Raw genomic sequence first — 225,619 nt, forward strand, 5'->3', positions numbered from 1 at the left:
GTTCGTCGTGGGCCGCCAACACCCGCCGGGCGTACGGCAGTAGCCGATCACCGTCGGCCGACAGGGTCACCCGCCGGGTCGACCGTACGAAGAGGTCGGCGCCCAACTCCCTTTCCAGGCGCCGGATGTCCCGGCTCAGCGCCTGCTGCGCCACGTAGAGACGTGCGGCGGCCCGGGTGAAGTGCAGCTCCTCGGCCACGGCGACGAAGGCGCGCAGGAGACGGGGGTCGAGGTGGTTCGGGGCAGACATCCGGCGAACCTACAACGAGAGTGCGTCAATCGCCGGGGATCAGGTGTTGGACCCCGTGATCGACACCGGGCGACGGTTGACCCATGCCGCCGCCATCGCCCCGACCGCCCTCCGGGCCCCGCTCCCGCCCACTCCCCCGCCCCCTCCCCGCTGTCACCCAGGACACCCTGGTCATCGCCGACTTCGGCCCCCGCCGCCGTGCCCGTACGACGGACGACCACCGTCCGCCCGGCCCCTACCGCCGCCTCCTCGCCGTCCCCGGCGCACGGGCCTTCACCGCCGGGAACCTGATCGCCCGGCTCCCCATGGGCATGTTCAGCGTGAGCGCGGTCATCATGATCGCCGGGTCGCGCGGCTCGTACGCCCTGGCCGGAGCCGTCACCGCCACCGGGCTCGCCGCGACGGGCGTGGTCGGGCCCTGGACCGCACGGCTCGTCGACCGGTACGGCCAGGCCCGAATCGCCGTACCGGCCACGGCACTTGCCGCACTCGGCTCCCTCGCGCTGCTGCTCTGCGCGCACTACGGCGCCCCCGACTGGACCCTCTTCGCCGCCTACGCCGCCACCGCCACGACCCCCAACACCGGCGGTATGTCACGCGCCCGCTGGGCCCATCTCCTGGACGGCGACAAGGAGGCCCTGCACACCGCCAACTCCTTCGAACAGGCCGCCGACGAGCTCTGCTTCATGCTCGGCCCGGTCCTCGCGGCCTTTCTCTGCGGGGCGTTGTTCCCGGAGGCGGGCACGCTGGTCGGGGCGGTCCTGATGATGACCGGCGTGCTCCTCTTCGCCGCCCAGCGATCGACCGAGCCGCCCGTCCGGCCTCGCGTCGAAGGGCTTCACACGCGGGGTACGTCCCCGCTGCGCGCCCCGGGGATGCGCCCACTGCTCGCCGTATGCCTGGCCACGGGCGCCGTGTTCGGGTCGATGGAGGTCGTCACGATCGCCTTCGCCGACGAGCGGGGACACCGGGCGGCGGCCGGGGCCGTTCTCGCCCTCCAGGCCGCCGGATCGTGCGCGGCCGGTCTGCTGTACGGAGCGCTGCGGCCGGCCGGATCCGCCGAGCGGCGCCACCCCTGGTGCCTGGCCGCGATGACGGCACTGATGACGCTGCCCCTGCTGGCCGCGGCCCTGACCGGCTCGCTCGTCGTCCTCGCGGGCGCGCTGCTCGTGGCCGGGACGGCGACCGCGCCCACCATGATCACGAACATGACCCTGATCCAGAGCCGCACTCCCGGGGGCCGCCTGAACGAGGGCATGACCCTCGCGGTGACGGGCCTCCTCGGCGGCATAGCCTGCGGTTCGGCAGCGGGCGGCTGGGCGGCGGAACACGCGTCGCCGACGACGGGCTACGGCGTCCCGCTCGCGGCGGCGGCCGGCGCGCTGCTCCTGTCGCCCCTCACCCGCAGAAGCGGCCCCGGACACTGACAGGCCCCCGGGCCCCGCCCCCATCCCCGCCCCCGCGCAAGCCGGGATACCGAACACCCACAAAGGCCGAGCCTCGACACCTGGCAGAGCCAATTCACGCGCACCCCATTGACTCGTTCACACGCCACACATACCTTCGCCCGTCGAAGCGCTTCGACGACCCGCGTCGAATCAGTTCGACGCCCCCTGCGCAACGGGTGACCGAGATCCATCCGACTCCCCTGGAGGCAGTGGATGTTCACGGCAAGAAGGCATGGCAGGTGCATGGCGATAGTAGCCGCGTCCCTGGTAGGGGCGCTGCTGACGGCCTCCTGCGGCGACTCGGCCAGTGGATCGGGCGACGGGAAGAGTCTGCGCCTGTGGCACTACGAGGGCCCTGACAGCGCGATGGGCGCGGCCTGGAAGGCGGCCGTCGAGGAGTTCAAGGCGACTCATCCGGGCGTCACGGTGAAGGTCGAGGAGAAGGGCTTCGAACAGATCCAGAAGACCGCCCCGATGGTCCTCAACTCCTCCGACGCGCCCGACCTGATGGAGTACAACAAGGGCAACGCGACGGCCGGTCTGCTCTCCACCCAGGGCCTGCTCACCGACCTCACCGGCGAGGTGACGAAGCGCGGCTGGGACAGACTGCTCAGCGCCGGTGCCCGCACCACCAGCCAGTACGACGCCAACGGAGTCATGGGCAGCGGCAGTTGGTTCGGTGTCCCCAACTACGCCGAGTACACGATGGTGTTCTACAACAAGGAACTCTTCGCACGGCACGGGATCGCCGTACCGACCTCGTTCGACGAACTCACCGCCGCCATGGACAAGTTCGTCGCCGAGGGCATCACCCCGCTGGCGAGCGCGGGCGCCGAATACCCGGCCCAGCAGTATCTGTACCAGCTCGCCCTGTCGAAGGCGGACCGCGCCTGGGTCGACAGGTACGAGCTGTACAAGGGGAAGACGGACTTCCATGACGCCGCCTGGACGTACGGCGCCGAGACCTTCACCGACTGGGTGAAGAAGGGGTACTTCGGCAAGAACTCCAGCGGTGTCAAGGCGGAGGACGCCGGGGTCTCCTTCATCCAGGGCAAGAGCCCGATCCTGTTCTCCGGCAGCTGGTGGTACGGCCGTTTCAAGAGCGAGGCGAAGTTCGACTGGGGCACGTTCCTGTGGCCCGGCAGCAACCTCACCCTCGGGTCCGGCGGCAACCTGTGGGTCGTCCCCAAGGGCGCGAAGAACAAGGAACTCGCCTACGACTTCATCGACATCACCATGTCGAAGAAGATCCAGAACCTGCTCGGCAACAAGGGCGGGGTCCCGGTGGCCGCCGACCCGGCCGCCATCACCGACCCACAGGCCAAGTCGCTCATCGCCGACTTCAACACCCTCTCCGACCGGGACGGTCTCGCCTTCTACCCCGACTGGCCGGTGCCCGGCTTCTACGACGTCCTCGTCTCCGAGGTCCAGAAGCTGATCACGGGCAGCGCCCAGTCGGACGCGGTCCTCGACTCGTTGCAGGAGGCGTACGACAAGGGCGTACCGAAGACATGACGGCCACCGTCGAACGGGCCCGGGTCGCCAAGGACACCGGGCCGCCGGGAAGTTCGCGCCGCCGCAGGGACTCGTACGCCGTCTTCCTCCTCCCCGGCGCGCTCGCCTTCCTCGCCGTGATCGTCGTGCCGTTCCTGATGAACACCGGAGTGAGCTTCACCGACTGGCGGGGTGTGGGCTCCCCGGAGTGGTCTGGGCTCGCCAACTACCGGGAGTTGATGGACGATTCGGAGTTCTGGGCGTCGTTCCGGCACAGCCTGTTCATGGTGGTGGCGATGGCGGCCGCACCCACCGCGGTCGGACTCGTCCTGGCCGCCGCCCTGTTCGACTACGTCGGCAAGCACTTCGGCAGTCGCTGGGCGGCCGTGCTCCGCGCCTGCTTCTATCTCCCCCAGGTGCTGCCGATCGCGGTCGCCGGCATCGTCTGGAGCTGGATCCTCGCGCCCGGCGACGGCTCGCTGAACGAGTTGCTGAGCGCCGTCGGGCTGGGCTCCTGGCAGCAGGACTGGCTCGGCGACCCGGACATCGCGCTCTACAGCGTGATGGGCGTGATGGTCTGGGTGCAGCTCGGCTTCCCGCTGGTCGTCTTCATGGCGGGCCTGCAACGCGTCGACCCGCAGCTCTACGAGGCAGCCGAACTGGACGGCGCCGGCTGGTGGCGCCGCTTCCGGCACATCACCCTGGCCCAGATCCGCCCCGAGATCTACGTCGTCCTCACCTGGTGCACGATCGCCGCGCTGAAGGTGTTCGGCGCGGTGTACGTCCTCACGAAGGGCGGCCCGGGCGGCGCGACCAACGTCCCGTCGTACTTCTCCTTCACCACGTTCTTCGAGAAGACCCAGGTCGGCTACGGCGCCGCCGTCTCCACCGTCCTGACGGTGATCATCCTCGCCGTCTCGCTCATCGGCCTGAAGCTCCAGACCCGGGCCGAGGACGCCGAGGACGCTCCGGCCGCTCCGGCGGGGGTGCGGGCATGACGACCGCCCTGCGCCGCTACCCGGTGCTCATCGCCCTCGTCCTCGCCGCCCTGTTCATGGTCGTGCCGTTCGTGATCGTCGCCGTCAACGCCGTGAAGTCGCCCGCCGAGTACTCCGCGAACGGCCCGCTCAGTCTTCCCGAGGGCCTCTACCTCGACGGCGTGAAGGACTTCTGGCAACGGGTCGACTTCGGCCAGAAGCTCGTCAACTCCACCCTGATCAGCGGGTCGGTGGCCGTCCTGGCGGTCGTCCTGTCCGTACTCAACGCCTACGCGATCGGCATCGGCCGGATCAGGGGCCGCACCTGGGTGCTGGCCTTCTTCGTCCTCGCGAACATGCTGCCGCAGGAGGCGCTGGTCTACCCGGTGTACTACCTGAGCAAGCAGGTCGGCCTGTACGACACCCGGTTGAGCGTGATCATCGTCTTCACGGTGATCCAGGCGGCCTTCGGAACGTATCTCCTCTCCTCGGTGCTGGGCCAGTTCCCCCGGGAGATCATCGAGGCCGCGCGGATCGACGGCGCGAACAAGTGGCAGGTGCTGTGGCGGATCGTCGTCCCGGTCAGCCGTCCCACCCTCGGTGTGCTCCTCGTCTTCTTCTTCATCTGGACCTGGAACGAGTTCCTGCTCCCCCTGGTGATGCTCATCTCCAACGACAACCAGACGGTGTCGGTGGCTCTCGGCGTCCTCCAGGGCCAGCGCCTGATGGACGCCACGATGACCAACGCGGCCGCCCTGCTGGGTGTGTTGCCGGCCCTCGTCTTCTTCCTCGTCTTCCAGCGAACGCTCACGCGCGGCATCGCCGTGGGTGCCGTCAAGTAACAGGCAACAGACAACAGGCCAAGTAAGGGGTATGCGCGTGAAGTTCACCGACGGCTACTGGCTGCTGCGCGAGGGCGTCACCGCCGCCCACCCGGTCGAGGTCCTCGATGTGACGGCCGACGACGGCACGTTGGACATCCACGCGCCGACCCAGCCCATCCGCCACCGCGGCGACCTGCTGAAGGGACCGGTCGTGACGATCAGCGCCCACGCCCCGATGCCCGACGTCATCGGCGTCACCTTCACGCACTTCGAGGGCGAGCAGCCGCAGAGCCCTCAGTTCGAGCTGCGCAGAGAGGACTTGACGGCTCACACGGAGTACGACGAGGAGCACGCGACCCTGACCTCCGGCACCCTGTCCGTCCGGGTCAGCCGCACCAGCCCCTGGCACGTCGACTTCCTCGCCCACGGCCGTGTCCTCACCAGCAGCGGCCCCAAGGGCATGGGCATCATGCGGGACGCGACGACCGGCGCCCACTACCTGCGTGAGCAACTGGGGTTGGGCGTGGGGACGAGCGTGTACGGCCTCGGCGAACGCTTCGGCCCGCTGGTCAAGAACGGCCAGGTCGTCGACATGTGGAACGCCGACGGCGGCACGGCGACCGAACAGGCCTACAAGAACGTCCCGTTCTACCTCACCGACGCGGGCTACGGAGTCTTCGTCGACCACCCCGGCCGGGTGTCCTTCGAGGTCGCCTCGGAGGCGGTGTCCCGGGTCCAGTTCAGCGCCGAGACACAGCAGTTGACGTACTACGTCATCCACGGCCCGACCCCGAAGGACATCCTCCGCAAGTACACGGCCCTGACCGGCCGGCCGGCACTCCCGCCACCGTGGTCGTTCGGCCTGTGGCTGTCCACCTCCTTCACCACCTCCTACGACGAGGAGACGGTGACGTCGTTCATCGAGGGCATGCGGGAGCGTGAACTCCCCCTCTCGGTCTTCCACTTCGACTGTTTCTGGATGCGCGAGTTCAACTGGTGCGACTTCCGGTGGGACCCGCGGGTGTTCCCCGACCCCGAAGGCATGCTCCAGCGGCTGAAGGCGAAGGGCCTGCACATCAGCGTCTGGATCAACCCGTACATCGCCCAGCGGTCACCGCTCTTCGCCGAGGGCAAGGCACTCGGTCATCTGCTGCGCCGACCCGACGGCAGCGTCTGGCAGTGGGACCAGTGGCAGCCGGGCATGGCGCTGGTCGACTTCACCAGTGCGGCGGCCCGCGACTGGTACGCCTCGAAACTGGAGGCCCTCCTCGCGCAGAGCGTCGACTGCTTCAAGACCGACTTCGGTGAACGGGTGCCGCTGGACGTGGAGTTCGCCGACGGCTCGGACCCGGAGCGGATGCACAACTACTACACGTACCTCTACAACAGGACCGTCTTCGACGTGCTGCGCAAGCACCGCGGCGAGGGCGAGGCGGTGGTGTTCGCGCGGTCGGCCACGGCCGGCAGCCAGCAGTTCCCGGTCCACTGGGGCGGCGACTGCGAGGCCACCTACGAGTCGATGGCGGAGTCACTGCGCGGCGGACTCTCCCTCGGACTCTCCGGCTTCGGCTACTGGAGCCACGACATCGGCGGCTTCGAGGGCACCCCGAGCCCGGCCCTGTTCAAACGCTGGACAGCGTTCGGGCTCCTCTCCTCGCACAGCCGTCTGCACGGCAGTTCGTCCTACCGGGTGCCGTGGCTGTTCGACGAGGAGGCCGTGGACGTACTGCGGCTGTTCACCCGGCTGAAGCTGCGTCTCATGCCGTATCTGTACGAGGCCGCCCGCGCCGCCCACACCGAGGGCGTCCCGATGATGCGGGCGATGGTCCTGGAGTTCCCGGACGACCCCGGATGCGCGCATCTGGAACGGCAGTTCATGCTCGGCCCGGACCTGCTGGTGGCGCCGGTGTTCAGCGACGAGGGCGATGTCTCGTACTACGTCCCCGAGGGCGAGTGGACCCACTTCCTGACCGGCCGCACGGTGACCGGCCCCCGCTGGGTACGGGAGCGACACGGCTTCGACAGCCTGCCGCTGCTGGTGCGTCCCGGGTCGGTGATCCCGGTCGGCGCGGTGGACGACCGCCCGGACTACGCGTACGCCGACGGGGTCACGCTGCACGCGTACGGCCTGGAGCGCGGCGCCCAGGTGACGGTCCCGGTGGGGGACATGACGTTCACGGTGGTCCGCGAGGGCGACACACTGCGGGCCTCGTGCGGCGATCCGTCGGTGCCATGGGGACTGTCGGCGGGCAGACGCGAGGTACGGGCGCAGGCGGGCACCGGCTTCCTGACGGTGGAACTGGGGCCGGGCAGGTCGGGGCCGGACGGATCGGGAGGCGAATGATGGTGAAGATCACCGATGTGGCACGGCACGCCGGGGTCTCCCCGAGCACGGTGTCGTACGCCCTCAGCGGCAAGCGCCCGATCTCCGAGGAGACCAGGCAGCGCGTCGAACGCTCCATCCACGAACTCGGCTACCGCCCCCACGCGGGCGCGAGGGCGCTGGCGAGCAGCCGCTCGAACGTCCTGGCACTGGTGATCCCGTTGCGGACCGGCATCCACGTCCCGGTGGCGATGCGGTTCGCGGTGTCGGTGGTCACGGCCGCGCGCAGCCACGACCACGACGTCCTGCTCCTCACCCAGGAGGAGGGCGAGGACGGTCTGCGCCGGGTCGCGGACACCGCCCTCGTGGACGCGCTGATTGTGATGGACGTCCAACTCCAGGACCCCCGGCTGCCGTTGCTGCGCGCACTGGACCTGCCGTCGGTCCTGATCGGCTTCCCCTCCGAACCGGCCGGCCTGACCTGTATCGACCTGGACTTCAAGGCTGCGGGCGAACTGTGCGTGGAACGCCTGGCGGCCCTCGGCCACCGGGTCATCGCCCTGGTCGGCTCACCGCCCGAGGTGTACGTACGCCGGACCGCGTTCGCCCAGCGCGTGGTTCAGGGGTTCACGGCGGCGGCGGACCGGGGCGGACTGTCGTCCTCGGTCCACCCCTGCGAGGCGACCCCCGCGGCGGCGAGGCTGGTGGCGGAGCAACTCCTGCGCGAACACCCGGCGTTGACGGGGGTCGTCGTCCACAACGAGGCGATCCTGGAAGCCCTGATAGACGCCTTCGAACACCTCGGCCTACGGGTTCCCGGCGACCTCTCCGTCACCGCGATCTGCCCGGACGACCTGGCCGAGAACCTGCCCGTGCCGGTCACCTCGGTCGCCATCCCGTCGGCGGAGGTGGGCGCTCAGGCGGTGGACCTCCTGATGAGAAAGCTGAACGGCACGGGCCACACCCCGGAGGCGACCCTCCTGCCACCCCGCCTGACGGAACGAGCAAGCACGATGGCCCGGGCGGCCCCATGACCCCGGCACTTCACAACTCCCCGCACCTCCACCTCCCTAGGGGCGCGGGGCTCTGACATTTGCGGCTCCGCCGCGGGGCGCGACAAGCCCCCACGGACCCGCACCCACCCACGACCACCACCCCCTCCCCCACCTACTCCACCGTCACCGACTTCGCCAGGTTCCGCGGCTGATCCACCTCGTTGCCCCGAGCAGTGGCCAACTCACAGGCGAAGACCTGCAACGGCACCGTGGCGACGAGCGGCTGCAGCAGGGTCGGTGTGGCCGGAACGCGGATGAGGTGATCCGCGTACGGCACCACCGCCTCGTCCCCCTCCTCCGCGATGACGATGGTCCGCGCACCCCGGGCCCGGATCTCCTGGATGTTGGACACGATCTTGTCGTGGAGGACGGACCGGCCACGCGCCGAGGGCACGACCACCACGACCGGCACGTCCTCCTCGATCAACGCGATGGGCCCGTGCTTCAACTCACCGGCGGCGAAGCCCTCGGCGTGCATGTAGGCGAGTTCCTTCAGCTTGAGCGCGCCCTCCAGCGCCACCGGATACCCCACGTGCCGCCCCAGGAACAGCACCGTGTTCTTGTCGGCGAGCGAACGCGCCAGCTCACGCACGGGCTCCATGGTCTCCAGCACCCGCTCGACCTCACCGGAGATCTCCGCCAGGTCCCGCACGACGGCCCGGATCTCGTCGCCCCACTTCGTGCCGCGCACCTGCCCCAGGTACAGGGCGACCAGATAGCAGGCCACCAACTGCGTCAGGAACGCCTTGGTGGACGCGACGGCGACCTCGGGCCCCGCGTGCGTGTACAGCACCGCGTCCGACTCGCGCGGGATCGTCGAGCCGTTGGTGTTGCAGATGGCCAGCACCCTGGCACCCTGCTCACGGGCGTGCCGCAGCGCCATCAGGGTGTCCATGGTCTCGCCGGACTGAGAGATGGCGATGACAAGGGTCCGCGCGTCGAGAATCGGGTCCCGGTACCGGAACTCGCTCGCCAGTTCCACCTCGCACGGGACGCGCGTCCAGTGCTCGATGGCGTACTTGGCGATCAACCCGGCGTGGAAGGCCGTACCGCAGGCGACGACGACGACCTTCTCGACCTCCCGCAGCGCACCCGCCGGAATCCGCACCTCGTCGAGCGTCAGTGATCCGGCGGCGTCGATCCGGCCCAGCAGGGTGTCGGCGACGGCCTTGGGCTGCTCGGCGATCTCCTTGAGCATGAAGAAGTCATGGCCGCCCTTCTCCGCGGCCGACACGTCCCAGTCGACGTGGTACGACCGCGCGTCCCCCGGACCGCCGTCGAAGCCCGTCACCGTGACCCCGTCCCGGCGCAGCTCCACGACCTGGTCCTGACCCAGCTCGATCGCCGAGCGCGTGTGGGCGATGAACGCGGCGACGTCCGAGGCGAGAAAGGCCTCGCCCTCTCCGACGCCCACCACCAGCGGCGAGTTCCGCCGCGCCCCGACCACTACTTCGGGCTCGTCGGCGTGCACCGCGACCAGCGTGAACGCGCCCTCCAGCCGTCGGCAGACGAGCCGCATGGCCTCGGCCAGATCGGCGCAGGACGAGAACTCCTCGGCGAGCAGATGGGCGACGACCTCGGTGTCGGTCTCGGAGGCGAGTACGTGCCCTCGCTCGGCCAGCTCGGCCCGCAGACAGGCGAAGTTCTCGATGATCCCGTTGTGGACGACGGCGACGCGCCCGGCGTTGTCGAGATGCGGATGGGCGTTGGCGTCGGTCGGCCCGCCGTGGGTGGCCCACCGGGTGTGCCCGACCGCCGTGCCCCCGGCCGGCAACGGCCGCTCGACGAGTTCCTTCTCCAGGTTGACGAGCTTCCCGGCCTTCTTGGCCCCGGCCAGCCCGCCGTCGGCCAGCACAGCCACCCCGGCCGAGTCGTAGCCCCGGTACTCCAGCCGCTTCAGCCCGGCCATCACGACATCGAGAGCCGACTGATACCCCACATATCCCACGATTCCGCACATGCGCGGCAGCCTAGGCGCCCCAACGGCCCGAAACCGGTACTTCATGCCCGAAATACCCGAAACCGGCAATTCCCGCCAGGGGCACGAGGCCCCGGCGGGAACGACTCCGGCAGCGAGATGCTCAGCCGAGCTTGCCCAGCTGCGCGTCGACGATCTCCGTGGGGAAGGCGTAGTCCTTGCCGGTGGAGGCCGAGGCGAAGTTGACGGCGGGGACGTAGACCACGGTGCTGCCCTTGCGGACGACGACGGCCTTCATCGGCGCCTTCAGACCGGCGTCCACGGTCACCGTCAGGGCGAGCGCCTCGTCCGCTCCCTCGGGCGCCGGGGTCTTGGCCACCTTGAGGGCGTCGTTCTTGGTGCCGGTCACGGTGTAGGAGAACCCGGCGGCGCACTTCTCGACGGAGGTGTTCAGGTCCTTCATGGCCTGCTCGGCGCCTCCGTCCTCGTAGGAGGCCAGCGTGATGACGGCCTGCGCGACATCCAGCTTGGCGAGGAACCGGTCCTCGTCGCTCGCCCCGGCGGCGGGCTTCGCGGCGTCACCCTTCCAGGTCCGCTTCACCACGGCCGCCGGCTTGCCGACGTAGGTGGCGGACTGGAGGTACGCCAGCGGCGCGCACGCCGCGTCGTCCGTCGTCACCTTGGCCTGCGCGATGTCGTCCTTCGCAGGCACCTTCTCGGTGAGCGTCCCGCTCTTGACGTCCGCCTGCACGAGGGCGACCTTCGCCAGCTCGGCGGCGGTGAGCGCCTTGGCGGCGGACTTCCCCCCGTCGGACTTGTCGGCCTGGGCGGTCACGCTGTCGCCGTTCTTGTCGTCGTCGCCGGACGAGTCACCGCAGGCGGTGACGAGAAGAGCGAGAGCGGCGGCGGAGGCGGCGAGGGCGGTGCGGCGAACAGCGGTGGTCCTCAAGGGAGAAAGCTCTTTCTCTTGGGTTTGTCGGGTGACACGCTTTACGCGCACTTTACTGACGGGATCCACGGAAAGATCATCGAACCCGCATTCGAAACCCACTCGTGACATGCCCCTCCCCGCCCCGGCGTGACGCACTCCACCCCCCACCCCGTCCACACTCCCGTAACAATGGACTGTGATCTCTCCGGTCTCCCCGATGCCCCGGAGCGCCCACCGGCAGCGGCCGGAGGCGACTCCCTACGTCGATCTCACCCGTACCGAGTGGAGTGCGCTGCGCGACAAGACGCCCCTCCCGCTCACCGCCGAGGAGGTCGAGAAGCTGCGCGGTCTGGGCGACGTCATCGACCTCGACGAGGTGCGGGACATCTACCTCCCGCTGTCCCGCCTCCTCAACCTCTACATCGGTGCCACGGACGGACTGAGAGGCGCCCTGAACACCTTCCTCGGCGAACAGGGCGCCCAGACCGGCACCCCGTTCGTCATAGGGGTCGCGGGCTCGGTGGCCGTGGGCAAGTCGACCGTCGCCCGTCTCCTCCAGGCGCTGCTCTCCCGCTGGCCCGAACACCCGCGCGTGGAACTGGTGACCACCGACGGCTTCCTGCTCCCGACCGAGGAGCTGACGTCCCGTGGCCTGATGTCCCGCAAGGGCTTCCCCGAGTCGTACGACCGCCGGGCCCTGACCCGCTTCGTGGCGGACATCAAAGCGGGCAAGGACGAGGTCACGGCCCCGGTCTACTCCCACCTCATCTACGACATCGTCCCCGGCGAGAAGCTCACGGTCCGCCGCCCCGACATCCTGATCGTCGAGGGCCTGAACGTCCTCCAGCCCGCCCTCCCCGGCAGCGACGGCCGCACCCGCGTCGGCCTCGCCGACTACTTCGACTTCAGCGTGTACGTCGACGCCCGCCCCGAGGACATCGAGCGCTGGTACCTCAACCGCTTCCGCCGTCTGCGCGAGACGGCGTTCCAGAAGCCGTCCTCGTACTTCCGCAAGTACACGCAGGTGTCGGAGGAGGAGGCCCTGGACTACGCCCGCACCACCTGGCGCACCATCAACAAGGTGAACCTCCTGGAGAACGTGGCCCCCACCCGGGGCCGCGCCACCCTCATCATCCGCAAGGGCCCGGACCACAAGGTGCAGCGCCTCAGCCTGCGCAAGCTGTAACCGGGGCACGCCACAACACTCGCCGCACACGGCCCGGTTACCCTGCCCCCATGCTCCACCTACGCCTCATCGCCCCGGCCGACAGAACGAACGACGTGGTCCAGCTGATCGGGAAGACGGTCGGCACGACCCACCTCGTCGTCCTGCCCGGCGCCGCCCGCAACCCCGCCGGGGACGTCGTGATGTGTGACGTGGCCCGGGAGGCGGGCGACGAACTCATCGCCGGGCTGCGGGAGCTGGACCTGGACGTGACCGGTTCGATCGCCGTGGAGAACATCGACCTGTCGCTCTCCGAGCACGCCGACAAGGCGGAGAAGGACGCGCCCGGCGAGGGCGCGGACGCGGTCCTGTGGGAGCACCTCGCGGACGCGACGCACGAGGAGTCGACGCTGTCGATCACCTACGTCGCCTTCATCACGCTCGCCACGATGATCGCGGCCTGCGGTGTGGTCCTCGACAACGCGATCCTGATCGTGGGCGCGATGGCGGTGGGCCCGGAGTTCGGACCCCTGGCCGGCCTGAGCACAGCCCTCGTCCAACGCCGCCCGAGACTGGCGGCACGCTCCCTGACCGCCCTACTGGTGGGCTTCGCGGCGGCGATGCTGGTGACGGTCGGCTTCAGCTACTTCATGGACGCCGTCGGCCTGTTCACCGAGGCGAAACTGGAGGCGGAGCGCCCCAACACGGGCTTCGTCTATGCCTACGACTGGTTCTCGTTCGTCGTGGCGGTCCTGGCCGGCATCGCCGGCACCCTCTCCCTGACGTCGGCGAAGTCCGGCGCCCTGGTAGGTGTCGCCATCTCCGTGACAACGATCCCGGCCGCCGCGAACGCGGCAGTGGCCCTGAGCTACGGCGACACCACCCAGACCACGGGCTCCACCATCCAGCTCCTCCTGAACCTCCTGGGCATCATCCTGGCCGCCACCTGCACACTCCTGGCCCAGAAATGGCTGTGGAGAAGCGCCCGTTAGGGGCGCGGGGAACTGCGCGACAAGCCACAACGAGCCCGCACCCCGCTACGAACCAGAACCCCCACCCCCAGCCCGGTCCCGCCAACTACCCAAGCGCGGACTTCACGACATCCGCCAACCGCCCAGCCACAGCCCGAGCCTGATCGATATCAGCCGCCTCGACCATCACCCGAACCAACGGCTCGGTCCCGGAAGGCCGCAACAACACCCTCCCCGTGGCACCGAGCTCACGCTCCGCCTCCGCCACCGCCGAAGCCAACTCCGCGGACGACCCCACCCGGGTCCGGTCGACGTCCGGCACATTCACCAGCACCTGCGGCAACCGCACCATCACCGACGCGAGATCCCGCAGCGTACGACCGGTCTGCGCGACCCGAGCCGCCAGCAGCAGCCCCGTCAGCGTCCCGTCACCCGTCGTCGCGTGGTCCGAGATGATCACATGCCCGGACTGCTCGCCGCCCAGCGCGTACCCGTGCTCCTTCATCTCCTCCAGCACATACCGGTCACCGACCGCCGCCTGGATCAGCGACAGCCCCTCCCGCTCCATGGCCAGCTTGAAGCCCAGGTTCGACATCACCGTGGCGACAACGGTGTCGGCACGCAGCACACCCCGCTCCCGCATCGCCAGCGCGAGTACGGCCATGATCTGGTCGCCGTCCACCTCCGCACCGGTGTGGTCGACGGCGAGGCAGCGGTCCGCGTCCCCGTCGTGCGCGATACCGAGGTCGGCCCCGTGTTCGAGAACGGCGGCCTGCAGCTTGCCGAGGTGAGTGGAACCGCAGCCGTCGTTGATGTTGAGGCCGTCCGGCTCCGCACCGATGGTGACGATCTCGGCGCCGGCCCGCGTGAACGCCTCGGGCGAGACCAGGCTGGCAGCGCCGTGCGCCTCGTCCAGCACCACCTTCAGACCGTCCAGTCGGTTCGGAAGCACCCCGACGAGATGGGTGACGTACCGCTCGAAGCCCTCGTCGTACGACCGCACGCGGCCCACTCCGCCGCCCGTCGGACGGTCCCAGGGAGCGCCGGTGCGGTGCTCCTCGTACACGGCCTCGATCCGCTCCTCCAGCTCGTCGTCGAGTTTGTGGCCGCCGCGGGCCAGGAACTTGACGCCGTTGTCCGGCATGGCGTTGTGGCTGGCCGAGAGCATCACACCGAGGTCGGCTCCCAGCTCGGCGGTGAGGAACGCCACCGCGGGGGTGGGCAGCACACCGACCAGCAGAACGTCGACGCCCGCGCTGGCGAGGCCCGCGACCACCGCGGCCTCCAGGAACTCCCCTGACGCACGTGGGTCCCGACCGACCACGGCGACCGGCCGGTGGCCCTCGAAGGAACCCGCCTCGGCGAGTACGTGGGCCGCCGCTACGGACAGGCCGAGAGCCAGCTCGGCTGTCAGGTCCGCGTTGGCGACACCGCGCACGCCGTCCGTGCCGAAGAGTCGTCCCACTGGTGTCCTCCGAAGATGCTGGAATGTGCGGCTCGTGCCGAGTGTCCATGCCGGACCTGGCTACGTATATCCCCTGTGCCTGTTTCCAGGCTGTAGGGAGCGTTCCTCGAACCTGTGCCGTAAGCCTGTGCTAAGCAACGTCCCCGGTAAACGAACCGCCCCGACAGCACGGAGAGTGCCGCCGGGGCGATACGTACGAGACGTGTGAAACGTCCGAGAACAGCGGAGCGATTAACGCTTGCTGTACTGCGGGGCCTTGCGGGCCTTCTTGAGACCGGCCTTCTTGCGCTCGACCGCACGGTCGTCACGACGGAGGAACCCGGCCTTCTTGAGGGCGCCGCGGTTGTTGTCCACGTCGGCCTCGTTCAGCGCACGGGCCACACCGAGGCGCAGGGCGCCGGCCTGACCGGAGACACCGCCACCCGTGATGCGGGCGACAACGTCGTAGCGGTTGTCGAGCTCGAGCACCTTGAAGGGCTCGTTGACTTCCTGCTGGTGCACCTTGTTGGGGAAGTAGTCCTCAAGGGTGCGACCGTTGATCTTCCACTTGCCGGTGCCCGGGACGATCCGGACGCGGGCGATGGCGTTCTTGCGACGGCCCAGGCCTGCGGCCGGCTGCGGGTCACCGAAGCGCCCGTCGAGCGCCTCCGCGTACTCGCCCTCGGCAACCGGCGCCTCGGACTCGGTGGTGTAGCTCTCGACGTCGGCGTTCTCGAACTCGGCGTCAGCGTTCTCGTCGAGCGGCTGCTCGACAGTGGTCTCGGCCACGATTCTCCTCAGAATTCTCTACGTCTTAGGGGGTGGCCGGAACTACTGCGCGACCTGGGTGATCTCGAACGGCACCGGCTGCTGGGCAGCGTGGGGGTGCTGGTCGCCCGAGTAGACCTTCAGCTTCGAGAGGCACTGACGGCCCAGGGTGTTCTTGGGGATCATGCCCTTGATGGCCTTCTCGACGGCCTTCTCGGGGTTCTTCGCCAGAAGCTCGTCGTAACGGACGGAGCGCAGACCACCCGGGTAACCGGAGTGGCGGTACGCCATCTTCTGGGTCTTCTTGTTGCCGGAGAGGTGCACCTTGTCGGCGTTGATGATGATGACGAAGTCACCAGCGTCGACGTGGGGCGCGTAAATCGGCTTGTGCTTGCCCCGCAGAATGTTCGCGGCAGTGGTGGCCAGACGGCCCAGGACGACATCCTGGGCGTCGATGACGTACCACTGGCGAGTGATGTCGCCGGGCTTAGGGCTGAACGTACGCACTTCGTAGCCTTCGCTTCTTCAGTGGATGGGTCCTGACACATGGCATCACTGAAGCGATCGTGCAGCTGGGGACGACAATGGCCGGGAACAACGCCCGTATGCCGCCCACTGGAAACTGCTCCAGGGAACCTACGTAAAGGCCTCTGGTCCAGGAGCGACCATGCCGATACGCATAACGAACGCCCAGGCTACCCGCGCGGCCCCGGACGGGTCAAAACGAGGCCGCGAACGCCGGGCGCGGGGACGCGGGGGGACAGTCCGGGCCGCTGTGTGAGAAACCGCCCAGAACCCCGACTCCGTTGCTCCAGTGGCCCATGAGAAGGGTCTGAGACGCATCGGCACACGGGTTGTACGGCGTCTAGGATGCGCCCATGAGCTTTGGGCAGGGGGGACCTCAATGGGATCCCTGGAAACCGAATACCCCGCAACAACCGTGGGACGACCAGAGCGGCCGGGCCCCGCAGCAGCCGTGGGGCGGCCAGAGCGGCGGTCAGGCCCCCGACTGGGCGGCGCTCGCCGACGCCTCCGAGACCCGTAACAGACGCCGCAGACTCCTGCTGATCGTCACGGCCGCGGTGGCCACCGTCGGCGTGGGCGCGGCCGTCGCCATGGCCGTGGTCAACGCCGACGGCAACAACCAGGCCTCCAACAGGCCGACCTCCGGGCTGCCCGCCACCGCGGACATCCCCAGCGACACCGCCTCGACGGTGCCGTCGTTCGCGCCGACGAGCGCGCCGCCGCCGCTGGATCCGAAGGACTTCATATCCAGCGTGAAGAAGGACACGGCGGTGCTGACGCCGGACACCCTCTTCCCCGGCACACAGCTGACGATGGGCGAGCGCCTCTACAAGAAGGGCCCGACCGCGGACACGGCGAACTGCGCATCGGCGGCGAAGAACACCCTTCCGAAGATCCTCAAGGACAACGGGTGCACGCGCTTCCTGCGCGTCACGTACAGCAAGGACGGCGTCGCGGTGACGGTCGGCGTGGCCGTCTTCGACACCGAGGCCCAGGCCACCAAGGTCAAGGCCACGGCGGACAAGAAGAGCATCGTCGAGTCCCTCTCCGGCGGCGGCGTCCCGACGTTCTGCCGCTCGGCGATCTGCCGGTCGACCACCAACTCGTACGGTCGCTACGCCTACTTCACGATCGCCGGCTTCACCAACGGCAAGGACGTGACGACGAAGAGCACGGCCGTCTTCACCACGGGCGACGACCTGGGCGAGTTCGCGTTCCGCCAGATCAGGCGCCGCGGCGAGGCCCAGGCCTCGGCGGCCAGCCAGTAGCCCACTGGGGCGTGTTTCCCGAAATGGCCGACGATCGGTGATCGTCGGCCATTTCGTCACGCCCTGGCATGAATCGATTAAATTTTGAACACATCGCCCTCACATCAGTTCCATGGTCTGGCCACACATGCGAGGATCACGTCTCTATTCGGCCATTGGATTTAGGACACCCCAGGGGGGTTCCAGCCAGCGGGCGGCCGATGTCGCCAAAGACGGCGTTGGGGGCATGACACCCGGACTGGCCCTGCCAGGGCGCGCTTCGGCGTGCCCGGCCGAGATCCGTGACTGCCTCGACGCACGACCGATCTCACGGGGAGTTCCACAGAAGTCATGGCCTCAACAGTTGTCGACCACGAAGTGCCGCTCTCGCGGCAGAGCGCGAAGCCGACCAGACGCACCGCGGGGTGGAAGCCCGGAATCATCCCGTTCCTGCTGCCCTTCGTCCTGCACCCCGTACCTCAAGGCCGCCGGGGAGACGAGGACGAACAACCTTCGTGATCGGCACCGAGCTCAACTCGCTGGAGGGCCACCTCGGCGTCGACGCCTGCTTCCCCGTGAAGGTGCCGGACACGGCGCCCGTTTCGACACTGGTCGACGGCTGGAACAAGTGGCTGGACAGGAAGGCCACCGGCAAGCTGCCGAACATCGTCCTCTCCGAGTCCGGCATCGGCGCGATGGACGGCGCCTACCACGCACCCGGCGACAAGACCGCCTCCCGGCTCGACTTCGCCGGGCGCCCCCTTCCGAGAAGGCCATCAGAACCTGCTTCGGCTCCGGCTACGCAGGCCCCGGCACCAACACCCCGAGCTGACGAGCGAGGAATCATGCAGGAAGCCATCATCCTCGTGGGCGGCAAGGGAACACGCCTGCGCCCGCTGACCAACCACACCCCGAAGCCGCTGCTCGGCGTCGCGGGCACCTCCTTCATCCGGCACCAGATCGCCAAGCTGATGGACGCCGGCGTGGAGCACGTCGTGTTCGCGACCTCGTATCTCGCCAGCCTCTTCGAGACGGAGTTCCGGGACTTCTCCCAGGACCTGGAGATCTCCTACGCCGTCGAGGACGTGCCGCTCGGCACCGGCGGGGCGATCCGCAACGCCGGACGACTGCTGCGCGGCGACTCGGCGGACGCCCCGGTCCTCGTCCTCAACGGCGACATCCTCTCCGGCGTCGGCCTGCCGGCCCTCCTGGAGCACCACGAGACCCGGGAGGCGGATGTGACGCTGCACCTGACCAGGGTCGCCGACCCGCGGGCCTTCGGACTGGTCCCCACCAACGAGGCGGGCCGGGTGCTGTCCTTCCTGGAGAAGCCGAAGACGGCCGAGGAGTGCGTCACCGACCAGATCAACGCCGGCTGCTACGTCTTCCGCAGGTCCGTCCTCGACGCCATCCCGGCCGACCGTGAGGTCTCCGTCGAACAGGAGACCTTCCCGCAGCTCGTCGCCGCGGGCCGACGCGTGTTCGGCCGCACCACCGCCGACTACTGGCGTGACCTGGGCACCCCACTGGCCTTCGTCCACGGCTCCGCCGACCTGGTCACCGGCAAGGCGGGCTCTCCCCTGGTCGGACGACCTGCCGAAGCCCTGATCCACTCCACGGCCGAGGTCCACCCGACCGCCCGGGTCACCGGGGGCTCGACGATCGGCCCGCACGCGGTCATCGGCGCGCACGCGGTCGTCCACCGGTCCATCATCGGCGGGAACGTCACCGTGGCAGAGGGTGCCCAGGTCCACGAGTCCGTCGTGGACCACGACTCCTCCATCGGCAGCGAATCGATTCTTCGCGAGGTCGTGGTGGGCTGCCACAGCCATGTCGGCGCCCAGAACGAGCTCCCTGCCCAGCTACGGCTGACGTGCGGCATCCGCATCCCCGCCCAGGGCGTACGCGTCAGCGGCACGGCCGCCGCCTGCCCGACCGTCCACTGCTGAAGTCCGACACGGCCGTGGACCTCCCGGGGCTCCGACTCCTCGAACGTGAAGTCGCGGAACAGTACGGGGCTACGGTCGTCAACACGCTCCCGCCTTCTGCGCGGACGGCTACTGCCCGGCGGTGATCGGCGGCCACGTGGTCTATCGGGACGACAGCCACATCACGGGCAGCTACGCCGGCTTCCTGGAACCCTTCCTGGAACCGACGTTCAGACAGGCACTGGCGGACTGACGCAAATCGCCTCCCCCTTTCAGTGCACCTCGCCCCGCACCCGCCGGGCCAGCAGCTGCCGCTCGGCGAGCTGGTCGTCCGCCGGGTAGGCGACCTCCTCCAGCGTCAGCCCGTACGGCCGTACGACATGCACGGCACTGTCCCGCACCCGCGCGTCAAGCACCTTCCTCGGCCACTCGACCCCCCGGTGTCCGTCCCCCACGAACAGCAGGGCACCGACCATGGACCGCACCTGGTTGTGGCAGAAGGCATCGGCGCGGACCTCGATCTCGACAATGCCGTCCGACCGCCGAAGCACCCCGAAATCAAGAACCTCGCGAACCGTCGAAGCACCCTCGCGCTTCTTCGCGTAGGCAGCGAAGTCATGCTCCCCGACCAGGGACTTGGCAGCGACGTCCATGATGTCGACGTCCAACTCCCAGTCGTGCCACAACACATGGTTGCGCAGCAACGGATCCACCCCGCCGGGCCGGTCACCGACCCGGTAGACGTAACGCCGCCACAGAGCGGCGAACCGCGCGTTGAACCCGCTCGGCGCCTCAGCGGCCCGCCACACCCGCACGTCCTTGGGAAGCCGCCCGGCAAGCCGCTTGAGCAGCTTCTCCTGATGCTCGCCCCACACCTCCACCGGCAGATCGACATGGGCGACCTGCCCCCGCGCGTGCACCCCGGCGTCGGTACGCCCGGCCACGGTCAGGTCGTACTGGGTGTCCCCGGACCGGGTCACCGTCCGCAGGGCGTCCTCGATCTCCCCCTGTACGGTCCTGCGTCCGCCGGCCTGCCTGGCCCACCCGGAGAACGCGGTGCCGTCGTAGGAAAGGTCCAGCCGCACCCGCACGAACCCGGGCTCTACGTCGTCGCTCACACAGAGATCCTCTCAGCAACACAAAAGCGGGCCCGCCCCGGAAAGGAACGGACCCGCCTTGAGAACGCTTACGCGTCCTTGGACTCCTCGGCCGGAGCCGCGTCCTCGACGACCTCGTCGGACTTGGCCTCGACGGCCTCGTCCTTCTTGAGGGTGTCTTCCTTGACGGCACGCTTGGTCGCCGCCTCGGCCTCACCGGTGGCCTGCTGGGCCACGGTCAGGGCCTCCACCAGCTCGATGACAGCCATGGGCGCGTTGTCGCCACGACGGTTACCGATCTTGGTGATACGGGTGTAACCACCCGGGCGGTTCTCGTAGCGCGGGCCGATCTCGGTGAAGAGCGTGTGCACGATGCTCTTGTCCGTGATGACCTGGAGCACCTGACGGCGGTTGTGAAGGTCGCCCTTCTTCGCCTTGGTGACCAGACGCTCGGCGTACGGACGCAGCCGGCGCGCCTTCGCCTCGGTGGTCGTGATCTTGCCGTGCTCGAAGAGCGACTTCGCGAGGTTCGCAAGAAGCAGCTTCTCGTGCGCGGCACTGCCGCCCAGACGGGCACCCTTGGCGGGCTTCGGCATGATCTTTCTCCTTGTTGTCTGCCCCGGCCGTATCAGGTACCAGAGTCAGTGTCCGAGCGGGCGGTCACCCGTCGGAGATCCGGGCGTCTCTTTCAAGACGCCCGGAAGGTCCGCGCCCCGTGAGGAGCGCGGGGATCTGCGCGACCGGCCGCGGCGGGCCGGCAGCCGAATCAGTACTGCTCGGTCTCCACGAACCCGGCGTCCACGTCGTCGTCGGCGCCGAAGGCGTCGACCGCCGCGGTCGGGTCGAACCCGGGAGGCGAGTCCTTGAGCGCGAGACCCATCCCCGCCAGCTTCGCCTTGACCTCGTCGATGGACTTCGCACCGAAGTTGCGGATGTCCAGCAGATCGGCCTCGGACCGAGCCACGAGCTCACCCACGGAGTGGATGCCCTCACGCTTCAGGCAGTTGTACGACCGAACGGTGAGCTCCAGCTCCTCGATCGGCAGTGCGAGATCAGCGGCGAGGGCGGCGTCCGTCGGGGACGGACCCATGTCGATGCCCTCGGCGTCGATGTTGAGCTCACGGGCAAGCCCGAACAGCTCGACCAGCGTCTTACCGGCGGAAGCCATCGCATCCCGGGGACGCATGGCCTGCTTGGTCTCGACGTCGACGATCAGCTTGTCGAAGTCGGTGCGCTGCTCGACACGCGTGGCCTCGACCTTGTACGTGACCTTGAGAACCGGCGAGTAGATCGAGTCGATCGGAATACGACCGATCTCCTGACCCACCTGCTTGTTCTGCACAGCGGAGACGTAGCCGCGACCGCGCTCGACGGTCAGCTCCACCTCCAGCTTGCCCTTGCCGTTGAGCGTGGCGAGGACCAGGTCGGGGTTGTGCACCTCGACACCGGCCGGCGGCGCGATGTCGGCGGCGGTGACAAGACCGGGCCCCTGCTTGCGCAGGTACATCACGACCGGCTCGTCATGCTCGCTGCTGACGACGAGCTGCTTGATGTTGAGGATGAGGTCGGTGACGTCTTCCTTGACACCCGGCACGGTGGTGAACTCGTGCAGCACGCCGTCGACACGGATGCTGGTGACGGCCGCACCCGGAATCGAGGACAGCAGAGTCCGGCGGAGCGAGTTGCCGAGGGTGTAGCCGAAGCCCGGCTCCAGCGGCTCGATGACGAACCGGGAACGGAATTCGTCAACGACCTCTTCGGTCAGGGACGGGCGCTGAGCAATCAGCATGTGGAAATCCTTCAGTCATGGACACCCGCTATTTGATGCCCGACTAGTACTACAAGGGTACGGGCGATACGGCTCCAAGGAGCCATACCGCCCGAAACCTCAAACCGGCAAACGCCCGTGCGTCAGACGCGACGGCGCTTGGGCGGACGGCAACCGTTGTGCGGGGTGGGGGTGACGTCCTGGATGGAGCCGACCTCAAGACCGGTGGCCTGGAGCGAACGGATCGCGGTCTCACGACCCGAACCCGGACCCTTCACAAACACATCAACCTTGCGCATGCCGTGCTCCTGCGCGCGGCGGGCGGCCGACTCGGCGGCCATCTGCGCGGCGAAGGGGGTGGACTTGCGCGAGCCCTTGAAGCCGACGTGGCCGGCGGAGGCCCAGGAGATCACGTTGCCCGCGGGGTCCGTGATCGAGACGATGGTGTTGTTGAACGTGCTCTTGATGTGGGCGTGCCCGTGAGCGACGTTCTTCTTTTCCTTGCGGCGCACCTTCTTGGCAGCGCCCTGACGACCCTTGGGGGGCATCTAAATCTCCTACAGGGAGGTGGTCGGTCCTACAGCGAAGACCGCTGATGAAGCGTTGTCCGCTGAGGACTACTTCTTGCCCGGCTTCTTCTTGCCGGCGATGGCGCGACGCGGGCCCTTGCGGGTACGAGCGTTCGTGCTGGTGCGCTGACCGTGGACGGGCAGGCCACGGCGGTGGCGAATACCCTGGTAGCAGCCGATCTCGATCTTCCGGCGGATGTCGCCCTGGATCTCGCGACGGAGGTCACCCTCGGTCTTGATGTTGGCGTCCACGTACTCGCGGATCGCGACGAGCTGCTCCTCGGAGAGGTCCCGAACACGGGTGTTCGGGTCGATGCCCGTCTCCGCCAGCGTCAGCTGGGAAAGGGTCCGGCCAATGCCGAACACGTAGGTGAGGGCGACCTCCACACGCTTTTCGCGCGGGATGTCAACACCGGAAACGCGTGCCATTCAATGGCTCCAGTTGTCGTTCGGAGGTCTTCCACAAGGCCGTTTCCCAGCCGCCGTATGAGGTACGAACTGGGTCCCCGGCCTCCGACCGGGGGTATCAGGTCTCTTGGAACTCCAGACCTGGGCCCTGCGTATGAACATGTACTGCTCGCGTCGCGCGAATTTCTGCGGGTGCAGAAGGTCGGTCGTGCGTCAGCCCTGGCGCTGCTTGTGGCGCGGGTTCTCGCAGATGACCATGACCCGACCGTGACGGCGGATCACCCTGCACTTGTCGCAGATCTTCTTGACGCTCGGCTTGACCTTCATGGGGTGAGGTTCTCCGGGTCAGTGCCCCACGCCAGGTGCGGACGAAGGGCGAGAATAAAGATCTACTTGTGTCGTTGGAGCTCTCCCCCCGATCCGACTGACTGACTGATTAACTGTCTGCCTGCCTGATCGGAAAGAAGCTCTCCTGGATCGCTCCGGAGAGTTTGACAGGTGGAACAAGATCCTGTCCGACGACGACCCTCCCGGCCGCCGGGGCGAGTTCGGGACCCGCCCAAGCTCACTTGTACCGGTAGACGATCCGGCCGCGAGTCAGGTCGTACGGAGACAGCTCCACCACGACCCGGTCGTCAGGGAGGATACGGATGTAGTGCATCCGCATCTTGCCGCTGATGTGTGCCAGGACCTGGTGGCCGTTCTGGAGCTCAACCTTGAACATCGCGTTCGGAAGAGACTCGACGACAGTGCCCTCGATCTCGATGGCACCTTGCTTCTTGGCCACGCTTCGCCCTTCGAATCGACTACCTTGATCGACTCTGCTGCACTCCCCCAGAGGGGCGCATGCGGACATGCGGGTGCACGAGAGCCGACGAGTCAGTCTACGTCAGCACACCCGGAAAGACGAATCGAGGAAGAATGCCCCACCCCCGTGATCCTTAACCAGAACAACCCCCCAGACCCCCCAAAAACGAAGCACATGGCAGGGCAAAACCCGGGCCAGGGGCGCATCCCCGGTCGGGGCGCAGGGCCAGACCCGGTCGGGGCGCAGGCCCCGGGCCCAAGCGGGTGCATGGGCCGCAGCCCCCGCCGGGGGCGAATAGGGCGCAGCCCCGCCGGCCCGGGACCCACCCCCCGTGGAGACACAGTCCCCGCCTGGGTGCAGAAGGCACACCCCCGCCCGGAACGGCAGGTTACAGAGCCCCGCCGGGGTCGAAGAGGCCGCAAGCGCACGAGACCCAGCCCCCACCCGGGGCACAGGGGACACCGTCCCCACCCGGGGCGCAGGGGCGCAACCCGAGCCACAGGCCACGCCCGCCCGGGGTACAGGGGCGAAGCCCCACCGAAGACCCGAACCGCAACCCCCACCGGGGCGCAGGGGCGCAACCCGAGCCACAGGCCACGCCCAAGCGGGGTGCAGGGGACGCAGTCCCCGCCCGGGGTACAGGGGGCTGCGCCCCCTGGCCGGGGTCGAAGGGGCGGAGCCCCTGGGGATGGGACGGGTAGGGGCGGCGGGGGCGAAGAACCTACGCCAGCGGATCCGGCGCCGCAGTCACCCCAAGCTCAGCCAACTTCGCCGCCCCCCCGTCGGGAGACGTAAGCACCAACGGCCCCGCCTCCGTCAACGCCACAGAATGCTCCCAGTGCGACGACCACGTCCCGTCCGTCGTGATGACCGTCCAGTCGTCCGCGAGCACCTCGGTCTTCGGCGTACCCAGCGACACCATCGGCTCGATCGCGAGACAGAACCCGGGAACCAGCTTCGGCCCCTTCCCCCGCCTGCGCTCGACGTAGTTCAGCAGATGCGGGTCCATGTGCATCTCGGTCCCGATGCCGTGCCCGCCGTAGTCCTCGACGATCCCGTACCGCCCGCCACCCGCCTTGGGCTGACGCCGGATGTACGTCTCGATCGCACGCGAGATGTCGACCAGCCGGTTCCCCAGCTTCATCGCGGCGATCCCCGCCCACATCGACTCCTCCGTCACCCGCGACAGCTCGATCAGCTCCGGAGCATGCCCCGACCCCACGAACGCCGTGTACGCCGCGTCCCCGTGCCAGCCGTCGACGATCGCGCCGCAGTCGATGGAGATGATGTCGCCGTCCTTCAGCACGACCTCGTCGGACGGGATGCCGTGGACCACGACCTCGTTCACGGACGTGCAGATGGTCGCCGGGAACCCGCCATACCCCAGGAAGTTCGGCTTCGCGCCGTGATCCGCAAGCACCTTCCGCGCGACCTGGTCCAGATCCTTCGTAGTGGCGCCCGGCACGGCCGCCTCACGAGTGGCCGCGTGGATGGCGGCGACGACAAGCCCCGCCTCGCGCATCTTGGCGATCTGCTCGGGGGTCTTGATCTGCACCATGGGAACTACGGCCTTTCCTGAACCGACCAGTCGGGGAAGCGAACGAACACACAACAGCCAAGGAACCAACAAGCCAGGGAACCAACGACCCAACGATACGGCGCCCCACCCCAACGCAGCAGCCGCGGTCCCCTGGCAGGAAACCGCGGCTGACCGACGTAAAGCCAACGAACTAAACGAACTGACGGAGCTACTCGCCCTCGCCGTCACCCTTGAGCGCGGCCATCGCCTTGCCCGTGACGTCCTCCACCTTGCCCAGCGCCGAGATCGTCACCACGAGGCCCTGGGCCTTGTAGTAGTCGATGATCGGCTCGGTCTGGGTGTGGTAGACCTCCAGCCGCTTGCGGACCGTCTCCTCGGAGTCGTCGTCCCGCTGGTACAGCTCGCCGCCGCAGACGTCACAGACGCCCTCGGCCTTCGGCGGCTGGTACGTCACGTGGAAGACGTGCGCCGAGTCGTTACGGCAGATGCGGCGGCCGGCGATGCGCTTGACCACCTCGTCCTCGGGGACCTCCAGGTCGAGGACCGCGTCCAGCTTCATGGACTCGGCCTTGAGCATCTCGTCCAGCGCCTCGGCCTGCGAGACGTTCCGCGGGAAGCCGTCCAGCAGGAAGCCGTTCACCGCGTCGGGCTGCTCCATGCGGTCCTTGGCCATGGCGATCGTGACCTCGTCCGGCACCAGGTTGCCCGCGTCCATGTAGGACTTCGCGAGTTTCCCGAGATCCGTCTGCTTGCTGATGTTGGCCCGGAAGAGGTCGCCCGTGGAGATGTGCGGGATCGACAGGTTCTTGGCGAGGAACGCGGCCTGCGTTCCCTTCCCGGCACCAGGCGGCCCGACGAGGACGATTCGCATCAGCGGAGGAACCCTTCGTAATTGCGCTGCTGGAGCTGGCTCTCAATCTGCTTCACGGTCTCAAGACCGACACCCACGATGATCAGGATGCTGGTCCCGCCGAACGGGAAGTTCTGGTTTGCTTGGAAACCAATCAACGCCATTGTCGGTACGAGAGCGATCAGACCCAGGTACAGCGAACCCGGCCAGGTGATCCGGTTGAGTACGTAGCTCAGGTACTCAGCAGTCGGCCGGCCAGCCCGGATGCCCGGGATGAAGCCACCATACTTCTTCATGTTGTCGGCTACTTCTTCGGGGTTGAAGGAGATGGCGACGTAGAAGAACGCGAAGAACACGATCAGTGTGAAGTAGGTGACGATGTAAATCGGGTGGTCACCCTTGGTCAGGTTCTGCTCGATCCACGTCTTCCAGCTGGAGTTCCCGCCGGAGAACTGCGCGACCAGCGCAGGAATGTAGAGGAGCGAGGAGGCAAAGATCACAGGGATGATGCCGGCCTGGTTGACCTTGAGCGGGATGTACGTCGATGTGCCGCCGTAGGACCGGCGGCCGATCATGCGCTTCGCGTACTGGACCGGAATGCGGCGCTGAGCCTGCTCGACGAAGACCACCAGCGCGACCATGACGAGACCGACGGCGATGACCGTGCCGAACTCGATCCAGCCGTCCGCCAGGTCGCCCTGGGTCTTGATGGCCCACAGCGCCGACGGGAAGGTGGCGGCGATCGAGATGAACATCAGGATGGACATGCCGTTGCCGATGCCGCGGTCGGTGATGAGCTCACCGAGCCACATGACCATGGCGGTACCGGCGGTCATGGTGATGACCATCGTGATGGTCACGAAGATCGACTGGTCCGGGACGATCTCGCTGGCGACCTGGCAGCCGCTGAAGAGCGCACCGCTGCGCGCGGTGGCGACCAGGCCGGTGCCCTGGAGGATGGCGAGAGCCACCGTCAGGTAACGGGTGTACTGCGTGATCTTCGCTGTGCCCGCCTGGCCCTCCTTCTTGAGGGCTTCCAGACGCGGGATCACCACCGTCAGCAGCTGCAGGATGATGCTCGCCGTGATGTACGGCATGATGCCCAGCGCGAAGATCGTGATCTGCAGCAGTGCCCCGCCGCTGAACATGTTGACCAGACCGAACAGGCCCTGGCTTCCGCCCTTCGCGACGTCGATACACGTCTGGACGTTCTGGTAGTCGACACCTGGGATCGGGATGTGCGTGCCCACCCGATAGACCACGATGATGCCGAGCGTGAAGAGCAGCTTCTTGCGCAGGTCGGGCGTCTTGAACGCCCGGGCGAACGCGGTGAGCACGGTGCCTCCTGCGACCCCCGCGCTACTGCGTAGAGGTGACGGTTTTGAGGTTCGACGAATACGTTGACAGATAACTAACAGCCGAGAGGGGTCCGGAGTTCCTCATGAACACAGCGGACTCAACTTGACAGTGCTGGCCACCTTACCGGCGACCAAGCGTCCTAGGAACGACCAACCGGGGATACCCCATTTGTGGGGTATCCCCGGTAGGGATCGCTCAAGTCATCGAGACGCCTGTGGTGTTCAGAGCAGCTCGGTGACGGTACCGCCGGCGGCGGTGATCTTCTCCTTGGCGGAGCCGGAGACGGCGTCGACCGTCACCTGCAGTGCCACGGAGATCTCGCCCTGGCCGAGGACCTTGACGAGGCTGTTCTTGCGAACCGCACCGTTGGCGACGAGCCCCTCGACGGTGACTTCGCCACCCTCCGGGTACAGCGACGCCAGCTTGTCGAGGTTCACGACCTGGTACTCGGTCTTGAACGGGTTCTTGAAGCCCTTGAGCTTCGGGAGACGCATGTGGAGGGGCATCTGCCCACCCTCGAAGCGCTCCGGAACCTGGTAACGGGCCTTGGTGCCCTTGGTACCACGTCCAGCCGTCTTACCCTTCGACGCCTCACCACGACCCACACGGGTCTTGGCGGTCTTGGCGCCCGGGGCAGGACGGAGGTTGTGGATCTTGAGCGGGTTGTTCTCCGCCATGATCAGTCGACCTCCTCAACCGTCACGAGGTGGCGGACGGTGTGAACCATTCCGCGGAACTCGGGGCGGTCCTCCTTGACGACCACGGTGTTGATCCCCTTGAGACCAAGGGACCGCAGGGTGTCACGGTGGTTCTGCTTGCTGCCGATGTACGACTTCGTCTGCGTGACCTTGAGGCGAGCCATTACGCACCCGCTCCCGCACGCGCACGGAGCAGAGCCGCGGGGGCGACGTCCTCGAGGGGCAGACCGCGGCGGGCCGCGATCTCCTCGGGACGCTGCAGGCCCTTGAGGGCCGCCACGGTCGCGTGCACGATGTTGATCGCGTTGGACGAGCCGAGCGACTTCGACAGGATGTCGTGAACGCCGGCGCACTCCAGGACAGCACGCACCGGGCCACCGGCGATAACGCCGGTACCGGGGGAAGCAGGCTTGAGCAGGACGACGCCCGCGGCCTTCTCGCCCGTGATCGGGTGCGGGATGGTGCCCTGGATACGGGGGACCTTGAAGAAGTGCTTCTTGGCCTCTTCAACACCCTTGGCGATCGCGGCCGGCACCTCCTTGGCCTTGCCGTAACCGACACCGACGGTGCCATCGCCATCGCCCACTACGACGAGCGCAGTGAAGCTGAAGCGACGACCACCCTTCACAACCTTGGCGACGCGGTTGATCGCGACAACGCGCTCAACGTACGCGGTCTTCTCGGCGGCAGCAGCGCCGCCGTCACGGCCCTTCCGGTCCCGCCGCTCGCCGCCACCGGCACCGCTTCCGCGGCGCTGGGGTCCAGCCATTGGATTACCTCTCTCTTTTTCCGCTAGCTACGCTGCGCCGCGGCACAAGGCCGCAAGCGCGACGGGCGGCTCAGAACTTGAGCCCGGCTTCGCGGGCGGCGTCGGCCAGGGCGGCGATACGCCCGGCGTACCGGCTGCCACCACGGTCGAACACGACGGCCTCGACACCGGCGGCCTTGGCGCGCTCGGCGACGAGTGCGCCGACCTTGCCGGCCTGCGCCGACTTGTCTTCGCCCTCGTTACCGCGGATCGAGGCGTCCAGGGTCGACGCCGACGCCAGGGTGTGACCCTTGATGTCGTCGATGACCTGGGCCACGATGTGGCGGTTCGAGCGGGTTACCACCAGGCGGGGACGCTCACCCGTTCCGTTGACCTTCTTACGGATCCGGATGTGACGACGCTTGATGGCAGCACGCTTGTAAGCGTCGCCCTTAGCGATCTTCGTACCGTATGCCATGGCTTACTTACCCGCCTTTCCGACCTTGCGCCGGATGACTTCGCCCTCGTACTTGACACCCTTGGCCTTGTACGGGTCGGGCTTGCGCAGCTTGCGGATGTTGGCCGCAACCTCGCCGACCTTCTGCTTGTCGATTCCCTCGACAGAGAAGCGGGTCGGGTTCTCGACCTTGAACGAGATGCCCTCGGGCGCCTCGACGGTGATCGAGTGGCTGTAGCCGAGCGCGAACTCGAGGTTCGAGCCCTTCGCCGCCACGCGGTAACCGACACCGCTGATCTCGAGCTTCTTCACGTAACCCTGGGTCACGCCGGTGATCATGTTCGCCACCAGCGTGCGGGACAGGCCGTGCAGGGCCTTGTTCTGACGCTCGTCGTTGGGGCGGGTGACGTTGAGAACGCCGTCCTCACCCTTGGCGATGTCGATCGGCGCAGCGACGGTGTGGGAGAGGGTGCCCTTGGGGCCCTTCACCTGGACCGTACGGCCGTCGATGGTGACGTCCACGCCGGCGGGAACCGTGATGGGGAGCTTGCCAATACGCGACATAGCTGTTTCCTCCGTTCCCTTCTACCAGACGTAGGCGAGGACTTCTCCGCCTACGCCCTTCTTGCCGGCCTGCTTGTCGGTGAGGAGACCGTGGGACGTGGAGATGATCGCCACGCCCAGGCCGCCGAGCACCTTCGGCAGGTTGGTGGACTTCGCGTAAACCCGGAGACCGGGCTTGGAGATCCGCTTGATGCCCGCGATGGAGCGCTCACGGTTCGGACCGAACTTCAGCTCGAGGACGAGCTTCTTGCCGACCTCGGCGTCCTCGACCTTCCAGCCCGTGATGAAGCCCTCCTGCTGGAGGATCTCCGCGATGTGAGACTTGATCTTGCTGTGCGGCATCGCGACGTCGTCGTGGTATGCCGAGTTCGCGTTACGCAGACGAGTCAGCATGTCCGCGATCGGATCAGTCATGGTCATGAATTGGCCTTCGGCCTCTCTCGCCGGGGTTTCCTGGATGCGCCATCCCTCTCCCCACTCACTCAGTGGCGGGACGGGTGCGGTGCGGGGGACCTACGGCGTAGTAAGTCGTACGGGCGGCAATCAGGCGCCCAACCCTCCAAGCCTAAGCCATGAAAGGGTGGGCGCCTGACACGCCCATTGCTTACCGAGAGCTTCGGGAATCCCTGGAAAACAGGGACTACCAGGAGCTCTTGGTCACGCCCGGCAGCTCGCCACGGTGAGCCATCTCACGAAGGCACACGCGGCAGAGGCCGAACTTGCGGTACACGGAGTGCGGACGGCCACAGCGCTGGCAGCGCGTGTAACCCCGTACAGCGAACTTGGGCTTACGAGCAGCCTTGGCAATCAGAGCCTTCTTCGCCATCTCGCTTACGCCTCCTTGAAGGGGAAGCCGAGGTGACGGAGGAGCGCGCGGCCCTCAGCGTCGTTGGTCGCCGTGGTCACCACGGTGATGTCCATACCCCGGGTGCGGTCGATCTTGTCCTGGTCGATCTCGTGGAACATGACCTGCTCGGTGAGACCGAAGGTGTAGTTGCCACGGCCGTCGAACTGCTTGGGAGACAGACCACGGAAGTCGCGGATGCGCGGCAGCGCGAGCGACAGGGTGCGGTCCAGGAACTCCCACATGCGGTCGCCACGGAGCGTGACGTGGGCACCGATCGGCTGACCCTCACGCAGCTTGAACTGCGCGATGGACTTGCGGGCCTTGGTGACGGCCGGCTTCTGACCGGTGATCGTGGTGAGGTCGCGGATGGCGCCCTCGATCAGCTTGGAGTCGCGGGCGGCGTCGCCCACACCCATGTTGACCACGATCTTGACGAGGCCGGGGATCTGCATGACGTTCTCGTAGGAGAACTCCTCACGCAGCTTGCCCGCGATGTCCTCGCGGTACTTCGTCTTGAGACGCGGAGTCGTGGTGGTAGTCATCAGATGTCCTCACCCGTCCGCTTGGCAACGCGGATCTTGTTGCCCTCGTCGTCGAAGCGGTAACCGACACGCGTGACAACCTTGTTGCCGTCCTTCTCAACGACCAGCTGGACGTTGGAGACGTGGACGGGCGCCTCGGTCGTGACGATGCCGCCGGCCTGCGAACCGCGAGCGGTCGGGCCGGCCTTGGTGTGCTTCTTGACCCGGTTGACACCCTCGACCAGGACGCGGTCCTCACGGGGGAAGGCCGCGATGACCTTGCCCTGCTTGCCCTTGTCCTTACCGGTGATGACCTGAACCAGGTCGCCCTTCTTGATCTTCATGCTTACAGCACCTCCGGCGCGAGCGAGATGATCTTCATGAACTTCTTCTCGCGCAGCTCCCGGCCCACCGGGCCGAAGATACGGGTGCCACGAGGGTCGCCGTCGTTCTTGAGAACAACGGCGGCGTTCTCGTCGAAGCGGATGTACGAGCCGTCGGGACGGCGGCGCTCCTTGACGGTGCGAACGATGACCGCCTTGATGACGTCACCCTTCTTCACGTTGCCGCCGGGGATCGCGTCCTTGACGGTGGCGACGATGACGTCGCCGATGCCCGCGTAGCGGCGACCGGAGCCACCGAGGACACGGATGCAAAGGATTTCCTTCGCACCAGTGTTGTCGGCGACACGCAGTCGCGACTCCTGCTGGATCACGTCTATCTCCTGATTGTCTGCCGGTTCCCGGCGAGCTCCGCAGGTGTTGTCCTACGGAGCTCACCGAGCCTGGCGGAACTTCCCTGCGAGGATGCCCGCAGGAGGACTTACTTGGCCTTCTCGAGGATCTCGACGATGCGCCAGCGCTTCGTCGAGGACAGCGGACGGGTCTCCATGATGATGACCCGGTCGCCGACGCCGGCGGCGTTCTGCTCGTCGTGAGCCTTGAGCTTGTTCGTACGACGGATGACCTTGCCGTACAGCGCGTGCTTGACGCGGTCCTCGACGGCGACGACGACGGTCTTGTCCATCTTGTCGCTGACGACCAGACCCTCACGGGTCTTGCGGAAACCGCGGCTCGTCTTGGTCTCTTCAGTCACGTTGCTCTCGCTCATCAGGCGCTCTCCACCGTTTCGATGCCCAGCTCGCGCTCACGCATCAGGGTGTAGATCCGCGCGATGTCCTTACGGACGGCCTTGAGCCGACCGTGGTTCTCGAGCTGACCGGTCGCCGCCTGGAAGCGGAGGTTGAACAGCTCTTCCTTGGCTTCGCGGAGCTTGTTGAGAAGCTCCTCGTCACCCAGTTCGCGCAGCTCGGACGCCTTGGTACCGGCCGACATCACGCTTCACCTGCCTCGCGCTTGACGATCCGGCACTTCATCGGCAGCTTGTGGGCTGCGCGAGTGAGGGCCTCACGAGCGATCTTCTCGTTGGGGTATGACAGTTCGAACATGACCCGGCCCGGGTGCACGTTCGCGATCCACCACTCGGGAGAACCCTTACCGGAACCCATGCGGGTCTCGGCAGGCTTCTTCGTGAGGGGGCGGTCCGGGTAGATGTTGATCCAGACCTTGCCGCCACGCTTGATGTGGCGGGTCATCGCGATACGGGCGGCCTCGATCTGGCGGTTCGTCACGTACGCCGGCGTGACGGCCTGAATGCCGTACTCGCCGAACGAAACCTGCGTACCGCCCTTGGACATGCCGCGACGCTTCGGGTGGTGCTGCTTGCGGTGCTTGACCCTACGGGGGATCAGCATTTCGGTCAGGCCTCCGTTCCGGTGCTTTCAGCAGCCGGAGCGGCAGCCGCCGGAGCCTCGGCCTTGGGGGCCTCGGCAGCGGGAGCCTGCTGCGGCTTGCGGCCACGGCCGCCACGCTCGCCACCACGGCCACCACCACGGGCCGGACGGTCGGCACCGCCACCGGCACCACCGCGGGCCGGGCGGTTACCCGCACGGGCAGCGGCGTTCTCGGCGCGGACCTCGGCGATGTTCTTGACGTCGCCCTTGTAGATCCAGACCTTCACACCGATACGGCCGAAGGTCGTCTTGGCCTCGAAGAAGCCGTAGTCGACGTTCGCGCGGAGCGTGTGCAGGGGCACACGGCCCTCGCGGTAGAACTCCGAGCGGGACATCTCGGCGCCGCCGAGACGGCCACCGCACTGGATCTTGATGCCCTTGGCGCCGGCCTTCATCGTCGACTGCATGCTCTTACGCATGGCCCGACGGAAGGAGACGCGGGAGGACAGCTGCTCGGCAACGGCCTGAGCGACCAGCTGAGCGTCGAGCTCGGGGTTCTTGACCTCGAGGATGTTGAGCTGGACCTGCTTCTTGGTCAGCTTCTCCAGGTCGCCGCGAATACGGTCGGCCTCGGCGCCGCGGCGACCGATGACGATGCCCGGACGCGCGGTGTGGATGTCGACGCGGACGCGGTCACGGGTGCGCTCGATCTCGACCTTCGAGATGCCGGCGCGCTCCATGCCGGACGTCATCATCCGACGGATGGCGACGTCTTCACCGACGTAGTCCTTGTACAGCTTGTCGGCGTACCAACGCGACTTGAAGTCGGTGGTGATGCCGAGTCGGAACCCGTGCGGGTTTACCTTCTGGCCCATTACCGGGAACCTTCCTTGCTGCTGACGACCACGGTGATGTGGCTGGTCCGCTTGCGGATCCGGTAGGCGCGGCCCTGGGCACGCGGACGGAACCGCTTCAGGGTCGGACCCTCGTCGACGTACGCCTCAGTGATGACGAGGCTGTCGGCGTCGGTGTGGTCGTAGTTGTGTGCGGCGTTGGCGATGGCGCTGTCAAGCACCTTGCCGACCGGCACGCTCGCGGCCTGCGGGGCGAAACGCAGGACCGCCTGAGCCTCCGTGGCATCCATGCCACGGATAAGGTCCACCACGCGGCGGGCCTTCATGGGCGTGACGCGGATGTACCGCGCCTGGGCCCTGGCTTCCATGGTTGTCCTTCCAGTGTCTGTCATGGTCGATTCCACCCCGCGTTAGCGGCGCTTCGACTTCCGGTCGTCCTTGACGTGACCCCGGAAGGTGCGCGTCGGCGAGAACTCGCCGAGCTTGTGGCCGACCATCGACTCGGTGACAAACACCGGAATGTGGGTCTTGCCGTTGTGCACCGCGATGGTGTGGCCCAGCATGGCCGGGATGATCATCGAGCGACGGGACCAGGTCTTGATGACGTTCTTGGTACCGGCTTCGTTCTGTACGTCCACCTTCTTGATGAGGTGTCCGTCGACGAAGGGTCCCTTCTTGAGACTACGCGGCATCTAAACCCGCTCCTAGCGCTTCTTGTTCGTCTTGCGGCGGCGGACGATGTACTTGTTCGAAGCCTTCTTCGGCGAACGAGTACGACCCTCCTTCTGACCCCACGGCGAGACCGGGTGACGTCCACCGGAGGTCTTGCCTTCACCACCACCGTGCGGGTGGTCAACCGGGTTCATCGCCACACCGCGAACGGTCGGACGGACGCCGAGCCAGCGCTTACGGCCGGCCTTGCCCCAGTTGATGTTGCTCTGCTCGGCGTTGCCGACCTCGCCGACCGTGGCGCGGCAGCGCTGGTCGACCAGGCGGATCTCACCGGAGGGCATACGAAGGTGGGCCATCGTGCCCTCCTTCGCCAGCAGCTGCACCGAGGCGCCTGCGGAGCGGGCGAACTTGGCGCCGCCACCGGGACGGATCTCGATCGCGTGGATCGTGGTACCGACCGGGATGTTGCGGAGCGCCAGGTTGTTGCCCGGCTTGATGTCGGCCCCAGGACCGTTCTCGACGCGGTCACCCTGCGACAGGTTGCGGGGGGCGAGGATGTAGCGCTTCTCGCCGTCCGCGTAGTGCAGCAGCGCGATGCGCGCGGTGCGGTTGGGGTCGTACTCGATGTGCGCGACCTTCGCCGGCACGCCGTCCTTGTCATGACGACGGAAGTCGATGACGCGGTAGGCGCGCTTGTGTCCGCCACCCTGGTGGCGAACGGTCACACGACCGGAATTGTTACGGCCGCCCTTGCTGTGCAGGGGGCGAACCAGCGACTTCTCCGGCGTGGACCGCGTGACCTCGACGAAGTCGGCGACGCTGGAGCCACGGCGGCCCGGCGTAGTCGGCTTGTACTTGCGGATTCCCATTTCTCAGTCCTCGTCCGATATCGGACGATCCGACCCGCTTACGCGGCCGGACCGCCGAAGATGTCGATACGGTCGCCCTCGGCGAGGGTCACGATCGCGCGCTTGGTGTCAGCGCGCTTACCGAAACCGCTCTTGGTGCGCTTGCGCTTGCCGATGCGGTTGATCGTGTTGACCCCGGTGACCTTGACCGAGAAGACCGCCTGGACGGCCTGCTTGATCTGGGTCTTGTTGCTGCCGGGAGCGACGATGAACGTGTACTTGTTCTCGTCGATGAGCGCGTAGCTCTTCTCCGACACGACCGGCTTCAGCAGGACGTCACGGTGGTCCGTGAACGACTTGCTGATCGGCGTGACGACGGTGTTCTTGCCCTCGGCCTCGTGGCGCTTCGCCTTGGCGACGCGCGCGGCCTTGGCGGCCTTGGCCGCCTTGGAGGCAATGGCGGGGTGACGGATCGCCATCAGACCTCGCTCCCTTCGGTGTCAGTGGCCTTGGGGCCGGACACGAAGGACTCGAAAGCGGCCTGGGTGAAGACCACGTCGTCCGAGACGAGAACGTCGTACGTGTTCAGCTGGCCCGGGTCCAGGATGTGCACCTGGGGCAGGTTGCGGGCGGAAAGCAGCCCGGCCTCGTCGGAGCGCTCGATGACCAGGAGCACGTTCTTGCGCTCGCTGACCTTGCCGAGGAAGCTCTTCGCGGCCTTGGTGGAGGGGGTGTCGCCCTCGATCACGCTCGTGATCACGTGGATACGAGCGTTGCGGGCCCGGTCGGTGAGGGCGTGGCGCAGGGCCGCGGCCTTCATCTTCTTCGGGGTCCGCTGCGAGTAGTCACGCGGGGTGGGGCCGTGCACGACGCCACCGCCCGCGAACTGCGGCGCACGGGTCGAACCCTGACGGGCGCGGCCGGTGCCCTTCTGACGGTAGGGCTTCCTACCGCCACCACGGACCTCGGCGCGGGTCTTGGTCTTGTGCGTGCCCTGACGGGCAGCGGCCAGCTGTGCGACGACGACCTGGTGAAGCAGCGGGATGCTGATCTTCTCTACGTCGAAGATCTCCGCGGGGAGCTCGACGCTTCCGGCCTTCTCGCCAGCGGGCGAAAGGATGTCAACAGTGCTCATCGGTACCTCAGGCCCCCTTGGCCGCGGTGCGGACCAGGACGAGGCCGCCGTTCGGACCAGGGATAGCGCCCTTGATGAGCAGCAGACCCTTCTCCGCGTCAACGGCGTGGACGGTCAGGTTCTGGGTGGTGACCCGCTCGTTGCCCATGCGGCCCGCCATGCGGACGCCCTTGAACACACGGCCGGGGGTGGCACAGCCACCGATCGAGCCGGGAGAGCGGTGCTTGCGCTGGACACCGTGGCCGGCGCCGAGGCCCTTGAAGTTGTGACGCTTCATGACACCGGCGAAGCCCTTGCCCTTGCTCTTGCCGGTCACGTCCACCTTCACGCCGGCCTCGAAGACCTCGGCAGAGATCTCCTGACCCAGCGTGTACTCGGAGGCGTCCGCGGTGCGGATCTCGACGAGGTGGCGGCGGGGGGTGACGTCAGCCTTGGCGAAGTGACCCTTGAGGGGCTTGTTCACCTTGCGAGGGTCGATCTCGCCGAAGGCGATCTGGACCGACTCGTAGCCGTCGGAGTCATTCGTACGGACCTGGGTCACGACGTTCGGACCGGCCTTGACGACGGTGACGGGAACAACACGGTTGTTCTCGTCCCACACCTGCGTCATGCCGAGCTTCTCGCCCAGGATGCCCTTGATCTGCTTAGCCATTCTCAGATCACCGTCCCCTAGAGCTTGATCTCGATGTCGACACCGGCCGGGAGGTCGAGTCGCATCAGAGAGTCAACGGTCTTGGGCGTCGGGTCGAGAATGTCGATCAGGCGCTTGTGGGTGCGCATCTCGAAGTGCTCGCGCGAGTCCTTGTACTTGTGCGGCGACTTGATGACGCAGTACACGTTCTTCTCAGTGGGCAGCGGCACCGGGCCCGCGACCGACGCACCAGTTCGCGTCACCGTCTCGACGATCTTCTTCGCCGAGGAGTCGATGACCTCGTGGTCGTAGGCCTTGAGCCGGATGCGGATCTTCTGTCCCGCCATGGCTACTCAGTAGTCCTGTCTCTTCGTACGCTCTGGAACCCGGTGTTCCGTACTCACTTCTCGCCCACTTGTCCGACCCACGCGGTCGGGTGTGTCGCGCTCTCACCAAACACAGATGTCCCATATGAGACATCCCTGGACGGGAAGCACGGCCCTTCCGGAACCGCAGGCCGGGGGGCGACTGCGTCAAATGCTCCTGACGCGAACCCACCGGGTGCCTGGCCGGCGCCGCACTGACACTTCCCGAAAGATTCCCGTACGTCCGCCCCAGCGCTGCCTTACGACAGATTGGGCGACGAGTACTGTGGGACTCGCTTTCGGTCCTCCCGGCGGGAGGCGCGCAGCATCGACAACTCGACCGAGCAACTAGGGCAGTCTGCCATACGGGGCAGGCACTCCGCCAATCGAGCGGGAGAGAATACCCCCAGGGTGACGAAGGTCAAACCAAACCGGGGCGTGTCCCCACACCCGGCGGCACCGGCGATGATCCTGATGTGACGCATGACATGAACCTGAGCGCAGCCGCAACCCGTCTGGAATCGCACATACGCGCCTGGCGGGCGGAGGGCATACAGGTCTCGGAGCCCCTGTGGGCGGCGGACGCACGCGTGGTGGAGGTACGGATCGCGTCCCCGTCCTGGCAGATCCCACTCACCGTCATACAGCTGTACGAATCCGGCCTGGCGTGCGCCCTGTACCTCTCGGCGGCCGAGACCATCGAGGAACGTCACCAGGTCTCGTCCCTGGACGAGTGGAGCACGGTACTGACGGGGGCGACGGCCCGAGCGGCGCGCGTACGCCATGCCCAGGCCCGTCTGCTGTCCAGCACCTGCACGACGGGCTGGCTGGACTGGATCCACGGCAGGCTGTGGCTGCTCCCCGAGGGCCTGCTACGGGTGCGCGGCGACCTCATGACGACGCTGGTGAACGGATTCGGCTCCGGCCTGACGGCCCTGGACCCGTACCGGCCCATCACGTACGACCCGGCGACCGTCCTGGCGGCCCACCCCACGAACAAGCTGATCCCGTTCGCGGGGATGGCCACGGCTCGCCTGCACGGCGGGGTGACCACCTCCGGCCTGGAGGTGGCCATGACGGACGGCACCCGCCACAAACTCCTGTGGATGAACTCGGACCCGGCCCGCGGACTGCTCAGAGAGCGGTTGCTGCCGCTGCTGGGAACACGGCTCGCCCACTGACCGGTCAGCGCACGTCGATGTAGTCCTGGCCGCTGGTCGCGGTGCCGGTGACGCTGTTGCCGTAGTACACCCACCGGAAGAAACCGTCGGTGGTGGCGGTGACCGTGGTGCTCAGTGCGCCCGCGCTGTTGGTGGTGACCTTCTTGAGCGTCTTGAAGGTGGTCGCACCCTGGGCACGGAACTGAAGGCTCACCGCGCTGCCGGCGTAACCGTCGTTCTTCTTGGTGGTCCAGTTCGCCCGGGTGAGCCTGCTTTTGAGGGTGAGCTTCTTGCCCTTGTCGACAGGCTCGGGGGTTGCGTCGGCCACGGAGAGCTTGGCGGCTCGGCGGAGGGAGACGGTTCCGGACCTCGACTCGAATTCCTCGGCCAGCACAGGGCCGTCGCCGGCCGGGAACAGAGCGAGATGCACGCCGATCTTCCACTTGGTGGCATCGCTGTTGGAGTCGGCCTCCTCCATCTGCGGATGGGGATCAATGAAGAGTGTGCCCTCGCAACGGGCCCTCTGGGAGTCCTGCTCGTAGCAGGTGTAAGGGATCGTCCACAGGGAGTTCTCCCCGGTGCCATTGGCCACGTCCTTCAGGCTCCCCCGGTAGAGGAAGGGGGCAATGCGCCAGCGGCCCGTATTGTCCGTGCTGTACCCAGCGGGCAGGGCGATGTTGAACGTGAGGGGCGTTTCCGACACCTTCGATGTGCCGACCACGATCGGCTTGCCCTTGTTGAAGACGAGGTTCGACACGACGATGCCCGTGTCCTTCGCCTGCGCGGCCGGCGCGTTGAGCACCGAGAGTGCGAGGGCTCCGGCCGTCGCGATCACGGCGGCGGTACGTCTCCGGCCCCGTATACCTGTGTTCACACACACCTTCTTCCGACAGTTACTCGATCAACTGCCGGAAGCGTACGAGACGAACTCGACCAGGCGGTGGGGCAGTTCCCCTTCCTCACCGGAACCCGGGAACGTGCGTCCCGGTGAGGTGTGCGCAGGAGGGCCCGGCGCTCTTCGAAGGAAACACGAAAGACAAAGAGACCCACCAAACCCACCCGCCCTCCCGTCGGCTGCAGGCGGCGCCCACGGCCGCCTCTGCGCGAACTCACTCCCCCGCGTGAACATCAGCAACTCTGCTGGATTTGCGCCCGGTTGCCTGGCCCGCGCGGACCTGGCACTGGCCACCCTGTCCGCCATCACACACGCGACCGATCCGGACATCTTTGCCATACTGAAAGCACTGTCCACAGCTCTGCAGGACGAGCCCGAGGACGTCGCCGACCCGATCATCGAATTCACCGCACAAGGCCTGGGCGACCGCCCGGCGAGGCAGTACTGGAGGAAACTGGTGGCCGTGGACCTCTCCTTCTACAAGTCCTACATCGCGGAGGAAATCCGCGACGAAGGGCGAGCACAAGGCCGAGCACAAGGCCAAGCCGAAGGCATCGCCCAGGGCAAGGCCGAAGGTCAGGCCGCCGCCGTACTGCTCGTCCTGGAACAGCGCGGCCTCGACGTGACCGACGAGATCCGTGACCGCATCACGGGCTGCGACGACACCGAGACCCTGCGCACCTGGCTCACCCGCGCCCTCACCGCCACCTCCGCCCCGGAGATCTTCGCGGACCAGTAGGCGAGGTCCGGCAGACCCCAGCGCGCCGTCTCGCCAGGCTGGTTGGGCGGCAGGTCAGCGCACGTCGATGTAGTCCTGGCCGCTGGTCGCGGTGCCGGTGACGCTGTTGCCGTAGTACACCCACCGGAAGAAACCGTCGGCGGTGGCGGTGACCGTGGTGCTCAGTGCGCCCGCGCTGTTGGTGGTGACCTTCTTGAGCGTCTTGAAGGTGGTCGCACCCTGGGCACGGAACTGAAGGCTCACCGCGCTGCCGGCGTAGCCGTCGTTCTTCTTGGTGGTCCAGTTCGCCCGGGTGAGCCTGCTTTTGAGGGTGAGCTTCTTGCCCTTGGCGACAGGCTCGGGGGTCGCGTCGGCCACGGAGAGCTTGGCGGCTCGGCGGAGGGAGACGGTTCCGGACCTGGTCTCGTACTCCTGGGCCGCGATCGTGGTCTCGTCCGCTTTCCACAGACGGAGCAGCACGGCGATCCTCCACTTGGTGGCGTCGCTGTTGGAGTCGGCCTGCTCCTGTGTCGGATGGGGATCGATGTACAGGTTGCCCTCGCAATGGGCCCTCTTGAGGCCGAGTTCGTAGCAGGTGTAACCGCCAGGCCCTATGTAGTTCTCTCCAGACTTGACCGCCTCCGTCAGATTTCCCCGGTAGATGAAGGGCTCCGCGTCGTAGCGGAACGGGTGGTCTGTGTCGTACCCCGGCGGCAGGGCGATGTTGAAGCTGATGGGAGGTTCCACCACCCGCGACGTGCCGACCACGATCGGCTTGCCGTTGTTGATGACGAGGTCCGACAGGACGATGCCCGTGTCCTGGGCCTGCGCGGCCGGCGCGTTGAGCACCGAGAGCGCGAGGGCTCCGGCCGTCGCGATCACGGCGGCGGTACGTCTTTGGTTCATTCGGGCCCCTCCGATGTGTAAAGGAATCGGAAAGGCTACACCGGTGTGATCAACTGCCGGACGCGTACGGGATGAACGGCGGGCCGTCACGCTCGTCATGGCCTGTGTCGGTGTGTTCGTCGCCTATCTGCCGGTGACCACCGTCTCGGCGTCCTCGACGGCGTCCAGGCCGTCGAGACGGCCCTCACCCTCCGCCAGATCAAGCAGCTCACCTACGAACCGGGACGCTGCGACGTCACCCCGCCGCCAGTCCCTCCCCCACCGCCGCGAACGCCGGCTTCCGCCCGAACTCCTCGTCCATCAGCGTCGCCGCGCCCTGGCCGTCGAAGACCCCCGGCACCCACGAGTACTTGTCGCTGAACCCCCACACCGTGAACGAGGTGCACCGCCGCGCCTGGACGCACGCGTCCAGCAGCCCCCGGAAGTACGCGGCCTGCGTCGCCAGTTTCGTGTCGTCCACCGGCAGGATCATGCGTACGTCGACCTCCGTGAACGCCGTCTGCATGCCCAGCTTCTCGAAGCGGGCGAGGTTCTCGGCGACCTGGCCCGGGAAGCCGTACTGGATGGCCAGGTGCCCCTGGATACCGAAGCCCTGCACCGGGACCTTCTTCGCCCGCAGCCGCTTCGCCAGGTCGTAGTAGGCCGTCGACTTCGCGTTGACGCCCTCGACGTTGTAGTCGTTCAGGAACAGCTTCGCCTTGGGGTCGGCCGCGTGGGCCCAGCGGAAGGCGTCCTCGATGTACGAGGGCCCCAGCTGCCGCAGCCAGATCGAGTTCCGCAGCGAGCCGTCGTCCTCGAAGACCTCGTTCACCACGTCCCACTGGTATATCCGGCCCTTGTACCGCTTCACCTCCTTGGTGATGTGGTCGCGCAGTACGGCCCGCAGCTCGGTCGCCCCGATCGAGCCGTCCGCGACCCCCGCCGTCAGCCAGCCCGGCAACTGGTTGTGCCACACCAGCGTGTGGCCGCGCACCGCCTGCCCGTGCGCCCGTGCGAAACGGACCAGGTCGTCAGCCTGCCGCCAGTCGTACGTCCCCCGACTCGGCTCCACCGACTCCCACTTCATGGCGTTCTCGGCGGTCATCGAGTTGAACTCCCGTGCGGTCGTCGTGCGGTACGTGGTGTCGTCGGCCAGCGCCGCCATGTCCACGGCCGTGCCGACGCGTACGCCGGTGCCGGCCGCCAGCGTCCTCAGTGGGACGGGGCCGGGGCGGGCCGCCGCCGGCTGCGCACCCGCGCCGGTGATCAGCAGCGTCGCGCCCAGCACAGCCGCAGAAACGGGCATGCGGAAGACGTTCATGTACGGTCCCCTCGCTCGGTGTATTGGTTGCCTGCTCGTGCTCAGCGGACGCGTCGGCTCTCCAGTGGTCCCAGGTACGTCGGTGTCAGCCCGCCCGTGTCGATCACCAGCCGCTGCACCACCACCGTGGGGTCGACCACCCAGAACTTCAGCCGGTGGACGCCCGCCGCAACCACCGTGTGCCTGGTCGCCGTCAGGTTCACGTTGTCGGAGGTGTGCCGGGCCCACTGCTTGTTCATCCGGCCGTCGTCCGCACCCGTGACCGCGTGGATGTCGACCTGCCGCGGCTCGTCCTCGTCGAAGGAGACCGCGTAACGCAGGCCGCCCGTGGGGAGCGTCGGGTTGCGCGGCGACAGATACGCCCACACCGTGACCTCACCCGCCGACAGCAGGCTGACCTCGTACTCCAGCCGCGCCGAGGCCCCACCCGGTGTGCGGCGCGGAGCCGTCACCGGCCACGAGGTCATCCCCGAGCCGGTGCGGCCGATCCGGTCCAGCCGCCGCCAACCGCCCACCGCCCGCGCGTAGTTGTCCGCGTCGATCGCGACGTAGCCGCTTGCCTCGACGAACCCCCGCAGTCCCCGCCGCACCCTCCGTGAAGGTTTCTCGGCAACGCACGCGACGGTCACCGACGCCCCCGCGCCCGACACCGTCAACGAGGCGTCCGTACGGCCGTCCGGCACCCGGGCCCAGTCCACCGTCACCGTCAGGCGCACCTGCTGCCCGACCCGCCCCCTCGGCCGGTCCACCACCAGCCACGGCTCCGACGACTCCACCCGGTACTCGAAGGGCGTACTCCCCCGGTTGAACACCTCGACGTACTGGTCCGGCCGCGTCTGGTACGGGCTGAACACCGGTAGTACGGCCGAACCAGAGGATCCCTTCGGCCACCACTCCCCCGAGTCCCCGGCTCCGTCGACCGTCACCCCCAGCTCCCCGGCCACCGGCAGCTCCAGCCGCCGTACGGCCGGGAACAGCACGTCCGGCAACGCCACGTTGTCCTTCTCCGGCTGCTGCCAGGGCGCGTTGGGCCCGTACCGTTCGATGTCCCCGTAGTCGATGTGCGGCTGGGTCTGGAAGCCCTCCCACTTGCCGTCCGCCACACCGTGGTTGAAGCGGTCGGCGAGTGCGAAGTCCCGTTCCAGACCGGCTTCCGCCTCCGTCGCGCGGTCGTTGGTCGCCGCGCGGCCCTGGGACGCGTACAGGAGGTTCTCGAACTCGGCCTCGCGCAGCCCGTACAGGTTGGCGGTCGCCTCCACCGCGTACCCCACGAGTTCGTACCAGGCGTCCCGCACCCGGGCGGGCAGCCGCCTGCGTACCCGCTCCGCCTCCCTCTCCAGTCGCCGCCAGTCCTCCGTGACGCGCGCCAACTCCCGGTGGCCGAAGGCGAAGGGGGTCTCCTGGTCGTCGTACACGATCGCCGACTCGTCCCTCGTCGGGTCCTTCGCGGGGTCGAGTGTGATGCGGCGGTTGAGCAACTCGGGCTTGCGGCGGGCCTGCAGCCGCCCGTACTCGGCGAGGACCGAGGCGATGGCCGTGGCGTGCTCGGCGCCGAAGTTCTGGCGAGCGTAGCGGCGTTCCCACTCCTCCAGGTTGGACGAGTCCCAACGAGTCGGATTCCAGGCGTAGTCGAGGAAGAACTCCGCCGGAAGCTCGTTGCCCTTCAGGTCGCCGACGTTCGCCACCCACAGGCCGTGGTTGCCGTACACGTGGGCCTGGTGGAGCTGGTCCCAGAGGTTCTGGAGATTGGTGGTGTCCACCCACTTGTAGTTGCGGCCGACGCCCACGTAGTCGAAGTGGTAGTACAGGCCGTAGCCGCCGCTCCTCGCCGGCTCGGCCGGGTCCGGGTGCTTGCGGATGTTGCCCCAGTTGTCGTCGGTCAGGACGACGGTGACGTCGCCGGGGACCCGTAGCCCCCGGTCCCAGTAGCGCTGGACCTCCTTGTACAGGGTCCACACCTGCGGGGTTTCGTCCACGGGCTTCCCGGTCACCTCCGCGATGATCCCGCGTTGTGTCTCGATGATCTCCCGCATCAGCTCGATGCCGTCGCCGTCCGGCAGGCTCGTGTCGCCGTTGCCGCGCATGCCCAGGGTGACGACGCCCTCGAAGTCCTCGTCGACCATCCGCCGGATGCCGTCGCGCCAGTACGCCCGGACAGCCGCCGCGTTACGACGGTACGACCACTCGCCCGTGCCCCCGTAGGGGTCGTGGCCCGGGGTCACGATGTTCCCCGCGCTGTCGCGTACGGCGGGGACCGCGTGTCGGTTCCACTCCTCGATGCCCCGCATCATGGGCGCCTCGTGGGACGTGCCCATGACGATGCCGTACGCCTTCGCCCGGGCGTGGTTGTCCGGGTCGTCCTCGGCGAACGCCCGGCCCCAGACGGCCGGCCAGAGATAGTTCGCCTTCAGGCGCAGCAGCACCTCGAAGACGCGAGAGAAGAAGGCGGAGTTGAAGCCCCCTGGATGCCCCGGCGCCTTCCCCGGACCGAAGAACCTCGGCGCCCACGTCCCCAGCGCCGGGTTCTCGTCGTTGACGAAGACGCCCCGGTACTTCACGGCCGGGGTGCCCTGGGTGTGCCTGCCCGGCAGCACGTACACCGCGTCCCGGTGGACCGGCGGCACGTCGTCCCACCAGTACCAGGGCGAGACGCCGATGCCGTACGAGACGTCGTACGCCCCGAAGATCGTGCCGCGCGGGTCGCTGCCCGCGATGACGAACGCCCGGTCGACGCCCAGCATCGGACGCTCCACGACCGTCTGCAGCGAGGTCTCCCAACGGCCCGCGATGCCCGTGACGTCCAGCTTGCCGGCGCGGATCAGACCGTCGATCAGCGGGCTGCGGCCGATCGTGCCGACGAGGATCACCTCGCGGGCGACGGTCGCGGCCGGACGTACACCCGTGACGCGTTCGATGTCGTCCCGCAGGTCACCGGCGACGCGTACGACTCCGGGGTGGTCCTCGGCGCTGACCACGACCGGGGCGCCGACGACCGCGAACGAGCCGCCGGTGAACGAGATGTACGCGCCGGAGTCCGTGCGACGCACCGCGTCCTCCCCGGCCCGCGCGACCCCCGACAGCACCGGCACCGCCGCGAGACCGGCACCGACACCGAGCACAGCTCTGCGGCTGACCGACCCAGACATGACGTACCCCACCCTCCGCCGAATTTGGTCAGTGGCATGACAAATAGTGGAGGGAGTGACCAGCGGGGGGAACGGGTCGTACGCGCCGAATAGTTTCGTAACAGCAAAGAGGCCCGTACGACCGAAGTCGTACGGGCCTCCCTGACGAACTGCCCGAAGTACCGGGTCAGGCTGTCAAGCCAACAAGAACTACTTGTTGATCTTGATGACCTGGCCGGCGCCCACGGTCCGGCCACCCTCACGGATGGCGAACTTCAGGCCCTCTTCCATAGCGATGGGCTGGATGAGCTCGACGCTCATCTCGGTGTTGTCGCCCGGCATGACCATCTCGGTGCCCTCGGGGAGGGTCACGACGCCGGTCACGTCCGTGGTGCGGAAGTAGAACTGGGGGCGGTAGTTGTTGAAGAACGGCGTGTGACGGCCGCCCTCGTCCTTGGACAGGATGTACGCCTGCGCCTCGAACGAGGTGTGCGGGGTGACCGAGCCGGGCTTGATGATGACCTGGCCGCGCTCGACGTCCTCGCGCTTGATGCCACGGAGGAGCAGACCGACGTTCTCGCCCGCCTGGCCCTCGTCGAGCAGCTTGCGGAACATCTCGATGCCGGTGACCGTGGTGGTGGTCTTCTCCTGCTTGATGCCGATGATGTCAACGGTCTCGTTGACCTTCAGGACACCACGCTCGATACGGCCGGTGACGACCGTACCGCGACCGGTGATCGTGAAGACGTCCTCGACGGGCATGAGGAACGGCTTGTCGACGTCACGCTCGGGGGTCGGGATCGCCTCGTCGACGGCAGCCATGAGGTCGAGAACCGACTTGCCCCACTCGGCGTCGCCCTCGAGCGCCTTGAGCGCCGAGACCTTGACGACCGGCAGGTCGTCGCCCGGGAACTCGTACTCGGAGAGGAGCTCACGAACCTCGAGCTCGACGAGCTCCAGGATCTCCTCGTCGTCCACCATGTCGGCCTTGTTCAGGGCGACGACGATGTACGGCACGCCGACCTGGCGGGCCAGGAGCACGTGCTCCTTGGTCTGCGGCATCGGGCCGTCGGTGGCGGCGACGACCAGGATCGCGCCGTCCATCTGGGCGGCACCGGTGATCATGTTCTTGATGTAGTCCGCGTGACCGGGGCAGTCGACGTGGGCGTAGTGACGACCCTCCGTCTGGTACTCCACGTGGGCGATCGAGATCGTGATACCGCGCTGACGCTCTTCAGGAGCCTTGTCGATCTGGTCGAAGGCCGAGGCCTCGTTCAGGTCGGGGTACTTGTCGTGCAGCACCTTGGTAATGGCGGCCGTGAGGGTCGTCTTACCGTGGTCGATGTGACCGATGGTGCCGATGTTGACGTGCGGCTTAGTCCGCTCGAACTTTGCCTTCGCCACTGGGGTCCTCCTGCGGAGTGGTTCTGGTACGCCTTACTCATCGGCGCCAGGTGATCTTTGCTGGGATGCCGCCCGCCGGGGTTTTCCCTCCCGGGTCTCCCCCGGCGGTCGGGTCAAGCCTAAAGCGTGTAAACGGGGTGTGTTACTCGCCCTTGGCCTTCGCGATGATCTCCTCGGCGACGTTCCTGGGAACCTCGGCGTAGGAGTCGAACTGCATCGAGTAGCTTGCGCGACCCGAGGTCTTGCTGCGGAGGTCGCCGACGTAGCCGAACATCTCCGAGAGGGGCACGAGGCCCTTCACGACGCGGGCGCCGCTGCGCTCCTCCATGGCCTGGATCTGGCCACGGCGGGAGTTGAGGTCGCCGATGACATCGCCCATCGACTCCTCGGGCGTGGTGACCTCGACGGCCATCATCGGCTCCAGGAGCACGGGAGATGCCTTGCGTGCGGCCTCCTTGAACGCCTGCGAACCGGCGATCTTGAACGCGAGTTCGGAGGAGTCGACCTCGTGGTAGCCACCGTCGAGAAGAATGACGCGGACGCCCGTCATCTCGTAGCCGGCCAGGATGCCGAACTGCATGGCCTCCTGCGCACCGGCGTCCACCGACGGGATGTACTCCCGCGGGATACGTCCACCGGTCACCTTGTTCACGAACTCGTACGCCGGACCGTCGGTCTCGGTGATGGGCTCGATCGCGATCTGCACCTTGGCGAACTGACCGGTACCACCGGTCTGCTTCTTGTGGGTGTAGTCATGACGCTCGACGGCCTTGCGGATCGTCTCACGGTACGCGACCTGCGGCTTGCCGACGTTGGCCTCGACGCGGAACTCGCGCTTCATACGGTCGACCAGCACCTCAAGGTGCAGCTCGCCCATACCGCCGAGGATCGTCTGACCGGTCTCCTCGTCCGAGTGAACGTGGAAGGAGGGGTCCTCCTCCGCGAGACGCTGGATGGCTACACCCAGCTTCTCCTGGTCACCCTTGGACTTGGGCTCGATCGCGACCTGGATGACCGGCGCCGGGAAGTCCATGGACTCCAGGATCACCGGGTTCTTGTCATCGCAGAGCGTCTCGCCGGTCGTGGTCTGCTTCAGACCCATCACGGCGACGATGTCGCCGGCGCCCACCGCCTCGATCTCCTCACGCTTGTTCGCGTGCATGCGGTAGATCTTGCCGATGCGCTCCTTCTTGCCCTTGACGGAGTTCAGCACCGCGGTGCCGGTCTCCAGGCGGCCCGAGTAAACCCGGACGAAGGTGAGCTTGCCCAGGTGCGGGTCGCTCATGATCTTGAAGGCGAGCGCGGACAGCGGCTCGTCCACGGACGGCTTGCGCTTGACGACGACCTCGGGGTCCTTGACGTCGTGGCCTTCGATGGCCTCGACGTCGAGGGGGGTCGGCAGGTAGCGCACGACCGCGTCGAGCAGGGGCTGGACGCCCTTGTTCTTGAACGCGGTGCCACAGAACACCGGGGTGACCGTGACGCCGCCGGACTTGCCGGACGCGATGGTGACACGACGGACCGCGGCGTACAGCTGCTCCTCGGTGGGCTCCTGGCCCTCCAGGAACAGCTCCATGATCTCGTCGTCGTGCTCCGCGACCGTCTCGACCAGCTGGCCGCGGTACAGCTCGGCAGCCTCGGTGTGCGTGGCCGGGATGTCGACGACGTCGTACATCTCGCCCTTCGCCGCCTCGGCGGACCACACGAGCGCCTTCATGCGGACCAGGTCCACAACGCCCTTGAAGTCCATCTCGGAACCGATCGGCAGCTGCATGATGATCGGAACGGCACCGAGCCGGTCCTTGATCATGTCGACGCAGCGGTGGAACTCCGCGCCGGTCCGGTCGAGCTTGTTGACGAAGCAGATACGCGGCACGCCGTAACGGTCGGCCTGACGCCACACCGTCTCGGACTGCGGCTCGACACCCGCGACACCGTCGAACACCGTGACGGCACCGTCGAGGACGCGCAGCGAGCGCTCTACCTCAACGGTGAAGTCGACGTGCCCGGGGGTGTCGATGATGTTGATGGTGTGGTCGACGTCGTCCAGCGGCCAGTGACAGGTGGTCGCAGCAGAGGTGATCGTGATGCCACGCTCCTGCTCCTGCTCCATCCAGTCCATGGTCGCGGCGCCGTCGTGGACCTCACCGATCTTGTAGCTGACGCCGGTGTAGAAGAGGATCCGCTCAGTGGTGGTCGTCTTGCCCGCGTCGATGTGGGCCATGATCCCGATGTTGCGGACCCTGGCCAGGTCAAGTGAAGTGGTAGCCATAAGGCTTCGGTCTTCTCTCGGTCTCGATGTGGGTTGCGACTACCAGCGGTAGTGCGCGAAGGCCTTGTTGGACTCGGCCATCTTGTGGGTGTCCTCGCGCTTCTTCACGGCCGCACCGAGGCCGTTCGAGGCGTCGAGAAGCTCGTTGAGGAGACGCTCGGTCATGGTCTTCTCGCGACGGGCGCGGGAGTAACCGACCAGCCAGCGCAGCGCGAGCGTGTTGGCGCGACCGGGCTTGACCTCGATCGGAACCTGGTACGTCGCACCACCGACACGGCGGGACTTGACCTCGAGGGTCGGCTTGATGTTCTCCAGCGCGCGCTTCAGCGTGATGACCGGGTCGTTGCTGGTCTTCTCGCGCAGGCCCTCCATGGCGCCGTACACGATGCGCTCGGCGGTGGAACGCTTGCCGTTGAGCAGGATCTTGTTGATCAGCGACGTGACAAGAGGAGAGCTGTAGACCGGGTCGATGATGACCGGGCGCTTCGGGGCGGGGCCCTTACGAGGCATTCTTACTTCTCCTTCTTGGCGCCGTAGCGGCTGCGGGCCTGCTTGCGGTTCTTGACACCCTGGGTGTCGAGCGAGCCGCGGATGATCTTGTAGCGAACACCGGGCAGGTCCTTCACACGGCCACCACGCACGAGCACGATCGAGTGCTCCTGCAGGTTGTGTCCCTCACCGGGAATGTAAGCAGTGACCTCGATCCCGCTGGTCAGACGCACACGCGCGACCTTACGCAGGGCCGAGTTCGGCTTCTTCGGGGTGGTCGTGAACACACGAGTGCAGACACCGCGGCGCTGGGGCGAACCCTCGAGCGCGGGCGTCTTGTTCTTCTCGACCTTGTCCTGCCGGCCCTTCCGGACCAGCTGCTGGATCGTAGGCACTACTTCTCCGGTTTCTGTGTGCCGATGGTGGAGCTAACCTGGAACGTCACCGACCCACGCGGTCGGGTGTGTCGAATACTGCAGATCCCCGCCGCGAGGCGGGAAGGGCGCAGATTGCGGTGGTCGCTTACGGCTCCGCGTGCGGTTCGAAGGCACACACGAGGGCCAGGGCACACCCCAGGCACAAGGTCTGAGCGTACCTACCTCAACGACTTCGGTCAAAACAAATGGAGGCCGGTACGACACGCCGGGCTTCGGGCGGCCCGCGAGCCCTCCTTTGACAACTTGCGCCCGCTTGCGCCGGCTTTTGGTCAGGTGCGAGCCAAGGTGGCTGATTCGCGCCCTTTACAGCCCCGCGGGCCTGCCCGTTCAGTACCTTGATCCGTCCGCTGCGACGATTCGGGGGCAGAGCGTGATCAGGACGGCCGCGTACTCGCTGGACGACGGGGGCCTGGACGACCGGGTGCCCTTTCTCGCCCGCCTCGAACATGAGGACCGCACGGCCCTCCTGTCCCTGGGCCGCGAGCTGAACTTCGCCACCAGGGTGGCCCTGATCCACCAGAGCGAGCCCTCCGCCCACGTCCTCTTCCTGATCCAGGGCTGGACGAAGGTCACCGCGTCGGCCGCCAACGGCTACGAGGCACTTCTCGCGCTGCGCGGCCCCGGCGACATCGTCGGCGAGTCGTCGGCGCTCACCGGGCGCCCCCGGTCGGCCACGGTGACCGCGCTGGAGGCGGTGCGGGCGGTGGCGGTCGAGCACGAACGCTTCAAGGACTTCCTGGGCCGTTCACCAGCGGTTTCCTTCGCCCTGCTGGGTCTCACCGCCGACCGCACCCGGGCCGCGGACCGCCGCCGTCTGGAGTTCGCGTCCATGAACGTGCGGGAACGCTTCGCGGTCCTCCTCCTCGACCTGGCCCGCACCCACGGCCGCCGCACCCCCGAGGGAATCGAACTTTCTGTCCCCCTGAGCAAACAGGAACTGGCGGGCTCGGTGGGCGCGTCAAGGGAGATGGTCCAGCGACTGCTGAGGGAACTGCGCGAGAAGGAGGCGGTGGAGACGGGGAGACGAGCACTGCTGATACGCCGGCCGGACATCCTCCGGCGGATCGCGGCAGCGGACGGCTGACGCGGGCCCGCACCATCCAACCCGCCCGGCGCTTGAGGACACCGGCCCACACCATTCAGCCCGTCCGGCGTTTGAGGACGAGGCCCCTTCAGGGCCGAAGCGGGGGCCTGGGGGCGGCAGCCCCCAGCGACGGCAACCCCAGCCAACCTGAGCCTCGAACACCCCCGTACGTGTACTCCGTCACACTCCGACTGCGTCATCCGCCCTCACAGCACACCGTCCACACCCGCCACGCTGCTGCAAGCAACCCCCACATGTCGAAGGGCGATCATGACCGACCCCGTGAGCCGCACGATCCTGCTGCTGGACATAGAGAGGTTCAGCGACCGGGACGACGTGGAGCAGGCGTACCTGCGGCGCATGCTCTACGACATCACCGACCGCACGCTGGAACGCGCCGGCATCGACGAGACCCGTCGTCTGCGCGCGGACCGCGGGGACTCCGTGATGGAGCTGATCGACGCGAACGCCCCGGTCACCGCCCTGCTGCGCGCCCTCCTCGTGGACGTCCCGGCGCAGTTGCGCGCCGTCAACCGCATGGCGTCCAGCTCGGCCCAGATCCGGTTGCGAGGGGTCCTCGCCACCGGTTACGTGGCCGTGGACCAGCACGACGGCTGGGTCGGCACCGACCTGAACAACGCCTGCCGGCTGCTGGACGCCCAGCTGCTGCGGGCCGCCCTGGGCGAACGCCCCCACGACTTCGCGCTGATGGTCTCGGACGCCCTGTACTCGGGCGTCGTACGGCACGACCATCCCGGCATCCCGGCCGACGAGTTCCATCCGGTCGGGGTGGACACCAAGAACGGCCCGATGCGGGCCTGGCTGCACGGCCCGCTGCCCAGCGGCCACGAGACGGCCCCGACCGGCACCGTCGGCAGCATCGGCACGGCCGGCCCGGCCGACCAGGACCACCGTGGCACGGGGGCGGGGGAGGCGCCGGGCGGATCGGGGGACCGCCCGGCGCCACAGGCCCCGCCGGCACCGGAGGCGGCGGCGGAGGCACCGAGAGTTCCCCCGCAGGGCACCTCATCCGAGAGCCGTCACGCCCCGGGCCCCGTCTTCAACTTCAACGGCGCCGTGAACATCGGCGGCAGCGTGGTGGCCGGCGACCAGACCGGCGTGAGCGGCGGCCAGGTCACCGGGGACGTCAACATGGGCGGTCGCGCCGGGGGTGACGGCTCATGAGCACCCCGGACGCGGCGGAGGCCGCCCGCCCGTTACCCACCGACGACCCGCCCGCCTCGGCCGACGGCAAGGACGGCAGAGACGGCGCGGCGAAGGACTCCAAGGACGCCAAGGAGTCCAAGGAGGCCGATGGCTCCGAGGGGTCGGAGGAGTACGAGCAGCCCCAGACCGCCTGGTCGGCCCGGCGTGACCTGATCGACCACAGCCCCCGGTCCATGAACCTCGGCGACCGGGCCCGCTTCGGCGGCAGCATGGTCGGCGGCAACCAGCACGGCGTCAGCGGCGGCCAGGTCGCCGGTGACGTGATCATGGGCAGCAAGACGGAGATCCACCAGTGGGCGATACCCGGGTTCTCCGCCTCGTCCGCCTCCGCGTCCGGCGAGGTCCCGCAGTCCACGCTGGACCGGCTCGCCGCCTCGTTCGTGACCGCCGAGGAGACCGTCGAGGCCCTGCTCGTCCGGCTGCGCCGCGACCGCGTCCTCGTCCTGTCGGGCGCCCGCTTCACCGGCAGACACACGGCCGCCCTGATGCTCCTGCACCGGCTCGGGACGACCCCCGTACACACGCTCGACCGCGACACGAACCCGAGCGGCCTGGCGGACAAGTTCACGGCACCGGACACAGCCGCCGACGGATCGGCAGCCGCAGGGGCCACGGCCGGAGGAACCCCGGCCCACCCCCGCGGCTATGTCCTCGCCGACCTCGTCACCCGCCGCGACCGTCCTCTCCGCGAGCACCACCTCCTCGCCGCCCGCGACCGTCTCACCGCGCAGGACGCGTACCTCGTCGTCACGGTGGGCCCGACCGCCGTCCTGGAGGACGTACCGGTCGTCACCTGGCAGCCGCCGGACCCGGCCGACGTCCTTGCCGCCCATCTCCGCACCCGCGTGGCGGCCCAGGACGACAGGGCGGCGACCGTGGCGAAGCTGCTCGAACTCCCGGACGTCACCGAGTTCCTGAGCCGCAGTCACCAACTGCGCGAGGTCGCCGCGTTCGCCCAGCTGCTCGGCCGGTACGCGGCCGGTGAGGTCACCGAGAACGACGTCGCGCAGTTCTCCCTGGTCTCCCTGGAGAACCAGGTCCAGGAGTGGTTCGAGGAGGACGAGTCGTCGATCCATCTGCGGGACAAGGCGTTCCTGGTCGCACTGGCCGCGTTCGACGGCAGCCCGTACGCCCTCACCGCCGAACTCAGCGATCTGCTCTACCGCTTCCTGCAGCAGACCCAGAACCCGGCCGGTATCCCCGAGGTCCCCGTCTTCGGCACCCACATCGGCAAGCGCCTCCAACTCGCCCGCGCCGAACCGTACGAGGACGACGAGCACACCGAGTGGGGCCCGGTGACCCAGCAGAAGGCCCGGTTCGTCGACGACCGCGCCTCCCTCGTCCTGCTGCGCGAGGTCTGGACGGGCCACCCCTCCGCGCGCCCCGCGCTGATCGACTGGCTGCGCCGGCTGGCCGACGACGGGCGCCCCCTGGTCCGTACCCGGGCCGCGTCCACAGTGGCCGTCCTGGCCCGTACCGACCTGCCCTCGGCCATGGCCCTGGTCATCCAGCCCTGGGCGACCTCCAACCGCTTCCGGCACCGCCTCGTGGCCGTCAACGCGCTCACCCTCGCCCACCTCCTGGAGACGCCGAACATCCCGCGCATCCTCGACGAGTGGTCCAAGGGCGAGGACCGGCGGCTGCGCTGGGTGGCCGTACGGGCGTACGCGCTGATCGGCGCCGAACGCCCCGAGCAGGCCCTCGCCGCCCTGCGCACCGCGGCCCGCAGTCTGTACCGGGACCTCGCCGACCCGGACGACTTCGACCGCGAGATGGCCCGCGAACTCGGCGAGGCCGTCGCCCTGTTGCTGCTCTCCGAGGCCAGCGACGCGGTCCTCGCCGAACTGCGCCTGCACCTCCCGGACGACCGCCCGGTGCACGACCTGACCATCGGCGGCTTCGTCAGTGCCTGCCGCCACACCCAGGACGACGAGCGGTACGGCCAGCCGCTGGTCCTCGCCTGGTACGCGCGGACCGCCACCGAGGGCTCGGCCGCCGCCCACGGCATCCCGTTCCTGTGGCGGGCGGCCCTGAACGACCCCAACGCGACCCGGCACGCCCTGGACGTGCTGCGCGAGTGGGTCCTCGTCGCCGACCGCTCGACGGCCACGGAGTGGGCCCTGGCGGCCCTGCTCCCGACCCTGGTCACCACCCCGGCGGAGTACCAGCGCCTGGGCCACCTCCTGCGGACGATGCCGGGCGAGGACGGCGCGAAGCCGCCCGAGGTCGCCGCCCGCCTCCTGACGACACTCCCCGTCCGCTAGCCGGCCAGACACCCGTCCCCGCTCACCGAGGAGCAACGCACGATGTCCGCCTTCCACCGCCCGCCGGAGTGGCAGCAGTCCGCAGACCGGCACACCCAGCTGATCGACCCGGTGCTCACCGTGCGCCAGTTGTCGCGCTTCGAGCTCTCCCTGAAGTCGACGGTCCGCATCGACCACGCGCTCGTCTTCGCGACCGCCAAGGGCGGCTACGAGGCCTATCTCCCGCCCCGCCGGCCGACGCGCAGCGACATCGCGGCGCGGCACTACACCGCGGTGTACGAGGTCGACATGGGCGTGCATCCCTTCTCCGGCACGCTCACCCTCCCCAGTGACAACGACGCCTTCGAGTTCTCGGCCGAGCTCGACATGTCCTGGCAGGTCGTCGACCCGGCCCGGTTCGTGGGCAGCGGCCACCGGGACGTACCGGGCCTGCTCATCGGCGAACTCCAGCGCGCGGCCCGCCCGGTGAGCCGGCGCTTCCAGATCGCGGACAGCGCGGCGGCGGAGGGGGAACTCCTCCAGGCGATCAACGTCCTGGGCCCGCTGGGCGCCCCCGCGGGCCTCCAGACCACCTGGACCCTGCGCCTGCGCCGCGACCAGGAGAACATCGACCACCAGCGCCGCCTCCAGGCCATCGACCACTCGGCGACCGAGCAGGTACGGGTTGCCCAGCGCGGCTCCGAGATCGACGTGGAGGTGGACCGCCGCAACCGGGCGCAGGACGCGCTCCAGATCGAGCGCTCGATGTCGTACGGCGCCCAGCAGCAGCACCTGGCCCTCCAGCAGCAGCGCTGGGACTACGAACAGGCGGCTCTGCAGAGCAGCCAGCAGCACCAGCTCTCCATCCAGCAGGGCCACCAGGAACTGGAGTTGCAGCAGATAGAGGCACAGAAGATCGCCTTCTACCAGTACCACCTGCAACAGGGCGGTGTGCAGGCCTGGGCCCTCCACCTCTCCCAGCACCCCGAGGACTCCCGCATGGTCATGACGAGCATGCGGGAGGACCAACTCCGCATGATCCAGGCGCAGATGGACCTGGTGAAGGACCTGCTGCACGGCGACACCGCGGAGAAGTTCGAGCTGGAGGGCCCCAAACAACTGGCCCTGCGCACAGTGAGCGACATCCTCAACCAGCGCCTCCCGGGCGTCCCCCAGACCCCTCCCCCGCTCCCGGGCGACCCGTACGCGGAGTACGGCCAGGGAGCCCCGGAGGTGCCGGCGCAACCGGGATACGGCCAGGCGGTCCCCGGGGTTCCGGCGCAGCCGGGATTCGTCCCCGGCCGGCCGGGCCTCGACCCGTCGTACGCGCAACCCGGCCACCCCGGCTCCGGGCCCGCAGACCAGCCCCCGACCGGCGCATCCCAGACCCAGCCACAGCCGCCGGCCCAGGCACCGGCCGGCCGGCCGACGACCAGTCCGTATCCGGGCGCCCCGCAGCCCCCGGCATCCGCGCCGGGCTCCGCGGGCCCCTACGGAGCCGCCCCCGCGTACGGCGGCGCCCCGGGCCCCACCGGCTTCCCCGCCTACAGCCCGCCCAGTCCCCCGCCGTACCAGCAGCCGTACAGCGCTCCGCAGACGCCGGGCGCCTACGGAACTCCCGCCGCCCCCGCCTGGCAGCCGCCCCCGGGCTACGGCAGCACCCCGACCCTCCCGGACCAGCAGAACGCGGCAGCGGCGACGGACGAGCCGGCCGCTGGCCCCGAAGACCCCGCCAAGGAGGACAGGACGGGCAGCGGCACATGACGACGCTCGACCCGCGCCCCACCCCGGCACCGTCCCCGCCAGGCACTCCCGCCGATCCCACCCAGCTCTGCGAGCGCCTCCTCGTGGACCTCCGTACCGAGATCGCCCGCGCCGACAGCAAGGCGTCCGTCCTGGTCGCCGCGCTGGGGATGACCGCCGGTGTGTTCAGCGGACTGCTCGCCGGGCGGAACTGGAACCCGGCAGCGCTCAGCGTCTTCGGCACCGTCGTGTGGAGTGCCGGGGCCGCGTCCCTGGTGCTGTCCCTGTTCTCGCTGCTCCTGGCCGTGCTGCCCCGCTACCGCTCCGAACCGTGGGCGCCGGGGCAGCCGCTCTCCTACTTCGGCGACATCCAACAGGCCGTACGGCTCGGCGGGTTGGAGGCAGCGCTCGCCGACACCCTGCGCGACCCGACGGCCGCGCTCACCTCGGCGCTCACCGAGACGAGCCGTATCGCCGCACGCAAGCACCAGTGGATCCGTACCGGCCTGATCTCCTTCTGCACCGGCACGCTCCTCCTTCCCGCCTCACTGCTCATCGGCTGAACACCCCGCACCGGACCGCTCAGTCACCGTCACCGCACGTGAAGGAAGACCATGACCCAGCCACCCTCGTCCCCACCGGACCACCCCGAGCCCTCCGAGCAGCCCCTGTTCCCGCCGACGTACCCCGAGCAGAAGGCGCCCCGCCCCTCAGCCGAGCCGCCCTACCCCGACCAGCCCGCACCCACGTACCCCCGGGCCACACAACCCCCACCCCAGTACCCGAACCCACCCCGACAACCGCAACACCGGAACACACCCCGACGCCCCGATCACCCCGGCTTCGCCGAGCCCCCGACGTACCCGGGCTCCGCCGAACCCCCGAGCTACCCGGACGCGGGCCCACATTCCCAGCGCCCGACCTACCCCGGCTCCGCCGAACCTCCGACGTACCCCGGCACGCCCCAGCAGCCCCAGTACCCGAGCGCGGCCCAGCGCCCCGATTCCCTGGGCTTCGCCGAGCCCCCGACCTACCCCGGCTCCGCCGAACCCCCCACGTACCCGGACGCGACCCCGAAATCCCAGCACCCGAACACGGCCCGACCCCCGACCTACCCGGACGCGAGCCCACAAGCCCAGCCCCCGGCCTACCCCGGCTCCGCCGAACCTCCGACGTACCCCGGCACGCCCCAGCAACCCCTGTACCCGAACGCCGGAGGTCCCCCGACCTACCCGGGCGCGACCCCGACCCCCGCCTACCCGGGGGCCGCTCCCGCTCAGTCCCCGCCCTACCCCCAGGCCACCGCCCAGCCCGTCCCCCCGCAGTACACGCCCCCTCAGCAAGCCCCGACCACTCCCACCCCACCAGCCCCGACCCCCGCCCCGGCCGCGCCCTCCTCTCACCCCCACCACATCTCCACCGACCGCCAGCGCGTCCACATCTCCGCCCACCAGCGCCGTACCGACGCCACCGCCGTGGGCAACCTCCTCCTCTACCTCCCGAACTTCCTCTGCAGCCTCCTCGTCGTCAGCATGTTCTCCCTCTTCTTCGGCGACCTCGCGTTCCTCGTGATCATCGCCTGGATACTGAGCGGCGCACTCGTCTTCCACCGGCCCACCGAAAGCGCCCTCGCGCGCCGTTTGCTCCATCTGCGCTACCCCACGCCGCAAGAACGAGCCAAACTCGAACCGGTCTGGCACGAGGTCACCGCCCGCGCGGGTGTCATGGGCCGCAACTACGAACTCTGGGTCGAGGACAGCGACGGCCTGAACGCGGTCGCCGCCGCCGGCCACATCGTCGGTGTCACCCGCTACGCCATGAACGAGCTGCCCAACGGCGAACTCGCCGCCGTCATGGCACACGAGCTGGGCCACCACGTCGGCGGCCACGCCTGGTCGGGACTCCTCGGCTACTGGTACGCCCAGCCCGGCCGTATCGCCTGGCGCTTCCTGCGCGCGTTCTCCGGGTTCGTCTTCCAGGTGTCCCGCGCCTTCTCCTGCTTCGGCATCGGCTTCGTCGTACTCGTCCTCGGCGGCATCGCCATGGCGACCATCAGCACGCTGTACGGCCTGCCCCTGCTGATCCTCGGAGTTCCGTACGCCCTGGCCGCGGTCGGCCGCCGCGCCGAACTGCGCGCCGACGAACACGCGGCGGCCCTCGGCTTCGCCCCGATGCTGGCCTCCGTACTCGGCAAGCTCCACCAGGAGGAGCAGCGGCAGACGGCCGCGCTCGCCGCGCTCAACAACGGTGTGGCACCGGAGGAGAGCCCGCTGCGCAAGCTGCTCTCCTCGCACCCGGACTACCACACCCGGCTGCACCACCTGCAGCCGTACCTCCAGCAGCAGCGCTGAGGGGCAGGACACGCGAAAGGGTGGTCACCCCGCAACCGGGGTGGCCACCCTTCAGGGTTACCGGGATCGCCGTGCCGCCGCCCGTGTGGCGCGCTCCGCCGCGAACACGTCCTCCAGCCGGAAGAGCAGGGCCCGCCCTGCCCGGCCCGCGGCGGTGAGTCTGCCCAGCTGAACCCATTTACGAATGGTGGCAGGGGCCACACCGATCTCACGGGCGGCCAGCTCGCCGGTGATCAGGGTCGCCTGTCCGTCCCACGGAGTGCTCGTACGTGTGTTCATCGGCTGCTCCCCATGGCCTGCCCCCCGGCGGCGATCCGCTCCCCCCACTCCCCTTCCGGCCACCTGTGCCGGTGCCCGGGGTCGTGGTGGCAGCCGCAGTCCGCGTCGGCGCAGCGGCACGCGGGGTTGATGCAGAGAACCGCCTGGCGGTCGGGGAAGGCCCGCAGCGAGACCGAGTCGCACCAGGGGCAGCGGCCCGACACTCGTACGACCATCTCGGTGTCGCCCAACGCCCGGGCGCAGCGGCGGGCCATCCGGCGGGTCTCGTCGCGTACATGTGCGGCCAGGACGGGGTCCATGGCGATCTCGTCGAGCAGGGCACCGATACGGCGCAACCGCTCCGGCACGGGAGCGCGGTCCGGCCGGGACAGCCCGAGCCCGTCCCGTACCGCCTCCTCCAGTTCCACCACCCCGTCCGCGATGTCACGGATGGCGTCGGAGATGTGCAGGCGCAGGGGTGCCGTCCGGGGTCCGGGGACCGCCAGACCCTGGTGCTGCTGCAACAGCAGGGCCTCCTCGCGCTCCTGGCGGAGACGAGTACCCAGCTCCGCCGAGGGTTCGGCCGCCGTACGACCCCGGCGGCCGGCCGTGCGGCCTCGACCGGGGGCCAACTCCTCGGCCAGTTCAGGGAATTGCTGCACCAGAACGCCGATCCAGAGAGCGGCGTGCGCGGTCGGCCGGTCAGCCATCGGAACCTCCGAGGCAGGGCCCGATCACGCATGCCGACAGCCGTAAATTTCGAGCGCGCGCGCAATAAGCAGTCCTCGCGCGCCCCATGCCAAACGAACCCCACATACCCCGAACCTCTCCCCCGTGCCCCTGCGTCACATTGCCGCAAGCTCGTAATTCCGCGCGCGCAAGCAAGCTAAACTCGCGCCACCCCCGAAGAAAGCGAGTAGCGCCATGACCACCCCCGAGCTTGACGTGTTCGCGGCATGGGTCGAAGGGTTGATGCGCGGGCGCGGCTACGACATCGACAGCCCCCGCGGCGGCGGCAAGTCACGTGTCGCGGACGAGGCGGGCATCCACCGGGCCGCCGTGACACGGTTGTTGCACCGGCAGAGCATGCCGGACCTGGAGACGACCAGACGGCTCGCCCGCGTACTGGACGTGTCGGTCCGCGAGATGCTCATCCGCTCCGGCCGGCTGACCGCCGAGGAACTGACCGAACCCCTCGCACACCTGCCCATCTCACCCCCGACCCCCACCCCGATGCGTCGAATCACCGTCGGCGAGGCAGCGGAACTCCTCGGCGTACCGACGGACCGGCGTGAGCGGTTCACCAGAGCGGTGGAGCCCTTCCTGCCGACTGCGGACACAGGCACACCACTCGCCTCCCGCTGACCCCGTTCCCTCCGTCCCCCACCTTCCGTCGCCCAACCCTCCCCCACCACCCTCCCTCCAGGGGTCCAGTTTCGCAAGTTGCGCGCGAGCAAGCAATCTGTCACAGTTGATGCAGCACCACAGCTGTGTCCACTAACCGGCTACCGGGGTTCCTGATGTCTCAGGAACCCCTTTTTCGTGCTCCCGTCGAGCTCGCTCAGTCGTCCAGTCATTCAGCCGCCCAGCCGCCCGAGGGGATCCGGCATGACCTCACCCATACCTCCCCCAGAGACCTTTCTCGAAGTCGAAGCGCTGGTCGTCGACATCCTCGAAGCCGACCCGGCCGTCTCCAACGCCCTCATCGCGGTCGAGCCGCCCGCCGGCTTCGACGGCACCGCCGCCGCCGTGCTCGTCAACCGGCGGGGTGGCGCCTGGATCGGGGATCTGCACGTCGACGAACCGCTCATCGAGCTGGAGGTGTACGGGCCGACCAAGGCCGCCGCCCACACCCTGGCCAACGCGGGCCGCCGCGCCGTACTCGCCGCGGCCGGACGTACGTACGGCACGAATCTGATCACCGACGTCGTCGAGGAGGACGGCCCGCGCTGGCTGCCCGACTACCTCTACCGGGCGGCCAACCGGTACGTGTGCGTCCTCAAGGTGTCCGTGAACGTCTACTGACTCCCCCTGTCCCTCAGTTCTGACCCTGAGTTCTGTCACTTAGTCGAGGAGAACCAGCAATGGCAGGTAGCAACACCTCAGAGATCCGCATCGCGGGAAACGGCCGCCTCTACGTCGCCGCCGCCGGCACGGCCGTACCGACCGCCTTCTCCAACACCCCGGCCGCCGACTGGGGGGCCGCCTGGAAGAACCTGGGCTACACCTCCGGTGAGGGGGTCACCTTCAGCAAGAAGGACAAGCTGGAGGCCGTAGACAGCTGGCAGACGATCAGCCCGGTGCACTTCGTCTACTCCGACCGGGATCTGACGCTGAAGTTCACGCTGCTCCAGTTCAACGAGGACACGCTGCCGTTCTTCATGGGCGGCGGCGCCGTCAAGGCGGTGGAGGGCGGCTCGGGGGTTTTCGAGTACAAGATCGCGGACCGCGCGTACGCCGACATCCGTGCGCTCGGGCTGGAGTTCACGGACGTACGGGCGAGTGACGGCACGGTGGTGACGTACCGCTTCGGCATCCCGCGCGGCCAGGTCACCGCGTCCGACGACATCAAGCTGGGCCGCAAGGCCCCGGCCCAGCTCGGCATCACCTTCCAGGCCCTCGCCTCCGCCGACGGCGACTCCCTGGGCGGTTTCGTCATGAAGGACGCGGCGTACGCGGTCTGACCCGCTCCACCCGCCGGACACCGGGGCGTCCACCCTCCGCCGACGGTGTCCGGCCCCTCGCCCCACCGCCCCACCGCCTCTGACAAGGAGTACGACCGCGATGTCCTCTTTCGACGTCAACGCCGCCCGCGCCCAGCGCCTCGAAGCCCTTGGCCGCAGCTGGTCCTTCAACCTGGACGGCGACACCTTCACCCTGCCGACCGAGCTGTCCCGTGCCACCGCCAAGGCCCTGCGCAAGCTCGACGACAACGACGTGGACGGGCTGCTCGAACTACTCATGGGCGAGGAGCAGTTCGCCCGCTTCGAACGGCACGAGGTCACCATGCAGGACATCGCCGCGATCCTGGAGGCGTACGGCAAGGAGACCGGGCTCGGCCTGGGGGAAGGCTGAGCCTCGGCGTGTTCGTCGACGAACACGCCGAGGCGCTGGAGGCGGACCTGCTCCGTTTCTACGGCACCGACCTGCTCGACTGGCACCGCGGCCGGCTCTCCTCGCGTCGGCTCGCGGTGCTGGTCAAACACCTGCCGCGCGACTGCGCCCTCAACCGTGAACTACACGGCGAGGCCGCCGAGTGGTCGATCGTCGAGCATCTGCTGGCCGCCACCGTGGACCATCTGGCCGCCGCCAACTGGATGTTCGCGTCGGTCAACTCGGCGGAGGACGCGGATCCGCCCGAACTGCCGGTGCCAGTACCACGTCCGGAGGACGGAAGGCTGGGGAGAGCGGGCGAGGAGCGGTACGGGTCCACGTACAGGGACGGATTCGGGGACGGGTCCGAGGAGGAAGCCGAGGCCGACGACAAGTTCGGCGAGCCGGGGACCCCGCAGCCACCGGCGTCGACGACGGCGACACCGTCCCAGGTAGCCCGCTTCTTCGGGTGATCCGGGTCGCCTTCAGGCAGGTTCGGGCGGGTCCGGGGTGACCTCCGTAGCTGCCTCCTGGTCCGGCCCACGAGACCCCCCGGCCGGCCCGTCGTCGAGCGGAGGCACGCTGGGCCGCCCCTTGCGCCGGACCACTTTGCGCCGGTCCGGTGCGGCGCGCCGCTCCCGTACCTCGCGGGCGGAGAGCAGGATGTCCGGCTCGGGGTCGGGGGAGGCGTCCGCTCCTCCGTCGGCCACGGCCCGCTCCCGTTCCCCCCGCTGCTCCACGCCGGTCACGGCGGGCGGCGGTTCGAGCAACTGAACGTACGGCAACGGAATGACCTCGCCGTCACGCTCCCCGTCGGGCCTCTTCGCCGGTCCCGGCCGACGGGACCGGCGCCCGATCCGCGCGTCCTCCTGGCCCTGGAGATAGGCGGCGGTGATCCGGACCTCGTACTCGTGCCGTATCCCGGGCAACTGCTCGGAGACCACGTCGGCCCAGCCCGCGCTGTAGGCGGTGAGTTCACGCCGGTCGAGCTCGGCTCGGGGCATGACGACGAGATCTTCGGGGTCGTAGCCCTGCCGGAGGACGAGTTCGGTCACTCGGGCGATCAGATGGGCCAGGTCCTCCGACTGGTCGAGCCAGTCGATCACATGGTCGTGCCGAACTCTGCTCGCTTCCCTGTCCACCCCATTGGCCTTGCTCTCGTACGTCAAGTCCCTTCAGTAGCACGGTAGTTCACCGACCGCTCAGCTGTGGCGCATCGCGGCCGGATCGTGACCCGAACCCCGACAGGTTCTTCACCGCGTCACCACAACGGGCGAGGAAGGTCGTCGAAAGTGGCCAACCACACAATTGACGAGATATACGTAAAAGCGGAATCGATCGAGGGCAGGATCGCCGACCTGCGCAATCAGCTGGTCAGCACGAATCTGCTCGACACCAAGGTGAGAGAACTCAAGACGGCCATCGAAGCCGGGCCGAAGGACAAGCCCACGGACATCGCGGCCGCCGGTTCCAACATCCCCATATTCAAGGAAATCCTGCTGGCTCTCAAGGCCGCGGACTGGGGCACCAAGGCGATTCTCCTCGGAGCCCTCATTCTGTCGGCCGCCAGCCTCCTTGTTCTGGTCGACGACACCAGGAAGGTCGTAGGCCAGGTCAGGGACTGGTTCAAGAACCGAAAAGAACCCCCGAAGCCCGAGACACCCGCGAGCGGTGGAAAACCCACAGCGTCAGGCAAGCTGGACGGTCCCGCCCTCAGCGCGCCCAAACCGGCCGAACTCGCGAAAACCACCGGCGCGGTCAACACACTGAAAAACGCTTTCGCCGGCCTCACCCGTTCCATATCGACGCTCTTCGGTCCACTGAACAGCGCCAACAACTTCCTGGGCACCTACAAGGGGAACGCGAACAACGCCGCGACGGCCACGAGCAATTTCGGCGCCTCCGCACAGAAGACCGCGGGCCAGATCAAGGCGAACGGGACGGCGGCCCAGGCCGCGGCAGCGACCACGAACAGCATGCGGAGCTCCGTCGACCAGGCCGAGAAGTCTCTCACCAGAACAGGCAAGGCAGGCCAGACCGCCGGCACCGGCCTCGGGAAATACGAGTCCGGCGCCGGCAAGGCCGCCAAAGGCCAGGACAAAATGAACAAGTCGATGAAGGGCAACTTCTTCGGCATGCTCATGAACCTGCTCGCACCGCTCATCACGAAGATCATCGACATGGCAACCCAGTCGAAGACCATGCAGAAGATCCTCAACACGGCGTTCGAAGTCATAAGGTCCGTCATAAGCAACGTCATGAAGGCCATCGGGCCCATCATGAAAACCGCGGCTGACCTGGTCAAGAAGATCTGGGAAGGCATCAAAACGGCGATCTCCGCCGTCGTGCAGGCCGTGGCCACGGTCATCCAGACGTATTTCAACATCTGGAAGACCATCATCACCACCGTCCTCAACGCGATCAGAAGCGTGGTCAGCGGCGTATGGAACGGCATCAAGGCCGTCATCACACCCGTCGTCGACTGGGTCAGGACGGCGATTCCCAACGCCTTCCAGGCCGTCAGGGACAAACTCTCCGACGCCTGGAACGGCCTCAAGGACATAGCGGGCCGCGCCTTCGACGGAATCAAGAACGCCGTGAAGGCGCCGATCAACGCGGTCATCGGACTCATCAACTCCGCGATCGGCAAGCTCAACAGCATCAGGGTGTCGATCCCGGGCTGGGTGCCGTTCGTCGGCGGCAAGACCTTCGGGCTGAGTCTTCCGCAGATCCCCACCCTCGCCACCGGCGGTGTCGTCCTGCCCCGCTCCGGCGGAGTACCGGCGATCCTCGCCGAGGCCGGAGAGGCGGAGGCCGTGCTGCCGCTGAGCAAGCTGGACCGGATGCTCAGGAACGCGGCGGCGCAGGGCCGTATCGGCAGCGACGGAGCCGGCGCAGGCGGTGCCCTGCGCATCGAGAACTACTACGCGGCCACCTCCAGTGACCCGCAGCACACCGCCGACGCGCTGATGTTCCTGGCCAAGGCACGCGGGTGGCGCGGATGAGCACCGCGGCGGCAGCGGGTCCGGCGGGCGCCGACCCGCTGGCCCCGGTCCTGCCCGTGCTGAACGCCTTCCGGACGCAGGCGGCGCAGGGCGCGGGCGCCGTGCGAGCGGTCACCGACCGGATCCGGAGCGCCGCCACATCCACCGGCGGCATCCGCGCCTCCCTCGCCCAGGGCAGCCAGGCGGTGGGCCGGGTCAAGTCCGGGGCCGACACCGCCGCCCGCTCCGTTGCCAGGCTCGGTCAGTCGGCCGCGACCGCCGGCAGGAGCGTGAAGGGGTTCGGCGACCGGGCCAGGAGCGCCGGACGGTCCGTCGGCCTGCTCAGGGCCGGCCTCGCCACCGTGGCCACGCTCCTCGTCGGGATCGCCGGCACCATGGGCGTCGTGGGCGACCTGATGGGCGCCTTCGGCCTGGCCATGACCATCGGCGCCGGCGTGGTGATGGTCATCAACCTCCTCACCCGCGCCAACCCGATCGGCTTCGTCGTGGGCCTGCTCCTGCCCGTCGCGGGCTGGCTGATCGACCTCGCCGTGAACTCCGAGGCCGGGCAACGGTTCATCGAGCAGCTCGCGACGATCGTGCTCCAGTACGTCCAGGGGTACCTGGCTGTCATCACCCCGGTCCTGCAGTTCGTCGGGAACCTGGTGAGCACGTACTTCGGCTCGATCCTCACCGTCATCACGACCGTCCTGTCCGTCGTCGGCGCGGTCATCGGCACCGGCTTCGCCGTCCTTCGCGCGCTCACCACCGGAGACATCGAGGCGCTGCGCCAGAGAGTCGACACCGTGTGGCGCGGCTTCAAAGGCGTCCTGGAGTCCGCCGCCAACTGGATCACCCAGACCGTCCCGGACATGTTCCAGCGGATCAAGGGCGCCATGTCGAGCACGCTCGGCGGGATCGGCAGGTTCCTCGGTACGGGCGTCGAGATGGTCGCCGGCCTGGTCAAGGCCCCGATCAACGGCCTGATCGCCTTCGCCAACTGGATCATCGACGGCCTCAACTCGCTGAGCGTCTCCATCCTCGGCAAGACGTTCGGCATCAATATCCCCAAGATCCCGATGCTCGCCGAGGGCGGTGTCGCCGTACCCGGAATCGCCGGCCGCGCGGGCAGGGTGCTGCCCCTCACGGCCCTGGAGCGGCAGCGGGCCCTCGCGAGCAGGCACCGGGCCCCGTCGGCCTCGCCGTACCGGATGGCCGAGTTCCGCGAGTCCGCGGGCGCGGGCCCCCGGGCCACCGCCGAGGACCTGCTCTTCCTCTCCTCGGCCCACGCACACCCGTGACGCCCTGACCACGGCCCCTGACAGTGAGGTGACGGCCCCCATGGCCGAGACAACGGCCCAGACACCGGCCCAGCCAACCGCGTACCCCGACTCCACCCCGGACCCGGACCCGCCCCCCGGCTCGCTCATCACCCGCGAAGGACAGCTCCAGTGGGCCGGGCTGCTGATGGGCCCCGGCACGGGGTACGAGATCGACCGCGGCGGACTCACCGGCTGGGAGGACCTCCCGGACTTCGACACCGGCGACGCCGACCACCCCACCGCCCACGGCGCCTGGGCGGGCGCCCGCTACGCCAAGCCCCGCAGGATCGGCGCCACGGTGTGGACCCTGCCGGAGACGACGAGCGGCCCCCGGTCCGCGCTGACCGCGACCCGTGTCCTGCGTCAGGCCCTGCTGCTCGCCGACGAGGAGCGCTGGCTCGCGGTCAGACTGCACGGCGAGACCCTGGCCGTACGGGCCCGGGTCAGCCAGCGCGTCCTGACCGCCGACCGCGTGTACGCGACCCAGGGCGTCTCCAGGGCGGCCGTGCAGTGGTACGCCACCGACCCGCGCCGCTACCTGGTCGACGAGCAGACCGCGGTCACCGGGCCCCCGCAGCCGGAGAGCGGACTGAGCTGGCCGCTGACGTGGCCGCTGTACTGGGGCCAGACCGTCTCCACCGGCGATGTCGTCGCCGCGAACGACGGCTCCGCGCCCACCCACCCGGTGATCACCTTCAGCGGCCCCTGCGTCAACCCCATGGTGACCGACCGCACCACGGACCGCCGGCTGCGCTACACGATCCGGCTCGCCGCCGGTGACCAGCTCGTCGTGGACACCGGCGCCGGCACGGTCACCCTCAACGGCACGGCCTCCCGCCGGCACACCGCCGCCCCGGACAGCGGTCCGGAGGAACTGTTCGCGCTCACCCCGGGCCGCGCCCAACTGGCTTTCCGCCCGGACGACTTCGACCCCGGCGCCCAGATGTCGGTGCGCTGGCGCAGCGCGGAGTGGTGACGGCGCGGCACTCCCCGGGTTCCCGGAACTCTCCCGATCCACAGGATCCACAGAAGGGCTTGGCATGAACGCACGCTCCGCCTGGCTGTCCCCGAACGGCCAGACCCGCGAGGACACCCGCGTCGCCCAGACCGGCGCCGTCACCCCCGCCACCGGCATCCGGGGCCGCTCCGGCATCTTCCCGGGGTCCCCCGACGGGGCCTTCCGGATCACGGGCTTCGCGCTGACCGGCACCACCGGCCGCATGACCGCCACCGTGGGCGTCGGCCGGGCCGTCGTGCAGGCCGAGGACAGCCGCGGCGCCTATCCGGTGGCCGTCACGGAGCCGATCACCCTCACGTTCGGCGACGGCCAGGAGTACGCCCGCAAGGACCTCGTCGTCCTGCGGATCTACGACGACCAGTACGACTCCTCGGGCCGCACCCAAGCCGTGGTCGAGATCGTCAAGGGCACCGCCTCCGCCACCGACCCGACCCCGCCCGCGACCCCCGCCGCCGCTCTGCCCCTGTACACCGTCACGGTCCCGGCGAACGCCAGCGCCGGCAACGGAGGCATCACCTGGGCCTCCGCCGCCAGCGTCACCGACCTGCGCGCCAGTGTCGTGGCCGTCGGCGGCATCCTTCCGACGGACAACGACTCCCGCACCGGCGCCTACCCCGGCCAGTACCGGGACACCAGCAACACCCTCCAGCGCTGGAACGGCACCGCCTGGGTCGCCTACCCGAGGGACATCGGCGGCATCGCCCCCAACGGCGCCATCGGCAACGGCGGCTACGTCGGCCAGCACCGCGACGGCCCGAACGGCCTGCTCCAGCGCTGGAACGGCAGCGCCTGGGTCTCCTACCAGCAGGTCCCCACCTGGCAGGACTACACGCCCGTCTGGTACGCCAGCTCGGGCGTCGCCCCGGTCGTCGGCAACGGCAACCTGCTCGCCAACTACGCCAAGATCGGCACGGTCGTCCATGTCCGGCTTCGCCTGCAGATCGGGACGACGACCAATATCGCGGCCCAGGACGCCGCCGCCACGTGGTCCTTCTCCCTGCCCGCTCCCCCGGTCGTCGGCTGGATGACCGACATCGTGTTCAACGTGGTCGGTTTCAACTCCGACGGCTTCAAGTTCCTCCAGGGCACCTGTCAGCTGGCGACCAACGCCGACGGCATCGGCGTGGCGACGCGTTTCACCACGACGCTGGGCGCCTCCGGCATCGCGTGGAACAAGGCCAACCCCTTCCCCTGGGTCTCCGGCTCCGTCCTGTCGATCTCGGGCACCTACCAGTCCGCGTCCTGACCCCCGTACCCGAGACGGGGGCGTCGCCTGCTGGGCAGCCGGCCTGAACACCCCACCGCGACCCAGGAGTTGACCGCCGTATGGCAACCGTCACCACCCCGTACCGCGCGATCTTCTGCGACCTGCGCACCGACCGCACCATCGACATCCTGCCCGTACGGGACGTCACCGTCGACGACTACATCGGCAAGGCCGGCTCGTTCTCCGGCACCATCCCCGTGCCCACCGCGGCCCTCGCCGCCCGGGTCCGCCGTATCGAGGAGGGCCGCACCGCGGTCTACCTGGAGCGCGGCGGCGACCTGTGGTGGGGCGGCATCATCTGGACCAGCACCCTGCAGAGCGACGAACGCGGCGTCCTCACCCTCGGCATCCAGGCGGCGACCTTCGACTCGTACGCGGGCCGCCGCCGGATCCGCGCCGACCTCACCTTCCCGGACACCGAGCAGCTGGCCCTGGCGCGCGGCCTGTGGCGGCACATGCAGGAGTCGCTCGCGGGCGGCGACATCCGCGTCACCTACGGCACCGAGACCTCCTCGGCGACCCGGACGGTCTCGTACCGCGACGGCGACGAGATCGTCTACTCCGAGGCACTCGACGCCCTGGCCGCCCTGGACAACGGCTTCGAGCACCACATCGCCGTCTACCGCGACCCGGCCACCGGAGCGCGGGTCCGCCGGCTGCGCCTGGGCAGCCCCAGGATCCGCACCGGCACGACCGACCTGGTGATGGACCGGCCGGGCACGATCCTGTCGTACTCCTTCCCGCGCGACGCCACCCGCGGCGGCACCACCGCCCGCGCACGCGGCGCCTCGGTCAACGACAACCAGGCCGAGGACTCCCGACCGCTGTACGCGGACGCCCCGCCGGCCACCGCCCTGATCAACGCCGGTTACCCGCTCATCGACCTGAGCTCGGACCACAACACGGTCACCGACGTCGACACCCTCACATCCCTGGCCACCGCCGAACTGGCCTCGGCCGCCGGTGCGGTGGTGATCCCCGAGATCAGCGTCCGCCTCGACGACATGGTGCCGCCCGCGCTGCTCGGCCGGACCGTCCGTATCCGCATCACCGACGAGTGGTGGCCCGAGGGCCTGGACGTCCGTTACCGGATCATCGGCGTCAAGGTCAGCCCGGCGCAGCGCGGCCGCCCCGACACCGCCGAGCTCTATCTGGAGGAACCCTGATGCCCCAGCTGCCCGAGGACATCATCGACCGGCTCACCGCCATGGAACGCCGTATCCAGCAGCTGTCGACGGCCGTCAACTCCCGGCCCGCGCTCAACAGGGTGGCCGGTGGCGGTGTAGAGATCACCGACGGGGGCTGGCTCCACGTGCTGCCTTCGTCGGGCGGCTCGGCCGTCTTCTCGGTCGGCGCGGGAGGCCTGGCCCGGCCCTGGCTGGCGATGCTGCCGCCGCAGGACACCACTGTCGCCCGCTGGCCGCAGACCACCGCGACCGCCTGGACGACGATCGCGGTGTCGCAGAACCCGCTGTGGCAGCCGAGTATGCGTCTCCAGGTGCAGTCCAGTGCCAGTTCGGGCGCCACCGGTTCGGTCCGGGTGCTGGTGGACGGCGCCCAGTGGGGCGAGCCGGTCCCCGCGGGCACGGGCTTCGACCACACCGCCACCGTGACCGACGACTTCGGCGCGGCCCTCGGCAACCTGCTCAGGGTCGAGATCCAGGCGACGGTCACCAGCGCCTCCGGCACGGTCTACGCCAGGCCGCAGCTGATGTACGGCTGCGGGAACTGACGACCACCGGGAACGCCGAAGGGCGGCCACCCCGTACGAAACGGAGTGACCGCCCTTCAGTACTTCAGACCTACGCCTTACTGGTTGTACGGACCGTAGTCGTAGTCCTCCAGCGGAACGGCCTGGCCGGAGCCCGTGCCGAACGGCGAGTAGTCGATGTCGTCGTAGCCGACGGCCGAGTACATCGCGGCCTTCGCTTCCTCGGTCGGCTCCACCCGGATGTTGCGGTAGCGGGACAGACCCGTACCGGCCGGGATGAGCTTACCGATGATGACGTTCTCCTTGAGGCCGATGAGGCTGTCGGACTTGGCGTTGATCGCCGCGTCCGTCAGCACTCGGGTCGTCTCCTGGAAGGAGGCGGCCGACAGCCAGGACTCCGTCGCCAGCGAGGCCTTGGTGATACCCATCAGCTGCGGACGGCCGGAGGCCGGGTGGCCGCCTTCCTGGACCACACGACGGTTCTCGGTCTCGAACTTGCCACGCTCGACCAGCTCGCCGGGCAGCAGCTCGGCGTCGCCGGACTCGATGATCGTCACACGGCGGAGCATCTGCCGGATGATGATCTCGATGTGCTTGTCGTGGATCGACACACCCTGCGAGTTGTAGACCTTCTGGACCTCGCCGACCAGGTGGACCTGGACCGCGCGCTGACCGAGGATCCGCAGCACGTCGTGCGGGTTGGTGGCACCGAAGGTGAGCTTCTGGCCCACCTCGACGTGGTCACCCTCACGCACCATGACCTTGGCGCGCTTCGAGATCGGGAACGCCGTCTCGTCGCTGCCGTCGTCCGGGGTGATGACGATCTTCTTGGTCTTCTCGGTCTCCTCGATACGGACGCGGCCGGCCGCCTCCGAGATCGGGGCGACACCCTTGGGCGTACGAGCCTCGAAGAGCTCGACGACACGGGGCAGACCCTGGGTGATGTCGTCACCGGCCACACCACCGGTGTGGAAGGTACGCATCGTCAGCTGGGTACCGGGCTCACCGATGGACTGGGCGGCGATGATGCCGACCGCCTCACCGATGTCGACCAGCTTGCCGGTGGCCAGCGAACGGCCGTAGCACATGGCGCAGGTGCCGACGGCGGACTCGCAGGTCAGGACCGAGCGGGTCTTGACCTCCTCGACGCCGTGCCTGACCAGCTCGTCGATGAGGACGTCACCGAGGTCGGTGTTGGCCGGGGCCAGCACACGTCCGTCGATGGTGATGTCCTCGGCCAGCGCACGGGCGTACACCGACGTCTCGACGTTCTCGGTCTTGCGCAGCACTCCGGCTTCGTCGCGCTCGGCGATCGCCAGCTTGAGGCCGCGGTCGGTGCCGCAGTCCTCCTCGCGGATGATGACGTCCTGCGAGACGTCCACCAGACGACGGGTGAGGTAACCCGAGTCGGCGGTACGCAGGGCGGTGTCGGCGAGACCCTTACGGGCACCGTGGGTGGAGATGAAGTACTCCAGCACGGACAGGCCCTCACGGAAGGACGCCTTGATCGGACGCGGGATCGTCTCGTTCTTCGCGTTCGACACCAGACCACGCATACCGGCGATCTGTCGCATCTGCATCATGTTTCCTCGGGCACCCGAGTCAACCATCATGAAGATGGGGTTCGTCTTGGGGAAGTTCGCGTTCATCGCCTCGGCAACCTCGTTGGTCGCCTTGGTCCAGATCGCGATGAGCTCCTGCGTGCGCTCGTCCTTGGTGATCAGACCGCGCTCGTACTGCTTCTGGACCTTCTCGTCCAGCTCCTCGTAGCCCTTGACGATGGCCTTCTTGGCCTCGGGCACGACGACGTCGGAGATGGCCACGGTGACACCGGAGCGCGTGCCCCAGTAGAAGCCGGCCGCCTTCAGGTTGTCGAGCGTCGCCGCCACGATGACCTTGGGGTAGCGCTCGGCGAGGTCGTTGACGATCTCACCGAGCTGCTTCTTGCCCACCGAGTAGTCGACGAACGGGTAGTCCTCGGGCAGCAGCTCGTTGAAGAGCGCGCGGCCCAGGGTGGTGCGCAGGCGGAAGGTGTCCCCCTGCTGCCACTCGGGCTCGTTCTCGTCACGGGCCGGCGGGGTCCAGCCGCGCGGCGGGATGGTGCCCACCGGGAAGCGGATGTCGATCGCCGACTGCAGCGCGAGCTCGCCGTTGTCGAACGCCATGGTCGCCTCGGCCGTGGAGCCGAACGCGCGGCCCTCGCCCTTGACGTCACGCAGTTCACCGTCGGTGGTGAGGAAGAACAGACCGAGGACCATGTCCTGGGTCGGCATCGTCACCGGACGGCCGTCGGCGGGCTTGAGGATGTTGTTCGAGGACAGCATCAGGATGCGGGCCTCGGCCTGCGCCTCCGCGGAGAGCGGCAGGTGGACGGCCATCTGGTCACCGTCGAAGTCCGCGTTGAACGCGGTGCAGACGAGCGGGTGGATCTGGATGGCCTTGCCCTCGACGAGCTGCGGCTCGAAGGCCTGGATGCCGAGGCGGTGCAGCGTGGGCGCACGGTTCAGGAGAACCGGGTGCTCCGCGATGACCTCTTCCAGAACGTCGTAGACGACGGTCCGGCCGCGCTCGACCATGCGCTTGGCGCTCTTGATGTTCTGCGCGTGGTTGAGGTCCACGAGCCGCTTCATGACGAACGGCTTGAAGAGCTCCAGCGCCATCGCCTTCGGCAGACCGCACTGGTGCAGCTTGAGCTGCGGACCGACGACGATCACGGAACGCGCGGAGTAGTCCACACGCTTGCCGAGCAGGTTCTGACGGAATCGACCCTGCTTGCCCTTGAGCATGTCGCTCAGGGACTTCAGCGGGCGGTTACCGGGACCGGTGACCGGACGACCACGACGGCCGTTGTCGAACAGCGCGTCGACGGCCTCCTGGAGCATGCGCTTCTCGTTGTTCACGATGATCTCGGGAGCACCGAGGTCGAGAAGCCGCTTCAGACGGTTGTTCCGGTTGATCACACGGCGGTACAGGTCGTTCAGGTCGGAGGTCGCGAAGCGGCCACCGTCCAGCTGCACCATCGGGCGGAGGTCCGGCGGGATGACCGGGACGCAGTCGAGAACCATGCCCTTGGGGCTGTTGGAGGTCTGCAGGAAGGCAGACACGACCTTCAGCCGCTTCAGCGCACGGGTCTTCTTCTGGCCCTTGCCGGTACGGATGATCTCGCGAAGCCGCTCGGCTTCCTCGTCCAGGTCGAAGGACTCCAGGCGCTTCTGCAGAGCAGCCGCACCCATCGAACCGTCGAAGTAGGTCCCGAAGCGGTCGCGCAGCTCGCGGTAGAGCAGCTCGTCGCCCTCCAGGTCCTGGACCTTGAGGTTCTTGAAGCGGGTCCACACCTCGTCGAGACGGTCGATCTCGCGCTGCGAACGGTCCCGCAGCTGCTTCATCTCGCGCTCGGCACCTTCGCGCACCTTGCGGCGTACGTCGGCCTTGGCACCCTCGGCCTCCAGCTCGCCCAGGTCGCTTTCCAGCTTCTTGGCGCGGGCTTCGAGGTCGGAGTCACGGCGGTTCTCGACCTGCTGCCGCTCGACGGAGACATGCGCCTCCAGCGAGGGCAGGTCACGCGTACGACGCTCGTCGTCGACGTACGTGATCATGTACGCCGCGAAGTAGATGACCTTCTCGAGGTCCTTCGGGGCGAGGTCGAGCAGGTAGCCAAGACGCGACGGGACGCCCTTGAAGTACCAGATGTGGGTGACGGGAGCGGCGAGCTCGATGTGGCCCATCCGCTCACGACGCACCTTGGCGCGAGTGACCTCGACGCCACAGCGCTCACAGATGATGCCCTTGAAGCGGACGCGCTTGTACTTGCCGCAGTAGCACTCCCAGTCCCGGGTCGGACCGAAGATCTTCTCGCAGAAGAGTCCGTCCTTTTCGGGCTTGAGCGTGCGGTAGTTGATCGTCTCGGGCTTCTTGACCTCGCCGTGGCTCCACTGACGGATGTCGTCAGCGGTGGCCAGACCGATCCGGAGCTCGTCGAAGAAGTTGACGTCGAGCACTATGCGTCAATCCCTCTCAGGGTTGTAAGTCATGGGGTCTGATACGGGGGTCCTGGGGCCGGAGGCCTTCATGACGAAGGCCTCCGAACTCCCGTCAGACCTCTTCGACGCTGCTCGGCTCACGCCGGGACAGGTCGATGCCGAGTTCCTCCGCCGCGCGGAAGACGTCCTCGTCGGTGTCACGCATTTCGATGGACATACCGTCACTGGACAGCACCTCCACGTTGAGGCAGAGAGACTGCATCTCCTTGATGAGCACCTTGAAGGACTCGGGGATGCCGGGCTCGGGGATGTTCTCGCCCTTGACGATGGCCTCGTAGACCTTCACGCGGCCGGTCACGTCGTCGGACTTGATGGTCAGCAGCTCCTGGAGGGCGTACGCGGCGCCGTATGCCTCCAGCGCCCACACCTCCATCTCACCGAATCGCTGGCCACCGAACTGGGCCTTACCACCCAGCGGCTGCTGGGTGATCATCGAGTACGGGCCGGTCGAACGGGCGTGGAGCTTGTCGTCGACCAGGTGGTGGAGCTTGAGGATGTACATGTAGCCGACGGAGACGGGCTCCGGGAACGGCTCTCCGGAACGGCCGTCGAACAGCGGCGCCTTACCGGTCGGGAGCACCATGCGCGATCCGTCGCGGTTCGGGATCGTGTGGTTCAGCAAACCGGCCAGCTCGTCCTCACGCGCACCGTCGAAGACGGGGGTGGCGACGTTGGTGCCGGGGGCGACGACGTCGGCCTCGATGGCCTGGAGTCGCTGCGCCCAGTCGTCCGCGAGGCCGGAGACGTCCCAGCCGCGACTGGCGAGCCAGCCGAGGTGGATCTCCAGCACCTGTCCCGGGTTCATTCGGGACGGCACACCCAGCGGGTTGAGGATGATGTCGACCGGAGTTCCGTCCTCGAGGAACGGCATGTCCTCGATCGGAAGGATCTTCGAGATAACACCCTTGTTGCCGTGGCGGCCGGCGAGCTTGTCACCGTCCGTGATCTTGCGCTTCTGCGCCACGTAGACACGAACCAGCTGGTTCACGCCCGGCGGCAGCTCGTCGCCCTCCTCACGGTCGAAGACGCGGACGCCGATGACCTTGCCGATCTCACCGTGCGGCACCTTCAGCGAGGTGTCGCGCACTTCACGCGCCTTCTCACCGAAGATCGCGCGGAGCAGGCGCTCCTCGGGGGTCAGCTCGGTCTCACCCTTGGGCGTGACCTTGCCGACGAGGATGTCGCCGGCGACGACCTCGGCACCGATGCGGATGATGCCGCGCTCGTCGAGGTCGGCGAGGACCTCCTCGGAGACGTTCGGGATGTCCCGGGTGATCTCCTCGGGGCCGAGCTTGGTGTCACGGGCGTCGACCTCGTGCTCCTCGATGTGGATCGAGGAGAGGACGTCGTCCTGCACGAGGCGCTGCGACAGGATGATCGCGTCCTCGTAGTTGTGACCCTCCCACGGCATGAAGGCGACGAGCAGGTTCTTGCCCAGCGCCATCTCGCCTTCCTGGGTGGCCGGACCGTCGGCGAGCACCTGGTGCTCGACGACCCGGTCGCCCTCGTTGACGACAACCTTCTGGTTGACCGAGGTGCCCTGGTTGGAGCGCGAGAACTTCGCGATGCGGTACGTGGTGTACGTGCCGTCGTCGTTGGCGACGGTGACGTAGTCCGCGGAGACCTCCTGGACCACACCCGCCTTCTCGGCCTTGATGACGTCGCCGGCGTCGACGGCGCAGCGGTACTCCATGCCCGTACCGACGAGGGGAGCCTCGGCGGTGATCAGCGGCACGGCCTGGCGCATCATGTTCGCGCCCATGAGGGCACGGTTGGCGTCGTCGTGCTCCAGGAAGGGGATCATCGCGGTCGCGACGGACACCATCTGGCGCGGGGAGACGTCCATGTAGTCGACGTCGTCGCCGGGGATGTAGTCGATCTCGCCGCCACGGCGGCGGACGAGAACGCGGGACTCCTCGAAGCGCATGTCCTCGGAGAGGATCGCGTTCGCCTGGGCGATCACGAACCGGTCCTCTTCGTCGGCCGTGAGGTAGTCGACGTCGTCGGTGACGACACCCTCGACGACCTTGCGGTACGGGGTCTCGACGAAGCCGAAGGCGTTGACCCGGCCGTAGGAGGCGAGCGAGCCGATCAGACCGATGTTCGGGCCTTCAGGGGTCTCGATCGGGCACATGCGGCCGTAGTGCGAGGGGTGCACGTCACGGACCTCGAAGCCGGCCCGCTCACGGGAGAGACCACCCGGGCCGAGCGCCGACAGACGGCGCTTGTGGGTGAGACCCGACAGCGGGTTGTTCTGGTCCATGAACTGCGACAGCTGGCTGGTGCCGAAGAACTCCTTGATGGAGGCGACGACCGGCCGGATGTTGATCAGGGTCTGCGGCGTGATCGCCTCGACGTCCTGAGTCGTCATGCGCTCGCGGACGACACGCTCCATACGCGCCAGACCCGTACGGACCTGGTTCTGGATGAGCTCGCCGACGTTGCGCAGACGACGGTTGCCGAAGTGGTCGATGTCGTCGGTCTCGACGACGATCGTCGTGCCGTTGTCGCCAACGGTCTCGGTCTCACCGGCGTGCAGCTTCACCAGGTACTTGATCGTCGAGATGATGTCCTCGACGGTCAGCACACCGGCGTTCAGCGGGGCCTCGCCACCCAGCTTCTTGTTGACCTTGTAACGGCCGACCTTGGCGAGGTCGTAACGCTTCGGGTTGAAGTACAGGTTCTCCAGAAGCGTCTGCGCGGCCTCACGGGTCGGCGGCTCGCCAGGACGGAGCTTGCGGTAGATGTCGAGCAGCGCGTCGTCCTGGCCCTGGGTGTGGTCCTTCTCCAGGGTGGCGCGCATCGACTCGTACTCGCCGAACTCCTCAAGGATCTGCTCGGTCGTCCAACCGAGAGCCTTCAGCAGAACGGTCACGGACTGCTTGCGCTTGCGGTCGATACGGACACCGACCATGTCGCGCTTGTCGATCTCCATCTCGAGCCAGGCACCCCGGGAGGGGATCACCTTGGACGCGAAGATGTCCTTGTCGGACGTCTTGTCGATGGAGGAGTCGAAGTAGACACCCGGCGAGCGGACCAGCTGCGACACGACGACACGCTCGGTGCCGTTGATGACGAAGGTGCCCTTGTTGGTCATGAGCGGGAAGTCGCCCATGAAGACCGTCTGGGACTTGATCTCGCCGGTCTCGTTGTTGGTGAACTCGGCCGTGACGAAGAGGGGCGCGGAGTACGTGAAGTCGCGGTCCTTGCACTCGTCGATCGAGTTCTTCGGCGGCTCGAAACGGTGATCGCGGAACGTCAGGGACATCGACCCGGAGAAGTCCTCGATCGGGGAGATCTCCTCGAAGATCTCCTCCAGACCGGACTTGGTGGGGACGTCCTGTCCGCTGTCGAGAGCCGCCTCGACGCGAGCCTTCCATGCGGCGTTACCGAGCAGCCAGTCGAAGCTCTCGGTTTGCAGCGCAAGAAGGTTCGGAACCTCGAGGGGCTCCTTGATCTTTGCAAAAGAGATGCGCAGCGGGGCAGTGCTGGCGCCATGGTTCGTATTCGCGGAGGCAGTGCGCGAGGCGGCCAAGAGGGGGTCCTTCCGAGGGCTCGGACTCACTACGCGCGTACCGGCCCCCCACAGGGGCACAGAGACGGGCACTCCACGACCAGCCGTAAAAGGCCAGGTCGGAGAAGGTCCGATCGTCGGTGCTCAAGCGAGGGCATGCCCCTGGTGACGGGCAGGAGGCAGCTAACAGGCAGCGCAAAGGGTCAGTGTAGCCACTAGGCCCACTGATGTCCAGTGCGGGTTTTTGAAGACCCTCGTTGCTCTCAACCCCTGCTGCAAGCCACGCCCTCGATGCACATCGATACTGCCCTCTTCGCCACCGATCCATGCCTCGGATCCGGATCGTTGTGACGACGCGTCCTGAGAATTGCGCGCCCCGTGCGGTTCGTCAAGGCCTCCAAGCCCGAACCCGGTGCTGCCATCGTCACGTGCGGCACAGCACCAGGGGCGTTCGGAGGCACGACGAAGATCACCTTACTCGCCGTCACCGAGCCTGCAAGGCAGCCACGACCCGACCCCTCGAACGCCGAAGAGCGACCACCCAGATGGATGATCGCTCTTCACTGCGTCAGCGTTACAGGGCTACGAGAAGCCCTGTGTCACCGCGAGTCGAGTTACTTGACCTCGACCGAGGCGCCGGCGGCCTTGAGGGACTCGGCGGCCTTCTCGGCGGCCTCCTTGGCGACCTTCTCGAGAACGGGCTTCGGGGCGCCGTCCACGAGGTCCTTGGCCTCCTTGAGACCCAGGGAGGTCAGCTCACGCACGACCTTGATGACCTGGATCTTCTTCTCGCCGGCGCCGGTGAGGACGACGTCGAACTCGTCCTGCTCCTCGACGGCGTCCGCGACGGCGGCGGGGCCGACCGGGGCAGCGGCGACGGCCGCGGCGGCGGTGACGTCGAACTTCTCCTCGAAGGCCTTCACGAACTCGGAGAGCTCGATGAGGGTGAGGGTCTCGAACTGCGCGAGCAGCTCTTCCTGGGACAGCTTCGTCGCCATGTTGGGCGATCCTTCCAGTCAATTCGGCAGGTGCCGAGGTAAGTGTCGGCGGGCGTACGTTCGGCCCGCGTCGACCGCCGCCTCAGGCGGTGGTCAGAGTGCGAGCCGAGTTACTCGGCACCGCCCTGCTCGGCGAGCTTGACGCGAAGCGCTTCCGCGGTGCGGACGAACTTCGACGGCAGCGCCTGGAGGAGCGAAGCGGTCTGCGACTGCTTGCCCTTGAAGGCACCGGCCAGCTTGCTGAGCAGAACCTCGCGGGACTCGAGGTCCGCGAGCTTCTTGATCTCGTCGGCGGACAGCGCCTTACCGTCAAGGACACCGCCCTTGATGACGAGGTTCGGGTTGTCCTTGGCGAAGTCACGAAGACCCTTCGCCGACGTCACCGGGTCACCAGTGATGAAGGCAACCGCCGTCGGACCGTTGAACAGGTCGTCGAGCGTCGAGATCCCGGCCTCGTTGGCCGCGATCTTGGTCAGCGTGTTCTTCACCACGGCGTACTGGGCGTCTTCACCGAGCGAACGACGCAGCGTCTTGAGCTGCGCCACGGTGAGACCCCGGTACTCGGTCAGCACGGCGGCGTTCGAGCTACGGAACTGGTCCGCGAGCTCGGCTACCGCGGCAGCCTTGTCGGGCCTTGCCATAAGCGTGGCCTCCTTCCGGGTGATGAGGACCGCTCAGAAGGAGACTGGGAAAACGAAACGCCCCGGCGCAGGCGCTCGGGGCGTGAACTCGACCAACCGGATTCCGTGAGCGGAATCCGTCCGGGAGTACATCCACAATCACACCTGCGCGGGTCGTCCGCAGTTCAGCGGATCCTTCGGTCACCGAGCCCTCTCACGAGAACAAGGCAACGACCAGCGGTCTTTGGCTTCTGGACGAGAGTACGTGAGGCCGTCCCCGTCAAGCAAATCCGCGCCCCTGCAGGGGCGCGGGGAACTGCGCGACAAGCCCCCACGGCCCCGCAGACAAAAGAACCGCGCACCCACCGCAGGCTCTAACCGGCCTGCCCACCCTTCATCATCTCCGCCAGGTCCGCGACATCCTTCGCAGCCGGCGCAGCAATACTCACCGGCTTGTTGAAGTCGTCGAAGGTGATCGTCATGTCGAGGGGGCCCTTGTCGGCCGCGCCGCGCATCCGGAACTGCTTGGTGACGTCACCCTCGCCGATCCACATGTCCATCGTGAACTTGTCGATCCCCAGCTTCTCGTACTGCTCAAGGCTCTTCTCGCGCAGCTCGCGGGTCGCCTTGGTCTGGGACTTGAGCGACGCGCGGAACTGGTCGAGGGTGACCGTGCCCCGGTAGTGGGTGGTCTTCACCCCGTCCACGGTCTCCTCGCCGACCTCTTTCACGTCCTTGGAGCCGGTGAGGAAGGTGGACTCCTGGGCGGGGTTCTTGTCCGCCTGACCGGCCGCCCCGAGGGACCCACCGGCGGCGCCCATGGCGCTCATGTCGAACTTGATCCAGCTCTTGCCGTCCATCTCCTTGGCGGCGGCAGCGCCCCCGCCTATGAACAGCGCTTTGTCGACGAGACGGATCTCAGCGGTGCCGTCGGCGCCCTTGTCGAGCGCGGTGATCTTCATACTCATCGCGACGTCGGGCTTGAGGCGCATCTTGGCGTCGGCCTTGACGCGGCCCTCCTCGGGCATCTTGCCGGTCATCCGGTAGCTGAGGGAGGTGATGTCCTCCACGTTCTTCGCCGCCTTGGCGACAGCCGCCGCCGGCGTCATCTTCGGAGACTCCTCCGAGGCACCCTTGGAACAGGCGACAGCGCCGGTACCGAGAAGCAGCACTGCGAGGCCTACACGTCCCGCACGCACAGAAGAAGCACCCATGATTCCCCCCAAGGAACATTGTGAACACACGGTCGATTCACAGAAACGAACGCGAGCCTAACCCGGCGGGGCGGACGAGGCCTCCGAATTCCCCAACAGATCCTTGAAGTCCACGGTGTCCCCGCCCCCCGGCGCCGTGACCGCGGCCTTCACTCCGTACGCGCTGTAGTACGCCGTCGACGACATCCGCCCGCTCGCCAGCTCGCCCCGTTCGACCTTCTTGACCAGCAGGTTCCGGTCGTTGACCCAGATGTCGACCGTCTCGGTGGTGACACCGGCCTCGACGAGCTGGTCCTTGAGGGCCGAGTCGGCGAGGGCGGCCACCTCAACCGTGCCCGAGTAGCGCGTCGTACGTTCGCCGCGCACCGTCTCCGTCCCGGTCCCGCGGACGTCACCAGAGGCCAGCAACAGCTTGACCGGCTGGACGGGGGCGGTGTTGTGCAGTTGGTCCTTCAGATACGTCCCGGAGCCGCCCGGCAGGTCCGCCAGGTCGTCGTAGGCATACCTGATCCAGTGCCTGCCGTGCATCTGGGCGGCGAACTTGTCCCCGACCTTGGCGTAGTAGGCGTCGGGCAGCAGCCTGGCCTCCATGGAGGAGCTGTTGAGCGCCCGCATCGACTCGGCCAGCTCTCCGCCGGTGTAGGTGATGCTGAGCCGGCCGACCGGCTCGTCGGCCCAGCCGAGGACGCCGGCCGTCCGCATGGAGAGCAGGTCGCCCATGACGGAGGAGGAGCTGACCCGGGCGGAGCCGGCCCGGTCGGTGGCCTGCTCCACCGCGTGCAGCGCGGCGGCCGTACGGGCGTCGAGGCGGCTCGCGCCCGGTGTCGGCTCGGCGCCCTCGTCGTCGGATCCCCCGGAGAAACTGCACGCCGACATCGCCAGGCCCGCCACGACCAGCGCGGCGGTCACCGCGACCGGCCGGACCCCTCGCCGCAGGCCCCGTATACCCCGTACGCCGCTGTTCCTCATCCGGTCCCCCACCCCTCGTGCGCCCCGTGATCTTCACGCTAACCCCTCGGTACGACAACGGGCCCCGCACCTCGAAAGGTTGCGGGGCCCGTCGTACGAACGCGAACGCGCGGCTGCCGGAGTGAGCGTCGGCTCAGACGGCGGCCGGGTCCTCCTCGACGAGGAGGTTGCGGGTGCGGTTGGGGTCGACCGGAATGCCGGGGCCGATCGTCGTGCTGACGGCGGCCTTCTTGATGTAGCGACCCTTGGCGGCGGACGGCTTCAGACGGAGGATCTCCTCCAGCGCGGCGCCGTAGTTCTCCACCAGCTTGTCGTCCTCGAAGGACGTCTTGCCGATGATGAAGTGCAGGTTCGAGTGCTTGTCGACGCGGAACTCGATCTTGCCGCCCTTGATCTCGGTCACGGCCTTGGCCACGTCCGGGGTCACGGTGCCCGTCTTCGGGTTCGGCATCAGACCACGCGGGCCGAGGACGCGGCCGAGGCGGCCGACCTTGCCCATGAGGTCCGGGGTGGCGACGACGGCGTCGAAGTCCAGACGGCCCTTCGCCACCTCGTCGATCAGTTCGTCGGAGCCGACGATGTCGGCGCCGGCGGCGGTCGCGGCCTCGGCACGGTCACCGGTCGCGAAGACCAGGACCCGGGCGGTCTTACCGGTGCCGTGCGGGAGGTTCACGGTGCCACGGACCATCTGGTCGGCCTTGCGCGGGTCGACACCCAGGCGGAAGGCGACCTCGACGGTGCCGTCGAACTTGCTCGTGGAGGTCTCCTTGGCGAGACGGACGGCCTCGAGCGGGGCGTAGAGCTTGTCCCGGTCGACCTTGGCGTCCGCAGCGCGGAGAGACTTGCTGCGCTTGCTCACTACTGCTCCTGATGTTGTTCCGAGGAGTCGTGGTAACGGACCGAGCAGGTCCTGCCACGTACTACTGCTGAAGAGTTACGGGGTGGGGCTCAGCCCTCGACCGTGATGCCCATCGAACGGGCGGTGCCGGCGATGATCTTCGACGCGGCGTCCAGGTCGTTGGCGTTCAGGTCGGGAAGCTTGGTCGTGGCGATCTCACGGACCTGCGCCTGGGTGATCTTGGCGACCTTGGTCTTGTGCGGCTCGCCGGAGCCCTTCTCGACACCTGCGGCCTTGAGGATCATCTTCGCGGCCGGCGGCGTCTTGGTGATGAAGGTGAAGGAGCGGTCCTCGTAGACCGTGATCTCCACCGGGATCACCCAGCCACGCTGCGACTCGGTCGCGGCGTTGTAGGCCTTGCAGAACTCCATGATGTTGACGCCGTGCTGACCGAGCGCGGGGCCGACCGGCGGCGCGGGGTTGGCCGCACCGGCGTTGATCTGGAGCTTGATGAGCCCCGTGACCTTCTTCTTCTTGGGAGGCATTCCGGGTCCTCTATCTTCGTTTTTCTTCGGTCTTCGCTGTGCCCGACAGAAGCCGGGCAACCGCACCACGATAAGGGACATCGTGGCGAGGCGTGAAACCGAGCAGGTCAGGCCAGCTCCGAGAGCCGACCTGACCTGGACGGAAGCTATGTGGCGTACTAGTTCTTCTGGATCTGGTCGAACGACAGCTCGACCGGGGTCTCGCGACCGAAGATCTCGACGAGGCCCTTGACCTTCTTCGAGTCGGCGTTGATCTCGTTGATCGTCGCCTGCAGCGTCGCGAACGGGCCGTCGGTGACGGTGACCGAGTCGCCGACCTCGAAGTCCAGCACCTGGACCTCGAGCTTGCGGGCCGGAGCCGGCCTGCCCTCGGCCTCGGCTGCCTCACGGGCGGCCTTCTCCTCGGCCTCCGGAGCGAGCATCTTGACGATCTCGTCCAGGGTCAGCGGGTACGGGTCGTACGCGTTGCCCACGAAGCCGGTGACACCGGGGGTGTTGCGGACGACGCCCCAGGACTCGTTCGTCAGGTCCATGCGGACGAGAACGTAGCCGGGAAGCTTGTTCTGGCGGACCGTCTTGCGCTCGCCGTTCTTGATCTGCGCGACCTCTTCCTGCGGCACCTCGGCCGCGAAGATGAAGTCCTCGACGTTCAGAGAGACGGCACGCTGTTCGAGGTTGGTCTTCACACGGTTCTCGTAACCGGCGTACGTGTGGATGACGTACCACTCGCCGGGGAGCGTGCGCAGTTCCTCGCGGAGGGCCTCGACGGGGTCGACGGGCTCGGCGGCCTCTTCTTCGACTTCCTCGACCTCGGCTTCGGCGTCGTCCTCGACGAGCTCTTCGTCCTCGTCGGTGTCGGCGTCGGCCTCGAGCACATCGCCGTCCTCATCCTCATCGTCCTCGATGTGGATGGCGTCTTCCTCGGCGGGCTCTCCCACGGCGGCGTCCGCAGCGTCGACCTCGTCCTCGACCTCGTCAACGCCCTCGATGATGTCGAGCTCGTCATCCACGGACTCGTCCGGCACGATGGCGTCGTTCAGGTTCGGGTCAGACACGGTGGCTGCTTCTTCCTGGATACATGTGGGTGGAACATGCGAAAGGGGCGCCGCACCCGGCGCCCTTCGCTCTTGGCTCAGCCGAAGACGTACTTGGCGGCTTTGTTGAGTCCAAAGTCAATCACAGTCACCAGGCCGATCATGACGATCACAAAGACGATCACCACGGTCGTGTACGTCGTCAGCTGGTTACGCGTCGGCCAGACGACCTTGCGGAGTTCCGCGATGATCTGGCGGTAGAAGACCGCGAGACGCTTCAGCGGGCCCTTCTTGGCGCGCTTACCGCCCTTACGAGTCTTCTTGTCCGACTCGGGCGCCTCATCCTGGGCATCAGGCATATCGATGGAGCCCACGGCATCCGCCATTCGTCCTCACCTGTTCCCGGGTCGTGGCCGTGCCGCGCCCGGTCCGAGCCGCACGGCGGTGCATTGCAGTACGTACATGCGCACACAGCCTGGTGACAGGCGTGTGTAGCAGGGCCGGAGGGACTTGAACCCCCAACCGCTGGTTTTGGAGACCAGTGCTCTACCAATTGAGCTACGACCCTTTGTGGTTACTCCAACGTACCGTACTCGTCCGGATGCTCAATGTGCACCGGATAAGCGCGGGCCGCTGAAGGCCAACGAGGTGAGAGTGTACGTGCTCCGGAGCCGGTCGTCGAACAGAAAGCGCCCGCTGGACCCTTGTCGGCGGAAGATCGCCCAGCACAGGCGCCGGATCCGGACGCTTGTTCAGCCATCCGTCGGCATGATGCCCCTCCGCCTTCCCTTCCGCGGTCCGGTCTGACCAATAGGTGAAACCCGTGTGCCGGGGAGGTTTCCGGTCTGAAACGATGGGCACCATGAGCGCTGCAACCCCTTCCACCGCGCGCCGGGTCTCCGCCCGAGTCGGCGCGATCTCCGAGTCCGCCACCCTCGCCGTGGACGCCAAGGCCAAGGCCCTGAAGGCCGCCGGGCGCCCGGTGATCGGCTTCGGCGCCGGTGAGCCGGACTTCCCCACCCCGGACTACATCGTCCAGGCCGCCGTCGAGGCCTGCTCCAACCCGAAGTACCACCGCTACACGCCGGCCGGCGGTCTGCCCGAGCTGAAGGCCGCGATCGTCGCCAAGACGCTCCGCGACTCGAACTACGAGGTGGACGCCTCCCAGGTCCTGGTGACCAACGGCGGCAAGCAGGCCATCTACGAGGCGTTCGCCGCGATCCTCGACCCGGGCGACGAGGTCATCGTCCCGGCCCCGTACTGGACGACGTACCCGGAGTCGATCCGTCTCGCCGGCGGTGTCCCGGTCGAGGTCGTCGCGGACGAGACCACCGGCTACCGGGTCAGCGTGGAGCAGCTGGAGGCGGCCCGCACCGAGCGGACGAAGGTCGTCCTGTTCGTGTCCCCGTCCAACCCGACCGGCGCGGTCTACAGCCCCGAGGACACCGAGGCGATCGGCCGCTGGGCCGTGGAGCACGGCCTGTGGGTCCTGACGGACGAGATCTACGAGCACCTCGTCTACGGCGACGCGAAGTTCACCTCGCTGCCCGCGATCCTCCCCGAGCTGCGCGACAAGTGCATCGTGGTCAACGGCGTCGCGAAGACGTACGCCATGACGGGCTGGCGGGTCGGCTGGATCATCGGCCCGAAGGACGTCGTCAAGGCGGCGACCAACCTCCAGTCGCACGCCACGTCCAACGTGTCGAACGTGGCGCAGATCGCCGCCCTCGCCGCCGTCTCCGGGAACCTGGACGCCGTCGCGGAGATGCGCGTCGCCTTCGACCGCCGCCGCCACACGATCGTGCGCATGCTCAACGAGATCGACGGCCTGGTCTGCCCGGAGCCCGAGGGCGCCTTCTACGTCTACCCGTCGGTGAAGGCCCTGCTGGGCAAGGAGATCCGCGGCAAGCGCCCGCAGGACTCGGTCGAGCTGGCCGCCCTGATCCTGGACGAGGTCGAGGTGGCCGTCGTCCCCGGTGAGGCGTTCGGCACACCGGGCTACCTGCGCCTGTCGTACGCCCTGGGCGACGAGGACCTCGTCGAGGGCATCAGCCGCGTGCAGAAGCTGCTGGCCGAGGCGAAGGACTGACCCCGCGATACGAGAAGGCCGCTTCCCTCTGGGAAGCGGCCTTCTTTCGTCTCGGAGTACGAGCGTCAGTGCGAGCAAGACCACGTTCAGGGAAAGCGCTACCGATACGAGCCGGACGTACGGCAGGATCCGAGAATGGAGCACGTACGTGATGTCTCTGAACTGCCGAAAGCCCATCTGCATCTGCACTTCACCGGGTCGATGCGGTCAGCGACCCTGCTGGAACTGGCCGACAAGTACGGTGTGCGGCTGCCCGAGGCGCTGACCGACGCTCTCACCAGTGGCGAGCCACCGAAACTCAGGGCGACCGACGAGCGGGGCTGGTTCCGTTTCCAGCGCCTGTACGACGCGGCCCGGTCCTGTCTGCGGGAGCCCGAGGACATCCAGCGGCTGGTCCGCGAGGCCGCCGAGGAGGACGCCAAGGACGGCTCCGGCTGGCTGGAGATCCAGGTCGACCCGACGTCGTACGCCCCCCGGCTGGGCGGTCTCATCCCGGCGCTGGAGATCATCCTGGACGCGGTGGAGACGGCCGGCCGGGAGACCGGGATCGGGATGCGGGTCCTGGTGGCCGCGAACCGTATGAAGCATCCTCTGGACGCACGCACGCTGGCTCGCCTGGCCGTGCGGTACGCGGACCGGGGGGTGGTGGGCTTCGGCCTCTCCAACGACGAACGGCGGGGCATGGCCCGGGACTTCGACCGGGCCTTCGCCATCGCGCGTGAGGGCGGTCTGCTGTCGGCCCCGCACGGCGGTGAACTGACGGGCCCGTCGTCGGTCCGCGACTGTCTGGACGACCTGCACGCGTCCCGGATCGGCCATGGCGTGCGGGCGGCCGAGGACCCACGCCTGTTGAAGCGCCTCGCGGACCGCCAGATCACCTGCGAGGTGTGCCCGGCGTCGAACGTCGCCCTGGGCGTGTACGAGAAGCCCGAGGACGTCCCGCTGCGCAGGCTCTTCGAGGCCGGTGTGCCCCTGGCGCTGGGCGCCGACGACCCGCTGCTGTTCGGCTCGCGGCTGGCCGCCCAGTACGAGATCGCCCGCGAGTACCACGCCTTCACGGACGCGGAACTGGCCGAACTGGCCCGGCAGTCGGTACGGGGTTCGGCGGCGCCGGAGGACGTGCGGGCGAAGCTGCTCGCGGGGATCGACGACTGGCTGGCCGGCTGAGGGATCTGGCCGCAGGCCTCAGAGGCGGACGCCGACCGTCACCGGTTCGTTGACGAGAGTGACCCCGAAGGCGTCCTGGACACCGGCGACGACCTCGCGGGCGAGGGCGAGCAGGTCCTCCGTGGTGGCCCGGCCGCGGTTGGTGAGGGCCAGAGTGTGCTTGGTGGAGATCCGGGCGGGGCCGCTGCCGTACCCCTTGGTGAAGCCGGCCTTGTCGATCAACCAGGCCGCCGAGGTCTTCGTGCGGCCCTCTCCGGCCGGGTAGGCGGGCGGTACGACGTCGGCGCCGAGCCGCTCCGCCACGCGCGCGTGGAACGCGGCGAACTCGGCGTCGTCGAGGATCGGGTTGGTGAAGAAGGACCCGGCCGACCAGGTGTCGTGGTCCTCGGGGTCCAGGACCATGCCTTTGCCCGCGCGCAGCTTGAGGACCGTCTCGCGGGCCGCGTCCAGCGGCACCCGGTCGCCGGGCTCGACACCGAGGGCACGAGCCGTCTCGGCGTACTTCAGGGGCGCCGACAGTCCGTCCGCGTCCTCCAGGGCGAAGCGGACGCGCAGGACGACATGGCGCTCGGGGTCGGCCTTGAAGCGGCTGTGGCGGTACGAGAAGTCGCACACGGCGCCGGAGAGGGTGACCGTCTCGCGGGTGATCCGGTCGTAGGCGACGACCTCGGTGATCGTCGAGGACACCTCCTGCCCGTACGCCCCCACGTTCTGGATGGGCGTCGCCCCCGCGGAGCCGGGAATCCCGGCGAGGCACTCGATCCCGGCGAGGCCTGCCTCGACCGTGCGTGCGACGGCGTCGCTCCACACCTCGCCGGCGGCCAGCTCCACGCTCGTGCCGTCGAGGTCGACTCCGCTCGTGGCGATCCGCAGAGCCGTCCCCGCGAACCCCTTGTCGCCGATGACCAGGTTCGAGCCGCCGCCGATGACCAGCAGCGGGGTCCCGGAGTCGTCGGCCTCACGGACGGCGGCGATCACCTCGGCGTCGGTCGTCGCCGTGATCAGCCGGTCCGCGGGACCGCCGAGCCGGAAGGTGGTCAGCGGGGCGAGGGGCGCGTCGTGGATTTCCTGCACGCGCCAAGACTACGAGACCCCACTGACAGCCCCGCCCGGCAGCGCCACGAGCAGCGGCACGCGCGCGTACGGCCCCGCCGGTGAGGATCGGGGCCGTACGCGCGCGTGCGGTGGTCCTACGGGGTTCAGTGGGCGGCCGTCTCCAGTACCGGCGCCGACTTGGTGGACTCCGTCACCGCAGCGGGGCGGCGGACGGCCGGGATCAGCAGGGCCGCGACGCCCGCGAGAGCGACCACCGCCGAGCCGACCACCAGGGCGGGCCGGAGACCGTCGACGAAGGTCTGGCCGCTCTCGTAGCCGCCCTGGGCCGCGAAGATCGATCCCATGACGGCGATTCCGAGGGCGCCGCCGACCTCGCGCAGCGCGTTGTTGGCGCCGGAGGCGATGCCCTGTTCGCTCGGGCGGACGCCGGACATCACCAGGTTGGCGGCCGGGGCGAAGAACAGAGCCATGCCGATGCCGCTGATGATCAGGCCGGGCAGCTGGATGGCGTAGGAGGCGTCCGCGGTGACCACGAAGGCCATGTAGCCGAGGCCGGCGGCCTGGAGGAAGAGGCCGGTGGCGACGACCGGACGGCCGCCTATCCGGTCGGAGAGGATGCCGGCGATCGGGGCGACGAGCATCGGCATCCCGGTCCAGGGCAGCATCCGCAGGCCCGCCTCGGTGGGCGAGTAGCCGAGCACGCCCTGCATGTACTGGCTGAGCAGGAAGATCGACCCGAACATGCCCAGGAACATCAGCAGGGAGGCCGCGTTGATCCCGGCGAAGGCTCGGGAGCGGAAGAGCCTCATGGGCAGCATCGGGTTCTTCGCCCGGGTGCCGTGGACGACGAAGGCGACAAGGAGCGCGCCGCCCGCGAGCAGGCCGGTCAGGACGTAGGAGCTGGTCCAGCCGTCGGCCGGGCCGCGCACGAGCCCGTAGACGATGCCGAACAGGCCGCCGCTGGCCAGCAGGGTGCCGGTGATGTCGAGCGGGGCGCCGGTGCCGTGCGACTCGGCGAGGCGCAGCCGGGCGAGCGGCAGCAGGGCGAGGCCCAGCGGCACGTTCAGCCAGAAGATCCAGTGCCAGGAGATGTGCTCGGTGAGGCTGCCGCCGATGAGCGGACCGGAGGCCACGGCGAGTCCGTTCACGGCGCCCCAGATGCCGAACGCCATCCCGCGTTTGGCGGCCGGGACCGCTGCGGTGAGCAGGGTCAGCGTCAGCGGCATCATGATGGCCGCGCCGACTCCCTGGACCGCGCGGGCGGCGATCAGCGAGTCGATGCCGGGTGCCATGGCAGCGGCGGCGGAGGCGCCGGTGAAGACGGTGAGCCCGGCGAGGAAGAGCCGGCGCCGACCGAAGCGGTCGCCGAGGGCCGCGCCGAACATCAGCAGAACGGCGAAGGTGAGCGTGTAGGCGCTCACGGTCCACTCCAGGTCGTCCAGCGCTCCCCCGAGGTCCTTGCGGATGGAGGGCAGCGCGGTGGTGACGACGAGGTTGTCGAGGGCCGCCATGAATCCGGCGACGCTGGTGATGACCAGAGCCCAGACGGCTCCGCCGCGCGGTGCGCCGGCCCTGCCCTGTTCACGCTGTTCGCTCTGCTTGCCCTGCCGCTCTGACATCGCTCCCCCTGGGGATGATCGCTACCGGTGATTTCGACGTTGATTTAGTTATTGATCACTAACTTTTACGGCCGACCGAAAGCCGCGGATTCCGCCCCGGACCCCTCACCCTTGACCCGGCCCCTTGATCTGCGCCGAGGGCCACATCCCTCGCCAGACCCGGTGCCCGGTCGGAAAGCCCATGGCCGCAAGGGTGTTGATGAGCATCCCGTACGCCAGGAAGGTCGTCGTCTCCTCTCCGACGGGCACCTCGACGGCGTCCTGGAGCTTCATCCAGCCGGCCCTCACGGCCTCGCCGAACTCACGATCACCCTCGGCCTCGGCGGCGGCGACGGCCACATAGGTCTGCATCTGCATCTGCAGCCGCTCGGGGTGCTCGCTGATCAACCGTGCGTACGCGTCCGCCATGGAATGCAGGGCCTGCTCGCCCTCCAGCCCGTCGGCGGCCTCCTCCAGAACCCGGCGCACATCATTCATGCACCGCTGGGAGGCGGCGGCGAAGATCGCCTTCTTGCCCGGGAAGAGCCGGAAGAGGTACGGCTGCGAGACACCCACCCGCCTGGCGATCGCCTCGGTGGAGGTGCCGTAGTAGCCCCTCTGCGCGAACTCGGCGATCGCCGCGCGAATGACGCTCTCGCGTCGCTCCTCTGCGCTCATCCTGACCATGCGAGTAAGTTAGTGTTCAATCACTAACTACGTCAAGAGGTACGCGCCCCACCATCCTCACCCCCGGTACGGGCCCGGCGATGAGCGGCCACCCGCTCGCGGGTCGCACAGCGGCGCGAACAGTAGTGCCGTTCGGGCCCACGCCCCTGGGTGACGAACACGTTCTCGCAGCTCACCGACGCACAGACAGCTCCCGGCGGACGCTGATGCTCCCAGACGAGCACGGCCAGCGCGAGACAGGAGGAACCGAGAAACCACTCCCCCCAGGGCCCCTCGTCGTCCCGGTCGACATGCGGATGCCAGGGCGCGTGCCCGCCGTGCGAGGTCAGCCGCAGCGGCCCGGCACGATCGAGGAGCAGCCGGTTCAACAGGCCGGCGGCCCGATCCACGTCCCCGGCACCGAAGACCTCACGAAGGAGAAGCGCCGCCTCGCGCATCTCGCCCACGTCATGGGCGGTGAGGTCGAGGGGGTCCGGCTCGCCGTGCGCCCGGAGCACGGCGACGATCGCACCAGGGGACACCGGACCACTGCCGGTCAGGGCGTTGACCAGGGCGGCGGCGCGGCGGGCGTTGGCCAGTACGGAGTGCCGGGTGGACCGGCCACCGGAGGCGTCGGAGGCGTCGGAGGCGTCGGAGGCGTCGGAGGCGTCGACAGAGGGCGAGACGGGAACGGGGGCGGGCACGCAGGGAATGTAACGCATATTGCGAAGTTTTGAGTTACTTATCTAACGTCGCCGGGATGAAGAGGCTCTGCGCGACCAGGCCGACAGCGGCGTATCTGGCCGGGGCGACGGCGGCCCGCACCGGGGACGAGATTTCGGGTCCGGCGCTGCTGCTGGCCGGGTACGCGGTCACGGGGTCGGCCGCCGAGGCGTCGGCGCTGCTCGCGGGCATCACGATCGCGGCGGCGGTCGGCGGCCCGCCGGCAGGGGCGCTCCTGGACCGTGCGGTACGACCGGGCCGCCTGCTGGCCGTCGCACTGGCCCTCTACGCGACCGGCCTGGTGACAATCCTGGCCGTGCTGGGCCGGGTGCCGCTGCCGTTCGTCGTCCTGGCCGCGGTGACCACGGGCCTCCTCGGACCGGCGCTGTCGGGCGGCTGGACGGCCCAGCTCCCCCGGGTGGCCGCGTCCGGGACCCTGCCCCGCGCGAACGCCCTCGACGCGATGACGTACGGGGTCGCCGGCCTCACCGGACCCGCGCTGGCCGGAGTGGCCGCACAGCTGTTTGGTCCGTCGGCGGGGTTGGCGGTGTCCGTATCGCTGATCGGGCTGGCGCTGCCCGTGGCGTGGGGGCTGCCGAGCGCCCCCGGATCAGCGGCGAGGGCCGAGGGCTCGGTGACCGCCGACCTCCTGGCCGGCGCTCGCCACATCCTTCGTAACCGGCCGCTCGCCCGGGTCACTCTCACCTCGGTCGTCTCCTGCACGGGCCAGGGCATGCTGATCGCCTGCGTTCCGCTGCTCGGGGAACGGGTGCTCGGTGAAGCCGCCCACGGCACGATGCTGCTGTCCTGCACAGCCGTCTCGGCGCTCGCCACGAATGCCGTGCTGGCCCGTTTCCCGCCCCGCTGCGACCCGGACACACTCGTCTGGGCCGGGGCCCTGCTCCGGGCGGTGGCGCCGGCACTGGCGGCGACCGGTCGACCGGTCGCCGTTCTGGCCGCCGTACTGGTCGCGGGAATCGGCGAGGGGCCGCAGCTCACCGCTCTGTTCGCGGTACGTCACCGGGAGGCGCCGGAGCGGCTGCGCGGGCAGATCTTCACGACGGGGGCCAGTCTGAAGATCACCGGGTTCGCGGTGGGCGCCGGACTCGCCGGACCACTGACCACGTGGTCCCTGGCGGGGGCGCTGCTGACGGCTGCAGGCGTGGAACTGCTGGCGGTGCTGGCCTTCTTCACGCTCGTACGGAGACTTTTCCTTCTTGAAGAAGAAGTCGGGTAAGGGGCGCCCGCCATTGACGAACGCCCCTTACCCGCGTGTCACTCGCGTGCTCAGCCCAGGCGGACAACGGCCCGGGACATGCCCAGAACCTTCTGTCCCGCGCACATCGCGAGCAGGTCGACGCGGACCGTGTTGTCGGCGAGCTTGGCCCCGACCTTGCCGCTGACCTCGATGGTGGCGCCCTGGCCGTCGTTGGGGACGACGACCGGCTTGGTGAAGCGGACGCCGTACTCGACGACCGCTCCCGGGTCGCCGACCCAGTCGGTGACGACGCGGATCGCCTCGGCCATCGTGAACATGCCGTGCGCGATGACGTCGGGAAGTCCGACCTCGACCGCGAACTTCTCGTTCCAGTGGATGGGGTTGAAGTCCCCCGAGGCGCCCGCGTACCGCACGAGCGTGGCACGGGTCACGGGAAAGGTCTGGGCGGGCAGCTCGGTGCCCACCTCCACGTCGGCGTAGGTGATCCTCGCGGAATCGTCCCCGGAATTGGCCGTCATGGGTCAGCCCTCCTCGGTCGCGCGGGCGACGAGCTTGGTCCAGGCGGTCACGACGTGCTCGCCGGCCTCGTCGTGGACCTCGCCGCGGATGTCGATGATCTCGTTGCCCGCCATGGACTTGATGGCCTCGATGGTCGAGGTGACGCTGAGCCGGTCGCCCGCACGGACGGGGCGGACGTAGGCGAACTTCTGGTCGCCGTGCACGACTCGGCTGTAGTCCAGACCGAGCCGCGGGTCCGCCACGACGTCTCCCGCGGCCTTGAACGTGATCGCGAACACAAAGGTGGGCGGGGCGATCACATCGGCGTGACCGAGGGCCTTGGCGGCCTCGGGGTCGGTGTACACGGGGTTGGTGTCCCCCACCGCCTCCGCGAACTCGCGGATCTTCTCCCGGCCGACCTCATAGGGCTCGGTGGGCGGATAGGACCGCCCCACGAAGGACTGGTCGAGCGCCATGGGCTCGCAACCTCCTGAATCGCACCTGAGTCGCAAGTCGCACTGGTCACGCGACCGCATGGTTCACAGCTGGTGTGCTGAACAACGACGCGAGGCCGCCCCCCAGGAAACAGGGGACGGCCTCGACGTACGAGCCTGAATTATCGCGTTTCGCGATGCGCGGTGTGCGCATTGCAACGCGGGCAGTGCTTCTTCATCTCCAGTCGGTCCGGGTTGTTACGCCGGTTCTTCTTGGTGATGTAGTTCCGCTCCTTGCACTCCACGCAGGCCAGCGTGATCTTCGGGCGGACGTCGGTGGCAGCCACAGGAGTGCTCCTTGACGAACGGATGGGACATTGAACGCATAGAAGAGTAGCCGATCGAAGGACCGACCCCGCAATCGGCTACCGTCAGTAGCGGTGACCGGACTTGAACCGGTGACACAGCGATTATGAGCCGCTTGCTCTACCGACTGAGCTACACCGCTTTGATGCGATTAGTCCCCGCCTCGCGACGGGGACCTCTCACACCAGAGCCCCAATGCGGAATCGAACCGCAGACCTTCTCCTTACCATGGAGACGCTCTACCGACTGAGCTATTGGGGCGAGCGATGAAGACATTACACGCTCGGCCGCCGTCGCCCAAATCCGTTTCGCGGCTGCCGTCTCGGCCTGTTCCGGCCCTTGTCCCGCACTCCGCCCGCACCTCGAAAACCCCTCCCCCAGCGGCCTCGGAACCCCCTCCCGCAACCGCTCTCACACCCCCTCGCCAGCGATCCTTCCCGTCCGGCGGACCACACCGGTACGACTATTGCGCTCCTCCGCAACAGGGGTGGACGACCGCCCTAGGCTCGTCTCACTCTGCGTGATCTTGTGTCCCCGCTTGCGCGCAGCCGCCCCCGACCACAGGAGCGCGATGCCCGACAGCCAGCCGCAGCCGCCCCACTCGTCGTCCTCCTCGTCGTCACCCGATTCCTCCGGGGACCCGGCCGCCCTGCTGCTGTGCGGGGCGCGGCTCACCGACGGCCGGACCGTGGACGTACGGCTGGGTGGCGGTCGTATCGAGGCGGTGGGCACGGTCGGCAGCCTCGGTGCGTATGCCACCCGCGTGGACCTCAGCGGCTACCTCCTCCTGCCGGCCCCCGCCGAACCGCACGCCCACGGCGACACGGCTCTGTCCGCCGACGCCGACGGGCCGCTCTCGTACGACCCACAGGACGTCCAGCGCCGGGCCACCGAGGCCGCTCTGCTCCAACTCGGCCACGGGGCCACGGCGTTGCGCTCGCACGTCCGGATCGGCGACGTACCGGGGCTGGGCGCCCTGGCCGCCGTACTGCGGGCTCGGCGGGCGTTGCGCGGCCTCGCCGAGCTGACGGCGGTGGCGATGCCGCGCGTGCTGACCGGGGCCGCCGGGGCGGACGGGCTGGCGATGCTGCGGGACGCGGTGAAGATGGGCGCGTCGGTGGTGGGCGGCTGCCCGGACCGCGACCCCGATCCGACCGGGTACGTGGAGGCGGTCCTGGAGGTCGCCTCGGAACACGGCTGCCCTGTCGACCTGCACACGGACGGTGACGACCCGGCCCGGCTGGCCCGTCTCGCGGCGATGGCGGGCGGTCTGCGTCCCGGTGTCACCATCGGCCCCTGCGGCGGCCTCGGCCGTCTGCCCGCCGAGGTCGCCTCCCGGGCCGCTGACCAGCTCGCGGCGGCGGGTGTGACGGTGACCTGCCTCCCCCAGGGCGGCTGCGGCGGCGCGGAACGCCGTGCCACGGCTCCGGTACGGCTGCTGCGGGCTGCCGGGGTGCGGGTGGCGGCGGGCAGCGGCGCGCTGCGGGACGTGTCCAACCCGGTGGGCCGCGGGGACCCCCTGGAGGCGGCGTACCTGCTCGCCTCCCGCCACGGCCTGCGCCCGGAGGAGGCCTACGACGCGGTGAGCACGTCGGCGCGGGCGGCTCTGGGCCTGCCGGAGGTACGGGTGGAGGCGGGCTTCCCGGCAGAACTGCTGGCGGTCCGGGGCGACCGTCTGGCGGGCGCGCTGTCGCTCGCCTACAGCCGGATCGTGGTGCACAGGGGGCGCGTTGTGGCACGTACGAGCGCGGTACGTGAGTACTGCGACACCCCGGCGGCGGGAGCGCGGGACCTGCCGCGACAGGGGCGTACGGAGCTGTCGTGAGGTGAGGGAGGCGGGACCCGTCGGCAGAGCGCGCGGACGTCGTGCGGGCTGTGCGCCGGACGGGTTCGGCGGACGGGTTCGGCGGACGGGTTCGGCGGACGGCTTCGGCGGACGGCTTCGGCGGACGGCTTCGGCGGGGCGTACGGTCGAAGGCATGCGCATTGTCATCGCTGGAGGACATGGTCAGATCGCGTTGCGGCTGGAGCGTCTGCTCGCCGCACGCGGTGACGAGGTCGCGGGCATCATCCGCCGCGCCGAACAGGGCGACGACCTGCGGGCGGCGGGCGCGGAGCCGGTCGTGTGCGACCTGGAGTCGGCCTCGGTGGACGAGGTCGCGGCGCTGCTGCGGGACGCCGACGCGGCGGTCTTCGCGGCGGGCGCGGGCCCGAACAGCGGCACGGCCCGCAAGGACACGGTCGACCGGGGAGCGGCGGTGCTGTTCGCGGACGCGGCGGTTCGGGCGGGGGTACGCAGGCATGTGGTCGTGTCGTCGATGGGCGCCGATCCGGCCCACCCGGGTGACGGCGTCTTCGACGTCTACCAGCGGGCGAAGGGCGAGGCGGACGCCTACGTCAGCGGCCTGGACGCCCTCGACTGGACGATCCTGCGCCCCGGCGCCCTCACGAACGACCCCGGCACGGGCCTGGTACGCCTGGAGGCCGACACCGGGCGCGGCGCCGTCCCCCGCGACGACGTGGCCGCGGTACTCAGGGAACTCCTGGACACTCCGGCGACCGCGGGCCTGACACTGGAGCTGATCACCGGCTCGACGCCGGTTTCGGTGGCGGTGAAGTCGGTGGCGGGGAACTAGGGCAACGGCTTGAGGACCGGGCCACCGGGAAGGGCTCCGGAGCCCGGAGCCGGGGCCTGGACGAGGGGCTCAGAATAGGGGCAACTGGCCGGGGAACTCGGGTTGGACGTACCCGTCCAACGACGGCTGGGCCGCCCCGAGTTCCGCCTGCCGCCGCGACCCGGGGCACGAGACGAGTTCACCACTCCCCCGGGCCCCCTGCGGATCGTGCCGCGCGAACCTCCCGGCGACCACAGCGATCTCACGCCGGCACTCGGGACAGCTCCGGCGACGGGACGACGACACGAACGACGGCCGCGACAGCGATGACATGGGGCCACTCTCCCCCATGGCCACCACGTCCGCCCACAACAAAAAGGCCCTCTTTCCCCTGCGAAATCGCAGAGGGAAGAGGGCCTCCCCAATGTGGCGGCGCCAGGGTTCGAACCTGGGTAGGCTGAGCCGGCAGATTTACAGTCTGCTCCCTTTGGCCGCTCGGGCACACCGCCAGGGATTGCTGCCCTTCGAACCGCTTTTCGGCGGTCCTCCTTGGCAACGACGTAAACGATACCTGATGGACCGGGGTGCTTCGCCACCCGATTGAGCGGCGCCCGGACGGGAGGGGGTGGCTAGGCTTATGCGGATGCGGCCCGGGACGTACGCCGGGCTCGGCTGCTGTCGTCACGCATGCCGATACACAGCTCGCAGATTCCGACAAGCACCCCATACAAGGAGCCACAGGACATGGCCGACTCCAGTTTCGACATCGTCTCGAAGGTCGAGCGGCAGGAGGTCGACAACGCCCTCAACCAGACCGCCAAGGAGATCTCCCAGCGCTACGACTTCAAGGGCGTGGGCGCCTCGATCTCGTGGTCCGGCGAGAAGATCCTCATGGAGGCGAACTCCGAGGATCGGGTCAAGGCGGTCCTCGATGTGTTCGAGACCAAGTTGATCAAGCGGGGTATCTCGCTGAAGTCCCTGGACGCGGGTGAGCCGCAGCTCTCCGGCAAGGAGTACAAGCTCTTCGCCTCGATCGAGGAGGGCATCTCCCAGGAGAACGCGAAGAAGGTCGCGAAGATCATCCGCGACGAGGGCCCGAAGGGCGTGAAAGCTCAGGTCCAGGGCGAGGAGCTGCGCGTCAGCTCGAAGAACCGCGACGACCTTCAGGCCGTCATCGCCCTCCTCAAGGGCAAGGACTTCGAGTTCGCGCTGCAGTTCGTGAACTACCGGTAGTCCACCTGTTGTCGACGGATGGGGATGGGCGCCCCGCGACGGGCGCCCATCCCCATCCGTCGACTCCGATCAGGTACAGGCTCAGTCGCGTGAATTGCCGAACAGAATGCGATACGCGATCAGCAGCACCAGCGAGCCGCCGATCGCGGCCGCCCACGTGGTGCCGTCGTAGAACTGTTTGCTGATGGGGTGGTCGAGGAAGCGCGCCGAGATCCAGCCGCCGAGAAACGCGCCGGCGACGCCGATGACCGTCGTGCCGATGAAACCGCCCGGGTCTCGCCCCGGCAGCAGGAACTTGGCGATGGCTCCGGCCAACAGCCCCAGGATGATCCAGCCGATGATGCTCATGCCCTGAACCTGCCCCTCCGTGCTGTGCTCGAACTGTCCCGGCACTGTGATCTGCGACGTCGTGACGGCCGCGCTCATGCCGGTGCGTTCGAATTGTGTGTTGTTGGGTCGGTGTTGCCGTACACGACGTCACCGCGATGCCTGGTGGTTGCACCGGTCAGTAGGGTGCGTCGCATGACACAGCCCGGTGCGGAATCGCGCGCTGAACTGCGGCGCACCCTCGGCGTCGGGGACGCCGTGGTCATCGGGCTCGGTTCCATGATCGGAGCCGGTGTCTTCGCAGCCCTGGGACCCGCGGCACACGCGGCCGGGCCCGGGCTGCTCCTCGGGCTCGGCGTGGCAGCCGTGGTCGCCTACTGCAACGCCATGTCGTCCGCCCGGCTGGCCGCCCGCTATCCCACCTCCGGCGGTACCTACGTGTACGGGCGTGAGCGGCTCGGCCCCTTCTGGGGGTACCTCGCCGGCTGGTCGTTCGTCGTCGGGAAAACCGCCTCCTGCGCGGCGATGGCGCTCACTGTGGGAACGTACGTCTGGCCGGGTCAGGCCCATGCCGTGGCGGTCGCGGCGGTGGTGGCGCTGACCGCGGTGAACTACGGCGGCGTCCAGAAGTCCGCCTGGCTGACGCGGGCGATCGTGGCAGTGGTCCTCGCTGTCCTCGCTTCCGTGGTGGTGGTGTGCCTGGGCTCCGATGTCGCTGACGCCGGCCGGCTGGAGGTCGGGGTCTCCGGGGGCGTGGGCGGAGTACTTCAGGCGGCCGGGCTGCTGTTCTTCGCGTTCGCCGGGTACGCCCGGATCGCGACCCTTGGCGAAGAGGTACGGGATCCGGCTCGCACCATTCCGCGTGCGATCCCGTCGGCCCTGGGCATCGCGCTTGTGGTGTACGCGTTGGTGTCGGTGGCTGTCCTTTCCGTGCTGGGGTCGGGTGGGCTCGGGCAGGCGAGTGCGCCGTTGGCCGACGCGGTCCGGACGGCGGGCGTGCCAGGGCTGGTGCCTGTCGTCCGGACCGGTGCCGCCGTAGCCGCGCTCGGCTCGCTGCTCGCCCTGATCCTGGGCGTCTCACGGACGACGCTGGCCATGGCCCGCGACGGTCATCTGCCCGGTCCTCTGGGCGCCGTGCATCCGCGTTTCCAGGTACCGCACCGGGCCGAGCTGGCTGTGGGTGCGGTGGTCGCTGTGCTGGCCGCGACGGTGGACGTGCGGGGCGCTATCGGTTTCTCCTCCTTCGGGGTTCTGGCCTACTACGCGGTGGCCAACGCCTCCGCCTGGACTCTGAGTTCGGCTTCGGTGCCCCGGGTGGTGCCGGCGGTAGGGCTCCTCGGCTGTGTGACTCTGGCGTTCGCACTTCCGGGGGTGTCGGTGGTCGTGGGCACGGGCGTGCTGGGCGTGGGGGCCGTCACGTACGGCGTGCGGCGATGGTGGTCGGCTTCGCGGTCGGCAGCTCGGCCGCACGACTGACAGGACGCGAGCGTCGCGTCGGTCACGTGCCTTGGGCCGGCGGCGTTGTCGCCGTACGTATGCGGAATTCGGGCCAGGGTTCCAGGTCCTGGCCGTCGTTGGACTCCTCGTACCAGCCCGAGCCGTCGAGCCAGGTGTTCAGCCACTCCGCGAGGCTGGGGGCGTCGGTGTACCACGCGTGCTCGGCGTCGTCGGCGTTCGGCTCGAACAGCAGGACGGTGCCTTGCGGTGTGCGGCAGTCCACGCACGCGTACATCCCGCAGCCCCAGTGGGATATCGGCAGGATGCCCTCGGGCCAGGGCCAGTCCGGGTCCCTGCGGCCCTCCTCGCGGTTGGCGAGGTACTGGCCGACGACGGGCGGTTCGCCTGCGGGCTGGCCTTCGAGTAGGGGCAACAGGCCGTAGGACGGGCCGAATCCGCCGTCTCCTATCCGGAGATACAGCTCGGCGAGGAGCGGTGGCAGGGAGAAGCCGAGGGCGGTCTCGGCGCGGTCGAGCGTCGCCGCGTCCGCGGGGAGTGAAGGCCAGCCCCACGGACGGGTGTTGCGCGCCGCGAAGGCCACCCGTGTCAGCAACTGCTCGATCTCGGTCATGGATTCATCATGCAGGCCGCCACTGACAATCGCGGCTGCCTGTGGACAACCCGCGAGCGGGGACATGATCCCGCCCGCGGGCTGTGGACAAACAGTCGGGCGGTCGCGAGGACGCCCCTTCTGCGGACGCGTTACCAGCGCGAGCTGAACGGCTGGTCCGTCGGCACGATTTCGCGGCCCAGCGGCAGCAGCGAGACTGGGATGAGCTTGAAGTTGGCGATGCCGAACGGGATGCCGATGATCGTGATGCACAGCAGAACGCCGGTGACGACGTGTGCCAGGGCGAGCCACCAGCCCGCGAGGACCAGCCACAGAACGTTGCCGACGCAGGAGGGGGCACCCGCGTCGCGTCGCTCGACCGTCGTACGGCCGAAGGGCCACAGGGCGTACGCGCCGATACGGAACGAGGCAATACCGAACGGAATTCCGATAATCGTGATGCAGAGCAGTGCGCCTGCGGCCAGATAGGCGAGGAACAGCCAGAAGCCGCTCAGGAAGAGCCAAATGACGTTGAGAATTGTTTTCACTGCTGGCGACCTGCCATCTTTTCGAGCCGGGCGATGCGCTCCGCCATCGGCGGGTGCGTAGAGAACATCTTGGAGAGTCCCTGGCCCGGGCGGAAGGGGTTCGCGATCATCATGTGGCTCGCGGTCTCGATACGCGGCTCGGGGGGCAGCGGCAGTTGTTTCGTGCCCGCTTCCAGTTTGCGCAGGGCGCTCGCGAGGGCCAGCGGATCGCCGGTGAGCTGGGCGCCCGACGCGTCGGCCTCGTACTCCCTGGAGCGGCTGATGGCGAGTTGGATGATGGTGGCCGCGAGGGGGCCCAGGATCATGATCATCAGCATGCCGAGGATGCCGGGGCCGTCGTCGTCGTTGGAGCGGCCGATCGGGATCAGCCAGGCGAAGTTGACCAGGAACATGATCACGGAGGCCAGGGCGCCCGCGACCGACGAGATGAGGATGTCGCGGTTGTAGACATGGCTCAGCTCGTGGCCGATGACGCCGCGCAGTTCGCGCTCGTCCAGGATGCGCAGGATGCCGTCGGTGCAGCACACGGCCGCGTTGCGCGGGTTGCGGCCCGTCGCGAACGCGTTCGGCGCCTCGGTCGGCGAGATGTACAGGCGCGGCATCGGCTGGCGGGCCTGGGTCGAGAGGTCGCGGACCATTCGATACAGGGCCGGGGCCTCGAATTCGCTCACCGGGCGCGCGCGCATCGCGCGTAGAGCCAGCTTGTCGCTGTTCCAGTACGCGTACGCGTTCGTACCGACCGCGATGACGAGCGCGATCAGGAGGCCCGCTCGGCCGAAGAAGCTGCCGATGACGATGATGAGTGCGGACAGTCCCCCGAGGAGCAGGGCTGTCCTGAGCCCGTTGTGCCGGCGGTGCACGGTACGCCCTCCTAGTGGTGCGGCAGGGGAACCCTGGTGTCAGGTCAAGTGGACCCTTCTGCACTGGTCAACGCCAGGCGGGGGTTCGCAGTTCCCTTGCGCGCGCTCGGGCACGCGTGGGCCGTCCGGGTGAGGGTCCACGCGCGCGTGCCCGCCGCGGAGGGTCAGAAGAGGCCGGTGTCCGCGAAGCGCAGCACCAGTTGGGGTGCGCCGGACAGGGCGATACCGAGGACGGCGGTCAGGGCGATCGCGGCCGTGAGGGGGGCCGGGGTGCGGTGCTGTTCCTCGGCTCCTTCAGGGGTGCGGAACAGCAGGGCCGTCCACTGGAGGTAGTAGAAGAGGGCGATCACCACGTTGACGGCCATGATCACGGCCAGCCAGCCGAGTCCGGCGTCGACGGCTGCGGAGAAGACGGTGACCTTCGCGAAGAGGCCGATGATGCCCGGCGGCAGCCCGGCGAGGCACAGCAGGAAGAAGCCCAGGACGAGCGCTGCGAGGGGGCGGGTGGCGTACAGGCCTCGGTAGTCGCTGACGCGGTTCAAGGGCTTCGTACGGGCCACCAGAGCCGCCACCGCGAAGGCGCCGAGGTTCACGGCGGCGTACATCAGGGCGTACGCGACGGTGGAGCCGATCGACTTCCTGGCGTCGTCGGAGTACGCGGCGGCGGCGATCGGCACCAGGAGGTAGCCGGCCTGGCCGACGGAGGACCAGGCGAGCAGGCGTACCGCGCTGTACGCGCGCGTGGTCCGCTGGCGGAGGGCTCCGACGTTGCCGACGGTCATGGTGAGCGCGGCCAGTGCTGCCAGTGCCGGGCCCCAGACGTCGGCGTACGACGGGAAGGCGACGACGGTGACGAGGATCAGGCCGGAGAAGCCGACGGCCTTGCCGACGACCGACAGATAGGCGGCGATCGGCAGGGGTGCGCCCACGTAGGTGTCGGGCACCCAGAAGTGGAAGGGCACCGCGGCTGTCTTGAAGGCGAAGCCGATGAGGGTGAGGACGACGCCTGCCTGGGCGAGGGTGTGGAGCTGCGGGTCGACGTGCTGGATCCGGTCGGCGATCTCGGTGAGGTAGAGGGTGCCGGTGGACGCGTACACGAAGCTGATGCCCATGAGGCCGACGGCGGTCGCCGTCACGGAGGACAGGAAGAACTTCAGGGCCGCTTCGGAGGACTTCCGGTCGCCGTGCCGGATGCCGACGAGGGCGAAGGCGGGCAGGGAGGCGACCTCCAGGGCGACGATCAGGGTCGCGAGGTCGCGGGAGGCGGGCAGGAGGGCCGCTCCGGCGGCGGAGGACAGCAGCAGGAACCAGTACTCCCCTTCGGGGAGTCCTCGGTCGGCGTCCTTGAGGGCGGTGACCGAGAGGAGGGCGGCGAGGAGCGCGCCCCCGAGCACGAGGAACTGGATGACGAGGGTGAAGCGGTCGGCCGTGTAGCTGCAGACGTCCGTGCTGCCGGTCAGGCAGAAGGTGGAGCGGTCGCCGTCCATGAGGGGCAGCAGCAGAAGGCCGGACGCGGCGAGGCCCGCGACCGAGATCCAGCCGAGGAGGGCCTTCCTGTTGTCGCCGATGAACAGGTCGGCGACCAGTACGACGAGTCCCACGACGGCGGTGAGGGTGGGCGGTGCGATGGCGAGCCAGTCGACGGACTGGACGACGGACTCAGCTGTGGACTGGGCCGGGGAGCTCATCGGGGGCCTCCTGAGAGGAGCTGCTGCACGGCCGGGTCGGTCAGGCCGAGGAGGGCTTTCGGCCACAGCCCGGCGATGACGGTGAGGGCGACGAGCGGGGTCCAGGCCGCGAATTCGTACTTCTGTACGTCGGCGAGTTGGGGGGCGTCCGGCTGCGGGGCGGCGCCCATGCAGACACGGCGTACGACGACGAGCATGTACGCGGCGGTGAGCAGGGTGCCGAACGCGGCGATCGCCGTGAAGGTGAGGAAGGCGGGGCGGCTGAGGTCGTCGGCGGGGTCGAACGCGCCGAACAGGGCCAGCATCTCGCCCCAGAACCCGGCGAGGCCCGGTAGTCCGAGCGAGGCGACGGCGGCGAAGGCCACGAGGCCGCCGAGGCGCGGGGCCCGGCCGTAGAGGGCGGCGCCGGTGCGGTCGGCGAGGGTGTCGAGGTCCGTGGTGCCCGTACGGTCCTTCAGCGCGCCGACCAGGAAGAAGAGGAGGCCCGTGATGAGGCCGTGGGCGATGTTGGCGAACAGCGCGCCGTTGACGCCGGTCGGGGTCATGGTCGAGATGCCGAGCAGGACGAAGCCCATGTGGCCGACGGAGGAGTAGGCGATGAGCCGCTTGAGGTCGCCCTTCGCACCGCGCCGGGCGAGGGCCAGACAGGCCAGGGAGCCGTAGATGATCCCGACGACGGCGAACGCGCCGAGGTAGGGCGCGAACGTCCGGAATCCGTCAGGTGCGACCGGCAGCAGAATGCGCACGAACCCGTACGTGCCCATCTTGAGCAAGACACCCGCCAGCAGGACCGAGCCGACGGTCGGGGCGGCGGTGTGAGCGTCGGGCAGCCAGCTGTGCAGCGGCCACATCGGCGTCTTCACCGCGAGCCCGATCCCGATCGCCAGAACGGCGGTGACCTGCACGGATGCGGTCAGGCCCGAGCCGTTGTCAGTGGCGAGTGCCATGATGTCGAACGTGCCCGCCTTGATCCCGATCAGGAGCAGGCCCAGCAGCATGACGACGGATCCGAGCAGGGTGAAGAGGATGAACTTCCAGGCCGCCCGGGTCCGTTGCTCACCGCCCCAGCGGGCGATGAGGAAGTACATCGGGATGAGCACCGTCTCGAAGGCGAGGAAGAACAGCAGCAGATCGAGGACGGCGAAGGTCGCGAGGGTGCCGGACTCCAGGACGAGGAGAAGTGCGACAAAGGCCTTCGGGGCGGGGCCGGCGGGCAGCTTGAAGTAGGAGTAGAGCGCGCAGAGGAAGGTCAGGAGCGCGCTCAGGACCAGAAGGGGGAGGGAAATGCCGTCGACGCCGAGGTGGATCCGCACGTCGAGTGCGGGGATCCAGCTGATGTCGGTCGTGGCCTGCATCTTCGACGGATGGTCGTGGTCGAAGCCGAGCGCCAGAGCGATCGCGGCGATGAGCACCACGCCGGTGACGGTCACACCGTGCCGCAGCACGGCCTGCTCGGGCGACTTCCCCTTCAGTCCTGGTGGGGCCGGCAGGAGAGCGGCGACAGCGCCGATCAGCGGGCCCACGACGAGGAATGCCAGAAGGAACCGCATCACTGACTCGTTGATATCGATCACGCCTGCTCACGCTCCCGTGGCGACGAGGAGGACGGCGACCACCAGGACGACGGTGCCGGCGAGCAGCGCGCTCACATAGGTCTGCACGTTGCCGGTCTGAGCGCGCCGTACGGCGTCGCCCAGCAGACGGGGCACGGCGCTCGCGCCGCGTACGTAGGTGTCGACGACCTCGCGGTCCAGGAACCGGACGAGGGTGGCGCCGGCCTGGACCGGGCGGACGAACAGCGCCGTGTACAGGGCGTCCAGGTGGAAGCCGACGGCCGCGTGCCGGTGCAGCGGGCCGAGCAGGAGGCGTCCGGGATCCGCCGGGTCGGGTGCGGTGGCCATGTCTCCGTAGGCGGGGGTGTGGGTGGCGATGGCCTCGGCCTCGACGACGCCGCCGTCGGCGTCCGGGTGGGCCGCGACGGCGCCCATCGGAACGCGGGTCGCCAGAGCGGAGGTGTGGCGCCAGGCGCCGTAGGTGACGAGGCCGCCGACGAGGGCCACTCCTGTGCCGAGGACGGAGGTGGTGAGCGTCGGGTTCAGGTCGTGGCCGTCGAACCAGTCGGGCAGTCTGCCGTAGGCGAGGCCGCCGAGGGCCAGGGAGGGCACCGCGAGCACCCAGAGCACCGTGGTCATCGCGACTGGCTGCCTGCCGTGGTCGGGGGCGTCGGCGCCTCGGCCCCGGAAGGCGAGCAGCCACAGGCGGGTCGCGTAGGCGGCCGTGAGGAGGGCCGATACCAGGCCTGCGACGAGGACGATCCAGCCGGCGGCATCGGGGATGCCCTCGGTGTGTCCGGTGGTGACGTGTTCGGCGGCGCCGAGGACGGACTCCTTGGAGAAGAAGCCACTGAACGGCGGGATCGCGGCGAGCGCGAGGAGCGCCACGGTCATCGTCCAGTAGGCGTCGGGGACACGGTCACGCAGTCGGCCCATGCGGGACATGGCCGCCAGTGAGTTGGTGCCGGCGGCGTGGATGACCACGCCGGCCGCGAGGAAGAGCAGCGCCTTGAAGGCGCCGTGGGTGAGGAGGTGGAAGACGGCGGCACCGCGGTCGCCGACGGCGAGGGCTCCGGTCATGTAGCCGAGCTGGCCGATCGTCGAGTAGGCGAGGACGCGTTTGATGTCGTCCTGGGCGAGGGCGGCCAGGGCGGAGCCGGTCATCGTGACGGCGGCCATGACGGCGAGGACGACCAGGGCGGCCGAGGAGGCCGCGAAGACCGGGAGGAGCCGGGCGATGAAGTAGACACCGGCGGCGACCATCGTCGCGGCGTGGATCAGCGCGGAGACGGGCGTGGGGCCCGCCATCGCGTCGGGGAGCCAGGTGTGCAGCGGGAACTGCGCCGACTTGCCCGCCACGCCGGCCAGGAGCAGCAGGGCAACCAGCGTCGGGTGGTCGAGTCCGCCGCCGGCGACGGTGCCGAGGATCTTCGTGATCCGGAAGGACCCGGCGTCGGTGGCGAGCGCGAACAGGCCGATCAGGAAGGGGACATCACCGAGTTTGGTGACGAGGAAGGCCTTGAGGGAGGCGGCGCGGGCTTCCGGGGTCTCCCAGTAGTGGCCGACCAGGAAGTACGAGCAGATGCCCATGATCTCCCAGCCGACCAGCAGCACCATCAGGTCGCCGGAGTAGACGACGAGCAGCATCGCGGAGGTGAAGAGGGAGACGAGAGCGGCGTACGAGGGGTAGCGCGGGTCGTCGCGCAGATAGGCCGTCGAGTAGATCTGCACGCAGGTCGCGACCAGGGCGACCAGGACGGCGACGAGGGCGGCGAAGCCGTCGATGTGCAGGGCGAGTTCGACGGGGACCGAGCCGGTGGGCGTGAGCTCGGTGGCGGCGTCAATGGCCCGGTCGCCGCCCTGACGTACGGCGACGAGTACGGCGAGGACGAGCGCCGCGAGGGGTGGCAGCACGGCGAGGGGGCGTACGAAGCCGGGGGCCGTGCGGCCCAGGAGCAGGCCGGCCGCGGCGCCCAGGAACGAGAGAAGGGGGACGAGGACGGCGAGGGTGGTCGTGGTCACGCGGTGGCCTCAGCCTTCTCGTCTTCCGTGAGGGTGGTCCCGGTGGGATCGGTGGCTTCGTCGGGGCCGTGCGGCTCGGCGGTGTCGCGGAGCTTGTCGATGTCCGCGGTGCCGCGGTTGCGGTGGACGGCGAGGACGATCGCCAGGCCGATGCCGATCTCGGCGGCGGCGATGGCGATGGTGAACAGGGTGAGGGCCTGGCCGGAGTGCAGGGTGTCGCGGGCCGTCCTGCTGAGCCAGACGTCGAAGGCGACGAGGTTCAGGTTGACGGCGTTGAGCATCAGCTCGACGGACATCAGGACCAGGATCGCGTTGCGGCGGGCCAGGACGCCGTAGAGGCCGGTGCAGAAGAGGAGGGCGGAGAGTACGGCGGGATAGGCGAGGTGCATCAGAGGGCACCTTCCTGCTCGGCCGGGCCGTTTCGCTCGATCGGGTGATTCCGGGAATCCGGGACAGAGGGGGAACTACCGGTCGCCGCTCGGGAGTTCACGGGGGGAGAGCTCGACTCCGCCTTCTTCTTGCGGGAGAGGACGATCGCGCCGACCAGGGCGGCGAGGAGGAGCACGGAGAGGGCCTCGAAGGGGAGGACCCAGTTCTGGAAGAGGCTGGCGCCGGTGACGGCGGTGGAACCGGCGGCGGCGCCGTCCAGGTCGATCCAGGTCGTGCGGAAGGCGTCGACGACGACCCAGACCAGGGCGACGGCCGAGGCAAGGGCCACGCCGAGGGCGGCCCACCGGTTGCCGGAGTCGGCGTCCGGGGAGCGGCCGATGGGGGCCCGGGTGAGCATCAGGCCGAAGAGGAGGAGGACGACGACGGAACCGACGTAGATGAGGACCTGTACCCAGGCGATGAACTCGGCCGTGAGGAGGAGGTATTCGACAGCCAGGCCACCGAGGGTCACCACCAGCCACAGTGCGGCGTGCACCAGCTGCCGAGTGGTGACGGTGACCAGCGCGGCGCCGAAGGTGACGAAGCCGACGAGGAGGAAGGCGATCTCGACGCCGGTCGGGGAGAGGAAGCCGGGGTGTGCGGCGGCGAGGCTCACGACGTTCCCTCCTGCGGCTCGGTGGCCACCGGGGACACGGGGGACGCAGGGGGTTCGTTCGGGTCCGTCTGTGCGGCCGCGAGTTTCTCCGCCGTCTTGCGGGCGGCGGCGATCTCCTTCGGTTCCTCGGCGGCGGGATCGGGGGCGGGCGGGGCCGGGACCGTCCACATCCACTCGCGGAGCTTGTCGCGTTCGTGGGTGAGTTCGTGGATGTCGGTCTCGGCGTACTCGAACTCCGGGGACCAGAAGAGGGCGTCGAAGGGGCACACCTCGATGCAGATACCGCAGTACATGCAGAGGGAGAAGTCGATGGCGAAGCGGTCGAGGACGTTGCGGCTGCGCTCGCGCCCGCCGGGGGCGGCGGCCGGGATCGTCTCCTTGTGGGAGTCGATGTAGATGCACCAGTCCGGGCACTCGCGGGCGCACAGCATGCAGACCGTGCAGTTCTCCTCGAAGAGGCCGATGACTCCGCGGCTGCGGGGCGGAAGGTCGGGCTGGGCGTCCGGGTACTGCGCGGTGACGGTCTTCTTCGTCATCGTGCGGAGGGTGACGGCCAGGCCCTTGGCCAGGCCGATGCCGGGGATACGGGGCCCGGTGGGCGGGAGGGGCTCAGCCATGGTTACGAGATCACCACCTTCACGATGCCGGTGAGGGCGATCTGGGCGAGGGAGAGGGGGACGAGAAGGGTCCAGGAGAGCTTCTGGAGCTGGTCTTCACGCAGGCGGGGATAGGTGACGCGCAGCCAGATCACGACGAAGGCCAGCGCTGCCGTCTTCAGGAGGGTCCAGACCCAGCCGAAACCGTCGGCGGCCCAGGGTCCGTGCCAGCCGCCCAGGAAGAGGACGGTGGTCAGGCCGCACAGGACGACGATCCCGGCGTACTCGGCGAGGAGGAAGAGGGCGAAGCGGAGGCCGGTGTACTCGGTGTAGGCGCCGAAGATGATCTCCGAGTCGGCCACCGGCATGTCGAAGGGGGGCCGCTGGAGTTCGGCGAGGCCGGCCACGAAGAAGACGATCGCGCCGACGATCTGCCAGGGCAGCCACCACCACTCGAAGGCGTCCAGGATGCCGGGGAGTGAGACCGTGCCCGCCGCCATCGCCACCGAGGCGGCGGTGAGGAGCATCGGGAGTTCGTAGGCGAGGAGTTGGGCGGCGGTGCGCAGGCCGCCGAGGAGGGAGAACTTGTTGGCCGACGCCCAGCCGGCCATGAGCGAGCCGAGGACGCCGACGCCCATGACGGCCAGGACGAAGAAGATGCCCGCGTCGACGACCTCGCCGACGGCGCCCTCGCTCGGGCCGATCGGGATGGCGAGGAGGACGAGGAGGTACGGGAGGAGGGCCACAGCGGGGGCGAGTTGGAAGATACGGCGGTCGGCTCCGGCCGGGACGATGTCTTCCTTCTGCGCGAACTTGACACCGTCCGCGACCAGTTGGGCCCAGCCGTGGAAGCCGCCGGCGTACATCGGGCCGAGGCGGCCCTGCATGTGGGCCATCACCTTGTGCTCGGTCTGACCGACGATCAGCGGGAAGGTGAGGAAGACGACGAAGACGATCAGGAGTCGCAGGGCGACGTCCAGCGCGTCGTTCACTGCGAGCCTCCTGTGGGGTGGTTGTCGGGCGCCTCGGGGGTGGCGTCCTCGCGGGGCGAGGCATCCCGTGTCGGGCCTTCAGGGTCGGAGGCTTCAGAGGCGGGAGGCTCGGTCGGTTCAGCGGCGTTCGGCGTGGGTTCGTCGAAGGTGGGGCGGGCGTGGTGCCAGGGGGCGTCCGTGGCGCGGGGGGCCGTGGTCGGGGGCTTGGGGGTGGTGTCGGCGGCGACTGTTTCCGCCTCCTTCGCCTCTGAGCCTGGCGGATGGGGGCCTGGTGACTGTGGGCCTGTCGCCGCTGTCGCCTCTGCCACGTCTGTCGCCGGTGGGCGTGGCGCTTCCGTCGCGCCTGGTTGGGGGGCCTCCGGCGCCGGTGTCCGCGGGCGTTGTGACGCGGATCCCTGGCTCGCGCTGCGCGCTCGGCGGGGTGTGGCCGACGAGGTCGGTGGGGAGGGCGGGGTCGGCGCGAGGGTGCCCTCCGGAGCCGGGGTCCGGGCTTCCGGGGTTGGGGTTTCCGGGGTTTGGCCGACCGAGCCGTCCGATGCCGTGCGGGTGCGGCGTACCGGGCGGTCGCCGGTCGCCCGGCCGGCGGCGGCGCGGGCCGGGCGGGTCGGGGCCGGAGGGAGCTGGCCCTTGAGGGGGCCCCATTCGTTGGGGTCGGGGACGCCGGGCGGGAGCATCTGGCGGCGCTTGGGCCCACCGTGTGCGGCACCCGCCGCGGACTCCCCTGGTTCCTTCGCGCCCGGCCAGGCCTTGGCGACGCGGGCCGCGAGGACGAAGTCCTTGCGGAGGGGGTGGCCCTCGAAGGTCTCCGGGAGGAGGAGGTGGTCCAGGCCCGGGTGGCCCTCGAAACGTACGCCGAACATTTCGTGCGTCTCGCGCTCGTGCCAGGCGGCGCCCGCGTAGACGTCAACGAGGGAGGGCAGTACGGCGGACTCGTGCGGGACCGTCGTCCGTACGAGGAGGCGGCGGACCGGGGAGAGGGCGACCACGTGGGCGGCGACGCGGAAGCCGGTGCCCGGTTCGTCGACCGCGCTGAGCCAGTCGAAGTAGGTGCAGTGGAGGCGGTCGCGTGCTGTCTCCAGTGCCGCGGTCCAGGACGTGGGGGGTACGTCGACGGTCAGGACGTCGTAGGACTCCTCGGCCGTGGCCTCGGCGCCGAAGAGGTCCTCGGTGGGGGCGGGCAGCCAGCCGGTTGTCGTCATCCCCGGCCCTCCCCGGCGGCCGGCGGCTGCACCAGGGGGCTCTGGAGCGCGGCCGGTGAGGGGCGCGCCGCCCGTCCCGACGCGTACCGCTCGCCCAGGGACTCCCGGGCGATCTTCTCCTGGAGCTTGAGGATGCCCTGGAGCAGCGCTTCGGGGCGGGGCGGGCAGCCGGGGACGTACACGTCGACCGGGATGATCTGGTCGACGCCCTTCGTCACGGAGTAGGAGTCCCAGTACGGGCCGCCGCAGTTGCTGCACGCGCCGAAGGAGATGACGTACTTCGGCTCGGGCATCTGTTCGTACAGGCGCCGCACCGCCGGGGCCATCTTGTCCGTGACCGTGCCCGAGACCACCATCAGGTCGGCCTGTCGCGGCCCCGGAGCGAAGGGGATCACACCGAGGCGGATGAAGTCGTGGCGAGCCATGGACGCGGCGATGAACTCGATCGCGCAGCAGGCGAGGCCGAAGTTGAAGACCCAGAGCGAGTAGCGGCGGCCCCAGTTCAGGACCACCTTCATCGGCTCGGGGGCCAGGCGGGCGAGGGCGCCCAGGCGTTTCGGCTCCGGCAACAGCACGGGCGCAGGAACAGGCACGGGCACGGCGTCCGGCGAATGCGTTTCTGGCGTCACGTCCATGTCAGGACGCCCTTCTTGTATGCGTAGAGCAGGCCCACGGCCAGGAAGCCGAGGAAGACGAACATCTCGACGAGGGTGGCCGCGCCGTAGCCGGGGGCCGCGAAGACGGTCGCCCAGGGGAACAGGAAGATCGAGTCGACGGCGAAGATGACGTAGAGGAAGGCGTAGACGTAGTAGCGGACCTGGGTGTGGGCCCAGCCCTCGCCGACGGGGTCGACACCGCACTCGTACGTCAGGAGTTTCTCGGGAGTCGGGACCACGGGCCGCAGCAGGCGGCCCGCTCCGAAGGCGACCGCGACGAAGAGCACGCCGACGACGGCGAGCAGTCCGACGACGGAGTAGGACTGGAAGTACTCCGACGCCGCGATGTTCGACGCTGCGATGTTCGACGTGGCTACGTTCGACTCCGCGATGTACTGCGTCGCGGCTACGGCGGTCGGTACCGGCACGTCCGTCCCTCGCTCCCTGGCCTCGTGGGATCTCGCCCCTGGTCTTCGGTGATCTGTACGGACGGGAGTCTAGGGCCTGCTAAAGAGACCGTAAGCAGCCCGTCACGCATGGCCATGTCCGAGTTGCCTCGCGTTCCTGCGACACCCTTCGCATTCCCTCGCAAGGTGGGGTTTTCCCCCGGGTCGCCGGGCGGTCCGCCTCATGGCGTGGTGGCGCGCGGCCGGGCAGGCTGGCGGGCATGACCGCACGTATCACCGCCACCAGCGCGGAAACCGAGGGCGACCGACTGCCCCCTGTCCGTTTCGCCCTCGAACCGCACACCTGGAAGGAGATCGCCCATCTCCTGGCCAACCTGCCGATGGCGTTGTTCGGTTTCGTGTACGTCGTGACCGTGGTGAGCGTGGGTTCCGGCCTCGCGGTCACGGTGATCGGCCTTCCGGTTCTCGCCGTCGGGCTGATGGGCGCGCGCCTGTTGGGCCGGTTCGAGCGGGCGCGGGCCAGGGCCCTGCTCGGGGTGCGGGTGGACGAGCCCAGTCCGCTGCCGCGGGGTGGCAGCCTGGGCGCTCATGGCCAGAAACTCGGGTTCGTCGGCCGGTTGATGCTGGCGGTGAAGGACCCGGTCGGCTGGCGCACCATCCTGTACGACCTCATCCGGCTGCCCTGGGGGGTCTTCACCTTCTCCCTCGTGCTCGTGTCGCTGTTCGTGCTGTGGCCGGTGCTGCCGTTCCTGGCGCGGGGGCTCTCGAACGTGGACCGGGTGATGGTGCGCGGGCTGCTGTCCCCCTCCGACGAGCTGGAACGCCGTATCGCCGAACTGGAGTCCGACCGGGGGGTCGTCGTCGACACGGCTGCCGCCGATCTGCGGCGGATCGAGCGCGATCTGCACGACGGGGCGCAGGCCCGGCTGGTGAACCTCGCGATGGGGCTCGGGCTGGCCAAGGAGAAGCTTCTGGAAGGCCAGGCCGACGACGTGGTGGCGGCGATGGTCGAGGAGGCCCATGGCGAGGTGAAGCTCGCGTTGCAGGAGTTGCGCGATCTGGCGCGCGGGATCCATCCGGCCGTGCTCACCGATCGCGGGCTGGACGCGGCGCTCTCGTCGGTGGCCTCCCGGTGCACGGTGCCGGTGAAGGTGACCGCCGACCTGCCGGCCAGGCCTGCCGCCGCCATCGAGGGCATCGCCTACTTCACGGTCTCCGAGCTGCTCCAGAACATCAGCAAGCACAGCGGGGCGCGGAACGCCTCGGTCGAGGTCTGGCGCACCGAGAACCGGCTGCTGATCCAGGTCTGGGACGACGGACGCGGCGGTGCGCGGCTCGACGGTGGTACAGGGATGGCGGGGCTCGCGGAACGGCTGGACGCGGTGGACGGGCTGTTCGTCATCGACTCGCCGGAGGGCGGCCCCACGACCGTCACGGCCGAACTGCCCTGGCGGGAACGGACCCAGGCGTAGAGGTCAGGGCGCAGGTGTCGGCACGTAGGTGTCGGCACGTAGGTGTCGGGGCGCAGTAACGAGGTGCGGACATCAGGGTCCAGGTAGGGAAAACCCCCGGGGGAAGACGCCTACGTGCTCCATGGTCCGAGCGGTTCGGTGCGAGCAGGCTGATGGAAGACAGACCGATGGAAGACAGACCTACGAGCTTATGAACTGACGAGCCGACTACCGGAACGGACGGGAACGATGGCCATGGAGTACGGACAGGGGTACGGGCAGCGGGGCGGCCCCGGGGCCGGATTCCACTCGACGGCCGACGGGGGGACGGGCCCGGGGCGGCGGCATCGGTTGCCGGCCGCGTTGCGGGCGCCCGTCGAGGCGCGCAGTTGGCGGGAGTTCGCGTATGTGCTGCTGAGCCTGCCGATGAGCGTGCTGGTGTTCTCGTACGCGGTCACCATGGCCTCCGCCGGTGCGGGTCTCCTGGTCACCTTCCTCGGGATTCCGGTGCTGGCCGTGGGCCTGGCGGGATGCCGTGGGTTCGGGGTGCTGGAGCGGAAGATGGCGCGCGGGCTGCTCGGGCTCGACGTGGCCGAACCGGAGCCCGCGCGGGGACGGAAGCCCGGGGCGGTGGCCTGGATGGGGGCCGTGCTCAAGAGCGGCACCTCGTGGCGGCATCTGCTGTACTCGGTGCTGCATCTGCCGTGGGCGACGTTCTCGTTCGTGGTCTCGGTGATCTTCTGGGTGTACGGGTGGGCGCTGCTCACGTACCCCCTGTGGTTCTGGCTCTTCCCGATGTACGGCGGGCAGGACGGCCTCCAGCTGTACGGCGACGAGACCCACAGCATCTACCTCGACAACCCGTTCGAGATCGTCGTGACCGCGCTGGTCGGACTGTTGTTCACCATGGCCACGCCCTGGATCGTGCGGGCGCTGACCCTCGTGGACCGGGTGATGGTGCGGGGGCTGCTCGGACCGTCGCGGCTGGCGACGCGGGTCGTCGAGCTGGAGTCCGACCGGGGGGTCGTCGTCGACACCGCCGCGGCCGACCTGCGGCGGATCGAGCGGGATCTGCACGACGGGGCGCAGGCACGGCTGGTGGCGCTGGCCATGGATCTGGGGCTCGCGAAGGAGAAGCTCACGGAGGATCCGCAGGCCGCGGCGCGGATGGTGGACGAGGCGCACGGTGAGGTGAAGACGGCGTTGCAGGAGCTGCGGGATCTGGCGCGCGGGATTCACCCGGCGGTGCTGACGGACCGGGGGCTGGACGCGGCGCTGTCGGCGGTGGCGTCCCGGTGCGCGGTGCCGGTGCGGGTGGAGGTGGACCTGGTGGAGCGGCCGGCCGCGGCGATCGAGGGGATCGCGTACTTCACGGTGTCGGAGCTGCTGCAGAACGTCAGCAAGCATGCGCGGGCGACGGGGGTGTCGGTGGATGTGTGGCGGGTGGAGAACCGGCTGATGCTGCAGGTCGTGGACGACGGGGTGGGGGGTGCGGATGCCTCCGGCGGGTCCGGGTTGGCGGGGTTGGCGGGGCGGCTCGATGCGGTGGACGGGATTCTGGTGGTGGATTCGCCGGTGGGTGGGCCCACTCGGGTCACCGCGGAGTTGCCCTGGCGGGGGTAGGGCGCCGGGGGGTGGGGGGGGTATTTCGCCCCCGCCGCCCTTACCCGTGCCATCCCGTTCCTGGGGGCTGCGCCCCCAGACCCCCTGGAGGGTGCCGGGCGGCGCTTTTAGTGCGGGGTGGGAAAACCCGGCGACAACAACCCCTTCCTCGTCCGAATACTGGGATGCTGGAGCCTGGTGTTCGGACGGGGTGGGGAGCCGGGAATCGTGGAGGACAGGGTGCGGGTGGTCATCGCCGAGGATTCAGTGCTGCTGAGAGAGGGCCTGACCCGGTTGTTGACCGACCGTGGGCATGATGTCGTCGCCGGTGTGGGTGACGGGGTCGCGCTGGTCAAGACCATCACCGAGCTCGCCGAGCAGGACGAGCTCCCGGATGTCGTCGTCGCGGATGTGCGGATGCCGCCCACCCATACCGACGAAGGGGTCCGGGCCGCCGTACAGCTGCGGAAGTCGCATCCGGAACTCGGTGTGCTCGTGCTGTCGCAGTACGTCGAGGAGCGGTACGCGACCGAGTTGCTCGCCGGGTCGAGCCGGGGCGTCGGGTACCTGCTGAAGGACCGGGTCGCCGAGGTGCGGGAGTTCGTGGACGCGGTGGTGCGGGTGGCCCAGGGGGGTACCGCGCTCGATCCGGAAGTCGTGGCCCAGCTGCTGGGCCGGAGCCGTAAGCAGGACGTGCTCGCCGGGCTCACTCCCCGGGAACGCGAGGTGCTGGGGCTCATGGCGGAAGGCCGGACCAATTCGGCCATCGCACGGCAGCTCGTCGTGAGTGACGGTGCCGTGGAGAAGCACGTCAGCAACATATTCCTGAAGCTCGGGCTCTCCCCCAGCGACGGCGACCACCGGCGTGTTCTGGCCGTTCTGACCTACCTCAACACCTGACCGCCTGACACCCTGTCAGCGTCGGGGCAGGAAATCATGACAAGTCCGGGCGTCGAACCGTCTCAAAATGGCGTCCATCATGCGATCGGCCCAGGGAAGGCCACCCTTACCGACGTACTGTTGATGCTGGGAAGGTCCGCGGGAGGGCCGCTCCCAGGCCGCCGCCTCGAAGGAGGTCCAGTTCAGTGACCAGCCAGGTCAGCAGTCCAGCGGAGAGTTCAGCGGAGAAGGCCGGCTCGGACGTCGGAGCCGTCGTGGGAGAGCAGCGCAATCCGGCGGGCGTGAAGGACGTACGACGCCTCGATCGGGTGATTATTCGGTTCGCGGGGGACTCCGGGGACGGTATGCAGCTCACGGGGGACCGCTTCACCTCCGAGACGGCGTCCTTCGGGAACGATCTGTCGACGCTGCCGAACTTCCCCGCCGAGATCCGAGCGCCCGCAGGAACCCTGCCGGGCGTTTCTTCGTTCCAGCTGCATTTCGCCGACCACGACATCCTCACGCCCGGGGACGCGCCCAACGTGCTTGTCGCGATGAATCCGGCCGCGCTGAAGGCGAACATCGCCGATGTGCCGCGCGGCGCGGAGATCATCGTCAACACGGACGAGTTCACCAAGCGGGCCATGCAGAAGGTGGGTTACGCGGACTCGCCGCTGGAGGACGGGTCGCTCGACGGGTACAGCCTGCATCCGGTACCGCTGACCACCCTGACCGTCGAGGCCCTCAAGGAGTTCTCGCTCTCCCGCAAGGAGGCCGAGCGCAGCAAGAACATGTTCGCGCTGGGCCTGTTGAGCTGGATGTACCACCGGCCGACCGAGGGCACCGAGAAGTTCCTGGCCACCAAGTTCGCCAAGAAGCCCGAGATCGCCGCCGCCAACCTGGCCGCTTTCAGGGCCGGTTGGAACTTCGGGGAGACGACCGAGGACTTCGCGGTCAGCTACGAGGTCGCGCCGGCCTCGACCGCGTTCCCCACCGGCACCTACCGCAACATCTCGGGGAACCTGGCGCTGTCGTACGGGCTCATCGCGGCCGGACAACAGGCCGATCTGCCCCTGTACTTGGGGTCCTACCCGATCACGCCGGCCTCGGACATCCTGCACGAGCTGAGCAGACACAAGAACTTCGGTGTCCGCACCTTCCAGGCCGAGGACGAGATCGCCGGTATCGGGGCCGCGTTGGGCGCCGCCTTCGGCGGGTCGCTGGGCGTCACCACCACCTCGGGGCCGGGAGTCGCCCTCAAGTCCGAGGCGATCGGGCTTGCGGTGTCGATGGAACTGCCCCTGCTGGTCATCGACATCCAGCGCGGCGGACCCTCGACCGGTCTGCCGACCAAGACCGAGCAGGCCGACCTGCTGCAGGCCATGTTCGGCCGCAACGGCGAGGCCCCGGTCCCGATCGTGGCCCCGTGCACCCCCGGCGACTGCTTCGACGCGGCACTGGAAGCGGCACGGATCGCCCTCACCTACCGCACCCCGGTCTTCCTGCTCTCCGACGGGTACCTCGCCAACGGGTCCGAGCCCTGGCGTGTCCCCGAGGTCGACGAACTCCCCGATCTGCGGGTGCGGTTCGCCCAGGGACCCAACCACACCCTCGACGACGGCACCGAAGTCTTCTGGCCCTACAAGCGGGACCCGCAGACCCTCGCCCGGCCCTGGGCCATCCCCGGCACCCCCGGGCTCGAACACCGCATCGGTGGCATCGAGAAGCAGGACGGCACGGGCAACATCTCCTACGACCCGGCCAACCACGACCTGATGGTCCGTACCCGTCAGGCCAAGATCGACGGCATCGACGTACCGGATCTGGTGGTCGACGAGCCGTCCGGGGCGGCCGACACCCTGGTGCTGGGCTGGGGTTCCACCTACGGGCCGATCACGGCGGCCGTGCGCCGGCTGCGCGCGGCGGGTGAGTCCGTCGCGCAGGCCCATCTGCGCCACCTCAACCCTTTCCCCCGGAATCTCGGCGAGGTGCTGCGGCGCTACGACAAGGTCGTGATCCCCGAGATGAACCTCGGCCAGCTCGCCACGCTGATCCGGGCGAAGTACCTGGTGGACGCCCATTCGTACAACCAGGTCAACGGTATGCCGTTCAAGGCCGAACAGCTCGCCACGGCTCTCAAGGAGGCCATCGATGGCTGAGACGTCCACGGAAGGCGCCGGTACCGGCTCGATCGAGGCACTCACTCTGGTGCCCAAGGCCGAGGCCAGGCAGTCCATGAAGGACTTCAAGTCCGATCAGGAAGTGCGCTGGTGCCCCGGCTGCGGGGACTACGCGGTTCTCTCCGCCGTGCAGGGCTTCATGCCCGAACTGGGGCTGGCGAAGGAGAACATCGTCTTCGTGTCCGGGATCGGGTGCTCCTCCCGCTTCCCGTACTACATGAACACCTACGGGATGCACTCCATCCACGGCCGCGCCCCGGCCATCGCCACCGGGCTCGCCTCCAGCCGGCGCGACCTGTCGGTCTGGGTGGTCACCGGTGACGGCGACGCGCTCTCCATCGGCGGCAACCATCTGATCCACGCCCTGCGGCGCAATGTGAACCTCAAGATCCTGCTCTTCAACAACCGGATCTACGGGCTGACCAAGGGCCAGTACTCGCCCACCAGCGAGGTCGGCAAGATCACCAAGTCGACGCCCATGGGGTCGCTGGACGCACCCTTCAACCCCGTCTCCCTGGCGATCGGCGCCGAGGCCTCCTTCGTCGCCCGGACCGTCGACTCCGACCGCAAGCACCTCACCGGCGTGCTGCGCGAGGCCGCCGCCCACCCCGGTACGGCGCTCGTCGAGATCTACCAGAACTGCAACATCTTCAACGACGGCGCCTTCGAGGTCCTCAAGGACAGGCAGCAGGCCGAGGAGGCGGTGATCCGGCTGGAGCACGGGCAGCCGATCCGGTTCGGGGCCGACGGCGCCAAGGGGGTCGTACGGGACCGGGTGACCGGCGATCTGAAGGTGGTCGCCGTCACCGCCGAGAACGAGGGCGAGGTGCTCGTGCACGACGCGCGCTCCGCGTCCCCGACCACCGCGTTCGCGCTGTCCCGGCTCGCCGACCCGGACACCCTGCACCACACGCCCATCGGCGTCTTCCGTTCCGTCGACCGGCCCGTGTACGACACACAGATGGCCGAGCAGCTCGACACGGCGATCGTCCAGAACGGCAAGGGCGACCTGGGTGCGCTGCTCGCGGGCGGGGACACCTGGACCGTCGTCGGATAGTCGGACAGCCGGATAACCGGTATGTACGAGGGTGTGGCTACTCGGCCCGGGCCCTGTCGGCCCGGGCCTTGTCGTACGTCCGGCGGGCCTCCTCGACGTCCCGCATGCGCTCCGCCGTCCAGGTGGCCAGGGCCTTGACCTGGGCGGCCGCCTCGCGACCGAGGTCGGTCAGCGAGTAGTCGACGCGGGGCGGGATGACCGGCTTCGCGTCCCGGTGGACCAGGCCGTCGCGTTCCAGCGTCTGGAGGGTCTGCGTCAGCATCTTCTCGCTGACCCTGCCGATGGCCCGGCGCAGCTCGCTGAAGCGGTACGGGCGCTCCAACAGCTCCAGAAGGACCAGGACCCCCCAGCGGCTGGTGACGTGCTCCATGACCAGGCGGTGCGGGCACATGCCCTCGGCGTCGACCGGGCCTCCTGGCGCGCTTCTCACAGTGCTCGCCGCCGTGTTTCCTACCGCACTTACTCCCATGTAAGTACCTTACTTGAAAGTGGGTACTTTCCAAGAGTTAGCGCTTCTCTTAGGGTTAGTGCCAGCCCGCACCCCACAAGGAGATTCGCAATGAGCATCGTCGTCACCGGAGCCACCGGCCACCTCGGTCGTCACGTAGTCGAGCAGCTGCTGGAGAAGGTTCCGGCCGACCAGATCACCGCCGTGGTGCGCGACGCGGAGAAGGCCTCCGGCTTCGCGGCCCGCGGTGTGAAGATCGCCGTCGCCGACTACAACCAGCCGGAGACCTTCGACGGCGTCATAGCCGCCGGCGACAAGGTGCTGCTCATCTCCGGCAACGAGTTCGACAAGGGCCGCGTCGGCCAGCACAAGGTCGTCCTCGACGCCGCCAAGGCCGCGGGCGCCGCGCTGCTCGCCTACACCAGCGCCCCGGGCACCCTGACGGCCTCGCTCGCCGACGACCACAAGGGCACCGAGGCGGCGATCCTCGAGTCCGGCGTCCCGTACTCGCTGCTGCGCAACGGCTGGTACAACGAGAACTACACCGAGCAGCTCGCCGTCGCCCTCGAGCACGGCGTCACCCAGGCCGCCGGCGAGGGCCGGGTCGCCTCCGCCGCGCGCGCCGACTACGCCGCCGCCGCTGTCGCGGTGCTGACCGGCGAAGGCCACGAGAACACGACGTACGAGCTCAGCGGCGACACCAGCTGGAGTTTCGCCGAGTACGCCGCCGAGGTGTCCAAGCAGTCCGGCAAGGACGTCGCCTACAACGCCGTCTCCGCCGAGGTCCTCACCGGCATCCTGGTCGGCGTCGGCCTGCCCGAGGGCTTCGCGGCGATCCTCGCGGGCGTGGACGTGGCCATCGAGCAGGGCCAGCTGGCCGGCACCCCGGGCGACCTCTCCCGCCTGACCGGCCGCCCCACCACTCCGATCGCCGAGTCGATCGCCGCCGCGCTCAAGGCCTGACCCCCGGTCCACCCCGTACCCCTCGGGGGCGCGCACTCCCCCGTCACGCCCCCGAGGACGCCCACCCCCGTCTGTCATGACCGTATGGCGATACGAGCATGACAGGCGGGGGCGCTCGGCGTTACCGTCGTGGACGCACGTCCATATGCCGATGTGCTGGTACGAGGGGAGACACGGGTGTCCGGCAGGCCGACGAACGAGCAGCGCACAGGTCTGCTGAACGGTTTCGCGGCATACGGGATGTGGGGCGTCGTCCCGCTCTTCTGGCCCCTGCTGAAGCCGGCCGGAGCGGTCGAGATCCTCGCCCACCGGATGGTGTGGTCCCTGGCCTTCGTCGGCGTCGCCCTGCTGGTACTGCGCCGCTGGGCCTGGGCGGGCGAGCTGCTGCGCCAGCCGCGCCGGCTGGCACTGATCACGGTCGCCGCGGCGTTCATCACGGTCAACTGGGGCGTCTACATCTGGGCCGTGAACGCCGGGCACGTGGTCGAGGCCTCGCTCGGCTACTTCATCAACCCGCTCGTCACCATCGCCATGGGTGTGCTCCTGCTGAAGGAGCGGCTGCGCCCGGTGCAGTGGGCGGCGGTCGGCGTCTGCCTGGCCGCCGTACTCGTCCTGACGATCGGCTACGGCCGGCCGCCCTGGATCTCCCTCTGCCTCGCCTTCTCCTTCGCCACGTACGGCCTGGTCAAGAAGAAGGTCAACCTCGGCGGGGTGGAGTCGCTGGCCGCCGAGACCGCGATCCAGTTCCTGCCCGCGCTGGCGTATCTGCTGTGGCTGGGCGGCCGGGGCCAGGCGACCTTCGGCGCGCACGGCGCCGGACACGCGGCCCTGCTCGCGGCGACCGGGATCGTGACCGCCCTCCCGCTGGTCTGCTTCGGCGCGGCGGCGATACGGGTACCGCTGTCGACCCTGGGCCTGCTCCAGTACCTGGCACCCGTCTTCCAGTTCCTTCTGGGCGTCTTCTACTTCCACGAGGCCATGCCGGCGGAGCGCTGGGCCGGGTTCGCGCTGGTGTGGCTCGCCCTGGTCCTGCTGACGTGGGACGCGCTGCGGGCGGCCCGGCGGGGGGCGCGGGCGCTGAGGGCGGGGGCCGACCCGGTCCTCGTACCGCCCGTGACGGAGACCGCGGAGGCGGCCGCGGAGGACGTACGCCGCTGACGGCGGGCGTGGAGCGGGCCGCTGTCAGTGCGGCACGTTATAAGTGGTTTCCATGACACAGACACCCGCACAGCAGGACCCCACCCCCGTGCACTGGAAGCTGGTCATCGACTGCGCGGACCCGCATGCGCAGGCCGACTTCTGGGCGGACGCGCTCGCCTACACGGTCGAGGACCACAGCGCGCTGGTCGAACGTCTGCTGGGCCTCGGCGCCGTACCGGCCGAGCTGACCGTCGAGTCGCACGGCCGCCGCGCCTGGCGGGACCTGGCCGCCGTACGGCATCCCGGTGACCCGTACCAGGAGGAGAGCGGGACCGGGCTCGGGCGGCGTCTGCTTTTCCAGCGTGTGCCGGAGCCGAAGGCGGGCAAGAACCGGCTCCACCTCGATCTGCACCCGGGCCCGGACCGCCGCGCGGCCGAGGTCGAGCGGCTGACGGGGCTGGGGGCGAGCGTGCTGCGGGAGGTGCGGGAGGCGGGCGGCGAGTGGGTGGTGATGACCGATCCGGAGGGAAACGAATTTTGCATGCACTAGTCATGTCCATGTTCATCCGGTATGCGAACTCCCTGTCCAGATAGCGCTCTTGACGAACAGTTAGCCAGAGCTTCACCATCCAGGCACCCATCCGCTGTGGAATCCCTGTCGATTCCCAAGGAATTCGGAGCCCCCCACATGAAGCTCTCGGTTCCCGGACGCGCCACAGCCACCGCTGTCGCCGTCACCGTGCTCGCCACCACCGCGCTCCTCAGCACGAGCACGGTGGCCGGCGCGACCCCGGCCCCCGACTCCGCACCGGCCGTCACCCTCGCCGCCGCACCCGACCTGCCCCTGGCCAACGTCAAGGCGCATCTGACCCAGTTGCAGTCCATAGCCACCGCCAACGGCGGCAACCGAGCGCACGGCAGAACCGGTTACCGCGCCTCGCTCGACTATGTGAAGGCCAAACTGGACGCGGCCGGATTCACCACGACCATCCAGCAGTTCACCGCGTCCAGCCGTACCGGCTACAACCTGATCGCCGACTGGCCCGGCGGCGACACCAACCAGGTGATCATGGCGGGCTCGCACCTCGACAGTGTCACCGCCGGCGCCGGCATCAACGACAACGGCAGTGGTTCGGCCGCCGTCCTGGAGATCGCGCTCGCCGTCTCCCGGGCCCAGTACCAGCCGACCAAGCATCTGAGATTCGGCTGGTGGGGGGCGGAGGAACTGGGCATGGTCGGGTCCAAGTACTACGTCAACAACCTCACCTCCGCGAACCGTTCGCGCATCAAGGGCTATCTGAACTTCGACATGATCGGCTCGCCGAACCCCGGCTACTTCGTCTACGACGACGACCCGACCATCGAGCAGACCTTCAAGGACTACTACGCGGGCATCGGTGTCACGACCGAGATCGAGACCGAGGGCGACGGCCGCTCCGACCACGCCCCCTTCAAGAACGTGGGCGTACCCGTCGGCGGTCTGTTCAGCGGCGCCGACTACACCAAGACGGCCGCACAGGCGGCCAAGTGGGGTGGTACGTCGGGCCAGAGGTTCGACCGCTGCTACCACTCGTCCTGCGACACGACCGCCAACATCAACGACACCGCCCTCGACCGCAACAGCGACGCCGCCGCGTACGCCGTGTGGAAGCTGTCGGAGTAACACGCGCACTGACGCTCACTCCAGCTCCTTGGGGCGACTTCCCCGTACCGAGCTGCTCGGTACGGGGAAGTCGGACCCGCTGGTGGGTACGCGCGCGTTCCGCGACCCGGGGTTCAGGCCGTGACGTCCTTCGTCGTGAAGCGTGCCCAGGCGGCCGAGCCGAACACCGCCGCGTACACGGCCTGGATGCCGAGGTTCTTCACCAGGTCGTCCCAGTAGACCGGTTCGCGCATGAGGTCGGCGAAGGACAGCCAGTAGTGGGAGAAGAAGTACGGCTGAAGCGCGTGCAGTTGAGGGATCTGGTCGAGGATCTGGACGGTGATGAGCAGCCCGACGGTCGTCGCCATCGCCGCGATGCCGCTGGTCGTCAGAGTGGAGATGAACAGGCCGAGCGCCGCCAGTCCGATCAGTGACGCGGCGACGACCAGCGCGATCAGCAGAGCCCGCCCGAGTCCCTCCGAGAAGCTGATGCTCGTACCGGAGATCGTCATCAGATCGCCGAGCGGGAAGAGGAACGCGCCCACCGTGAACGCCGAGACCGCCACCACCAGCGTCGCCACCAGGCAGAACGTCAGCGTGGTCGCGTACTTGGTGAGCAGCAGGCGGGTGCGGCCGGCCGGGGCGACCAGGAGATAGCGGAGTGTGCCCGCGCTCGACTCGCCGGCGATCGCGTCGCCCGCGATGACTCCGATGGCCATCGGCAGGAAGAACGGGAGGGTCGCGGCCAGCGCGGTGAACACCAGGAACAGACCGTTGTTGCTGATCTGCGAGATGAAGGCCGGTCCCCCGCCACCGCCGGGGCCACCACCGACGGCTGACGAACCGTCGCTCGTCTCGATCTTCACGGCGATGCCGACGACGATCGGTACGGCGGCGAGTACGGCGAGCAGTGCGAGGGTCCGCCAGCGCCGGAAGGTGATGACGAGCTCGCTGCGGAACAGGCTCAGGCTCCAGAGGGGGTTGGGCCTCGCTGAGCCGTTCGGAATCCCGAGAGCCGTGGAGGACCGCGGGGGTTGGGCAGACAGCGCAAGCCGGTGGGCGGGCCGGGAAGGCTCGGGAGGTGCTGTTTCGGTCTCAGCCCGCGACATCGAAGCCCTCCCCCGTCAGCGCCACGAACGCGTCTTCCAGGGACGCCCGTTCCACACCGAAGCCCCGGACGCGGACGCCCGCCCCGACCAGTGCGGCGTTCAGCTCGGCCAGTTCACGGTCGCGGTCCGGCACCTCGCCGGTCACCCGGTCGTCGGTCACGACCACGTCGCCGACGCCCTGTTCCTTGAGCACACGGGCCGCGTCCGCCGGATCGGGCGTCGTCACGACCAGCCTGCCACGGGCCCCGGCGGCCAACTCGGCCACCGCTCCCTGCGTGATCAGCCGCCCCTGCGCCATCACGGCCGCGTGCGTACAGACCTGCTCGATCTCGTCGAGGAGGTGGGAGGAGAGAAAGACGGTGGTGCCGTCCAACGCCAGCTCCCGTACCAGGGAGCGGATTTCGCGCATCCCCTGCGGATCGAGCCCGTTGGTCGGCTCGTCGAGGACGAGCAGTCGGCGCGGCTGGAGCAGCGCCGCCGCGAGGCCGAGCCGCTGCTTCATGCCCAGCGAGTACGCCTTCGCCTTCTTGCCGGCGGCGGCCGTCAGGCCCACCCGGTCCAGCGCCGTCGCGACGCGCGCTCGCCGGGTGCGCGGATCGGCGGTCGGGTCGGCGGCGTCGTACCGGACGAGGTTGTCGCGGCCGGAGAGAAAGCCGTACAGCGCGGGGCCTTCGATGAGCGCGCCGACGTGGGGCAGGACGGCGCGGGTGGCGCGGGGCATCGGCCGCCCCAGCACCCGCGCCGTGCCCGACGTCGGCTCGATCAGGCCCATCAGCATGCGGATGGTGGTCGTCTTGCCGGAGCCGTTGGGCCCGAGGAAGCCGAAGACGCTGCCCGCCGGGACGGTGAGGTCGAGAGCGTCGACGGCGAGCTGTCCGCCGCGGTAGCGCTTGGTGAGGGCCCGGGTGACGATGACCGCGTCGTCACCCGGGGGCACCTCCTGCGGCACCGTGGCGGACGGTTCCTCCATGGGCTCCCTCAATCGTCATGCGCGTACGACGGTTTCCGTACGGGCGTTACTGGGCCGCGTTCGCCGCCTTGACCAGGGCGTCCTTCGTGACGGCGCCGACGTAGAGCTTGCCGTCGTCCGTCACCAGGGCGTTGATCAGGCGGGTCTTGTAGACCGTGCCCGAGCCGAAGTCGCCGGAGACCTTGTCGCCGAAGGAGTCGAGGAAGCCGCCGAAGGCACCGGCGTCGGACGAGCCGCCGCCCGACGGCATACCGCTCTCGGCCCCCGAGTCGAACGTGAGGATGGAGTTCCAGCCCTCACCGATGACCTTGCCGTCATCGCCGCCGGGACCGTCCGCCGACCCGTGACCCTCGGGCCCCTTGCGGTCGCCGTCGAACTCCTTGCCGAACTCCTTACCGAAGTCCTTGCCGCGCTCCTTGCTCGGTGCCTCCTCGGCCTTGCCCGCGCCCTCCTCGGTGACCTTCGTGCCCTTGGGCGGGGTGAAGTCGAAGGTCGAGGCGGCGGGCTTGGCGAAGTCGACGTCGACGAAACCGGCGTCCACTACGGCGGCACCGCCGCTCGCCGGGGTGAGCGTGAACTTCAGCGGGGTCCCGGTCTTCGAGTCGACCGCGATACTGATCGCCCCGACCGTGGACCCGGACGCCTTCGGCTTGATGACCAGCTTGTAGGCGTCACGGCCGGCGACCTGGGCGGTGCCGTCGACGGTCACGGAGGTCGTGCTGTCGACTGCCTTCAGGGCCTCCTGGGCGAGCTCCCCGGGCGTGGCGGCCGTGTCGTCGCCGGGCAGGAGCTGGTCCTTGCCCTTGCTCTCGCCCTTGCTGCCACCCTTTTCCTTGCCGCTCTCGGACGCGGGGGCCGTGGCGTGGTAGGCCTCGTTCGACGCGCTGTCGTACGCCCACACCTCGTCGCCGTTGTGGATCACGCTGTACTCGGCGGCCTTCTCCAGCAGCGACACCTTCTGCTTGTCGGGGCCGTCCGCGGCGACGCGGATCGTGTGCGTGCCGGACGCCAGTGCGAGGAGCTTGGCGCTCGGATCGGCGGCCGACCCCGAGCCGTCGGAAGCCCCGCCGAGACCGCCGCCCGACAGAAGTCCGCTCTCCAGGCCGCCGAGGTCGGGCAGTCCCAGATCCGTACTGATCTTCACCGTGCCGGACAACTGCTGTACGTCCGACGCGGCGATCTTCTCGATGAGCTGCTGCGCGCTGATCTTCGGCAGATCGGGGTCACCGGAGCCGGCGAACGCCGGTACCAGCCCGATCGTCGCGACCGTCAGACCGATCACCGCGGCCGGGGCGGCGTACCGCGCGGCCTTGCGGCGCCGGGACGGCACGTCCTCGGCCTCGATCTCGGCCTCGATCCGGTTCCCGGCCTTGGCCTCTTCGTACGGTGCCATGTGTGCCTTACCTCCGTCGTCGGCGGCGGCTGTCCGTCCCACACTTGTCCACCCTGAGCCGCCATTCTCACCCGAACCGGTGAGGAGTGGTTGGTTTCCATCTCACCAAATCCACGAGGAGGAATCGTCAGACCTTGGGCTCAACTCCATGTACTGCTACGGGATGACATCAGGAGGCGCAGCTTCCCCCGACCCCTAGGGGGCCGGCGCCCCACTCCCGGCGACGGGACGGGCCGAGACAGGGCAGGTGCGGTCAGGTGAGCGGGGCGGGGCGGACGCCTCAGCCGGCCCGGTGCACCACCGCGTCGCACATCTCCACCAAGGCGGCCTTGGCGTCGCACTCCACCAACGGCGCCAACGCGGCCCGCGCGTCCTCCGCGTACCGCACGGTGTCCCGACGGGCCTGCTCCAGCGCCGGGTGCGCCCGCAGTCGGGCCAGCGCCTCCGCGTGCCGGGCGTCGTCACTCAGGTCGGAGTCCAGCAACTCGCACAACGCGACGTCCTCGGCCAGCCCCAGCCGGGCCACCCGCTCCCGCAACCGCAGCACGGGCATGGTGGGAATGCCCTCCCGCAGATCCGTCCCGGGTGTCTTGCCCGACTCGTGGGAGTCGGACGCGATGTCCAGCACGTCGTCCGCGAGCTGGAAGGCGACCCCGAGCCGCTCCCCGTACTGGGTGAGCACATCCACGACACCGTCGTCGGCCCCGGACATCATCGCCCCGAACCGGCAGGCCACGGCCACCAGCGACCCGGTCTTCCCGCCCAGTACATCCAGATAGTGCTCGACGGGGTCCCGGCCGTCCGACGGTCCCGCCGTCTCCAGGATCTGCCCGGTCACCAGCCGCTCGAACGCCTCCGCCTGCACCCGAACCGCCTCGGGCCCGAGATCGGCGAGGATGTGCGAAGCCCGTGCGAACAGGAAGTCCCCGGTGAGGACCGCGACGGAGTTCCCCCAGCGTGTGTTGGCGCTGGGCACACCGCGACGCACCTCGGCCTCGTCCATGACGTCGTCGTGGTACAGCGTCGCGAGGTGGGTCAGCTCCACCACCACCGCGGACGGCACGATGCCCGGCGCGTGCCGGTCCCCGAACTGTGCCGCGAGCATCACGAGGAGTGGCCGGAACCGCTTCCCGCCCGCCCGTACGAGATGCTGCGCGGCCTCCGTGATGAAGGGGACCTCGCTCTTGGTGGCTTCGAGCAACCCTTCCTCGACAGCCGCCAATCCGGCCTGGACATCGGCTTCGAGAGCCTGGTCCCGCACGCTCAGCCCGAACGGCCCGACGACGGTCACGAGGGATCTCCTGTCTGCTGGTGTCTACTGGCGGTCACACGGTGTGTCGATAGATCGCTGCCATCACTCAAGTCAGCGTATCCGGTCATGTTTCGATCACCGCTAGCGCCCGCCCGTCCAGGCCAGGCGCTATCGGATCACGACCGGAATGTTTTTGATCAGTCCAAAGCATGGACATTTATAAACATCCCGCGCCCCGTAGGCGAGCACTCACGCGCATACGTCACCTCATCCCCACCGTTCACCGCGACCGTCACCACAACAACGTCACGTGGCGCGCCCGAGGTTCCGCCACCCACAACGCCTCACACCGTCGCGCAACGCCTCGCAATATCACGCAATGGACATGAGCATTCAAGTAACGCCAAATGCCCCAAAACCCTTGCTCATCGCACTCATGTCACGACTACCCCCGCTCCGTGATTCGAGTCACGCCCACGGGCACCCCCCTCCGCCCGCGCTTCGCAAACTACCCATTCGCTAAAGGCAAGTTGCCCTTCAGGCCCCATCTCCAACTTGCCCCTTTTATCCGCAATGGGCATCCCAAATGGGTAAGTCCTGCATTTCTGCCCCTTGTTCGATCCATGTGCTCTCGCATACGTTTCGCGCCACACCGGGCGGACCGCCGAATCCTGCCACCGCCCACAGAGCAGCAGACCCACCCACCCACATGACTCACGCAGGCAGGAGCGGGGGACCCAGGTAAGCCGCCGGTCCGGGCGTTCGCGCCGGACCGGCTCGGGGTGAAGCCGTGCGCCGACCGCGCGCCCGGCCGGGCATCTCCCGCCCGAACCCGACAGCTCACCTCGCAGGCGCCGGAGAGGACTCACCATGCCCGCACGAGGTCAGCACCACCGCGCGAGAAGCCTGCGCCGCCCGCTCACACTCACGCGCACACTCGCCATCACGGCCACGGCCGCCGCAGCCCTGGCCATCCCGGTCGTGACTGCGACGACGGCCTCGGCCGCACCTTCCGCCGCGTCCACAACGACGTACTACGCGAACAACCTGGACGGCTGGATCCGCGAATCGCTCGACATCATGGCGCAGCACGGCATCCCCGGAACGTACGACGGCATCTACCGCAACGTCATCCGCGAGTCGTCGGGCAACCCGTACGCCATCAACAACTGGGACTCGAACGCGGCAGCCGGAACCCCCTCCAAGGGCCTCCTCCAGGTCATCGACCCGACCTTCGCCGCGTACCACGTCGCCGGCACCTCGTACGACCCCTACGACCCGATCGCGAACATCACCGCCGCCTGCAACTACGCGGCGGCGCGCTACGGATCGATCGACAACGTGTTCGGGGCCTACTAGTCCGCCCCCTGGACCAGTGGCCGCCCAGGCCCGGTACACCCGGGCCTGGGCGGCACGGAGGGTGGGGCGGTCCGGTATCCCCAGGGCTACCGGACCGCTCCACCCTCGAACAGCCGCTCCAGCACCACCGCGATGCCGTCGTCCTCGTTCGAGAGGGTGACCTCGTCCGCCACGGCCTTCAGTTCGGGATGGGCATTGGCCATGGCAACTCCGTGGGCCGCCCAGTCGAACATCGGGATGTCATTGGGCATGTCACCGAAGGCGATGGTGGCCGCCGACGTCAGTCCGAGGTACTCGGCGGCCAGCGCGAGCCCCGTCGCCTTGGTGATGCCGCATGGCTGGAGTTCGACGGTGCCCGGCCCCGACATGGTGACCGTCGCGAGGGAACCGACCGCTCCGCGCGCCGCCGACGCCAACTCGTCGTCGGACAGGGACGGATGGCGCAGCAGTACCTTGCTGATGGGCTCGGCCCACAGGTCGTCCCGGTGCCGCACCCGTACGGCGGGCAGCGTCGGGTGCGGCATCAGATACCCCGGCTCGATGAGCGTGAGCCCGTCCACACCGTCCTGATCGACAGCGGCGTACACCTGCCCGACCTCGGCCTCGATCTTGCCGAGCGCGGTCTCCGCCAGCTCCTGGTCCAGGGTCACCGACCACAGCAGCCGGTCCGCACCGGCGTCGTACACCTGCGCTCCCTGACCGCACACCGCGAGCCCCCCGGCACCGAGGTCGTCGAGCAGCGGCCGGACTCTCGGCGCCGGCCGTCCCGTCACGACCAGATGCCGGGCGCCGGCGGCCGTGGCGAGCGCGAGCGCGGCCCGCGACCGGTCGGAGAGCGTGTCGTCGGCACGCAGAAGCGTTCCGTCCAGGTCGGTGGCGATAAGTGCGTATGCGGTGGGAGCGGCCATGATCCAGAGAATACGGATCGTTCGGCACCTCGGTATCCGCCCGAACCGGACGACGTACGGCATCCCGGCAGCAACAGCCCCCCGCGCCCGGGCCGGTTCCTGTCGCGACACCGGCCCGGGAAGGCACGATCAGCACAGCAGCGCCCCCGGGGCGAGTATCTGGGCACCGGGGCGGTCAGGGGTCTGGCAGGGGTGGGCGCGGCAAGCGTCGGCTACCACGCGGGGCGGGGCGGGGCGGGGCCGACACGGGCGGAGTGCCCTACCCGTGCGCCGCCGCCAGATGCCGCGCCAGCCTCGGAGAGGCGAACTCCGTTCCGCACACGAACCGCATCACCGGCCCGTACGAAGCGGCCGCCGGCAACCCCGTGAAGTACAACCCGGGTACGGATGACACATACCCGGCCCCGAGCCTCGGCGTCCCCCTGCTCACCGCCAGCTCCATACGCAGCTCATGTCCGAGAAAGTCCATCGCGGCGATGTCGACGCGGTAGCCGGTCGCGGCTATCACATGGTCGGCCGACAAGTCCCGTATACGGCCGCCGGGTTCCTCGACCGTCAGCACCGGGTGCCCCCCGACGAAGCCCACTCCGCTCCCCGAACCGTCCCCTTTCTGCGCACCCTTGGCGCCCTGCGTACCCTCCGCCTCAGCCGCTCCCGCGACCTCCATAGCCCCCGTGACTCCCGCGACTCCCGCGACTCCCGCCCGGACGATCCGTGCGACCTCGCTCACCTGCACCTCGCCCTCGAACCGGTCGCGCAGCCACCACGCACCGAGCGGTCCGAGAACCCGGCGGACCAGATAGTGGCGAGCCCGGGCCGGGAGATAGCGGTAGGGGTGCGGATAGTAGGTGAGGGCCCAGAGCGACCACGCGTTGCCGAACGGCGACTCGGGCCGCAGCCTCGGCTGCTGCCAAGGGGGCGCGCCGAAGGCGACCCGACCGCTCCCCCGCGACACCACCCGTACCCGTGCTCCCGCCTCCGCCGCCAGTGCCGCCGTCTCCAGCGCGGACTGGCCCGCCCCGACGACGATCAGCTCCCTGCCCTCGAACCGGCTCAGGTCATGATGCTGCGAACTGTGGGACACCGGTCCCGTGGGCGAGGGCCCGTCCGGCGCCGCGGCCGCCAGCTCCGGGGGCAGATGCGCGAGCCCTGACAGGCCCGTCGCCACCACGACCGCGCGTGCGGTGAACAACTCACCCGAGTCCAGCTTGAGTTCGAAGCCATCCCCCCTGCTGTGGCCGCTGCCACCTCCGCTACCCGTTCCTTTGGGGCGCCTGTCCACGGACACCACCCGCACCCGCTCCAACTCGGGCACGAGCCGCTGCTGGAACCACTCGCCGTACGCGATGAACGTCTCCACCGGGATGATGTCCTCGTCGGTGACCAGTCGGCGCGCCCCCACCGCGTCGCAGTAGTCCACCAGGGCGTGACCATGCTGCGGGGCGTCGATACTGGAGGCCGCCGGTGTGGATTTCAGGAGCATCCCGGCGGGCATGTGGTCCCGCCAGCTCACCATGGGCTCGCCGAACACTCTCACCGGGATGCCACGTGCCCGCAGATGCGCGGCGGTGGACAGTCCGAACGGTCCCGCGCCGATAATCGCTACTGGATGATTCACGAAGTCCCTCCCCAGGACGCTGCTTCGCCACTTCGTGTTGCTCTGTACTCACTGCCATCCGCACCACCCCGCCCCCGCCCCCGCACCGGACGCCCGCGCCCCGGCTCTCGCCGGCAGCTCCGGCTCTCAGCCGACGCCGCCGCCACGGCGGCTGGTCCGCCACAGCTGGTACAGGTGCTTCGCGCCCGGCCGCACGAACCGGGCGAGCATCGTGAGGAACGGCAGCGGGTCGTCACCCGCGAGCCAGGCCAGTTCCGTCCCGCTCGCCCGGGTCGGCGCGTGCGGCGTCGTGTAGCCGCTGCGCCGGTAGGCGAGGAGGGCGGGCAGGTCGATGTTCTCCACGATGTACCGGTGCCCGGCGCGCTGTTCCCCCTCCGGAACGGCACGCCCGGTCAGATCGAGATGCATGGCACGGACCACGTCCACTGCCGACTCACTCTCGAAGAGCCGGAACTGGGCGCCCATCCGCGGATTGAAGTCGAGGAGTTTGTACTGTCCGTCGCGCCGGTCGAAGCGCAGGTCGAGGTCGATGATTCCGGTGAAGCCGATCTGCTTGATGAAACGCGCGGCAAGGTCCGCGAGTTCCGGATTGTCGACGACGTACGCATTTGCCGTCATTCCTGCGTGCGGCGGCCACGAACGGACCTTCACCCCCGTGAACAGCGCCCGCGGATTCGAGTCCGCGTCGAAGTAGGCGTGGACGATCCAGTCCTCGGCCTCCTCCCGGGGCAGGTACTCCTGCAGGATCACACCGGGACGCTCACCCCAGTCACGGGCCAGGGACAGCAGCGCCTCCCGGCTCGCGATGCGCGTGGTGCCGTTGACAGCGGGCCGGGCGCGCCGCACGAACGCCTCCCGGTTCTTGGCCACCACCGGGAACCTGGCCGTCCGCGCGAACCGCTCGATGTCGTCGTACGACCGCGGAAAAGCGGCGGACGGAGTCGGTATGCCGTGCTCCACGCACAACTCGTGCAGTCCCTGCTTGCTGGCGAGGCGACGCGGTAGCCCCGCCTCCACGCGCGGGAAGAGAAACGCGCCGCCGAGTTCCTCCTGCCGCTCGGCGATCAGTACGGCCGCCTCCTCGTCCGTGGGAACGAGGACAGCGGGACGCCCGATCCGCTTCCCGATCCGCAGCAACCCCTCGACGAGCCGCTCCGGTTCCTCGGTCCCGGTGGTCGGCCAGACGAACGCACGCCGCAGATAACGCGACGAGGCCGCGGGCGTGTAAGGGTCCTCGGTGATCGCGTACATCGGAACGCCCAGCCGTCCCAGACTGCGGATGGCCCCGACGCCTCCGTGATGCAGTGGATAGTCACCGAACTTCACGATCAACGCCGGCACGGCATGGTCGGCCGAAAACGGCACACTGCTGTTCCTGGCCACGGGTCCCCCCACGTGTCCCCCCTACGGACCGGACCCACCCCGTCCGCGTCCCCCCAAAGGACGCTAAGCCGGAATCATCCACTCCGGACAAGGCTTATCCGGACATTACGAACTCTTTAGACACTGGGAACACTGCCCTGAGTCGGCGACTCACCCGTAACCTGTGGCGCGACCACTTGAGCAGACGGCACACGAGAGCGAGGCAGCACCCCATGCCCCCCTTCGATGTCCCCGAGGGTGACCCCTTCGGCCCGCACAACCTTCCGTACGGTGTGTTCTCCCCGGCCGGCTCCACAGAACGCCGGGTCGGCGTCCGGCTCGGCGACCACGTCCTCGACGCGGGTGCCGCAGCCGCCGCGCTCGGCTCCCCGTATGTATCCGTCCTGGCCGGCCCGACTCTCAACCCCCTTCTCGCCGCCGGCCGCACGACCTGGTCCGACATCCGGCGCGCCCTCACCGCCTGGGTCACCGTCCCGTCCCACCAGGACGTCGTCGCCCCGCTCCTGCACCCCCTCTCCTCGGTGACGCTGCACCTCCCCTTCGAGGTCGCGGACTACGTCGACTTCTACGCCTCCGAGAACCACGCCCGGAACGTGGGCCAGATCTTCCGCCCGGATGCCGCGGACTCCCTGACCCCCAACTGGAAGCACCTGCCGATCGGTTACCACGGCCGCTCGGGCACGGTCGTGGTCTCCGGCGCCGAAGTCGTACGCCCCTCGGGCCAGCGCAAGGCCCCCACCGACCCGGCCCCTCTCTTCGGCCCGTCGGTCCGCCTGGACATCGAGGCGGAGGTCGGTTTCGTGGTGGGCACGCCGTCGTCCATGGGCAACCCCGTGGCCCTGTCCGCCTTCCGGGACCACGTCTTCGGCCTCTGCCTCCTGAACGACTGGTCCGCTCGCGACATCCAGGCCTGGGAGTACGTCCCACTGGGCCCGTTCCTCGGCAAGTCCTTCGCCACGTCCGTCTCGGCGTGGATCACCCCGCTGGACGCCCTGGAGGATGCCCGACTCTCCCCGCCCACCCGTACCCACCCGCTGCTTCCCTACCTCGACGACGCCGAGGAGGAGCCAGGCGGCTACGACCTGCGTATCTCCGTCGCCGTGAACGGCCACACCATCTCCGAGCCCCCCTTCTCCAGCATGTACTGGACGGCCGCGCAGCAACTCGCCCACATGACCGTCAACGGTGCCTCCCTGCGCACCGGCGACCTCTACGGCTCGGGCACGGTCAGCGGCCCCACCGAACGAGAACGCGGCTCCCTCCTCGAACTCACCTGGAACGGCACCCGGCCCCTCGACCTCCCCACCGGCAAGCTCACCTTCTTGGAGGACGGCGACGAGGTCACCCTCACCGCCTGGGCCCCGGGTCCGGACGGCACCCGTGTAGGCCTGGGCGAGGTGACGGGAAGAATCACTCCGGCGAGCTGAGCGAGGCGCCCGGGAAGCGGCCCGGAGTCCGCCGGTCTACATCCAGTCCTCCGGCTCGGGCTCCATCTCCATCTCGGGCCAGTCGTCCGGTCCCATCTGGTCGGAGCCCGTCCCGGGCCCCGTACCCCCGCCGGCACTGCCCGTGTGTGTGGGCTCCGCCCGCGCCGCGGACACCGGTGCCCCGCCCAGCGCCGCGAGGGCCTTCAGCACACCCTCCCCGTAGGTGGCGAGCTTCTTCTCGCCCACCCCACTGATACCGCCCAGTTCCGCCACCGACCCGGGCCAGACGCTGACGATCTCCCGCAGCGTGGCGTCATGGAAAATGACGTACGCCGGAACTCCCTGCTCACGGGCCTGTTCACCACGCCAGGTCCGCAGGGCCTCGAACGCGGGCTGCAGCTCCGTGGGCAACTCGACCGCCGCCGCCTTCGCCTTCCGCTCACCCCGGCCGCCGCCACCGGCCGACCGCGAGGTCGCCGTCTTCTTCGGTTCCTTCCGCATCGGCACGTCCCGCTCGCGCCGCAGCACCGACCCGCTCTCCTCGGTCAGCACCAGCGTCCCGTACTCCCCCTCGACCGCGAGGAGTCCCTGCGCCAGCATCTGCCGGACCACTCCGCGCCATTCGCCTTCCGCCAGCTCCTCCCCGATGCCGAACACGGAGAGCTGGTCGTGGTCGAACTGGATCACCTTCGCGGTCCGCCGGCCCAGCAGAATGTCCACGATCTGCACCGCGCCGAACTTCTGCCGCCGCTCGCGCTCCAACCGCCACACCGTCGACAGCACCTTCTGCGCGGCGACCGTGCCGTCCCAGGTGTCGGGCGGCACCAGGCAGGTGTCGCAGTTGCCGCAGCCGCCCGGCTCCGGGTCCTGGCCGAAGTAGGCGAGCAGCTGACTGCGCCGGCACTGCACCGTCTCGCACAGTGCCAGCATCGCGTCCAGATGCGCGGCGGACCGGCGCCGGTGTGCCTCGTCCCCCTCACTGCCCTGGATCAGTTTCCGTTGCTGTATGACGTCGTTCAGTCCGTACGCCATCCAGGCCGTGGACGGCAGTCCGTCGCGCCCCGCGCGGCCGGTCTCCTGGTAGTAGCCCTCCACGGACTTGGGCAGGTCGTAGTGGGCGACGAACCGGACGTCGGGTTTGTCGATACCCATCCCGAAGGCGATGGTCGCGACGACGACGAGACCGTCCTCCCGCAGGAAGCGGGACTGGTGCGCCGCGCGCGTACCCGCGTCCAGTCCCGCGTGGTACGGCACCGCCTGCACACCGTTGGCGGACAGGAACTCCGCCGTGCGTTCCACGGAGTTGCGCGAGAGGCAGTAGACGATGCCGGCGTCGCCCGCGTGCTCCTCCTTCAGGAAGGACAGCAGCTGCTTCTTGGGGTCGGCCTTGGGCACGATCCGGTACTGGATGTTGGGCCGGTCGAAGCTCGCCACGAAGTGACGGGCATCCGGCATGCCCAGCCGCTCGGTGATCTCCTGGTGCGTCGCGTGCGTGGCCGTCGCCGTGAGAGCGATCCGCGGGACGTCCGGCCAACGCTCGCCCAGCAGCGACAGCGCCAGGTAGTCGGGCCGGAAGTCGTGGCCCCACTGCGAGACGCAGTGCGCCTCGTCGATGGCGAATACAGCGATCTTTCCCCGGGAGAGCAGGTCAAGGGTCGACTGCAGACGCAGCCGCTCCGGAGCCAGGTACAGAAGGTCCAGCTCACCGGCGAGGAACTCGGCCTCGACCACCCGCCGCTCGTCGAAATCCTGCGTGGAGTTCATGAACCCGGCCCGCACGCCGAGCGCGCGCAGCGCGTCCACCTGGTCCTGCATCAGCGCGATGAGAGGCGAGACGACGATCCCCGTACCCGGTCTGACCAGGGACGGAATCTGGTAGCACAGCGACTTTCCGCCGCCGGTCGGCATGAGGACGACCGCGTCGCCGCCCGCCACCACATGCTCGATGACGGCCGCCTGCTCACCGCGGAAGGAGTCGTACCCGAAGACCCGGTGCAGCGTGGCCAGCGCCTCGCTGTCCTCCACCGCGGCCGACACCGCGACTGCTCCCAGCCCCTCGTCCGCTTCCGTCATCACACCCGACCCGCCCATCACGCTCATCGCGCTCATCGTCGTGTCCCCCGTACGTCGCGCCTCGACCACTGCGTCCACCATAGGGGCCCGCACCGACAGCCCCGGAGTTATCCACAGGTCGCGCCCGTCCCGCCTCGTCCGTGTCTCCGGGCCTCTGGGCCGAAGCGGGGTGTTCAGCCCAATGGGCCCCTTCGCGTGGCGCCCCCGAACGGCCCGCGACACGCTGCTCGGGCGGGACGAGGGGAGGCCCGCACAACGGACCGGCGCGCCCCGCGCGCCCTGCGGACCGGCGCCTTCCGAGGTGCCTCTCCAGTTCAAGGAGTCCCCATATGCCCCGCCGCCGGCTCAAGCTCACCGTCGCCCTCGCCACGACCGCCGCATCCCTTTCCCTGGCCGTCGCCCCCGCGCACTCGGCGCCGAGCGACCCCGTCGACCCCACGGTCCTGACCGAGCTGGCCAAGACGCTCGAAGCGACGGCGAAGTACCAGTACGCCCCGTCCGCCGTGACGGACGGCTACAAGCCCTCCTTCTGCGGAGTCCATCCGACGGAGGGCGGCATGGGCTTCCACTACATCGACAAGGACCTCTACGGTTCACTCGATCCAGCGAAGCCGACCGCTCTGCTGTACGAGGACCGGACCAGCGAGGACTGGACGGACACGGCCGCCGACGCGAGCTGGGCCGACGACCTCGACTCGCTGGACGGGGACGCCCCCACTGTGGCCACCCCGAGCGCCGCCGGCGAGTCACGCAGGCTCGTCGGCGCGGAGTGGATCGTGGTCGACAAGGACCAGGACGTCAAGACCGACGACGACCGCCCGAGCCTGTTCGGTATGGCCTTCGACGGCCCGATGCCCGGCCACGTGGAAGGCATGCCGGTCCACTACGACCTGCACGTCTGGCTCTGGAAGGAGAACCCCAGCGGCATGTTCGCCCGCTGGAACCCGACGGTGACGTGCCCGACGCCGTGAACACGCGCCGGGCCCCGGTCCCACAAGGGGACCGGGGCCCGGCGCTTTCCGTGAAACCCGCTGGTCAGCGTACGAAGACGCCCGCCTGGTTCGCCAGGTCGAGGAAGTACTGCGGCGCCACACCCAGCACTACGGTGACTGCCACCCCCACCGCGATCGCCGTCATGGTCAACGGCGAGGGCACGGCGACGGTGGGTCCGTCGGGCTGCGGCTCGCTGAAGAACATCAGGACGATCACCCGGATGTAGAAGAACGCGGCGATGGCCGACGAGATCACACCGACGACGACCAGCGCTCCCGCCCCGCCCTCGGCCGCCGCCTTGAACACGGCGAACTTCCCGGCGAAACCGGAGGTCAGCGGAATGCCGGCGAAGGCCAGCAGGAACACCGCGAACACGGCGGCCACCAGCGGCGAACGGCGTCCGAGCCCCGCCCACTTGGACAGGTGGGTCGCCTCGCCTCCAGCATCCCGCACCAGGGTGACCACGGCGAACGCCCCGATCGTCACGAACGAGTACGCGCCCAGATAGAACAGCACGGACGAGACCCCGTCCGGTGTCATGGCGATGACACCGGCGAGGATGAACCCCGCGTGCGCGATGGACGAGTAGGCGAGCAGCCGCTTGATGTCGGTCTGGGTGATCGCGACGACCGCGCCACCCAGCATGGTGACGACCGCGACGCCCATCATGACCGGCCGCCAGTCCCAGCGCAGGCCCGGCAGCACCACGTAGAGCAGCCGCAGCAGCGCGCCGAACGCCGCCACCTTCGTCGCCGCCGCCATGAAACCCGTCACCGGGGTGGGCGCGCCCTGGTAGACGTCCGGCGTCCACATGTGGAACGGCACGGCGCCGACCTTGAAGAGCAGACCCATGACGATCATCGCGGCGCCGATGAGCAGCAGCACGTCGTTGCCCATGGTGTCGGCGAGCGCCGGGTCGACGTTCTTGATGGTGCCGTCGACGACCTGGGCGATCGTCCCGTAGGACACCGAGCCCGCATAGCCGTACAGCAGTGCGATGCCGAACAGGGTGAACGCGGAGGCGAAGGCGCCGAGCAGGAAGTACTTGACCGCGGCCTCCTGCGACATGAGCCGCTTGCGGCGGGCCAGGGCACACAGCAGGTACAGCGGGAGCGAGAAGATCTCCAGGGCCACGAACAGGGTCAGCAGGTCGTTGGCCGAGGGGAAGATCAGCATGCCGCCGATCGCGAACAACAGCAGCGGGAACACCTCGGTGGTGGTGAACCCCGCCTTCACCGCGGCCTTTTCGCTGTCGCTGCCCGGTACGGACGCGGCCTGCGCGGCGAACGAGTCGACGCGGTTGCCGTGCGCCTCGGGGTCGAGCCGCCGTTCGGCGAAGGTGAACAGGCCGACCAGTCCCGCGAGCAGGATCGTGCCCTGCAGGAACAGTGCGGGCCCGTCGACGGCGATCGCGCCCATGGCCGCGATGCCGGCCTTGGTGGTGCCGTATCCGCTCGTCGCGAGCCCCACGACCGCGGCGAACGCGGCGACAAGAGCGACGACGGACACGAACAGCTGTACGTAGTAGCGGGATTTGCGGGGCACGAACGCCTCGACCAGGATCCCGACGATCGCCGCGCCGATGACGATCAGGGTGGGCGACAACTGCCCGTATTCGATCTTCGGCGCGTCGATCTTGGAGATCGGGTCGGCCGCCGTTGTCCACAGGCTGTGGACGGCTGATGCGCTCACTTGGCCGCCTCCACCTCGGGCTGGGGGTCCTTCTTCTGGACGTCGGACATGGTCTGCTTGACCGCCGGGTTGACGATGTCGGTCAAGGGCTTCGGATAGACGCCCAGGAAGATCAGCAGCACGATCAGTGGTGTCACCACCACGAGTTCACGCACCCTGAGGTCCGGCATCTCGGCGACCTCCGCCTTCACCGGGCCCGTCATCGTCCGCTGGTAGAGGACGAGGGTGTAGAGCGCGGCGAGGACGATGCCGAAGGTGGCGATGATGCCGACCGCCGGGTAGCGCGCGAACGTGCCCACCAGGACCAGGAACTCGCTCACGAAGGGCGCGAGGCCCGGGAGCGACAAGGTCGCGAGCCCGCCGATCAGGAACGTGCCGGCGAGCACCGGGGCGACCTTCTGGACGCCTCCGTAGTCGGCGATGAGCCGTGAGCCGCGCCGCGAGATCAGGAAGCCGGCCACCAGCATCAGCGCGGCCGTCGAGATCCCGTGGTTGACCATGTACAGCGTCGCGCCCGACTGGCCCTGGCTGGTCATCGCGAAGATGCCCAGGATGATGAACCCGAAGTGCGAGATCGACGCGTACGCGACCAGCCGCTTGATGTCGCGTTGCCCGACGGCGAGCAGCGCCCCGTAGATGATGCTGATCAGCGCCAGTACGAGGATGACGGGCGTCGCCCACTTCGACGCCTCCGGGAACAGCTGGAGGCAGAAGCGGAGCATCGCGAAGGTGCCCACCTTGTCGACGACCGCCGTGATCAGCACGGCGACCGGTGTGGTGGCCTCCCCCATGGCGTTGGGCAGCCAGGTGTGCAGCGGCCACAGGGGCGCCTTCACCGCGAAGGCGAAGAAGAAGCCCAGGAACAGCCAGCGTTCGGTGTTCGTCGCCATGTGCAGCGAACCGTTGGCCCGGGCCTCGGCGATCTCCGTGAGCGAGAAGTTCCCCGCCACCACGTAGAGACCGATCACGGCCGCCAGCATGATCAGGCCGCCGACCAGGTTGTAGAGGAGGAACTTCACCGCCGCGTACGAGCGTTGCGTGGACGCCGTTTCCTCGCCGTGCTCGTGGGCACGGTCGCCGAAGCCGCCGATGAGGAAGTACATCGGGATGAGCATGGCTTCGAAGAAGATGTAGAAGAGAAAGACGTCGGTGGCCTCGAAGGAGATGATCACCATCGCCTCGACGGCCAGGATCAGCGCGAAGAAGCCCTGGGTGGGCCGCCAGCGCGTGTTTCCTGTCTCCAGGGGGTCGGCGTCGTGCCAGCCGGCCAGGATCACGAACGGGATCAGCAGTGCGGTGAGCGCGATGAGCGCCACGGCGATGCCGTCCACGCCCAGCTCGTACCGCACCCCGAAGTCCTTGATCCAGGCACGGGATTCGGTGAGCTGGTAGCGGTCACCGCCCGGGTCGAAGCGCACCAGGACGATCGCGGCGAGCGCGAGAGTGGCGAGCGAGACGATCAACGCCAGCCACTTGGCGGCGGTGCGCCGGGCAGCCGGCACGGCCGCCGTGGCGATCGCTCCGAGGGCCGGGAGCGCCGCCGTCGCTGTCAGGAGGGGAAAGGACATCGGTATCAGACCGCCCTCATCAGCAGGGTCGCGGCGATGAGGATCGCCGCACCGCCGAACATCGAGACCGCGTACGAGCGCGCGTAGCCGTTCTGCAGCTTGCGGAGCCGTCCGGAGAGGCCGCCCATGGAGGCCGCCGTACCGTTGACGACCCCGTCGACCAGGGTGTGGTCGACGTAGACGAGGGAGCGGGTGAGGTGCTCCCCGCCGCGTACGAGGACGACGTGGTTGAAGTCGTCCTGGAGGAGGTCGCGGCGGGCGGCCCGGGTGAGCAGCGACCCGCGCGGGGCGACGACCGGGACCGGACGGCGCCCGTACTGGAGGTACGCGGCGCCGACGCCGATGACGAGCACGACCATGGTGGACAGGGTGACCGTGAGGGCGCTGACCGGCGGGTTCCCGTGCGAGTGCTCGGTGACGGGCTCCAGCCAGTGCAGGAAGCGGTCGCCGATGCCGAAGATCCCGCCCGCGAAGACCGACCCGAAGGCGAGCACGATCATGGGGATCGTCATGGACTTCGGGGACTCGTGCGGGTGCGGTTCGTTGCCGTTCTCGTCGGGCTGCCAGCGCTTCTCGCCGAAGAACGTCATGAGCATCACGCGCGTCATGTAGTACGCGGTGATGGCCGCGCCGAGCAGAGCGACTCCGCCGAGGATCCAGCCCTCGGTGCCGCCCTTGGCGAACGCCGCCTCGATGATCTTGTCCTTGGAGAAGAAGCCGGACAGACCGGGGAAGCCGATGATGGCAAGGTACCCGAGACCGAAGGTCACGAAGGTGACGGGCATGTGCTTGCGGAGGCCGCCGTACTTGCGCATGTCGACCTCGTCGTTCATGCCGTGCATGACCGAGCCGGCGCCGAGGAACAGACCGGCCTTGAAGAAGCCGTGGGTCACCAGGTGCATGATCGCGAAGACGTAGCCGATGGGCCCGAGTCCGGACGCGAGGATCATGTAGCCGATCTGCGACATGGTCGAGCCGGCCAGCGCCTTCTTGATGTCGTCCTTCGCGCAACCGACGATCGCACCGAAGAGGAGCGTGACGGCTCCGACCACGGTGACCACCAACTGGGCGTCGGGCGCCGCGTTGAAGATCTCCCCGGAGCGGACGATCAGGTACACACCGGCGGTCACCATCGTCGCCGCGTGGATGAGGGCCGAGACCGGGGTCGGGCCCTCCATCGCGTCCCCGAGCCAGGACTGCAGGGGCACCTGGGCGGACTTGCCGCAGGCCGCGAGCAGCAGCATCAGGGCGATCGCGGTGAGCTTGCCCTCACCCGTCCCACCGGTGGCTTCGAGGACCGGCCCGAAGGCGAAGGTCCCGAAGGTGGTGAACATCAGCATGATGGCGATCGACAGGCCCATGTCGCCGACGCGGTTGACCAGGAAGGCCTTCTTCGCGGCGGTCGCGGCACTGGGCTTGTGCTGCCAGAAGCCGATCAGGAGGTACGAGGCGAGGCCGACGCCCTCCCAGCCGACGTACAGCAGGAGGTAGTTGTCGGCGAGGACGAGCAGCAGCATCGCCGCGAGGAACAGGTTCAGATAGCCGAAGAAGCGGCGGCGGCGCTCGTCGTGCTCCATGTACCCGATCGAGTACACGTGGATCAGCGAGCCGACGCCGGTGATCAGCAGGACGAACGTCATCGACAGCTGGTCGAGCTGGAAGGCGACGTCGGCCTGGAAACCCTCGACGGGGACCCAGCTGAACAGGTGCTGCATGAGGGCGCGGTGTTCGGCGTCCTTGCCCAGCATGTCGACGAAGAGAACCACGCCGATCACGAAGGAGGCGGCCGCCAGGGCCGTGCCGATCCAGTGGCCGACGGCGTCCAGCCGTCGGCCGCCGCACAGCAGTACCACCGCTCCGAGCAGAGGCGCCGCCACCAGCAGCGCAATCAGATTGTCCACGATTCAGCGACCCCTTACAGCTTCATCAGGCTGGCGTCGTCGACCGAGGCCGAGTGGCGGGAACGGAAGAGCGACACGATGATCGCGAGCCCGACGACGACCTCCGCGGCGGCGACGACCATCGTGAAGAAGGCGATGACCTGGCCGTCGAGATTGCCGTGCATCCGGGAGAAGGTGACGAACGCGAGGTTGCAGGCGTTGAGCATCAGCTCGACGCACATGAAGACGACGATCGCGTTGCGCCTGATCAGGACGCCGGTGGCGCCGATCGTGAACAACAGGACGGCGAGATAGAGGTAGTTGACCGGGTTCACTTGGACGCCTCCCCACTGTTCGAGCGACCGTTCGAGCCGATGTTGGTGCGCTCCAGACGGTCCTCGGCGCGCTGTTCCAGGGCCTTGAGGTCGTTGATGGCCTCGGCGGACACATCGCGGATCTGGCCGCGCTGACGCAGCGTCTGCATGACGGACAGCTCGGCCGGGGTGCCGTCGGGCAGCAGACCCGCGACATCCACCGCGTTGTGCCTGGCGTACACACCGGGGGCGGGCAGCGGCGGCAGGTGCTTGCCGTCCCGCACGCGCTGTTCGGCCAGTTCGCGCTGGGTCTTGGCGCGCTCGGTGCGCTCGCGGTGCGTGAGCACCATGGCGCCGACGGCGGCCGTGATCAGCAGCGCGCCGGTGATCTCGAAGGCGAACACGTACTTCGTGAAGATGAGGGCGGCCAGGCCCTCCACGTTGCCGTTCGCGTTGGCCTGACCGAGACCGGTGAACTCCTTCAGGGAGGCGTTTCCGATGCCCGCGACCAGCAGGATGCCGAAGCCGAGCCCGCACACCAGGGCCAGCCAGCGCTGACCCTTGATGGTCTCCTTGAGGGAGTCCGCGGCGGTGACACCGACGAGCATGACCACGAAGAGGAACAGCATCATGATCGCGCCGGTGTAGACGACGATCTGGACGACGCCCAGGAAGTAGGCGCCGTTGGCCAGGTAGAACACCGCCAGGATGATCATGGTTCCGGCGAGACAGAGCGCGCTGTGGACGGCCCTTCTCATGAAGACGGTGCACAGGGCTCCGGCCACGGCGACGGTGCCGAGCACCCAGAACTGGAACGCCTCACCCGTGGAGGTGTCGGCGGCGAGAGTGGCCGTGGCGGCGAGCGCGCTCATGCGCCCACCCCCTCTTCTTCCGCCTTCTCACCCTTGGAAACGGCGACCTGGCGGACCGTGCCGGGCGCGGCCTCGGTGACCAGCCCCCGGTAGTAGTCCTGTTCGTCGGTGCCCGGGAAGATCGAGTGGGGCGATTCGACCATGCCCTCGTCGAGTCCGGCGAGCAGCTGTTCCTTGGTGTAGATGAGGTTGGCGCGGCTGCTGTCGGCCAGCTCGAACTCGTTCGTCATCGTCAACGCGCGCGTGGGGCACGCCTCGATGCACAGGCCGCACAGGATGCAGCGGGCGTAGTTGATCTGGTAGACCGCGCCGTACCGCTCACCCGGCGAGTAGCGTTCCTCGTCGGTGTTGTCGGCGCCCTCCACATAGATGGCGTCCGCGGGGCAGGCCCAGGCACACAGTTCGCAGCCCACGCACTTCTCCAGGCCGTCCGGATGGCGGTTGAGCTGGTGCCGTCCGTGGAACCGGGGAGCGGTGGTCTTCTCCTGCTCGGGGTACTGCTCGGTCAGCCGCTTCTTGAACATGGCCTTGAAGGTCACGCCGAAGCCGGCCACGGGGTTCTGGAAGCCGGGCTTCGACTGCCCGGTCTCCTTCGGCTCCTCAGCCATCGGACGCCTCCTTTCCATCCAGAGATCCGTCACTGCCAGTATCCGGCCCACCACTGACAATCAACTCGCGCTCTCGGCGCGGGCGCCTGCGGGGCACCGCCGGCGCCTCCTGTCCCGGCAGTGGTGGTACGGGGAATCCGCCCGCCATCGGGTCGAAGGCGACGGGCTCGGCGGCGGCCGCCTCCTGCGCCTTGCCCCGGTCGCGGAAGATGTCGGCCACGAAGGAGAGCAACAGCAGGGCGAGGACACCGCCGCCCACGTAGAGGGCGATGTCGGCGAAGTCGTAGTTCTCGTTGCGCAGGGTCCGTACGGTCGCGACGAGCATCAGCCAGACCAGCGAGACCGGGATGAGGACCTTCCAGCCGAGCTTCATCAACTGGTCGTAGCGGACACGCGGGAGCGTGCCGCGCAGCCAGATGAAGAAGAACAGCAGCAGCTGCACCTTGATGACGAACCAGGCCATCGGCCACCAGCCGTGGTTGGCGCCCTCCCAGAAGGTGCTGATGGGCCATGGGGCCCGCCAGCCGCCCAGGAAGAGCGTCACCGACACGGCCGAGACGGTCACCATGTTGACGTACTCGGCGAGCATGAACAGCGCGAACTTGATGGACGAGTACTCGGTGTTGAAGCCGCCGACCAGGTCGCCCTCGGACTCCGGCATGTCGAAGGGGGCGCGGTTGGTCTCGCCGATCATCGTCACGATGTAGATGAGGAAGGACACCGGCAGCAGGACGACGTACCAGCGGTCGTGCTGCTGTTCGACGATGGTCGAGGTCGACATCGACCCGGAGTAGAGGAACACCGAGGCGAAGGCGGCGCCCATCGCGATCTCGTACGAGATCATCTGGGCGCAGGACCGCAGACCGCCCAGCAGGGGGTAGGTCGATCCGGAGCTCCAGCCCGCGAGCACGATGCCGTAGATACCGACCGAGGCGACCGCGAGGACATAGAGCATCGCGATCGGCAGGTCGGTGAGCTGCATCGTCGTACGGGTGCCGAAGATCGAGACCTCGTTGTCGGCCGGTCCGAAGGGGATGACCGCGATAGCCATGAAGGCCGGGATGGCCGCGATGACCGGCGCGAGGACGTAGACCACTTTGTCCGCGCGCTTGACGATCAGGTCTTCCTTGAGCATCAGTTTGACGCCGTCGGCGAGCGACTGGAGCATCCCCCAGGGGCCGTGCCGGTTGGGGCCGACGCGCAGCTGCATCCAGGCGACGACCTTGCGTTCCCACACGATGGAGAACAGCACGGTGATCATCAGGAAGGCGAAGCAGAAGACCGCCTTGACGACGACCAGCCACCAGGGGTCGGTGCCGAACATGGAGAGGTCTTCAGCGGCGAGGTACGGGCTCATGCCTCCACCTCCTTGGGTGCGTCGGAGGCGAGGGTCGCCGGGCCGATGCGGACGAGTGCGCCGGGCAGCGCCCCGGTGTCGGAGGCGACGCCGCCTCCGGTCGAGTTCAACGGCAGCCAGACCACTCGGTCGGGCATCTCGGTGACCATGAGGGGGAGTTCGACCGTCCCGGCGGTACCGGTGACGGCGAGCAGATCGCCGTCCTTGACCCCCGCTTCGGCGGCCGTCGCGGCCGACACGCGCGCGTGTGCGGCGTGCCGCGTCCCGGCGAGGGCGTCGTCGCCCTCCTGGAGGCGCCCCTGGTCGAGGAGCAGGCGGTGCCCGGCGAGCACCGCTTCCCCGGCGGCCGGGCGCGGCAACTGGGCGCCGATCTCCAGCGGGTTGCCGGCCCGCGTGCCGTCCCAGACCCCGAGCCGGTCCAGTTCCAGTCGCGCGGTGCGCAGATCCGGCAGGCCGAGGTGTACGTCCATGGCGTCGGCGAGCATCTGGAGCACGCGGGCGTCAGACGGTGCCAGGCGCCGGGTCATCTGGTCGGGCTTGAGCGCGGCCTCGAAGGGGCGGCCCCGGCCCTCCCAGTTGAGGAAGGTGCCCGCCTTCTCGGCGACCGCGGCGACCGGGAGTACGACATCCGCGTGCTCGGTGACCTCGCTGGGCCGCAGTTCCAGAGACACCAGGAAGCCCACTTCGCGCAGAGCCGCACGCGCGCGTGCCGGATCCGGCAGGTCGGCGACCTCGACGCCGGCGACCACCAGCGCCTGCAACTCGCCTCCGGCGGCGGCCTCGACGATCTGGCCGGTGTCGCGGCCGAAGCGGTGCGGAAGCTCAGCCACGCCCCAGGCGACGGCGACCTCGTCCCGCGCGCGCGGGTCGGTCGCCGGACGTCCGCCCGGCAGCAGCGACGGCAGCGCGCCGGCCTCGACGGCACCGCGTTCCCCGGCCCGGCGCGGGATCCACACCAGCTGGGCGCCGGTCGTGGAAGCTGCCCGTACGGCGGCGGTGAGCCCGCCCGCGACGGCGGCGAGCCGCTCTCCCACGACGATCACCGCGCCCTCGGTGCGCAGCGCCTCGGCGGCCTTCGCCCCGCTCTCCTCCAGCCCGAACCCGCTCCCGAGCGCGTCCAGCCACTCGGTCTCGGTGCCGGGGGCGGCGGGCAGCAGCGTGCCGCCGGCCTTCTCCAGGCCGCGTGTCGCATGGGTGGCGAGGGAGAAGACCTTCTGTCCGTGTCCCCGCCAGGCCTTGCGCAGCCGCAGGAAGACGCCGGGCGCCTCCTCCTCGGACTCGAAGCCGACCAGCAGGACCGCGGGCGCCTTCTCCAGGGAGGCGTACGTGACGCCCGTACCGTCGAGGTCGCGTCCGCGTCCGCCGATTCGGGCGGCCAGGAAGTCGGCCTCCTCGGCGCTGTGCACGCGCGCGCGGAAGTCGATGTCGTTGGTGTCGAGGGCCACGCGCGCGAACTTGCTGTACGCGTAGGCGTCCTCGACCGTGAGCCGGCCGCCGGTGAGAACGCCCGTACGGCTGCGGGCCGCGAGGAGTCCCTGTGCCGCCGCTTCCAGCGCCTCGGGCCAGGAGGCGGGCTCCAGGACGCCGTCGGCGTTGCGTACCAGGGGCGTGTGGAGCCGGTCCGGCTTCTGCGCGTAACGGAAGCCGAAGCGCCCCTTGTCGCAGATCCACTCCTCGTTGACCTCGGGCTCGTTGGCCGCGAGGCGCCGCATGACCTTGCCGCGCCGGTGGTCGGTGCGGGTGGCGCAGCCGCCTGAGCAGTGCTCGCACACCGAGGGCGAGGACACGAGGTCGAAGGGGCGGGAGCGGAAGCGATACGCCGCCGAGGTCAGCGCCCCGACCGGGCAGATCTGGATCGTGTTCCCGGAGAAGTACGACTCGAAGGGGTCGCCCTCACCGGTACCGACCTGCTGGAGCGCGCCGCGCTCGATCAGCTCGATCATCGGGTCGCCCGCGATCTGGTTGGAGAAGCGGGTGCAGCGGGCGCACAGCACGCACCGCTCGCGGTCGAGCAGCACCTGCGTGGAGATCGGCACCGGCTTCTCGTAGGTCCGCTTCTTGCCCTCGAAGCGGGACTCCGCCTGACCGTGCGACATGGCCTGGTTCTGCAGGGGGCACTCGCCGCCCTTGTCGCAGACCGGGCAGTCGAGCGGGTGGTTGATGAGGAGCAGCTCCATCACCCCGTGCTGGGCCTTTTCGGCCACGGGTGAGGTGAGGTGAGTCTTGACGACCATCCCGTCCGTACAGGTGATCGTGCAGGACGCCATGGGCTTGCGCTGGCCCTCGACCTCGACGATGCACTGGCGGCAGGCGCCGGCCGGGTCGAGGAGGGGGTGGTCGCAGAAGCGCGGGATCTCGATGCCGAGTTGTTCGGCGGCGCGGATCACCAGGGTGCCCTTGGGCACGCTGATGTCGATGCCGTCGATCTTCAGCGCGACGAGATCTTCCGGCGGGACCGCCGCGTCGCCCCCTCCGGAGGGAGCGCTCGTGGTCACCGTCATGCGTTCACCTCCGTGCGGTCGGCCCAGGCCGTGGACTTGGCCGGGTCGAAGGGGCAGCCCCGGCCCGTGATGTGGTCCTCGTACTCCTCGCGGAAGTACTTGAGGGAGGAGAAGATCGGCGAGGCGGCGCCGTCGCCGAGGGCGCAGAAGGACTTGCCGTTGATGTTGTCGGCGATGTCGTTCAGCTTGTCGAGGTCGGACATGACGCCCTTGCCGGCCTCGATGTCGCGCAGCAACTGCACGAGCCAGTACGTCCCTTCGCGGCAGGGCGTGCACTTGCCGCAGGACTCGTGGGCGTAGAACTCGGTCCAGCGGGTGACCGCCCGGACGACACAGGTGGTCTCGTCGAAGCACTGGAGTGCTTTTGTGCCGAGCATGGAACCCGCGGCGCCCACTCCTTCGTAGTCAAGAGGGACGTCGAGGTGCTCGTCGGTGAACATCGGTGTCGAGGAGCCGCCGGGTGTCCAGAACTTCAGCCGGTGGCCGGAGCGCATCCCGCCGCTCATGTCGAGGAGTTGGCGGAGCGTGATGCCGAGCGGGGCCTCGTACTGGCCCGGGTTGGTGACATGGCCGCTGAGCGAGTAGAGCGTGAAGCCCGGAGACTTCTCGCTCCCCATCGAGCGGAACCATTCTTTGCCCTTTTGCAGAATCGCGGGAACTGACGCGATCGACTCGACGTTATTTACAACAGTTGGGCACGCATAGAGCCCTGCGACAGCAGGAAAGGGGGGACGGAGCCGCGGTTGACCCCGGCGGCCTTCGAGCGAGTCGAGCAGTGCGGTCTCTTCACCACAGATGTACGCGCCCGCGCCCGCGTGCACGGTGAGTTCGAGGTCGAGTCCGCTGCCGAGTGCGTCCTTGCCGAGGTAGCCCGCCGCGTAGGCCTCACGTACGGCCTCGTGCAACCGCCGCAGCACTGGTACGACTTCACCGCGCAGATAGATGAAGGCATGCGAAGACCTGATGGCATAACACGCGATCACAATGCCCTCGATGAGGCTATGCGGGTTCGCGAAGAGGAGCGGGATGTCCTTACAGGTTCCCGGCTCCGATTCGTCGGCGTTGACAACTAGATAGTGTGGCTTTCCATCACCCTGAGGAATGAACTGCCATTTCATTCCCGTAGGGAATCCCGCACCACCGCGACCGCGCAGACCGGACTCCTTGACGTACGCGATGAGGTCGTCCGGGGTCATCGCGAGGGCCTTGCGGAGTCCCTCGTACCCTTCGTGCCTTCGGTAGACGTCCAGGCTCCAGGACCGGTCCTCGTCCCAGAAGGCCGACAGCACGGGTGCGAGCAGCTTCTCGGGGCTGGTCTCGTTGATTTCAGGTGCCATTGTCATCACTCCCCCTCCTCGGTGACGGGCCCCGCCGGGTGGGAGGGGTCGGAAGCCGCCGTGTCCTGCGGCGCGTCGTGCGAGCTGAGGTGCTCGGCGGCGGACGACGAGGCCTGCGGCGATGTGCCCCTGGAGTCGCCGCCCCTGGGGTGCACCACGCGCGCGGGGCTCTCGCCCTTGGCCAACCGGAGCCCGATCAGCGAGGCGGGACCCGCGCTGCCGCTCGCCTCGACGGCCCCGTCCCTGGTGTCGGGGAAACCCGCCAGGATGCGGGCGGTGTCCTTGAACGTGCACAGGGGGGCACCGCGCGTGGGTTCGACCTCGACGCCCGCGCGCAGGTCGTCGACGAGGCGCTTGGCACTGGCCGGCGTCTGGTTGTCGAAGAACTCCCAGTTGACCATCACGACGGGTGCGAAGTCGCAGGCCGCGTTGCACTCGATGTGCTCCAGGGTGACCTTGCCGTCCTCGGTCGTCCCGCCGTTGGCGACACCGAGGTGCTCCTGGAGGGTCTCGAAGATGGCGTCGCCGCCCAGCACCGCGCACAGGGTGTTCGTGCAGACGCCCACCTGGTAGTCGCCGGAGGGGCCCCGGCGGTACATGGAGTAGAAGGTGGCGACCGCGGTGACCTCGGCCGTGGTCAGGCCCAGCATGTCCGCGCAGAACCGCATCCCGGTGCGCGTGACATGACCCTCCTCCGACTGCACGAGATGCAGCAACGGAAGGAGGGCGGACCTGGAGTCCGGGTAGCGGGAGATGACCTCGCGGGAGTCCGCTTCGAGCCGGGCTCGAACATCGTCCGGGTAGTCGGGCGCGGGCAGTTGGGGCATGCCCAGGCTGACGCCCTCGGGGGTGGTGGTCACCGGTCGACGCCTCCCATCACGGGGTCGATGGACGCGACGGCGACGATGACGTCGGCGACCTGGCCGCCCTCGCACATCGCCGCCATGGCCTGCAGGTTGGTGAAGGACGGGTCCCGGAAGTGGACCCGGAAGGGGCGGGTGCCTCCGTCGGAGACGGCGTGCACCCCGAGTTCGCCCTTGGGTGACTCGACAGCCGCGTACGCCTGTCCCGGCGGGACGCGGAAACCCTCGGTCACCAGCTTGAAGTGGTGGATCAGGGCCTCCATGGAGGTGCCCATGATGTTCTTGATGTGGTCCAGGGAGTTGCCCAGTCCGTCCGGTCCCAGGGCGAGCTGGGCAGGCCAGGCGATCTTCTTGTCGGTGACCATGACCGGGCCGGGCTGCAGCCGGTCCAGGCACTGCTCGACGATCCTGAGCGACTGGCGCATCTCCTCCAGGCGGATCAGGAAGCGGCCGTAGGAGTCGCAGGAGTCCGCGGTGGGGACGTCGAAGTCGAACGCCTCGTAGCCGCAGTAGGGCTGGGACTTGCGCAGGTCGTGCGGGAGGCCGGTGGAGCGCAGGATCGGGCCGGTGGCGCCGAGGGCCATGCAGCCGGCCAGGTCGAGGTGACCGACGTCCTGCATGCGGGCCTTGAAGATGGGGTTCCCGGTGGCGAGCTTGTCGTACTCGGGAAGGTTCTTCCTCATCTTCTTCACGAACTCGCGGATGTGGTCCACCGCGCCGGGCGGCAGGTCCTGGGCGAGTCCGCCGGGCCGGATGTACGCGTGGTTCATCCGCAGGCCCGTGATGAGCTCGTAGATGTCGAGAATCATTTCACGATCACGGAATCCGTAGATCATGATCGTGGTGGCGCCCAGTTCCATCCCGCCGGTGGCGATGCACACGAGGTGCGAGGACAGCCGGTTGAGCTCCATGAGGAGCACGCGGACGAGGGTGGCGCGGTCGGGGATCTGGTCCTCGATGCCGAGGAGCTTCTCGACGGCGAGACAGTAGGCGGTCTCGTTGAAGAAGGACGTCAGGTAGTCCATGCGTGTGACGAAGGTCGTGCCCTGCGTCCAGGTGCGGAACTCGAGGTTCTTCTCGATGCCGGTGTGCAGATAGCCGATGCCGCAGCGGGCCTCGGTGACCGTCTCTCCGTCGATCTCCAGGATGAGGCGGAGCACTCCGTGGGTGGAGGGGTGCTGCGGGCCCATGTTGACGACGATGCGCTCGTCGTCGGCACGGGCCGCGGACTGGACGACCTCGTCCCAGTCGCCACCGGTGACCGTGTACACGGCGCCCTCGGTGGTGTCGCGCGGAGTTGCGTGCTGCGTGCTCATGAGTACGACCTCCGCTGGTCCGGAGCCGGGATCTGGGCGCCCTTGTACTCGACGGGGATGCCGCCGAGGGGGTAGTCCTTGCGCTGCGGATGGCCCGGCCAGTCGTCCGGCATCATGATCCGGGTGAGGGCCGGGTGGCCGTCGAAGACGATCCCGAAGAAGTCGTACGTCTCGCGTTCGTGCCAGTCGTTCGTCGGATAGACGGAGACCAGCGACGGGACATGCGGGTCGCTGTCCGGGGCGCTGACTTCGAGGCGGATCAGCCTGTTGTGGGTGATCGAGCGCAGGTGGTAGACGGCGTGCAGCTCACGGCCCTTGTCGTGCGGGTAGTGGACTCCGCTCACGCCCGTGCAGAGCTCGAAGCGCAGGGCGGGGTCGTCGCGCAGGGTCTGGGCGACGGCGAGCAGGTACGCGCGTTCGACGTGGAACGTCAGCTCGTCACGGTCGACGACCGTCTTCTCGATCACGTTCTCGGGGACCAGCCCCTGTTCCTCCAGGGCGCCTTCGAGTTCGTCGGCGACCTCGTCGAACCAGCCGCCGTACGGCCTCGCCGAGTCGCCCGGCAGCCGGACGGAACGGACCAGGCCGCCGTAACCGGAGGTGTCGCCGCCGTTGTTGGCGCCGAACATGCCGCGCTGGACGCGGATCTCCTCGCCGCCGTCGCCGCGCTGGCCGGGGAGGTTGGACGCGGCGAGGTCCTTCTCGGGGTTGACCCCCTCGGCCGGCCTGTCCGCTCCGGTGCCGTTCGCGTCGCTCATCGCAGCAGCCCCTTCATCTCGATCGTGGGCAGTGCCTTGAGCGCGGCCTCCTCCGCCTCGCGGGCCGCTTCCTCCGCGTTCACCCCGAGCTTGGAGCTCTGGATCTTCTGGTGGAGCTTGAGGATCGCGTCGATCAGCATCTCGGGCCGCGGCGGGCAGCCGGGCAGATAGATGTCGACCGGCACGATGTGGTCGACGCCCTGCACGATGGCGTAGTTGTTGAACATGCCGCCCGACGAGGCACAGACCCCCATGGAGATCACCCACTTGGGGTTGGGCATCTGGTCGTAGACCTGCCGCAGCACCGGCGCCATCTTCTGGCTGACCCGGCCGGCCACGATCATCAGGTCCGCCTGGCGGGGTGAGCCGCGGAAGACCTCCATGCCGAAGCGCGCCAGGTCGTAGCGGCCCGCGCCGGTGGTCATCATCTCGATGGCGCAGCAGGCGAGTCCGAACGTGGCGGGGAAGACGGACGCCTTGCGCACCCAGCCCGCGGCCTGCTCGACGGTGGTCAGCAGGAATCCGCTCGGCAGTTTTTCTTCGAGTCCCATGTCTTAGAGGCCCCTCAGTCCCATTCCAGGCCGCCGCGCCGCCATACGTACGCGTACGCGACAAAGACGGTGAGCACGAAGAGCAACATCTCCACGAGCCCGAAAACACCCAGGGCGTCGAAGGTGACGGCCCAGGGGTAGAGGAAGACGATCTCGATGTCGAAGACGATGAAGAGCATCGCCGTCAGGTAGTACTTGATGGGGAATCGCCCACCGCCGGCCGGCGTGGGTGTCGGCTCGATCCCGCATTCATAAGCTTCTAGTTTGGCCCGGTTGTACCGCTTCGGGCCGATGAGCGAAGCCATGATCACGGAGAAGATCGCAAAGCCTGCCCCGAGGGCTCCCAGTACGAGGATGGGCGCATACGCGTTCACCGCTCCTCGCTCCTCTCAGTCGGCACTGACTGCTGGCGATTGCTTGGGGCCCGCGCCGCCCCGTCCGCCCTGCGAACCCCGCCCGTCCCGGCGAAGATCGAGAACATGTGAAGCAGGTCACAAGCCCAACTGCCCCGCATCCTATGCCCGGCGGTCTGTGATCTGCGACACGGGGTATTGCCGAACCTTTGTGATCTCCACCACCTGACGAAGGATCATGAAGTCGGATGAGCGGTGATCTTCACACTCGAAGCGTCCACGTGATCACCAGAGGTGACATTTTCCCCGGTTACCGCTGGTCAGAGGCGACGTCTCCATATCAAGAGACTTCTTCTGCAGGCAAATTGGCGATGGACGGGAGCGCTTGATAGTGGAGCGCGTTCACACCCGCGAGGAGGAGAAGTGGTGAATGTGGATGCCTGTCCGTGCGTGCACGCGTTCACGAGCGGCCTCGATCGACGATTCCCCCGCGAGACGCACCCCGACCGGTGACCGTTCCGTGACCTGTGCCACATCCGTGAAGGCCTGTGAAGATCGGGGGTTGGCCACGGACCGCAACCGATGGTAAGCAGCGGGCAATTCGGGCGTACCAGCGAAAGTGCATGATCACAGGCATGATCGCCTGTGTCCGCAATGCCCGTTACGGCGTCAATAAAGAGTGACAGTCCGGGAATTTGGGGGCTCGATTGAACAACTGTGGCGCAGCACACGTTTCTTGAAGGTATGGAGGAGTCGCTGGTACCGCTAGTACCCATGTCCCACACCGCTACCGCTCACATACGAAGCCACCGGAAGCCCCGGCGTGCCGGCACCTCGTCGCTGGCGATGCGCGCCGGAGTCGCCGGTGGCGTTCTCAGCACCCTGGCAGTGGCGGGTGCGTCCAGTGCGGCGAACGCCGCCGAACCTGTGACGCAGACACTCGAACTGCCCACCATCACGGCCGACCTGGCCACCCAGATCGCCGAGTCCGCGGACGCCACGCAGCAGGCCGCCGCGAACTACGAGCTCCAGGCGGAGCGCGACGCCGCGGCCTCCAAGGCCGCCCAGGAGGCCCGTAAGGACCTCGCGGAGGCGAAGCAGAAGGCGGAGGCCAAGGAGAAGGCCGAGGCCGCTCGCAAGGCCGCTGCGGAGGCCGCTGTCTCCCGCTCCGCCGAGCGCTCCACACTGGCCGCCTCGGGCTCGAGCTCCAGCTCCCAGACGTCGCAGGTGGCCGCCCCCGCGAGTGGCAGCGTCGCGACCGTCATCGCCTTCCTCAACGCGCAGCTGGGCGACGCCTACGTCATGGGCGCCACGGGACCCAACGCGTGGGACTGCTCCTCCCTGGTCCAGGCCGCGTTCAAGCAGGTCGGCGTGGATCTCCCCCGGGTCTCGCAGGACCAGTCGATGCAGGGCACCGAGGTCTCCCTGTCGAACATCCAGGTCGGCGACATCCTGTACTGGGGTGCGAAGGGTTCCGCCTACCACGTGGCGGTGTACGTGGGGAACGGCCAGTACCTGGACGCGGCCAACCCGTCCAAGGGCGTCGTCGTCCAGGACCTGTCGGGATACCCGGCGTCGGGTGCGGTGCGCGTTCTCTGAGCGGACCGTCGAGGTCAAGGATTCACGGGTGAGGGTCGCTGCCGTTGTCGGGCAGCGACCCTTCGCTCTTCACCGCTCTCCGTCCCCGCGGGGGATGGCTGTGTGAGGCTGAGGCCTCGGTACTTCCTCGGTACCGCACACAGCAGAAGGAGAGACAGCGATGCCTCGTGTCTTCGTACAGGGCAGGCCCGTCGACTCGTACCCTCGGCTCACGCCCGAGGCACAGCGCGGTGCCGTGCGACGGATCACCGAAGTGGGCGAAGAAGTCCTGCACAAGCCGTGCCGGGACGTGACCGAGTTCGGGCCCGAACTCGCCGCGCTCATCGACGACATGTTCCTGACGATGTATGCGGCCGACGGAGCCGGGCTCGCGGCGAACCAGGTCGGCGTCGGTCTGCGGCTGTTCGTCTACGACTGTCCTGACGACGACGGTGTCCGACATGTCGGGCACATCGTCAACCCGGTGCTGGAGCCGCTCGGCGCCGGTGACCGACGCCTCCTCGACGAGGGCGAGGGGTGCCTCTCCGTGCCGGGGGCCGTGATGGACGTACCGCGTCCTGATCGTGCCGTCGTGCGCGGGCTCGATCAGGACGGGAACCCTCTGGTGATCGAGGGGACGGGATACCTCGCCCGGTGTCTGGAGCACGAGACCGACCACGTGAACGGGCGCGTGTATCTGGACCGGCTCTCCAGGCGGGAGCGGAAGGACGCGCTGCGGCAGGTGGCGGACCGTCGCGAGGAAGTGTTCGCGCGACGGGCCGCCAAACAGGAGGCCCTCAGCTCCTGATCACGCCTTCGGGGCCACCTTGCTCAGACCGTTGATGATCCGGTCCATCGCGTCGCCGCCCGTCGGGTCGGTCAGGTTGGCCAGCATCTTCAGGGTGAACTTCATCAACAGGGGGTGGGTCAGACCGCGTTCGGCCGCGATCTTCATGACCTTCGGGTTGCCGATGAGCTTCACGAAGGCGCGGCCCAGCGTGTAGTAACCGCCGTAGGTGTCCTTGAGCACGCGCGGGTAGCGCTGGAGGGCGATCTCCCGCTGGGCCGGTGTGGCCCGCGCGTGGGCCTGGACGATGACGTCGGCGGCGAGTTGGCCGGATTCCATGGCGTAGGCGATGCCCTCGCCGTTGAAGGGGTTCACCAGGCCGCCGGCGTCACCGACGAGCAGCAGGCCCTTCGTGTAGTGGGGCTGCCGGTTGAAGGCCATGGGCAGGGCGGCACCGCGGATCGGGCCGGTCATGTTGTCGGGGGTGTAGCCCCAGTCCTCCGGCATCGACGCGCACCAGGCCTTCAGCACCTCACGCCAGTCCAGCTCCTTGAAGGAGTCCGAGGTGTTGAGGACGCCGAGGCCGACGTTGGACGTGCCGTCGCCCATGCCGAAGATCCAGCCGTAGCCCGGGAGCAGGCGGTCCTGGGCCCCTCGCCGGTCCCAGAGTTCCAGCCAGGACTCCAGATAGTCGTCCTCGTGGCGCGGCGAGGTGAAGTACGTACGGACCGCGACGCCCATCGGGCGGTCCTCGCGGCGGTGCAGCCCCATCGCCAGGGACAGGCGGGTGGAGTTGCCGTCGGCCGCGACCACCAGCGGCGCGTGGAAGGTGACCTCGCGCTTGTCCTCGCCGAGTTTCGCGTGCACGCCGGTGATGCGGCCGGTGCGGTCGTCGGTGATCGGGGCGCCGACGTTGCAGCGTTCGTACAGGCGCGCGCCCGCCTTCTGGGCCTGGCGGGCGAGCTGTTCGTCGAAGTCGTCGCGCTTGCGGACGAGGCCGTAGTCCGGGAAGGAGGCGAGTTCCGGCCAGTCGAGCTGGAGGCGGACACCGCCGCCGATGATGCGGAGGCCCTTGTTCCGCAGCCAGCCGGCCTCCTCGGAGATGTCGATGCCCATCGCGACGAGCTGCTTGGTCGCCCGCGGCGTGAGGCCGTCGCCGCACACCTTCTCGCGCGGGAAGCTGGTCTTCTCCAGCAGCAGTACGTCGAGTCCGGCCTTCGCCAGGTAGTAGGCGGTGGTGGAACCGGCTGGCCCGGCCCCGACGACGATCACATCGGCGGTGTTTTCGGAGAGGGGCTCGGTCACGACGGGTTCTCCCCAAGACTCTCAAATCTGCGTGCCGACAGGCACTGGACATGGGCAGTCTATTCAGCAGTACTGATCACCCGGCTGAAGGGCTGCCCCGTGAACCGAGCGCTCCCCGTAGTACGCCTCCGTGTTCCCACCGATGAGGACGCCTTCGCGTGGCACCGGGTCTTCGACGACCCCGATGTCATGGAGTTCCACGGGGGCAGGTCGGCGGAACTCTCCGTCTACGAGGAACTCACCGCCCGTCAGCGTCGGCACGACGCCGAGTACGGGTTCTGCTTCTGGACCATGCTCGACGAGTCGGACCAGGTCATCGGCTTCACGGGCGCCCAGCCGTGGCCGCAGGACTGGGGCCCCAAGGGCGAGATCGAGATCGGCTGGCGGCTCGGACGGGCCTATTGGGGGCAGGGGTACGCGACCGCCGCGGCCGGGTTGACGCTGGACAGGGTGCGTTCGGCGGGCGTGCCCAGCGTGGTCGCGATGGTCCTCTCCCGCAACGAACGGTCCATCGCGGTCACCCGACGGCTCGGCATGCGGCTCACGGACGTCTTCACGACGCCGACGCTGGAGCAGGAGGGGCACTGCTACCGGCTTGATCTGTGATCGCCGTCGATTACAGAACGTAGCGATTCGGCGCCGGAAATCACTCAACGCTTCCGGACGGTACGCGGCCGGGGTTACCCTGCCCGTACCGCTGGGGGTGACGTCTGTGCGCACAACACCCAACACACCCGACGTGCGTGTGCCGAAGCTTGTCGGCCTGATGGCCATGGACGCGCGCGAGAGGGCCAGGGCTCACGGGGTGCTTCTCGCCGCGCCCGACCGGCCCGAATTCCACCTCACCCTCGTCGACTACGTCGTACGGCAGTATCCGCCGCCCGGTGCCGCGATACCGCGCGGTGCCTTCGTCACCGTGTGGTTCGACTTCGGGGGCGGGGAGGGCGGCGGTGGCGCGGGGGTGCGTGAGCCGCGGGTGCCGAAGCCGCCCCGAGGCGGGCTGGAGCGTGAACTCGACCGTCCCGGAGACGCGTTCGAGTTCGAGGCGATCAGGTGACCGGGAGGACGAGCACAGCGGTGGCGACGGCTACGGCTGCTTGAAGCCGCGGTGCAGGGCCACGACGCCGCCTGTGAGGTTGCGCCAGGCTGTCTTCGACCAGCCGGCGTCGCGCAGCAGTTCGGCCAGGGCCGGCTGGTCGGGCCAGGCGCGGATGGACTCGGCGAGATAGACGTACGCGTCGGGGTTCGAGGAGACCGCGCGGGCGACCGGGGGCAGGGCGCGCATCAGGTACTCCGTGTACACCGTGCGGAAGGGGGCCCAGGTCGGGTGCGAGAACTCGCAGATCACGACCCGTCCGCCGGGCCGCGTGACCCGGTACAGCTCCCGCAGCGCAGCGCCGGTGTCCTGGACGTTGCGCAGCCCGAAGGAGATCGTCACCGCGTCGAAGGTGTCGTCCTTGAAGGGCAGCCGGGTGGCGTCGCCCGCCGTGAAGGGCAGCCAGGGGTTGTTCCGCTTGCCGACCCTGAGCATGCCGAGGGAGAAGTCGCACGGGACGACGTAGGCGCCCGTGCGGGCGAACGGAAGGGAGGACGTGGCCGTACCGGCGGCCAGGTCGAGGATCTTCTGCGCCGGGCGGGCGTCGACCGCCTTCGCGACCTCCTTGCGCCACACGCGGTCCTGGCCGAGCGAGAGCACGTCGTTCGTGAGGTCGTACCGTTCCGCCACGTCGTCGAACATCGAGGCGACTTCGTGCGGCTGCTTGTTCAGGGATGCGCGGGTCACGTGCCCATTGTGGCAGTACGTACGTCATGGCCTCCCGGCGGCACGGGTGCGGGCCGGGCGTACCTGAGGCGCCCGGACCCTCTCCGCACCACTCGGTCGGCCGCCTACGGCAGCAGTGTCGGTTTCTTCTTGGCGGCGACGTCCTCCACCCAGCCGCACAGCAGGATGAACACGGCGATCAGGATCCAGCCGACGCCGAACATGAACCACTGGCTCTCCAGCGGCAGGTACTTCTCGAAGGCGGGGACGTTCCAGAACTGGTCGATCAGCGGGACGGCCAGGATCAGGGCGATCTCGTGCCAGAGATAGAGCGTGACGGCGCGCGCGTTGAAGATCGTCACGAGGCGGTCGAGCCGCTTGTGGCGGGTGAGCCACGCGAAGTCGATCTCGAAGTGCGCCTTCGCGTACATCAGCAACGTCACGAAGCCAGCCGACCAGAACGCCTGCGCGAGCGGGATGTCGTCGAGGTCGTAGGAGCCTGTCTCGGCCTGGTGGGTGAAGGCGTACCAGCCGCCGAACCCGATGGCGGCCAGGGAGAGCGGGACCACCAGCGCCGGTTCGAGCCGTCGCAGGACGCCTTCGCGGTGCGCGAAGCCGAGCACCCAGCAGAAGAGGAAGGTGGCCAGGTCGGTGAGGCCGTTGCCGAAGCGGTTGTCCGGGGGCTCCCACAGGTAGTGGAGCACCACGATCGGGGCCAGGGAGAGGAGCAGCACGGCCACCGGGGCCAGGCGGAATGTCCGCAACAGCAGCGGGGACAGCAGGACGAACCAGAGGTATGTACGCAGGTACCAGAGGATCTCCCAGGCCTGCTGGCCCCAGGCGTTGCCCGGCGGGTCACCGAGCGGCACGACCCAGAAGACGATCTGCCAGCCCGGCATCCAGTCATGGACCATCATCGCGACGATCACGAAGAAGCCCCAGAACCAGAAGGGGGGCAGGAGCCGGCGGACCCGGCTCCTGATCACCTTGAGGGCGGGGCGTTCCAGGGACTTCGCCATCAGTGTGCCGGCGAGGGCGAACATGATCCCCATCGACGGGAACACCATGCCGGCCCAGGCCCAGCCGAAGGTGTGGTAGGTGACGACCCGGACGAGAGCGACGGCGCGCAGCGTGTCGAAGTAACGGTCGCGGCCCGCCGGTTGCTTCGTCTCCGGCGGATTCGGGAGCTCGGTCTCCCTGGTGGGGTTCGCGTCGCCGATGGCGGCGGCAGGCTCTTCCACGTACGCCGGCTCGCTCTCGGGCATGTATTCCGGGACATGGTGAGGCGCGTACTCCGGCACGTACTCAGGCACGTACTCCGTTTGCCCGTAGGGGACTTGGCCGTACCCGTCCCCGTGCGCATACCCGTCCCCGTACGCATACCCGTACCCATAACCCTCGTTATTGGCGTAGCCGTGGTTCTGGCTCATCAGCTTGCCCCCGCCGGGGTGCCGACCTCGCCCGTGCGCTTCAGTTTCTGCCAGCGCAGGCGCCCGCCGGTGAGGGCGGTGATGCAGGAGTGGATGAGGACGAGGTACATCATCTGCCGGTACGCCAGTTGCTGCAGCGGCATCATCAGCAGGTACCGGTACTGCTCCCGGTCCAGACGGAACGCGTAGGCCGCGCAGACGAGTTGGATGCCCAGGACCGCCAGCCAGGCCAGGATCGCCGCCTGGAAGTCGACAAAGATCATCGAGTAGACCGTGAAGACGTCGATCAGCGGGGCGAAGACCGGCGTGATGATCTGGAAGATGACCACCAAAGGCATACCGACGCGGCCGAAGCGGCCCGACGGGCCCTTGTCCGTAAGGGACTTGCGGTGCTTCCAGAGGGCCTGCATCGTGCCGTACGACCAGCGGTAGCGCTGGCTCCACAGCTGCTTGAGCGAACCGGGCGCCTCCGTCCAGGCCTTGGCGTGCTCCTGGTAGACGACGCGCCAGCCCGCGCGGTGCATCGCGATGGTGATGTCGGTGTCCTCGGCGAGTGTGTCCTCACTCATGCCGCCGACCTCCAGGACCGCGTCACGGCGGAACGCGCCGATCGCGCCGGGGATGGTGGGCATGCAGCGCAGCAGGTCGTACATACGGCGGTCGAGGTTGAAGCCCATCACGTACTCGATGTGCTGCCAGGCGCCGATGATCGTGTTGCGGTTGCCGACCTTGGCGTTGCCCGCGACCGCGCCCACCTCGGGGTCGGCGAAGGGCTGCACGAGCTGGTGCACGGCGTCCGGCTCGAAGACCGTGTCGCCGTCCATCATGATGACGATGTCGTAACTGGCGTTGCGGACACCGTTGTTGAGCGCGGCCGGCTTGCCCGCGTTCTCCTGGCGGATGACCCGGACGTTCGTCATGCCGAAGGAGAGGGCCGCGTCGCGGGCGATCTGGGACGTGTTGTCGTCCGAGCCGTCGTCGACGACGATGATCTCGATCGGGTGGGTGCTCTTCGCCAGCGACTCAAGGGTGTTGGCGATGCACTCCTTCTCGTTGTACGCGGGCACGATCACGGTGACCGGACGGGTGACCGTCGGCCCCCAGCTGAACTTTCCGCCCCGGCCGCGTTTCCGGTTGCGTTGCCGGTAGTGGCGGCGGGCGAGGATCAGCATCATCCCGAACCGGCCCATGACGGCGAAGCCGACGACCGCGAGTCCGGTCGCCAGTCCCGGTACGGCCCATTCGGCGACGGCCACGGCCGCGATGAGGGCCTTGCCCTCGTAGAGGGTCGCGCCGGTGGCGGTGCGGTGGGCGGCCTGGAGACTCGACGTCCCGCTGCCTCCTCCTGGGACGTTGCCCAACTGCCCATTGCCCAACTGTCCGTTGCCGGCCTGCCCGTTGCTCTGCCCGCCGGTAGGCGCTCCACCGGGCTGCTGCTGGCCCTCGGCGGTGCCCGAGCCCGAGCCCGCGGTGGCACCCGTACCCGTGGCGGTCTGCCGCGCGCTCGACGCCTGTTGCTGGATCGCGCCGCTGATGGTGGTGAAGGTGTAGCCGGCGGCCTTCATCTTCTTGATGTACGCCGGCAATGCCTTGATCGTCTGCGAGCGCTCGCCGCCGGCGTCGTGGAAGAGCACCGAGGCGCCCTTGCCGTCCTCCGGCGTGGCCCACTTGATGATCTTCGAGACTCCGGGCCGCTTCCAGTCGTCGCTGTCGGTGTCGACGAAGACGCTGGTGTAGCCCTCCTCGCCGAGCTTCTTGTAGACGGGCCAGCTGTAGTTGTCGATGGCGTCCGCCTCCGACGAGTACGGCGCCCGGAACAGCGTCGTCGTGATGCCGGCCGCGCCCGCCAGCGCGAGCTGGGTCTGCTGCATCTCACGGTTGACGCGGGCGTCGCTCTGGTAGGAGAGGTCGACGTGCGTGAAGGTGTGGATGCCGATCTCATTGCCCTGGTCGACCATCGTCTGGACGATGCTCGGGTAGCGCGACACCATCGACCCGACGACGAAGAACGTGCCGGGGACGTCGTACTCCTCAAGGATCTTCAGGACCTGGGGCGTCCAGGTGGGGTTGGGGCCGTCGTCGAAGGTGAGCGCGATGGTCTTCTCCGGCACGGACTGGGTCACCGCCTGGCCGTTGCGGAAGCTGAGGATCGGTCCGCCGTCGATGACCTTGTCGGGGACGTCGTTGGAGCTGGCCCCGGTACGTACGCGCTGGTCGCCGCCGACCTCCGCGCGCAGATAGCCGTCGAGCAGCATCACGCTGGTCAGCGCGAGCAGGAGCAGCAGGGCGAGGATGACTCGCGGTTTCTGCAGCGCCGCGGCCTTGCCGGCGGCCCGCTGCACCTTCGAGGGGGCGCGCCTGCGGCCGCGCGAGGTGGTCGTCGTAGTCATGTGGTGGCTGCGTTCCGGTCAGTTGGCGTCCGCGGAGGCGGACGCGGTGGCGGTCGCGCCGGCGGTGGCGGCCGGTGTCGGTGTCGAAGCGGGCGGCTCGCCCGTGGCGATGCCGGCCGGCGGAGTGCCGGAGGGCTTGGTGGGCGGGGTGGCGCCGCCTGTGGGCGCGCCCGAAGGGGCCGCACCGAAGCCGCCCTGCGGCTGCTGGTTGCTACCCGGGCGCTGACTGCCGCCGGGGCCACCGCCCCCGAAGGGCAGCAGTGAGGACGGAGTGAGCGACGTGCCCCAGCCCATGAAGGCCATGCCGAGCACGACGGCATACCCAAGACAGACGACACCGACGAAGGTGCCGAACCGGCGGAGCAGTTTCGCCCGGCGGCCGGAGTTGTCCACGAAGACGGGACCGTCCGCGGTCACGTCGGACGCGTTGGACCCGTCGGCCCCCTTGCCGCTCTTACGGCGACGGCCGCGGCCGCGGCTACGGCCGTCGGCACGGTTTTCGATGGCAGGCTCGGAGTGCATTCCCCGGACGTTAGGAGGGCTTCATGTGACTGAAACTCTGGTTCTCATGTGAGACGCCCATGAGAAACTCCTTAACCTGTGCATCTTCTGAGAGATTCCCTGGAAGCCTGCGCGACCCGCCCCTGATGGAAAGGGGCCGATTGTCCCGCTTGCTTGCCCCGTTCGCACCCTTCACAACACGCTGTCCGTGAAATCTCTGTGCGTTCGCTGTCCTCATGAAGGACAGGCTCGTGTGAGACCTTTCCACTCCGAATCCAGGACAGACATCACGAGAGCGGGTGCATACGCGATGAGGCGTTTTCTGAGGTCGGCCGCCGGATTCACATGTCTGGTGGCACTGACCTGCGCGGGGTGCTCATCGGGCTCGGACAGCAACACGGACAGCACTGCGGGCAGCGGCTCCGACGCCGCCTCCGCGCCCCCTTCCCAACAGGCCCGGGCGAGCGCCTCGCCCTCGGAGAGCTCGGCCTCGACCACCGAGTTCGCCCCGTACGTCAGCGCCACCGACGCGTCCGACAACGACACAGCGGGCTCGCCGACGACGTACAACCTGGCGTTCGTGATCTCGGACGGCACGACCTGCACACCGAAGTGGAACGGTACGACGGCCATCGGCGACTCGGCCGTCAGGTCCCGTACAGCGAAGCTCGCGGCGGCGGGTGGCTCGGTCCGCGTGTCCTTCGGCGGCGCCTCCGGCAAGGAGCTCGCCGAGGTCTGCGACAGCGCGTCCGCGCTGGCCAAGGCCTACGGAGCCGCACTCGACGCCGCGAATTCGACCCAGGCCGACTTCGACGTCGAGGGAGACACGCTCACCGACTCCGCCTCCGTCGAACTGCGCTCGAAGGCGATCGCCCTGCTGCAGAAGGAACGCACCGACCTGAGCGTCACCTTCACCCTGCCCGTCATGCCGAGCGGCCTCGACGACGACAGCGTGGCCCTGCTCGACTCGGCCAACAACAACTCCGTGCAGGTGTCCACCGTCAACATCATGACGATGAACTACAGCAGCGAGTACGCCGGCGACATGGGGCAGTACGCGCTCGCGTCGGCCGCGGCGACGCACGATCAGCTGGCAGACATCTTCGGGCTCTCGGAGGCGGGGGCGTGGCAGGGGATGGCGTTGACGTCGATGATCGGTGTGAATGACGTCGACAACGAGACGTTCTCTCTGGCGGACGCGGCGGAAGTGCGGGCATTCGCGGAGGAGAAGGGGGTCGCGTGGGTTTCGATGTGGGCGACTTTTCGGGATCAGGAGTGCGAGAAGGGGAATGCATCTTCTGACGACGCGGCGACCAATTGCAGTGGGGTTTCTCAGGATGCGGGGGCTTTTGGGGTGGCTTTTTCGGGGTGAGAAAGGTGGCTGGTTGCTTTTCGGGTGCGGGGCGGTGGGGGCTTGTCGCGCAGTTCCTCGCGCCCCTGAAGGCAACTGGTCACCGGCGTCTGTGGATCAGGCGTCCCGCACAGATCGTTGCCAGGCACTCGCCGGAGGCGTCGAAAACGGCCAGATCCGCTCGGCCGGTGTGGACGATCGCGGTGCGGCGGGACTTGGGCAACACGACCACGTCGTTCCGCTGAGCGGCAGCGCGGAGTTCGGGAGTGTCCGCGTGCTCCTCCAGTACCGCGACCGCGCCCGACTTGAGCACCTCATGGATGCGTTCACGGGGTGTCGGCGCGTCCGGAAGCGGGCCCTCATGGACGTGAGCAGGACCCAGAACGCCGGGCCAACGCCGCACACGAGCACCCGGAAAGCGCTCCTGGACTTCCTCCAGCGGCCCTACGGCAAGGACCCGGTCGCCCTGCACGGCCACCGCGCCGTCCTTGACGGGGTCAGGGTCGTCCCACGTGTACCGCACCTCGTCGGCGGCGTGAATCGTCAGCACAGGAAGGTCCGTTGGTCAGTGGCCGGTGCTCAGTTGCTGGCGAGGAGCTTCAGTTCGGGGTGGGCCGTGCCGCCCTCGATCGCGGTGGACGAGATGTGGGACATGACGCGCTCGTCGACCGGGTCGTTCGCCGGGTCGTCGTGGACGACGATGTGCTCGTACGTCGTGGCCCGCTGGGCGGGGACGCGGCCCGCCTTGCGGATCAGGTCGATGATCTCCATACGGTTGGAGCGGTGCTTGGCACCGGCGCTGGAGACGACGTTCTCCTCCAGCATGATCGATCCGAGGTCGTCCGCGCCGTAGTGCAGGGACAACTGGCCGGCTTCCTTGCCCGTGGTGAGCCACGAGCCCTGGATGTGGGCGATGTTGTCCATGAAGAGACGCGCGATGGCGATCATGCGCAGGTACTCGAAGATCGTGGCCTGCGTACGGCCCTTGAGGTGGTTGTTCTCGGCCTGGTAGGTGTACGGGATGAAGGCGCGGAAGCCGCCCGTCCGGTCCTGTACGTCACGGATCATCCGCAGGTGCTCGATGCGCTCGGCGTTGGTCTCGCCGGTGCCCATGAGCATGGTGGACGTCGACTCGACGCCCAGCCCGTGCGCGGTCTCCATGATCTCCAGCCAGCGTTCGCCGGACTCCTTGAGGGGCGCGATGGCCTTACGGGGGCGCGCGGGGAGCAGCTCCGCGCCGGCGCCGGCGAAGGAGTCGAGACCGGCGTCGTGGATCCGGGTGATCGCCTCCTCGACCGAGACCTTCGAGATCCGGGCCATGTGCTCGACCTCGCTCGCCCCCAGGCTGTGGATGACGAGCTGCGGGAACTCGGCCTTGATCGCGGCGAAGTGCTTCTCGTAGTACTCGACGCCGTAGTCCGGGTGGTGGCCGCCCTGGAACATGATCTGCGTGCCGCCGAGTTCGACGGTCTCCGCGCACCGGCGCAGAATGTCGTCGAGATCGCGGGTCCAGCCCTTGGCCTTGTCCTTGGGGGCGGCGTAGAACGCGCAGAACTTGCACGCCGTGACACACACGTTCGTGTAGTTGATGTTGCGCTCGATGATGTACGTCGCGATGTGCTCCGTACCCGCGTACCGGCGGCGGCGTACGGTGTCGGCGGCCGAGCCGAGCGCGTGCAGCGGGGCGTCCCGGTACAGGTGGAGTGCCTCTTCGGGGGTGATCCGCTCGCCTGCGGCGGCACGGTCGAGGACGGCTGTGACATCAAACGACATGGGGGCGGCGTTCTCGGTCACCGGGCGTCCCTTCGGCAGGCGTGAGGCGGACCGTTCCAGCCTACGTCAGCGCCCCACCCCGCCTCACGCCAGGCCACGCAGACCGCGTAGGCCCGCCCGGTCAGCGCCTCAGGTCAGGGCGCGGACGCCCGCCGGTAGTGGGCTCGCGTCAGGCCGCGTACGCCCCGATCAGCACCCCGACGAAGGCGCCCGCGATCAGGAACGGGCCGAACGGGATGGACGTCTTGCGCCCGGCGCGCCGCGCGACGACCAGGGCGAGACCATACAGGCCACCGAACAGGAACCCGGCGAAGGTGCCGAGCACGACACTCCCCCAGCCGTACCAGCCCAGGATCGCCCCCAGCCCGAGGGCGAGCTTCACATCGCCGAAGCCCATCCCGCCCGGGCTGATGAGGAAGAGCACGAAGTACGCGCCCCCGAGCGCCAGGGCGCCCAGCAGGGAGACGAGCCAGTCGCCGGCGTGCTCGGGCAGCAGCGCGGCCCCGCCCAGCAGGACGAGGGCGGCGGCGGCCAGCGGCAGGGTCAGCGGGTCGGGCAGCCGCTGCACCCGGAAGTCGACGACCGCGAGCAGCACCCCGACGGGCGCGAGCAGCAGCCAGGCACCGAGCTCGGGCCGGGTACCGGTCGCGGCGGCGAGCGCGGCACACACGAGCGCGGTGGCGAGGGCGAGGAGGGGGGTGCTGGGTCCGTACGACGCGTTCGTGACCCCGTCGCTCCCCCCGCTTCCGCCGTACGAGAGACCGGCCGCGCCCGTCACGAGGCGCCGGGCGTCCTTCCGCTCCCTGCCGCTGCCCGTACCGGCGCAGGTCGCGCAGCGCGCCAGGCCCAACCGGCCGCCCAGCCGGCCGCCCAGGGGGTGGCCCTGGGGGCAGCTGTCACGCCAGGGTTCCTCGGGCGGGACGGAGAACCGGTAGGCGGCGCGGGGTACGAGTGTCCCGGCCGCCGCACCCCACAACGCGGCGGCCACGACGAGCAGTTGGTCGATGGTCATCCTGCGGCCGCGCTGCCGTCACGCCACGTCGGCAGCAGCTCGTCGAGGAGCGCCTCGGTACGGGGCGGCAGGCCGCGCGCACCACTGCGGCGGATCAGGTCGGCGGCGACCTGCTGGAGCTTGGCGGTGTCGCCGGTGGCGTGCGTGGCGCGCAGGAGTTCGTGCCACAGCCGCTCGTCACCGGGGGCGGAGTTGAGGGCGGCGGTGAGCGCCTCGATGGCCCGCTCGGCCCGGTCCTTCACCAGGTGGAACTCGGCGAGCGCGAGCCCGATGTCCGCGACCAGCAGCGGAAGTTGGGCGTCGATGATCTCGTGCGTGAGCCAGCCGTAACGGCCCTCGGCGCGGTCGGCGAGCAGCGGCCCGCGCACCAGCACGAGCGCGTCGGTGAGGAGCCGGCCGCGTACGACCCGGCTGTCGACACCCTTGCCCTGCGTGGCCTCGTGATACAGGGAGCGCAGCACATCGAGGTCGGACACGACCGACTTGGCGAGCGTGAGGCGCCCGTTGGCGTCGGTGGCGAGACGGGGGGTGCCGTCGGGGTCGTTGCCGAGCCAGACGCGCAGCCGGTCGAGAAGCGCCTCGCGTACGTCGTCGGTGACACCGCGCGGCCAGAGCGCCGAGGCGAGCACACGCGGGTGGACACCCTCGCGGTGCAGCAACAGCAGGGCGAGCGCCTCGTGTTGGAGTGGGCTGCGCTCTCCGTCCGGGGTGTCGAGCCCGATGATCTCGTACGGGCCCACGAGCCGGGCGTACACCGCCGGGCGCCCCTGCTCGCTGATGTCGACGAGGAAGGGGGGCGTCGTCGCCGGTGCGTCCGGGGCGTGTTCGGGGTCGGCGTCGACGAACAGTTCGACGATCGCCCGCTGTTGGGCGACGGGCAGTACCTGGGCGTCGAGTTCGAGCCCGAGGAGGGGCGCGAGGAGCTTGCCCTCGCTGGTGATCTCCAGCTCCCAGGCGGCGCCCGGCAGATCGCCGCTGTCGGTTCCGACGAGGTATCCGATGCCCAACCGGCTTGCGTCGGCGGCGAGTTCGGCGAGCTTGACGGCGTCGTCGGCGGACGGCTCGGCGGCGAGGAGGACGAGGTGCGGGGCCCAACGGGTGTGCTGGGCGGGCCCGGTACGGCCGGTGAGGACCGAGTCGTGGCCTGCGGCACCGAGCGCGCCGCGCCGCTGCCGGGTCTCGGCCTCCATCGTCTCGACGAGTGCCTCGATGCCGTCGAGGTGGCGCAGCCGGTTGGGGGCGAGGGGTGTGAGGTCCTGGCCGAATCCGACGAGGGTGATGGTCATGCGGTCCGACCATCCGTTGGTGGCCAACTCGGCGGCGACGGAGGCGAATACGGCGGCCCGGTCGGACTCGCTGCCGCTGAGGGAGACGATGCCGGGCACCGACTCCAGGTTGAGCAGCAGACGCGAGTCGTCCATGGTCCCGAGGCTGACGAGGCCCGGGTAGGGGGCGGCGGTGTCGACATCCTCGTAGCGCTCGGCGTCGGTCCTGGCCAGCAGCCAGAAGGTCTGGTCCTGCCCGACCTGCCACGGGGCGGGCGGCTTCCCGGCCGGCTGGGCGAGCTGCAGATGCAGGTCACCGTTGCTGAGCCAGGCGGCGTAGACGGTGGGGAGCGGGCGGGACTCTCCGGCGAGGGAGGCGGCGAGGCCCCGCAGTGAACGGTCCAGCAGGCGTACGCCTTCGGGGTCGGCGCCGATGAGGAGCGCGTCCTGGGCGTCGGCGGCGGCACCGGTCGGCGTGGGCGGCTCCATACCGCGCCGTCCGCCGACCGCGCCGAGGGCCGACTGCCACAGGGCCTGCCGGCGCCGGCGACCGAGGGCGCCGAGGAGACCGGCGGCGAGCAGGGGGGCGCCGACCAGGGCTTCGGGGAGGCCGAAGGAGAAGCCCGAGTCGGATTCGGCGGAGGTGGCGGTCTCCGCCGCCGCGTGCTGCCCGTGCCGCTCCTGCTGCTCCTGCTGTACGGCGGGCGTGGCCTCGGAGGCGCCGGTTGTGGGGCGCTGCTGGGGGAGGCCGATGCGGGTGGTGTTGGTGTCGAGGGAGGCGGTGCCGCGCTGCTGACCGCCGCCGGCCTGTTGCGCGTGGTCGCCGGTCTGGGCGTACTGGTTGATCTGCTGGGCGACCTGCGGGGTGACGGTGGAACCGGCGTCGGGAGCGCTGGTGCCGGCGTCGGAACCCGCGGTGGGCATCTCGACGAGGTCGCCGCCGCGGGCGTCGCCGGGCATCTGCATGATCCAGCCGGGGCGGATCAGACTGGCCTCGGAGAGCCGCGAACCGTCCGGCTGCACACGGTCCTTGTTGAGCTGGTAGATCTCGCCGTACCTGCGCCCGTCGCCGAGGTGGCGTTGCGCTATCTCCCAGAGGGAGTCGTGGTGACGGCCCTCGGGCGGCTGGATCCGGTAGTACTTGGTGTCCTCGGCCTTGACCGACGGCCCCCCGACCTCCGCGTGACTCGAGGCGGTGGCGGCCTGATGGCCGAGCGCTGCGGCGGTACTGGCCGCCTGTTCCTGCTGCTGCGCGAACATCCCGCTGAGCGAACCGCCGGGTGTGGCCTGCGCGGAGGCGACGGTGCCCTGCTGGTTCCCCTCCATGCTGTGCCCGAGCTGCGAGAGCCCCGGCGTGAAGGAGGCGGCCGTCGCACCCACCAGCAGCAGCGCGGCGACGAGCTGCCGGGCCAGCAGCTGACTCGGCCCGGCCCCGGGCACCCGCCCCGGCATCCCGACCCCGGACAGCGCGGCCTTCACCTCGACGAGCACGCAGGCGGTGAACTGGGCCCAGGCGATCCACACGATGACGCCGAGAACACCGAGGAAGGTCTTGACCGTGATCTCTTCCTGGAGCCAGTCCAGGGAGGGCGACCCGTCCGGGAAGGGCCAGCCGACGACCACGGCGAGCGCGTAGGGCACCCCGACGAGCAGCCCGACGAGGGCGACGAACGCGAAGAACGCCTTGACGAAGTCCCCGAAGCTGCGCCGCCGCCTCGGCAGGGGCTGCGGAGTGCGGTTCCTGGGCTCCGGCGACCCGTCCGTCCTGCTACTACTGCTGCTGCTACTGCCGCCCGAGGGGCTTCCCGTCCGGCTTGAATTGCTGCGTCGCGGCATGGCGGGTGTCCTGGGTTCGTGTCGTGTGGGGTGGAAGCGGGACATGGGGGGTGTGCTGAGCTTATCGGGATCCTCTTTCGGGCGTAGGGGGCTGGGCAGCGGGCGGGGTTCCCCGACGCGGGAAGCCCACCCATTACCGACCGCTAAGTCCGAGTTGGACCAACTGAAGAGCACCGATATCGCCCAGCACCCAGACCTGCCACCGTCGCCGCCACGACACAGTCCTCACGGTCCCCACACAATCCGGGCGACCCTCCGGGATCAGACGGCGCCGTCGACGAACAGATCCTCCGCACTCGTCGCGCCGACCGCCCGCCGGGCCCAGATGTCGAGCTGCCCAAGGTCCGAGCATTCCTCGAAGTAGTTGACTCGCTCGGTCGGCTCGATCTCGGTCAGATCGGCGTTCAGTACCGCGAAGTCACGAGGCTCGGGGATCGGGATGTGCAGCACACGCTGAAGGGTGCGCGTGAAACCCGCGGGGTCCTTCGCGGTACGCGACTCCGAAGACCCCGCCCACGGCTCCCTCACCTTCCCGGCCCGGGCCTTCGCCGCGTTCGTCGAGGTGCTCAAGACGGACACAGCGCGTCCGACCGCCTGACCTCCCGCTCGCTCGCCTCTGGTGGGTTTCCTGACGTTGGTGACGGCGCATAGTGGTGGGCGAGACCGGCGGCGAGGTCGCGAAGGTGGGCCCTGACTTCGGTGGGGCCGTGCACCGTGATGGTGTTCCCGAACGGCAGTAGCGTTCGCACGTCCTCCAGATGCAGGAAGCGGATCGTCATCCTGCGACCGGTGGCGGATTCATCGTCGTCGTCCCGGACGAGTCGTAGGCCGAAGATCCGTTGCGCTCGCTCGATCTGGGTCCGGTCGATGGTGACACTGACCTCTATCACGTGGTTGTGCTCCCACTGATCAATGAGCGCTGCGGCGACGGTGACCAGGGTCTGGCTCTCGCGGATCCGTCGTGGCTGGTCGACTTCGTTCCACGTCGTGATCCGTTCGAGTCGGTACATCCGTGGTTCTCGGGCACAGTCGGCGACGAGGTACCAGATGCCGGCCTTGGCGAACAGCCCGTAGGGATCCACGACCAGGTCGCGTGAGCCGGACTCGCGTGTGCTGTCGTACTCGATCCGGAGTCGGCGACCTCGCCGCACCGGGCCGATCAGCGAAGCCGGAGTCGTGCCGGAAGTTCGTGCCCGGAGCCAGGGACGACTGTCCGCGTGCACCACGTCGGCGAGCGGCAGGAGCTCATCAACTCGACGTGGTTGTGCAGCGGCGATCTTGGAGAGCGCACGCCGGCTTTCGACCGATGCGTCGATCTCCGCACGTTGCTTCTCGTCCAGCCCGGTGAGCGACAGATGATCACGCTCGCCCGGTGTGAGTCGCGTGAGGTCGAGTCCGGATCCGGACCCGGGCAGCATGGTCACGCCTCCGAGGCGGCCCCGGTGTGCGGTCACCGGCAGACCGGCGTCGCGGAGCCAGTTCAGATCTCGGGTGATGGTTCGAAGCGACACCCCGAGCGCTGAGGCGAGTTCCTGTGTGGTCACGGCTTCCCTCGAATTGAGGAGCAGCATCAGGGTGAAGAAGCGGTCTGGGGTCACCCATCAATTTTCTCAGCGAATTGCGACACGATGTGGCGCATATCCCGGCCAGGCTGGTGGATGAGTACCTACCACCTGCGAGAAGGAACTTCCCCATGACCACATCCGTCGTGTCCATCGTCTACGTGAAGGACGCCCCCGCCGCAGCTCGTTTCTACGGCGGCCTCCTTGGTATGAGCCCCTCGTTCGAGACTCCGGGATACATCACCTTCGACCTCGGGCCGGGCGCTGACCTCGGTCTGTGGTCCGGCCAGTCCGAGGATCTGTCGCCGGACGCCCCGCGCACCGGCGAGGTGTGCCTGGTCGTCGACGGTGGAGCCGACGAGGTCAACGCGACCTTCGACCAGTGGAAGTCCAACGGGGTCAGGATCCTGCGCGAGCCTCATGACGCGGGATTCGGGCTGACCTTCGTCGCCGCCGATCCTGACGGGAACCGTATCCGCGTCGCACCGCAGGACTGAAAGGCCGCAATGCGGCAGGCGCGCACGACACGTGTCGCGCCTGCCGTGCAGGGCCGCGCGCCCACGAACGGTGGTGGCGGTGGCCGCCACTCCTCTTCCGTCAGCGACGTCTACGCAGGGCCTTCCAGGCGTCACCGACCGCGTACGTGCACTCCAGCCGCCAGGTCTCCAGCTTGTCCAGCATCCTTGACGCGATCTTCCGCCACTTGAACCACGGCGGCGGATCGCGGAACGGCACGAATGTCAGGGTGTCCAGGATCGCGTACTCGGCGAAGCTGCCCGAACCCTCGGTGCGCGGGCGCGGCGTACAAGCTGGCGGCCTACATCCCGCCGAGCATCTCGTCCTCGTCGAACCCGAGCTCGTCCTCGATGCCCAGTTCCTCTGCCGCATGCCACCTCAGGGGGGCGGGCCATACGCTCGGCTCACTCGTGGCGATGCCCTTCAGGAACCGGTTCGCCTCAGGGGTGCCGATCTCCCCGAGCGACTGGATTCCCTTGACGCACAGCGCATACAGAGGCCCGTCGGAGTCTCTCCGCCTCTGTACGAGGGAGCTGATCGCCTCCACCGCCTCGGGGGCCCGCAGCTCGCCGAGCATGTCGACCAGATCCTCCACGTTCACGCCCGGCATGTCCGAGGTGAGCGCAGACACCAGGATCGGGGCCAGCCCGTCCGGATGCAGGTGGACCGCCACTCCCGCGAGCCGTTCGAACCTCCGCCAGTCTCCGTCGGCGGAAAGGTTCCGTAGCCAGTCGAGAACGCGGGTGCGCGACTCGGGCACCGCCACCGCCACTTCAACGGCTCTCTCCCGGCCAACGTACCCACGGCCGACGAGGATGCTGTCCGCACGCTCCATCAGCACGTCGTCGGCCACCGCGTCATCTGACATTCGTCCTGTCCCCTTGTTCCCATGCTCTGCTCCGACGTTGTTGTTCCGACGCTCGTCGGGTCACAGCAGTTCGTGCGTCATTCTAAGAATTCTCGAATTGAACACGTCGGCCGATCCTTCGCGCAGGCCGAAGTTCAACCCGCCACGCTCCAGCTTCACATGCACAAACTCGGTGCTCTCTCCGATCTCGTCCAGGTGAAGGCCGAACGATTCGCGGATGGCGGCGATGTTGTCGCCCGAGCCGCGACCAGCTGCGATGAGCGCGTCTCTGGTACCGGGCTCCATCTCGTAGCGCACGAGATGCGTGTACTTCTGCGCGTTCCTTCCCCCTCGGCGGGCGAATCGCTCCGCGATCCCGGTGACGTAGTCGGGTTCCTGTGTCACGAAGTTCTCACCTCGGGGAGTGATCTCGCCGTTGGGACCGAGCCGTGAGAACTCCTTCTCGGACATGACCCGGTAGAAAGGCTCGTAGGGCGCCAGCCCGAGGGGATCCGTGCCCGCCCAGGGATTGGCCACATAGGCCGTGGGGTGTGGCGCCGCGCTCAGTCCGAGGGGGTCGGGCGAGACGTAGCGACCGCTGTCGGGGTCGTAGTAGCGGTGCCGGTTGTAGTGCAGCCCGGTTTCGGGATCGTGGTACTGACCGGGAAAGCGGAGAGGGGTGTACGCGGTGCTCCGCTTCGGCCAGGACGTGTTGCCCCACAACGTCGAACGGGACCGCCAGGCGACATCGCCCTGTTCGTCCACCAGTTCCGTCGGGGTGCCGACGAGGTCGGTGATGATGGCGAAGAACCGGGAATCGATCTCCTCCTGGGTCGCCGCGTCCGCCCGGCGTTCGGTCTGGGCGACAGGATGGAGGCCGTCATGGTCCCAGGTGACGGTGATCCGGTGCGGAAGCCCGGCGCCGATGGTCGTCTGTTCGACGAGGGTGTCGCCGTCCCAGGTGAAGCGTGTCTCCTCCACGACGGACGTGCCGTCGGCCGCCATCCGCTGCTTGGCGGACCGGCGTCCGAAAACGTCGTACCGATAGCGCCAGACAGTCCCGTCGGGCGTGACGACGGCAGTCAGCCGGTCCTCGGCGTCCCATGTGTAGCGCCATGCTTCGGGTTTGCGCGACAGGCGGGTCCTACGACGTTCCACCATGCGTCCCGCTGCGTCGTACTCGTAGCGCACGCCTCCGGCCCGGGTCACACGAGTACCTGTGTAGGTTCGCGGGCCCCTGGCCTCCGCACCGGGGTGGCTGTCCGGCCAGGCGGCGGCTGTCTGATTGCCGGCCGCGTCATAGGCGTAGGTCTCGGACCAGTTCTCGGCGTTGACCGCGGTGACCCGGCCCATCGGGTCCAGATCGATGCGACGCGGTCCGTTCAGCAGGTCGTCGACGGCAACGACATGACCGTCGGGCCGATGGGTGAACCGACGACTCTGCACCGTTCCCCGCGGCGTGTCCGCCGTCTGTTCGATTAGAGAACCGGACGCGTCCCACTGGCTGTGCACGGTGAGTGACGCGTCCACCTCACGGCTGCTCTCCCGCCCGGCGATGTCGTACCCGAAGCGCACCGTGTGGTCGTCGGTGGTCAGCGCGCTACGGCGCCCATGGGTGCCGTAGGCGTACTCCGACACCGCGCCGGTCGGAGTGACGCGGCGGGTCCGACGGCCAAGGTCGTCGTAGGCGAAGAGCAACCGACGGTCGTCCACGCGCTCCGCCACGATCCGTCCCAGACGGTCCCGCTCCAGGCCTACCGTGGAGTCCGGTCCCGCGGCGGTCAACAGGCGGCCCATGGCGTCGTGCTCATAGCGAGTGAGGGCGCCGTCGGCGTCCTTCGCCACCACCTGTCCGAGCAGGTCGCGCTCGTAGGCGATCCTCTGGCCCAGAGCGTTCACCCTGGCCGCGACCTGACCGACCGCGTCGTGTTCGTAGCGCAGGACACGGCCGTCGAAGTCGGACTCGGACACGATGCGCCCGGCCGGGTCGTAGGAATACGTCCACGTCAGCCCTGAAGGGTTCGTGACCTTGGTCAGCCGCAGAGAGGCGTCGTGCTCATAGGCGAAGCGTGCCCCGTCCGGGCCCGTCCGGGCCGCGAGCATGTCGAAGTGCGTGTATTCGTACGAGCTGACCCCACCACACGCGTCCGTGTGCCGGACGCAGTTGCCCTCACCGTCGTACTCCCAGGATTCCTCGGCCCCGTCCGGACCGAGCCATCGTGCGACCTTTCCCTCCACCGTCCACCACAGGTGCGCCTCACTCCCCGTCGAGTCTCCGACCGCGCGGACCCGGCCGAAGGCGTCGTACCGACGCCATTCGTGCGTGCCGTGGGGATCCGTCAGCGTCTTGGTCAGTCCCGCGCCGTTGGCCTCGATCCGGGTCTCGTTGCCCAGGGGGTCGGTGACGGAGGTGAGCCGCCCGAAGTCATCGTGGGTGTACCGCACGGTGTTACCGCTGGGCCCGGCGACCGCGGTGCAGTTGCCCCGCTCGTCGTACTCCCTGCGCCACACGCTTCCGTCGGCGTGGACGACCTCGGTCGGTCTGTTGTGGCTGTCGTCGTAGGTGAAGCGCGCGGTCGCCGCGTCCGGGTAGGTGATGGTGAGCGGCTGTCCCAGTTCGTTGCGGGTGTAGCTGATCGAGCGGCCGAGGGCATCGGTGACGGACTGTTCGTGGTGGCGTGCGTCATAGACCGTCCGGGTGACGTTCCCGAGGGGGTCGATCTCGGCGATGACCTGGCAGTTGTCGTTGACCACGAAGCGGGTTACGGCGCCTTCGGCCGTGGTGAGCGTGGTGATCCTGGCACCGGGCCAGGCCTGGTCGGTGCCGTCGTAGTCGAGGGTGATGCTGATATGGCCGGCCTCGCCGCCCTCGGCGACGCAGCGGTCCCGGTCGTCGTAGACGTAGGCGTAGCGGCTGCGGTTGGTGTCGGTCCACGAAGTGACGCGCAGTCGTGAGTCGTAGGTGAACTCGAACGGTAGACCTGACGAGTTGATCGTCTCGCTCAGGTTGCCCGCGGTGTAGCCGTAGCGCTTGACGACGAGGTCCGTGCCGTCCTCGGCGGCACCGGCCAGACTCAGGACCGTGACACGTCCCTCGCTGGTCGCCAGTTTGAGGTGGTAGCCGCCTGAGTGCCGGATGGCGAGAGGGGTGCCGTCGTCGTCGTAGTCGAAGGTGATCGTGTTCTGGTTTCGGTCGACGATGCGGGACAGCAGGGCGACGCCGTCGCTGGGGCGGCCGAAATGGCGAGCGTGGCCGGTCAGAGGGTCGTCGATACGGTAGCCGCCGCCGTCGAGACCGGTCAGCGGCCAGTCGGGGCCGTTCGTGGGCCGTACGGGACGTTCCGAGACCTCAGGATGCGGATATTCGAGGAGCATGCCGTCCTCGGTGACGAACACGATCCCGTCGCCGTCGGTCTCGAGGCGCTGGTCGATCGTAGAAGCCCAGGTGGGACCGAACCACCAGCCGCAACGGTAGTCCGAAGCGACACGGCGGCTGAAGGACAACGGCATCACACCGGGCAGAGTCACGTCGGTCAGCGGCAGGAACATCGCGCCGGTGGCCATGTCCACCGGGTCGCTGCCCTTCACCCGGATCACGCTCTTCATCCGGTTGTACGCTCCCTTGGCCCCGTCCGCGATCAGACCACGAGCGGATTTCAGACCCCGCAGACCGGCGGCCATGCCCTTCAAGCCGCCTTTGAGACCCTTCAGGGCGACCATCCCGCCTTTGAGGCCCTTGGCGAGTCCGCCGAGCGTCGTCAGCCCCTTCATCCCGGGGATGCAGTCGAGCGCGGCGAACCCCACATCCCACAGGGACGCCTGTCCCTTGGAATACTTGTAGAGCGTGTCCGCGAGCACGACCAGAGCAGCGATCAGCACGATCGCGCCGAGGATCGGCCCCCCGATGATCATCGCGACAACGCCGACCACCGTGACCACGATCTTGCAGACGGCGACGATGGTGTCCCAGTTGTCGACGAACCAGTCCCCGACGTCCTCCCACCAACTCCGGTTCTGGATACCGGCGTCCGACGCCTCGTCGATCCTCCGCTTCGCCTCGCCCGCCGCGTCCTCACGCATCCTGCGCGCGTCCTCGGCCATCTTCTTCGCCGCGTCCAGAGCCGACTGCGCACCGTTCACATCCGACTGGGCGCTGCTCCGGGCCGACTCGGCATGCTGGGCGTCCCGGGTCGCGGCCCGGACCTTCGCCTCGTCCGGCTTCTCCGCCGACTTGCTGCCCGTCGGATCATCCTTGTACTTGTCCGACTCCTTCGCCGCCCGCGTCACCCACGAATCGGCCGACGACAGACGGGACTTGGCCGACGACAGATCCGCCTGCGCCTCCCGCCCCTTCGCCAACGCCCTGTCGGCCAGAGCCTGCGCCCGCTCCAACTTCGGCCAGTAGGCCACCAGCGCGTCACCGCAAAGGTCGTACGACTTCTTCAGCTTCTTCAGGTTCTTCGGCACATCCGAGAACTCGTCCTGGAACACCTCAGCGGTCCTGCCCGCCCACTCCAGCGTCTCGTTCTCCGACGCCATCCCCTTGACCAGACGCAGAGCATCCGCGACATCGTCCGCGAAGTCATGCAGCGTACGGGCCAGTTGACGCACCCGGTCCGGATCACCCGGCGTCGGGTCCTTGTCCAGATCCAGCACATGCCAGTCCGCCGGCCGATACCCCGCCATCCCACGACCCCCGTCACGTGCGCGTCACCGACAACCGTATGCACACGCGAACCTACAAGGAACAGCCATTCGACGCGAAGACGACTGGAAGTCGTTCAGCGGTACTTCACACATTTCACGTTCGTCTCGGCTTGCGAGGCCTGCCCCAGTTGCCCTGCGGTCGGTTTCGTTCCCCGGCCAGGAGCGCCGCGTCGAACTCGGCTTTGCCCGTCACTACTCGTGGTCGCGGTTCGAGCACGGCCTCGGTCGATCGCCACGGGACGGCTGAGGCCCACCCGACCACGGGCATGGTCTCGTCGTAGTGGGGGGCGAACCGCGCGGTGACGAGGGCCGGCATCCGGTGGTCGAGGCCTCGCGCATGCTCGACGAACGCCTCGGGGAGCAGGACGTGGTGCGTTTCCACGTAGTGCGGGAAGTCCTTGCGCCAGAGCCAGGTGCCGTCGGTGACCGGCGACGAGCAGCCCGCCGAGTGACGGTGCGCGCTCCCGGTGAGGACGTCGTGCCCCGCTTCCATGACGTCGATGAGGACGTGACCGGCGTCCAGATAGGCCACGATGTCGGCCTCGTCCGGCTCGCCGAAGGGCTGGACTGCGTCGTGGATCGATCCGTTCGGCCCACCGGGACGGGTACGGGTGTCGGGTTCGAACTCGTCGTAGAAGCCCAGCAGTCCCAGCATTCCAGCACCGAATCTCCCTGGTCGTCGAACCTCCTTCGACGACCTACGTCCCCACTCTGCCGCGCTTCCCCGCCCCGACGTACTTCCCGCTCCCCCGCGGAAGCCGCACGCCACAGCGTAGGCGCTGCCCCACCTCAGGGAACGAGGATGATCTTGCCGACGGCCGGGCGGCTGGAGGACTCCGCCAGCCGCATGGCCTCGGCTGCCTCGGACAGCGGGAAGCGGGCGGCGATCTTCGCCGTGAGTACGCCGGCGCCGAGCAGGCCGAAGACATGGGTGAGGTCGGTGCGCATCCGGGCCCGGAACGCCTCGCGCTTGGCCGAGTCCGGCTTGCCGGCGCCCGCCCAGACGTCGTAGAAGCTCGCGTGTCTGCCGGTGGGCAGGTAGTTCCAGAGCGCCAGCCTGGCCAGCAGTGGCAGGAAGTCGAGCAGTACGGGCCTGGTGTCGTCGAGGGCTGCGGCGATGCTGTACGAGACCAGCGTGCCGGTGCGGTTGAGCAGCCGGTAGGAGAGGCTGACGCTCGCGCCGCCGAGGTGGTCGAACACTGCGTCCACGCCGTCGGGGGCCAACTCCCGGACACGGGCGGCCAGGTCGGGATCCCGGTAGTCGATCGGCTCCACGCCCAGGTCACGCAGCGCCTCGTGGTGGCGCGGACCGGCCGTGCCGATCACGCGGGCGCCGGCGTGCCGGGCGAGCTGCACCAGGACCGAGCCGACACCGCCGGCGGCGCCCGTGATGAGCACGGTCTGCCCTGCCCGTACCTTCGCACTGCGGTGCAGCATCTGGTAGGCGGTGAGGCCGTTGACGATCAGTGTCTCCGCGTCGTCGGGGTGGATTCCGTCGGGTACCTCCACCAGGTCGGCGGCGGACAACAGGGCGGCCGTGGTCCAGCCGCCGGTCTTGGTCAGCGCGGCGACCCGGCGGCCCAGCAGGGCGGGGTCCACCCCGGGGCCGACGGCCTCGACGACACCGACGAGGTCGTAACCGGGCACGAACGGGAACGCGGGCTGGCCGTAGTAGCGGCCCCGCCGCATCGCGCTCTCGGCGAAGGACACGGCCGTCGACTCGACATGCACCAGGGCCTGGCCTCCGGCGGGGGCCGGCAACTCGCGCTGGACCAGCCGCAGACCGGACGGTGCGACCTTGCCCGGCAGGACCACCTCGGTGACGGTCAGGTGGGCGGCCGGGCCGGCGGCTGCGTTCTTCTCGGACATGGTCGGCTCCTCGTAGGTTCTGCGACTGTTCGTCACTCAGTTAATGACCGTAACTTTGCACCTGTGCGTCAGACATCGTCAAGCCGTAACCTGCGACTGGGAGCGCGCGCCACCTCAATCGAACAGGAAAAAGCCCGACGCGAGCAGAACCATGGACGGACATGAAATGCAGGTCAGAGCGATTCGTGGGCCAATTGTTACGGGGCGTCGCACCTCGGCGGCTCCGTAAAAACCCTTACGATCCGTTACGATGCGACGATGACTAACACACCGCAGACCATGGGCAGGCGCGAGCGGCTACGGGCTCAGACGCTGCAGGAGATCGAGGACGTGTCGTTCGCGATCATCGACGCGGACGGTGTGCAGGCGCTGTCGATCGCGGCGCTGGCCCGGAGCATGGCGATGTCCGCGCCGGCGGTCTACCGCTACTTCCCGTCGCGGGACGCGCTGGTGGCGCACCTGGTGACCCTGTCCTATCAGCAACTCGCCGCGGCGATGAGCCAGGCCGTGGAGGGCAGCAGGAAGGCCCCGCGCACGCGGGTCCGGCTGGTGGTCACCGCGTACCGCGACTGGGCGCTGCGCCACCGGCGCCGCTACGGGATGCTGTTCGGCGAGCGGGCCGGGGATCTGCCGGCCGAGGTCACCACGCAGACCCCGCTGGATCAGGCGATGGCGTTCCTCATCGACATGCTGGTGGCCGTGGCCGACCAGGACACCGCGCCGGCCGACAGCACCAGCGGCGACCGCACTCTGGACGGACAGCTGCGACGCTGGGCTCGTTCACAGGAGCGACCGGACGTCACACCGGGCGTGGCCCTCGCCGCCAACCTGATCTGGACGCGGGTCCACGGGATCGTGAGCCTCGAACTCACCGGCGTGTTCGACAACCAGGCGGTCGAGGCGCAGCGGCTGATCGACCTGGAGATCGACAACGCCATCCAGTCGCTGCGGCCGACCGGTGCCTGACGCGGCCGTGCCGGACGCGGCTACGCCTGGTGGCCTTGGTCGACGAACCGGAACGTCGACGTGATCGCGTCGAAGATGTCGAAGAAGGACTCCGCCAGGTCCAGTACCTGGCTGCTGCCCGCCACCAGGGCGACCTTGCCCTCCTGGCCCGGCACCGGGATGAACGTCTGCGTCAGCACGGCCCGGACGGTGCGGCCGAGTTCGTCGTCCGGTACGGCGATGTCCTCGATGCCGTAGGTACGCGCCGCCGGGCCGACGCCGGGAATGTCGACGGTCGTGACCTTGCGCCAGGAGTCGCCCTCCCGCTTGGCCTCCTTGACCGCCAGCTGGGCCGCGATGGCCGCCGGGTCGGTCGAGAGGGGCGTACCGTCCTGCGTACGGCCGCCGACCATCGAGACGGTCACCGAGCCGGTGATCGGGGTGTCGCCGCCGAAGCTCTCCGCCATGCAGCCGCAGTACAGCGCGCCCGACTTCCACGCGTCGGCCGCGGCCTTCCGCAGGAAGGTGGTGTACGTGTCGCGGTACGGGGCCAACTCCGGCCGCTGCCGCACCCGTTCGTCGACCATGTGCCGGATGGAGTCGTCCCGTGACTCGGGGCGTACGTCGAACTCCCACCACGACTCGGGCACCTTGATCCGGAACCCACCTCGCTCGACCGTCTGCGCTTCGCTGTAGCGGGCCATGTCCGCACTCCACCCCGTTCGCTTGTTCACCCGAGCACTCGTTCGCCCATATCGGCATCGATCCGTTGTACGGTGCCGATCAGACGTCGGTCAGACGCCGATCAGACTACGAGGCGCTCCTGGGGGACTCACACATGGGCAAGGGCAAATCCGACCTCACGCTGCCGCTGAGCGAGCTGGAGGACTACGGCAGCCGGCTGCGCTCCGTCAAGACCCGGCTGAACCACACCAAGAAGCTCTTCGAGTCCTACAAGGACGACATCGGCGACGGCAGCGTGAACGACGCGCTGGAGGACTTCGAGTCCAACTGGGAGGACGGCCGCGAGGACATCACCCAGCAGCTCGACGCCCTCGCCGACATGTCGGACGCCGTCGTACGCGAGTTCAAGAAGCTGGACGACGAACTGGCCAAGCAGGTCAACGAGAAGATGACGACCAAGGACACCCGGGGCAACGGCAACAAGTGAGCTGAGCCCCCGCAACCGTTGGCCCCACGCCCCCTGCTCCCCTCACCCCACCTCGTTCTCCGCCGTCGCCTCACCCCGTACCGTCACGTCCCCGCCGTAGAACAGCCCTGTGAACACCGGCGAGTACGTCAACTGGACCTCGACCCGCACCTCGTTGGCGTCCGCCGCCACGCAGTGGGACGCCGCCGTGTCCGCCGCGGACATGTCCATCTCCTGGGCGAACGCCTTCACACGGGCGTCGCAGTTCTGGAAGTTGATGGGGGCGCCGGCCGCCGCGTTGCCGTAGAGGGCGTCGAGGTCTATGTCCTGGGCGGCATAGCGTGCCGCCTGTTCCGCGATGTCCGCCGCCCGTTCCCGTTTCGAGATGGACATGCCGCCGTCGATCACGAAGGCGGAGAGGGAGATGAAGAGAAGGGCGAAGATGATCACGGCCCCGGCGCCCGAGCCACGGTCGTCCAGCCGGCCGTTCAGACGGTCGTCCAAGCCGTCGTTCAGGCGGTCCGGCAGAAGGGCCGACAGTCGGGGCCGGGCTCGGGCCCACCGCCGCGCGGACCACTCACCTACGGCAGAGGGCACCCTCGTTCTCAGCGTCAGCGTCACACTGTCCTCCGGAACGGGTCCAGCGGTGAGCTGAAGGTCGCCGTCAGCGTCGTCGGGATGTCCAGGCCGAGCATCGCCAGGCCCCGCACCTCGCAGCTCACCTCGACCGAGAAGATGGTGTCGGCCTCGAAGCCGACGCTGGTCTGGGTCACCGTGACCGGGCCCGAGCAGACGTCCGTGAGGTCGGCCTCCGCCGCCTTCCTGGCCTCCGCCATCGCCGTCGCGTGATCCTTCTGGATCGACCCGGCCCGAGCCGCATCCCGCGCGGCCCCGTCCAACGCCCCGCGTCCGTCGACCAGTTGCCCGAAAGCCACCAGCACCAGGATGAACATGATCATCACCGGGGCGAGGATCACCACCTCGACGGTGGACAGGCCACGGTCGCCGTGACTCCGCGCGCGGGAAGACGGTCTCATCAGTTCTCCCCCTCCCGCACAAACCGCTCCACCGGCCCGACCGACTGCGCGTGCACCGTCAGATCGAACCCGGGGAACACCGTGGGTACCCGTGCCGTGATCTCCACGCCGACCGTGTTCTGCTCGGGCTGGAGCATCGTCACGTTGGGCGACAGGACCAGGCTCGGACCCAACTGCTGGATGTAGCTGTCCACCACGTCCTGCGCCTCGCCCCGCCACGCGCCCGGCTGGTCGTTCGCCATGGCACGGGCCTTGCGGGCGCCGGCCTGGGCCGCCGCCTGGGCCACATGGTCCGCGAAGAAGTACAGCGCGAACTGCACGGTCGCAAAGATCATGAAGAAGAGTACGGGCGTCAGCAGCACGAACTCGATCGCGGTCATACCGGAATCGGACGCACGGGCGCCGGACCCGCCGGGGCCGGACGTACGGGAGTCAGCTGCGCCGACGCCGGACCTGCCGGCGCCCGACATCCCGGAGTCACCGCAGGCGGACGCCGACTTCCGTGCGGCTGCCGCCCTGCGGCGTACCCAGCTGCCTGCACCACCCACGAGCAACAACCCCGTCAACTCGACCCCGTACACCCCGTTTTCGTACGCGCGATCAGCAGGTGCCGCTCGCCTTGGCGCCCTCGATACAGGTACCGACCTTGGTGGCACCCTTGTCCAGCGCCGCGCTGATGATTGCGGCAACCGCGCCGACAATCGCCACGACGACCGCAGAAATGATGACCCACTCGACCGCTGACGCACCGCGGTCCAGTTCTCCGGAGCGCGCACGCTGCACGCGTCCCTGCAGGAAGGTGATCAGGAAGTCCACTTCCGGGATCCCGGTGCTGAAGTTCCGTCCGTTCATGGTGAGTTGTCCTCTCAAAGCGATTCTGAGTATTGGGCAGTGCTGCTGGAAACGACCTAGACCTGGAACACGCGCATCGCCGCCGGATAGATCAGGAACACCAGGAACCCGGCGCACAGCAGCAGTTGCGCCACGAGCATCGACTGCGACTTCTCGCCCGCGCTACCCTCGATCTCGGCCAGCTCGCGATGCCGCATGGTCTCCGCGCGGGAGGCGAGCGACTCGCGCACCTTCGCGCCGTCGTCCGCGACCAGGGCGAGGGAGGCGGAGAGGTCCTTGAGTTCCTCGATGCCGAGTTCCTCGCCCAGCGAACCGAGCGCCTGCCACTGGCTGGTGCCGGTGATACGCGCGTCCGCGAGAGCGTTGCGGATGCGCTGGGTCGCCCAGCCGTCCGACACCTCCGCCGCCGCCATCAGCGCCTCGGGCAGACCCCGGCCGCCGGCCAGGCTCATCGACACCAGGTCGAGATACGCCCCGATCACGCGTCGCAGGTCACGCCGTTTGTCGGCCGCGTCCCGCCGTACTTCCAGGTCGGGCAGGAAGAAGAAGATCAGCGCGAAGAGGAGTGCCATCCAGACCGGGATGGCCGGGCTTTTACCGATACCCAGGGTCAGGACGATGACGAAGAGGAACGGGCCGAAGAAGAGACCGGCCGCCCCCAGCAGCACCTTCGTCGCGAGGAAGTTCTCCCAACTCCGGTCCAGGACAGCAAGGTCGGACCGCAACGAGCGCTGCTCCCAGCCTTGCTGGAAGTAGAAGTCCGAGACGCGGACGCCCACTTGGGCCCGGAACGAGCCGATCCGGCCGGCGTCTCTGGTGCGGTGGGCCGACTCGTACGCCGATCCCCGCGCCCGCATCGCGTCGACACGCGCGACTTGCGAGACCGCACTCCGCTTCGACGGCATCAACGCCCGTACGAGAACGTAGATGCCGAGGCCCAGAATGGCGCCGACCAGTACGGGCATGGTCAAGTCATTCATCGGCCTACCCCCTCTTCAGCACCATACGGCGGCTGTCCTGGCGCTGCTTGGGTCGACACTCGGGCCGGTCGCACGAACTGCACGGACGCCTCGTCCCGTACCAGGAAACGTTCAGGTGTCTCGATGGTCGACAGCTTGCGCAGCCACCAGAAACCGAGCGCGAACAGGCCGCAGACAACGGCGAGTACTGCCTGTCCGACCGGCGTGCCGTACGGCTCCACGAACTCCCGGTTGAAGATGGCGAGTCCGAGGACGAAGCCGACCGACACAACCACAACGATCTGCACGGACCGACGAGTTGACGACCGCTGCGCCATGACCCGCTGCCGCATGTCGACCTCCTCGCGCGCCGACTTGGCGAGCGCGCCCAGGACTTGACGCAGACCCGGGCCGCGCAGCCGCGCGTTGAGGATGAGCGCCGCCACGATGATGTCGGCGGACGCGTCGTCGATCTCGTCCGCGAGCTGTTGCAGCGCCTCGGGGAGCGGAGTGCGGGAGCGGAGCCGGTCGACCATCGCGTCCAGGTGCGGACGCAGTACCGGGGCCGCCGCGCGCGCCGACGCCGGGATCGCCTGCTCCAGGCCGACAGCGCCGGCGATCGTGTCGCGCAGCGACTCCGTCCAGGAGGCGAGGGCCTCGACGCGACGCATACCGGCCCGTTCCTCCGCCGCGCCGCCGAAGAGACGGTCCCAGAAGAAGACGAGGACGCCGGCCGCGATACCGGCCACCGCCCACCGGGTGAGCACCAGCACGGCGAGTCCGACGAGGGCGGCGAGCGAACCCCGCTGCCCCGCGAACCGGATGAGTTCGTTCGCCCGCTCGCTGGCCTTCTGCTTCTCGTGCTCCGGCTTGACCGGCAGCCCGCGGATCGCGATCAGGAGCAGCGCGAGCCCGCCGCCGACGGTGACGCCGGCCACGAGCGAGTACAGGACCTCGGTGGAGAACAGTCCGCCCATGGAGCCGAGCGGGCCGGCCGCCGCCGAGTACATGTCCCCGTACCCATAAGGATGGTTGTACGTCGTCATGGTCACCCCCAGTTCCCGCCGGGCAACCGGTACCCGTGCGCGACCAGATCGTCGAGGCAGGAAATGGGCGCGTGCGGCACGATGCGGCCGTCCGGGGTCTCGGCGAAGACCTCGCTGGACAGCACCCGGCCGTCCACGCCGTTGACCTCGCGGACCGAGGTCACCATGCGCTGGAGCCGCCCGCCCGTCTGGTAGTTGTTGCGCCGCTGGATGAAGACGACGAAGTTCACGGCGCCCGCGACGAGCATCTGGCTGGCCTCGATGGGCAGCCGCTCACGCGCCTGGAGCGCGTAGGTGGAGATACGGTTGAAGACCTCGTGCGAGCTGTTGGCGTGGATCGTGGAGAGCGAGCCGTCGTTGCCCTGCGACATCGCGTTGAGCATCGTCACGATCTCGTCGCCGAGGACCTCACCGACGATGACGCGGGAGGGGTTCATACGCAGCGACCGCCGCACCAGCTCGGCCATCGAAATCATGCCCTGGCCCTCGGAGTTGGGCAGCCGCTCCTCGAACGCCACGACGTTGGGGTGGAGTTCGGGAAACTGGTCGAGGCCCAGCTCCAGCGCGCGCTCGACGGTGATGAGTCGCTCGTGCGGCGGGATCTCGTTGGCGAGGGCCCGAAGCAGCGTCGTCTTACCGGCGTTGGTGGCGCCCGCGATCATGATGTTCTTCCGGGCGCGCACGGCACAGGCCATGAAGTGCGCGACTTCCGGAGTCACGGTGCCGTTGCCGACAAGATCGGAGATGAAGACCTTCCCCATACGCGCACGACGGATGGAGAGCGCGGGACGCCGGGTCACGTCCATGACGGCCGACAGACGCGACCCGTCCGGCAGCCGCAGGTCGAGCTGCGGATTGGCGGAGTCGAAGGGCCGGGAGGAGAGCCCGGAGTAGGCGCCGAGCACCTGGATCAGCTCGATGAGCTCCTCGTCGGACTCGGCAACGGGATCCCCGGCCACTTCCCGCCCATCGGAATACCCGACGAAGACCTGGTCGTACCCGTTGATGTCGATGTTCTCGACGTCGACGTTGTCGAGCAGCGGCTGCAGCCGCCCGACGCCGAAGAGCGCGGCGTGCACGGCGGCCGCGTACTGCTCCTCGGTCTCGGCATCCAGCGGCGTACGACCGGCGTTGATCTCGGTCCTGGCGTAGTCCTCCAGGATCTGGGCTATGACGGCACGCGCGTACTGCCGCTCGTCCTCGCCGGACATCGGCGTGACGTTGGAGGTCTGGTCGAGTCGACGTTGCTCGGCGATCCGGTCACCGGCGTCCTGCCGGAACCGCTTGACCAACGAGTGGTCGACAGCGGTCATCGGCCGGCTCCGGCATGGCCGGAGTACCCGGTCTGCTGGCCCGGCTGCTGACCGGGCACATGACCGGCGGCCTGTTGCTGGACCTGGCTGGGTACGGACCATGCGGCGCCGTACTGCTGGTACAGGTCCGAAGTCACCTTGCGGGCCGACCGGATGAGCATCGACTTGTCGAGCCGCCCGCGCTTGCGCCCGGCCAACTGCTCGGCCCCGGACGGGTCTTCGGCGAGGGTGCCGACAACCCGGGCACCCGTCTGCGCGTGAACGAGCATGTCGTTGACCTGGTTGACCAACTTGCCCGAGTTGTTCGGGTCGGCGATGAGGATGACCCCGATGAGGGGGTTGGCGAGACTGGCGGCGCCGCGCGGACCACCGTGCAGCTTGGTGGAGAGGGCGGCGGCGCGGTCTCGCACGCGCGCGATGGCTTCCGGCTCAGTCCGGGAGATGAGCAGCACGAGAGCGGCATGCGGAAACAGCTCGACGACAGGGGTGTCCCCGCTGATGCGTCCGCAGTCGGCGATGACGTCGGCGGGCGCGTTCGGGGAGTCGGCGAGCTGCGCGAAGGCGCTGCCGAGGGTGGGCCAGAGCCCGGCGAGCCCGGCGGCCTGCTCGGCGATCCCGAGCCCGACGAGCACTTCGAGTCCGCCGCTCAACGGCTGTACGTGATCCCAGAGTTGATCGGGAACGAGCCCGCGCCGGGCGGTCGCGGCGATGGACAGCATGCCGGTGTTCGGGTTGAGCATCCCGCCGTGCGCGGCGGCACTCCGGTAGACGAGGTCACCGCCGGCCGGGTCGGTCTCGGCGAGCAGGGCCCGCCGAGGCCAGACCGCCGCGAGCGCGACGGCCGCGGTGGTCACGCCGGGTGAGCCCTTGTCGGCGGCAAGAACGATGAGCGCCATGGTTCCGGTGCCGCCTTCAGCTGCTGGGGATGAGCACGAGAGCCACTTGACCGGCGGCGGCGGCCTGCGCGAGATCGGCGGCCTTGGCGGCGTCGACGGTGAGGGTGACGGGCAGGTTGGTGCTGCTTATCACGTCACTGTCCTTGGTGTTCTGAACGAAGGTGACCTTCGCCTTGTCCACGATCACGGTGGTGCCGGCGCCGGACGACGAGGAGCCGCTGGAACCAGTGCTGGAGCCAGTACCCGTGGTGCTGCCGACTCGGTATGCGGCGACAAGGTCTCCAGCCTTGATACCGGTCGGGTACTGCCCCTCTTTGAGGGAGAGCCCGACGGTGGCCTGACCGGCAGCAACGCCCCCGTCGGAGCCGAACATCTGCCCCATGACGACCGTGCCCTCATAGATCGTGGACCGGGCCTTGAGGGTCTTGAGAGTGTCCAGCTGGGTCCACTCGACATAGTTGATGCCAGTGTCGGCCGCGACCATGACAGCCGTCGTGTTGGCCTTGCTGACCGACCCTCCGGCCGGGATCTCAGCGGTCACCTTGATGACCTCGATCCGATCCCCCGCCCGCAGCACCAGCGTCGTCGCGCCCAGCGCGCCGAGAAGAATCAGCAGCACCGCGAGAGCGGCAAGAGCCGGTTTGCGCTCGCGAGGCGGCGTCGGGAGTCGCTCGCCGGACATCGGCGGAGCGGGCACCGAGGAACGGCCGCCGCCCGCACCCGTACGCTCTTGGATCTTCACGCAACAGCTCCCCGTACACCCAAGAAAAATTCTGCCAATTTAAGTGCCAAATAGGACACTTCACTCGCGAAGTGCGCGATACACCCTTGCCGGACGTACCGCCCGATCCGGCCAACTAGCCAGCGCTGGAGTGAGTGTCAAGCCATGGCACCGTATCAGCCGCACATAAGCCCCTCAAGGCGCGTTCTGAATCGTGAACAGCGAGGGGCACAACGTTATTCACGCGCAACCATGGCCGTACGGTTGCCGGTTGGACACGGGGATGCGCATGGAGCACCTACTGTGCACGCGCGAATCTGTTGCCCACCCGACATCCGCAGGTCAGACAACCCGGGCCACCGCCCCCACCCGACTCCCACCCGTCGCCACGGGTCTCCCATGAGGCCTGCACGATTCGCTCACGCGACACCCGGCGGGACCCGGGGAGGGTCCGTGCCACGCCCCTTGGCCGGCTCCCCCAGAAGATGACACCGCCTCCGTCGTACGAGGGCCGCGAGGGCGGAGTCCACCCCGGGTGCCGTGTCCGCTTGCGAACCTCCACGCCCTGGGCCTTCACTCGTTCGTGAACCCGGCGGCCACCTGGAGCTGTACGGACGGGTGATCTCGGGACTGGACGCGGGCACGCCGTTTCTCCAGCCCTGACAGCTTCCTCGACGGACCCCCCGAAGGCCGACGAACCGGGCGGGGCTCCGGCTGCTCTCCCCTTGCCCGCAGCGAAGTGCTTCTCCTGGTGAACACGATCAGGGCACAGGACCTATCGAATTCGCCCTTATAGATTCACAAACACCCCCGCCGGGAGGGCGGTCCAGCGTGGCAGGACAGCAGACCCCCCGGATACCGTCAGAGCTCTCAGCTGTATCGACATCTCACGGGGAGCCCACCTTGAAGCGCCGCTCTTTGCCCGTTGCCGCCGCGTTCACCGCAACCGCAGCCCTGCTGCTGACGGCCTGCGGCAGCGGAGACGACAAGTCCACCGACAACGACAAGATCGCCGGCGCCGAACAGACCCCGGCGACACCGACGAAGTCGGCGGAACCCTCGGCACCCACAGCAGAGAAGAACCCGGACGGCGTGGACGTGTCCCTGCCCAAGGACATCAACCTGGTCTTCGACTGGACCAAGCCGAGCAACAAGAACGAAGCGGCCGCGATGGACGACGCCGCCAACTACATCCGGGCCATCTACCACGGCGTCGACAAGCGCACGAGCAAGGACGCGGCGGTGGCCGCCTATTCCACGGGCGACGGGCTGCACTACGCGCAGGTACAGATCGCCAGCAGGGTCGACGGTGGCTGGACGGCCACCGGCACACGGCGGCACTACCAGGCAACCACCCGGTCCGCCGCGAACGGCAACTCGGTGGAGGTTGCGTTCTGTGTTGACTCAAGCAAGTTCTACGGCAAGGAGGTCAAGACGGGGAAGGTTCTGACAAGCACGCCCAGCCTCGCGGACTATGACTACTTCAAGATCGTGATGGTCAAGTTCCCCACAGGTAAGGACCTGTGGCAGGCGTCGAAGGTCTTCGTCGAGACGAAGGCGGAGAAGTGCCGGTGAGCAGTACACGGCGTACGGCTCTCAGCACCAGCACCGTTGCTCTGACGCTGGCCCTCGGCACCCTCGTCCTCACGGAACCGGTCTACGCGGCAGAGCCGTCGAGCAACGGCCAGGGCTCCAGTGCCAACCAGCAGGGCGGCAGCGACAGCACCGGCATCTACGCCGCCGCCAAGATCCAGTACTCCGGCTCAGTTGCCAAGGGCGGCCGCGCCGGAAACGTAACCCCGGCCGACGTCAACTGGACGCCCCCAGCCTGCTGGTACGCCCCCTACCTCGGCGCCAAGGACTTCAAGGCGGAGATGTCCAAGAGCCTCAAGGACTCTCTGAACACTCCCGGCATGGGAGGCACCGCAGGCTCGGCGCTCGGCGACGTACAGCGCCACTACGAGGACGACTACGGCTGGACCGACACCCCCGGCTACAAGGACTACAACGTCGACAAGGACGGCGACGGGATGTTCTGGGCCGGCGTCGAAAACCCCGACGAGCCGGACGTTCTCAAGCGGACCTCGTGCACCGACCTGCCCTTCTGGGTCGAGAACGGCGACGCCCCTCCCGCTCGGTACGAACAGGCCATCAGCCCGGAGATACTCGCCGGACTCGCCTACCAGCACATGCAACTCCCGGACACCAAGGTCACGTTGGCCCCCGCGGCCAGCACCAAGGTGAACCTGCCGACTTGGGCCTGGCTGAACAAGGCCGTCTTCGACGAGGTCCAGGCCACGGCGGCCCTCAACGCCCCGGGGTTCAACATCCAGGCCACGACCACCGCGAAGCCGGTGTCCCTCAAGCTGGAGCCGGGCACTTCGGACGCCGAGACCTACCCGGCCTCCGGAGAGTGCACCATCAACGCCGACGGCTCCATCGGCGAGCCCTACGCCCGGGGCAAGTCGAACCAGACACCACCGTGCGGGCTCAAGTACCTCCGCTCCTCGGCCGACGGGACATACAAGCTGAGGGCGACCATCACCTGGGACATCGCCTGGACCGGCACCGGCGGGGCTGGCGGAGACCTGCCCGACGGCACGTTCGGCAGCGAGCAGGCGATCACCGTGCAGGAGATCCAGGCTGTCAACCGCTGACGTCCAAACGGAACTGGCCCGCCGGACCCGCGTTCGCTGTGCGCGGCCTCCCCGGGAGAGCCGGAGTACATGTAGGCACGGAGTCTCCGGTGTCTTCGCCGTGGTCGGAGGCATCCTCTCCGACCTGTTGGGCGACAGTACGGTCAATCCCGAACCGGGACGCGGAAAACTGGAGGAGCGGGAGAACGAGGTCGACGACTTCCCCGGTCGTGTGGGCCAGCGCCGACGACACGGCCCCCGTACCCTGCCCTGGCAGCTCGACCTGTGCCGACGTCCTTCGCAGTACGCCACGGAGATCGTGCTGACCACGCGACACCTGTCTCACAGGGAGCCCATCTTGAAGCGCCGCTCCTTGCCCGTTGACGCAGCGCCTCCCACGACCAGAGCCCTGCCGCTGATGGCCGGTGGCGGGGCATCGGGACGAAGTCACCAGCCTCGCAGAGTCCCGCTTCATGATGTCGCCCGCCCTGTTCTGTCCTTTCCCGGTGACGTGTCGCTGGCCTACGAGACTGGAAGACCGGCGACCCAAAAGCACCGCCTCCACGAACAGGGCTTCTACGACTGCGGTCAACGGGCGAACACAGGGTCGTCACACCACACACAGGGGGAAACACGGGTGGCAGAACCGGACCTGACAGTCGACTTCGAGTTTCTTGCGAAGTCCGAACGGAAGCTCGGCCAGCTGAAGAAGGAATTCGAGGACCTCGAGAACCGTCGTGACGACATGCGTCGCCACTGGGGTTCCGGCACGATCGCCGATGCCATGGACAAGTTCGTGGACAACTGGGACGACTATCGCACCAAGCTCGTCGAAGGCATCACTTCGGTCGGCGAGCTCGTGGCCGGTACCAAGAAGGCGTTCGAGGACCTTGAGAAGCAGCTGAGCAAGCGCGACGAGAAGAAGCCGAAGAAGTGACGACAGCTACATCGAAGCGCCGCCCCGTCGACTGGCAGCCGCTCCGCGACTCCGACCCAGTGCCCGGCGATCCGGAGGAGATCCGCGCCGAGGTCCGACACATGGTGTCGGTCGCCAGAAAACTCCGGGACCAGGCGAAGAGCCTCCAGGCCATCAGTAACGAGGACAAGCTCAAGGGCAAGTACGTCAATCGCCTACGCGAAGACTCCGGCACGCTGGAGAAGCACCTGCGGGAGGTTGCCAGCCGCTACGAGCGCGTCCACGGCCATCTCACCACCTGGGCCAATGAATTGGATGACTTCCAGAGCGAAGCCGACAAGGTTCTTCACCGGGCCAAGGAGAAGCAGGACGAGATCGAGGCCGAGAAGGCCAAGGCAACCGATGCCAGCGACAGGGACTCTTCGAAGCCTTCCGGCAGCAGCGAAACCGAAGATCCTTTGCAGACATACCGGAACCAGCTGGACACCATCACCGGCGATCGCGACGACCGCGCCAGCCATCACGCGCGCAAGATCAAGGATGAGATCGACGATGTCATCGAGGATTCGTGGTGGGACAACGTCAAGGGCTGGTTCCATGACAATGCGGACTGGATCAAGACCGTCCTCGACGCGCTGGGCTGGGCTGCCACCATCGCCGGCATCGTCGCCATCTGGATTCCCGGCCTGAATCTACTGGTCCTCGGCATCGCCCTGCTGACCATCGCGGCCAGATCCATGCTGGTCGCCTCCGGTGACGCCTCCTGGACCGACTTGGCGTTCGACGTCGGCGGGCTGCTCCTGATGGGCATCGGTCGCGGTGGCATCAACATGCTGAAGGGTGCGAACAAGGTAACCAGCACTGCGGCCCAGGCCAGCCGGACCGCCGGGCTCAAAGCAGGCCTCAGGTCGCACAAGGGAATGCTGAACGATCTGAGCAAAGCCATGGCGGGCGCTCAGGACGACGTATCTCGGAAGTTCTTCTCCGACCTGCGCAATTTCGCTCTGAAGAAGATCTCCGGGGATACCGGCCTTGTCTCCAAGGGGCCGACCGAGGTGTCCGCGCTCGCCAAATGGGCGCATCTGGGAGACGACGAGGCAGCCGGACTGTTCGGACAGCTCCGCGCGAACAAGGATGTTTTCTCTGATGCCGTGTCGGGAGGTGCTTCCAAACTCGGGCACGTGGGATACGGAGCGTCCATGTTCGCCACCTACACCGGTATGGGCGTCGACATCGTGGACAAGTCGCTGAGTAAGAGCGACTCCATCGGCTGGCTGGACAAGCATCACCTGGTTCCTGGGGACAAGCCGTACAACGACGGCTACAACACCTGGAAGGAAAGCGGCTGGATGCCTGCGGCGGACACCCATTGGTGAAAACTCGGAAACCCGCCCGGAACACCGGCATACACGAAGAGGAAAGCAGGAGAAATGGCTGAGTCACTCAGGGAACAGTTGGGCACCGGCGCGAATTTCGCAGTGCGGGTGACCATCATCGGCGCCCTGGTGTCCGTCGTCCCACTGATCGGAATCTCGCTTCTGCTACCCGGGGCGGGTCGCGACGTACTCTTCTGGATCTACTGGGCCGGGTTGGCGGGCTGCCTGGCCCATCTCCTGTGGATCCTTTTCAAGAATCCCGCACCCAGCAAGCGACCCCCCTTGCTGACCCGCGACCTCGCTATGGGTTGGGCTCTCCTGGTGCCCAGCCTCATCAGCTCCTTCTGGCCCGGAATCATCGGGGGCCCGCTGTTCACCGTGCTCGTCGGCGCGACTTCCGCCGCAGAGAAGATTCGGAACAGCCGTGGCACATCCTGAAAACATCATCGAAGTGGAATCCGACCACGTACCCAACGGATTCAATCTGGTCCCGCCACCCGGCTGGGACAGCATCCCGCTCCAAAGCGGAACGCGAGAGGCCATCCAACGGATCGTACGAAAATCCGTATCCCAACTCCCTGTCGGATTCCCGAAGGACGACATCCCGCAGGCAAGGCTGCGGCTCACGAAAGAGCTTAAGCAGGCTGTTCGGCAGACTCGCAATTCCAGCGGTCTGACACTTTATCTGCCCGTAGAGCGGATGCACGGAATGTTGATTCCGGCCTCATTTGTCGCCTCGGAGCCGTTGGGTTCACCGACGGGGGCCTCCGAACCCGAGGCCGTACTGATCGATCTCGCCCGGGACTCCGAGGATGCCTCCGCGCGGGAACTCGACGGAACCGCCGCCATACGCACTCTGCAGAAGCTGCCTGCCCGACCCGCGAAGGGCGTCGAGGTGCCGTCCTGGCGGGTGCAGTACACCGTGCCGATTCCGAACAGCACCCCCGCCCAGTGGCTGACGTTCTCCTTCAGCACTCTGATCACCCCCGGTACGGATATCGAGTTCACCGAAACTCTGGTCGAACTTTTCGACGCCGTGATGACCACTTTCCGCTGGAGCTACGCATGATGATCGTCGAGACCGACTCCGATCCGGCCCTCTGGTTCCACATGCCGCTGGGCGTCACCAAGTCGGAGTTCGCGCAGTGGCTGGATCTCCAACTCGACGCGAGCGCACTACTGCACAGGCGCAGGCTCACCTGGCGTGAGAAGCGGCAAATGAAGAAGTTCCTTGAGGGCTCGGCAGCGATGCTGCGCGACCGGGTGGAGGCCGACCAGGCGTTCATCTTCGGGCCAATGCCGCCTCAGGCCGCTCCGCTGGTCTTCTTCACCAAGCAGTTCGTCTGCGACGAGGAGCACAGTCCACTGCATCTGAGCATGCTGGCCGAGCCCGATCCGACCGGCGCTGTCGCCAGCAACCGCGTGGAGACAGTCACCTTCGTCTCGCCTCACTTCGGCGAAGGCCTGCGCTGCCTGCGCAGTTGGACCGGCCCGGATGGCGCGCTGATGCTCTCGGTCACATACGCCTGGAATGACGCGGCCCACAACATCGACCTGGCCCTCAAAGGCCACTACGACGACCCCGCACTCCTGGAAGCCTCTTTCGACGCCATCGACGACTTCGCCCGGGGTCTCCAGATCAATAAGCAGGCGTGATGGCCAACTGACGCTGGAGGCAGGGATGAGCGAGTTCTGGCCGATCATCGACATCGAGTACGTCGATGCCTACCCGTGGGTCATTCTTCCGCCGCGTGGAGGGCCTTTGGCCCCATTTGAAGAGTGGGACGACATCCAGGCGTGGTGCCAAGAAAGAGCTGAGGACCTCTGGGCGGACCGTGAGCTTGACCCCGGTCCCAACGGCGTGGACTTCGTAGGCATGACCCTCACTCGCTGCGCCGAGTCCTTCTGCCCGCCAGGGTCACAGCACTGGCTCTTTCTACACCTCGACCACCCCACCGACCTGCCGATCCCCGTCTGCGTGGCCATCGGGCCGGCCCAGCGCCCCCGCGAGGAGACTCTTCGGGCCCTGACCCTGGCAGACGATCCGGAGGCCGTCGAGCCGCCGGTCGTCAAGACGTTCAAGGCCGAGCGGCTGGGAGAAGGCTTGACCACTTTCCGGTACGTCCCCCAGGACGACTCCCCGCATCTGCTCGCCTGCGTACGTTACGCGTGGCAGGTCGAGGAGCATGGGGCCGACGTAGTGATGTGGACGGCTGTCGAGGATCTTCCGCGCCTCCTGAGCGCCTCCGAGGACCTGGAGAACCTCGCGCACTCCCTGGCGATCTGGGTTCCCTGAGCTCAGGGAACGCGGAAGCCGAGCCAGCCAATCCTCCCTGCGCCGAACTGCGAAGCGGGCGGTCAGACGCCCGTGCGTGAGCCGCCGGTCTTGAGTACCTCGACCCAATTCCCGCACTGGGAAGACGGACGCGGCCTGGGACCCTGGCCAACTCCAACCATCCGAATCACCCGGTGCAGACCCGGGCGCCGCACGCCTACCTGCGCCGGCGCAATGCCAATGCCCGCCGCCCCGGCATACTCGCCGTACAACGCCGGGAACGCGCCCGCATCCGCAGCGAGAAGGGCATGCGCGGGGGCGGACGCCCCCTCGCCGCCGCAGCCTGATCAAGTGAGAGATCTCGCCGTGCCCGGATGCGGAGATCAGACAGCGGCCAGGCTCTTCGCCATGACCCGCTCCCTGCCCACGCCATCGGGCAGAAGATCGCCAGGCTCACCCGTGTCCGTGAAGCCGTGCCGCTCATAGAGCGCGGTCGCCCTGCGGTTGTCCGGCATGACGGACAACCGCAGCGTCGTGGCACCGCGCGCCGCCGCCCACCGCTCGACCGCCTGGATCAGGTGGTCACCCACGCCCTTGCCCCGAGCTGTTGGACTTACCCACATCGAGATCAACTCCGCGTTCTCTGCACCCTCGCCCGGCACTCCGCTGGCCATGCCCGTCGGAAGGCCGTCGAGGAGCGCGATGAGATCGTGCGCGCCAGGAATCGACAGACGGGCACGCCAGCGTTCCTCTCGGTCGCCGGAGCCCTCCCACTGGGCCAGCGTCGATCCGAACGCATAGGGCGCCTCAGCAAGCGCGGCCAGTCGCAACTCCCGCCAAAGGGGCCAGTCGTCTGCTTCCAAGGTGCGTAGTTCAAGCATGATTCAGACCCTGCCCGCCCGACGGGGCGGGCAGCAAGTTGATTACAACCACGCAAACAGGTCGTTCAGCCCTGCGGCAAATCGGAACCGGGGAGCGGTGGTTCCACAGGCACCCGCAGATCACTTGACCTCGGTAAACGTATCCGGTCATGGCACTGGTTTGGTGGTCGCAGACGCGTCAGCCCCGCTCGCCCCCGGCGTCGTACTCCCGGTCCCATCGGCTCTGCCGTACGCCGCCCCACGTACCCATCGCCACGGCCGCCACCATCAGGTAAGCGAGCAACTCCCCGTACGACGTGGTGTCCGGGCGCTCGACCGGTCGGGCGACGCCCTCGGGGTCGTACCGGATGCGCAGTGTTGCCCCCTCCGACACCCACGCCCTGCAGCCGTCGCCCTCCGAGAGGGAAGGCCAGATCGCGGGCCCGTCGGATGCCCGCATCAGGCAGCTGTCGGTCTTGTCCTTCTCCTTGTGCACGACCACGGCCTCGGTCCACCGGCCGCGGTCCGCCAGGGCGGCCTGGTCGCCCGCCTGTTTGCCGAGTACGCCCAGTACAACTCCCGCGACGACGGGCACGATGAACTGCCAGGCGACCTTTCGCTGTCGGAGGGGAGCCCGGCGCAGCCACAGCACGGGGATCAGGACCGTCGCGAACGGCAGCACGATCCACGCCAGCAGGAGTGCCGCGCCGCCGTACGGGTTCCGTAGGGGTGCCGCCGGGACCAGCCAGCCCAGTCCTGCGGAGCCGCCGGCGCAGGTGAGGGCGCAGAGAGACCAGCGGATCATCGTGATCCGCCGCCAGGAGACCTCATCCGGAGCCTCCAAAGCATCCGGAGGCTTTGGCTGTGCCTCGGTTCGGGACATGTTCGCCGCCATGGTCTCGCCCCTCCTCCTCGGTCAGAAGGTCACGGACAGCGTCTTCACGATGCCCGCCGCAGCATCCTCCATCTCGTCGGCGATTCCCGGCACGGTCCAGGACATGAGGAACACCAACGCGCTCTCGGCACCCGTCGGCAGCACTCCGTACGTAAGCGTCTCCAGCAGAACGCCGGAGCCGTCTGTCGAGGGAGCCTCCGCGGCAAAGTTCTGCCGGATACGAACGGCAGGCCCGATGGGAACTTCGGTGTGGGTGATCAGGGGCGGGCCGAAGTCGTGGGCGCTGAACGTCTCGGCGAGCCAGTCCAAGGTGATCCGGGGTACCACCGCGTCCGGATGGATGAGGTCGATCTCCAGGGTGGCCAACGCGCTCTCGAAGCCGTCCGGGTAGAGGGCGAAGGCGTAGAAGGGGTCGCGTCGTCGGCTGTCCTCCGTCCGCGCGCTGAGGTCTCTCTCCAACACCTTGGCGTCCACGTCGTACCCCGCCGCCCGGCATCGCTTCCGGAGATCGGCGGCCGTGCTCCTGGCCCAGCGCTTGACGTTGTCGGTCGGCTCGATCGCGAGTTCCACCCAGTCCGTCGGGCAGACGATTCCGCATTCCCGCAGCTCACTCATGCGCTGTCCGTCCAGCTGAGAGATCCGGCGACCGCGTCGAAGAGATCGACCATGGCGTCGGCGATCTGGATGAGTGGCGTGGAGAAGGTGAGGAGCAGGATCGCCTCGGCCCTCGGTACCTGCACCTGGTAGTCCAGTGTTACGGACGGCAGGGCGTACTCCGCTTCCTTGTCCGCCGCTACGGGCGGGCGGTCGCGAGCCGGGTCGTATTCCTCGCGGATCCGCAGCGCCGGCCCTGCCGCGAGCTCGACGACCGACACCTCCCGACTGTCCTTCCCCTCGGCGGCCAGTCGGTCGGCGATGTCGTGCAGGGCGGGAAGGCGCCCTCCCTGAGGAGGAAGGCCCAGAGCCACCAGGAGCGAAGCCGGGACCGTGAGCGGGCCTGCCTGCTGGAGACTGAGGTAGAGCTCGATGCCGCCTTCGTCGAAGGCCCGGGTCGCCTGCCCGATCAGTTCCTGTCTGGCCTGCGCCTTGATCTGGGGCGCGTTGTCGATGCCCTTGAACTGCCTCTCCACGAGGGCGTCCACCGACTGCTCGCGTCGCTCCGGGGTGATGTGCACCCGGAACCAGCCTTCTGGCAGCAGTAGTTGATAGTCCGCAGGCGGCGTGGGATCGCTCTGGGGCATCAAGGTCATGACGTCTCCGAGACATGGGGACGGTCCTGGGTGAGGCGGCTGGAGAGCTGGTTGGCGATAGCCGGGCCCCACACGGCGGCGATGGTCAAGGCAGAGAAGGCTCCCGCAACTTGAGCAGGCACCCTGTCGGAGAAGAGACCGGCCAGGAGGAGCGCGCTGAACATGGGGAGCAAGATCACCTCGCTGCCTCCGGCCACCGACTCGCTCCAACTGGTGGCACTGCGCGCAGCCTTGCCTTCCATCGGAGACATCTTCCTGGCAGCGCTCGCGAGTTCGTGTGCTCGAAACCAAAAGTCCGAACCGGCCATGCCCTCCGTTTTCGAGGCATGCTTGAACTTCTCATCGGACACTGGGAGTCCAAGAGCCGCCACAAGCTCGGACCAGCGTCGGTCACCGTCCGGACCCGCGAACCACCACCGCCACGGCAACAGCACGCGCGCCCGGCCTTCGCCGTCCCGCAGTTCGACGCCCAAGAGAGCGCCCGTTTTCGGGTGTGTCAGCCGCACCAACCTCGCGATGCCATGAGACCCACCCCGCGCATACCACCGCTCCTCTCCCACGGTGTTCGTCAGGACGACATCGCCGGGCAGCACCCGCACGGCCGCCGTTTCGAGGAACCGGCGCGTGGCACCGGCGCGGGATTCAGGAGAGGGCTTGATGACAACGGCATCGGCGATCCGCGCGTCACCGCGGATGCGCCACCAGGCGAGAGCACGTACGGCAACATCGCTGCCGGGCACCAAAAAGAGTGAGGCCGCCGCGACGATGAGGCCCCAACTGCCGATATCCAGCGAGATGGAGAGGGTCAGCGCGACGAGCCAGCCGACCATTCCAATTCCTCGGGCCCAGCCGCTCCAGACAGGTACATCAGATTGGCCTGCCGAGTCGTAGCCACCGCCTCCGGGACTTTCGATCACTTCTCGGCCCCAGGGCTGCGGACTCTCCGACAGAGGAATTCCGAGACGGTCCGAGAGTTGTTTCAGTCCGGTACGGCTGAGGCAGGCCTGCGGACTCAAATCCGCCGTCCCCAATTCCCTCGCCTCGGGAAGCCAGTGAGCGAGCGGAATCCGGAGCACGTAGTGTCCATCGACATCCTGGAAAACGACAACGCCCCACCGCGCCGTGGGATTTTTCATGGTGGTATCCCACACGTCGGCCGGCGGAAAGAAGACGGCTTGCCGGACTCCGCCATCCCCTACGGGATACCGGCGCTCACGTCCACGCCGATTCCGTACGACCAGGCTGTTTCCGTCGGCGAAGACTCGCGCGTTGCGTACGACGTCGAGGCCGGGACTTCGCATGCTGCTCGGCCGCAACGCCGGCTCTCGGGGCGCCGTAGCGTGCTTCGACTTCTCAGCCATCACTTGTGGTCCACGCATCCTTGATTCCGGTCGCCGACCAAACACCGTCGTCCAGTCCGTCGACGCGGAGACGGTCGCCGACCCATCCTGTAATGACACCCTTGTCCATGGCATCCGTAAGCGAGGCTATGCCCGTCGCACCCATCCAGATGCGCGTCTGCGTCTTGAAGACGCCGGACAGATTGGAAACCGCGTCGCTGGACCGCACGGCCTCGCCGATACCGTCAATCCCCTTACTCAGGGAGTCAAGTCCCGCATCGCCGAAACTGGGACGCATGCCATTACCCCAGGCTCTGGACCAGGTATCCCCCTTAAACAGATCCCCAGCATCCCTGAACGCCTTGAGATCCTTGAAACTGTCGACCATTTCCTTGCCGATGGCTCTGGGACTGAACGCCTCGGCCAAGCGCCCCGCGCCGGGGAACCAGCCCTTGGGCGCACCGGCGATCGCTTCCGCACCCGCCTTGCCGCGCAGTGCACCACCACTCAGCCGGTTCGCTTCTTTCCACGCTGCCTGAACTGCCTTGTTGTAGGCGGCAGTCCCCTTCTTCGCGGTCACCTGGGCCATAGCGTCTCTGAACGCGGCCGAGCGGGCGACACCCTTCGCTCCAGCAGCGGCTCCTCTCGCCCCCGCGATGGCACCCCGGCCGATACCGAAGGTGGCCAGGCCCACGACGTCCAGCGCGACGTCGAACCAGCTCCCCTCCCCCGCAAGGGCCAGCATGATGTGGCCGACCAGGGAGATGACTGTGGCGATCAGCGCGATCGTACCGAGAACCGCTGCGAGCGCCTGGCCCACAATGGGAATCCATCCGACCAGCAGTGACAGGGTTCCGCAGATAGTCGCGACCCAGCCCAGAACGTCGACCAATTGCTTGATCCAGCCGGCATTGTCGTGGACCCAGTCCTTGAACTTGTCCCACGTACCGTCCTTCAGACCGTCGTTGTCGATCGCGGTGCGAATGGCATCACGCGCACGCTTGACGGCGGCATCGCGGACATCCTTGGCGGCTTCGAGATCCCTCTTCGCGCGCTCCATCGCCGAAGTCGCCGCTTCCTGGCGCTTCTCCAGCTTCTTGCGGTTGGGATCGTCGTCCGCCGTGTCCTTGGGCAGCCCGTCGATCGCTCCGGTGCTCGTCTTCTGGTCCACGTCCGCGTCCTGGGCGTCGTGGAGCGCCTTGTCGGCCATGGTCTGGGCGCGATGCAGTTCCGAGGCGTACTCCTTCGAGGAGCCGCCGTCGATCACCTTTTCGCCGAGGGCGTCCGCCGCCGCGTCGTATCGCCTGAAAGCCTTCCGCAGCTTTCCTTCGGCTCCTTCGGCCTGCGTACGGAACTCGTCGGCCGTCTTGCTCTTCCAGGCGGCGACGGATGAGAGCGCCTTGATCTCGTCCGCCTGCTTCTTGATCGATTCCGCCGTCCTACGGAAATCGCGGCCGAGCCGGGCGACTTCCTCCGGATCTCCGGGGATCGGGTCGGAAGGTTCTCCGACAACCGCCCATTCACCGGCCCGAGGACGCGTCACTTCGCACCCCCTTTTCCGCTGTCACCCTGTTTATCCGTGCCTCGGAGTGCCTCGGCGAGCTGGTGATCGATGTCCTCATAGGCCTGGGCCGCCGTGGAAAGGATCTTCGAAAGCTTCTCGATCTCGTCCGTGAGTCGTTCTCGATGGATCTTCCAGTTGTCCCCGAAGTCATCGAAGGTCTCGACCAGACTCCGGTCGCCAAGCACGTCGACACCGAGACCGTCGGCCGGGTTCGCGTTCTCGGAAAACTCCCGGTGGATCTTGGAGAGTGAGCGCGCACTCTCCTTGATACGTTCGACATCGGCAGTCTGGTCCGACATGTCCTCCCCTATCAACCGGCCGCACGAGCACCGATCCTACGGATGGGGCAGCTCGTTTCCAGACCTGCCCGACAACGGAATCGTGTCGGCAGAACGCGCTGACAGAGCGCTCCGGCGGCAGCGGGCTTTCCGCAGACAGCCCCTCTCACCCCACCCACCCCAAGGACCCCGCGATCGCATCGCACAGCCGCTCCATCGGACCGACCATCCCCGTCACCGGCGCCGAGAAGGAAAGCGTCAGGTAGCCCACCCCTCCCGGCATGCGGACGTGGACGTTCAGTGTCGTGGCGCCGAGGACGCGTACCGCCGGGCCCGCCGGGAGGTCGACCACCGACACCTCGTCCCGTTGTCGGTCCTCGGGCCCGCGGCGTACTTCGAGCCAGGCCGCGTACTTGCGCGGGTCGGCCGGTGTCTCGCCCAGTGGCATGGACGACACCAGGAGGGACATGGGCAGGCTGCCGTCCTGGAAGGTCGCCAGGAGGAAGAACTCCAGGGCGCCTCGCGCTCGGCCCGCTTCGGCGGTGTTGCGCAGGGTGGTCCATACGTTGCGCGTGAGCTCGGCGGAGACGGGTCGGCCCTCCGCCTGGTGGTCCACGAAGGTCTTGAGCTGCGCGCGCCAGCGGTCCTTGGTGAGGTCGATGCGGAACCACTCCCTCGGAACCAGCAACCGGTAGTCCCGAGGGATGCCCACGGGCCTGTCGCCGACGGTCCTGTCACCGACGGGGGCGCCCGGCCACGAGTCGCTCACGGGGCCGGCCGCCGGCGCGGCATCGGCCCCCTGCGTCTCGTTCACCCCGGCATCACCAGGGGCGCTCCCTCGTCGTCGAAGAAGCGCACGCTCTTGACGACGCCGGCGAACATGGCGGAGAAGACGTCCCAGCCCTCGATCGTCGGTGTTCCCATCTCCAGCACCATGGCGGTTCCGTTGTCCAGGGGTATCTGGACCTGTATGAACGAGGTCCAGATCGGCTCGTCCTGGCCGGACTCCGTCAGGCTGCCGTCGACGGCGGCGGACCGGTTGCCGACGCACGTCACCGCCGGGCCGCAGGGCAGTTGCACTTCGCCGATCTGGCCGAGGCCCAGGTGCCTCATCGTGGACGCGATGAAGCCCGCCGGACTGCTGCCGGCCCGCTCGTCCAGATCCATGAGGCTGACGTTCACCGTGGCCGTACAGCGGACGCCGTCGACTTCCGTCGTGACGAAACCGGCGTACTGAACACCCGCCTCGATGAACTCGTCGTAGTTCGCGGCGCACATCGCCGCCCACTGCAGCTGCACCTCCTCGTCGGCGCCGGGGAGTGTCCGCTTGGCCAGGTCGACCAGTTGGTCCGCGAGTTCGTCCAGGTCGTCCGCCTCGAAGGGCAACTCGAAGAAGCCCTCGGGCATGATCCACCGAACCTCTACGCCGCCACTTCCCACGAGGCTGCGCTGGGCTTCGTCGACGGTGTCAGTGGTCATTCGAACCTTCACTCCCAGGTCTTTGAGGTATTTGGTGGCCTTCCGGATCCTCGCGGTCAGCCACCTCTGGACGGAATTTCGCCGCGAAGGGATACGGGCCGTAGTGCGGGTAGTGAGCCGGGACGTCGGCTCCTCCCCGGCGGGCGATGTGCGCGATCTCCCGGTAACCGCGCGCGCGGGCCCTCAGGTTCTGCCGGACGGGATCGCCCCAGACCGACAGCGCGGCGCGTACGAAGAAGAGGAATTGGGTTCCGACGACGACCGCCGCGATCGCCAGATAGACCGTGCGGGCGGCGGATGTCTCCCAGTACTGCGCCACTCCGCCCCAGTACACCGCGGCACCGGAGCCCACGAGCGCCAGGGGCACGCCGTGCACGAGGCCCGCCCTGAACATGTCCTCTTCGTCGTCGTGCCGCCGGTGCAGCAGGTCGAGCACCGCCCGGTCGTCCAGGAAGTCGAACCGAAGCTCGCGGTGGGCCTTCTCCGCGGCCTGTTTCGCCTCGGGGACGGTGGAGAGCACCGAGCCGCCGACCAGGGTGACGACCTCACCGCCCCGGCGTCCGACGAACTCCCGTTCGCCGAAGGCGTTGTTGCCGATTCCGCTACTCCCACCGGTCCCGCCGGTCCCGCCGCTCGCGTCGCTCATGGGCATCTGCGCTCCTCTCTCCTACGCGGCCAGGGCCGCGTTGAACGACTGCGACGAGACGGTCGGTGCGGGTCCGGGCGACGGTGACGGCCTGGGAACGGTGGTCGGGGTGGGCTTGTGCGACGGTGTGGGGGTGGGCGTCGGGGTGGGCCCCGTGCTGCCGGACGGCTCCTGGTAGCCGGTCCGCTCACCGTTCTTGCCGCTGAGCATCCTGTGCAGGGCGCTCCCGAGACCTGCCCCCTTGATCACGCCGGTGATCTTCCTGCCCTCGATCACCGCGTTGCGGGCCGTCCTGCCGAGAACCTTGTTGACCAGCTTGACGCTGACCCCGTTCAGGAAGTTGTGGCCGACCCCGTCGAGTGCGGCCAGGCCGCTGAACCGGAACTTCGCCAGCCCCTTGACGCCCTTGAGGGCCTTGAACCCCTTCAGCGCGCCGAGCCCGGGCAGCACACCCAGCGCGTCGGCGCCCAGCTTCAGCCAGTCGACCTTGCCTCCGCGCACGGTCATGTCGTACGCATGGCCGGCGAGCGCCGCCGCACTGGCCAGCACGGCGAGGGTCGCGAAGATGGGAACCAGGAACTGGAGCGGCGGGACGAACGCACAGATCACCGCGAGTACGGACAGTACGGCCGAGATGTTCGACAGCATGTCCGCCCAGTCCGCGAGGAAGTTCATGAAACCGCCAGGGTCCCGGACCGCGTCGTGGTGGACGACGTTCTTGATATGTCGAGCGGCTTTGTCCCCCGCGTCGTCATAGATCTCCCGGGCGTCCTTCACCGCTTTTCGGGCGCCCCCGATGCGCAGCAGAGCGTCGTCGCGCTTCTTCTCCCAGCGTTCGAAGTCGTCTTTCTCCGCTGCTGGAATGTTGTGCGTCGGGTACTTGTCGGTGTACTTCTGTACCTCGCGGTCCGCGAGATCGTGGTCGGTCTTCGCTTCGAGATAATCACTGAGCGCCTTGTCCGCCTTGCGCTGCGCGCGGCGCATTTCGCTGGCGAACTGGTCCGAGCTGCCCTCGCGAACGTCCTCACCGACGGCTTTGGCGGCCTCGTCGTAGCGCTCGAAGGACTTCTTCAGCTTGTCCGAGGTGTCGCCGGCTATCTCGTGGAAGCCCTTCCCGGCCTCGCTGTCCCAGCCCTCCACGGAGGCAAGTGCCTTGATGACCCGGGACTGTTCCTCGATCATGTCGGCCATCTTGCGCAACTTGCGCCCCAGTTCGGCCACTTCCTCGGGGTCGCCGGGCGTCGGGTCGTCATGCCACAGTGGCGGCCAGTCGGAGTCCGTCCTGCTCACTTCTTCCCCTTGCTCTGCGCCTTGGCGTCCCGGATGGCCTCTGCCAGCTTGTGGTCGACTTCCTCGTACGCCTTGGCGGCGGTGGAGGTGAACTCGGCCAGCTGTTCAAGTTCCTTCATCAGTTTCTTCCGGGTCTTCTTCCAGGTGTCCCCGAATTCCGAGAAGGCGTCTTTCAGTCCGCCATGTCCCACAGCCTGGCCATACTCGTCGGCGGGATTACCGTTCCGCTCGAACTCGTCATGGATCTTGCCCAGGTCGCGTGAACATTTTTTGATGGCGGCAAGATCTGCCTTGATATGGTCCCCCATGAGTGCTAACTCCCAGTAGTTGATACGCTCTCGCCGGACCGATTCCGTCCCGTATCGGCGTTCCGCATCGGCAAGGAGAGTCCCGACGTGACATCCAGAGGCAAGCAGCGCCTGATAACGGACCGCCTCGGCATCCACGCCGAAGCCGCCGAATGGTGCTGGATCGACAAGATCCCGCAGCCCCCGACGGATGTGCTCCAGGCAGCGGGCAACCCTCGCCTCCGCCCGGCCAGGCTGCCTCCGTTGGGCATGGTCGGCGCGGTGCTCGGGGCGCCGTTCATGCCGCTCGTCATGCTGCTCAGCCTGCTGTCCGACGCGCAGGAAGCCGTCGAACGCTCCCTCGGTTCCAAGCAGGAGAAGGAGCGGTGGCAGGCCAAGAAGCGGGACGACCGGCGCCGGGACGCCACCATCGCCGAACAGGGCCTCGACCAGGTCTTCGACGGGAACTGGCACGGTGAGGCCGGGCAGTTCCTGCTGCGTTGGTACGGCCACTCCACCCACCACCAGCGACTCCTGCTCGCGACCGAGGACGGGATCGTACTGGCGGCTCCGCCGAAGCGCGTCAGCGTGGGTCGGGAGAAACACCTGCAGATCGTCGCCCGCATCCCCGCCACCGAGGCGACCCTCGTCGACCCGTTCTCCGGTGAGTTCGAGACGAGGGTGCTGCTGATCCGGTTCCGTGACGGATCCTGGCTGCGGGTCGACACGGAGGAACTCCGCAGCGAGCTCCACATGTACGTACTCCGGCAGCCCCTCCCCGACAACTGACGGGAAGCCCGGATCCGGCTTCGGGTGGGAGCGGGGCGGCGCCCGCCCGGTGCGTTCAGCGTTCCTCGGATCGCAGCCGACGCACCAGGCCGGCGCCTCGCGGGCCCTGCCCTGCTTCCGAACCGTGCGCCTCGGCTACTTCTTCGCCGACTTCGCCAGTTCCTCGTCGATCTGCTCGAACTTGTCCGCGGCCATGGTCAGGTAGTCACCCATGCCGTCGAGACCGTCCAGCGTGTCCTTCGCGCCGCGCGTGAACTCCTCGAAGTTCTCGTCGAAGGCCTTCGACGAACTCTTCGTGACGTAGCCGGACTCGACCAGGTTCGCGATGTACTTGCGCAGGCCGTCCAGCTTCTCCTGGAGCTTTTCCTTCTCCTTCACGACATGCTTGGCAGCATCCCGCATGTCCTGATATGTGACATCAAGGTCTTTGGCCATGAAGCCGCTCCCTCGTCAAAGTGCCGCAGGGCCAACCCCCGTGGCTTCCCTGTTTCCAACCGACTGAGGCAGCAGCTTACGGGTGTGGCGCGAGTGGAGACATCCCGGTTCTGGAACAGAACTGGGCACAGAACCGTTCAACACCGTTCCGTCACCAATTCACCATAGGGAAGGGCCCTGTCCCCACCCGTTGCCCTTCTGTCATATGGAGCGGATATCGTCACTCCGTACGGTGGCCGGCGTTGCGTGAGCGGCCACGGGGGCCGTTGGGGAGGACAACCGTGCGCCTGACTCTGACCGTCGTCGATCCGTTCGGCGGGAGCACCGCCGACGTCGTGCTCGACGCGGATCCCGAGTCCACCGTCGGGGACATCGCACAGGAACTGGCCAGACAGGTCGGCCACAGCGGTGCCCAGATCATTCCGCTCGGGCACCACGGACAGGTGCCCGCGAACAACTCCCCCCTTGTCTATGTGGACGGTTACGCCGTCGACCCGTCCGCCAACGTCGGCGGATCGCCCCTGCGCGAAGGCGCCGTCGTCAGCCTGCAGGATCCCGCCGGTTGTCTGCCCGGCGAGCCGACCGGACTCGTCGAACTGCGGGTCGTCGGCGGGCCCGTCGCCGGGTTCGTGCACCGGCTCGGGGTGGGGCGCTACGACATCGGCAGCGGGCCCGCCTCCTACATCCGGATCGACGATCCCGAGGTCGAGGCACGCGCCCTCACGTTGTCAGTTGCAACCGACGGAACCTGCCAGGTCACCGTGCACGGGGAGACGGACGACGTCACCCTCGACGGCACACCGATGAAGGACCTCAAGGACTCCAAGGACTCCAAAGACGCCAGGGACACCAAAGGCGCCAAGGGGATCGAGTGGCCCCTCGGTGGGCAGATCGCCGTCGGCAACTCCCTTGTCGAGCTGGCCCGTTACACCCCGCCCAACGCGGCCCTCAAGTGGTCCGAGGACGGCGTGGGCCTCGACTACAACCGGCCGCCCCGGCTGCGCGCCCCCGACCGGCAGACCAAGTTCCGGCTGCCGTCGCCGCCGCGCGACTTCGAGGCCCGGCCGCTGCCCTGGCTGATGGCGCTGACGCCCCTGGTCGGCGCGATCGTGGCCGTCACCATCTTCGGGCGCTGGTACTACCTGATCATGGCCGGCCTCAGCCCGATCCTGCTCTTCGCCAACTACTTCATGGACAAGAAGCACGGGCGCAAGTCCCACGCCAAGCAGGTCAAGGAGTACAAGGAACAGAAGGAGCGGATCGAGAAGGACGCGCAGGACGCCCTCCTCGCCGAGCGGCAGGACCGACGGCACGCCATTCCCGACCCCGCCACCGTCCTCTCCCTCGGCACCGGGCCCCGTACGAGACTGTGGGAGCGGCGACGCACCGACCGTGACCATCTCCTCCTGCGCGTCGGCACCGGGCAGTTGCCGTCCGAGGTCGTGCTCGACGACCCGGAGCAGGACGAGCACCGGCGCCAGGTGACGTGGAAGATCGAGGACGCGCCCGTCGCGCTGTCGCTGCGCTCGCTCGGCGTCATCGGTATGGCGGGGCCCGGGGACTCGGCGCGCGCGCTCGGGCGGTGGGCCGTCGCCCAGACCGCCGCACTGCAGAGCCCGATGGACGTCCAGTTCTACGTGTTGAGCGAGAGCACCGCGCAGGACAGCTGGGACTGGGTCCGCTGGCTGCCGCACACCAGGCCGTCCGGCGGGCAGGACGTCAACGTCCTCATCGGCACCGACGCGGAGACCGTCGGCGCGCGGATCGGCGAGCTGACGCAGATCCTCGACGCGCGCAAGAAGGCGGCCGAGCAGAACAAGGGACAGCGGGCGTCGTTCAGCGACCCGGACATCGTCGTCGTATGGGACGGGTCCCGGCGGCTGCGGTCGCTGCCCGGTGTCGTCAAGCTGCTGCGCGAGGGGCCGGCGGTGGCGATGTACGCCCTCTGCCTCGACGCCGAGGAGCGGTTCCTGCCCGGCGAGTGCCAGGCCTTCGTCGTCGCCGAGCCCAGGGCCGAGGAGCACACCGACCCGGCGTACGCCACCAGCACACCGGCTCAGCCGCAGGTCGCGGGCGGGTTCCCGTCCTTCCACGCGTGGCATGCAGCCGACAACGAGCCCGACCGGCGGGCCCAGGCCGACAAGCTGCGGCTGCGCGTCGAGGAGGAGAGCGCGGAGCGCGTACGTGACGTACGGCCAGACTTCGTCTCCGCCGCCTGGTGTCTGCGCCTGGCCCGGTCGCTGTCCGCGCTGCGCGACATCAGCGGCGAGACCGAGGACTCGGCGCTGCCCGGGTCGAGTCGGCTGCTCGACGTACTCCAGCTGGAGCCGCCGACGCCCGACGCGATCACCGCGCGCTGGCGTATGGGCGGGCAGTCGACGATGGCCGTCATCGGTGAGTCGTACGACGGGGCGTTCGGTATCGACATTCGGAAGGACGGGCCGCACGGGCTCATCGCCGGTACGACCGGTTCGGGTAAGTCGGAGCTGCTGCAGACCATCGTGGCCGCGCTCGCCGTCGCCAACACCCCCGAGAACATGACGTTCGTGCTCGTGGACTACAAAGGTGGCGCCGCCTTCAAGGACTGTGTGCATCTCCCGCACACCGTCGGCATGGTGACCGACCTCGACGCCCATCTCGTCGAGCGCGCCCTCGAATCGCTCGGCGCCGAGCTGCACCGGCGGGAACACATTCTGGCCGACGCCGACGCGAAGGACATCGAGGACTACCAGGACCTCGTGCGACGGGATCCGTCCCACGCGCCCGTCCCCCGACTCCTCATCGTCATCGACGAGTTCGCGTCGATGGTGCGCGACCTGCCCGACTTCGTCACGGGACTTGTGAACATCGCTCAGCGTGGCCGTTCCCTCGGCATCCACCTGCTGCTCGCCACACAGCGGCCGTCGGGTGTCGTGTCCCCGGAGATCCGCGCCAACACCAACCTCCGGATCGCGCTGCGCGTGACGGACGGCGGCGAGTCGTCCGACGTCATCGACTCGCCCGAGGCCGGGCACATCTCCAAGAACACCCCCGGTCGCGCCTACGTACGACTCGGCCACGCCTCCCTCGTTCCCTTCCAGTCCGGACGCGTCGGTGGACGCCGGCCCGGAGCGGCGGACCCCGCGGTCCTCATGCCCTGGTCCGGCTCGCTGGCCTGGGAGGACCTGGGCCGGGCCGCGCTGAAGAAGCCCAAGGTCGAGAAGCGGGAGGACGAGGAGATCACCGACCTCAAGGTGCTCGTCGACGCCGTGCGCGACGCCAACCGGTCGCTCGGTATCCCGCCCCAGCACAGCCCCTGGCTGCCGGCGCTCTCCGAGACCCTGCTGCTCGACGAGATCGAGGTCCCGGCCTTCGCCGACCACGGCACGGGCAAGCTGGCGCCGGTCCCGTACGGCGTCGAGGACCTGCCGTCCGCGCAGGCACGCCGCCCGGTCGTCGTCGACTTCTCCACCTTCGGCCATCTGATGATCGGCGGCGCCCCGCGCAGTGGCCGCTCACAGATCCTGCGTACGATCGCGGCCTCCCTGGCCCGCACCCACTCCACCGCCGACGTCCATCTGTACGGCATCGACTGCGGCAACGGCGCGCTCAACGCGCTGACCCGGCTGCCGCACTGCGGTGCTGTCGTCAGCCGCAACCAGACCGAGCGGGTCATTCGGCTGGTCAACCGGCTCAAGGGTGAAATGGGGCGCCGCCAGGACCTGTTGGCGGAGAAGGGGTTCGCGGACATCGGCGAGCAGCGCGCCGCGTCTCCGGCGGAGGAGCGGCTTCCGCACATCGTCGTACTGCTGGACCGCTGGGAGGGCTGGGTGCCCACCCTCGGTGAGGTCGACCACGGCACGCTCACCGACGAGTTGACCACGATGATGCGCGAGGGCGCGAGCATCGGCATCCACCTCGTCCTGACCGGTGACCGCACCCTGCTGGTCGGCCGGATCGCCACCCTCACCGAGGACAAGTACGGACTGCGGCTCGCCGACCGCAGCGACTTCTCGGCGCTCGGTATCCCGCACCGCAAGGTCCCGGAGGAGATTCCGCCGGGCCGCGGCTACAAGAACGAGTCCGGTATCGAGACCCAGTTCGCGCTGCTGTCGCAGGACACGACCGGGCAGGGCCAGGCTGCCGCGATCACGGCGATCGGTGAGACCGCGGCGGCACGGGACGCCCAGGTTCCGCGCTCCCGGCGCCCGTTCCGGGTCGACAGTCTGCCCTCGCGGATCTCCTTCGCGGACGCGTGGGGGATGCGCGACCCGGAGACGTCCGGCTCCCGGCTGTGGGGGCTTGTGGGCATCGGCGGCGACGACATCACGGGCTTCGGGCCCGATCTCGCGACGGGTGTGCCTACGTTCGTGATCGCGGGGCCGGCCAAGTCGGGCCGCTCGACGGTGCTGATGAACTTCGCGCAGTCGTATCTGTCCCAGGGTGTACGACTGGTCATCGCGGCGCCGCGTCAGTCGCCGCTGCGTCAACTGGACGGTGCGGCCGGGGTGTTGAAGATGTACACCGGCGACGACATCGACGAGGACGACTTCGAGGAGATCATCGACCAGGCGTCGGTCGAGGAGCCGATCGTGGTTCTTGTCGACGACGGGGAGATCCTGGAGGACTGCGACGCCGCGAGCCAGATGAAGAAGATCGTCTCGCGGGGTGCGGAGCGGGGGCTCGGGCTTGTCATCGCGGGTGACGAGGAGGATGTCTGCAGTGGGTTCAGTGGGTGGCAGGTCGACGCGAAGAAGGGGCGGCGGGGGATTCTGCTGTCTCCGCAGGAGTCTTCGAGTGGGGATCTGATCGGGGTGCGGATCAACCGGAGCATGGTGGGTGGGCAGGTCGCGCCCGGTAAGGGGATGTTGCATCTGGGGGACGGGGAGTTGCGGACGGTCGTCATTCCCGGGTGAGTCGGGGTGGGCGGGGTGTTTCTTCGCCCCCGCCGCCCCTACCCGTCCCATCCTGTACCTGGGGGCTGCGCCCCCAGACCCCCCATCGGCCCTGAACGGGCCTTGTCCTCAAACGCCGGACGGGCTGAAGGTGCGGGCCGGGGCTGGAGAGGTGCGGCCTGGGCTGGACAGATGCGGTAAACGGGTGGGTGGGTGGGTGGGAAACTCACGGCCTGGGCTGCACCCGCCCCGCCCGTGAACGCCGGACGCCTATAACCCACGCCCCCTCCCCTACCCCACCCGTGACATCCGGGCCACCGGATCCCCCGCCTCCGGGTTGTCCGTCTCGTACTGCAGGTCGTCGCCTACCGGCGTGAGCAGGACCCTGTGCGAACCCGTCGTGCACACGCTCCTGTTCGACTTGTCGGCGATCGACGTGACGACGAGCCGGGTCTTCGTGACCTCCTTCAGGAACAGATCGTCGTCGCAGATGCCGCCGATCTGGTCCGTCTGCCGGAAGGTGCCCAACTTCTCGCCCACGGCGGCCTTTTGGACCGTCACCCGGAACGTCCCCATCGGGAGCGTGCCGCCGAGGGCGACAGCCGGGCCCTCCCAGGTGCCGACGTAGGACGCGGGAACCGTCGCCGTGCCGCTCACCGGTCCGGGCACCGTGCTCTGTGGCGGACTCTGCGTTGTCCGGGCGGTGTCCTCGCTCGACGCCGAGCTCTCCGCCGCCTGGCTGCTGTCCTTGCTCGACCCCGAGTCGTCGGCACCACCGCCCGGCAGCAGGTCGAACAGGAGCGTCGACCCCACCGTCACCACAGCCAGCGCACCGGCCACCGCGAGGGCCACCGTGCAGCTCAGCTTCCGTCCGCGCCCGTCGACGCCGGGTACGGAGGTCGCCGCCACGCTGACGGAGACCTTGCCGGGCACCCGGTCGGACGGCTCCGGCTGCGGCTCTGCGGCCCGGGGCCCCGGCATCACCGGCGGGGGCCCGAACTCGCCCGCGCCCGCCTCCGCACCCGCGACCATGGGCGTACTGAACCCCACCGGCCCGGAGAGCTCGCCCTCCTGAGCCGCCGCCTGCGCGACCTCCAGGTTGAGCAGCGCCACCGCGTCCCGGCTGACCCGCTCCACCACCGGCCCCGGCAGCCACCCGCCCGCCACCAGCCGTGCCGCCCCCTCAGGAGCGAGCCGCCGGCCCACCTCGGCGGGGGCCGGTCGAGTGGTCGGGTCCTTCGCCAGGCAGTCTTCGACCACCTCCCGCAGCTCACCCTCCAGCCCGTCGAGTCGGGGCTCCTCGTGCACGACCTTGTAGAGGAGCGCGGCCGACGAGTCGCCGGGGAAAGGTGAGCGGCCCGTCGCCGCGTACGCCAGTACCGCGCCCAAGGAGAAGACGTCCGCCGCTCCGGTGACCGGCCTGCCGAGGATCTGCTCCGGGGACATGTAGCCGGGTGAGCCGACCGAGACGCCCGTCGATGTCAGGGACGCCGTGCCGTCGGTGGCCCGTGCGATGCCGAAGTCGATGAGGAGGGGGCCGTCGAGGGTGAGAAGGACGTTCGAGGGCTTCACGTCGCGGTGGACGAGGTTCAGGGCGTGGACGGCGGTCAGCGCCTCGGCGAGGCCCGCGCCCAGTGCCCGTACGGAATCCAGGGGCAAGGGGCCGTCGTTCGTGATCGCCGCCGTCAGCGAGGGGCCGGCCGCGTACGCCGTCGCCACCCATGGCACCGGGGCGTCCGGGTCCGCGTCCAGGACGGAGGCCGTCCAGGCGCCGCCGACCCGCCGGGCGGCCTCGACCTCGCGCCGGAACCTGGCCCGGAACTCCTCGTCGAGCGCGAAGTGCGGGTGCACGATCTTGACCGCGACGGTACGGCCGCCGGTGCTGCGCCCGAGGTAGACCCGGCCCATCCCGCCCGCGCCGAGCCGCCCGAGCAGCCGGTAGGGCCCCACGACGGCCGACTCACCGACGTCCAGCGGCTGCATGACCCCCACCTCTCCCCCGTACCCACCTCGTACGCCGGCCCGCGCCCGTCGGCGACGAGCAGCAGCCTACGGCTCCAGCAGGTCCACCTCCACGTCTGCGGGAAAGCCCGTCGTGGGGCCCACCCGTCGGGCGAACTCCCGTACGGCCGTGAGCTGCGGGCCGCCGAAGCGGAAGTCGAGGGTCGTGAAGTAGCGCTCCAGGACCTGGGCGTCGAACTCCTCCCAGCGGGCCGCCTGCTCGGCGACCTTGCCGACCTCTTCCAGGGAGAGGTCGCGGGAGGCGAGGAACGCCTCGTGGACCTTCCGGGTCAGGACCGGTTCGCGCTCCAGGTAGTCCTTCCGGGCCGCCCAGACTGCGAAGACGAACGGCAGCCCCGTCCACTCCTTCCACAGGGCGCCCAGGTCGTGCACCTGGAGGCCGTAGCGCGGGCCGTCCAGGAGGTTGGCGCGCAGGGCCGCGTCCCCGATCAGCACCGCCGCGTCCGCCTCCTGCATCATCAGGCTGAGATCGGGCGGACACGTGTAGTAGTCGGGCTGTACGCCGTAGCGCTCGGACAGGAGCAGTTGCGCCAGGCGCACGGAGGTGCGGGAGGTCGAGCCGAGTGCCACCCGTGCGCCGTCCAGTCGGTCCAGGGGGACCTGTGAGACGAGCACGCACGACATCACCGGGCCGTCGCAGCCGACGGCGATGTCAGGGAAGGCGACCAGGTCATCGGCGTTGCGGAGGAACTCGACGAGCGTGATGGGCCCGATGTCGAGGTCGCCGCGCACCAGCTTCTCGCTGAGCTTCTCAGGGGTGTCCTTGGTCAGCTCGAAGTCGAGGAGCGTGCCTGTTCTGGCGAGCCCCCAGTACAGGGGCAGGCAGTTCAGGAACTGGATGTGGCCGACGCGCGGCCGGGTGCGAGAATTGTCCACATCGCGAGGCTAACGGGCCGCCCCTACCGTGAGCCCTCCCGGGGGGTTGTCAAGGCCGCGCGCCGCCTCTCAAACGTCCGAGTGACGTGATCTTGACCTCTATTGCATTCCGGTGCCTGCATGCTAGGCTCGCCGCAAGTTGCAGTTTGGTTTCCCTTGCAGTACAGAGCCTGCGGAGCATGTGACCGCGGGCTCTCGTCGTATTCAGATGAATGCAGTTGTTTACAAGCTTTTGTTTACACCTTGCAGGTTCTGGAGCAGGGCAACCCTTTGGGCCCAGGGAGGGCTTATGGCTACCGGAACCGTGAAGTGGTTCAACGCCGAAAAGGGCTTTGGTTTCATTGCCCAGGAAGGCGGCGGCCCGGACGTCTTCGTCCACTACTCCGCGATCAACGCGAGCGGATTCCGCTCTCTCGAAGAGAACCAGGCGGTTTCCTTCGACGTCACGCAGGGTCCGAAGGGCCCGCAGGCGGAGAACGTCAGCCCGATCTAAGTCTTCGGCTCAGCTGAGCCGATTGCTCTGATCCGGAACGTGTGCAGTACCCCAAGGAGCTCCGAGCCGTCTCGACGGCATCGGAGCTCCTGCCTTTTCCGGCCCCGACCCCGCCCTGACCCCGGACACGGACGCGTTGTCAGTGGGCCCGGCTAAGGTCCCCGCCATGACCGACTTCGTCGCCGCCACCCGCGTCTTCTACGACGCCATCGCCGAGGACTACTTCGACCGCTTCCGTTCCGGGCTCGCCGACCAGCCGCTGGAGCGGGCCGTGCTCACCGCGTACGCCGAGTTCGTACGGGGTTCAGCGGGCCCGGGTTCAGCGGGCCGGGGTTCAGCGGGCCGGGGTTCTGGGGGCCTCGCTTCAGGGGGCGGCAGTGGTCAGGTCGCCGATCTCGGGTGCGGGCCTGGGTGGGTCACCGGGTTCCTCGACTCGCTCGGGCTGTCGGTGTTCGGGCTGGACGTGTCGGCGTCGATGCTCGCGGTGGCCCGGCGGGAGCATCCGGGGATCCGGTTCGAGCAGGGCTCGATGCTGGAGCTGGACCTCGCCGACGGGACGCTCGCCGGGGTCGTCTCCTGGTACTCGACCATCCACACCCCGGCCGACCGACTGCCCGCCCTCTTCGCCGAGTTCCGTCGGGTACTGGCGCCGGGCGGGCAGCTGTTGCTCGGCTTTCAGGCGGGGGACGTGCACAAGCACCACGACCGGCCGTTCGGACGCCCCGTGTCCATGACCTTCCAGCGGCGCCGGCCCGAGTGGATCGCCGAGCTGCTGACGGAGGCCGGGTTCACCCTCACGTCGCAGACCGTGCGGGCGGCGAACGAGGAGGCCGGGGAGTCGTCCGCGCAGGCGTTCCTGATGGCCCGCAGACCCTGAGGGCCATCAGGAACGCGGGCGGGGGGGGCGCCCCGCCCGGGGTCAGGAGTTCCAGCGCACCTTGAAGACCCAGGCGTGCTGCCCGGCTTTCCGGGCCGCCGCGGGGACGTCGATCCGCAGCGCTCCGTTGCTGACGGTCCAGGTCAGGGGCCGGTCGTGGCCGAGCATCGTCACCGTGTCCCCGCTGCGGATGGGTACGGGCGCCTCGACGGTGAGGCGGGCGCCCGGCCGGGCCAGGGAGTGGATGTAGAAGGCCTGGTCCGGGCGGACCGTGAAGCGCAGGTCCTCGCCCAGTTGCGCCATCCTCGACCAGTAGGTGGTGTCGTAGATGGCCTCGCCGTTGGTGCTCAGCCACCGGCCCGTCTCGCGCAGCCGGGTCTGCATGATCTCCGGGATGGTGCCGTCCGCGCGGGGACCGATGTCGAGCAGGAAGTTGCCGTTCTTGGAGACGATGTCCACCAGGCTGTGCACGACCTGCTCCGTGGTCATGTACTTGTCGTCGGGCGTCGCCTTGTTGTAGCCGTAGCTGAACGGGTCGAGTCCTCGGCTGGACTCCCATTTGGCGACGACCGTGTTGTCGTACGTCGTGTACTCGGGGGTCGTGAAGTCGTGGAAGGCGATGCCTGAGCGGTTGTTGACGGTGACCTCGGCGGGGCGTCTCCGGTTCTTGGCGTGGTTGAAGTACTCGGCGAGCACGTCCAGGCTGTCGTTGGCGCCCCCGATGTCGCACCAGATGAGCTCGGGGTCGTAACCGTGGATCAGCTCCAGCATCTGCGGGGCCTGATAGTCCTTCACGAAGTCCTTGCCCGCGGTGTAACCGGTGTACGGCACCGGGTCCAGGGTGTACGGGTTGCGCGGGGCATGGCCCATCCACGGGCTGTCCGGGTTGAACCACTCCGGCATCGAGAAGTAGAGCCCGCGGTGCAGTTCGGGTGTGTAGCGACGGGACGCCTCGAAGAGTTCCTTGACCAGGTCCCGGCGCGGACCCGTCTTCACGGAGTTCCGGTCGGAGAGCTTCGTGTCCCAGAGGGCGTATCCCTCGTGGTGTTTCGAGGTCAGTACGTGGTACTGGGCGCCGGCGTCCCGGAACAGTTCGACCCAGGCGCGCGGGTCGAACCTCTTCGCCGTGAACATGGGGATGAAGTCGTCGTACGCGAAGTTCTCGCCGTAGGTCTGCCGGTGGTAGGCGTGCACGGCGTTGTTCGGGTCCTGCAGGTGGTTCCAGTACCACTCGGCGTACTGCTCCCCGACCGGCGACCAGGCGGGCACCGAGTACACGCCCCAGTGGATGAAGATGCCGAACTTGGCGCTGTGGAACCAGTACGGCGCCTGGTGGCCGGAGAGTGAGTCCTCGGTCGGCCGGTAGTCGGCGACGCCGAGGGAGAGCGGGCCGCGCTGTGCGGCGGCCCGGGCTCCGCGCCCGGTGACCGTGACCACGCCCTCCTGCGAGGTGCCGGGTGCTGTGCCCGTGCGGTTGCGGATGCCGACCCGGACGCGGGCCTGTTCGCCGGGGTCGAGGCGGCGGACGCGCGCGGGCTCCACGGTGCGGGCGCCGGGCACGTCCACCCGTACCGTCACGTTGTCGTGGGCCAGGACGGCGACGGTGCCCGCGTTGACGACGGTGGCCTCGACGCTCTGGGCTCCGGTGGACTCCAGCAGCGAGTTCGTGGAGTGGGCGTCCCGCAGGGTCAACGCCCTTCCCTGGGCGACCGGTTGGAGGGAGAGGGCGAACACGTGCAGGCAGGCCTTGTTCGCCTCGGCCGGGTTGGTGACCGGCAGGGTGATGGCGACGGCCTCGCGCTGAGGGTCGATCCACAGGTCCGACGTCCCGATGCCGACGCTGTGTTCGTCCTTCGTGCCGTCCGGACGGTAGCGGTACGGGGCGGACAGCGCGCCGCCCGAGGCGTACCAGTCGGACCCGCCGAGGCCGGCGGTCGTGGTCGAACCGTCCGCGTAGTGGACCGTGGCCTTGCCGGAGGCGTTGCCGTAGCTCCCGGCGGTGAGGAAGTGGGCTGTCAGGTAGCGGCCCTTGGGGATGTCGACGCGCTGCCCGAGCGAGACGACGTTGTTCCTGGCGCCGGCGGTGGAGGCGGGGAAGTCGAAGGGAACGCCGTCCACCCGCACCTGTCCCGACGGGAGTTCCTCGCCCGGGAAGGTGTAGCCGGAACCGTCGAAGTCGCCGCCCCGCGCGGAGGCGGTGTCCACGCCGTCGTTGTCGTAGAGGCCGGCGAGGGAGACGGGGACAGGGCTCGGCACGGGAACCCAGGCGCCGGTCCCGCTCCCGGCCGCGGCTCCGACTTCGGTGCCGGTCTGTCGCGCGACCGTCTCGGCGGCGTGCGCGTCCGTCGAGGCGGCGAGGGGAAGGGCGACCGAGGCGGCGACTCCCGCGGTGGCGCCCAGGACATGACGTCTTGGATACGTACTCATGGCGGCTCTCCCAAATCATCGGGTGTCTTGATGATTGGGGAGGGGATAATGACTGTCAATGGTGCGCACGAGTACGGGACTTGATGAATAGGTCGGGTGAATCGAGCCGTAGTGGTCCTCAGTAACCGCAGTCCTCAGTAGCCGTAGTCCTCGGGGTCCGGCTGCGGCTGGTAGTCCTTGTACGCCTGCCACTGCCCGGGGTGGTCCCGGATCGTCTGCAACAGTTCGACGAAGAGGCCCGGGTCCAGCAGGACCCCGCCGATCTCCTCGGGGACCTGGACGTCGTTGATCACGGCGGTGGGTGTGCCCGGCCCCTTGCCCTGGCTCCGCTCCTGCGCCGTGCCGACGCGTTCATAGGCGTCCTCGGAGGCGGTCACGAAGGAGCGGTACTTCATCGTCCGTACCGCCGACTCGAAGGCGGGAGTGCGCAACCCGTCGACCTTCTCGGCCAGTTGGAGGAGGCGCGCGTCGGTGAAGCCGTCGTCCTCCTCCTCGGGCTGGTTGGCGTACAGCACGTCGTGGTACTCGGCGAACCTGCCGACGTCCAGGGCCGCCCTGAGTGCGTTGGCCGCCTTCTTCGAGCCGCTCCCGCCGAGCCTGTCATCGAGGAAGGAGGCCAGGGTGTACTCGGCCTTCACCTCCCGCCGCAGCACGGCGGCCTCAAGTTCCGGGCCTGCGCCGGCTCTCTCGAACTCCTCGCAGACCGGGCAGCGCATGTCCTCGTACATGTGCACGGTCATCTCGGCGGTCGGGTCGCCGACCGTGATGGTCGTCCCGCTCACCGCGAGCTTCTCCGGCACCTGCGCCAGAGTGTCGTACGGTTCCGGATCCCCGTACCTCTGCCCGCATCCCGCGAGGAACGCCATCCCTGCTACGGCCATGACGACCCCCGCGACCGCCGTCGTCCTTGTCGACGCGGCGAACCGCCCCCCGTGCCTCACGCGCACCTGTTGCCTCCCCAGTGATCAGCGCGACACTAGGGCATGTTCATGCCGAACGCACAGGCATATCGGTGCGGGCCACGGCTCGCTGATGGCCCCCTCCCTCAGATCACCCCCGCCGCCGCCAGTGCCGCCACATACCCGAACGTCATCGCCGGGCCGATCGTCGAGCCCGCGCCCGCGTAACTGTGGCCCATGACGGCGGCGCTGGCGTTGCCGGCGGCGTACAGGCCGGGGATCGCCGTACCGTCGGCCCGCAGTACCCGCGCCCGGGCGTCGGTCCGCAGGCCGCCCTTGGTGCCGAGGTCGCCGGGGACGATCCGGAAGGCGTAGTACGGGGGCAGCCACAGGGGGGCCAGGCAGGAGTTCGGGAGGACGGCCGGGTCCGTGTAGTAGTGGTCGTACGCGCTGTCGCCGCGCCCGAAGTCGGCGTCGTCGCCGCTCAGGGCAAGGGAGTTGAAGCGGCTGACGGTCGTACGGAGGGCGGCGGGCGGGATGCCGATGGAGGACGCGAGAGCATCGACCGTCCACGCCTTGTACACGGCACCGGAGTTGTACCACTCGGCCGGGAGTACGAAGGTCGGGGAGACGTCCTTGAAGAGGTAGCGGTTGCGGTAGTTCTGGTCGACGATCAGCCAGGCCGGGATGTCCGGGTCGGCGGCGTTCCGCTCGTACATGGTGTGGACGACGTCGCTGTAGGGCCCGGCCTCGTTGACGAAACGGGAGCCCGCCGCGTTGACCAACAGGCCGCCGGGGAGGGTGCGTTCGGCCAGACAGAAGTACGGCTCGTCGGGGAACGGGATCGCCGGGCCCCACCAGGCGTCGTCCATCAGGGCGAGGAAACCGCCGGCGCGCTCGCCCGCCCGGATTCCGTCCCCGGTGTTCTCCTTCGCGCCGACCGTCCAGTCCGTGCCGATGGGCTGCTGCTGGTACTGGGCACGCATCGCCGCGTTGTGCTCGAAGCCGCCCGAGCCGACGATCACGCCGCGCCTGGCACGCAGGAGACCGGCGGCGCCGTTACGGGTGACGACGGCGCCGGTGACCTCTCCGGACTCCAAGTAGAGATCTGTGAGTGGGGTGTTGAGCCAGACCGGCACCCCCGCGGACGCCAGCCCCGCACGGAGTCCGGCCGCGAGGGCCTGCCCCATGGTGAGCGGGGTCTCCCCCTTGAGGGCCGCCTTCGTGCCGCGCGCCAGACACTCGACGGCGACGGCCGTGCCCTTCGGGTTCACGGCGGCGAGGGCCAGCCACTTGTAGTCGGCGCTGAAGACGACCATGCCCGAAGGGACCGCGAGGTAGGGCGGGTTGAGGTGGGCGAGTTCGGCGCCGAGGATGTTCCCGTCGAGCTGATCGGGCTCTATGGAACGGCCGCCCGGCAGTCCGCCGGGCAACTCCGGGTAGTAGTCGCTGTATCCCTCCATCCAGCGGAAGCGCAGCGGGCTGTTCGCCATGACGAAGGAGAGCATGGCGGGCCCGTGGGCGAGGAAGGCCTGTCGGCGGGCGGCGGGGACATCCGGTCCGACGACGGCCGCGAGGTAGGCGGCGGCCTTGGCGGGGGTGTCCGGCACCCCGGCAGCGAGGATCACGGGGTTGTTCGGGATCCAGATCCCGGCCCCGGAACGGGCGGCCGATCCGCCGAAGGTGGGCGCCTTCTCGACGACGACACAGGTGAGGCCCTGCTTGGCGGCGGTCAGCGCGGCGGTCATCCCGGCGGCCCCCGCTCCGACGACCACGACGTCGTACGTCCCGAGAAGGGGCGGCGCCGCTGCCTGGGCCGGGCCGCCCGCCCCGACCGTGACACCGGCCGCGACACCGGCGGCAGCGGCGGCGCCGGCCAACACGCCTCGTCTGGAAGGAAGTTCGGTACGTCTCGTTGAGTCCGTTTCTTGGTTCATGGGGCGGGAATGTCGTACTTGGGTCTTGTGAAGTCAAGAAGCATGCCCAGGCGAAACCTGATAGGTCTTCGGCCATGGAGTTCCTCTGCTACCACCGCGACCGCCCCGATTCGACGGCCCTGCGCGACGAACTGCTCGAAGACCACTGGTCGTACATGGACGGGTACGCCAAGGAGATGATCGCCCGCGGCCCGACCCTCACCGACGACCGCGAGACGGCCACCGGCAGCGTGCACATCCTCGACCTGCCCGATCCGGCCACCGCCCGCGCGTTCGCCTTCGACGAGCCGGGCTACCAGGCGGGCGTCTACCGGGACGTGCTCCTGCGCCGGTGGCGCAACACCCTGGGCCGCACGATGTGGGAGTTCCCCGGCGGCCCAACAGAGGGCAACGGATACCTGGTGATCGGCCTCGGCGCGGGCGAAGCGGCCGACCTCGCCCTGCCGGCGCGGATCGGCCCGGGCGACCTGATCGCCTACGGCCCGCTGCTCGCCGACGACGGCGACACCTGGCTGGGCACGGCGGCACTCCTACGGGCAGCGGACCCGGACGCGGCACGCGCCGTCCTCACGACCCCGGAGCGGTACGCGGGCATCGAGGTGCACAACTGGCAGTTCGGCGGGCGGTCGTGAGGGGCCGCCTTGGGCGCGTTCTTCGAGGACGGCGGCATCGTCCTGGTGGCCCTGCCGCCTACTCCGCGACTCCAAGAACCCCACCGGCCCCCACCTCCCCCTCTCCCCCACCACCTGGTCCGCCTTCCTCCGTCAGGCCGTTGTGTAACAGCCGTGCTGCGTACGCGGCCGAGGCCGATTCGCCGGGACCCGTCGCGGTGATGATCGGGACATGACCACGATCACCCGCGCCGCCACAGCGGCAGCGATCTGCGCGGCGGTGCTGCTGACCGGCACCGCCTGCACCAGCGACGACGACGGGCCGAAGACCTCGGCCAAGAAGTCGGCCCCTGCCACACCCACGGCCACCGCCGTCGCCGAAGCCGTTCCGGACCTTTACCCCGACACCGTCACCAAGGCTCCGGAGATCGAGCGGAAGACCATCGCCTCGTTCGCCAATGGTCAGTTCGGTCGGGCCATCCCCTTCAAGGGCGGGCTTCACAAAGGGACCCTCGGGATCGCCCTGAACTGTGAGGGCAAGGGCACCGTGACGGTCGAGGTGCCCGACATCGGGATGACCTTCGTCGAGGAGTGTGCGGACGGCAAGGTCGCCACCATCTACAACGAGACCGACATCAGCTCTGCGGACCCGGACGCGTACGTCCACGTCATGGGCACATCCGAGGTCCGTTGGTCGGTCTCCGCCGGGCAGTAATTCGCTTGCCCTGGCCCACCGGTCGACGCTGCACTGTGGCCAGACACCATGAGCCGTGGTGCCTGTTCGCCGGTATTTCGGGGAGGACGCGGCAACTATGGAGATTCGCTCCACGACCGATGAGGATCTCGGCGTCTTCGTCGACACAGCCCATGCCGCGTTCGGGCTCTTCCCGGAACGCCCGGTCGAAGGCGGCGGGTTGTGGTGGTCGGCGCTTGAGACGGACCGCTGTCTGCTCGCCCTGACGGCGGACGGGCGGCCGGTCGGGACCGCCGCGGCGTACTCCTTCGAGCTCACCCTGCCCGGTGAGACCGTCATCCCGACCTCCGGGGTGACCGCCGTCGGCGTCCTGCCCTCGCACCGGCGCCGGGGCGTGCTCAGCGCGATGATGCGGCGACAGCTCGCCGACCTGCGGGGGCGCGGGGAGTTCCTTTCCGTGCTGCTGGCCTCCGAGGCCTCGATCTACGGCAGGTTCGGCTACGGACCGGCGACCTACACGGCGCGGCTGACGGTGCCGCGCCACCGGGCCGCCCTCGCCGTTCCCCGGGCGCGCGCAGTGGCCGACGTAGCAGCGACCGGCTCGGTCGAGGTACTGCGGGGCGCCGAATGCGGCGAGATCCTGGAAGAGGTCTACGACCGGTACCGCCGCGCCCAGCCCGGCGCACTGTCCCGGCCGCATCGCTGGTGGGCCTTGCGCGCCGGGCAGCCCCCCATATCGCCGGCGCCGCGCTACCTCGCCGTCCACCGGGACACCGACGGCGTCCCGGACGGGTACGCCAGCTACGCGATCGAGTCCGGCACCATGACGGTCGACGAGGTCATCACCGCCGACGACGCCGTCTTCACGGCCTTGGCCCGGTTCGTACTCGAACACGACCTGGTCTCCAAGGTCGTGTTCAAGCACGTTCCGCCCGAGCATCCACTGCGCTGGCAGTTCGCGGACTTCCGCGCCGGTGAGGTGTTCTCCGCCATGGACTGGCTCTGGGTGCGCCTGCTGGACGTCCCGCGTGCGCTGACCGCGCGCGGCTGGTTCACCGACGGCGAGCTCGTCCTCGATGTCGACGACCCGTTCCTCGGCGAACACGGCCGCTACCTGCTGACCGTCCGGGACAGCAAGGCCGACTGCGTCCCCACGGACCGGGAGCCCGACCTGTCCCTGGACGTGCGCGACCTGGGCTCCGTCTACCTCGGCGGCACCGCCCCGAGCACACTCGTACGTGCCGGACACATCCAAGCCCACCGCCCGGGCGTGGACACCCTCGCCGACTCCCTCTTCCGCGCCGACCGCCCTCCGCACTGCCTGCACTGGTTCTGACCGCCCGCTCGCCGGCCCCGCCCAGGCCCCTCCCCCGTCAGCCCACCGCGCTCAGCGAAGACGCGTGGGGATAGGCCGCCGCCCGATGCTGGAAGCTGAGGATCTTCGGGTTCTGGACGACGCCGTCGCGGATCTCGATGGCCTTGCTGACCGTGACGTCGGCGTCCCATGCCGTCGGGCCGCTCATGACCTTGCGCAGGTAGGGCAGGAGCGCCTCGCTGATTTCCCAGGTGGCGGAGTTCCACAGGTGGGACGGGCTGTGGTCGACCCCGTAGTAGTGGCAGCCCGGTCCCACCGTGTGCATGGGCTCGCCGAACGTGGTCGGGCGGGCGAAGGAGAAGCCCATGCCCTCGTCGCAGGCGACGTCGATGAAGAAGGTCCCCGGCCGGAAGTGGGCGAGTTCCTCGTCGTTGACGAACATGAGCGGCGCGTCGGTGTCCTGGAGGATGCAGTTGACGATGATGTCGAATCCGGCCAGGTACTCCGCCAGCGGCATGGAACCGGCCGAGGTGACCGCCCGCAGGCGTGTCGGGTCGTCCTGCTCCTCCTCGAAGTGGGCCATCACCACCGAGGGCATCGGCGAGGCCACCGCCGCCGCCGCGCGCTGGGTGAGCACCGTGACGTCGGTGACTCCCATCGCGCCCAGTCCCGTGACCGCTCCACGCGCGGTGGCACCGAAGCTGATGACCACCGCGCGCAGGCGACGGCCGTAGTGGCCGGTGAGCCCGCCGAGCTGGAGGGAGTGCAGGACCGAGCAGTAGCCGGCCAGCTCGTTGTTCTTGTGGAAGACGTGGACGCTGAAGGCACCTGCGGCGGTCCAGTGGTTCATGGCCTCCCAGGCGATCAGGGTCAGCCGTCGGTCGATGCCGATCTGGGTCATCTTCTCGTCCTGCACACAGTGCGGCCAG

The 225,619-nt window shown here is 68.6% G+C and carries 219 protein-coding genes, 4 tRNA genes, 4 pseudogenes and 1 riboswitch (2 of these 228 running past the window's edge); of the genes and pseudogenes, 75 read left to right on the top strand and 152 right to left on the bottom strand.

All coding sequences use genetic code 11. The features are described 5' to 3' along the window. Window positions 1-250: the 5' end (the start) of a LysR family transcriptional regulator gene (locus PV734_RS13855; protein ID WP_319090374.1), read on the bottom strand. Its footprint begins 722 nt before the window's first position; the window shows 250 of its 972 coding nt (coding positions 1-250); the start codon lies at window positions 248-250; its stop codon lies beyond the left edge, outside the window. Between the two features lie 83 nt (window positions 251-333). Between PV734_RS13855 and PV734_RS13860 the strand changes: the two genes are divergently transcribed. The 6 genes from PV734_RS13860 to PV734_RS13885 all read left to right on the top strand — a co-directional run bounded on the left by PV734_RS13860 (window position 334) and on the right by PV734_RS13885 (window position 8,350). Continuing rightward, window positions 334-1,677 (top strand): MFS transporter, encoded by a 1,344-nt coding sequence (locus PV734_RS13860; RefSeq protein ID WP_319289662.1) that lies wholly within the window; start codon window positions 334-336, stop codon window positions 1,675-1,677. A 234-nt stretch (window positions 1,678-1,911) separates the two neighbouring features. Beyond that, window positions 1,912-3,213, top strand: coding sequence for an extracellular solute-binding protein (locus PV734_RS13865; RefSeq protein ID WP_319289663.1), 1,302 nt, complete (start codon window positions 1,912-1,914; stop codon window positions 3,211-3,213). Continuing rightward, entirely contained in the window at window positions 3,210-4,190 is a 981-nt protein-coding gene (locus PV734_RS13870) for a sugar ABC transporter permease (RefSeq protein ID WP_319289664.1), read from the top strand. The genes PV734_RS13865 and PV734_RS13870 overlap by 4 nt, the downstream gene beginning before the upstream one ends. Then, the gene (locus PV734_RS13875) at window positions 4,187-5,011 is read left to right on the top strand and encodes a carbohydrate ABC transporter permease (RefSeq protein WP_319090378.1); all 825 of its coding nucleotides are present in this window, start codon (window positions 4,187-4,189) and stop codon (window positions 5,009-5,011) included. The genes PV734_RS13870 and PV734_RS13875 overlap by 4 nt, the downstream gene beginning before the upstream one ends. A 37-nt stretch (window positions 5,012-5,048) precedes the next feature. Beyond that, window positions 5,049-7,337 carry an alpha-xylosidase gene (yicI, locus tag PV734_RS13880; RefSeq protein ID WP_319289665.1) on the top strand — a complete coding sequence of 763 codons (2,289 nt, stop codon included), beginning with the start codon at window positions 5,049-5,051 and terminating at the stop codon, window positions 7,335-7,337. Beyond that, the gene (locus PV734_RS13885; RefSeq protein WP_319289904.1) at window positions 7,337-8,350 is read left to right on the top strand and encodes a LacI family DNA-binding transcriptional regulator; all 1,014 of its coding nucleotides are present in this window, start codon (window positions 7,337-7,339) and stop codon (window positions 8,348-8,350) included. The genes yicI and PV734_RS13885 overlap by 1 nt, the downstream gene beginning before the upstream one ends. 133 nt (window positions 8,351-8,483) lie before the next feature. Here the strand turns inward: PV734_RS13885 and glmS are convergent, their stop codons facing one another. Both glmS and PV734_RS13895 read right to left on the bottom strand, forming a co-directional pair. After that, a complete protein-coding gene (gene glmS, locus PV734_RS13890; RefSeq protein WP_319289666.1) occupies window positions 8,484-10,331 on the bottom strand; it encodes a glutamine--fructose-6-phosphate transaminase (isomerizing) in 1,848 nt (615 codons plus the stop codon). Window positions 10,332-10,452: 121 nt separating this feature from the next. Next, complete coding sequence (locus PV734_RS13895) at window positions 10,453-11,238, bottom strand: hypothetical protein (RefSeq protein ID WP_319289668.1); 786 nt, start codon at window positions 11,236-11,238, stop codon at window positions 10,453-10,455. Window positions 11,239-11,437: 199 nt separating this feature from the next. Between PV734_RS13895 and coaA the strand changes: the two genes are divergently transcribed. Next, complete coding sequence (gene coaA, locus PV734_RS13900; protein ID WP_319090382.1) at window positions 11,438-12,406, top strand: type I pantothenate kinase; 969 nt, start codon at window positions 11,438-11,440, stop codon at window positions 12,404-12,406. Between the two features lie 50 nt (window positions 12,407-12,456). Further along, window positions 12,457-13,377 (top strand): DUF389 domain-containing protein, encoded by a 921-nt coding sequence (locus PV734_RS13905; RefSeq protein ID WP_319289669.1) that lies wholly within the window; start codon window positions 12,457-12,459, stop codon window positions 13,375-13,377. 85 nt (window positions 13,378-13,462) lie between these two features. Here PV734_RS13905 and glmM read toward each other — a convergent pair whose 3' ends face one another. The 3 genes from glmM to rplM form a co-directional block, all read right to left on the bottom strand. After that, complete coding sequence (glmM, locus tag PV734_RS13910) at window positions 13,463-14,821, bottom strand: phosphoglucosamine mutase (RefSeq protein WP_319090384.1); 1,359 nt, start codon at window positions 14,819-14,821, stop codon at window positions 13,463-13,465. Window positions 14,822-15,052: 231 nt separating this feature from the next. Continuing rightward, a complete protein-coding gene (rpsI, locus tag PV734_RS13915; RefSeq protein WP_319090385.1) occupies window positions 15,053-15,589 on the bottom strand; it encodes a 30S ribosomal protein S9 in 537 nt (178 codons plus the stop codon). Window positions 15,590-15,631: 42 nt separating this feature from the next. Continuing rightward, complete coding sequence (gene rplM, locus PV734_RS13920) at window positions 15,632-16,075, bottom strand: 50S ribosomal protein L13 (protein WP_006376008.1); 444 nt, start codon at window positions 16,073-16,075, stop codon at window positions 15,632-15,634. Between the two features lie 371 nt (window positions 16,076-16,446). On the opposite strand from rplM, the gene PV734_RS13925 reads away from it, so the two are divergent. The 3 genes and pseudogenes from PV734_RS13925 to PV734_RS45805 all read left to right on the top strand — a co-directional run. Further along, entirely contained in the window at window positions 16,447-17,361 is a 915-nt protein-coding gene (locus PV734_RS13925; protein ID WP_319289670.1) for a hypothetical protein, read from the top strand. A gap of 824 nt (window positions 17,362-18,185) precedes the next feature. Then, on the top strand, window positions 18,186-19,289 hold the full coding sequence (locus PV734_RS13930) for an NDP-sugar synthase (protein ID WP_319090698.1): 1,104 nt from the start codon (window positions 18,186-18,188) through the stop codon (window positions 19,287-19,289). Window positions 19,290-19,386: 97 nt separating this feature from the next. Beyond that, a pseudogene (locus PV734_RS45805) lies at window positions 19,387-19,521 on the top strand (hypothetical protein); the annotation flags it as partial. 19 nt (window positions 19,522-19,540) lie between these two features. On the opposite strand, the gene truA reads toward PV734_RS45805, so the two are convergent. The 31 genes from truA to rpsJ all read right to left on the bottom strand — a co-directional run bounded on the left by truA (window position 19,541) and on the right by rpsJ (window position 37,721). Beyond that, complete coding sequence (gene truA / locus PV734_RS13935; RefSeq protein ID WP_319090387.1) at window positions 19,541-20,386, bottom strand: tRNA pseudouridine(38-40) synthase TruA; 846 nt, start codon at window positions 20,384-20,386, stop codon at window positions 19,541-19,543. 68 nt (window positions 20,387-20,454) lie between these two features. Then, window positions 20,455-20,961 (bottom strand): 50S ribosomal protein L17, encoded by a 507-nt coding sequence (gene rplQ / locus PV734_RS13940; RefSeq protein WP_319090388.1) that lies wholly within the window; start codon window positions 20,959-20,961, stop codon window positions 20,455-20,457. 170 nt (window positions 20,962-21,131) lie between these two features. Next, window positions 21,132-22,154 carry a DNA-directed RNA polymerase subunit alpha gene (locus PV734_RS13945; protein ID WP_319090389.1) on the bottom strand — a complete coding sequence of 341 codons (1,023 nt, stop codon included), beginning with the start codon at window positions 22,152-22,154 and terminating at the stop codon, window positions 21,132-21,134. A 122-nt stretch (window positions 22,155-22,276) separates the two neighbouring features. Continuing rightward, entirely contained in the window at window positions 22,277-22,681 is a 405-nt protein-coding gene (gene rpsK / locus PV734_RS13950; protein WP_006376016.1) for a 30S ribosomal protein S11, read from the bottom strand. Between the two features lie 69 nt (window positions 22,682-22,750). Then, window positions 22,751-23,131, bottom strand: a complete 381-nt coding sequence (gene rpsM / locus PV734_RS13955; protein ID WP_006376031.1) for a 30S ribosomal protein S13 — start codon at window positions 23,129-23,131, stop codon at window positions 22,751-22,753. 192 nt (window positions 23,132-23,323) lie between these two features. Continuing rightward, window positions 23,324-23,437, bottom strand: a complete 114-nt coding sequence (gene rpmJ / locus PV734_RS13960) for a 50S ribosomal protein L36 (protein WP_003998809.1) — start codon at window positions 23,435-23,437, stop codon at window positions 23,324-23,326. Window positions 23,438-23,675: 238 nt separating this feature from the next. Then, window positions 23,676-23,897, bottom strand: a complete 222-nt coding sequence (infA, locus tag PV734_RS13965) for a translation initiation factor IF-1 (protein ID WP_003948620.1) — start codon at window positions 23,895-23,897, stop codon at window positions 23,676-23,678. A gap of 742 nt (window positions 23,898-24,639) precedes the next feature. Then, a complete protein-coding gene (map, locus tag PV734_RS13970) occupies window positions 24,640-25,476 on the bottom strand; it encodes a type I methionyl aminopeptidase (protein ID WP_319090390.1) in 837 nt (278 codons plus the stop codon). Window positions 25,477-25,666: 190 nt separating this feature from the next. After that, window positions 25,667-26,329: an adenylate kinase gene (locus PV734_RS13975; RefSeq protein WP_319090391.1), complete on the bottom strand. Its 663-nt coding sequence runs from the start codon at window positions 26,327-26,329 to the stop codon at window positions 25,667-25,669. Then, entirely contained in the window at window positions 26,329-27,645 is a 1,317-nt protein-coding gene (gene secY / locus PV734_RS13980; RefSeq protein ID WP_319090392.1) for a preprotein translocase subunit SecY, read from the bottom strand. The genes PV734_RS13975 and secY overlap by 1 nt, the downstream gene beginning before the upstream one ends. 243 nt (window positions 27,646-27,888) lie before the next feature. Further along, window positions 27,889-28,344: a 50S ribosomal protein L15 gene (gene rplO, locus PV734_RS13985; protein WP_319090393.1), complete on the bottom strand. Its 456-nt coding sequence runs from the start codon at window positions 28,342-28,344 to the stop codon at window positions 27,889-27,891. A gap of 2 nt (window positions 28,345-28,346) precedes the next feature. After that, window positions 28,347-28,529 (bottom strand): 50S ribosomal protein L30, encoded by a 183-nt coding sequence (rpmD, locus tag PV734_RS13990; RefSeq protein WP_006376032.1) that lies wholly within the window; start codon window positions 28,527-28,529, stop codon window positions 28,347-28,349. Beyond that, window positions 28,529-29,134: a 30S ribosomal protein S5 gene (gene rpsE / locus PV734_RS13995; protein ID WP_006376045.1), complete on the bottom strand. Its 606-nt coding sequence runs from the start codon at window positions 29,132-29,134 to the stop codon at window positions 28,529-28,531. The genes rpmD and rpsE overlap by 1 nt, the downstream gene beginning before the upstream one ends. A gap of 70 nt (window positions 29,135-29,204) precedes the next feature. Further along, complete coding sequence (gene rplR / locus PV734_RS14000; protein ID WP_319090394.1) at window positions 29,205-29,591, bottom strand: 50S ribosomal protein L18; 387 nt, start codon at window positions 29,589-29,591, stop codon at window positions 29,205-29,207. 3 nt (window positions 29,592-29,594) lie between these two features. Then, a complete protein-coding gene (gene rplF, locus PV734_RS14005; protein WP_319090395.1) occupies window positions 29,595-30,134 on the bottom strand; it encodes a 50S ribosomal protein L6 in 540 nt (179 codons plus the stop codon). Window positions 30,135-30,155: 21 nt separating this feature from the next. After that, window positions 30,156-30,554, bottom strand: coding sequence for a 30S ribosomal protein S8 (rpsH, locus tag PV734_RS14010; protein WP_006376041.1), 399 nt, complete (start codon window positions 30,552-30,554; stop codon window positions 30,156-30,158). A gap of 220 nt (window positions 30,555-30,774) precedes the next feature. Then, a complete protein-coding gene (locus tag PV734_RS14015) occupies window positions 30,775-30,960 on the bottom strand; it encodes a type Z 30S ribosomal protein S14 (RefSeq protein WP_049567381.1) in 186 nt (61 codons plus the stop codon). Window positions 30,961-30,965: 5 nt separating this feature from the next. Then, window positions 30,966-31,523 (bottom strand): 50S ribosomal protein L5, encoded by a 558-nt coding sequence (gene rplE, locus PV734_RS14020; protein WP_006376054.1) that lies wholly within the window; start codon window positions 31,521-31,523, stop codon window positions 30,966-30,968. Next, window positions 31,523-31,846: a 50S ribosomal protein L24 gene (rplX, locus tag PV734_RS14025; RefSeq protein WP_052839850.1), complete on the bottom strand. Its 324-nt coding sequence runs from the start codon at window positions 31,844-31,846 to the stop codon at window positions 31,523-31,525. Before rplX ends, rplE begins: the two co-directional genes overlap by 1 nt. A 2-nt stretch (window positions 31,847-31,848) precedes the next feature. Next, window positions 31,849-32,217, bottom strand: a complete 369-nt coding sequence (gene rplN, locus PV734_RS14030) for a 50S ribosomal protein L14 (protein ID WP_006376015.1) — start codon at window positions 32,215-32,217, stop codon at window positions 31,849-31,851. A gap of 107 nt (window positions 32,218-32,324) precedes the next feature. After that, a complete protein-coding gene (gene rpsQ, locus PV734_RS14035; RefSeq protein WP_319090396.1) occupies window positions 32,325-32,612 on the bottom strand; it encodes a 30S ribosomal protein S17 in 288 nt (95 codons plus the stop codon). Then, complete coding sequence (rpmC, locus tag PV734_RS14040; protein WP_005481220.1) at window positions 32,612-32,836, bottom strand: 50S ribosomal protein L29; 225 nt, start codon at window positions 32,834-32,836, stop codon at window positions 32,612-32,614. The genes rpsQ and rpmC overlap by 1 nt, the downstream gene beginning before the upstream one ends. Then, a complete protein-coding gene (gene rplP, locus PV734_RS14045; protein WP_319090397.1) occupies window positions 32,836-33,255 on the bottom strand; it encodes a 50S ribosomal protein L16 in 420 nt (139 codons plus the stop codon). The genes rpmC and rplP overlap by 1 nt, the downstream gene beginning before the upstream one ends. Before the next feature lie 5 nt (window positions 33,256-33,260). Then, a complete protein-coding gene (gene rpsC / locus PV734_RS14050) occupies window positions 33,261-34,109 on the bottom strand; it encodes a 30S ribosomal protein S3 (RefSeq protein WP_319090398.1) in 849 nt (282 codons plus the stop codon). Continuing rightward, window positions 34,109-34,456 (bottom strand): 50S ribosomal protein L22, encoded by a 348-nt coding sequence (gene rplV, locus PV734_RS14055; protein WP_006376023.1) that lies wholly within the window; start codon window positions 34,454-34,456, stop codon window positions 34,109-34,111. The genes rpsC and rplV overlap by 1 nt, the downstream gene beginning before the upstream one ends. Before the next feature lie 42 nt (window positions 34,457-34,498). Further along, window positions 34,499-34,780, bottom strand: coding sequence for a 30S ribosomal protein S19 (gene rpsS / locus PV734_RS14060; protein ID WP_013001415.1), 282 nt, complete (start codon window positions 34,778-34,780; stop codon window positions 34,499-34,501). Window positions 34,781-34,792: 12 nt separating this feature from the next. Next, a complete protein-coding gene (rplB, locus tag PV734_RS14065) occupies window positions 34,793-35,629 on the bottom strand; it encodes a 50S ribosomal protein L2 (RefSeq protein ID WP_006376052.1) in 837 nt (278 codons plus the stop codon). 38 nt (window positions 35,630-35,667) lie between these two features. Beyond that, window positions 35,668-36,087, bottom strand: coding sequence for a 50S ribosomal protein L23 (rplW, locus tag PV734_RS14070; RefSeq protein WP_189147781.1), 420 nt, complete (start codon window positions 36,085-36,087; stop codon window positions 35,668-35,670). Continuing rightward, entirely contained in the window at window positions 36,087-36,743 is a 657-nt protein-coding gene (gene rplD / locus PV734_RS14075) for a 50S ribosomal protein L4 (protein ID WP_319090399.1), read from the bottom strand. Before rplD ends, rplW begins: the two co-directional genes overlap by 1 nt. 7 nt (window positions 36,744-36,750) lie before the next feature. Next, the gene (rplC, locus tag PV734_RS14080; protein WP_319090400.1) at window positions 36,751-37,395 is read right to left on the bottom strand and encodes a 50S ribosomal protein L3; all 645 of its coding nucleotides are present in this window, start codon (window positions 37,393-37,395) and stop codon (window positions 36,751-36,753) included. A gap of 17 nt (window positions 37,396-37,412) precedes the next feature. Beyond that, on the bottom strand, window positions 37,413-37,721 hold the full coding sequence (rpsJ, locus tag PV734_RS14085; RefSeq protein ID WP_003948644.1) for a 30S ribosomal protein S10: 309 nt from the start codon (window positions 37,719-37,721) through the stop codon (window positions 37,413-37,415). Between the two features lie 506 nt (window positions 37,722-38,227). Between rpsJ and PV734_RS14090 the strand changes: the two genes are divergently transcribed. Continuing rightward, window positions 38,228-38,920, top strand: a complete 693-nt coding sequence (locus PV734_RS14090; protein WP_319289672.1) for a hypothetical protein — start codon at window positions 38,228-38,230, stop codon at window positions 38,918-38,920. Between the two features lie 4 nt (window positions 38,921-38,924). Here the strand turns inward: PV734_RS14090 and PV734_RS14095 are convergent, their stop codons facing one another. Beyond that, window positions 38,925-39,773, bottom strand: a complete 849-nt coding sequence (locus PV734_RS14095) for a hypothetical protein (protein ID WP_319289674.1) — start codon at window positions 39,771-39,773, stop codon at window positions 38,925-38,927. A gap of 289 nt (window positions 39,774-40,062) precedes the next feature. On the opposite strand from PV734_RS14095, the pseudogene PV734_RS14100 reads away from it, so the two are divergent. Then, a pseudogene (locus PV734_RS14100) lies at window positions 40,063-40,533 on the top strand (hypothetical protein); the annotation flags it as partial. A 54-nt stretch (window positions 40,534-40,587) separates the two neighbouring features. Here the strand turns inward: PV734_RS14100 and PV734_RS14105 are convergent. The 7 genes from PV734_RS14105 to rpsL form a co-directional block, all read right to left on the bottom strand. Then, window positions 40,588-41,418 (bottom strand): hypothetical protein, encoded by an 831-nt coding sequence (locus PV734_RS14105; protein ID WP_319090403.1) that lies wholly within the window; start codon window positions 41,416-41,418, stop codon window positions 40,588-40,590. 235 nt (window positions 41,419-41,653) lie between these two features. After that, the gene (locus PV734_RS14110) at window positions 41,654-42,718 is read right to left on the bottom strand and encodes an endo-1,4-beta-xylanase (RefSeq protein ID WP_319090404.1); all 1,065 of its coding nucleotides are present in this window, start codon (window positions 42,716-42,718) and stop codon (window positions 41,654-41,656) included. A 41-nt stretch (window positions 42,719-42,759) separates the two neighbouring features. Continuing rightward, window positions 42,760-45,864, bottom strand: coding sequence for a glycosyl hydrolase 115 family protein (locus PV734_RS14115; protein ID WP_319289676.1), 3,105 nt, complete (start codon window positions 45,862-45,864; stop codon window positions 42,760-42,762). A 189-nt stretch (window positions 45,865-46,053) separates the two neighbouring features. Next, complete coding sequence (tuf, locus tag PV734_RS14120) at window positions 46,054-47,247, bottom strand: elongation factor Tu (protein WP_053746355.1); 1,194 nt, start codon at window positions 47,245-47,247, stop codon at window positions 46,054-46,056. 142 nt (window positions 47,248-47,389) lie between these two features. Continuing rightward, the gene (fusA, locus tag PV734_RS14125; RefSeq protein ID WP_319090406.1) at window positions 47,390-49,519 is read right to left on the bottom strand and encodes an elongation factor G; all 2,130 of its coding nucleotides are present in this window, start codon (window positions 49,517-49,519) and stop codon (window positions 47,390-47,392) included. Window positions 49,520-49,558: 39 nt separating this feature from the next. Further along, complete coding sequence (gene rpsG, locus PV734_RS14130; RefSeq protein ID WP_105974498.1) at window positions 49,559-50,029, bottom strand: 30S ribosomal protein S7; 471 nt, start codon at window positions 50,027-50,029, stop codon at window positions 49,559-49,561. Between the two features lie 2 nt (window positions 50,030-50,031). Next, the gene (gene rpsL / locus PV734_RS14135; protein ID WP_003948652.1) at window positions 50,032-50,403 is read right to left on the bottom strand and encodes a 30S ribosomal protein S12; all 372 of its coding nucleotides are present in this window, start codon (window positions 50,401-50,403) and stop codon (window positions 50,032-50,034) included. 412 nt (window positions 50,404-50,815) lie between these two features. Here rpsL and PV734_RS14140 point away from each other — a divergent pair, with 412 nt between their 5' ends. The 6 genes from PV734_RS14140 to PV734_RS14165 all read left to right on the top strand — a co-directional run bounded on the left by PV734_RS14140 (window position 50,816) and on the right by PV734_RS14165 (window position 59,093). After that, on the top strand, window positions 50,816-51,529 hold the full coding sequence (locus PV734_RS14140; RefSeq protein ID WP_319090407.1) for a Crp/Fnr family transcriptional regulator: 714 nt from the start codon (window positions 50,816-50,818) through the stop codon (window positions 51,527-51,529). 270 nt (window positions 51,530-51,799) lie between these two features. Beyond that, on the top strand, window positions 51,800-52,714 hold the full coding sequence (locus PV734_RS14145) for a hypothetical protein (RefSeq protein ID WP_319289677.1): 915 nt from the start codon (window positions 51,800-51,802) through the stop codon (window positions 52,712-52,714). Then, window positions 52,711-55,020 (top strand): hypothetical protein, encoded by a 2,310-nt coding sequence (locus PV734_RS14150; protein ID WP_319289678.1) that lies wholly within the window; start codon window positions 52,711-52,713, stop codon window positions 55,018-55,020. Before PV734_RS14145 ends, PV734_RS14150 begins: the two co-directional genes overlap by 4 nt. Before the next feature lie 42 nt (window positions 55,021-55,062). Beyond that, complete coding sequence (locus PV734_RS14155; RefSeq protein WP_319090410.1) at window positions 55,063-56,763, top strand: hypothetical protein; 1,701 nt, start codon at window positions 55,063-55,065, stop codon at window positions 56,761-56,763. Continuing rightward, the gene (locus PV734_RS14160) at window positions 56,760-57,305 is read left to right on the top strand and encodes a Pycsar system effector family protein (RefSeq protein ID WP_319289679.1); all 546 of its coding nucleotides are present in this window, start codon (window positions 56,760-56,762) and stop codon (window positions 57,303-57,305) included. Before PV734_RS14155 ends, PV734_RS14160 begins: the two co-directional genes overlap by 4 nt. Before the next feature lie 51 nt (window positions 57,306-57,356). Beyond that, a complete protein-coding gene (locus PV734_RS14165; protein ID WP_319289681.1) occupies window positions 57,357-59,093 on the top strand; it encodes a M48 family metalloprotease in 1,737 nt (578 codons plus the stop codon). Between the two features lie 57 nt (window positions 59,094-59,150). Here the strand turns inward: PV734_RS14165 and PV734_RS14170 are convergent, their stop codons facing one another. Further along, the gene (locus PV734_RS14170) at window positions 59,151-59,372 is read right to left on the bottom strand and encodes a hypothetical protein (protein ID WP_319090413.1); all 222 of its coding nucleotides are present in this window, start codon (window positions 59,370-59,372) and stop codon (window positions 59,151-59,153) included. After that, complete coding sequence (locus PV734_RS14175; protein WP_319289682.1) at window positions 59,369-60,061, bottom strand: hypothetical protein; 693 nt, start codon at window positions 60,059-60,061, stop codon at window positions 59,369-59,371. Before PV734_RS14175 ends, PV734_RS14170 begins: the two co-directional genes overlap by 4 nt. Window positions 60,062-60,275: 214 nt before the next feature. On the opposite strand from PV734_RS14175, the gene PV734_RS14180 reads away from it, so the two are divergent. The 5 genes from PV734_RS14180 (at window position 60,276) to PV734_RS45810 (ending at window position 62,917) form a co-directional block, all read left to right on the top strand. Then, a complete protein-coding gene (locus tag PV734_RS14180) occupies window positions 60,276-60,716 on the top strand; it encodes a helix-turn-helix transcriptional regulator (protein WP_319090415.1) in 441 nt (146 codons plus the stop codon). A 243-nt stretch (window positions 60,717-60,959) separates the two neighbouring features. Beyond that, on the top strand, window positions 60,960-61,376 hold the full coding sequence (locus PV734_RS14185; RefSeq protein WP_319090416.1) for a hypothetical protein: 417 nt from the start codon (window positions 60,960-60,962) through the stop codon (window positions 61,374-61,376). Between the two features lie 59 nt (window positions 61,377-61,435). Beyond that, window positions 61,436-62,035, top strand: a complete 600-nt coding sequence (locus PV734_RS14190; protein WP_319090417.1) for a phage tail protein — start codon at window positions 61,436-61,438, stop codon at window positions 62,033-62,035. A 100-nt stretch (window positions 62,036-62,135) separates the two neighbouring features. Then, entirely contained in the window at window positions 62,136-62,426 is a 291-nt protein-coding gene (locus tag PV734_RS14195) for a hypothetical protein (protein WP_319090418.1), read from the top strand. An 8-nt stretch (window positions 62,427-62,434) separates the two neighbouring features. Then, the gene (locus PV734_RS45810; RefSeq protein ID WP_415924204.1) at window positions 62,435-62,917 is read left to right on the top strand and encodes a hypothetical protein; all 483 of its coding nucleotides are present in this window, start codon (window positions 62,435-62,437) and stop codon (window positions 62,915-62,917) included. Window positions 62,918-62,929: 12 nt separating this feature from the next. On the opposite strand, the gene PV734_RS14205 is transcribed toward PV734_RS45810, so the two are convergent. After that, window positions 62,930-63,613, bottom strand: a complete 684-nt coding sequence (locus PV734_RS14205; RefSeq protein ID WP_319289683.1) for a hypothetical protein — start codon at window positions 63,611-63,613, stop codon at window positions 62,930-62,932. 630 nt (window positions 63,614-64,243) lie between these two features. Here PV734_RS14205 and PV734_RS14210 point away from each other — a divergent pair. The 6 genes from PV734_RS14210 (at window position 64,244) to PV734_RS14235 (ending at window position 70,767) form a co-directional block, all read left to right on the top strand. Continuing rightward, on the top strand, window positions 64,244-65,449 hold the full coding sequence (locus PV734_RS14210; RefSeq protein ID WP_319289906.1) for a phage tail protein: 1,206 nt from the start codon (window positions 64,244-64,246) through the stop codon (window positions 65,447-65,449). Further along, window positions 65,446-66,729, top strand: coding sequence for a tape-measure protein (locus PV734_RS14215; protein ID WP_319090421.1), 1,284 nt, complete (start codon window positions 65,446-65,448; stop codon window positions 66,727-66,729). The genes PV734_RS14210 and PV734_RS14215 overlap by 4 nt, the downstream gene beginning before the upstream one ends. A 40-nt stretch (window positions 66,730-66,769) precedes the next feature. Continuing rightward, on the top strand, window positions 66,770-67,726 hold the full coding sequence (locus tag PV734_RS14220) for a phage distal tail protein (protein WP_319090422.1): 957 nt from the start codon (window positions 66,770-66,772) through the stop codon (window positions 67,724-67,726). A 64-nt stretch (window positions 67,727-67,790) separates the two neighbouring features. Beyond that, on the top strand, window positions 67,791-69,014 hold the full coding sequence (locus tag PV734_RS14225) for a hypothetical protein (RefSeq protein ID WP_319289684.1): 1,224 nt from the start codon (window positions 67,791-67,793) through the stop codon (window positions 69,012-69,014). 80 nt (window positions 69,015-69,094) lie between these two features. Next, window positions 69,095-70,201 (top strand): hypothetical protein, encoded by a 1,107-nt coding sequence (locus PV734_RS14230; RefSeq protein ID WP_319090424.1) that lies wholly within the window; start codon window positions 69,095-69,097, stop codon window positions 70,199-70,201. Then, window positions 70,201-70,767 (top strand): hypothetical protein, encoded by a 567-nt coding sequence (locus PV734_RS14235; protein ID WP_319090425.1) that lies wholly within the window; start codon window positions 70,201-70,203, stop codon window positions 70,765-70,767. Before PV734_RS14230 ends, PV734_RS14235 begins: the two co-directional genes overlap by 1 nt. 77 nt (window positions 70,768-70,844) lie before the next feature. On the opposite strand, the gene PV734_RS14240 is transcribed toward PV734_RS14235, so the two are convergent. The 11 genes from PV734_RS14240 to PV734_RS14290 all read right to left on the bottom strand — a co-directional run bounded on the left by PV734_RS14240 (window position 70,845) and on the right by PV734_RS14290 (window position 85,086). Then, window positions 70,845-74,744, bottom strand: a complete 3,900-nt coding sequence (locus PV734_RS14240; protein WP_319090426.1) for a DNA-directed RNA polymerase subunit beta' — start codon at window positions 74,742-74,744, stop codon at window positions 70,845-70,847. 94 nt (window positions 74,745-74,838) lie between these two features. Next, a complete protein-coding gene (rpoB, locus tag PV734_RS14245) occupies window positions 74,839-78,321 on the bottom strand; it encodes a DNA-directed RNA polymerase subunit beta (protein WP_319090427.1) in 3,483 nt (1,160 codons plus the stop codon). A 593-nt stretch (window positions 78,322-78,914) separates the two neighbouring features. Continuing rightward, window positions 78,915-79,298 carry a 50S ribosomal protein L7/L12 gene (rplL, locus tag PV734_RS14250; RefSeq protein WP_319090428.1) on the bottom strand — a complete coding sequence of 128 codons (384 nt, stop codon included), beginning with the start codon at window positions 79,296-79,298 and terminating at the stop codon, window positions 78,915-78,917. A gap of 110 nt (window positions 79,299-79,408) precedes the next feature. Continuing rightward, window positions 79,409-79,939 (bottom strand): 50S ribosomal protein L10, encoded by a 531-nt coding sequence (gene rplJ / locus PV734_RS14255; protein WP_319090429.1) that lies wholly within the window; start codon window positions 79,937-79,939, stop codon window positions 79,409-79,411. A 353-nt stretch (window positions 79,940-80,292) separates the two neighbouring features. Next, a complete protein-coding gene (locus tag PV734_RS14260; protein WP_319090430.1) occupies window positions 80,293-81,132 on the bottom strand; it encodes a DUF1396 domain-containing protein in 840 nt (279 codons plus the stop codon). Between the two features lie 57 nt (window positions 81,133-81,189). Beyond that, complete coding sequence (locus tag PV734_RS14265; protein WP_319289685.1) at window positions 81,190-82,101, bottom strand: hypothetical protein; 912 nt, start codon at window positions 82,099-82,101, stop codon at window positions 81,190-81,192. Between the two features lie 133 nt (window positions 82,102-82,234). Further along, window positions 82,235-82,960: a 50S ribosomal protein L1 gene (gene rplA / locus PV734_RS14270; RefSeq protein WP_006383486.1), complete on the bottom strand. Its 726-nt coding sequence runs from the start codon at window positions 82,958-82,960 to the stop codon at window positions 82,235-82,237. Between the two features lie 89 nt (window positions 82,961-83,049). After that, window positions 83,050-83,484, bottom strand: coding sequence for a 50S ribosomal protein L11 (gene rplK / locus PV734_RS14275; RefSeq protein WP_006383482.1), 435 nt, complete (start codon window positions 83,482-83,484; stop codon window positions 83,050-83,052). 158 nt (window positions 83,485-83,642) lie between these two features. After that, a complete protein-coding gene (gene nusG / locus PV734_RS14280; protein WP_319289687.1) occupies window positions 83,643-84,539 on the bottom strand; it encodes a transcription termination/antitermination protein NusG in 897 nt (298 codons plus the stop codon). A 77-nt stretch (window positions 84,540-84,616) separates the two neighbouring features. Then, entirely contained in the window at window positions 84,617-84,904 is a 288-nt protein-coding gene (gene secE, locus PV734_RS14285; RefSeq protein ID WP_319090433.1) for a preprotein translocase subunit SecE, read from the bottom strand. Window positions 84,905-85,013: 109 nt separating this feature from the next. Then, window positions 85,014-85,086 (bottom strand) — tRNA-Trp (locus PV734_RS14290). A 294-nt stretch (window positions 85,087-85,380) separates the two neighbouring features. Between PV734_RS14290 and PV734_RS14295 the strand changes: the two genes are divergently transcribed. Then, window positions 85,381-86,607 (top strand): pyridoxal phosphate-dependent aminotransferase, encoded by a 1,227-nt coding sequence (locus PV734_RS14295; RefSeq protein ID WP_319289688.1) that lies wholly within the window; start codon window positions 85,381-85,383, stop codon window positions 86,605-86,607. 135 nt (window positions 86,608-86,742) lie between these two features. Next, a complete protein-coding gene (locus PV734_RS14300; protein ID WP_319090435.1) occupies window positions 86,743-87,774 on the top strand; it encodes an adenosine deaminase in 1,032 nt (343 codons plus the stop codon). Between the two features lie 18 nt (window positions 87,775-87,792). Here the strand turns inward: PV734_RS14300 and PV734_RS14305 are convergent, their stop codons facing one another. The 4 genes from PV734_RS14305 to PV734_RS14320 form a co-directional block, all read right to left on the bottom strand. Continuing rightward, window positions 87,793-88,848, bottom strand: a complete 1,056-nt coding sequence (locus PV734_RS14305; RefSeq protein ID WP_319289689.1) for a UDP-N-acetylmuramate dehydrogenase — start codon at window positions 88,846-88,848, stop codon at window positions 87,793-87,795. Between the two features lie 125 nt (window positions 88,849-88,973). After that, complete coding sequence (locus PV734_RS14310; RefSeq protein WP_319289690.1) at window positions 88,974-90,449, bottom strand: DHA2 family efflux MFS transporter permease subunit; 1,476 nt, start codon at window positions 90,447-90,449, stop codon at window positions 88,974-88,976. Window positions 90,450-90,554: 105 nt separating this feature from the next. Further along, the gene (locus tag PV734_RS14315) at window positions 90,555-91,115 is read right to left on the bottom strand and encodes a helix-turn-helix domain-containing protein (protein WP_319090438.1); all 561 of its coding nucleotides are present in this window, start codon (window positions 91,113-91,115) and stop codon (window positions 90,555-90,557) included. A 32-nt stretch (window positions 91,116-91,147) separates the two neighbouring features. Further along, complete coding sequence (locus PV734_RS14320) at window positions 91,148-91,798, bottom strand: CGNR zinc finger domain-containing protein (RefSeq protein ID WP_415924205.1); 651 nt, start codon at window positions 91,796-91,798, stop codon at window positions 91,148-91,150. 56 nt (window positions 91,799-91,854) lie between these two features. On the opposite strand from PV734_RS14320, the gene PV734_RS14325 reads away from it, so the two are divergent. Further along, a complete protein-coding gene (locus tag PV734_RS14325) occupies window positions 91,855-93,054 on the top strand; it encodes an MFS transporter (protein WP_319289692.1) in 1,200 nt (399 codons plus the stop codon). A 50-nt stretch (window positions 93,055-93,104) separates the two neighbouring features. Here the strand turns inward: PV734_RS14325 and PV734_RS14330 are convergent, their stop codons facing one another. From PV734_RS14330 to PV734_RS14350, 5 genes are all read right to left on the bottom strand, one after another. Then, window positions 93,105-93,554 (bottom strand): MaoC family dehydratase, encoded by a 450-nt coding sequence (locus tag PV734_RS14330; protein ID WP_319090440.1) that lies wholly within the window; start codon window positions 93,552-93,554, stop codon window positions 93,105-93,107. Between the two features lie 3 nt (window positions 93,555-93,557). Further along, window positions 93,558-94,010, bottom strand: coding sequence for a MaoC family dehydratase N-terminal domain-containing protein (locus PV734_RS14335; RefSeq protein WP_319090441.1), 453 nt, complete (start codon window positions 94,008-94,010; stop codon window positions 93,558-93,560). A 140-nt stretch (window positions 94,011-94,150) separates the two neighbouring features. Further along, entirely contained in the window at window positions 94,151-94,315 is a 165-nt protein-coding gene (rpmG, locus tag PV734_RS14340; RefSeq protein WP_003948671.1) for a 50S ribosomal protein L33, read from the bottom strand. 88 nt (window positions 94,316-94,403) lie between these two features. Continuing rightward, window positions 94,404-94,476, bottom strand: a tRNA-Met gene (locus PV734_RS14345). 46 nt (window positions 94,477-94,522) lie between these two features. Then, window positions 94,523-94,595 (bottom strand) — tRNA-Thr (locus PV734_RS14350). 310 nt (window positions 94,596-94,905) lie between these two features. Here PV734_RS14350 and PV734_RS14355 point away from each other — a divergent pair. Both PV734_RS14355 and PV734_RS14360 read left to right on the top strand, forming a co-directional pair. Beyond that, window positions 94,906-96,159, top strand: coding sequence for an amidohydrolase family protein (locus PV734_RS14355; protein ID WP_319090442.1), 1,254 nt, complete (start codon window positions 94,906-94,908; stop codon window positions 96,157-96,159). A gap of 154 nt (window positions 96,160-96,313) precedes the next feature. Then, window positions 96,314-96,970, top strand: a complete 657-nt coding sequence (locus tag PV734_RS14360; RefSeq protein ID WP_319289694.1) for an SDR family oxidoreductase — start codon at window positions 96,314-96,316, stop codon at window positions 96,968-96,970. 69 nt (window positions 96,971-97,039) lie between these two features. On the opposite strand, the gene PV734_RS14365 is transcribed toward PV734_RS14360, so the two are convergent. Together PV734_RS14365 and PV734_RS14370 are read right to left on the bottom strand one after the other, a co-directional pair. Further along, complete coding sequence (locus PV734_RS14365; RefSeq protein ID WP_164319099.1) at window positions 97,040-97,282, bottom strand: hypothetical protein; 243 nt, start codon at window positions 97,280-97,282, stop codon at window positions 97,040-97,042. A 94-nt stretch (window positions 97,283-97,376) separates the two neighbouring features. Then, window positions 97,377-97,458: transfer RNA gene (locus tag PV734_RS14370), tRNA-Tyr, on the bottom strand. 235 nt (window positions 97,459-97,693) lie between these two features. Between PV734_RS14370 and PV734_RS14375 the strand changes: the two genes are divergently transcribed. Continuing rightward, on the top strand, window positions 97,694-98,182 hold the full coding sequence (locus PV734_RS14375; protein WP_319090444.1) for a YajQ family cyclic di-GMP-binding protein: 489 nt from the start codon (window positions 97,694-97,696) through the stop codon (window positions 98,180-98,182). Window positions 98,183-98,263: 81 nt separating this feature from the next. Here PV734_RS14375 and PV734_RS14380 read toward each other — a convergent pair whose 3' ends face one another. Then, the gene (locus tag PV734_RS14380; RefSeq protein ID WP_319090700.1) at window positions 98,264-98,530 is read right to left on the bottom strand and encodes a GlsB/YeaQ/YmgE family stress response membrane protein; all 267 of its coding nucleotides are present in this window, start codon (window positions 98,528-98,530) and stop codon (window positions 98,264-98,266) included. 174 nt (window positions 98,531-98,704) lie between these two features. On the opposite strand from PV734_RS14380, the gene PV734_RS14385 reads away from it, so the two are divergent. Next, window positions 98,705-99,985, top strand: coding sequence for an APC family permease (locus PV734_RS14385; protein ID WP_319289695.1), 1,281 nt, complete (start codon window positions 98,705-98,707; stop codon window positions 99,983-99,985). 22 nt (window positions 99,986-100,007) lie between these two features. Here the strand turns inward: PV734_RS14385 and PV734_RS14390 are convergent, their stop codons facing one another. The 13 genes from PV734_RS14390 to PV734_RS14450 form a co-directional block, all read right to left on the bottom strand. Then, the gene (locus tag PV734_RS14390; protein WP_319289696.1) at window positions 100,008-100,577 is read right to left on the bottom strand and encodes an SMI1/KNR4 family protein; all 570 of its coding nucleotides are present in this window, start codon (window positions 100,575-100,577) and stop codon (window positions 100,008-100,010) included. Window positions 100,578-100,708: 131 nt separating this feature from the next. Beyond that, window positions 100,709-101,104 carry a YccF domain-containing protein gene (locus tag PV734_RS14395; RefSeq protein ID WP_319090447.1) on the bottom strand — a complete coding sequence of 132 codons (396 nt, stop codon included), beginning with the start codon at window positions 101,102-101,104 and terminating at the stop codon, window positions 100,709-100,711. After that, complete coding sequence (gene htpX / locus PV734_RS14400; RefSeq protein ID WP_319289698.1) at window positions 101,101-101,964, bottom strand: zinc metalloprotease HtpX; 864 nt, start codon at window positions 101,962-101,964, stop codon at window positions 101,101-101,103. The genes PV734_RS14395 and htpX overlap by 4 nt, the downstream gene beginning before the upstream one ends. A 164-nt stretch (window positions 101,965-102,128) precedes the next feature. Continuing rightward, window positions 102,129-103,652 (bottom strand): NADH-quinone oxidoreductase subunit N, encoded by a 1,524-nt coding sequence (locus tag PV734_RS14405; RefSeq protein ID WP_319289700.1) that lies wholly within the window; start codon window positions 103,650-103,652, stop codon window positions 102,129-102,131. Beyond that, a complete protein-coding gene (locus tag PV734_RS14410; protein WP_319289701.1) occupies window positions 103,649-105,226 on the bottom strand; it encodes an NADH-quinone oxidoreductase subunit M in 1,578 nt (525 codons plus the stop codon). The genes PV734_RS14405 and PV734_RS14410 overlap by 4 nt, the downstream gene beginning before the upstream one ends. Before the next feature lie 6 nt (window positions 105,227-105,232). Next, complete coding sequence (locus PV734_RS14415) at window positions 105,233-107,227, bottom strand: NADH-quinone oxidoreductase subunit L (RefSeq protein ID WP_319289704.1); 1,995 nt, start codon at window positions 107,225-107,227, stop codon at window positions 105,233-105,235. Next, window positions 107,224-107,616, bottom strand: a complete 393-nt coding sequence (gene nuoK / locus PV734_RS14420) for an NADH-quinone oxidoreductase subunit NuoK (protein ID WP_319289706.1) — start codon at window positions 107,614-107,616, stop codon at window positions 107,224-107,226. The genes PV734_RS14415 and nuoK (PV734_RS14420) overlap by 4 nt, the downstream gene beginning before the upstream one ends. Beyond that, entirely contained in the window at window positions 107,616-108,272 is a 657-nt protein-coding gene (locus PV734_RS14425) for an NADH-quinone oxidoreductase subunit J (protein ID WP_319289708.1), read from the bottom strand. The genes nuoK (PV734_RS14420) and PV734_RS14425 overlap by 1 nt, the downstream gene beginning before the upstream one ends. Next, a complete protein-coding gene (locus PV734_RS14430; RefSeq protein WP_319289710.1) occupies window positions 108,269-108,889 on the bottom strand; it encodes an NADH-quinone oxidoreductase subunit I in 621 nt (206 codons plus the stop codon). The genes PV734_RS14425 and PV734_RS14430 overlap by 4 nt, the downstream gene beginning before the upstream one ends. Before the next feature lie 2 nt (window positions 108,890-108,891). Next, window positions 108,892-109,860 (bottom strand): complex I subunit 1 family protein, encoded by a 969-nt coding sequence (locus PV734_RS14435; protein ID WP_319289712.1) that lies wholly within the window; start codon window positions 109,858-109,860, stop codon window positions 108,892-108,894. Beyond that, window positions 109,857-111,059, bottom strand: coding sequence for an NADH-quinone oxidoreductase subunit C (locus PV734_RS14440; protein WP_319289714.1), 1,203 nt, complete (start codon window positions 111,057-111,059; stop codon window positions 109,857-109,859). Before PV734_RS14440 ends, PV734_RS14435 begins: the two co-directional genes overlap by 4 nt. After that, on the bottom strand, window positions 111,056-111,694 hold the full coding sequence (locus PV734_RS14445; RefSeq protein ID WP_319090457.1) for an NADH-quinone oxidoreductase subunit B family protein: 639 nt from the start codon (window positions 111,692-111,694) through the stop codon (window positions 111,056-111,058). Before PV734_RS14445 ends, PV734_RS14440 begins: the two co-directional genes overlap by 4 nt. Further along, on the bottom strand, window positions 111,685-112,107 hold the full coding sequence (locus PV734_RS14450; protein WP_319090701.1) for an NADH-quinone oxidoreductase subunit A: 423 nt from the start codon (window positions 112,105-112,107) through the stop codon (window positions 111,685-111,687). Before PV734_RS14450 ends, PV734_RS14445 begins: the two co-directional genes overlap by 10 nt. Before the next feature lie 275 nt (window positions 112,108-112,382). On the opposite strand from PV734_RS14450, the gene PV734_RS14455 reads away from it, so the two are divergent. The 5 genes from PV734_RS14455 (at window position 112,383) to PV734_RS14475 (ending at window position 119,291) form a co-directional block, all read left to right on the top strand. Then, entirely contained in the window at window positions 112,383-113,594 is a 1,212-nt protein-coding gene (locus tag PV734_RS14455) for a sensor histidine kinase (RefSeq protein ID WP_319090458.1), read from the top strand. Between the two features lie 228 nt (window positions 113,595-113,822). Next, window positions 113,823-115,196, top strand: coding sequence for a sensor histidine kinase (locus PV734_RS14460; RefSeq protein ID WP_319090459.1), 1,374 nt, complete (start codon window positions 113,823-113,825; stop codon window positions 115,194-115,196). A gap of 219 nt (window positions 115,197-115,415) precedes the next feature. Beyond that, window positions 115,416-116,075, top strand: coding sequence for a response regulator transcription factor (locus tag PV734_RS14465; protein ID WP_319090702.1), 660 nt, complete (start codon window positions 115,416-115,418; stop codon window positions 116,073-116,075). A gap of 185 nt (window positions 116,076-116,260) precedes the next feature. Further along, complete coding sequence (locus tag PV734_RS14470; RefSeq protein WP_319090460.1) at window positions 116,261-118,213, top strand: 2-oxoacid:acceptor oxidoreductase subunit alpha; 1,953 nt, start codon at window positions 116,261-116,263, stop codon at window positions 118,211-118,213. Continuing rightward, window positions 118,206-119,291, top strand: coding sequence for a 2-oxoacid:ferredoxin oxidoreductase subunit beta (locus PV734_RS14475; RefSeq protein WP_319090461.1), 1,086 nt, complete (start codon window positions 118,206-118,208; stop codon window positions 119,289-119,291). Before PV734_RS14470 ends, PV734_RS14475 begins: the two co-directional genes overlap by 8 nt. A 37-nt stretch (window positions 119,292-119,328) precedes the next feature. Here the strand turns inward: PV734_RS14475 and PV734_RS14480 are convergent, their stop codons facing one another. Further along, window positions 119,329-119,682, bottom strand: coding sequence for a helix-turn-helix domain-containing protein (locus tag PV734_RS14480; protein ID WP_319090463.1), 354 nt, complete (start codon window positions 119,680-119,682; stop codon window positions 119,329-119,331). 168 nt (window positions 119,683-119,850) lie between these two features. On the opposite strand from PV734_RS14480, the gene PV734_RS14485 reads away from it, so the two are divergent. The 4 genes from PV734_RS14485 to PV734_RS14500 all read left to right on the top strand — a co-directional run bounded on the left by PV734_RS14485 (window position 119,851) and on the right by PV734_RS14500 (window position 123,505). After that, window positions 119,851-120,702 carry an NAD(P)H-binding protein gene (locus tag PV734_RS14485; protein ID WP_319090464.1) on the top strand — a complete coding sequence of 284 codons (852 nt, stop codon included), beginning with the start codon at window positions 119,851-119,853 and terminating at the stop codon, window positions 120,700-120,702. 177 nt (window positions 120,703-120,879) lie between these two features. Then, the gene (rarD, locus tag PV734_RS14490) at window positions 120,880-121,860 is read left to right on the top strand and encodes an EamA family transporter RarD (RefSeq protein ID WP_319090465.1); all 981 of its coding nucleotides are present in this window, start codon (window positions 120,880-120,882) and stop codon (window positions 121,858-121,860) included. Between the two features lie 52 nt (window positions 121,861-121,912). Further along, a complete protein-coding gene (locus PV734_RS14495) occupies window positions 121,913-122,392 on the top strand; it encodes a VOC family protein (protein ID WP_319090466.1) in 480 nt (159 codons plus the stop codon). A 138-nt stretch (window positions 122,393-122,530) separates the two neighbouring features. After that, entirely contained in the window at window positions 122,531-123,505 is a 975-nt protein-coding gene (locus PV734_RS14500) for a M28 family metallopeptidase (RefSeq protein WP_319090467.1), read from the top strand. 113 nt (window positions 123,506-123,618) lie between these two features. On the opposite strand, the gene PV734_RS14505 is transcribed toward PV734_RS14500, so the two are convergent. The 4 genes from PV734_RS14505 to PV734_RS14520 all read right to left on the bottom strand — a co-directional run bounded on the left by PV734_RS14505 (window position 123,619) and on the right by PV734_RS14520 (window position 128,247). Further along, window positions 123,619-124,593 carry an ABC transporter permease gene (locus PV734_RS14505; RefSeq protein ID WP_319289716.1) on the bottom strand — a complete coding sequence of 325 codons (975 nt, stop codon included), beginning with the start codon at window positions 124,591-124,593 and terminating at the stop codon, window positions 123,619-123,621. After that, the gene (locus tag PV734_RS14510; protein WP_319289718.1) at window positions 124,580-125,563 is read right to left on the bottom strand and encodes an ABC transporter ATP-binding protein; all 984 of its coding nucleotides are present in this window, start codon (window positions 125,561-125,563) and stop codon (window positions 124,580-124,582) included. Before PV734_RS14510 ends, PV734_RS14505 begins: the two co-directional genes overlap by 14 nt. A gap of 46 nt (window positions 125,564-125,609) precedes the next feature. After that, window positions 125,610-126,956, bottom strand: a complete 1,347-nt coding sequence (locus tag PV734_RS14515; RefSeq protein WP_319289720.1) for a DUF2092 domain-containing protein — start codon at window positions 126,954-126,956, stop codon at window positions 125,610-125,612. 280 nt (window positions 126,957-127,236) lie between these two features. Then, entirely contained in the window at window positions 127,237-128,247 is a 1,011-nt protein-coding gene (locus PV734_RS14520; RefSeq protein ID WP_319090471.1) for a polyprenyl synthetase family protein, read from the bottom strand. Between the two features lie 668 nt (window positions 128,248-128,915). Then, window positions 128,916-129,075, top strand: a riboswitch (cyclic di-AMP (ydaO/yuaA leader). 3 nt (window positions 129,076-129,078) lie between these two features. Between PV734_RS14520 and PV734_RS14525 the strand changes: the two genes are divergently transcribed. Next, on the top strand, window positions 129,079-129,567 hold the full coding sequence (locus PV734_RS14525) for a transglycosylase SLT domain-containing protein (RefSeq protein WP_319289721.1): 489 nt from the start codon (window positions 129,079-129,081) through the stop codon (window positions 129,565-129,567). 86 nt (window positions 129,568-129,653) lie between these two features. Here PV734_RS14525 and PV734_RS14530 read toward each other — a convergent pair whose 3' ends face one another. From PV734_RS14530 to PV734_RS14540, 3 genes are all read right to left on the bottom strand, one after another. After that, window positions 129,654-130,475, bottom strand: a complete 822-nt coding sequence (locus PV734_RS14530; protein ID WP_319090473.1) for an HAD family hydrolase — start codon at window positions 130,473-130,475, stop codon at window positions 129,654-129,656. 259 nt (window positions 130,476-130,734) lie between these two features. After that, a complete protein-coding gene (locus tag PV734_RS14535; RefSeq protein WP_319289723.1) occupies window positions 130,735-132,093 on the bottom strand; it encodes an NAD(P)-binding domain-containing protein in 1,359 nt (452 codons plus the stop codon). 126 nt (window positions 132,094-132,219) lie between these two features. Continuing rightward, window positions 132,220-133,458: an ATP-grasp domain-containing protein gene (locus PV734_RS14540; RefSeq protein WP_319090475.1), complete on the bottom strand. Its 1,239-nt coding sequence runs from the start codon at window positions 133,456-133,458 to the stop codon at window positions 132,220-132,222. 230 nt (window positions 133,459-133,688) lie between these two features. On the opposite strand from PV734_RS14540, the gene fahA reads away from it, so the two are divergent. Then, a complete protein-coding gene (gene fahA / locus PV734_RS14545) occupies window positions 133,689-134,903 on the top strand; it encodes a fumarylacetoacetase (RefSeq protein WP_319289725.1) in 1,215 nt (404 codons plus the stop codon). 36 nt (window positions 134,904-134,939) lie between these two features. Here the strand turns inward: fahA and recQ are convergent, their stop codons facing one another. Further along, entirely contained in the window at window positions 134,940-136,994 is a 2,055-nt protein-coding gene (gene recQ, locus PV734_RS14550; protein ID WP_415924212.1) for a DNA helicase RecQ, read from the bottom strand. A 311-nt stretch (window positions 136,995-137,305) separates the two neighbouring features. Here recQ and PV734_RS14555 point away from each other — a divergent pair, with 311 nt between their 5' ends. Further along, window positions 137,306-137,947, top strand: a complete 642-nt coding sequence (locus tag PV734_RS14555) for a hypothetical protein (RefSeq protein WP_319289726.1) — start codon at window positions 137,306-137,308, stop codon at window positions 137,945-137,947. A 64-nt stretch (window positions 137,948-138,011) separates the two neighbouring features. Here PV734_RS14555 and nuoN read toward each other — a convergent pair whose 3' ends face one another. The 14 genes from nuoN to PV734_RS14625 are packed head-to-tail and all read right to left on the bottom strand — an operon-like array spanning window position 138,012 to window position 153,960. Continuing rightward, window positions 138,012-139,661, bottom strand: a complete 1,650-nt coding sequence (gene nuoN / locus PV734_RS14560; RefSeq protein ID WP_319090478.1) for an NADH-quinone oxidoreductase subunit NuoN — start codon at window positions 139,659-139,661, stop codon at window positions 138,012-138,014. Beyond that, entirely contained in the window at window positions 139,658-141,229 is a 1,572-nt protein-coding gene (locus PV734_RS14565) for an NADH-quinone oxidoreductase subunit M (RefSeq protein ID WP_319289727.1), read from the bottom strand. Before PV734_RS14565 ends, nuoN begins: the two co-directional genes overlap by 4 nt. A gap of 5 nt (window positions 141,230-141,234) precedes the next feature. After that, the gene (gene nuoL / locus PV734_RS14570; protein ID WP_319289728.1) at window positions 141,235-143,130 is read right to left on the bottom strand and encodes an NADH-quinone oxidoreductase subunit L; all 1,896 of its coding nucleotides are present in this window, start codon (window positions 143,128-143,130) and stop codon (window positions 141,235-141,237) included. A gap of 14 nt (window positions 143,131-143,144) precedes the next feature. Then, entirely contained in the window at window positions 143,145-143,444 is a 300-nt protein-coding gene (nuoK, locus tag PV734_RS14575; protein WP_319289730.1) for an NADH-quinone oxidoreductase subunit NuoK, read from the bottom strand. After that, window positions 143,441-144,295, bottom strand: coding sequence for an NADH-quinone oxidoreductase subunit J (locus PV734_RS14580; protein ID WP_319090481.1), 855 nt, complete (start codon window positions 144,293-144,295; stop codon window positions 143,441-143,443). Before PV734_RS14580 ends, nuoK (PV734_RS14575) begins: the two co-directional genes overlap by 4 nt. After that, a complete protein-coding gene (gene nuoI, locus PV734_RS14585; protein WP_319090482.1) occupies window positions 144,292-144,903 on the bottom strand; it encodes an NADH-quinone oxidoreductase subunit NuoI in 612 nt (203 codons plus the stop codon). Before nuoI ends, PV734_RS14580 begins: the two co-directional genes overlap by 4 nt. Continuing rightward, a complete protein-coding gene (nuoH, locus tag PV734_RS14590; protein ID WP_319289732.1) occupies window positions 144,896-146,260 on the bottom strand; it encodes an NADH-quinone oxidoreductase subunit NuoH in 1,365 nt (454 codons plus the stop codon). Before nuoH ends, nuoI begins: the two co-directional genes overlap by 8 nt. After that, window positions 146,257-148,761 carry an NADH-quinone oxidoreductase subunit G gene (locus tag PV734_RS14595; RefSeq protein ID WP_319090485.1) on the bottom strand — a complete coding sequence of 835 codons (2,505 nt, stop codon included), beginning with the start codon at window positions 148,759-148,761 and terminating at the stop codon, window positions 146,257-146,259. The genes nuoH and PV734_RS14595 overlap by 4 nt, the downstream gene beginning before the upstream one ends. Continuing rightward, window positions 148,758-150,107: an NADH-quinone oxidoreductase subunit NuoF gene (gene nuoF / locus PV734_RS14600; RefSeq protein WP_319090486.1), complete on the bottom strand. Its 1,350-nt coding sequence runs from the start codon at window positions 150,105-150,107 to the stop codon at window positions 148,758-148,760. The genes PV734_RS14595 and nuoF overlap by 4 nt, the downstream gene beginning before the upstream one ends. Continuing rightward, window positions 150,104-150,925, bottom strand: a complete 822-nt coding sequence (gene nuoE / locus PV734_RS14605) for an NADH-quinone oxidoreductase subunit NuoE (protein WP_319090704.1) — start codon at window positions 150,923-150,925, stop codon at window positions 150,104-150,106. Before nuoE ends, nuoF begins: the two co-directional genes overlap by 4 nt. Before the next feature lie 29 nt (window positions 150,926-150,954). Next, a complete protein-coding gene (locus PV734_RS14610) occupies window positions 150,955-152,277 on the bottom strand; it encodes an NADH-quinone oxidoreductase subunit D (RefSeq protein WP_319090487.1) in 1,323 nt (440 codons plus the stop codon). Further along, window positions 152,274-153,035, bottom strand: a complete 762-nt coding sequence (locus PV734_RS14615; protein WP_319090488.1) for an NADH-quinone oxidoreductase subunit C — start codon at window positions 153,033-153,035, stop codon at window positions 152,274-152,276. Before PV734_RS14615 ends, PV734_RS14610 begins: the two co-directional genes overlap by 4 nt. Beyond that, window positions 153,032-153,586 (bottom strand): NuoB/complex I 20 kDa subunit family protein, encoded by a 555-nt coding sequence (locus tag PV734_RS14620; RefSeq protein WP_006382209.1) that lies wholly within the window; start codon window positions 153,584-153,586, stop codon window positions 153,032-153,034. The genes PV734_RS14615 and PV734_RS14620 overlap by 4 nt, the downstream gene beginning before the upstream one ends. Window positions 153,587-153,600: 14 nt before the next feature. Then, window positions 153,601-153,960, bottom strand: a complete 360-nt coding sequence (locus PV734_RS14625) for an NADH-quinone oxidoreductase subunit A (protein WP_005476348.1) — start codon at window positions 153,958-153,960, stop codon at window positions 153,601-153,603. A 723-nt stretch (window positions 153,961-154,683) separates the two neighbouring features. On the opposite strand from PV734_RS14625, the gene PV734_RS14630 reads away from it, so the two are divergent. Then, on the top strand, window positions 154,684-155,538 hold the full coding sequence (locus PV734_RS14630) for a C40 family peptidase (RefSeq protein WP_319289734.1): 855 nt from the start codon (window positions 154,684-154,686) through the stop codon (window positions 155,536-155,538). A 160-nt stretch (window positions 155,539-155,698) separates the two neighbouring features. After that, entirely contained in the window at window positions 155,699-156,325 is a 627-nt protein-coding gene (gene def / locus PV734_RS14635; RefSeq protein WP_319090490.1) for a peptide deformylase, read from the top strand. On the opposite strand, the gene PV734_RS14640 is transcribed toward def, so the two are convergent. Next, window positions 156,326-157,609: a geranylgeranyl reductase family protein gene (locus PV734_RS14640; protein WP_319090491.1), complete on the bottom strand. Its 1,284-nt coding sequence runs from the start codon at window positions 157,607-157,609 to the stop codon at window positions 156,326-156,328. Between the two features lie 99 nt (window positions 157,610-157,708). Here PV734_RS14640 and PV734_RS14645 point away from each other — a divergent pair, with 99 nt between their 5' ends. Further along, window positions 157,709-158,215 carry a GNAT family N-acetyltransferase gene (locus PV734_RS14645; protein ID WP_319090492.1) on the top strand — a complete coding sequence of 169 codons (507 nt, stop codon included), beginning with the start codon at window positions 157,709-157,711 and terminating at the stop codon, window positions 158,213-158,215. A 133-nt stretch (window positions 158,216-158,348) separates the two neighbouring features. Further along, the gene (locus PV734_RS14650; protein WP_319289736.1) at window positions 158,349-158,666 is read left to right on the top strand and encodes a PASTA domain-containing protein; all 318 of its coding nucleotides are present in this window, start codon (window positions 158,349-158,351) and stop codon (window positions 158,664-158,666) included. Window positions 158,667-158,696: 30 nt separating this feature from the next. Here the strand turns inward: PV734_RS14650 and PV734_RS14655 are convergent, their stop codons facing one another. The 4 genes from PV734_RS14655 to PV734_RS14670 all read right to left on the bottom strand — a co-directional run bounded on the left by PV734_RS14655 (window position 158,697) and on the right by PV734_RS14670 (window position 163,713). After that, a complete protein-coding gene (locus PV734_RS14655; protein ID WP_319090494.1) occupies window positions 158,697-159,392 on the bottom strand; it encodes a demethylmenaquinone methyltransferase in 696 nt (231 codons plus the stop codon). A gap of 104 nt (window positions 159,393-159,496) precedes the next feature. Next, window positions 159,497-160,801 carry an acyltransferase gene (locus tag PV734_RS14660; RefSeq protein ID WP_319289738.1) on the bottom strand — a complete coding sequence of 435 codons (1,305 nt, stop codon included), beginning with the start codon at window positions 160,799-160,801 and terminating at the stop codon, window positions 159,497-159,499. Then, window positions 160,801-163,191, bottom strand: coding sequence for a bifunctional polysaccharide deacetylase/glycosyltransferase family 2 protein (locus tag PV734_RS14665; protein ID WP_319289739.1), 2,391 nt, complete (start codon window positions 163,189-163,191; stop codon window positions 160,801-160,803). The genes PV734_RS14660 and PV734_RS14665 overlap by 1 nt, the downstream gene beginning before the upstream one ends. 18 nt (window positions 163,192-163,209) lie before the next feature. Next, window positions 163,210-163,713, bottom strand: coding sequence for a hypothetical protein (locus tag PV734_RS14670; RefSeq protein ID WP_319289741.1), 504 nt, complete (start codon window positions 163,711-163,713; stop codon window positions 163,210-163,212). A gap of 289 nt (window positions 163,714-164,002) precedes the next feature. Here PV734_RS14670 and PV734_RS14675 point away from each other — a divergent pair, with 289 nt between their 5' ends. Continuing rightward, window positions 164,003-165,064 (top strand): chitinase, encoded by a 1,062-nt coding sequence (locus PV734_RS14675; protein WP_319289743.1) that lies wholly within the window; start codon window positions 164,003-164,005, stop codon window positions 165,062-165,064. A 79-nt stretch (window positions 165,065-165,143) separates the two neighbouring features. On the opposite strand, the gene PV734_RS14680 is transcribed toward PV734_RS14675, so the two are convergent. The 5 genes from PV734_RS14680 to PV734_RS14700 form a co-directional block, all read right to left on the bottom strand. Continuing rightward, window positions 165,144-165,593, bottom strand: a complete 450-nt coding sequence (locus PV734_RS14680; protein WP_319090499.1) for an imidazolonepropionase-like domain-containing protein — start codon at window positions 165,591-165,593, stop codon at window positions 165,144-165,146. Window positions 165,594-165,622: 29 nt separating this feature from the next. Beyond that, on the bottom strand, window positions 165,623-166,816 hold the full coding sequence (gene mqnC, locus PV734_RS14685; RefSeq protein WP_319090500.1) for a cyclic dehypoxanthinyl futalosine synthase: 1,194 nt from the start codon (window positions 166,814-166,816) through the stop codon (window positions 165,623-165,625). A gap of 169 nt (window positions 166,817-166,985) precedes the next feature. Further along, on the bottom strand, window positions 166,986-167,828 hold the full coding sequence (locus PV734_RS14690) for an A24 family peptidase (RefSeq protein WP_319289745.1): 843 nt from the start codon (window positions 167,826-167,828) through the stop codon (window positions 166,986-166,988). Further along, window positions 167,825-170,929, bottom strand: a complete 3,105-nt coding sequence (locus tag PV734_RS14695; protein ID WP_319289747.1) for a BTAD domain-containing putative transcriptional regulator — start codon at window positions 170,927-170,929, stop codon at window positions 167,825-167,827. Before PV734_RS14695 ends, PV734_RS14690 begins: the two co-directional genes overlap by 4 nt. 261 nt (window positions 170,930-171,190) lie before the next feature. Then, window positions 171,191-171,379: a hypothetical protein gene (locus tag PV734_RS14700; protein ID WP_319289920.1), complete on the bottom strand. Its 189-nt coding sequence runs from the start codon at window positions 171,377-171,379 to the stop codon at window positions 171,191-171,193. 16 nt (window positions 171,380-171,395) lie between these two features. Between PV734_RS14700 and PV734_RS14705 the strand changes: the two genes are divergently transcribed. Further along, entirely contained in the window at window positions 171,396-171,527 is a 132-nt protein-coding gene (locus PV734_RS14705; RefSeq protein ID WP_319090504.1) for a DUF397 domain-containing protein, read from the top strand. Here PV734_RS14705 and PV734_RS14710 read toward each other — a convergent pair. After that, entirely contained in the window at window positions 171,496-172,527 is a 1,032-nt protein-coding gene (locus PV734_RS14710) for a helix-turn-helix transcriptional regulator (RefSeq protein WP_319289749.1), read from the bottom strand. The two genes, PV734_RS14705 and PV734_RS14710, sit on opposite strands and share 32 nt — an antisense overlap. Before the next feature lie 95 nt (window positions 172,528-172,622). Here PV734_RS14710 and PV734_RS14715 point away from each other — a divergent pair, with 95 nt between their 5' ends. Next, window positions 172,623-172,988, top strand: coding sequence for a VOC family protein (locus tag PV734_RS14715; protein WP_319090506.1), 366 nt, complete (start codon window positions 172,623-172,625; stop codon window positions 172,986-172,988). Window positions 172,989-173,088: 100 nt separating this feature from the next. Here PV734_RS14715 and PV734_RS14720 read toward each other — a convergent pair whose 3' ends face one another. The 5 genes from PV734_RS14720 to PV734_RS14740 all read right to left on the bottom strand — a co-directional run bounded on the left by PV734_RS14720 (window position 173,089) and on the right by PV734_RS14740 (window position 180,430). Next, on the bottom strand, window positions 173,089-173,226 hold the full coding sequence (locus tag PV734_RS14720) for a hypothetical protein (protein ID WP_319090507.1): 138 nt from the start codon (window positions 173,224-173,226) through the stop codon (window positions 173,089-173,091). Between the two features lie 82 nt (window positions 173,227-173,308). Continuing rightward, window positions 173,309-173,875: a HEAT repeat domain-containing protein gene (locus PV734_RS14725; protein ID WP_319289751.1), complete on the bottom strand. Its 567-nt coding sequence runs from the start codon at window positions 173,873-173,875 to the stop codon at window positions 173,309-173,311. A 60-nt stretch (window positions 173,876-173,935) separates the two neighbouring features. Continuing rightward, a complete protein-coding gene (locus PV734_RS14730; protein ID WP_319289753.1) occupies window positions 173,936-178,540 on the bottom strand; it encodes an RHS repeat-associated core domain-containing protein in 4,605 nt (1,534 codons plus the stop codon). 115 nt (window positions 178,541-178,655) lie between these two features. After that, window positions 178,656-179,216: a hypothetical protein gene (locus tag PV734_RS14735; protein ID WP_319289755.1), complete on the bottom strand. Its 561-nt coding sequence runs from the start codon at window positions 179,214-179,216 to the stop codon at window positions 178,656-178,658. Between the two features lie 134 nt (window positions 179,217-179,350). After that, window positions 179,351-180,430, bottom strand: a complete 1,080-nt coding sequence (locus PV734_RS14740; RefSeq protein WP_319289757.1) for a medium chain dehydrogenase/reductase family protein — start codon at window positions 180,428-180,430, stop codon at window positions 179,351-179,353. Window positions 180,431-180,688: 258 nt separating this feature from the next. Between PV734_RS14740 and PV734_RS14745 the strand changes: the two genes are divergently transcribed. After that, window positions 180,689-181,396, top strand: a complete 708-nt coding sequence (locus PV734_RS14745; RefSeq protein WP_319090511.1) for a TetR/AcrR family transcriptional regulator — start codon at window positions 180,689-180,691, stop codon at window positions 181,394-181,396. 20 nt (window positions 181,397-181,416) lie between these two features. Here PV734_RS14745 and PV734_RS14750 read toward each other — a convergent pair whose 3' ends face one another. Beyond that, complete coding sequence (locus tag PV734_RS14750) at window positions 181,417-182,079, bottom strand: hypothetical protein (protein WP_319090512.1); 663 nt, start codon at window positions 182,077-182,079, stop codon at window positions 181,417-181,419. A 134-nt stretch (window positions 182,080-182,213) separates the two neighbouring features. Between PV734_RS14750 and PV734_RS14755 the strand changes: the two genes are divergently transcribed. Then, window positions 182,214-182,546: a hypothetical protein gene (locus PV734_RS14755; protein ID WP_319090513.1), complete on the top strand. Its 333-nt coding sequence runs from the start codon at window positions 182,214-182,216 to the stop codon at window positions 182,544-182,546. A gap of 42 nt (window positions 182,547-182,588) precedes the next feature. Here PV734_RS14755 and PV734_RS14760 read toward each other — a convergent pair whose 3' ends face one another. From PV734_RS14760 to PV734_RS14800, 9 genes are all read right to left on the bottom strand, one after another. Then, window positions 182,589-183,029 (bottom strand): pilus assembly protein TadG-related protein, encoded by a 441-nt coding sequence (locus PV734_RS14760; protein WP_319090514.1) that lies wholly within the window; start codon window positions 183,027-183,029, stop codon window positions 182,589-182,591. Between the two features lie 113 nt (window positions 183,030-183,142). Next, complete coding sequence (locus PV734_RS14765; protein ID WP_319090515.1) at window positions 183,143-183,562, bottom strand: TadE/TadG family type IV pilus assembly protein; 420 nt, start codon at window positions 183,560-183,562, stop codon at window positions 183,143-183,145. Then, the gene (locus PV734_RS14770; RefSeq protein ID WP_319090516.1) at window positions 183,562-183,942 is read right to left on the bottom strand and encodes a TadE family protein; all 381 of its coding nucleotides are present in this window, start codon (window positions 183,940-183,942) and stop codon (window positions 183,562-183,564) included. The genes PV734_RS14765 and PV734_RS14770 overlap by 1 nt, the downstream gene beginning before the upstream one ends. Before the next feature lie 220 nt (window positions 183,943-184,162). Then, window positions 184,163-184,414, bottom strand: coding sequence for a hypothetical protein (locus PV734_RS14775; RefSeq protein ID WP_319289759.1), 252 nt, complete (start codon window positions 184,412-184,414; stop codon window positions 184,163-184,165). A gap of 56 nt (window positions 184,415-184,470) precedes the next feature. Next, window positions 184,471-185,394 (bottom strand): type II secretion system F family protein, encoded by a 924-nt coding sequence (locus PV734_RS14780; protein WP_319289761.1) that lies wholly within the window; start codon window positions 185,392-185,394, stop codon window positions 184,471-184,473. Beyond that, window positions 185,391-186,350 carry a type II secretion system F family protein gene (locus tag PV734_RS14785; protein WP_319289910.1) on the bottom strand — a complete coding sequence of 320 codons (960 nt, stop codon included), beginning with the start codon at window positions 186,348-186,350 and terminating at the stop codon, window positions 185,391-185,393. Before PV734_RS14785 ends, PV734_RS14780 begins: the two co-directional genes overlap by 4 nt. A gap of 71 nt (window positions 186,351-186,421) precedes the next feature. Beyond that, window positions 186,422-187,732 (bottom strand): CpaF family protein, encoded by a 1,311-nt coding sequence (locus PV734_RS14790; RefSeq protein WP_319090519.1) that lies wholly within the window; start codon window positions 187,730-187,732, stop codon window positions 186,422-186,424. Then, window positions 187,729-188,628 (bottom strand): hypothetical protein, encoded by a 900-nt coding sequence (locus PV734_RS14795; RefSeq protein ID WP_319289763.1) that lies wholly within the window; start codon window positions 188,626-188,628, stop codon window positions 187,729-187,731. Before PV734_RS14795 ends, PV734_RS14790 begins: the two co-directional genes overlap by 4 nt. 16 nt (window positions 188,629-188,644) lie before the next feature. Next, window positions 188,645-189,370: a hypothetical protein gene (locus PV734_RS14800; protein ID WP_319090521.1), complete on the bottom strand. Its 726-nt coding sequence runs from the start codon at window positions 189,368-189,370 to the stop codon at window positions 188,645-188,647. A gap of 882 nt (window positions 189,371-190,252) precedes the next feature. On the opposite strand from PV734_RS14800, the gene PV734_RS14805 reads away from it, so the two are divergent. The 9 genes and pseudogenes from PV734_RS14805 to PV734_RS14845 all read left to right on the top strand — a co-directional run. Further along, on the top strand, window positions 190,253-190,924 hold the full coding sequence (locus tag PV734_RS14805; RefSeq protein WP_319289765.1) for a hypothetical protein: 672 nt from the start codon (window positions 190,253-190,255) through the stop codon (window positions 190,922-190,924). Further along, complete coding sequence (locus PV734_RS14810; protein ID WP_415924206.1) at window positions 190,921-192,006, top strand: hypothetical protein; 1,086 nt, start codon at window positions 190,921-190,923, stop codon at window positions 192,004-192,006. The genes PV734_RS14805 and PV734_RS14810 overlap by 4 nt, the downstream gene beginning before the upstream one ends. A 616-nt stretch (window positions 192,007-192,622) precedes the next feature. Further along, window positions 192,623-192,922, top strand: coding sequence for a hypothetical protein (locus PV734_RS14815; protein ID WP_319289769.1), 300 nt, complete (start codon window positions 192,623-192,625; stop codon window positions 192,920-192,922). Further along, entirely contained in the window at window positions 192,919-194,277 is a 1,359-nt protein-coding gene (locus PV734_RS14820) for a hypothetical protein (RefSeq protein WP_319090525.1), read from the top strand. Before PV734_RS14815 ends, PV734_RS14820 begins: the two co-directional genes overlap by 4 nt. Before the next feature lie 54 nt (window positions 194,278-194,331). Continuing rightward, a complete protein-coding gene (locus PV734_RS14825) occupies window positions 194,332-194,715 on the top strand; it encodes a hypothetical protein (protein WP_319090526.1) in 384 nt (127 codons plus the stop codon). Next, window positions 194,702-195,346: a hypothetical protein gene (locus tag PV734_RS14830; RefSeq protein WP_319090527.1), complete on the top strand. Its 645-nt coding sequence runs from the start codon at window positions 194,702-194,704 to the stop codon at window positions 195,344-195,346. Before PV734_RS14825 ends, PV734_RS14830 begins: the two co-directional genes overlap by 14 nt. Then, window positions 195,343-195,933 (top strand): hypothetical protein, encoded by a 591-nt coding sequence (locus PV734_RS14835; RefSeq protein WP_319090528.1) that lies wholly within the window; start codon window positions 195,343-195,345, stop codon window positions 195,931-195,933. Before PV734_RS14830 ends, PV734_RS14835 begins: the two co-directional genes overlap by 4 nt. 25 nt (window positions 195,934-195,958) lie before the next feature. Further along, complete coding sequence (locus PV734_RS14840) at window positions 195,959-196,573, top strand: hypothetical protein (protein ID WP_319090529.1); 615 nt, start codon at window positions 195,959-195,961, stop codon at window positions 196,571-196,573. Window positions 196,574-196,668: 95 nt separating this feature from the next. Further along, window positions 196,669-196,899, top strand: a pseudogene (locus PV734_RS14845) (IS630 family transposase); the annotation flags it as partial. Window positions 196,900-196,935: 36 nt separating this feature from the next. Here PV734_RS14845 and PV734_RS14850 read toward each other — a convergent pair. The 12 genes from PV734_RS14850 to PV734_RS14905 all read right to left on the bottom strand — a co-directional run bounded on the left by PV734_RS14850 (window position 196,936) and on the right by PV734_RS14905 (window position 206,462). Continuing rightward, window positions 196,936-197,433 (bottom strand): GNAT family N-acetyltransferase, encoded by a 498-nt coding sequence (locus tag PV734_RS14850; RefSeq protein ID WP_319090530.1) that lies wholly within the window; start codon window positions 197,431-197,433, stop codon window positions 196,936-196,938. A 178-nt stretch (window positions 197,434-197,611) separates the two neighbouring features. Beyond that, entirely contained in the window at window positions 197,612-198,217 is a 606-nt protein-coding gene (locus tag PV734_RS14855; RefSeq protein ID WP_319289771.1) for a hypothetical protein, read from the bottom strand. Between the two features lie 111 nt (window positions 198,218-198,328). Next, window positions 198,329-198,922: a hypothetical protein gene (locus PV734_RS14860; RefSeq protein ID WP_319090532.1), complete on the bottom strand. Its 594-nt coding sequence runs from the start codon at window positions 198,920-198,922 to the stop codon at window positions 198,329-198,331. Then, entirely contained in the window at window positions 198,919-199,557 is a 639-nt protein-coding gene (locus PV734_RS14865) for a hypothetical protein (protein WP_319289773.1), read from the bottom strand. Before PV734_RS14865 ends, PV734_RS14860 begins: the two co-directional genes overlap by 4 nt. Next, a complete protein-coding gene (locus tag PV734_RS14870) occupies window positions 199,554-200,693 on the bottom strand; it encodes a hypothetical protein (RefSeq protein ID WP_319289775.1) in 1,140 nt (379 codons plus the stop codon). Before PV734_RS14870 ends, PV734_RS14865 begins: the two co-directional genes overlap by 4 nt. Window positions 200,694-200,910: 217 nt before the next feature. Then, the gene (locus tag PV734_RS14875) at window positions 200,911-202,440 is read right to left on the bottom strand and encodes a putative T7SS-secreted protein (RefSeq protein ID WP_319289777.1); all 1,530 of its coding nucleotides are present in this window, start codon (window positions 202,438-202,440) and stop codon (window positions 200,911-200,913) included. Next, entirely contained in the window at window positions 202,437-202,760 is a 324-nt protein-coding gene (locus PV734_RS14880) for a hypothetical protein (protein WP_319090536.1), read from the bottom strand. Before PV734_RS14880 ends, PV734_RS14875 begins: the two co-directional genes overlap by 4 nt. Window positions 202,761-202,905: 145 nt before the next feature. Beyond that, window positions 202,906-203,553 (bottom strand): hypothetical protein, encoded by a 648-nt coding sequence (locus PV734_RS14885; RefSeq protein ID WP_319289779.1) that lies wholly within the window; start codon window positions 203,551-203,553, stop codon window positions 202,906-202,908. Further along, entirely contained in the window at window positions 203,550-204,218 is a 669-nt protein-coding gene (locus tag PV734_RS14890) for a hypothetical protein (RefSeq protein ID WP_319289781.1), read from the bottom strand. Before PV734_RS14890 ends, PV734_RS14885 begins: the two co-directional genes overlap by 4 nt. Beyond that, window positions 204,208-204,864, bottom strand: coding sequence for a hypothetical protein (locus PV734_RS14895; protein ID WP_319090539.1), 657 nt, complete (start codon window positions 204,862-204,864; stop codon window positions 204,208-204,210). Before PV734_RS14895 ends, PV734_RS14890 begins: the two co-directional genes overlap by 11 nt. Window positions 204,865-204,885: 21 nt before the next feature. After that, complete coding sequence (locus PV734_RS14900; RefSeq protein WP_319090540.1) at window positions 204,886-206,154, bottom strand: putative T7SS-secreted protein; 1,269 nt, start codon at window positions 206,152-206,154, stop codon at window positions 204,886-204,888. Next, window positions 206,151-206,462, bottom strand: coding sequence for a type VII secretion target (locus tag PV734_RS14905; RefSeq protein WP_006380709.1), 312 nt, complete (start codon window positions 206,460-206,462; stop codon window positions 206,151-206,153). The genes PV734_RS14900 and PV734_RS14905 overlap by 4 nt, the downstream gene beginning before the upstream one ends. A gap of 87 nt (window positions 206,463-206,549) precedes the next feature. Here PV734_RS14905 and PV734_RS14910 point away from each other — a divergent pair, with 87 nt between their 5' ends. Continuing rightward, complete coding sequence (locus PV734_RS14910) at window positions 206,550-207,230, top strand: hypothetical protein (RefSeq protein WP_319289783.1); 681 nt, start codon at window positions 206,550-206,552, stop codon at window positions 207,228-207,230. Between the two features lie 135 nt (window positions 207,231-207,365). Here the strand turns inward: PV734_RS14910 and PV734_RS14915 are convergent, their stop codons facing one another. After that, on the bottom strand, window positions 207,366-207,665 hold the full coding sequence (locus PV734_RS14915) for a WXG100 family type VII secretion target (protein WP_006380729.1): 300 nt from the start codon (window positions 207,663-207,665) through the stop codon (window positions 207,366-207,368). 281 nt (window positions 207,666-207,946) lie between these two features. Here PV734_RS14915 and PV734_RS14920 point away from each other — a divergent pair, with 281 nt between their 5' ends. Next, on the top strand, window positions 207,947-212,560 hold the full coding sequence (locus PV734_RS14920) for an FtsK/SpoIIIE domain-containing protein (RefSeq protein ID WP_319289785.1): 4,614 nt from the start codon (window positions 207,947-207,949) through the stop codon (window positions 212,558-212,560). A 270-nt stretch (window positions 212,561-212,830) separates the two neighbouring features. Here the strand turns inward: PV734_RS14920 and PV734_RS14925 are convergent, their stop codons facing one another. Both PV734_RS14925 and PV734_RS14930 read right to left on the bottom strand, forming a co-directional pair. Next, a complete protein-coding gene (locus tag PV734_RS14925) occupies window positions 212,831-214,522 on the bottom strand; it encodes a serine/threonine-protein kinase (protein WP_319289787.1) in 1,692 nt (563 codons plus the stop codon). Between the two features lie 66 nt (window positions 214,523-214,588). Continuing rightward, window positions 214,589-215,437 carry a menaquinone biosynthesis protein gene (locus PV734_RS14930; RefSeq protein ID WP_319090544.1) on the bottom strand — a complete coding sequence of 283 codons (849 nt, stop codon included), beginning with the start codon at window positions 215,435-215,437 and terminating at the stop codon, window positions 214,589-214,591. A gap of 289 nt (window positions 215,438-215,726) precedes the next feature. On the opposite strand from PV734_RS14930, the gene PV734_RS14935 reads away from it, so the two are divergent. Both PV734_RS14935 and PV734_RS14940 read left to right on the top strand, forming a co-directional pair. Beyond that, window positions 215,727-215,930, top strand: coding sequence for a cold-shock protein (locus tag PV734_RS14935; protein ID WP_006380707.1), 204 nt, complete (start codon window positions 215,727-215,729; stop codon window positions 215,928-215,930). Window positions 215,931-216,096: 166 nt separating this feature from the next. After that, window positions 216,097-216,807 (top strand): class I SAM-dependent methyltransferase, encoded by a 711-nt coding sequence (locus PV734_RS14940; protein WP_319289789.1) that lies wholly within the window; start codon window positions 216,097-216,099, stop codon window positions 216,805-216,807. Window positions 216,808-216,849: 42 nt separating this feature from the next. On the opposite strand, the gene PV734_RS14945 is transcribed toward PV734_RS14940, so the two are convergent. The 3 genes from PV734_RS14945 to kstD all read right to left on the bottom strand — a co-directional run bounded on the left by PV734_RS14945 (window position 216,850) and on the right by kstD (window position 222,070). Further along, window positions 216,850-219,234, bottom strand: coding sequence for an alpha-L-fucosidase (locus PV734_RS14945; RefSeq protein ID WP_319090546.1), 2,385 nt, complete (start codon window positions 219,232-219,234; stop codon window positions 216,850-216,852). A gap of 134 nt (window positions 219,235-219,368) precedes the next feature. Continuing rightward, window positions 219,369-220,115, bottom strand: coding sequence for a DsbA family protein (locus tag PV734_RS14950; RefSeq protein WP_319289791.1), 747 nt, complete (start codon window positions 220,113-220,115; stop codon window positions 219,369-219,371). A gap of 164 nt (window positions 220,116-220,279) precedes the next feature. Further along, window positions 220,280-222,070, bottom strand: a complete 1,791-nt coding sequence (gene kstD / locus PV734_RS14955) for a 3-oxosteroid 1-dehydrogenase (protein ID WP_319289793.1) — start codon at window positions 222,068-222,070, stop codon at window positions 220,280-220,282. A gap of 74 nt (window positions 222,071-222,144) precedes the next feature. Here kstD and PV734_RS14960 point away from each other — a divergent pair, with 74 nt between their 5' ends. From PV734_RS14960 to PV734_RS14975, 4 genes and pseudogenes are all read left to right on the top strand, one after another. After that, a complete protein-coding gene (locus PV734_RS14960; RefSeq protein WP_319090548.1) occupies window positions 222,145-222,702 on the top strand; it encodes a YciI family protein in 558 nt (185 codons plus the stop codon). 70 nt (window positions 222,703-222,772) lie between these two features. After that, a pseudogene (locus PV734_RS14965) lies at window positions 222,773-222,850 on the top strand (DUF397 domain-containing protein); the annotation flags it as partial. Window positions 222,851-222,913: 63 nt separating this feature from the next. Beyond that, the gene (locus PV734_RS14970; RefSeq protein ID WP_319289795.1) at window positions 222,914-223,396 is read left to right on the top strand and encodes a hypothetical protein; all 483 of its coding nucleotides are present in this window, start codon (window positions 222,914-222,916) and stop codon (window positions 223,394-223,396) included. Window positions 223,397-223,493: 97 nt separating this feature from the next. Further along, window positions 223,494-224,711 carry a GNAT family N-acetyltransferase gene (locus PV734_RS14975; protein ID WP_319289797.1) on the top strand — a complete coding sequence of 406 codons (1,218 nt, stop codon included), beginning with the start codon at window positions 223,494-223,496 and terminating at the stop codon, window positions 224,709-224,711. Between the two features lie 37 nt (window positions 224,712-224,748). On the opposite strand, the gene PV734_RS14980 is transcribed toward PV734_RS14975, so the two are convergent. Continuing rightward, window positions 224,749-225,619: the 3' portion of a N(5)-(carboxyethyl)ornithine synthase gene (locus PV734_RS14980; RefSeq protein WP_319090550.1), read on the bottom strand. 287 nt of this gene lie beyond the right edge of the window; 871 of the gene's 1,158 nt are visible here — the last part of the coding sequence; the start codon falls outside the window, past its right edge; its stop codon occupies window positions 224,749-224,751.

The organism is Streptomyces sp. AK08-02, assembly GCF_033795085.1.
Lineage (GTDB): Bacteria > Actinomycetota > Actinomycetes > Streptomycetales > Streptomycetaceae > Streptomyces > Streptomyces echiniscabiei.

What these genes read in the sequence shown, in the direction of transcription:
- PV734_RS13860 (WP_319289662.1), top strand. Translation starts at nt 334, where the DNA reads ATGCCGCCGCCATCGCCCCGACCGCCCTCCGGGCCCCGCTCCCGCCCA.
- PV734_RS13865 (WP_319289663.1), top strand. Translation starts at nt 1,912, where the DNA reads ATGTTCACGGCAAGAAGGCATGGCAGGTGCATGGCGATAGTAGCCGCG.
- PV734_RS13870 (WP_319289664.1), top strand. Translation starts at nt 3,210, where the DNA reads ATGACGGCCACCGTCGAACGGGCCCGGGTCGCCAAGGACACCGGGCCG.
- PV734_RS13875 (WP_319090378.1), top strand. Translation starts at nt 4,187, where the DNA reads ATGACGACCGCCCTGCGCCGCTACCCGGTGCTCATCGCCCTCGTCCTC.
- PV734_RS13885 (WP_319289904.1), top strand. Translation starts at nt 7,337, where the DNA reads ATGGTGAAGATCACCGATGTGGCACGGCACGCCGGGGTCTCCCCGAGC.
- glmS (WP_319289666.1), bottom strand. Translation starts at nt 10,331, where the DNA reads ATGTGCGGAATCGTGGGATATGTGGGGTATCAGTCGGCTCTCGATGTC.
- coaA (WP_319090382.1), top strand. Translation starts at nt 11,438, where the DNA reads ATGCCCCGGAGCGCCCACCGGCAGCGGCCGGAGGCGACTCCCTACGTC.
- PV734_RS13905 (WP_319289669.1), top strand. Translation starts at nt 12,457, where the DNA reads ATGCTCCACCTACGCCTCATCGCCCCGGCCGACAGAACGAACGACGTG.
- PV734_RS13925 (WP_319289670.1), top strand. Translation starts at nt 16,447, where the DNA reads ATGAGCTTTGGGCAGGGGGGACCTCAATGGGATCCCTGGAAACCGAAT.
- PV734_RS13930 (WP_319090698.1), top strand. Translation starts at nt 18,186, where the DNA reads ATGCAGGAAGCCATCATCCTCGTGGGCGGCAAGGGAACACGCCTGCGC.
- rplQ (WP_319090388.1), bottom strand. Translation starts at nt 20,961, where the DNA reads ATGCCGAAGCCCGCCAAGGGTGCCCGTCTGGGCGGCAGTGCCGCGCAC.
- PV734_RS13945 (WP_319090389.1), bottom strand. Translation starts at nt 22,154, where the DNA reads ATGCTGATTGCTCAGCGCCCGTCCCTGACCGAAGAGGTCGTTGACGAA.
- rpsK (WP_006376016.1), bottom strand. Translation starts at nt 22,681, where the DNA reads ATGCCCCCCAAGGGTCGTCAGGGCGCTGCCAAGAAGGTGCGCCGCAAG.
- rpsM (WP_006376031.1), bottom strand. Translation starts at nt 23,131, where the DNA reads ATGGCACGCGTTTCCGGTGTTGACATCCCGCGCGAAAAGCGTGTGGAG.
- rpmJ (WP_003998809.1), bottom strand. Translation starts at nt 23,437, where the DNA reads ATGAAGGTCAAGCCGAGCGTCAAGAAGATCTGCGACAAGTGCAGGGTG.
- map (WP_319090390.1), bottom strand. Translation starts at nt 25,476, where the DNA reads ATGGTGCAGATCAAGACCCCCGAGCAGATCGCCAAGATGCGCGAGGCG.
- PV734_RS13975 (WP_319090391.1), bottom strand. Translation starts at nt 26,329, where the DNA reads ATGCGAATCGTCCTCGTCGGGCCGCCTGGTGCCGGGAAGGGAACGCAG.
- rplO (WP_319090393.1), bottom strand. Translation starts at nt 28,344, where the DNA reads ATGGCGGAGAACAACCCGCTCAAGATCCACAACCTCCGTCCTGCCCCG.
- rpmD (WP_006376032.1), bottom strand. Translation starts at nt 28,529, where the DNA reads ATGGCTCGCCTCAAGGTCACGCAGACGAAGTCGTACATCGGCAGCAAG.
- rpsE (WP_006376045.1), bottom strand. Translation starts at nt 29,134, where the DNA reads ATGGCTGGACCCCAGCGCCGCGGAAGCGGTGCCGGTGGCGGCGAGCGG.
- rplR (WP_319090394.1), bottom strand. Translation starts at nt 29,591, where the DNA reads ATGGCATACGGTACGAAGATCGCTAAGGGCGACGCTTACAAGCGTGCT.
- rplF (WP_319090395.1), bottom strand. Translation starts at nt 30,134, where the DNA reads ATGTCGCGTATTGGCAAGCTCCCCATCACGGTTCCCGCCGGCGTGGAC.
- rpsH (WP_006376041.1), bottom strand. Translation starts at nt 30,554, where the DNA reads ATGACCATGACTGATCCGATCGCGGACATGCTGACTCGTCTGCGTAAC.
- PV734_RS14015 (WP_049567381.1), bottom strand. Translation starts at nt 30,960, where the DNA reads ATGGCGAAGAAGGCTCTGATTGCCAAGGCTGCTCGTAAGCCCAAGTTC.
- rplE (WP_006376054.1), bottom strand. Translation starts at nt 31,523, where the DNA reads ATGACTACCACCACGACTCCGCGTCTCAAGACGAAGTACCGCGAGGAC.
- rplX (WP_052839850.1), bottom strand. Translation starts at nt 31,846, where the DNA reads ATGAAGATCAAGAAGGGCGACCTGGTTCAGGTCATCACCGGTAAGGAC.
- rpsQ (WP_319090396.1), bottom strand. Translation starts at nt 32,612, where the DNA reads ATGAGCGAGAGCAACGTGACTGAAGAGACCAAGACGAGCCGCGGTTTC.
- rpmC (WP_005481220.1), bottom strand. Translation starts at nt 32,836, where the DNA reads ATGTCGGCCGGTACCAAGGCGTCCGAGCTGCGCGAACTGGGTGACGAG.
- rplP (WP_319090397.1), bottom strand. Translation starts at nt 33,255, where the DNA reads ATGCTGATCCCCCGTAGGGTCAAGCACCGCAAGCAGCACCACCCGAAG.
- rpsC (WP_319090398.1), bottom strand. Translation starts at nt 34,109, where the DNA reads ATGGGCCAGAAGGTAAACCCGCACGGGTTCCGACTCGGCATCACCACC.
- rplV (WP_006376023.1), bottom strand. Translation starts at nt 34,456, where the DNA reads ATGGAAGCCAGGGCCCAGGCGCGGTACATCCGCGTCACGCCCATGAAG.
- rpsS (WP_013001415.1), bottom strand. Translation starts at nt 34,780, where the DNA reads ATGCCGCGTAGTCTCAAGAAGGGACCCTTCGTCGACGGACACCTCATC.
- rplB (WP_006376052.1), bottom strand. Translation starts at nt 35,629, where the DNA reads ATGGGAATCCGCAAGTACAAGCCGACTACGCCGGGCCGCCGTGGCTCC.
- rplW (WP_189147781.1), bottom strand. Translation starts at nt 36,087, where the DNA reads ATGGCGATCCGTCACCCCGCCATTGCCTCCAAGGCGGCCAAGGCCGCC.
- rplD (WP_319090399.1), bottom strand. Translation starts at nt 36,743, where the DNA reads ATGAGCACTGTTGACATCCTTTCGCCCGCTGGCGAGAAGGCCGGAAGC.
- rplC (WP_319090400.1), bottom strand. Translation starts at nt 37,395, where the DNA reads ATGGCTAAGCAGATCAAGGGCATCCTGGGCGAGAAGCTCGGCATGACG.
- rpsJ (WP_003948644.1), bottom strand. Translation starts at nt 37,721, where the DNA reads ATGGCGGGACAGAAGATCCGCATCCGGCTCAAGGCCTACGACCACGAG.
- PV734_RS14090 (WP_319289672.1), top strand. Translation starts at nt 38,228, where the DNA reads ATGAACCTGAGCGCAGCCGCAACCCGTCTGGAATCGCACATACGCGCC.
- PV734_RS14105 (WP_319090403.1), bottom strand. Translation starts at nt 41,418, where the DNA reads ATGAACCAAAGACGTACCGCCGCCGTGATCGCGACGGCCGGAGCCCTC.
- PV734_RS14110 (WP_319090404.1), bottom strand. Translation starts at nt 42,718, where the DNA reads ATGAACGTCTTCCGCATGCCCGTTTCTGCGGCTGTGCTGGGCGCGACG.
- PV734_RS14115 (WP_319289676.1), bottom strand. Translation starts at nt 45,864, where the DNA reads ATGTCTGGGTCGGTCAGCCGCAGAGCTGTGCTCGGTGTCGGTGCCGGT.
- fusA (WP_319090406.1), bottom strand. Translation starts at nt 49,519, where the DNA reads ATGGCTACCACTTCACTTGACCTGGCCAGGGTCCGCAACATCGGGATC.
- rpsG (WP_105974498.1), bottom strand. Translation starts at nt 50,029, where the DNA reads ATGCCTCGTAAGGGCCCCGCCCCGAAGCGCCCGGTCATCATCGACCCG.
- PV734_RS14145 (WP_319289677.1), top strand. Translation starts at nt 51,800, where the DNA reads ATGACCGACCCCGTGAGCCGCACGATCCTGCTGCTGGACATAGAGAGG.
- PV734_RS14150 (WP_319289678.1), top strand. Translation starts at nt 52,711, where the DNA reads ATGAGCACCCCGGACGCGGCGGAGGCCGCCCGCCCGTTACCCACCGAC.
- PV734_RS14155 (WP_319090410.1), top strand. Translation starts at nt 55,063, where the DNA reads ATGTCCGCCTTCCACCGCCCGCCGGAGTGGCAGCAGTCCGCAGACCGG.
- PV734_RS14160 (WP_319289679.1), top strand. Translation starts at nt 56,760, where the DNA reads ATGACGACGCTCGACCCGCGCCCCACCCCGGCACCGTCCCCGCCAGGC.
- PV734_RS14165 (WP_319289681.1), top strand. Translation starts at nt 57,357, where the DNA reads ATGACCCAGCCACCCTCGTCCCCACCGGACCACCCCGAGCCCTCCGAG.
- PV734_RS14170 (WP_319090413.1), bottom strand. Translation starts at nt 59,372, where the DNA reads ATGAACACACGTACGAGCACTCCGTGGGACGGACAGGCGACCCTGATC.
- PV734_RS14175 (WP_319289682.1), bottom strand. Translation starts at nt 60,061, where the DNA reads ATGGCTGACCGGCCGACCGCGCACGCCGCTCTCTGGATCGGCGTTCTG.
- PV734_RS14180 (WP_319090415.1), top strand. Translation starts at nt 60,276, where the DNA reads ATGACCACCCCCGAGCTTGACGTGTTCGCGGCATGGGTCGAAGGGTTG.
- PV734_RS14185 (WP_319090416.1), top strand. Translation starts at nt 60,960, where the DNA reads ATGACCTCACCCATACCTCCCCCAGAGACCTTTCTCGAAGTCGAAGCG.
- PV734_RS14190 (WP_319090417.1), top strand. Translation starts at nt 61,436, where the DNA reads ATGGCAGGTAGCAACACCTCAGAGATCCGCATCGCGGGAAACGGCCGC.
- PV734_RS14195 (WP_319090418.1), top strand. Translation starts at nt 62,136, where the DNA reads ATGTCCTCTTTCGACGTCAACGCCGCCCGCGCCCAGCGCCTCGAAGCC.
- PV734_RS14215 (WP_319090421.1), top strand. Translation starts at nt 65,446, where the DNA reads ATGAGCACCGCGGCGGCAGCGGGTCCGGCGGGCGCCGACCCGCTGGCC.
- PV734_RS14220 (WP_319090422.1), top strand. Translation starts at nt 66,770, where the DNA reads ATGGCCGAGACAACGGCCCAGACACCGGCCCAGCCAACCGCGTACCCC.
- PV734_RS14225 (WP_319289684.1), top strand. Translation starts at nt 67,791, where the DNA reads ATGAACGCACGCTCCGCCTGGCTGTCCCCGAACGGCCAGACCCGCGAG.
- PV734_RS14230 (WP_319090424.1), top strand. Translation starts at nt 69,095, where the DNA reads ATGGCAACCGTCACCACCCCGTACCGCGCGATCTTCTGCGACCTGCGC.
- PV734_RS14235 (WP_319090425.1), top strand. Translation starts at nt 70,201, where the DNA reads ATGCCCCAGCTGCCCGAGGACATCATCGACCGGCTCACCGCCATGGAA.
- rplL (WP_319090428.1), bottom strand. Translation starts at nt 79,298, where the DNA reads ATGGCGACGAAGCTGTCCCAGGAAGAGCTGCTCGCGCAGTTCGAGACC.
- rplJ (WP_319090429.1), bottom strand. Translation starts at nt 79,939, where the DNA reads ATGGCAAGGCCCGACAAGGCTGCCGCGGTAGCCGAGCTCGCGGACCAG.
- PV734_RS14260 (WP_319090430.1), bottom strand. Translation starts at nt 81,132, where the DNA reads ATGGGTGCTTCTTCTGTGCGTGCGGGACGTGTAGGCCTCGCAGTGCTG.
- PV734_RS14265 (WP_319289685.1), bottom strand. Translation starts at nt 82,101, where the DNA reads ATGAGGAACAGCGGCGTACGGGGTATACGGGGCCTGCGGCGAGGGGTC.
- rplK (WP_006383482.1), bottom strand. Translation starts at nt 83,484, where the DNA reads ATGCCTCCCAAGAAGAAGAAGGTCACGGGGCTCATCAAGCTCCAGATC.
- secE (WP_319090433.1), bottom strand. Translation starts at nt 84,904, where the DNA reads ATGGCGGATGCCGTGGGCTCCATCGATATGCCTGATGCCCAGGATGAG.
- PV734_RS14295 (WP_319289688.1), top strand. Translation starts at nt 85,381, where the DNA reads ATGAGCGCTGCAACCCCTTCCACCGCGCGCCGGGTCTCCGCCCGAGTC.
- PV734_RS14300 (WP_319090435.1), top strand. Translation starts at nt 86,743, where the DNA reads ATGGAGCACGTACGTGATGTCTCTGAACTGCCGAAAGCCCATCTGCAT.
- PV734_RS14310 (WP_319289690.1), bottom strand. Translation starts at nt 90,449, where the DNA reads ATGTCAGAGCGGCAGGGCAAGCAGAGCGAACAGCGTGAACAGGGCAGG.
- PV734_RS14315 (WP_319090438.1), bottom strand. Translation starts at nt 91,115, where the DNA reads ATGGTCAGGATGAGCGCAGAGGAGCGACGCGAGAGCGTCATTCGCGCG.
- PV734_RS14325 (WP_319289692.1), top strand. Translation starts at nt 91,855, where the DNA reads ATGAAGAGGCTCTGCGCGACCAGGCCGACAGCGGCGTATCTGGCCGGG.
- PV734_RS14330 (WP_319090440.1), bottom strand. Translation starts at nt 93,554, where the DNA reads ATGACGGCCAATTCCGGGGACGATTCCGCGAGGATCACCTACGCCGAC.
- PV734_RS14335 (WP_319090441.1), bottom strand. Translation starts at nt 94,010, where the DNA reads ATGGCGCTCGACCAGTCCTTCGTGGGGCGGTCCTATCCGCCCACCGAG.
- PV734_RS14355 (WP_319090442.1), top strand. Translation starts at nt 94,906, where the DNA reads ATGCCCGACAGCCAGCCGCAGCCGCCCCACTCGTCGTCCTCCTCGTCG.
- PV734_RS14360 (WP_319289694.1), top strand. Translation starts at nt 96,314, where the DNA reads ATGCGCATTGTCATCGCTGGAGGACATGGTCAGATCGCGTTGCGGCTG.
- PV734_RS14365 (WP_164319099.1), bottom strand. Translation starts at nt 97,282, where the DNA reads ATGTCATCGCTGTCGCGGCCGTCGTTCGTGTCGTCGTCCCGTCGCCGG.
- PV734_RS14375 (WP_319090444.1), top strand. Translation starts at nt 97,694, where the DNA reads ATGGCCGACTCCAGTTTCGACATCGTCTCGAAGGTCGAGCGGCAGGAG.
- PV734_RS14380 (WP_319090700.1), bottom strand. Translation starts at nt 98,530, where the DNA reads ATGAGCATCATCGGCTGGATCATCCTGGGGCTGTTGGCCGGAGCCATC.
- PV734_RS14385 (WP_319289695.1), top strand. Translation starts at nt 98,705, where the DNA reads ATGACACAGCCCGGTGCGGAATCGCGCGCTGAACTGCGGCGCACCCTC.
- PV734_RS14390 (WP_319289696.1), bottom strand. Translation starts at nt 100,577, where the DNA reads ATGACCGAGATCGAGCAGTTGCTGACACGGGTGGCCTTCGCGGCGCGC.
- PV734_RS14405 (WP_319289700.1), bottom strand. Translation starts at nt 103,652, where the DNA reads ATGAGCTCCCCGGCCCAGTCCACAGCTGAGTCCGTCGTCCAGTCCGTC.
- nuoK (WP_319289706.1), bottom strand. Translation starts at nt 107,616, where the DNA reads ATGCACCTCGCCTATCCCGCCGTACTCTCCGCCCTCCTCTTCTGCACC.
- PV734_RS14430 (WP_319289710.1), bottom strand. Translation starts at nt 108,889, where the DNA reads ATGGCTGAGCCCCTCCCGCCCACCGGGCCCCGTATCCCCGGCATCGGC.
- PV734_RS14440 (WP_319289714.1), bottom strand. Translation starts at nt 111,059, where the DNA reads ATGACGACAACCGGCTGGCTGCCCGCCCCCACCGAGGACCTCTTCGGC.
- PV734_RS14445 (WP_319090457.1), bottom strand. Translation starts at nt 111,694, where the DNA reads ATGGACGTGACGCCAGAAACGCATTCGCCGGACGCCGTGCCCGTGCCT.
- PV734_RS14455 (WP_319090458.1), top strand. Translation starts at nt 112,383, where the DNA reads ATGACCGCACGTATCACCGCCACCAGCGCGGAAACCGAGGGCGACCGA.
- PV734_RS14460 (WP_319090459.1), top strand. Translation starts at nt 113,823, where the DNA reads ATGGCCATGGAGTACGGACAGGGGTACGGGCAGCGGGGCGGCCCCGGG.
- PV734_RS14475 (WP_319090461.1), top strand. Translation starts at nt 118,206, where the DNA reads ATGGCTGAGACGTCCACGGAAGGCGCCGGTACCGGCTCGATCGAGGCA.
- PV734_RS14480 (WP_319090463.1), bottom strand. Translation starts at nt 119,682, where the DNA reads ATGTGCCCGCACCGCCTGGTCATGGAGCACGTCACCAGCCGCTGGGGG.
- PV734_RS14485 (WP_319090464.1), top strand. Translation starts at nt 119,851, where the DNA reads ATGAGCATCGTCGTCACCGGAGCCACCGGCCACCTCGGTCGTCACGTA.
- PV734_RS14495 (WP_319090466.1), top strand. Translation starts at nt 121,913, where the DNA reads ATGACACAGACACCCGCACAGCAGGACCCCACCCCCGTGCACTGGAAG.
- PV734_RS14500 (WP_319090467.1), top strand. Translation starts at nt 122,531, where the DNA reads ATGAAGCTCTCGGTTCCCGGACGCGCCACAGCCACCGCTGTCGCCGTC.
- PV734_RS14505 (WP_319289716.1), bottom strand. Translation starts at nt 124,593, where the DNA reads ATGTCGCGGGCTGAGACCGAAACAGCACCTCCCGAGCCTTCCCGGCCC.
- PV734_RS14510 (WP_319289718.1), bottom strand. Translation starts at nt 125,563, where the DNA reads ATGGAGGAACCGTCCGCCACGGTGCCGCAGGAGGTGCCCCCGGGTGAC.
- PV734_RS14515 (WP_319289720.1), bottom strand. Translation starts at nt 126,956, where the DNA reads ATGGCACCGTACGAAGAGGCCAAGGCCGGGAACCGGATCGAGGCCGAG.
- PV734_RS14525 (WP_319289721.1), top strand. Translation starts at nt 129,079, where the DNA reads ATGCCCGCACGAGGTCAGCACCACCGCGCGAGAAGCCTGCGCCGCCCG.
- PV734_RS14530 (WP_319090473.1), bottom strand. Translation starts at nt 130,475, where the DNA reads ATGGCCGCTCCCACCGCATACGCACTTATCGCCACCGACCTGGACGGA.
- fahA (WP_319289725.1), top strand. Translation starts at nt 133,689, where the DNA reads ATGCCCCCCTTCGATGTCCCCGAGGGTGACCCCTTCGGCCCGCACAAC.
- recQ (WP_415924212.1), bottom strand. Translation starts at nt 136,994, where the DNA reads ATGGGCGGGTCGGGTGTGATGACGGAAGCGGACGAGGGGCTGGGAGCA.
- PV734_RS14555 (WP_319289726.1), top strand. Translation starts at nt 137,306, where the DNA reads ATGCCCCGCCGCCGGCTCAAGCTCACCGTCGCCCTCGCCACGACCGCC.
- PV734_RS14565 (WP_319289727.1), bottom strand. Translation starts at nt 141,229, where the DNA reads ATGTCCTTTCCCCTCCTGACAGCGACGGCGGCGCTCCCGGCCCTCGGA.
- PV734_RS14580 (WP_319090481.1), bottom strand. Translation starts at nt 144,295, where the DNA reads ATGAGCGCGCTCGCCGCCACGGCCACTCTCGCCGCCGACACCTCCACG.
- nuoI (WP_319090482.1), bottom strand. Translation starts at nt 144,903, where the DNA reads ATGGCTGAGGAGCCGAAGGAGACCGGGCAGTCGAAGCCCGGCTTCCAG.
- nuoH (WP_319289732.1), bottom strand. Translation starts at nt 146,260, where the DNA reads ATGAGCCCGTACCTCGCCGCTGAAGACCTCTCCATGTTCGGCACCGAC.
- PV734_RS14595 (WP_319090485.1), bottom strand. Translation starts at nt 148,761, where the DNA reads ATGACGGTGACCACGAGCGCTCCCTCCGGAGGGGGCGACGCGGCGGTC.
- nuoE (WP_319090704.1), bottom strand. Translation starts at nt 150,925, where the DNA reads ATGCCCCAACTGCCCGCGCCCGACTACCCGGACGATGTTCGAGCCCGG.
- PV734_RS14610 (WP_319090487.1), bottom strand. Translation starts at nt 152,277, where the DNA reads ATGAGCACGCAGCACGCAACTCCGCGCGACACCACCGAGGGCGCCGTG.
- PV734_RS14615 (WP_319090488.1), bottom strand. Translation starts at nt 153,035, where the DNA reads ATGAGCGACGCGAACGGCACCGGAGCGGACAGGCCGGCCGAGGGGGTC.
- PV734_RS14620 (WP_006382209.1), bottom strand. Translation starts at nt 153,586, where the DNA reads ATGGGACTCGAAGAAAAACTGCCGAGCGGATTCCTGCTGACCACCGTC.
- PV734_RS14630 (WP_319289734.1), top strand. Translation starts at nt 154,684, where the DNA reads ATGGAGGAGTCGCTGGTACCGCTAGTACCCATGTCCCACACCGCTACC.
- def (WP_319090490.1), top strand. Translation starts at nt 155,699, where the DNA reads ATGCCTCGTGTCTTCGTACAGGGCAGGCCCGTCGACTCGTACCCTCGG.
- PV734_RS14660 (WP_319289738.1), bottom strand. Translation starts at nt 160,801, where the DNA reads ATGAGCCAGAACCACGGCTACGCCAATAACGAGGGTTATGGGTACGGG.
- PV734_RS14665 (WP_319289739.1), bottom strand. Translation starts at nt 163,191, where the DNA reads ATGACTACGACGACCACCTCGCGCGGCCGCAGGCGCGCCCCCTCGAAG.
- PV734_RS14670 (WP_319289741.1), bottom strand. Translation starts at nt 163,713, where the DNA reads ATGCACTCCGAGCCTGCCATCGAAAACCGTGCCGACGGCCGTAGCCGC.
- PV734_RS14675 (WP_319289743.1), top strand. Translation starts at nt 164,003, where the DNA reads ATGAGGCGTTTTCTGAGGTCGGCCGCCGGATTCACATGTCTGGTGGCA.
- mqnC (WP_319090500.1), bottom strand. Translation starts at nt 166,816, where the DNA reads ATGTCGTTTGATGTCACAGCCGTCCTCGACCGTGCCGCCGCAGGCGAG.
- PV734_RS14690 (WP_319289745.1), bottom strand. Translation starts at nt 167,828, where the DNA reads ATGACCATCGACCAACTGCTCGTCGTGGCCGCCGCGTTGTGGGGTGCG.
- PV734_RS14695 (WP_319289747.1), bottom strand. Translation starts at nt 170,929, where the DNA reads ATGCCGCGACGCAGCAATTCAAGCCGGACGGGAAGCCCCTCGGGCGGC.
- PV734_RS14715 (WP_319090506.1), top strand. Translation starts at nt 172,623, where the DNA reads ATGACCACATCCGTCGTGTCCATCGTCTACGTGAAGGACGCCCCCGCC.
- PV734_RS14725 (WP_319289751.1), bottom strand. Translation starts at nt 173,875, where the DNA reads ATGTCAGATGACGCGGTGGCCGACGACGTGCTGATGGAGCGTGCGGAC.
- PV734_RS14730 (WP_319289753.1), bottom strand. Translation starts at nt 178,540, where the DNA reads ATGGCGGGGTATCGGCCGGCGGACTGGCATGTGCTGGATCTGGACAAG.
- PV734_RS14735 (WP_319289755.1), bottom strand. Translation starts at nt 179,216, where the DNA reads ATGCTGGGACTGCTGGGCTTCTACGACGAGTTCGAACCCGACACCCGT.
- PV734_RS14740 (WP_319289757.1), bottom strand. Translation starts at nt 180,430, where the DNA reads ATGTCCGAGAAGAACGCAGCCGCCGGCCCGGCCGCCCACCTGACCGTC.
- PV734_RS14745 (WP_319090511.1), top strand. Translation starts at nt 180,689, where the DNA reads ATGACTAACACACCGCAGACCATGGGCAGGCGCGAGCGGCTACGGGCT.
- PV734_RS14750 (WP_319090512.1), bottom strand. Translation starts at nt 182,079, where the DNA reads ATGGCCCGCTACAGCGAAGCGCAGACGGTCGAGCGAGGTGGGTTCCGG.
- PV734_RS14755 (WP_319090513.1), top strand. Translation starts at nt 182,214, where the DNA reads ATGGGCAAGGGCAAATCCGACCTCACGCTGCCGCTGAGCGAGCTGGAG.
- PV734_RS14765 (WP_319090515.1), bottom strand. Translation starts at nt 183,562, where the DNA reads ATGAGACCGTCTTCCCGCGCGCGGAGTCACGGCGACCGTGGCCTGTCC.
- PV734_RS14770 (WP_319090516.1), bottom strand. Translation starts at nt 183,942, where the DNA reads ATGACCGCGATCGAGTTCGTGCTGCTGACGCCCGTACTCTTCTTCATG.
- PV734_RS14775 (WP_319289759.1), bottom strand. Translation starts at nt 184,414, where the DNA reads ATGAACGGACGGAACTTCAGCACCGGGATCCCGGAAGTGGACTTCCTG.
- PV734_RS14780 (WP_319289761.1), bottom strand. Translation starts at nt 185,394, where the DNA reads ATGAATGACTTGACCATGCCCGTACTGGTCGGCGCCATTCTGGGCCTC.
- PV734_RS14785 (WP_319289910.1), bottom strand. Translation starts at nt 186,350, where the DNA reads ATGGGCGGACTGTTCTCCACCGAGGTCCTGTACTCGCTCGTGGCCGGC.
- PV734_RS14790 (WP_319090519.1), bottom strand. Translation starts at nt 187,732, where the DNA reads ATGACCGCTGTCGACCACTCGTTGGTCAAGCGGTTCCGGCAGGACGCC.
- PV734_RS14795 (WP_319289763.1), bottom strand. Translation starts at nt 188,628, where the DNA reads ATGGCGCTCATCGTTCTTGCCGCCGACAAGGGCTCACCCGGCGTGACC.
- PV734_RS14825 (WP_319090526.1), top strand. Translation starts at nt 194,332, where the DNA reads ATGGCTGAGTCACTCAGGGAACAGTTGGGCACCGGCGCGAATTTCGCA.
- PV734_RS14835 (WP_319090528.1), top strand. Translation starts at nt 195,343, where the DNA reads ATGATGATCGTCGAGACCGACTCCGATCCGGCCCTCTGGTTCCACATG.
- PV734_RS14840 (WP_319090529.1), top strand. Translation starts at nt 195,959, where the DNA reads ATGAGCGAGTTCTGGCCGATCATCGACATCGAGTACGTCGATGCCTAC.
- PV734_RS14850 (WP_319090530.1), bottom strand. Translation starts at nt 197,433, where the DNA reads ATGCTTGAACTACGCACCTTGGAAGCAGACGACTGGCCCCTTTGGCGG.
- PV734_RS14855 (WP_319289771.1), bottom strand. Translation starts at nt 198,217, where the DNA reads ATGATCCGCTGGTCTCTCTGCGCCCTCACCTGCGCCGGCGGCTCCGCA.
- PV734_RS14860 (WP_319090532.1), bottom strand. Translation starts at nt 198,922, where the DNA reads ATGAGTGAGCTGCGGGAATGCGGAATCGTCTGCCCGACGGACTGGGTG.
- PV734_RS14865 (WP_319289773.1), bottom strand. Translation starts at nt 199,557, where the DNA reads ATGACCTTGATGCCCCAGAGCGATCCCACGCCGCCTGCGGACTATCAA.
- PV734_RS14870 (WP_319289775.1), bottom strand. Translation starts at nt 200,693, where the DNA reads ATGAAAAATCCCACGGCGCGGTGGGGCGTTGTCGTTTTCCAGGATGTC.
- PV734_RS14880 (WP_319090536.1), bottom strand. Translation starts at nt 202,760, where the DNA reads ATGTCGGACCAGACTGCCGATGTCGAACGTATCAAGGAGAGTGCGCGC.
- PV734_RS14890 (WP_319289781.1), bottom strand. Translation starts at nt 204,218, where the DNA reads ATGACCACTGACACCGTCGACGAAGCCCAGCGCAGCCTCGTGGGAAGT.
- PV734_RS14895 (WP_319090539.1), bottom strand. Translation starts at nt 204,864, where the DNA reads ATGAGCGACGCGAGCGGCGGGACCGGCGGGACCGGTGGGAGTAGCGGA.
- PV734_RS14905 (WP_006380709.1), bottom strand. Translation starts at nt 206,462, where the DNA reads ATGGGGGACCATATCAAGGCAGATCTTGCCGCCATCAAAAAATGTTCA.
- PV734_RS14915 (WP_006380729.1), bottom strand. Translation starts at nt 207,665, where the DNA reads ATGGCCAAAGACCTTGATGTCACATATCAGGACATGCGGGATGCTGCC.
- PV734_RS14925 (WP_319289787.1), bottom strand. Translation starts at nt 214,522, where the DNA reads ATGCAGCCGCTGGACGTCGGTGAGTCGGCCGTCGTGGGGCCCTACCGG.
- PV734_RS14935 (WP_006380707.1), top strand. Translation starts at nt 215,727, where the DNA reads ATGGCTACCGGAACCGTGAAGTGGTTCAACGCCGAAAAGGGCTTTGGT.
- PV734_RS14940 (WP_319289789.1), top strand. Translation starts at nt 216,097, where the DNA reads ATGACCGACTTCGTCGCCGCCACCCGCGTCTTCTACGACGCCATCGCC.
- PV734_RS14945 (WP_319090546.1), bottom strand. Translation starts at nt 219,234, where the DNA reads ATGAGTACGTATCCAAGACGTCATGTCCTGGGCGCCACCGCGGGAGTC.
- PV734_RS14950 (WP_319289791.1), bottom strand. Translation starts at nt 220,115, where the DNA reads ATGGCCGTAGCAGGGATGGCGTTCCTCGCGGGATGCGGGCAGAGGTAC.
- kstD (WP_319289793.1), bottom strand. Translation starts at nt 222,070, where the DNA reads ATGAACCAAGAAACGGACTCAACGAGACGTACCGAACTTCCTTCCAGA.
- PV734_RS14960 (WP_319090548.1), top strand. Translation starts at nt 222,145, where the DNA reads ATGGAGTTCCTCTGCTACCACCGCGACCGCCCCGATTCGACGGCCCTG.
- PV734_RS14970 (WP_319289795.1), top strand. Translation starts at nt 222,914, where the DNA reads ATGACCACGATCACCCGCGCCGCCACAGCGGCAGCGATCTGCGCGGCG.
- PV734_RS14975 (WP_319289797.1), top strand. Translation starts at nt 223,494, where the DNA reads ATGGAGATTCGCTCCACGACCGATGAGGATCTCGGCGTCTTCGTCGAC.